This window comes from Salinibacterium sp. SWN1162 (assembly GCF_015864675.1).
In the GTDB taxonomy this organism is placed as follows: Bacteria; Actinomycetota; Actinomycetes; order Actinomycetales; family Microbacteriaceae; genus Rhodoglobus.
Map to the genome: position 1 here is coordinate 399,048 of NZ_JADYWT010000001.1, position 230,686 is coordinate 629,733.

The 230,686-nt window shown below is 62.5% G+C and carries 203 protein-coding genes (2 of these 203 only partly in view); 128 read left to right on the forward strand and 75 right to left on the reverse strand.

The window, feature by feature from the left end:
* Positions 1-46: the beginning of a sugar kinase gene (locus I6E58_RS01910; RefSeq protein WP_307841929.1), read on the reverse strand. The gene continues 857 nt to the left of window position 1, outside the view; 46 of the gene's 903 nt are visible here — the first part of the coding sequence; it begins with the start codon at positions 44-46; its stop codon lies off the left edge, out of view.
* A 107-nt stretch (positions 47-153) separates the two neighbouring features.
* Between I6E58_RS01910 and I6E58_RS01915 the strand changes: the two genes are divergently transcribed.
* From I6E58_RS01915 to I6E58_RS01925, 3 genes are all read left to right on the forward strand, one after another.
* Positions 154-891, forward strand: a complete 738-nt coding sequence (locus I6E58_RS01915; protein ID WP_197129771.1) for an IclR family transcriptional regulator — start codon at positions 154-156, stop codon at positions 889-891.
* 171 nt (positions 892-1,062) lie between these two features.
* Positions 1,063-1,722, forward strand: coding sequence for a nucleotidyltransferase domain-containing protein (locus I6E58_RS01920; protein WP_197129773.1), 660 nt, complete (start codon positions 1,063-1,065; stop codon positions 1,720-1,722).
* Positions 1,723-1,774: 52 nt separating this feature from the next.
* A complete protein-coding gene (locus I6E58_RS01925) occupies positions 1,775-1,978 on the forward strand; it encodes a hypothetical protein (protein ID WP_197129775.1) in 204 nt (67 codons plus the stop codon).
* Here the strand turns inward: I6E58_RS01925 and mgrA are convergent.
* Positions 1,975-3,003 (reverse strand): L-glyceraldehyde 3-phosphate reductase, encoded by a 1,029-nt coding sequence (gene mgrA, locus I6E58_RS01930; RefSeq protein ID WP_197129777.1) that lies wholly within the window; start codon positions 3,001-3,003, stop codon positions 1,975-1,977. The two genes, I6E58_RS01925 and mgrA, sit on opposite strands and share 4 nt — an antisense overlap.
* A gap of 190 nt (positions 3,004-3,193) precedes the next feature.
* Between mgrA and I6E58_RS01935 the strand changes: the two genes are divergently transcribed.
* On the forward strand, positions 3,194-3,718 hold the full coding sequence (locus I6E58_RS01935) for a hypothetical protein (protein ID WP_197129780.1): 525 nt from the start codon (positions 3,194-3,196) through the stop codon (positions 3,716-3,718).
* 17 nt (positions 3,719-3,735) lie between these two features.
* Here the strand turns inward: I6E58_RS01935 and I6E58_RS01940 are convergent, their stop codons facing one another.
* The 5 genes from I6E58_RS01940 to I6E58_RS01960 form a co-directional block, all read right to left on the reverse strand.
* Complete coding sequence (locus I6E58_RS01940) at positions 3,736-4,509, reverse strand: 1-acyl-sn-glycerol-3-phosphate acyltransferase (protein WP_197129783.1); 774 nt, start codon at positions 4,507-4,509, stop codon at positions 3,736-3,738.
* 71 nt (positions 4,510-4,580) lie between these two features.
* Positions 4,581-5,735, reverse strand: coding sequence for an ABC transporter ATP-binding protein (locus I6E58_RS01945; RefSeq protein WP_197129786.1), 1,155 nt, complete (start codon positions 5,733-5,735; stop codon positions 4,581-4,583).
* Positions 5,732-6,628, reverse strand: coding sequence for an ABC transporter permease (locus I6E58_RS01950; protein ID WP_231595115.1), 897 nt, complete (start codon positions 6,626-6,628; stop codon positions 5,732-5,734). The genes I6E58_RS01945 and I6E58_RS01950 overlap by 4 nt, the downstream gene beginning before the upstream one ends.
* The gene (locus I6E58_RS01955; protein WP_231595116.1) at positions 6,625-7,554 is read right to left on the reverse strand and encodes an ABC transporter permease; all 930 of its coding nucleotides are present in this window, start codon (positions 7,552-7,554) and stop codon (positions 6,625-6,627) included. Before I6E58_RS01955 ends, I6E58_RS01950 begins: the two co-directional genes overlap by 4 nt.
* A complete protein-coding gene (locus I6E58_RS01960) occupies positions 7,551-8,840 on the reverse strand; it encodes an ABC transporter substrate-binding protein (RefSeq protein ID WP_197129792.1) in 1,290 nt (429 codons plus the stop codon). Before I6E58_RS01960 ends, I6E58_RS01955 begins: the two co-directional genes overlap by 4 nt.
* A gap of 146 nt (positions 8,841-8,986) precedes the next feature.
* Here I6E58_RS01960 and I6E58_RS01965 point away from each other — a divergent pair, with 146 nt between their 5' ends.
* On the forward strand, positions 8,987-9,787 hold the full coding sequence (locus tag I6E58_RS01965; RefSeq protein ID WP_197129794.1) for a TVP38/TMEM64 family protein: 801 nt from the start codon (positions 8,987-8,989) through the stop codon (positions 9,785-9,787).
* Positions 9,788-9,789: 2 nt separating this feature from the next.
* On the forward strand, positions 9,790-10,434 hold the full coding sequence (locus I6E58_RS01970) for a CDP-alcohol phosphatidyltransferase family protein (protein WP_129072528.1): 645 nt from the start codon (positions 9,790-9,792) through the stop codon (positions 10,432-10,434).
* Positions 10,435-10,494: 60 nt separating this feature from the next.
* Here the strand turns inward: I6E58_RS01970 and I6E58_RS01975 are convergent, their stop codons facing one another.
* Positions 10,495-11,952: an NAD(P)/FAD-dependent oxidoreductase gene (locus tag I6E58_RS01975; RefSeq protein ID WP_197129797.1), complete on the reverse strand. Its 1,458-nt coding sequence runs from the start codon at positions 11,950-11,952 to the stop codon at positions 10,495-10,497.
* A gap of 118 nt (positions 11,953-12,070) precedes the next feature.
* Here I6E58_RS01975 and I6E58_RS01980 point away from each other — a divergent pair, with 118 nt between their 5' ends.
* The 9 genes from I6E58_RS01980 to I6E58_RS02020 all read left to right on the forward strand — a co-directional run bounded on the left by I6E58_RS01980 (position 12,071) and on the right by I6E58_RS02020 (position 20,397).
* The gene (locus I6E58_RS01980) at positions 12,071-12,820 is read left to right on the forward strand and encodes a flavodoxin family protein (RefSeq protein WP_197129801.1); all 750 of its coding nucleotides are present in this window, start codon (positions 12,071-12,073) and stop codon (positions 12,818-12,820) included.
* Positions 12,777-13,625: a Crp/Fnr family transcriptional regulator gene (locus tag I6E58_RS01985; protein ID WP_231595118.1), complete on the forward strand. Its 849-nt coding sequence runs from the start codon at positions 12,777-12,779 to the stop codon at positions 13,623-13,625. The genes I6E58_RS01980 and I6E58_RS01985 overlap by 44 nt, the downstream gene beginning before the upstream one ends.
* Positions 13,626-13,681: 56 nt before the next feature.
* Positions 13,682-14,359, forward strand: a complete 678-nt coding sequence (locus I6E58_RS01990) for a hypothetical protein (protein ID WP_129072525.1) — start codon at positions 13,682-13,684, stop codon at positions 14,357-14,359.
* Between the two features lie 75 nt (positions 14,360-14,434).
* Entirely contained in the window at positions 14,435-15,100 is a 666-nt protein-coding gene (locus I6E58_RS01995; protein ID WP_197129804.1) for a hypothetical protein, read from the forward strand.
* A gap of 114 nt (positions 15,101-15,214) precedes the next feature.
* On the forward strand, positions 15,215-15,868 hold the full coding sequence (locus I6E58_RS02000; protein WP_197129807.1) for a hypothetical protein: 654 nt from the start codon (positions 15,215-15,217) through the stop codon (positions 15,866-15,868).
* A 213-nt stretch (positions 15,869-16,081) separates the two neighbouring features.
* Positions 16,082-17,185, forward strand: a complete 1,104-nt coding sequence (locus I6E58_RS02005) for an ABC transporter substrate-binding protein (RefSeq protein ID WP_307841930.1) — start codon at positions 16,082-16,084, stop codon at positions 17,183-17,185.
* A 72-nt stretch (positions 17,186-17,257) separates the two neighbouring features.
* Positions 17,258-18,058 (forward strand): ABC transporter ATP-binding protein, encoded by an 801-nt coding sequence (locus tag I6E58_RS02010; RefSeq protein WP_129072521.1) that lies wholly within the window; start codon positions 17,258-17,260, stop codon positions 18,056-18,058.
* A gap of 22 nt (positions 18,059-18,080) precedes the next feature.
* Positions 18,081-18,938 carry an ABC transporter permease gene (locus tag I6E58_RS02015; RefSeq protein WP_129072520.1) on the forward strand — a complete coding sequence of 286 codons (858 nt, stop codon included), beginning with the start codon at positions 18,081-18,083 and terminating at the stop codon, positions 18,936-18,938.
* Positions 18,939-19,029: 91 nt separating this feature from the next.
* Positions 19,030-20,397 carry an NtaA/DmoA family FMN-dependent monooxygenase gene (locus tag I6E58_RS02020; protein ID WP_197129823.1) on the forward strand — a complete coding sequence of 456 codons (1,368 nt, stop codon included), beginning with the start codon at positions 19,030-19,032 and terminating at the stop codon, positions 20,395-20,397.
* Here the strand turns inward: I6E58_RS02020 and I6E58_RS02025 are convergent.
* Positions 20,394-20,993, reverse strand: a complete 600-nt coding sequence (locus I6E58_RS02025; protein ID WP_197129826.1) for a PadR family transcriptional regulator — start codon at positions 20,991-20,993, stop codon at positions 20,394-20,396. The two genes, I6E58_RS02020 and I6E58_RS02025, sit on opposite strands and share 4 nt — an antisense overlap.
* 141 nt (positions 20,994-21,134) lie before the next feature.
* Here I6E58_RS02025 and I6E58_RS02030 point away from each other — a divergent pair, with 141 nt between their 5' ends.
* The 4 genes from I6E58_RS02030 (at position 21,135) to I6E58_RS02045 (ending at position 23,582) form a co-directional block, all read left to right on the forward strand.
* The gene (locus tag I6E58_RS02030; RefSeq protein ID WP_129072517.1) at positions 21,135-21,629 is read left to right on the forward strand and encodes a flavin reductase family protein; all 495 of its coding nucleotides are present in this window, start codon (positions 21,135-21,137) and stop codon (positions 21,627-21,629) included.
* A 66-nt stretch (positions 21,630-21,695) separates the two neighbouring features.
* Positions 21,696-22,157 carry a riboflavin kinase gene (locus I6E58_RS02035; protein ID WP_197129829.1) on the forward strand — a complete coding sequence of 154 codons (462 nt, stop codon included), beginning with the start codon at positions 21,696-21,698 and terminating at the stop codon, positions 22,155-22,157.
* A gap of 65 nt (positions 22,158-22,222) precedes the next feature.
* The gene (gene dcd, locus I6E58_RS02040) at positions 22,223-22,828 is read left to right on the forward strand and encodes a dCTP deaminase (protein WP_129072515.1); all 606 of its coding nucleotides are present in this window, start codon (positions 22,223-22,225) and stop codon (positions 22,826-22,828) included.
* Positions 22,829-22,916: 88 nt separating this feature from the next.
* On the forward strand, positions 22,917-23,582 hold the full coding sequence (locus I6E58_RS02045) for a hypothetical protein (RefSeq protein ID WP_197129832.1): 666 nt from the start codon (positions 22,917-22,919) through the stop codon (positions 23,580-23,582).
* Here I6E58_RS02045 and idi read toward each other — a convergent pair.
* Complete coding sequence (gene idi, locus I6E58_RS02050) at positions 23,579-24,112, reverse strand: isopentenyl-diphosphate Delta-isomerase (protein WP_197129835.1); 534 nt, start codon at positions 24,110-24,112, stop codon at positions 23,579-23,581. The two genes, I6E58_RS02045 and idi, sit on opposite strands and share 4 nt — an antisense overlap.
* 106 nt (positions 24,113-24,218) lie before the next feature.
* Between idi and I6E58_RS02055 the strand changes: the two genes are divergently transcribed.
* The 13 genes from I6E58_RS02055 to I6E58_RS02115 all read left to right on the forward strand — a co-directional run bounded on the left by I6E58_RS02055 (position 24,219) and on the right by I6E58_RS02115 (position 37,427).
* The gene (locus I6E58_RS02055) at positions 24,219-25,085 is read left to right on the forward strand and encodes a squalene/phytoene synthase family protein (RefSeq protein WP_129072512.1); all 867 of its coding nucleotides are present in this window, start codon (positions 24,219-24,221) and stop codon (positions 25,083-25,085) included.
* The gene (crtI, locus tag I6E58_RS02060; protein ID WP_129072511.1) at positions 25,082-26,671 is read left to right on the forward strand and encodes a phytoene desaturase family protein; all 1,590 of its coding nucleotides are present in this window, start codon (positions 25,082-25,084) and stop codon (positions 26,669-26,671) included. Before I6E58_RS02055 ends, crtI begins: the two co-directional genes overlap by 4 nt.
* A 2-nt stretch (positions 26,672-26,673) precedes the next feature.
* On the forward strand, positions 26,674-27,006 hold the full coding sequence (locus I6E58_RS02065; protein ID WP_129072510.1) for a lycopene cyclase domain-containing protein: 333 nt from the start codon (positions 26,674-26,676) through the stop codon (positions 27,004-27,006).
* Positions 27,003-27,314 carry a lycopene cyclase domain-containing protein gene (locus tag I6E58_RS02070; protein WP_197129838.1) on the forward strand — a complete coding sequence of 104 codons (312 nt, stop codon included), beginning with the start codon at positions 27,003-27,005 and terminating at the stop codon, positions 27,312-27,314. Before I6E58_RS02065 ends, I6E58_RS02070 begins: the two co-directional genes overlap by 4 nt.
* Positions 27,307-28,164, forward strand: a complete 858-nt coding sequence (locus I6E58_RS02075) for a prenyltransferase (protein WP_197129841.1) — start codon at positions 27,307-27,309, stop codon at positions 28,162-28,164. Before I6E58_RS02070 ends, I6E58_RS02075 begins: the two co-directional genes overlap by 8 nt.
* Before the next feature lie 82 nt (positions 28,165-28,246).
* Positions 28,247-29,263 carry an LCP family protein gene (locus I6E58_RS02080; RefSeq protein ID WP_197129844.1) on the forward strand — a complete coding sequence of 339 codons (1,017 nt, stop codon included), beginning with the start codon at positions 28,247-28,249 and terminating at the stop codon, positions 29,261-29,263.
* A 182-nt stretch (positions 29,264-29,445) separates the two neighbouring features.
* Positions 29,446-31,272: a nucleoside-diphosphate sugar epimerase/dehydratase gene (locus tag I6E58_RS02085; RefSeq protein WP_231595119.1), complete on the forward strand. Its 1,827-nt coding sequence runs from the start codon at positions 29,446-29,448 to the stop codon at positions 31,270-31,272.
* Positions 31,269-32,399, forward strand: coding sequence for a DegT/DnrJ/EryC1/StrS aminotransferase family protein (locus I6E58_RS02090; protein ID WP_197129847.1), 1,131 nt, complete (start codon positions 31,269-31,271; stop codon positions 32,397-32,399). The genes I6E58_RS02085 and I6E58_RS02090 overlap by 4 nt, the downstream gene beginning before the upstream one ends.
* On the forward strand, positions 32,399-33,043 hold the full coding sequence (locus I6E58_RS02095) for a sugar transferase (protein WP_197129850.1): 645 nt from the start codon (positions 32,399-32,401) through the stop codon (positions 33,041-33,043). Before I6E58_RS02090 ends, I6E58_RS02095 begins: the two co-directional genes overlap by 1 nt.
* On the forward strand, positions 33,040-33,684 hold the full coding sequence (locus I6E58_RS02100; protein WP_197129865.1) for a NeuD/PglB/VioB family sugar acetyltransferase: 645 nt from the start codon (positions 33,040-33,042) through the stop codon (positions 33,682-33,684). The genes I6E58_RS02095 and I6E58_RS02100 overlap by 4 nt, the downstream gene beginning before the upstream one ends.
* 23 nt (positions 33,685-33,707) lie before the next feature.
* On the forward strand, positions 33,708-34,877 hold the full coding sequence (locus I6E58_RS02105) for a glycosyltransferase family 4 protein (protein ID WP_197129869.1): 1,170 nt from the start codon (positions 33,708-33,710) through the stop codon (positions 34,875-34,877).
* A gap of 94 nt (positions 34,878-34,971) precedes the next feature.
* Positions 34,972-36,300 (forward strand): hypothetical protein, encoded by a 1,329-nt coding sequence (locus tag I6E58_RS02110; RefSeq protein ID WP_197129872.1) that lies wholly within the window; start codon positions 34,972-34,974, stop codon positions 36,298-36,300.
* 44 nt (positions 36,301-36,344) lie between these two features.
* Positions 36,345-37,427: a glycosyltransferase family 4 protein gene (locus tag I6E58_RS02115; protein ID WP_197129875.1), complete on the forward strand. Its 1,083-nt coding sequence runs from the start codon at positions 36,345-36,347 to the stop codon at positions 37,425-37,427.
* Positions 37,428-37,587: 160 nt separating this feature from the next.
* On the opposite strand, the gene I6E58_RS14285 is transcribed toward I6E58_RS02115, so the two are convergent.
* Positions 37,588-37,713, reverse strand: coding sequence for a hypothetical protein (locus I6E58_RS14285; protein ID WP_255531447.1), 126 nt, complete (start codon positions 37,711-37,713; stop codon positions 37,588-37,590).
* Between the two features lie 481 nt (positions 37,714-38,194).
* Here I6E58_RS14285 and I6E58_RS02120 point away from each other — a divergent pair, with 481 nt between their 5' ends.
* The 3 genes from I6E58_RS02120 (at position 38,195) to I6E58_RS02130 (ending at position 40,493) form a co-directional block, all read left to right on the forward strand.
* Positions 38,195-38,614, forward strand: coding sequence for a hypothetical protein (locus tag I6E58_RS02120; RefSeq protein ID WP_197129878.1), 420 nt, complete (start codon positions 38,195-38,197; stop codon positions 38,612-38,614).
* An 18-nt stretch (positions 38,615-38,632) separates the two neighbouring features.
* Entirely contained in the window at positions 38,633-39,856 is a 1,224-nt protein-coding gene (locus tag I6E58_RS14505) for a polysaccharide pyruvyl transferase family protein (protein ID WP_374189178.1), read from the forward strand.
* Between the two features lie 112 nt (positions 39,857-39,968).
* Positions 39,969-40,493 (forward strand): VanZ family protein, encoded by a 525-nt coding sequence (locus I6E58_RS02130; RefSeq protein WP_197129883.1) that lies wholly within the window; start codon positions 39,969-39,971, stop codon positions 40,491-40,493.
* 30 nt (positions 40,494-40,523) lie between these two features.
* On the opposite strand, the gene I6E58_RS02135 is transcribed toward I6E58_RS02130, so the two are convergent.
* Both I6E58_RS02135 and I6E58_RS02140 read right to left on the reverse strand, forming a co-directional pair.
* Positions 40,524-41,000, reverse strand: a complete 477-nt coding sequence (locus tag I6E58_RS02135; RefSeq protein WP_197129886.1) for a MarR family winged helix-turn-helix transcriptional regulator — start codon at positions 40,998-41,000, stop codon at positions 40,524-40,526.
* Positions 41,001-41,069: 69 nt separating this feature from the next.
* Entirely contained in the window at positions 41,070-42,527 is a 1,458-nt protein-coding gene (locus I6E58_RS02140) for an MFS transporter (protein WP_129072496.1), read from the reverse strand.
* Between the two features lie 422 nt (positions 42,528-42,949).
* On the opposite strand from I6E58_RS02140, the gene I6E58_RS02145 reads away from it, so the two are divergent.
* From I6E58_RS02145 to I6E58_RS02225, 17 genes are all read left to right on the forward strand, one after another.
* Positions 42,950-50,212, forward strand: a complete 7,263-nt coding sequence (locus I6E58_RS02145; RefSeq protein WP_197129888.1) for an SdrD B-like domain-containing protein — start codon at positions 42,950-42,952, stop codon at positions 50,210-50,212.
* A gap of 328 nt (positions 50,213-50,540) precedes the next feature.
* Positions 50,541-57,809: an SdrD B-like domain-containing protein gene (locus I6E58_RS02150; protein ID WP_197129890.1), complete on the forward strand. Its 7,269-nt coding sequence runs from the start codon at positions 50,541-50,543 to the stop codon at positions 57,807-57,809.
* Between the two features lie 214 nt (positions 57,810-58,023).
* A complete protein-coding gene (gene dnaK / locus I6E58_RS02155; RefSeq protein WP_197129892.1) occupies positions 58,024-59,892 on the forward strand; it encodes a molecular chaperone DnaK in 1,869 nt (622 codons plus the stop codon).
* Positions 59,892-60,542 carry a nucleotide exchange factor GrpE gene (locus I6E58_RS02160; protein ID WP_231595120.1) on the forward strand — a complete coding sequence of 217 codons (651 nt, stop codon included), beginning with the start codon at positions 59,892-59,894 and terminating at the stop codon, positions 60,540-60,542. Before dnaK ends, I6E58_RS02160 begins: the two co-directional genes overlap by 1 nt.
* Positions 60,543-60,560: 18 nt before the next feature.
* The gene (locus I6E58_RS02165) at positions 60,561-61,559 is read left to right on the forward strand and encodes a DnaJ C-terminal domain-containing protein (RefSeq protein ID WP_197129895.1); all 999 of its coding nucleotides are present in this window, start codon (positions 60,561-60,563) and stop codon (positions 61,557-61,559) included.
* Positions 61,560-61,564: 5 nt separating this feature from the next.
* Entirely contained in the window at positions 61,565-61,999 is a 435-nt protein-coding gene (locus I6E58_RS02170; protein ID WP_197129897.1) for a heat shock protein transcriptional repressor HspR, read from the forward strand.
* A gap of 49 nt (positions 62,000-62,048) precedes the next feature.
* Positions 62,049-62,831 carry a YqjF family protein gene (locus I6E58_RS02175; RefSeq protein WP_197129900.1) on the forward strand — a complete coding sequence of 261 codons (783 nt, stop codon included), beginning with the start codon at positions 62,049-62,051 and terminating at the stop codon, positions 62,829-62,831.
* A gap of 241 nt (positions 62,832-63,072) precedes the next feature.
* On the forward strand, positions 63,073-63,918 hold the full coding sequence (locus I6E58_RS02180) for a nitrilase-related carbon-nitrogen hydrolase (RefSeq protein WP_197129902.1): 846 nt from the start codon (positions 63,073-63,075) through the stop codon (positions 63,916-63,918).
* 73 nt (positions 63,919-63,991) lie between these two features.
* On the forward strand, positions 63,992-65,455 hold the full coding sequence (hydA, locus tag I6E58_RS02185; RefSeq protein ID WP_197129904.1) for a dihydropyrimidinase: 1,464 nt from the start codon (positions 63,992-63,994) through the stop codon (positions 65,453-65,455).
* 82 nt (positions 65,456-65,537) lie between these two features.
* Positions 65,538-66,554, forward strand: a complete 1,017-nt coding sequence (locus I6E58_RS02190; RefSeq protein WP_197129906.1) for a TIGR03842 family LLM class F420-dependent oxidoreductase — start codon at positions 65,538-65,540, stop codon at positions 66,552-66,554.
* A 4-nt stretch (positions 66,555-66,558) separates the two neighbouring features.
* Complete coding sequence (locus I6E58_RS02195) at positions 66,559-67,512, forward strand: ABC transporter permease (protein ID WP_129072486.1); 954 nt, start codon at positions 66,559-66,561, stop codon at positions 67,510-67,512.
* Positions 67,509-68,402, forward strand: a complete 894-nt coding sequence (locus I6E58_RS02200; protein WP_197129908.1) for an ABC transporter ATP-binding protein — start codon at positions 67,509-67,511, stop codon at positions 68,400-68,402. The genes I6E58_RS02195 and I6E58_RS02200 overlap by 4 nt, the downstream gene beginning before the upstream one ends.
* Positions 68,399-69,250 carry an ABC transporter permease gene (locus I6E58_RS02205; RefSeq protein ID WP_197129909.1) on the forward strand — a complete coding sequence of 284 codons (852 nt, stop codon included), beginning with the start codon at positions 68,399-68,401 and terminating at the stop codon, positions 69,248-69,250. Before I6E58_RS02200 ends, I6E58_RS02205 begins: the two co-directional genes overlap by 4 nt.
* Positions 69,251-69,347: 97 nt before the next feature.
* Positions 69,348-70,499 carry an ABC transporter substrate-binding protein gene (locus tag I6E58_RS02210; RefSeq protein ID WP_197129910.1) on the forward strand — a complete coding sequence of 384 codons (1,152 nt, stop codon included), beginning with the start codon at positions 69,348-69,350 and terminating at the stop codon, positions 70,497-70,499.
* A 133-nt stretch (positions 70,500-70,632) separates the two neighbouring features.
* Positions 70,633-71,958: an aspartate aminotransferase family protein gene (locus I6E58_RS02215; protein WP_197129911.1), complete on the forward strand. Its 1,326-nt coding sequence runs from the start codon at positions 70,633-70,635 to the stop codon at positions 71,956-71,958.
* A gap of 154 nt (positions 71,959-72,112) precedes the next feature.
* Entirely contained in the window at positions 72,113-72,598 is a 486-nt protein-coding gene (locus tag I6E58_RS02220) for a DUF6153 family protein (protein WP_197129912.1), read from the forward strand.
* An 88-nt stretch (positions 72,599-72,686) separates the two neighbouring features.
* Positions 72,687-73,295 carry a DUF305 domain-containing protein gene (locus I6E58_RS02225; RefSeq protein WP_197129913.1) on the forward strand — a complete coding sequence of 203 codons (609 nt, stop codon included), beginning with the start codon at positions 72,687-72,689 and terminating at the stop codon, positions 73,293-73,295.
* Positions 73,296-73,351: 56 nt separating this feature from the next.
* Here I6E58_RS02225 and I6E58_RS02230 read toward each other — a convergent pair whose 3' ends face one another.
* From I6E58_RS02230 to I6E58_RS02240, 3 genes are all read right to left on the reverse strand, one after another.
* Positions 73,352-73,756, reverse strand: a complete 405-nt coding sequence (locus I6E58_RS02230) for a PIN domain-containing protein (protein ID WP_197129915.1) — start codon at positions 73,754-73,756, stop codon at positions 73,352-73,354.
* Positions 73,756-73,965 (reverse strand): type II toxin-antitoxin system VapB family antitoxin, encoded by a 210-nt coding sequence (locus tag I6E58_RS02235; protein ID WP_197129917.1) that lies wholly within the window; start codon positions 73,963-73,965, stop codon positions 73,756-73,758. The genes I6E58_RS02230 and I6E58_RS02235 overlap by 1 nt, the downstream gene beginning before the upstream one ends.
* 136 nt (positions 73,966-74,101) lie before the next feature.
* Positions 74,102-74,683, reverse strand: a complete 582-nt coding sequence (locus tag I6E58_RS02240; protein WP_197129921.1) for an NADPH-dependent FMN reductase — start codon at positions 74,681-74,683, stop codon at positions 74,102-74,104.
* A 105-nt stretch (positions 74,684-74,788) separates the two neighbouring features.
* On the opposite strand from I6E58_RS02240, the gene I6E58_RS02245 reads away from it, so the two are divergent.
* A complete protein-coding gene (locus tag I6E58_RS02245; RefSeq protein WP_197129924.1) occupies positions 74,789-75,280 on the forward strand; it encodes a MarR family winged helix-turn-helix transcriptional regulator in 492 nt (163 codons plus the stop codon).
* A 42-nt stretch (positions 75,281-75,322) separates the two neighbouring features.
* On the opposite strand, the gene I6E58_RS02250 is transcribed toward I6E58_RS02245, so the two are convergent.
* The 6 genes from I6E58_RS02250 to I6E58_RS02275 all read right to left on the reverse strand — a co-directional run bounded on the left by I6E58_RS02250 (position 75,323) and on the right by I6E58_RS02275 (position 78,606).
* A complete protein-coding gene (locus tag I6E58_RS02250) occupies positions 75,323-75,586 on the reverse strand; it encodes a hypothetical protein (RefSeq protein ID WP_307841932.1) in 264 nt (87 codons plus the stop codon).
* Between the two features lie 64 nt (positions 75,587-75,650).
* Positions 75,651-75,899 carry a hypothetical protein gene (locus tag I6E58_RS02255; protein ID WP_197129927.1) on the reverse strand — a complete coding sequence of 83 codons (249 nt, stop codon included), beginning with the start codon at positions 75,897-75,899 and terminating at the stop codon, positions 75,651-75,653.
* Positions 75,896-76,486 (reverse strand): GNAT family N-acetyltransferase, encoded by a 591-nt coding sequence (locus I6E58_RS02260; protein WP_231595121.1) that lies wholly within the window; start codon positions 76,484-76,486, stop codon positions 75,896-75,898. Before I6E58_RS02260 ends, I6E58_RS02255 begins: the two co-directional genes overlap by 4 nt.
* A 59-nt stretch (positions 76,487-76,545) precedes the next feature.
* On the reverse strand, positions 76,546-77,646 hold the full coding sequence (locus tag I6E58_RS02265; RefSeq protein WP_197129929.1) for a CU044_5270 family protein: 1,101 nt from the start codon (positions 77,644-77,646) through the stop codon (positions 76,546-76,548).
* A complete protein-coding gene (locus I6E58_RS02270) occupies positions 77,612-78,193 on the reverse strand; it encodes a sigma-70 family RNA polymerase sigma factor (protein ID WP_307784197.1) in 582 nt (193 codons plus the stop codon). Before I6E58_RS02270 ends, I6E58_RS02265 begins: the two co-directional genes overlap by 35 nt.
* Positions 78,194-78,312: 119 nt before the next feature.
* Positions 78,313-78,606 carry a hypothetical protein gene (locus I6E58_RS02275; RefSeq protein ID WP_197129931.1) on the reverse strand — a complete coding sequence of 98 codons (294 nt, stop codon included), beginning with the start codon at positions 78,604-78,606 and terminating at the stop codon, positions 78,313-78,315.
* 181 nt (positions 78,607-78,787) lie between these two features.
* Between I6E58_RS02275 and I6E58_RS02280 the strand changes: the two genes are divergently transcribed.
* Entirely contained in the window at positions 78,788-79,600 is an 813-nt protein-coding gene (locus I6E58_RS02280; RefSeq protein ID WP_197129933.1) for a shikimate 5-dehydrogenase, read from the forward strand.
* Between the two features lie 316 nt (positions 79,601-79,916).
* Positions 79,917-80,408 (forward strand): hypothetical protein, encoded by a 492-nt coding sequence (locus tag I6E58_RS02285; protein WP_197129935.1) that lies wholly within the window; start codon positions 79,917-79,919, stop codon positions 80,406-80,408.
* 360 nt (positions 80,409-80,768) lie between these two features.
* Here I6E58_RS02285 and I6E58_RS02290 read toward each other — a convergent pair whose 3' ends face one another.
* The 3 genes from I6E58_RS02290 to gabT all read right to left on the reverse strand — a co-directional run bounded on the left by I6E58_RS02290 (position 80,769) and on the right by gabT (position 85,132).
* Positions 80,769-81,905 (reverse strand): class I SAM-dependent methyltransferase, encoded by a 1,137-nt coding sequence (locus tag I6E58_RS02290; protein WP_197129937.1) that lies wholly within the window; start codon positions 81,903-81,905, stop codon positions 80,769-80,771.
* Between the two features lie 265 nt (positions 81,906-82,170).
* Positions 82,171-83,637 (reverse strand): NAD-dependent succinate-semialdehyde dehydrogenase, encoded by a 1,467-nt coding sequence (locus I6E58_RS02295; protein WP_197122583.1) that lies wholly within the window; start codon positions 83,635-83,637, stop codon positions 82,171-82,173.
* A 118-nt stretch (positions 83,638-83,755) separates the two neighbouring features.
* A complete protein-coding gene (gene gabT / locus I6E58_RS02300) occupies positions 83,756-85,132 on the reverse strand; it encodes a 4-aminobutyrate--2-oxoglutarate transaminase (RefSeq protein WP_197129939.1) in 1,377 nt (458 codons plus the stop codon).
* Positions 85,133-85,295: 163 nt separating this feature from the next.
* On the opposite strand from gabT, the gene I6E58_RS02305 reads away from it, so the two are divergent.
* Entirely contained in the window at positions 85,296-86,864 is a 1,569-nt protein-coding gene (locus I6E58_RS02305) for a PucR family transcriptional regulator (protein WP_197129941.1), read from the forward strand.
* An 85-nt stretch (positions 86,865-86,949) separates the two neighbouring features.
* The gene (locus I6E58_RS02310; RefSeq protein WP_197129944.1) at positions 86,950-88,314 is read left to right on the forward strand and encodes an NAD-dependent succinate-semialdehyde dehydrogenase; all 1,365 of its coding nucleotides are present in this window, start codon (positions 86,950-86,952) and stop codon (positions 88,312-88,314) included.
* 150 nt (positions 88,315-88,464) lie between these two features.
* Here I6E58_RS02310 and I6E58_RS02315 read toward each other — a convergent pair whose 3' ends face one another.
* The 4 genes from I6E58_RS02315 to I6E58_RS02330 all read right to left on the reverse strand — a co-directional run bounded on the left by I6E58_RS02315 (position 88,465) and on the right by I6E58_RS02330 (position 95,183).
* Positions 88,465-88,662, reverse strand: coding sequence for a hypothetical protein (locus I6E58_RS02315; protein WP_197129946.1), 198 nt, complete (start codon positions 88,660-88,662; stop codon positions 88,465-88,467).
* Positions 88,663-88,757: 95 nt separating this feature from the next.
* Positions 88,758-90,419, reverse strand: a complete 1,662-nt coding sequence (locus tag I6E58_RS02320; RefSeq protein WP_197129948.1) for a hypothetical protein — start codon at positions 90,417-90,419, stop codon at positions 88,758-88,760.
* 103 nt (positions 90,420-90,522) lie between these two features.
* Positions 90,523-93,327 carry a hypothetical protein gene (locus I6E58_RS02325; protein WP_197129950.1) on the reverse strand — a complete coding sequence of 935 codons (2,805 nt, stop codon included), beginning with the start codon at positions 93,325-93,327 and terminating at the stop codon, positions 90,523-90,525.
* Entirely contained in the window at positions 93,324-95,183 is a 1,860-nt protein-coding gene (locus I6E58_RS02330; RefSeq protein WP_197129952.1) for an HSP90 family protein, read from the reverse strand. The genes I6E58_RS02325 and I6E58_RS02330 overlap by 4 nt, the downstream gene beginning before the upstream one ends.
* Positions 95,184-95,301: 118 nt before the next feature.
* Between I6E58_RS02330 and I6E58_RS02335 the strand changes: the two genes are divergently transcribed.
* On the forward strand, positions 95,302-97,464 hold the full coding sequence (locus I6E58_RS02335) for an ATP-dependent Clp protease ATP-binding subunit (RefSeq protein ID WP_129072463.1): 2,163 nt from the start codon (positions 95,302-95,304) through the stop codon (positions 97,462-97,464).
* Between the two features lie 40 nt (positions 97,465-97,504).
* On the opposite strand, the gene I6E58_RS02340 is transcribed toward I6E58_RS02335, so the two are convergent.
* The gene (locus I6E58_RS02340) at positions 97,505-98,341 is read right to left on the reverse strand and encodes an exodeoxyribonuclease III (protein WP_197129954.1); all 837 of its coding nucleotides are present in this window, start codon (positions 98,339-98,341) and stop codon (positions 97,505-97,507) included.
* A gap of 71 nt (positions 98,342-98,412) precedes the next feature.
* Between I6E58_RS02340 and I6E58_RS02345 the strand changes: the two genes are divergently transcribed.
* Genes I6E58_RS02345 through I6E58_RS02355 form a run of 3 tightly spaced genes read left to right on the forward strand, consistent with a single transcriptional unit; the run spans position 98,413 to position 100,718 of the window.
* Entirely contained in the window at positions 98,413-98,586 is a 174-nt protein-coding gene (locus I6E58_RS02345) for a hypothetical protein (RefSeq protein ID WP_197129956.1), read from the forward strand.
* Between the two features lie 30 nt (positions 98,587-98,616).
* Complete coding sequence (gene pyrE, locus I6E58_RS02350; RefSeq protein ID WP_129072461.1) at positions 98,617-99,168, forward strand: orotate phosphoribosyltransferase; 552 nt, start codon at positions 98,617-98,619, stop codon at positions 99,166-99,168.
* Positions 99,165-100,718 carry a septum formation family protein gene (locus tag I6E58_RS02355; RefSeq protein WP_307841933.1) on the forward strand — a complete coding sequence of 518 codons (1,554 nt, stop codon included), beginning with the start codon at positions 99,165-99,167 and terminating at the stop codon, positions 100,716-100,718. The genes pyrE and I6E58_RS02355 overlap by 4 nt, the downstream gene beginning before the upstream one ends.
* 76 nt (positions 100,719-100,794) lie before the next feature.
* Here the strand turns inward: I6E58_RS02355 and I6E58_RS02360 are convergent, their stop codons facing one another.
* On the reverse strand, positions 100,795-101,568 hold the full coding sequence (locus I6E58_RS02360; RefSeq protein WP_197129959.1) for an HAD-IIA family hydrolase: 774 nt from the start codon (positions 101,566-101,568) through the stop codon (positions 100,795-100,797).
* The gene (locus tag I6E58_RS02365; RefSeq protein WP_197129962.1) at positions 101,565-102,425 is read right to left on the reverse strand and encodes a site-specific DNA-methyltransferase; all 861 of its coding nucleotides are present in this window, start codon (positions 102,423-102,425) and stop codon (positions 101,565-101,567) included. The genes I6E58_RS02360 and I6E58_RS02365 overlap by 4 nt, the downstream gene beginning before the upstream one ends.
* Before the next feature lie 285 nt (positions 102,426-102,710).
* Between I6E58_RS02365 and I6E58_RS02370 the strand changes: the two genes are divergently transcribed.
* The 3 genes from I6E58_RS02370 to I6E58_RS02380 all read left to right on the forward strand — a co-directional run bounded on the left by I6E58_RS02370 (position 102,711) and on the right by I6E58_RS02380 (position 122,081).
* Complete coding sequence (locus I6E58_RS02370) at positions 102,711-120,905, forward strand: DUF11 domain-containing protein (protein WP_197129965.1); 18,195 nt, start codon at positions 102,711-102,713, stop codon at positions 120,903-120,905.
* Positions 120,902-121,354, forward strand: coding sequence for a hypothetical protein (locus I6E58_RS02375; protein WP_197129968.1), 453 nt, complete (start codon positions 120,902-120,904; stop codon positions 121,352-121,354). The genes I6E58_RS02370 and I6E58_RS02375 overlap by 4 nt, the downstream gene beginning before the upstream one ends.
* An 88-nt stretch (positions 121,355-121,442) precedes the next feature.
* Complete coding sequence (locus I6E58_RS02380; RefSeq protein ID WP_197129971.1) at positions 121,443-122,081, forward strand: TrmH family RNA methyltransferase; 639 nt, start codon at positions 121,443-121,445, stop codon at positions 122,079-122,081.
* Between the two features lie 37 nt (positions 122,082-122,118).
* On the opposite strand, the gene I6E58_RS02385 is transcribed toward I6E58_RS02380, so the two are convergent.
* Both I6E58_RS02385 and I6E58_RS02390 read right to left on the reverse strand, forming a co-directional pair.
* Positions 122,119-124,452, reverse strand: coding sequence for a glycoside hydrolase family 3 N-terminal domain-containing protein (locus I6E58_RS02385; RefSeq protein WP_197129975.1), 2,334 nt, complete (start codon positions 124,450-124,452; stop codon positions 122,119-122,121).
* Complete coding sequence (locus I6E58_RS02390) at positions 124,449-125,483, reverse strand: LacI family DNA-binding transcriptional regulator (protein ID WP_197129978.1); 1,035 nt, start codon at positions 125,481-125,483, stop codon at positions 124,449-124,451. Before I6E58_RS02390 ends, I6E58_RS02385 begins: the two co-directional genes overlap by 4 nt.
* 222 nt (positions 125,484-125,705) lie before the next feature.
* Here I6E58_RS02390 and I6E58_RS02395 point away from each other — a divergent pair, with 222 nt between their 5' ends.
* The 9 genes from I6E58_RS02395 to I6E58_RS02435 all read left to right on the forward strand — a co-directional run bounded on the left by I6E58_RS02395 (position 125,706) and on the right by I6E58_RS02435 (position 135,317).
* Positions 125,706-126,974, forward strand: a complete 1,269-nt coding sequence (locus I6E58_RS02395) for an extracellular solute-binding protein (RefSeq protein WP_197129981.1) — start codon at positions 125,706-125,708, stop codon at positions 126,972-126,974.
* Complete coding sequence (locus I6E58_RS02400) at positions 126,971-127,912, forward strand: carbohydrate ABC transporter permease (protein ID WP_197129984.1); 942 nt, start codon at positions 126,971-126,973, stop codon at positions 127,910-127,912. Before I6E58_RS02395 ends, I6E58_RS02400 begins: the two co-directional genes overlap by 4 nt.
* Positions 127,912-128,829: a carbohydrate ABC transporter permease gene (locus I6E58_RS02405; protein ID WP_197129987.1), complete on the forward strand. Its 918-nt coding sequence runs from the start codon at positions 127,912-127,914 to the stop codon at positions 128,827-128,829. The genes I6E58_RS02400 and I6E58_RS02405 overlap by 1 nt, the downstream gene beginning before the upstream one ends.
* On the forward strand, positions 128,826-129,794 hold the full coding sequence (locus I6E58_RS02410; RefSeq protein WP_197129990.1) for a sugar phosphate isomerase/epimerase: 969 nt from the start codon (positions 128,826-128,828) through the stop codon (positions 129,792-129,794). Before I6E58_RS02405 ends, I6E58_RS02410 begins: the two co-directional genes overlap by 4 nt.
* 2 nt (positions 129,795-129,796) lie before the next feature.
* On the forward strand, positions 129,797-130,681 hold the full coding sequence (locus I6E58_RS02415; protein WP_197129993.1) for an NAD(P)-dependent oxidoreductase: 885 nt from the start codon (positions 129,797-129,799) through the stop codon (positions 130,679-130,681).
* Positions 130,678-132,393: a dihydroxyacetone kinase family protein gene (locus tag I6E58_RS02420; RefSeq protein ID WP_197129995.1), complete on the forward strand. Its 1,716-nt coding sequence runs from the start codon at positions 130,678-130,680 to the stop codon at positions 132,391-132,393. Before I6E58_RS02415 ends, I6E58_RS02420 begins: the two co-directional genes overlap by 4 nt.
* Complete coding sequence (locus I6E58_RS02425; protein WP_197129997.1) at positions 132,390-132,869, forward strand: ribose-5-phosphate isomerase; 480 nt, start codon at positions 132,390-132,392, stop codon at positions 132,867-132,869. Before I6E58_RS02420 ends, I6E58_RS02425 begins: the two co-directional genes overlap by 4 nt.
* Positions 132,870-132,938: 69 nt before the next feature.
* Positions 132,939-133,997, forward strand: coding sequence for a D-2-hydroxyacid dehydrogenase (locus tag I6E58_RS02430; protein ID WP_197129999.1), 1,059 nt, complete (start codon positions 132,939-132,941; stop codon positions 133,995-133,997).
* 72 nt (positions 133,998-134,069) lie between these two features.
* Positions 134,070-135,317 carry an FAD-binding oxidoreductase gene (locus tag I6E58_RS02435; protein ID WP_197130001.1) on the forward strand — a complete coding sequence of 416 codons (1,248 nt, stop codon included), beginning with the start codon at positions 134,070-134,072 and terminating at the stop codon, positions 135,315-135,317.
* Between the two features lie 2 nt (positions 135,318-135,319).
* Here the strand turns inward: I6E58_RS02435 and I6E58_RS02440 are convergent, their stop codons facing one another.
* Positions 135,320-135,733 (reverse strand): protealysin inhibitor emfourin, encoded by a 414-nt coding sequence (locus I6E58_RS02440; protein ID WP_307841937.1) that lies wholly within the window; start codon positions 135,731-135,733, stop codon positions 135,320-135,322.
* A gap of 62 nt (positions 135,734-135,795) precedes the next feature.
* Positions 135,796-136,902, reverse strand: coding sequence for a M4 family metallopeptidase (locus tag I6E58_RS02445; protein WP_197130004.1), 1,107 nt, complete (start codon positions 136,900-136,902; stop codon positions 135,796-135,798).
* Between the two features lie 182 nt (positions 136,903-137,084).
* Between I6E58_RS02445 and I6E58_RS02450 the strand changes: the two genes are divergently transcribed.
* The 5 genes from I6E58_RS02450 to I6E58_RS02470 all read left to right on the forward strand — a co-directional run bounded on the left by I6E58_RS02450 (position 137,085) and on the right by I6E58_RS02470 (position 141,688).
* Positions 137,085-138,371, forward strand: coding sequence for an adenylosuccinate synthase (locus tag I6E58_RS02450; RefSeq protein ID WP_197130007.1), 1,287 nt, complete (start codon positions 137,085-137,087; stop codon positions 138,369-138,371).
* Between the two features lie 99 nt (positions 138,372-138,470).
* Positions 138,471-138,959: a hypothetical protein gene (locus I6E58_RS02455; protein WP_197130010.1), complete on the forward strand. Its 489-nt coding sequence runs from the start codon at positions 138,471-138,473 to the stop codon at positions 138,957-138,959.
* A gap of 95 nt (positions 138,960-139,054) precedes the next feature.
* Entirely contained in the window at positions 139,055-139,675 is a 621-nt protein-coding gene (locus I6E58_RS02460) for a GNAT family N-acetyltransferase (RefSeq protein ID WP_197130014.1), read from the forward strand.
* On the forward strand, positions 139,672-140,655 hold the full coding sequence (locus I6E58_RS02465) for a DMT family transporter (RefSeq protein WP_197130017.1): 984 nt from the start codon (positions 139,672-139,674) through the stop codon (positions 140,653-140,655). Before I6E58_RS02460 ends, I6E58_RS02465 begins: the two co-directional genes overlap by 4 nt.
* A 130-nt stretch (positions 140,656-140,785) precedes the next feature.
* Entirely contained in the window at positions 140,786-141,688 is a 903-nt protein-coding gene (locus tag I6E58_RS02470) for an amidase domain-containing protein (RefSeq protein ID WP_197130020.1), read from the forward strand.
* Between the two features lie 23 nt (positions 141,689-141,711).
* On the opposite strand, the gene pgm is transcribed toward I6E58_RS02470, so the two are convergent.
* Positions 141,712-143,355 (reverse strand): phosphoglucomutase (alpha-D-glucose-1,6-bisphosphate-dependent), encoded by a 1,644-nt coding sequence (pgm, locus tag I6E58_RS02475; RefSeq protein WP_197130023.1) that lies wholly within the window; start codon positions 143,353-143,355, stop codon positions 141,712-141,714.
* Between the two features lie 82 nt (positions 143,356-143,437).
* Between pgm and I6E58_RS02480 the strand changes: the two genes are divergently transcribed.
* Positions 143,438-143,782 carry a chorismate mutase gene (locus I6E58_RS02480; protein ID WP_197130026.1) on the forward strand — a complete coding sequence of 115 codons (345 nt, stop codon included), beginning with the start codon at positions 143,438-143,440 and terminating at the stop codon, positions 143,780-143,782.
* 71 nt (positions 143,783-143,853) lie between these two features.
* On the opposite strand, the gene I6E58_RS02485 is transcribed toward I6E58_RS02480, so the two are convergent.
* Together I6E58_RS02485 and purL are read right to left on the reverse strand one after the other, a co-directional pair.
* On the reverse strand, positions 143,854-144,690 hold the full coding sequence (locus tag I6E58_RS02485) for a peroxiredoxin (RefSeq protein WP_197130027.1): 837 nt from the start codon (positions 144,688-144,690) through the stop codon (positions 143,854-143,856).
* A 1-nt stretch (position 144,691) separates the two neighbouring features.
* A complete protein-coding gene (gene purL, locus I6E58_RS02490) occupies positions 144,692-146,944 on the reverse strand; it encodes a phosphoribosylformylglycinamidine synthase subunit PurL (protein ID WP_231595270.1) in 2,253 nt (750 codons plus the stop codon).
* A gap of 287 nt (positions 146,945-147,231) precedes the next feature.
* Between purL and I6E58_RS02495 the strand changes: the two genes are divergently transcribed.
* Positions 147,232-147,555 (forward strand): YciI family protein, encoded by a 324-nt coding sequence (locus tag I6E58_RS02495; RefSeq protein ID WP_197130034.1) that lies wholly within the window; start codon positions 147,232-147,234, stop codon positions 147,553-147,555.
* A gap of 85 nt (positions 147,556-147,640) precedes the next feature.
* On the opposite strand, the gene I6E58_RS02500 is transcribed toward I6E58_RS02495, so the two are convergent.
* From I6E58_RS02500 to I6E58_RS02525, 6 genes are all read right to left on the reverse strand, one after another.
* Positions 147,641-148,036 carry a hypothetical protein gene (locus I6E58_RS02500; RefSeq protein ID WP_231595122.1) on the reverse strand — a complete coding sequence of 132 codons (396 nt, stop codon included), beginning with the start codon at positions 148,034-148,036 and terminating at the stop codon, positions 147,641-147,643.
* A gap of 65 nt (positions 148,037-148,101) precedes the next feature.
* Complete coding sequence (locus I6E58_RS02505; protein ID WP_197130035.1) at positions 148,102-148,410, reverse strand: transcriptional regulator; 309 nt, start codon at positions 148,408-148,410, stop codon at positions 148,102-148,104.
* Positions 148,400-148,891 carry a hypothetical protein gene (locus I6E58_RS02510; RefSeq protein WP_197130036.1) on the reverse strand — a complete coding sequence of 164 codons (492 nt, stop codon included), beginning with the start codon at positions 148,889-148,891 and terminating at the stop codon, positions 148,400-148,402. The genes I6E58_RS02505 and I6E58_RS02510 overlap by 11 nt, the downstream gene beginning before the upstream one ends.
* Before the next feature lie 82 nt (positions 148,892-148,973).
* Complete coding sequence (locus I6E58_RS02515) at positions 148,974-149,864, reverse strand: ABC transporter ATP-binding protein (RefSeq protein WP_231595123.1); 891 nt, start codon at positions 149,862-149,864, stop codon at positions 148,974-148,976.
* Positions 149,861-150,532 (reverse strand): FadR/GntR family transcriptional regulator, encoded by a 672-nt coding sequence (locus tag I6E58_RS02520; RefSeq protein ID WP_197130037.1) that lies wholly within the window; start codon positions 150,530-150,532, stop codon positions 149,861-149,863. Before I6E58_RS02520 ends, I6E58_RS02515 begins: the two co-directional genes overlap by 4 nt.
* A 259-nt stretch (positions 150,533-150,791) precedes the next feature.
* Positions 150,792-151,418 (reverse strand): hypothetical protein, encoded by a 627-nt coding sequence (locus I6E58_RS02525; protein ID WP_231595124.1) that lies wholly within the window; start codon positions 151,416-151,418, stop codon positions 150,792-150,794.
* Between the two features lie 131 nt (positions 151,419-151,549).
* Here I6E58_RS02525 and I6E58_RS02530 point away from each other — a divergent pair, with 131 nt between their 5' ends.
* Entirely contained in the window at positions 151,550-151,999 is a 450-nt protein-coding gene (locus tag I6E58_RS02530) for a Fur family transcriptional regulator (RefSeq protein ID WP_197130038.1), read from the forward strand.
* A gap of 77 nt (positions 152,000-152,076) precedes the next feature.
* On the forward strand, positions 152,077-153,576 hold the full coding sequence (locus tag I6E58_RS02535; RefSeq protein ID WP_197130039.1) for a catalase: 1,500 nt from the start codon (positions 152,077-152,079) through the stop codon (positions 153,574-153,576).
* 122 nt (positions 153,577-153,698) lie between these two features.
* On the opposite strand, the gene I6E58_RS02540 is transcribed toward I6E58_RS02535, so the two are convergent.
* The 3 genes from I6E58_RS02540 to I6E58_RS14385 form a co-directional block, all read right to left on the reverse strand.
* Entirely contained in the window at positions 153,699-154,439 is a 741-nt protein-coding gene (locus I6E58_RS02540) for a sulfite exporter TauE/SafE family protein (protein WP_197130041.1), read from the reverse strand.
* A gap of 93 nt (positions 154,440-154,532) precedes the next feature.
* Complete coding sequence (locus tag I6E58_RS02545) at positions 154,533-154,997, reverse strand: GNAT family N-acetyltransferase (protein WP_197130043.1); 465 nt, start codon at positions 154,995-154,997, stop codon at positions 154,533-154,535.
* A gap of 64 nt (positions 154,998-155,061) precedes the next feature.
* The gene (locus I6E58_RS14385) at positions 155,062-156,075 is read right to left on the reverse strand and encodes a tail fiber protein (RefSeq protein ID WP_197130045.1); all 1,014 of its coding nucleotides are present in this window, start codon (positions 156,073-156,075) and stop codon (positions 155,062-155,064) included.
* A gap of 195 nt (positions 156,076-156,270) precedes the next feature.
* Between I6E58_RS14385 and I6E58_RS02555 the strand changes: the two genes are divergently transcribed.
* Positions 156,271-158,424 carry a beta-glucosidase gene (locus tag I6E58_RS02555; protein ID WP_197130048.1) on the forward strand — a complete coding sequence of 718 codons (2,154 nt, stop codon included), beginning with the start codon at positions 156,271-156,273 and terminating at the stop codon, positions 158,422-158,424.
* 31 nt (positions 158,425-158,455) lie between these two features.
* Here the strand turns inward: I6E58_RS02555 and I6E58_RS02560 are convergent, their stop codons facing one another.
* Positions 158,456-159,919, reverse strand: coding sequence for a glycosyltransferase (locus I6E58_RS02560; RefSeq protein WP_197130051.1), 1,464 nt, complete (start codon positions 159,917-159,919; stop codon positions 158,456-158,458).
* Positions 159,920-159,988: 69 nt separating this feature from the next.
* Entirely contained in the window at positions 159,989-161,371 is a 1,383-nt protein-coding gene (locus tag I6E58_RS02565) for a DUF2254 domain-containing protein (protein ID WP_197130054.1), read from the reverse strand.
* Between the two features lie 96 nt (positions 161,372-161,467).
* On the opposite strand from I6E58_RS02565, the gene I6E58_RS02570 reads away from it, so the two are divergent.
* Both I6E58_RS02570 and I6E58_RS02575 read left to right on the forward strand, forming a co-directional pair.
* The gene (locus I6E58_RS02570) at positions 161,468-162,685 is read left to right on the forward strand and encodes a mechanosensitive ion channel family protein (protein ID WP_197130056.1); all 1,218 of its coding nucleotides are present in this window, start codon (positions 161,468-161,470) and stop codon (positions 162,683-162,685) included.
* A gap of 5 nt (positions 162,686-162,690) precedes the next feature.
* Complete coding sequence (locus I6E58_RS02575; protein WP_197130060.1) at positions 162,691-163,533, forward strand: type II CAAX prenyl endopeptidase Rce1 family protein; 843 nt, start codon at positions 162,691-162,693, stop codon at positions 163,531-163,533.
* Positions 163,534-163,584: 51 nt separating this feature from the next.
* Here I6E58_RS02575 and I6E58_RS02580 read toward each other — a convergent pair whose 3' ends face one another.
* Genes I6E58_RS02580 through purS form a run of 3 tightly spaced genes read right to left on the reverse strand, consistent with a single transcriptional unit; the run spans position 163,585 to position 165,037 of the window.
* Positions 163,585-164,049, reverse strand: coding sequence for a DUF3817 domain-containing protein (locus I6E58_RS02580; protein WP_197130063.1), 465 nt, complete (start codon positions 164,047-164,049; stop codon positions 163,585-163,587).
* A 17-nt stretch (positions 164,050-164,066) separates the two neighbouring features.
* Complete coding sequence (purQ, locus tag I6E58_RS02585; RefSeq protein WP_197130065.1) at positions 164,067-164,765, reverse strand: phosphoribosylformylglycinamidine synthase subunit PurQ; 699 nt, start codon at positions 164,763-164,765, stop codon at positions 164,067-164,069.
* Complete coding sequence (gene purS, locus I6E58_RS02590; protein ID WP_197130067.1) at positions 164,765-165,037, reverse strand: phosphoribosylformylglycinamidine synthase subunit PurS; 273 nt, start codon at positions 165,035-165,037, stop codon at positions 164,765-164,767. The genes purQ and purS overlap by 1 nt, the downstream gene beginning before the upstream one ends.
* Positions 165,038-165,318: 281 nt before the next feature.
* On the opposite strand from purS, the gene I6E58_RS02595 reads away from it, so the two are divergent.
* From I6E58_RS02595 to I6E58_RS02610, 4 genes are read left to right on the forward strand one after another with little or no spacing between them, the layout of a single operon-like run.
* Positions 165,319-166,710, forward strand: coding sequence for a polysaccharide biosynthesis tyrosine autokinase (locus I6E58_RS02595; RefSeq protein ID WP_197130070.1), 1,392 nt, complete (start codon positions 165,319-165,321; stop codon positions 166,708-166,710).
* A 3-nt stretch (positions 166,711-166,713) separates the two neighbouring features.
* The gene (locus I6E58_RS02600) at positions 166,714-167,391 is read left to right on the forward strand and encodes a low molecular weight phosphatase family protein (RefSeq protein ID WP_197130072.1); all 678 of its coding nucleotides are present in this window, start codon (positions 166,714-166,716) and stop codon (positions 167,389-167,391) included.
* Entirely contained in the window at positions 167,381-168,346 is a 966-nt protein-coding gene (locus I6E58_RS02605; RefSeq protein WP_197130075.1) for a hypothetical protein, read from the forward strand. The genes I6E58_RS02600 and I6E58_RS02605 overlap by 11 nt, the downstream gene beginning before the upstream one ends.
* A 57-nt stretch (positions 168,347-168,403) precedes the next feature.
* Complete coding sequence (locus tag I6E58_RS02610; protein ID WP_231595125.1) at positions 168,404-169,669, forward strand: MFS transporter; 1,266 nt, start codon at positions 168,404-168,406, stop codon at positions 169,667-169,669.
* Here I6E58_RS02610 and I6E58_RS02615 read toward each other — a convergent pair.
* Complete coding sequence (locus I6E58_RS02615) at positions 169,629-170,186, reverse strand: YceI family protein (RefSeq protein ID WP_197130078.1); 558 nt, start codon at positions 170,184-170,186, stop codon at positions 169,629-169,631. The genes I6E58_RS02610 and I6E58_RS02615 overlap by 41 nt on opposite strands.
* A gap of 71 nt (positions 170,187-170,257) precedes the next feature.
* Between I6E58_RS02615 and I6E58_RS02620 the strand changes: the two genes are divergently transcribed.
* The 3 genes from I6E58_RS02620 (at position 170,258) to I6E58_RS02630 (ending at position 173,512) form a co-directional block, all read left to right on the forward strand.
* Positions 170,258-171,268 carry a serine hydrolase gene (locus I6E58_RS02620; protein WP_197130080.1) on the forward strand — a complete coding sequence of 337 codons (1,011 nt, stop codon included), beginning with the start codon at positions 170,258-170,260 and terminating at the stop codon, positions 171,266-171,268.
* 245 nt (positions 171,269-171,513) lie between these two features.
* Positions 171,514-172,482 (forward strand): ABC transporter ATP-binding protein, encoded by a 969-nt coding sequence (locus I6E58_RS02625; RefSeq protein ID WP_197130083.1) that lies wholly within the window; start codon positions 171,514-171,516, stop codon positions 172,480-172,482.
* Positions 172,469-173,512, forward strand: coding sequence for an ABC transporter permease (locus I6E58_RS02630; protein WP_197130086.1), 1,044 nt, complete (start codon positions 172,469-172,471; stop codon positions 173,510-173,512). Before I6E58_RS02625 ends, I6E58_RS02630 begins: the two co-directional genes overlap by 14 nt.
* A 61-nt stretch (positions 173,513-173,573) precedes the next feature.
* Here I6E58_RS02630 and I6E58_RS02635 read toward each other — a convergent pair whose 3' ends face one another.
* The 5 genes from I6E58_RS02635 to I6E58_RS02655 form a co-directional block, all read right to left on the reverse strand.
* The gene (locus I6E58_RS02635) at positions 173,574-174,434 is read right to left on the reverse strand and encodes a VOC family protein (RefSeq protein WP_197130088.1); all 861 of its coding nucleotides are present in this window, start codon (positions 174,432-174,434) and stop codon (positions 173,574-173,576) included.
* A gap of 86 nt (positions 174,435-174,520) precedes the next feature.
* Positions 174,521-175,723, reverse strand: a complete 1,203-nt coding sequence (locus I6E58_RS02640; protein ID WP_197130091.1) for a pyridoxal phosphate-dependent aminotransferase — start codon at positions 175,721-175,723, stop codon at positions 174,521-174,523.
* 23 nt (positions 175,724-175,746) lie between these two features.
* Entirely contained in the window at positions 175,747-176,292 is a 546-nt protein-coding gene (locus I6E58_RS02645; protein ID WP_197130093.1) for an Lrp/AsnC family transcriptional regulator, read from the reverse strand.
* Positions 176,285-177,634, reverse strand: a complete 1,350-nt coding sequence (locus tag I6E58_RS02650) for a M20/M25/M40 family metallo-hydrolase (protein ID WP_197130095.1) — start codon at positions 177,632-177,634, stop codon at positions 176,285-176,287. The genes I6E58_RS02645 and I6E58_RS02650 overlap by 8 nt, the downstream gene beginning before the upstream one ends.
* Positions 177,635-177,636: 2 nt before the next feature.
* The gene (locus I6E58_RS02655) at positions 177,637-178,797 is read right to left on the reverse strand and encodes a Xaa-Pro peptidase family protein (protein WP_197130097.1); all 1,161 of its coding nucleotides are present in this window, start codon (positions 178,795-178,797) and stop codon (positions 177,637-177,639) included.
* A gap of 253 nt (positions 178,798-179,050) precedes the next feature.
* On the opposite strand from I6E58_RS02655, the gene I6E58_RS02660 reads away from it, so the two are divergent.
* The gene (locus I6E58_RS02660; RefSeq protein ID WP_197130099.1) at positions 179,051-180,661 is read left to right on the forward strand and encodes an ABC transporter substrate-binding protein; all 1,611 of its coding nucleotides are present in this window, start codon (positions 179,051-179,053) and stop codon (positions 180,659-180,661) included.
* A 176-nt stretch (positions 180,662-180,837) separates the two neighbouring features.
* Complete coding sequence (locus tag I6E58_RS02665; RefSeq protein WP_197130101.1) at positions 180,838-181,821, forward strand: oxidoreductase; 984 nt, start codon at positions 180,838-180,840, stop codon at positions 181,819-181,821.
* 35 nt (positions 181,822-181,856) lie between these two features.
* On the opposite strand, the gene I6E58_RS02670 is transcribed toward I6E58_RS02665, so the two are convergent.
* Together I6E58_RS02670 and I6E58_RS02675 are read right to left on the reverse strand one after the other, a co-directional pair.
* A complete protein-coding gene (locus I6E58_RS02670) occupies positions 181,857-182,933 on the reverse strand; it encodes an alkene reductase (protein ID WP_197130103.1) in 1,077 nt (358 codons plus the stop codon).
* A gap of 78 nt (positions 182,934-183,011) precedes the next feature.
* Positions 183,012-183,476: an N-acetyltransferase gene (locus tag I6E58_RS02675; protein WP_231595126.1), complete on the reverse strand. Its 465-nt coding sequence runs from the start codon at positions 183,474-183,476 to the stop codon at positions 183,012-183,014.
* 301 nt (positions 183,477-183,777) lie between these two features.
* On the opposite strand from I6E58_RS02675, the gene I6E58_RS02680 reads away from it, so the two are divergent.
* Entirely contained in the window at positions 183,778-185,430 is a 1,653-nt protein-coding gene (locus tag I6E58_RS02680) for a molybdopterin-dependent oxidoreductase (protein ID WP_197130107.1), read from the forward strand.
* A gap of 65 nt (positions 185,431-185,495) precedes the next feature.
* Here the strand turns inward: I6E58_RS02680 and I6E58_RS02685 are convergent, their stop codons facing one another.
* Positions 185,496-185,864 (reverse strand): VOC family protein, encoded by a 369-nt coding sequence (locus tag I6E58_RS02685; RefSeq protein WP_197130110.1) that lies wholly within the window; start codon positions 185,862-185,864, stop codon positions 185,496-185,498.
* 60 nt (positions 185,865-185,924) lie between these two features.
* On the opposite strand from I6E58_RS02685, the gene I6E58_RS02690 reads away from it, so the two are divergent.
* From I6E58_RS02690 to I6E58_RS02700, 3 genes are read left to right on the forward strand one after another with little or no spacing between them, the layout of a single operon-like run.
* Positions 185,925-186,413: a MarR family winged helix-turn-helix transcriptional regulator gene (locus tag I6E58_RS02690; protein ID WP_197130113.1), complete on the forward strand. Its 489-nt coding sequence runs from the start codon at positions 185,925-185,927 to the stop codon at positions 186,411-186,413.
* Positions 186,414-186,551: a hypothetical protein gene (locus I6E58_RS02695; RefSeq protein WP_197130116.1), complete on the forward strand. Its 138-nt coding sequence runs from the start codon at positions 186,414-186,416 to the stop codon at positions 186,549-186,551. It abuts the gene before it with no gap.
* 60 nt (positions 186,552-186,611) lie between these two features.
* Positions 186,612-186,929: a hypothetical protein gene (locus I6E58_RS02700; RefSeq protein ID WP_197130119.1), complete on the forward strand. Its 318-nt coding sequence runs from the start codon at positions 186,612-186,614 to the stop codon at positions 186,927-186,929.
* Positions 186,930-186,955: 26 nt separating this feature from the next.
* Here the strand turns inward: I6E58_RS02700 and I6E58_RS02705 are convergent, their stop codons facing one another.
* On the reverse strand, positions 186,956-187,630 hold the full coding sequence (locus tag I6E58_RS02705) for a DNA-binding response regulator (RefSeq protein ID WP_231595127.1): 675 nt from the start codon (positions 187,628-187,630) through the stop codon (positions 186,956-186,958).
* Positions 187,627-188,865 carry a sensor histidine kinase gene (locus tag I6E58_RS02710; protein ID WP_197130121.1) on the reverse strand — a complete coding sequence of 413 codons (1,239 nt, stop codon included), beginning with the start codon at positions 188,863-188,865 and terminating at the stop codon, positions 187,627-187,629. The genes I6E58_RS02705 and I6E58_RS02710 overlap by 4 nt, the downstream gene beginning before the upstream one ends.
* Before the next feature lie 177 nt (positions 188,866-189,042).
* Between I6E58_RS02710 and I6E58_RS02715 the strand changes: the two genes are divergently transcribed.
* Complete coding sequence (locus I6E58_RS02715; protein ID WP_197130123.1) at positions 189,043-189,516, forward strand: hypothetical protein; 474 nt, start codon at positions 189,043-189,045, stop codon at positions 189,514-189,516.
* Between the two features lie 45 nt (positions 189,517-189,561).
* On the opposite strand, the gene I6E58_RS02720 is transcribed toward I6E58_RS02715, so the two are convergent.
* Entirely contained in the window at positions 189,562-190,056 is a 495-nt protein-coding gene (locus tag I6E58_RS02720; protein WP_197130125.1) for a GNAT family N-acetyltransferase, read from the reverse strand.
* 88 nt (positions 190,057-190,144) lie between these two features.
* On the opposite strand from I6E58_RS02720, the gene I6E58_RS02725 reads away from it, so the two are divergent.
* The 3 genes from I6E58_RS02725 to I6E58_RS02735 all read left to right on the forward strand — a co-directional run bounded on the left by I6E58_RS02725 (position 190,145) and on the right by I6E58_RS02735 (position 191,890).
* Complete coding sequence (locus I6E58_RS02725; protein WP_197130127.1) at positions 190,145-190,501, forward strand: PadR family transcriptional regulator; 357 nt, start codon at positions 190,145-190,147, stop codon at positions 190,499-190,501.
* A gap of 2 nt (positions 190,502-190,503) precedes the next feature.
* Entirely contained in the window at positions 190,504-191,337 is an 834-nt protein-coding gene (locus I6E58_RS02730) for a hypothetical protein (protein WP_197130129.1), read from the forward strand.
* A 121-nt stretch (positions 191,338-191,458) separates the two neighbouring features.
* Positions 191,459-191,890 (forward strand): GNAT family N-acetyltransferase, encoded by a 432-nt coding sequence (locus I6E58_RS02735; RefSeq protein WP_197130130.1) that lies wholly within the window; start codon positions 191,459-191,461, stop codon positions 191,888-191,890.
* A 72-nt stretch (positions 191,891-191,962) separates the two neighbouring features.
* On the opposite strand, the gene I6E58_RS02740 is transcribed toward I6E58_RS02735, so the two are convergent.
* Entirely contained in the window at positions 191,963-192,880 is a 918-nt protein-coding gene (locus I6E58_RS02740; RefSeq protein ID WP_374189181.1) for a phosphoribosylaminoimidazolesuccinocarboxamide synthase, read from the reverse strand.
* Positions 192,877-194,127, reverse strand: coding sequence for a phosphoribosylamine--glycine ligase (purD, locus tag I6E58_RS02745; protein ID WP_197130132.1), 1,251 nt, complete (start codon positions 194,125-194,127; stop codon positions 192,877-192,879). The genes I6E58_RS02740 and purD overlap by 4 nt, the downstream gene beginning before the upstream one ends.
* A 67-nt stretch (positions 194,128-194,194) precedes the next feature.
* Between purD and I6E58_RS02750 the strand changes: the two genes are divergently transcribed.
* Both I6E58_RS02750 and I6E58_RS02755 read left to right on the forward strand, forming a co-directional pair.
* Positions 194,195-194,548 (forward strand): sterol carrier family protein, encoded by a 354-nt coding sequence (locus I6E58_RS02750; RefSeq protein ID WP_197130135.1) that lies wholly within the window; start codon positions 194,195-194,197, stop codon positions 194,546-194,548.
* Positions 194,549-194,562: 14 nt separating this feature from the next.
* A complete protein-coding gene (locus I6E58_RS02755; RefSeq protein WP_197130138.1) occupies positions 194,563-194,925 on the forward strand; it encodes a hypothetical protein in 363 nt (120 codons plus the stop codon).
* A 74-nt stretch (positions 194,926-194,999) separates the two neighbouring features.
* On the opposite strand, the gene purF is transcribed toward I6E58_RS02755, so the two are convergent.
* A complete protein-coding gene (gene purF, locus I6E58_RS02760) occupies positions 195,000-196,457 on the reverse strand; it encodes an amidophosphoribosyltransferase (protein ID WP_197130141.1) in 1,458 nt (485 codons plus the stop codon).
* A 198-nt stretch (positions 196,458-196,655) separates the two neighbouring features.
* On the opposite strand from purF, the gene purM reads away from it, so the two are divergent.
* The 3 genes from purM to I6E58_RS02775 all read left to right on the forward strand — a co-directional run bounded on the left by purM (position 196,656) and on the right by I6E58_RS02775 (position 200,207).
* Positions 196,656-197,762 (forward strand): phosphoribosylformylglycinamidine cyclo-ligase, encoded by a 1,107-nt coding sequence (gene purM / locus I6E58_RS02765; protein ID WP_010204103.1) that lies wholly within the window; start codon positions 196,656-196,658, stop codon positions 197,760-197,762.
* 70 nt (positions 197,763-197,832) lie between these two features.
* Entirely contained in the window at positions 197,833-198,741 is a 909-nt protein-coding gene (locus I6E58_RS02770) for an EamA family transporter (protein WP_197130147.1), read from the forward strand.
* A 71-nt stretch (positions 198,742-198,812) separates the two neighbouring features.
* Positions 198,813-200,207 (forward strand): aminotransferase class V-fold PLP-dependent enzyme, encoded by a 1,395-nt coding sequence (locus tag I6E58_RS02775; RefSeq protein ID WP_197130150.1) that lies wholly within the window; start codon positions 198,813-198,815, stop codon positions 200,205-200,207.
* A gap of 119 nt (positions 200,208-200,326) precedes the next feature.
* On the opposite strand, the gene I6E58_RS02780 is transcribed toward I6E58_RS02775, so the two are convergent.
* A complete protein-coding gene (locus I6E58_RS02780; RefSeq protein WP_129072378.1) occupies positions 200,327-200,557 on the reverse strand; it encodes a DUF3073 domain-containing protein in 231 nt (76 codons plus the stop codon).
* 159 nt (positions 200,558-200,716) lie between these two features.
* Between I6E58_RS02780 and I6E58_RS02785 the strand changes: the two genes are divergently transcribed.
* Complete coding sequence (locus I6E58_RS02785) at positions 200,717-201,838, forward strand: NAD(P)-binding domain-containing protein (protein WP_129072377.1); 1,122 nt, start codon at positions 200,717-200,719, stop codon at positions 201,836-201,838.
* On the opposite strand, the gene I6E58_RS02790 is transcribed toward I6E58_RS02785, so the two are convergent.
* Complete coding sequence (locus tag I6E58_RS02790) at positions 201,839-202,732, reverse strand: LysR family transcriptional regulator (protein ID WP_197130153.1); 894 nt, start codon at positions 202,730-202,732, stop codon at positions 201,839-201,841.
* 127 nt (positions 202,733-202,859) lie between these two features.
* Here I6E58_RS02790 and I6E58_RS02795 point away from each other — a divergent pair, with 127 nt between their 5' ends.
* The 3 genes from I6E58_RS02795 to I6E58_RS02805 are packed head-to-tail and all read left to right on the forward strand — an operon-like array spanning position 202,860 to position 205,295.
* On the forward strand, positions 202,860-203,771 hold the full coding sequence (locus I6E58_RS02795; RefSeq protein ID WP_197130156.1) for a pseudouridine-5'-phosphate glycosidase: 912 nt from the start codon (positions 202,860-202,862) through the stop codon (positions 203,769-203,771).
* Between the two features lie 13 nt (positions 203,772-203,784).
* On the forward strand, positions 203,785-204,678 hold the full coding sequence (locus tag I6E58_RS02800) for a carbohydrate kinase family protein (RefSeq protein ID WP_197130159.1): 894 nt from the start codon (positions 203,785-203,787) through the stop codon (positions 204,676-204,678).
* Positions 204,678-205,295: a phosphoribosylanthranilate isomerase gene (locus I6E58_RS02805; protein ID WP_197130163.1), complete on the forward strand. Its 618-nt coding sequence runs from the start codon at positions 204,678-204,680 to the stop codon at positions 205,293-205,295. The genes I6E58_RS02800 and I6E58_RS02805 overlap by 1 nt, the downstream gene beginning before the upstream one ends.
* A gap of 42 nt (positions 205,296-205,337) precedes the next feature.
* Here I6E58_RS02805 and I6E58_RS02810 read toward each other — a convergent pair whose 3' ends face one another.
* Positions 205,338-205,715 (reverse strand): CrcB family protein, encoded by a 378-nt coding sequence (locus I6E58_RS02810; protein WP_129072372.1) that lies wholly within the window; start codon positions 205,713-205,715, stop codon positions 205,338-205,340.
* Positions 205,712-206,107, reverse strand: coding sequence for a CrcB family protein (locus tag I6E58_RS02815; protein ID WP_197130166.1), 396 nt, complete (start codon positions 206,105-206,107; stop codon positions 205,712-205,714). Before I6E58_RS02815 ends, I6E58_RS02810 begins: the two co-directional genes overlap by 4 nt.
* A gap of 125 nt (positions 206,108-206,232) precedes the next feature.
* Between I6E58_RS02815 and I6E58_RS02820 the strand changes: the two genes are divergently transcribed.
* Entirely contained in the window at positions 206,233-206,874 is a 642-nt protein-coding gene (locus tag I6E58_RS02820; protein WP_197130169.1) for a hypothetical protein, read from the forward strand.
* Between the two features lie 88 nt (positions 206,875-206,962).
* Here I6E58_RS02820 and I6E58_RS02825 read toward each other — a convergent pair whose 3' ends face one another.
* Entirely contained in the window at positions 206,963-207,610 is a 648-nt protein-coding gene (locus tag I6E58_RS02825) for a YitT family protein (RefSeq protein ID WP_197130172.1), read from the reverse strand.
* Positions 207,611-207,671: 61 nt separating this feature from the next.
* On the opposite strand from I6E58_RS02825, the gene I6E58_RS02830 reads away from it, so the two are divergent.
* The 7 genes from I6E58_RS02830 (at position 207,672) to I6E58_RS02860 (ending at position 220,741) form a co-directional block, all read left to right on the forward strand.
* Positions 207,672-209,093 (forward strand): PLP-dependent aminotransferase family protein, encoded by a 1,422-nt coding sequence (locus I6E58_RS02830; RefSeq protein ID WP_197130175.1) that lies wholly within the window; start codon positions 207,672-207,674, stop codon positions 209,091-209,093.
* Positions 209,094-209,272: 179 nt separating this feature from the next.
* Positions 209,273-212,428, forward strand: a complete 3,156-nt coding sequence (locus I6E58_RS02835) for an efflux RND transporter permease subunit (RefSeq protein ID WP_197130178.1) — start codon at positions 209,273-209,275, stop codon at positions 212,426-212,428.
* Positions 212,429-212,526: 98 nt separating this feature from the next.
* Entirely contained in the window at positions 212,527-213,675 is a 1,149-nt protein-coding gene (locus I6E58_RS02840; RefSeq protein ID WP_197130181.1) for a hypothetical protein, read from the forward strand.
* A gap of 324 nt (positions 213,676-213,999) precedes the next feature.
* Entirely contained in the window at positions 214,000-216,348 is a 2,349-nt protein-coding gene (locus tag I6E58_RS02845) for a DEAD/DEAH box helicase (protein ID WP_197130184.1), read from the forward strand.
* Positions 216,349-216,528: 180 nt separating this feature from the next.
* Positions 216,529-217,662: a lysylphosphatidylglycerol synthase transmembrane domain-containing protein gene (locus I6E58_RS02850; protein WP_197130187.1), complete on the forward strand. Its 1,134-nt coding sequence runs from the start codon at positions 216,529-216,531 to the stop codon at positions 217,660-217,662.
* Positions 217,659-220,259 carry a magnesium-translocating P-type ATPase gene (mgtA, locus tag I6E58_RS02855; protein WP_197130190.1) on the forward strand — a complete coding sequence of 867 codons (2,601 nt, stop codon included), beginning with the start codon at positions 217,659-217,661 and terminating at the stop codon, positions 220,257-220,259. Before I6E58_RS02850 ends, mgtA begins: the two co-directional genes overlap by 4 nt.
* 38 nt (positions 220,260-220,297) lie before the next feature.
* Entirely contained in the window at positions 220,298-220,741 is a 444-nt protein-coding gene (locus tag I6E58_RS02860) for a PGPGW domain-containing protein (protein WP_197130193.1), read from the forward strand.
* A gap of 4 nt (positions 220,742-220,745) precedes the next feature.
* Here I6E58_RS02860 and I6E58_RS02865 read toward each other — a convergent pair whose 3' ends face one another.
* Positions 220,746-221,654 carry a LysR family transcriptional regulator gene (locus tag I6E58_RS02865; protein ID WP_197130196.1) on the reverse strand — a complete coding sequence of 303 codons (909 nt, stop codon included), beginning with the start codon at positions 221,652-221,654 and terminating at the stop codon, positions 220,746-220,748.
* 147 nt (positions 221,655-221,801) lie between these two features.
* Between I6E58_RS02865 and I6E58_RS02870 the strand changes: the two genes are divergently transcribed.
* The 5 genes from I6E58_RS02870 (at position 221,802) to I6E58_RS02890 (ending at position 227,397) form a co-directional block, all read left to right on the forward strand.
* On the forward strand, positions 221,802-222,968 hold the full coding sequence (locus I6E58_RS02870; protein ID WP_307841942.1) for a tyramine oxidase subunit B: 1,167 nt from the start codon (positions 221,802-221,804) through the stop codon (positions 222,966-222,968).
* A 183-nt stretch (positions 222,969-223,151) separates the two neighbouring features.
* On the forward strand, positions 223,152-224,420 hold the full coding sequence (locus I6E58_RS02875; RefSeq protein ID WP_197130200.1) for an ammonium transporter: 1,269 nt from the start codon (positions 223,152-223,154) through the stop codon (positions 224,418-224,420).
* A gap of 2 nt (positions 224,421-224,422) precedes the next feature.
* Positions 224,423-225,001, forward strand: a complete 579-nt coding sequence (locus I6E58_RS02880) for a HutD family protein (RefSeq protein ID WP_255531450.1) — start codon at positions 224,423-224,425, stop codon at positions 224,999-225,001.
* On the forward strand, positions 224,998-226,116 hold the full coding sequence (locus I6E58_RS02885) for an FAD-dependent oxidoreductase (RefSeq protein WP_197130204.1): 1,119 nt from the start codon (positions 224,998-225,000) through the stop codon (positions 226,114-226,116). The genes I6E58_RS02880 and I6E58_RS02885 overlap by 4 nt, the downstream gene beginning before the upstream one ends.
* A gap of 15 nt (positions 226,117-226,131) precedes the next feature.
* On the forward strand, positions 226,132-227,397 hold the full coding sequence (locus I6E58_RS02890) for an allantoate amidohydrolase (protein ID WP_197130206.1): 1,266 nt from the start codon (positions 226,132-226,134) through the stop codon (positions 227,395-227,397).
* Between the two features lie 94 nt (positions 227,398-227,491).
* Here the strand turns inward: I6E58_RS02890 and I6E58_RS02895 are convergent, their stop codons facing one another.
* The gene (locus I6E58_RS02895) at positions 227,492-228,022 is read right to left on the reverse strand and encodes an NUDIX domain-containing protein (protein ID WP_307841946.1); all 531 of its coding nucleotides are present in this window, start codon (positions 228,020-228,022) and stop codon (positions 227,492-227,494) included.
* 130 nt (positions 228,023-228,152) lie between these two features.
* On the opposite strand from I6E58_RS02895, the gene I6E58_RS02900 reads away from it, so the two are divergent.
* From I6E58_RS02900 to kynA, 4 genes are all read left to right on the forward strand, one after another.
* Positions 228,153-229,220, forward strand: coding sequence for a type IV toxin-antitoxin system AbiEi family antitoxin (locus I6E58_RS02900; RefSeq protein ID WP_197130208.1), 1,068 nt, complete (start codon positions 228,153-228,155; stop codon positions 229,218-229,220).
* Positions 229,210-230,043 carry a hypothetical protein gene (locus tag I6E58_RS02905; protein ID WP_197130210.1) on the forward strand — a complete coding sequence of 278 codons (834 nt, stop codon included), beginning with the start codon at positions 229,210-229,212 and terminating at the stop codon, positions 230,041-230,043. Before I6E58_RS02900 ends, I6E58_RS02905 begins: the two co-directional genes overlap by 11 nt.
* Positions 230,044-230,146: 103 nt before the next feature.
* Positions 230,147-230,323, forward strand: a complete 177-nt coding sequence (locus I6E58_RS02910) for a hypothetical protein (protein WP_197130213.1) — start codon at positions 230,147-230,149, stop codon at positions 230,321-230,323.
* Positions 230,324-230,393: 70 nt separating this feature from the next.
* Positions 230,394-230,686 carry the 5' end (the start) of a tryptophan 2,3-dioxygenase gene (kynA, locus tag I6E58_RS02915; protein WP_197130216.1) on the forward strand. It continues 565 nt past the right edge of the window, so 293 of the gene's 858 nt are visible here — the first part of the coding sequence; it begins with the start codon at positions 230,394-230,396; its stop codon lies off the right edge, out of view.

The following is a 230,686-nucleotide window of genomic DNA, read 5'->3' on the forward strand; positions in this document are numbered from 1 at the left end:
TTGCGATGATCTCTGGTTGCGTCGTCGTCTGCATGGTCTGTTCCACAGCTCCACTATCGACCATGTGCGCAATCTGTGCAACACTGTTGCATATAGTGCAACATGCGCGAGCGGGTCAGAACTTCGTTTGCGCAGCAAGGAGAGGGAGTCCGGATGTCGCAGAGCGTTCGTCGTGCCGCACGCATTGTCGATTCAATAGCCCTTCGCCCGGCCAGCGTCAGCGAGCTCGCGGAAGAGTTTGGCGTGCACCGCTCCACGATGTTCCGCGAAGTGCAGTCTCTCGAAGAGGTCGGCTATCTGCGCAAGCGAAAGAATGGCGAGTACGTGCTCGGCCTGCACCTCATCGCGCTCGCCCACCAGGCATCCGACAGTCTCGATCTGCGCGAGATCGCCCACGATCGCCTTGTGAAACTGCATCGCACGGTCGGCAATACTCTTCATCTCGCTGCTCTTGTTGACCACAGCATCGTCTACGTCGACAAGGTCGAAGACACCAGCGGCGTGCGTATGTACTCCCGCATCGGCAGCCCGGCACGGCCCTATTGCAGTGGCGTCGGCAAGGCGATCCTCGCCGAACTGTCGGCGAGCGATCGGGATGCGGTGCTGCGGGATACGGTCTGGGAACCGTTCACGGCCAAGACCCTCACGACGCGCCCCGAACTGGACGCTGAACTCGAACGCGTCGCCGCCCGCGGTTGGGCGGTAGACGACGGCGAGTTCGAAGACTTCGTGAACTGCATCGCCGTGCCGATCTACGGGCCCACCGGCGTCATTGGCGCTCTCTCGAACACAGCGATTCGGATGGCGGCCGACCTGAACGCTCTCAGAGCGCACCTGCCGTTGCTGCAGAGTGTCGCGCGTGAGATCTCGGCGGAGCTCGGTGGGGCCTAGCTCTCTGTCGCGTCGCTAATGGAGAGGTGCTTCGCCTGTGCTTCGCTTTCGGCGGGCTGGCCCGACGGTGTGGGGCTGATTCCCGCAAAGCTATGAGTAGAAAACTGACGTTATGAGTAGTATTCTAATCAAAGCCTAATGTGACTAGGAAGCGAAGCGATCGGGGAGGGTATGGATCTCAGCAATCCGATCGCGACCGTTTTCCCGTCGCTTGATGGCGACGTGCTCACGGTGCTTGCTCGCACCACTCGGCCCTTGACGGGGCGCCAGGTGGCGGAGCTCGCGCACCGGGGCTCTCAGTCGGGAGTCCGTCTGACGCTCCTCCGGCTTGAAGAGCAAGGGCTCGTTCTCGCCGACAGTGCGGGTAGATCGATGCTGTACCGCGCGAACCGAGACCATCTGCTGTGGGCCGCCCTAGAGCCGCTACTTCACACGGCGGAGTCTGCCGTGCCGCTGCTGCAGGAGCGAATCGTTGACGTTGCTTCCTCGGCACTCGGAGCCCAAGCGGCGTCTGCAACGACTATCGCGCTATTCGGTTCGGTCGCCCGAGGAACTGGCACTCCGGCCAGCGATATAGACCTCGTGGTCGTCCTCCCCGATTTTGTGACCGACGAAAGCGGGCAGGCGGCTATTGAGCAGATTTCTCAGGCCGTTCTTGGCTGGACCGGCAACGACTGCAATGTTTTCACGGCGAAGCGGGAGCTTCTGCGGAACATGGTTACGAGTGACGATCCGATGATCGAATCGTGGAGGGGTGACGCCGTGACATTCAACGGCCCAGAACTCCGAGAACTGATCGAGTCGATGAGTTCCTCCCACCACCTTCGCTGAAAGATGCTTTGGGAACCCGGCCTGCTCAGCCCTCAAGACTAGAGTTACACTCATGTCGAAATTCACCCTCCTTCTCTATCGCCTCGGCGCGACGGCAGCGAACATCGCGCAGAGCGTTGTGCAAGCAAACGGTGGTGGCAATGGCGACCCTCAGGTCTTCGACGAAACGTCGAAGCGCAAGCGTGACGCGGCGGCCGATTCGAGCCCCGATGCAAGCCCCGAGGCCGACCCGAGCCCCGAGGTCGACCCGAGCTAGGAAACCGCGCTCGATGCCGCCCACAGGTTGATGCCGGCATCCTTGGCGTGCTCGTCGATTGCAGCCAGCTCAGCATCCTCGAAAGTAAGGTTCTGAACTGCAGCAAGATTCTGCTCGAGCTGCGAAACGCTCGAAGCACCGATCAGGGCGGAAGTGACGCGGTCGTTGCGCAGCGCCCACGAGATGGCGAGCTGGGCTAGCGTCTGGCCGCGGCCGGAAGCGATGTCGTTGAGTGCCTTCACGCGGCCGAGCGTTTCGTCGTTGAGCATTCCCGACTTGAGCGAGCCACCCTTGGCTGCCCGCGAGTCGGCGGGAACCTCGCCGAGATAGCGGTCAGTGAGCAGTCCCTGAGCGAGCGGCGAGAAGGCAATGACGCCCAACCCGAGTTCGTCGACGGTGTCGAGAAGGTCGGCTTCGATCCACCGGTTGAACATCGAATACGAGGGCTGGTGGATGACCAGGGGCGTTCCGAGGTCATTCATGATGCGCACGGCTTCACGCGTGAGTTCAGGGGAGTAGCTCGAGATTCCGGCATAGAGTGCGCGGCCTGAAGTGACGGCGGTGTGAAGCGCGCCCATCGTCTCCTCGAGAGGAGTGTCGGGGTCGGCACGGTGGGAGTAGAAGATGTCGACATAGTCGAGACCGAGTCGGTTCAGCGACTGGTCGAGGCTCGCAAGCAAGTACTTGCGCGATCCCATCACACCGTAGGGCCCCGGCCACATGTCGTAGCCGGCCTTGCTCGAAATGATCATCTCGTCGCGGTAGGGGCGAAAATCTTCCCGCAGAATCTGGCCGAAGTTCGACTCCGCAGAACCGGCGGGAGGGCCGTAGTTGTTGGCGAGGTCGAAGTGGGTGACGCCGAGATCGAACGCGCGGCGCAGAATCGCCCGCTGGGTGGCGAGGGGTTTGTCATCCCCGAAGTTTTGCCACAGCCCCAACGAGACGGCGGGCAGCTTCAGGCCACTACGCCCCACACGGCGGTAGGGCATCGGTTCGTAACGGGCATCATCAGCGACATAAACCATCTGCTCATGCTGCCACAGCAATCTGCACGCCAGAGCATTCTGCACGCTAGAGCATTCTCGTTTAATCCTCAGATTTTGCTAGAGTCTGCGCACCGCTCGGGTTACTCTGAGCGAAGAAGCCACCGCAGTTCGCCTACGGTGCTCGCCCTCGATTGTGTGACGTGCTGTGAGAACGGATGCGGTGCCCGCTATGAAGCCTCGAATGTTCACGATCATTCCCGCGGCGCTCGCGGCGGTGCTGGCCCTCCTGGTCTCCACGACAGTCCTAGCCACGTCCGGACCGGTTACTTTCGATGAACAGATGAACGTCGGCCTGTGCACTGATTTTGGTTCCGCCCCCACGGCGTTGGGGACGACGATCGACTACACCGGTAACAAAACCATCGTCATTACGGCTGTTGAGCCGATCAACCCGGTCGGAGTCGAGATTCTGAGCGTGAATGCAATGCCGTACGGCGGCGACCCCGAGAAGTTTGGCCTGGCTCCGTATCCGCCCGCTGATCGGTGGACTGATGCGTGGGAGAACCGGGAAGACGGCATCGGGTTTACTTTCAGCGGAACGGTTGATGCGTCCTTAGTGACTGAGCTGCGTTCTACCGGCGAGCACGCACGCGCGAACCTTGACGGACTCCTCATTCGCTACACCGCGAACGGCGCGAAATTCAGCGCTCGCTCGGGCATTCAACTGACCGGGGGAGAAGGAGACTGCGGTTAGCTGCTCAGACGTCGTCGCTACTTGTCTTTGCGCGCAGCTTCGGCTCGGCGCAGATCGCGGGCAGCATCCGCCGCCGCCGCTTCTTCGGGAGTGGGCGCGGTGCCACCCAGATGACGCGGGAACCACCATTGGCCTGCTCCCTCGACGGGATACGACTTCTGCGCGGTTTCGAGCAGACCTTCCATCGTGGTTTTGAGTTTCGCGGTCGCCTCGATGGCGTCATCCGTTGGTGCCACCGTGATCGGGTCGCCCACGACCATGACGACCGGGACATTGGTGCGCTCACTCAGGGTGATCTTTCGGTTCTTGGTGAGAAGACGTTGACCGCCCCAGAGAACGAGGGGAACAAGGGGAACGCCGGCTTCGGCCGCAAGCCGCGCTGCGCCGGTCTTGAAATCGCGAATCGTGTACGACGCACTCACGCCGGCTTCGGGAAAGACTCCAATGAGCTCGCCCGACTTCAGTGCCTTCACGGCGGCAGCGTAGGCCGTGGCGCCCGCCTTCATGTCGACGGGGATGTGTTTCATGTTGCGCATGAATGAGCCGACAATGGGCTTATCGAACACGTTCTTCTTTGCCATGAAGCGGATGCGACGGCGGTTGTGCAGCCACAACGCCCATTCCACGAGCGCAAACTCGAGGTACCCGAAGTGGGTCATGGCGATGACGGCGCCGCCGGAAGCGGGCAAATTCTCTGCACCGATTATGGTGCGGCGCACGCGAAGAGCGCCGAACATGGCGCGCCCCGTAGCGATCGCTGCCGTGTAGATCGGCTCGTTGCGGTACTTCATGGTTCTACTTTATGAGAACTCGATGGGAGTTTGCCGCTCGTGATTGTCACGACGGCTGATCGTGGGGTGGGTCAACGCTGGGGTACAGCCCAGAGCGCTTCACACGGCAAACTCACTGTGACGAGATCGCCGAGGGCGAGCGGATGCCCGGGGGCTGCCTCGGTGTGCACGTCGGCATCCGCGACCCGCACAATGACCTCGCGGCGCGGGCCCCGCTGAACGGTGGACGTCACGATGCCGAGCAGTTCGCGCGGGCCGAACCGCTGGCACGCTGCGGCGTCGGCGTGACGGTTGGCGGGAGCGGCAGAATCCGCCCCGCTGGCGGGTTGACGCAAGGTGGAAGTGACAGCTTCGTGGCGAAAGACGAGTGTCGCGGGCCCGGAGGCAACGTCGCCGTGGAGAGCGACGTCGCCGAGCGCAGAACGATGCACGCCATTCTCAATCGTGCCCGCGAACGCGTTCTTGCCGCCGAGCAGCCGGGCGACTGCGAGAGAAGCGGGCCGGTGAAAAACGTGATCGACGGTGTCGTGCTGCAGTAGTTCGCCGTTGTCGAGCACGACGATGCGCTCCGCCATCGCGCTGGCTTCGTCGCGGTCGTGAGTGACGAACAGAATGGTGGGGTTGAGGGCGGCACGAATCTCGGCGATCATCGCGTGCATATCGTCTTTGAGGCCAGGGTCGAGAGCGCTGAATGGTTCATCGAGCAGCAGCACAGAGGGCTTCGCGGCAAGTGCTCGCGCCACAGCAACGCGCTGCTGCTGACCGCCCGAGAGCGAATGGGGCGAGCGCCCGCCGAACTCCGTCATGTGGACGAGTTCGAGGTGTTCCCGGGCTCGTTCGCGAGCCTCTCGACGGTTCACGCCCGCCGCTCGATCGGCGAAGGCCACATTGTCGAGCACCGTGAGGTGCGGAAAGAGCAGCGGGTTCTGGAAGACCATCGCGATGCCGCGGTCTTCCGGTAGCAGGGCCGTCACGTCTCGCCCGGCCAAGCGCACTTGGCCGCCGTTGGCATCCTCCAGGCCGGCAATGATCCGCAGGATCGTGCTCTTGCCCGAGCCACTGGGCCCGACGACGGCCGTGCTCGTGCCGGGCAGAATATCGAGATTTACGCCGTGGAGTGCCGCCGGAGAAGTGGCCGAATAGGTTTTTGTCACGCCCGTGAGGGTGATCGCCGATGGGGCCGCCTCCGCAGCGATCGAAGCGGCGACGGGCGGGGTGGGGCTCATGATTGCTTCCCTGGATCGAGGTTGCGGGCCCGCGAGACGAGCGCCAGAAGAATGAGGGGCGGGATTACCGCGGAGAGCGACAACACGGCCACACTCGATTCGTTGCCGATGCCTGCCGCGCTCGACGCGATAATCAGCGGCAAGGTCACCAGCTGCCCCCCACCGATTACCAGCGTGACGAGGTAGTCGCTCCAGCCGACCAAGAACGCCAAGAACGCTGAACGAGCCAGCGCGGGCGCAATGAGCGGTAGGTGAACCCGCCACAGCGTGAACCGGGAGGTCGCGCCGAGCGTGCGCGCAGCCTCATCGAAACCGTCATCGTAGGCGGCATAGGCCACCCGCATCGAGAACGTCGTGTACGGAATTGCGACCACCACGAGCACGAGAATCACGCCGAGCTCGGGTGGCACCCACGCCCGCAACAGCACCACGTTGATGCCGAGCACGGCGGCGAACGGCGGCAGCAGCACGGGAGAGAAGAGCAGCACGCTCACGAGTCGACCGAACGGCAGAGTGCGGCGGGAAAGCGCGCGGGCGGCCATTGCTCCGACAGGAGTGGCAATGGCGGCGACGATGAGCGAGAGCAGCAGGGAGTCACCAAAGGCAGCCACAGCACCGTTCGCGAGGGCGGCGGTGAGGCCATCCGTCCCCAGCGTCATCGGCAACACATCGGGCGCCGACCACGAGTTCGCGAACGACCACAGCATAAGCGGCAAGAACGGGAGCGCGAACCAGAGGGCTACGAGCGCGGTCGAGACGAGGCGCGCGGTGCGCATCACTCCGCGGGATTGCGAGAGGGGGCTGCCCGCGTCGCCCGGCATCCGGCGCTCGCGGCGTTCTCGTTGATGGCGTTTCGCGCTATCGACGTCAACGTTGCTGGTGGAGAGCGTCATCGCCACGCTCGCATTCGTCGTAGGCCGAGCATGGCGACGGCGATCACTGCGGCCGTCAGCGCGACCGTGATGACGCCGATGGCTGCTGCCTCCGGCCGAGCGGTGAGACTGGCGGAGTTGAAGAGGCGCAGCGCCATGACCGAGAGGGGTTCGGGGTAGGTCTGGCCGAGCATCCACGCCACTTCATAGGAGCCAAGCGTGTACGCGAAAGCGATTGCGGATGCCACCAGCAGTGACGGTGCCGCCAGCGGAAAGAGTACGAGCCTCAATCGCGCCGAGCGGTGCGCGCCGAGAACGGCGGCGGTTTCGTCGTACGAAGTGATGCGGGTGGCGAGGGTGCCAACGATAATGAGGGCGACGAAGGCCGATTCTTTCCACGCGTATTCGGCGATCACGGCGAACCAGGTGGGGCCGGCGACGAGCGCGGGCCAGGCGTCGGGCGAGACTCCGAAGAGACGGGCGAGCACGCCGGAGTCGGAGAGCAGCAGCCCCACTGTTGCCGCCCCAACGAGATGCGGAACGGTGACCGCGGCAGCGCCGAGGGCGCCCACGATGCGACCGCCCACGTTGCCCGAAATGATCAGCACTGCGGTGAAGAAGCCGACAACAGCGGCGATCGCCGTGGAGACCACAGCTATTGAGAGCGACAGCAGTGCGGAGGTGAGCAGCTCGTCGGTGTCGTCGAACGCGGCAGTGCTGAGTTCGGCCGCGCCGACCAGCGGCATGAGGCCGAGGCTCTGCAGCAGCGTCGTGCCCACTCCACCGATCACGACGAACGCGACCGGGATAACGGCGGGTAGCACCAAGAGAGTTGGTCGTAACCAGCGTCGACGGTTTCTGCGGGCGCGCAGTACAGCTCCGCCTGCTTCTGCGGCTGCCGCGGTGCTGGCGGGTGCCCGCGGCTCCGCCGCCGAGACTCCCGTCATTGGCCGGCGGCGATCCGAGTGCGCCACGCTTCGTCGATGGCCGGAACCCACTCCGCCGAGAGCTCGGGGCTCGCGTTGCGCGAAAGGATGTCGAAGCTCGGCACTACCGGCGACTGCGGCAGCGCATCGAAGAGCTCGCGATCGGCGGCGGAGAGAGCATCCAGATCAAGAACCGTGAACTGGCCCCACACGGCCGGGTCAGCTTTGGAGACTTGCTGTTCAACCGAGAGCGCTTCGTTGGCGACAACCATGGCGCCGGCGATGTTGCCCGAGTTGCTGGGGATGCCGAAGAAGCTGGCGTTGCCGAGCGTGCCATCATCCACGGTCAGCACTCGCGTCGTGTCGGGAAGCGTGCCGTTCTCGACCAGCGCGGTGAGAGTGGCGGGGCCGTAGGTCATCATCATGTCGATCTCGCCGTCGGCAAAGAGCTTCGTGAGTTGTTCGGATGTTGCGGGGTACGTGCTTCCTTCGCGCCACAGTGACGGCGCGAGGGCTTCGAGCCGGTCGAACAGTGCGGGCGACAGTTCGTCAAACGCTTCGTCGCTGAAGGTGGAGGGCACATTCTCGTAGCCACCGGATTCGCTGTAGAGAACTGACCGCAAGAATGCGGAACCCGTGAAGTCGGGAGCGGCCGGGTAGGTGAAGCGACCGGGGTTGGCTTCGGCCCAATCGAGAATGCCGTCGATCGTCGTCGGCGGGTTCTCGACAGTGGCCGAGTTGTAAACGAAGGAGAACTGCGCCTTGTGCCAGGGAGCTTCGCAGCCATCGACGGGGGTTCCAAAGTCTTCCGTGAGAAGCGGGTCGCTGTCGGAGACGAGGCTCATGTTCGGCAGCAGTCCCGTCCAGTCGCAGAACCAAGCATCGGCCTGCTTGCCGGTGCGAAAGTTGTCACCGTTGATCCAGACGAGATCGACAGCACCATCGTCGTTGCGGCCAGCCTGCAGCTCAGTGAAGACGCGGTTGAGCGCATCCTTCGTGTCCGCGATCGGCACGCGTTCGAGCGTCACACCCTGCGCCGCCGCAGCCGGAGCCAACACATCATCGACGTAGGCGTTGCCCTGATCGTCGCCGCCCCACATCCACAACTTCACGGTTTGGCCGTCAGCGGCAACCTGCACGTCAGACCAGTCGAAGAACTCGGGGCCCTGCGGTGAGGTTGTCGGCGCGGAGCACGCGGCGAGCGCCAAGGCGCTGATGGCAGCGGTAGCGAGCAGCGACAGCGTGCGGCGACGGACCACCGCAGCGTTCGGAGCTGTCGCAGGGCGAAACGGTGACCAGGTGTGCACGACGGTGCTCCTTAGATAATGAGGGCTCACGAAGATGCTGCCCAGTTGCCCGACGCAGCGCACCCCCACATTAAGTGTGAACAACATCTCCCTTCAGTAAGCCACATCACATACCGACTTCATAGCTGCGACATAGCATTGGCCGCATGAACAAGAAACGCGCCTCTGCCCTGTGGAAAGCTGGCGCCTTCGTCGTCTTCCTTATCGCGATCGTCATCGTGGCGTTCACGATCGACATCCCATCGGTCGAAGAGATTCAATCGTGGGCCGAAAGCACCGGGCTGCTCGGCGCGGGAATCTTCATCCTCGCCTACGCGATCCTCACCCTCACACCGGCGCCCAAGGCTGTCATCAGTATCGCCGCGGGCCTTGCCTGGGGACTCTGGATCGGAACGCTACTGGTTCTCGTCGGCGCCGTTGCGGGAGCCGCAGCATCGTTCTGGATCGGTCGGATGCTCGGCCGCGACGCCGTGGAGCAGTACACCGGTGGGCGGGTGCGGGCCGTCGATGACATGCTGCAGAAGCGCGGGTTGCTCTCGATGATCGTGCTGCGCCTCATTCCGCTCGTGCCCTTCACCGTCATCAACTACGCCGCGGGCCTCACCGCCGTGCGCGTGCGCGACTACATGATCGGCACGACCATCGGCATCATCCCCGGCACGATGGCGTTTGTGGCCGTCGGTGCCTACGGGGCCGAACTTAACGGCGGTTTCTACATTGCCCTCGCCGCGCTCGCCTTGCTGACCATTGGCGGTGGCGTCGTCGCTGGCCGTATTCGCAAGAAGGATGCTGCTGCTGCTGCTGCTGCAGCGGGGGAGAGCTCAGCGCTTGCCCCGGATGCCGCTGGCGACGCTGTTGGTGGTGACACTCTCGTTGGCGACAGTGCTGCTGCTGGCGACACTGCTAGCGGCGACAGCGCTGGCGACATCACCGCGGAGAAAATCTAACGATGCTGGATGTCCAGCTGCGTCGAGCAGTCAGCAAGCCTCTGAACGCCCTGGCTTCGGCTCTCGACGTGCCCTGGATCACGCCTGACCGGCTCACGGTGGCCGGGCTCGTTATCGGGCTGAGCAGTGCGGCGCTCGCCGCCACCCAGCTCTGGGCTCTGGCGGCGGTCGCGTGGCTGCTCTCGCGAGTGCTCGACGGGCTCGACGGAACGCTGGCTCGGCGCCGGCTTGTTGCGGCATCCGCCCCTCGTTCGGCCACCGCGAGCGAAGCGGGCGGCTTTCTCGATATCGTCGCCGACTTTGTGGTTTATGGCGCGACTGTCGTGGGAGTCGCGATCGGTGCCACGACTGCATTCGCTGCGCCGTGGTGGCCGTTCCTGGTCGTCTTGTTTGCCTATTACATCAACGGGGCCGCGTTTCTGGCGTTCTCGTCGATCGCCGAACGCACGGGCCGCACGCTCTCGGATGACGACAACCGTTCACTGTTCTTCCTCGGTCGTATCGCCGAGGGTGGCGAGACGGTGTTCGTTCACACCCTGTGGCTTGTGCTGCCGTTCTTCGCGTGGCAGATCGCGATCGTCTGGAGCATCGTCGTACTGGTCAGCGCCGCCCAGCGCATGATCGTCGGCTACCGCCTGCTGCGCTAGCGCGATCCGCGATCCGGCGACTGGCGACCAACTAACAGCGAGCCAGCGAACCGCTACCTTCTAGTCGCGCGGCTTGCCCACAATCGCGCGGCGCACCCGCACGAGCAGTTGGATGGCCGACGCCACGATTCCGCTCTTCAACCGGTATTGCACGTCGGCAATCGCGGCGGTCCAGAGCGCATCGCTAAAGGTCGGGTACGCGTGAGTGGCTCCAGCGAGAGTGCTGGTCGAGAGCTTGGCGCTCACGGCAACGGTCAGTTCGCCCAGGCTTTCGCCGGCGCGCGGGCCGACGATAGTTCCGCCGAGAACGCGGCCGCTTGAGCTGACGACGATCTGGGCAAATCCATCCTCTTCGCCCTCAGCGATGGCGCGATCGGTAGCGCTGTGCTCTCCAGTGAAGACGCGGTGCTTGCCGTCGACAGCATCCGAGGCAGTGAGGCCAACGGCGGCAATCTCAGGCGAGGTGAAGGTGACTCGAGGAACGACGGCCTCGTTGAACTTACGGCGCAGTCCCAAGATCGCGTTGGTGCCGGCGATGCCGCCGCTGACGCCCGCGATGTGGCTGAACTTCGGCAGGCCCGCCACGTCGCCGGCTGACCAGATGTGCTTGTTTGCGGTGCGCAGCGAGGCATCCACGTCAACGTAGCCCTGTTGAGTGAGGGCAACGCCAGCGGTTTCGGGGGAGAGGGTGCCGAGGTTGGGAGTGCGACCGATCGCGGCGAGCAAGCGATCGAAGGGAACGCGGCTGCCGTCATCAAGAACAACTTCGCCACTCAGGCCATCGCTCGAGACGACTTCAACGGCGCTGCGGCCGTGAAGCACAGTGATGCCGTCGCGGTCGAACGTCGTCTGCAGCACGGCGCTCGCACGCTCTTCTTCAGCGGGCAGAATGCGGGCGCTGCGGTTGACGATGGTGACGTCAGATCCGAGGCGGGCCATCGCTTGACCGAGTTCGCTGCCGATCGCGCCGCCGCCCAGTACGACAAGGCGCGCGGGGAGTTCGTCGAGTTCCCAAATGCTGTCGCTCGTGAGCATCTGGATGCTGTCGGTGCCGGTGAAGGTCGGAACGCGCGGCACGGTGCCGGTCGCGATCACGGCCTGCGCGAACGTGTGCGGAACACCGTCGATCTCGAGAGCATGACGGCCAGTGAATTGAGCAGTGCCGTGGGCGACTTCGATGCCAAATTCGGCGAACGCCTCGGCAGAGTCGTGGGGTTCGATCGTGGCGACGGCGCTCTGCACATGGCCCATCACGCGGGCAAAGTCGACTGTGACATTGTCGGTTGTGACTCCGAATCGCTCAGAGCTGCGCGCGACATGCGCAGCATGGGCGGCCGCGATAAGAGACTTCGACGGAACGCAGCCGGTCCAGAGGCAGTCTCCACCGAGGCGGTGACGTTCCACGAGCAGCACTCGCGCGCCGAAGCGACCCGCAGTTTTAGCGGCGACGATGCCTGCGCTCCCCGAACCGATGACAATGAGGTCCCAGTGGGTGGGCGTGCTGTGCTGCGGGGACATGCGATCTCTTTCCTGAGCCAAGGGGGCAATTGCCCCCCTACTTTCTAGCAGCGTGCTGTTCAGCGAACCGTACGCTAGATCACAGTTCCGAGGGATACCCCGGGCGTAGTCTCGGCAAATGGCTACCGAAACTTCTGCACAGTCCACTGCCGCTGAGGCTCCTCGCTACGACGGTCTCAAGGCTGTCTTCATCAACTGCACGTTGAAGAAGAGCCCCGATATGAGCCACACGCAGGGGCTCATGGATAAGAGCATCGACCTCATGCGCAGCGCCGGAGTGCACGTCGACAGCCTGCGATTTGTCGACCACGACATCGCGATCGGCGTCTACCCCGATATGCGCGAGCACGGCTGGGAGAAGGATGCCTGGATGGACGAAGTCTGGCCCCTCATCGAAGCGGCCGACATCCTTGTGATCGGCGGACCGATCTGGCTCGGCGACAACTCGTCAGTGACGCGGATGCTCATCGAGCGTCTTTACGCGATGAGTGGCGAGTTCAACGACAAGGGTCAGTACGTGTTTTACGGCAAGGTCGGCGGCGCACTCTTCACCGGTAACGAGGATGGCGTGAAGCACTCCGCCATGTCGCTGCTGTACAGCCTCCAGCACATTGGCTACGTCATCCCACCCGCAGCGGATGCCGGCTGGCTCGGCGAGATCGGCCCCGGTCCCAGCTACCTCGACGAGGGTTCGGGTGGCCCCGAGAACGACTTCACTAACCGCAACACGACCTTCATGTCGTGGAACCTCATGCATCTGGCGTCGATTCTCAAGAATGCCGGCGGTGTGCCGGCCTATGGCAACTCGCGAAAAGAGTGGAACGATGGCGAACGCTTCGGCTTCGACGCCAACCCCGAGTACCGCTGATCACCAGCCTGATCGTGTAACGATGGTCTCGTGCGGCGCGCAAATCGCGTCAGCACCGCTGGCGAGCGATCGTCCGTGGTCGCCGCAGCGAAGGGACCATGAACCTCTGATGCCGATCGACAACGGTTCCTTTAGTTGCCTGAGCGAGGTTGATCTCTTCTCCGATTTGTCTCCTGACGAGATCGAAGCGATGGATCGCATGGCGCCTTCCCGCTCGTACTCGCTCGGTGAGATGGTGTTCAGCCAGAGCCAGCCGGTGACCGCCCTCTTCATTTTGAAGAAGGGCCGCATCCGCATCTTTCGGGTGACCGAAGACGGCAAAGCGCTCACGATGGCGATCCTCGAGCCCGGAGCAGTCTTCGGCGAAATGATGATGGTCGGGCAGCGCATGTACGACAACTACGCCGAAGCGATCGACGACGTAGAAATCTGCCTCATGAACACGGCAGATGTGGAGCGCTACCTCATCGCTGACCCCCGCATCGCGATCCGCATTTCGCGGCACCTGGGCGAGCAAGTGGTTCGCCTCGAGGAGCGCCTCACCGATCTCGCGCTGCGCCCGCTGCAGTCGCGCGTGTGCAGCACTCTGCTTCGCCTGGCGGAATCGGCGCGCACTCCGCGCTTCACGCATCCGACCATCCGCCTGAGCCACGACCAGCTCGCCGGGCTGCTCGGCGCCACCCGCGAATCGACAAGCAAAACCATGTCTGAGCTGGCCAGCCGCGGCATCATTCGGCAGGGGCGCGCTCGCGTCGTCATTCTCGATGCGGATGCTCTGGGTCAGCTAGCTCGCCAGTCCAGCTAGCGGGAGAGTAGTAACTACTCTCGTGCGCAGTAGAGCGATGGGTCTACCGTGCAGGCATGGATGCCTTACAGAGCCCCAAGAAAGGGGTGGCAAGTTCACCCATTCGTCGCTCGGTCGCGATTGCCGGCACCGTTCTGGTGGCGTTGACGCTCGGCGGCTGCACCCCTGCGACTCCTGATGGGGGAGCCCCGCTACCATCGGAGCCGGCAGCGACCTCCGAGCCGGAGCCGACGTCTGCTCCGGAACCAGAAGCTGAGGCGCTCACCATCCCGGAGTGTGACGCCCTTTACCCGATCGCTGATGCGCGGGCTCTGTGGGGCGACAACACAGAGCTGTATTTTGAGGGAGATGCGACCGATGTTGGTCACTACACCTCAGAGCCGATCGCGGCTATAGACACTCTCGGCGCAAACGCGACGATGGGGCGCACGTGCCTCTGGGGCATCCCCAACTCGGGTGCGATCTTCGGGCTCACCGTAGCCGACGTGACGCCAGCAGACGCCGACTTGCTGACAGCCGCCCTGATTGGCGAGGGCTATTTCAGCTTCGAAAGCCGAGGAGCAACATCGCTAATGCTCGAGGCAGAGGGCCCAATAGCGCCCAGCGGACGCACTCACTACCTCATCGATGATCTCTGGGTTTATGCCGGGGGTACGCGGTTTAGCGTCTCGGTCCCCGTGGCAAATGCTGCGCTGGAGCAGGTTCGTGCCGCCAACCCGACCCGAGAGTATTAGGACACTGAGAGCGGTACTCGCGGGAGTCAGAGGTGCTTCCTTCCTGCGGGAGCAATACGGGGTTACTCTTCAGTCATGAACAGTGAACGCGAAGGTTGCTCGGGCAATGCTGCGGCGACTCGGGGACGCATCTCGGCGGTGGCGGCATCCGTCATGATGCTGAGCATCGCCCTCGCTGGCTGCGTGCCGACCGCCACTGAAACAGCGATACCCACGACGAGTGCGCCGTCAGCGACCGCGTCGCCGAGCTCTACGCCGCTGCCCACGCCGGACCCGCTGATCATCCCTGGCTGCGACACGTTGTTGCCGTTGACCGACGCGAAGAGCTTCTTCTCGACGAGCACCGAAAAGCTAGACGAGCAAGACTCTCTGGCGATTACGGGTGAAGAGATCCCCGAGATTGCCGCGGCGAAGTCGGATGCCAGCATCGCGAAGAACTGCATCTGGGGCGTGCCGAATTCCGACGGGGTCTTCTCCGCTTCCCTTGGTGACATTTCTGAAGCCGACATCACGGCGCTGACAGAGGCTCTGGTTTCCGCCGGATATCAGGGGGCGACTGACAACAACATCGCCACGCTCGAGTTCATCTCCGAGAACGAAGTCGGAACGACGGCGACCACCCACGTGCTCACCGGAGACCTCTGGATTCTCGTAACCGGGCCCTCAGTTGACCTCACCACCCCGGTCGCGATGGCCATGCTTGATCAGGTGCGCCTCGCCAACCCCACGCGCACCTACTGACCGACGCTCGACTAGACCATTTCGTAGCAACTCTCACATTTTGGCCACAACCCTGTAACGGGCAGACAGGTGGGTCTACCCTTCTGGCATAACGACGGATGCGAGGAGAGCCCCATGAATGAGCAACTACGACCTGTCCACGTTTCGATCGCTGCGGCATCCGCTGCCCTGATCGTGTTGGCCTTGACCGGCTGCGTGCAGTCTGAGACGGATGCCGCGATAGATAGCGCGACGGAACCGTCACTGGCGCCGTCAAGCGAGCCGAGCGAACCTACCGCTGAACCAACTCCCGTTGTGGAGCCGCTCGTGATTCCCGAGTGCTCGACGATGGTGCCCCTCGAGGTCGCTAAGAGCTCCTTCTCTGAATCCACGGTCCTTTTAGCGGAGGAGGATTTTGTGGACGTGAACGAGTGGTCTATGCCCGAAGAGGCTGCTGCGATCTCGAACGCATCGGTCGCGAAGGACTGCTGGTGGGGAGTGCCCCGCGGCGATGGGTTCTTTGGGCTCGCGGTCATCGATATTGACTCCACCCACCGCGCGACGCTAGCTTCCGCCCTGCTCGACGAAGGGGCAGTAGAGACAGCGTTAGGGAGCGTGACTGTATTGAACGTGTTGACTTTGAGTGGGTTGAACGACATCTATGACACTCACTATTTCGTCGACGACGTGTGGATTCACGGCACCGCCAATAATGACCGGCTGTCTACGAAACTTGCGGATGCTGCCCTCGAGCAGATTCGCGTAGCGAATCCCACGCGCGCCTACTGACTCCGGCCTTCCTCCGCTAACGTCAGTAGCAACCACTCATGCGCTCCCGGGCGCACGATCTGTCTACCCGCAGCGCACTAATGACTGCGGATGACCGACGTGGGATGGCAACCAAAGCGACCGTAAATCAAGTTTGCACAGTCAATCTTGATCATGTACGTTTTGTCTAGCCATCCAATGACGGATAAGGCCTAGGAAGGAACCTGGATCCAAGTGAACACAACTCTTGATTCCAAGAAACTGCGAGGCCTCGGCATCGCATCGCTCTTGGTAACAGCACTCACGCTCTCCGCCTGCACAGCACCAGCAGAAGAATCCACGCCCGACGCCGGTGACCTCCTGATCTCTCAGGAAGCCTGCGACCGCAACGCCGCGGTCGGCACTATCACCTATATCTCCGGCTACGGCTACTCGGCCAGCGCCGGCCAACTCGATGTCTTCCTCGCCGACGAGCTCGGCTACTTCAAGGACCTGTGCCTCGACGTAGAGATCAACGCGTCCGGCGCGAACGGGCAACAGCTCGTCTCGTCCGGCCAGGCCGAATTCACAGCCCTGGGTTCGGCATCCGATGTCATGCTCGCCGCGGCGAACAGCAAGAACCTCACCGCGGTCGCGACCTACGGCAACACCCCGCCGTTCTCGATCTTCGCCAACGAGAAGATTAAGAGCCTCAAGGACCTCGAAGGTGGTTCGCTCGGCTACTTCATCAACCTCACTCCGATCGCCTCCGCCATGCTGGATGCCGCTGACGTCGATGTCAGCAAGGTCGAACTGATCAAGATGACCAACTACGACCCCACCGTCGTCACCCGCGGTCAGGTCGACGCGATCGTTGGCTACGCCTCGAACCAGCCCGAGAACCTTCGCGCTCAGGGCCTACCGTTCAGCGAGTTCTTCCCCTCTGACGTTGGTGTTGAGGGCACGTATAACGTCATGGAAGTTAACTCCGAGTTCCTCGCCGACAACCGTGAAGTCGCCGCTGACTTTATGCGCGCCTCACTCCACGCCCTGCAGTTCTGCCTCGACAGCTCCGACGAATGCATCGACATGATCGCGCAGCTCGCCGAAGACAACGGTCAAGGTTCCGCCTTCCCGCGCGATCAGCTCGAGCGCACGTGGAATGTTGAATCGCAGTGGGTCAAGGACAGCAACAGCGGACTCCCCGGAGCCCAAACTGCCGCTGACTGGGAGGCCGAGTACAAACTCGTCGAGCAGTTCGGCAACGTCGACACCCTGCCCGCCATCACCGACATGATGGATGAAACGCTCGTCGCCGATCTCTATGCAGACGGCGAACTGATTTGGCCGGGAAACTAACCCGACCACCCCACTCGGATGCCGCACCACCCCACCCGGTGCGGCATCCGGCATCACAACCAGGGAGTAACTGTGGAAACCGCACAGCCACACGCCGGCGTTCATATTGAGAACGTCTCCAAGAGCTTCGGCCCCGAGGGGGCGCGCACGCTCGTGCTCAACCATGTGAGCCTCTCGATCAAGATGGGCGAGTTCGTTTCCGTGATTGGCCCGAGTGGCTGCGGAAAGTCGACCCTGCTCAAAACTGTTGCCGGCCTCATCGATGCCGATAGCGGCACGGTCATGGTCGACGGGATGACGGTGAAAGCTGCCACGAAGAACAAGATGATTGGTCTTGTTCCTCAGTCTCCGGCGCTGCTCCCGTGGCGCACAGTGCTCGACAATGTGCGCCTGCCGATGACGGTGAATCCGAAAGCGAACGCGAACCGCAACCTGCGTGACCCCCGCGAGATTTTGGAGTCCTTCGGATTGGGCGCCGCGCTCGACAAGTACCCCGGCCAGCTCTCCGGAGGAATGCAGCAGCGCGTCGCTATTGCTCGCGCGTTCGTGTTCGACCCGAGCGTGCTGCTCATGGATGAGCCCTTCTCGGCGCTCGACGAGATGAACCGTGACGCTCAGCGACTTGGCCTGCTCGATTTCTGGCAGTCCAACCGCAAGGCCGTCATGTTCGTGACTCACTCGGTGCCCGAGGCGATCATGCTCTCTGACCGCATTGTGGTGATGGGGGCCCACCCCGGTCACATCGCCGAAATCATCGATGTTCACTTGCCCCGCCCCCGCACGATCGACGTGTACGAGACCGAGGAGTTTCGCCACCTCGAAGGCCACGTGCGCGAAACACTGCGCGAAGTGATGGGACAAAAGAGTGCCTAAGTCACGCAAGAACGAGGACAGCATGTCAGCAACCGATACGTCGACTCTCGCGGTTCAGGCCGCGACGAGTGCAACGGGCCGCCGCATCTCGCCGCTCGCTACCGCCAAGTTCAAGCAGAACCTGCGCTGGACCAATTGGGCTCCCGCCGTCATCACTTTCGTGATCGCGGCCGCGCTCTGGCAGATCACGGCGATCGCGAATCCGTACGTGATTCCCACGATCGACCAGGTCTGGATGAGCCTCATCAAAGACGCCGACACGTACTGGGCCAACATGCTCGTGACGGGTCTTGAGGTTGCCGTGGGTGCCAGTTCAGGCATCATCGCCGGGTTCATTCTGGCGATCATCATGGCCGAGTTCCAGGTCATGGAACGTGCTGTCATGCCGCTCGTCGTAGTCGTGATGGTGACGCCGATTGTGGCGATTGCCCCCGCGCTCGTCGTAGCCTTCGGTTTCGGCATGACCCCGAAATTCATCGTGACCGCGCTGGTCGTGTTCTTCCCCATGCTCGTCAACTCGCTTGCCGGGCTGCGAGACGTGGATGACCGTGCTCTCGACGTGATGAAGACACTGCACGCCAGCCGCTGGGAGATCTTCCGCGACCTGCGTTTCACCGGGTCGATGCCCTACGTCTTCGCGGGGTTGCGCATTGCGCTTCCGCTCGCAATCGTTGGTGCGGCCGTTGCCGAGTTCGTTGCGGCCGGCCAGCAGGCAGGGCTCGGATCCCTCGTCACCATCGCCGCCGCGCAAGCAAATCTCCCCGTGACCTGGGCCAGTATCGCGCTGCTCTGCCTCATGGGAGTCATCCTGATTTCTCTGCTCGCCCTCGTTCGTAAGCGAGTGCTCTGGTGGAGCGACGGAGCCGCTGTGGGTCGCTAAATCCCCGTCGCTGGCACCTTTTCCCACCACACCTCTGCCCTTTTCCGCATCCCCACCCCCAAACTTTCTCCCCACCACGAAAGGTTTCACCATGAAGAAGCTTCGCTTCGGTCTATTCGAAAACCCCCAGGCCAACGACTCGGGAACGTCCACCTGGCGTCACCCCGATAACAAGCGCGACATGTTCGATCGCCTCGACTACTGGCGTGAAATCACGACCATCTGCGAAGAGGCCGGCTTCGACTTCATGTTCTTGGCGGATGCCTGGGGCTGGGCCGACGTCAACGGCGAGCGTCCCGAGATCTGCTCGGTCGAGGGCCTCGACCTGCCGCGCCTCGACCCCGCGATTCTGGCCGCTGCCCTCATCTCGACCACCACGAACCTCGGACTCGTGCTCACGGGATCCACTCTTCTTGAACAGCCCTATGCCTTCGCTCGCCGCATCGCGAGCCTCGACCACCTCTCGGGCGGTCGCATCGGCTGGAACGTTGTGACGACGGGTACCGCTGAAACGGCTTCGCAGGCGTTCGGGGTTCCGATGGTGGCGCACGATGAGCGCTACGACATGGCGGATGACTTCATGGAGGTCGTCTACAAGCTGTGGGAGGGCGCCTGGGAGCGTGACGCGCTCGAGCGTGACAAGAATGGTCGCTTCGCCGACCCGGCTAAGGTTCACCGCATCGAGCACGATGGTCCGTACTTTAAGTCGCACGGCTATGGAAACTCCTCGTACTCGCCGCAGGGCACCCCGGTGCTCTTCCAGGCCGGCACCTCCCCGCGCGGTCGCGAATTCGGCGGCAAGCACGGCGAGGCCGTCTTCCTCGGTGGCGGCGCTGTGGAGAAGGTCGCCGAGCAGGTGGCCTCCATTCGTGAAGAAGCCGTCAAGAACGGTCGCGCTGCCGACTCGGTCAAGATTATGTCGGCCTTCACGTGCGTGATCGGCGACACCGAAGACGAAGCCAAGGCCAAGCTGCAAACGGTGCTGGATGCCGAGAGCCCCGACGTTGCTGTCGCCTCCTACGCGTGGTTCACGGGCCTCGATCTCTCGTCCTTCGACCCGGCGACGCCGATGAAGGAGCTGCACACCGAGCTCTCGCAAACCCAGATCACTCGCTTCGGCGACCAGACCGTGGGCGACGTTCTCAAGCAGTGGGCCGGCAACGGTGTGCGCAGCAAGCCTTTCGTGGGCACCGCGGAGCAGATCGCGGACGAAATGATCGCTCTCGCTGAGGGTGCTGACCTCGACGGCTTCTTGCTGACGCCGATGATTCAGCCCAGCTCGACGGTCGAATTCATCGAGAAGGTGCTGCCGATTCTGCGCGAGCGCGGAGTGGCGGGCGAAGGCTATGACGCCCCGACGCTGCGCGAGCGCCTGCTCGGAACCGACGACTCGATCTTGCGCGACGACCACCCGGGAGCGGCGTACCGCGCCACTGCTGCGGTCGAAGCGACGAGCTAGCTCGTAGTGGCTCGAGCGGGACGGTCGCCATTTTCACCGGCAAAGACGTAGTCGCCGGAACGGATGCGACCGATCACGTCTCGAGCCCACTGCTGCTCGCCGCGCAGGCGTGCGGTCGCGAGTTCGAAGATCTCACGCACGTAGGCGGGGGTCGACGCCGAGGCTGCGACATCACCAATGTGGTACGTATTGCTGGCAATGCGGGCGTCGATTTCGGTGACGCGATGTTCGAGCCCGGCGAGCACTTCTTCGCGCTGCAGGGCGTACATGAACGAGGTCAGCACCATGACGGGTTTGGTATCGAAAACTTCGACGGTCCAGAGAGTGTCGCGCAGCATCCGGAGCAGTTCAACTTCGCCGGCTTCGGTCACGCTGTAGGTCGTGCGCTCGGGGCGGTTACCGGCAGATTCGGTGCCGTTCTCGGCGAGGTAGCCATCGTTCTTAAGCGAGCGAAGGGCGTTGTAGATCGATCCGGGCTGAATGTTGGCCCACTCGTCGATGTGCCAGGTCATGAGTTCGCGGCGGAGAAAGTAGCCGTGAACTGGCTGAAACTGATTCACAGCTCCCAGCACGACCAAGCGAGTTGTAGTCGACATGCCCCCAATCGTAGGGCACGGCTTCCGTTGGCAGGGGTGAAAGTCAGTTGTTTACATGATCAAAAATGACTAACATGTAGTCACATGTTCAAACTTGACTAGCAGTAGCTGGTTGAACATCACGAATAAAGGAGTCCGCCCATGTCCCACAAGACCACTGCGGAAGAAGTTTCTCCACAGGTTGCTCTTCGTCGAGCACTCTCCCTCTTTCCCACCGGTGTCGTGGCCCTCGCCGCTGTCGTCGATGGAGTGCCCACCGGCATCGCCGTTAACTCGTTCACCTCGGTGTCGCTCGATCCGCCCCTGGTCGCCGTCTGCCCCGCGCGCACCTCCACCACGTGGCCAGTGCTCGCTCGGGCAACCCGTATCGGGCTGAGTGTTCTTGGCGCCGATCAAGAGCAGACTGCGCGCAGTCTCGCCTCCCGCACGGGCGATCGCTTCGCCGGCATCGACTGGCGAGCCACCGAGGGTGGGGCTATCCACATGGATGGTGCGGCGCTGTGGCTGGAGTGCGAGATTCGCAACAGCTTCGATGGCGGCGACCACGAGATCGTGACCCTCGAGGTCACCCACTCCGAGGCCTTCCCCGAGGTCACTCCTCTTGTCTTCCACCTCAGCCAGTTCCGCGGGCTGTAGGTCGGCAGAGTGCTCGCTGCGCTCTACTCGACGCCTCCTCACGGGCTCGCCGCTAGGGTTGGCGTAATGGATCATCCACCGACGCTGAGTTTTCGCGGCACCGTCGTTCACGGCGATAAACGTGGTCGTGAGCTCGGCTTTCCGACCGCGAACATTGCGGTCGCTGAGCACCCTGAGCACCCTGAGCACCCTGAGCACCCTGAGCGCGCTGAGCATGCCGGCTCCCACGCGCTTCCGGTTGATGGCGTCTACGCCTGCTGGGTCACTTTTCCGCCCGCCACCGAGCGGCACGGTGCCACGATCAGCATTGGTGACAACCCCACCTTCGACGACGTGACTGAGCGTCGCGTCGAAGCGTTCATCCACGATTTCGATGGCGACCTGTACGGCGCCGAGGTCGAATTCACGGTGCACGCGTGGTTGCGCGGAATGTTCCGTTACGAGAGCCTCGACGCGCTCATTGAAAAGACGGCGGCGGATGTCGCGGCCTCGCGCATCGCTCTGGCTGGTCCCGCCCAGCTCCCGTAACTATCGCGGCTCCCCAATTTGCTCATCTGAGCATTTCGGGGCCGCTGTTTCGTTAGTCTTAGCGCATGCTTCTCAGCGATCGCGACATCCGGGCCGAACTCTCCACTGGCCGTATCGGCCTTGACCCGCTCGATCTCGACATGGTGCAACCTTCGAGTGTTGACGTGCGGCTCGACCGCTTCTTCCGTCTCTTCGATAACCACAAGTACCCCTTTATCGACCCGGCGGTCGATCAGCCCGACCTCACTCACCTCATGGAGGTGGATGCCGACCAGCCGTTCATCCTTCACCCCGGCGAGTTCGTGCTCGGTTCCACCTTCGAGCTCGTGACTCTGCCCAACGACGTGGCGGCGCGACTCGAGGGCAAGAGCTCGCTGGGGCGCCTCGGTTTGCTCACGCACTCCACGGCCGGCTTCGTTGACCCCGGCTTCTCGGGTCACGTCACTCTCGAGCTCAGCAACGTCGCCACGCTGCCGATCAAGCTCTGGCCCGGCATGAAGATTGGGCAACTCTGCTTCATCAAGACCACCTCGCCGGTGGAATCGCCCTATGGCTCGGGCCAGTATGGCTCGCGTTACCAGGGCCAGCGTGGACCCACAGCGAGCCGCAGCTTTCAGAACTTTCACCGCACTGACGTGCGCGCGAATGACGCTGGTTCGCTCGGCGGCTAAGCCTGGGCTGATCGCGCCGAAGTGAACGTTAGATCACGATCCGAATCGTGGTAGTTGTTTAATCCTCAACCTCGCCTAATGTCATCTCATGAGCACATTCGGGGATTCGGGATCACGCACTGCACGACTGACCACGCGAAGGATTATCGCTACAGCATCCGCGGCTTTGGTCGCTCTCGTGCTGGCTGGATGCACGAATCCTGTTGGCGAAGGTGTCCTCTCATTCGAGCCCACAGCGACTCCCGTTGAATCCACTCCAGCGCCTGTCGCTGAGCCGCTCGTGATCCCGTCCTGTGAGGAATTGCTCCCCTTGAGCCAGGTGGCGCAAGAGATGGGCGACACCACTGAACTCTTGCGGGTAGAGAACACCGGCGAGTTCGAGCTCGCGTGGCCTGGCCGCTATGAAGGGTTCGAGGACTTCTTGGCGGAGGTCCCGCTGAGCCAACAGTGCACCTGGGCTCCCACGGGGAGTTTTGAAGTCTTCGTAGAACTGATGGTCGCCGATACCTCGAACACTGACCTCGACGCGCTGCGTGCCCACATTCTGGAGTCCGGCTACGTAGCGGCTGAGAACGGTGGGGTTGAGACATACACCGGGCAAGCCGAGGGCTCATCGCGCGATCGATTCCCGACCCATCTTCTCGTCGACGACCTGTGGATCTACGTCACGCCCTATAGCCAAGAGCTGGCCCTCAGCCACGGCAACGGTGCGCTCGAGCAGATTGCCGCAGCTAACCCGACTCGCGGGTACTAGTCGTCGCGCTGGGCGCCGAGCTGTTCCAACTGCCAGCCGAGCCACGGGCTAAACGCGAACGGGGTTCCGGCCACGGCGGCGTGCAGCGCTTGGGGGTCAACCCAGTCGAATTCGTCAACTTCGTCGGGGTTCGGGGCTGCGGCATCCGCTGTCACTGCACGGTAAACGGGGCAGATCTCGTTCTCGACGATGCCGGAGGAGTCGACGGCGCGGTAGCGAAAGTCGGGCAGCACCAGTTGAACGTCGCTGATGGTGATTCCCAGTTCATGCTGGGCGCGGCGGATGATCGCCGCTGCCATGTCTTCGCCGGGGGCTGGATGCCCGCAGAACGAGTTCGTCCAGACGCCAGGCCAGGTGAGTTTGGAGAGCGCGCGACGCGTGACCAGCACTTTGCCCTCGGCGTTGTACACGTGGCACGAGAACGCGAGGTGCAGCGCCGTGTCTGTCGTGTGTACGAGAGCTTTGTCGGCAACGCCGATGTGCTCGCCGGTATCGGAGAGAAGTACAACCTGCTCAGGGATTTCACTCATGATCGCGATAGTCTGCCTAGGTGGAACGAAACGAATTGCCGCACCTGATGTGTCGGCTCTCACCCAGCCTAACCAATGCGATTGAGCCCGCGGGGAGCTGGCGCGCGTGAGTGCTCGTCTCACGCTCTACGACCGGGTCGCCGAAGACGCGGCCAGTATCGTCATCCGCAGCTACTCCACATCATTTTCGGCGGCATCCCGACTGCTCGGCAAAGACATCCGTCAGCACGTTGAGAACATTTACGCGCTCGTTCGGGTCGCCGATGAGATCGTCGATGGCGGTGCCGAAGAGGCCGGTCTCGACCTGCTCGCTGTCACGCGTCAGCTGAACGAACTCGAGCGCGAGACCGAACTGGCCATGGAGGTGGGTTTCAGCTCGAACCTCATCGTTCACGCTTTCGCGCTCACCGCTCGGGAGGTGTCGTTCGGTGCAGAACTCACCGCACCCTTCTTTGAGTCGATGCGCATGGATCTCAGCGAGAAAGAGCACGACCAAGAGAGCTTCGACCGCTATGTGTACGGCTCTGCCGAGGTGGTGGGGCTCATGTGCCTGTGTGCTTTCTTGCACGGCCACGAGGTCAGTGACGAACAGCGCGCCAAGTTCGTGCACGGCGCTCGCGCCCTCGGTGCAGCTTTTCAGAAGGTCAACTTTTTGCGTGACCTCGCCGACGACTTTGAAACGCTCGGCCGTAGCTACTTTCCCGGTATCGATGTTGCGACGTTCACCGAGGCCGAGAAGATTCGTCTTCTTGACGACCTCGACGCCGATCTGCGGGATGCCGCCATCGGTGCCGAGCTGCCGGCGAGTAGCCGCAAAGCGGTTGCGCTCGCCCATTCCCTGTTTGCCCAGCTCTCCAAGCGCATCCGGGCTACCCCGGCCAGCCAATTGGTGAAGACCCGGGTGCGTGTTCCAGATGTTGTTAAAGTGCGGTTGGCTGCGGCGGCCGCGATGGGAGTGACCCCTCGACCATGAGTGATGTTGTTGTAATTGGTGGCGGTATTGCCGGTCTGGCGAGTGCAGCATTGCTCGCAAAAGAGGGCCATTCGGTCACTCTGTTAGAGGGTCTGCCCGAGGTGGGCGGCCGCGCTGGTTCGTGGGAGCACGAGGGGTTCCGTTTCGACACGGGCCCGTCGTGGTACTTGATGCCCGAGGTGTTTGACCACTTCTACAAGCTCATGGGCACGAGCGCTGACGAGCAGCTTTCGCTGGTAACCCTTGACCCCGGTTACCGGGTGTATTTCGAGGGCGAGAAAGAGGCGCTCGACATCTCGACCGAGCTCGAAGAGAACCTCGCGTTGTTCGAGAGCATCGAGCCCGGTTCAGGCGCTCGCATGCGCCAGTACTTGGTGTCGGCTCAAGAAACGTACGAGCTCGCCAAGAAGTACTTTCTCTACACGAGCTTTGCCGACCTGCGCACGAGTGCAACGAAAGAGGTGCTCGCTAAGGCGGCCCGCTTCATCCGGTTGCTCATTGAGCCGCTGTCGAAGCTCGTGGCTCGCACCGTCAAAGACGATCGCCTGCGCAAGGTTCTCGGTTACCCCGCCGTCTTCCTGGGCTCGTCGCCGTACCTCACTCCGAGCATGTACCACCTCATGAGCCACCTCGATCTTTCGGATGGCGTGCTCTACCCCATGGGCGGGTTCACCCGGGTGATCGAAAGCATCGCCGACGTTGCGCGCTCGGCTGGCGTCGACATCCGCACCAGCTCGAAGGTCACTCGCATCGTGACCGTTGCGGGCGTGGCACGAGGTGTTGAATACACGGATGCCGCGGGCACGAAGCACACGCTGAATGCCGACACCGTTGTTTCCGCCGCCGATCTCCACCACACCGAGACCACGATGTTGGCGCCGAGCGAGCAGACGTACCCGGCCTCGTATTGGGCGAAGAAGATTCCTGGCCCCAGCGCTTTGCTGTTGTACCTGGGCGTCAAGGGCGAACTGCCCGAGCTCGAGCACCACACGCTGCTGTTCATGAAGGATTGGCAAGAGGGCTTCGAAGCAATCTTTGGCAAGGAGCCGAGCGTGCCCGAGCCCGCATCGCTCTACATTTGCAAGCCGAGTGGTGTTGACCCGAATGTTGCGCCTGAGGGGCACGAGAACGTGTTCGTGCTGGTGCCCATTCCGGCCGACCCGTCGATCGGCCACGGCCACATTGACGGTGACACCGCCGGTGAGAGCGATCCCCGCATCGAGAAGCTTGCCGACAAGGTCATCGCCCAGATCAGCGAGTGGACGGGTGTCCCCGACCTCGCCGAACGCATCACCGTGCGCCGCACTCTTGCTCCCGGTGACTTCGCTGACGACCTGAACGCCTGGCGCGGTACCGCCCTGGGCCCGGCTCACACTCTGAAGCAGAGCGCGTTCTTCCGCGCGGGCAACGTGAGCAAGAAGGTCAAGGGTCTGTACTACGTGGGTGGGTCGACGATCCCGGGTATCGGTTTGCCGATGTGCTTGATCAGCGCCGAAGTGCTCGTGAAGCGCCTGCGCGGCGACACCTCTGCCGGGCCACTCGCTGAGCCGCTGACGCCGTCGGTCGTTCGCTCGCCGCAGGGCTAGCAATGATCGTTCTCTACCTTCTTGCACTGCTGATTTCGCTCACCGGCATGGTGGTGCTTGATCGCCGATTTGGGCTGTTTTTTTGGCGTGATGCTCGCCGCGCGCGCATCGTGTTGCCGGTCGGGGTGCTGTTCTTCCTCGTCTGGGATCTGTTCGGCGTCGGCCTCGGTATCTTCTTTCGCGGTGAAACTGAGTTCATGACGGGGCTGCTGGTGGCCCCCGAGGTTCCGCTCGAAGAAGTCTTCTTTCTCACGCTGCTCTGCTACCTGACGATGAATGTCTACGGCGCACTCAGTCGTGAGCGCTCGTCGACAGCGAAGGCGGGTGCCGCATGACGTACTGGCTACTCAATGCCGTTTTCCTTGCCCTTGTCGTGGCGCTCGTGATTGCTGTCGTGGTGCGCCAGCGCTCGCCGCAGTGGCGGGCTATCGCGATCACGATGGGTATTCTGCTGGTGATGACGGCGGTGTTCGACAACGTGATGATCTCGGTCGGACTCGTTGGGTACAGCGCGGATGCCATCAGCGGCGCCTTCATCGGCGTCGCCCCCTTGGAAGACTTCGCCTACGCGGTCGCGGCCGTCGTTGCGCTGCCGTGCCTGTGGTCGCTGCTGGGGTCACGTCGAAAGGACACCAATGCTTAAGGATCTCTTTCTCTCCTCGCGCCCCCTCAGCTGGGTCAATACAGCCTTCCCTTTTGCGGCGGCGTATTACTTGACCGCCGGCGTGATCGACCTCACGTTTGTGATCGGCACGATCTTCTTTCTCGTGCCGTATAACTTGGCGATGTATGGCATCAACGATGTTTTCGACTACGAGTCTGACCTGCGCAACCCGCGCAAGGGTGGGGTCGAGGGTGCCCTTCTTGCTCCGCGGATGCACCGGCCAACGCTCATCGCCTCCGCCGTCACGACTATCCCGTTCCTGATCTATCTCGTGATCGTCGGCAACCCCCTCTCGTGGTTGGTGCTGGCAATCAGCATGTTCGCCGTCGTGGCCTATTCGGCTAAGGGGTTGCGTTTCAAGGAGCGCCCCTTCCTCGACTCCGTCACCTCGAGCACCCACTTCGTGTCACCCGCGATCTACGCGCTCGTGCTTGTGGGCGCTGTGTTCACGCCGCAGCTCTGGGCCATCCTTGGTGCGTTCTTCTTGTGGGGCGTCGCATCGCAAGCTTTTGGTGCTGTGCAAGATGTGGTGGCCGATCGCGCCGCAGACATTTCGTCCATTGCCACGGTGATTGGGGCGCGAGCCACCACCCGCTTCGCCGTTGTCGCGTACCTTGCTGGCGGCATCCTGCTGCTGTTCTCTGACTGGCCGGGCCCGCTCGCCGCCATTCTCGTGCTGCCCTATGCGGCGATGTGTGCACCATTTTGGAACATCACGGATGCCACTGCCGAGTCAGCAAACCGCGGCTGGAAGAACTTTCTGGCCCTCAACTTCGTTACGGGCTTCTTTGTGACGATGCTGCTCATCTGGTGGGTGTTCATCCGCTAGAAGAGCGGATCTGGCACCGGCACAGAAACAACCGCAGCAATGTGAGGCAATTCCTCACTATTCTTCTGATTGAATAGCGCCTATGACTGAATCTGAGGTGCGTCACGGGCGTGCTCCCTCGACGCGGTGGCGTCGTGTGCGCATCGCGGCTATCGCGCTGGGCTCCATCCTGGTGCTCATAGTCGCTGCCGCCGGTGCCTTCGTTCTGTCGCTCTCGTCGACCATCGACAACGTCGACAAGATCGAGCAGGCGTTTCCTGAGGAGTCATTGCGCCCGCCGACGGCAGAGCCTGTCGATGACAATCCGGTCGCGCAGAACATTCTTTTGCTGGGCTCTGACACTCGCGGATCGATCGGCAACGATCTCTCTGACACCGAGGGCACGCGGTCAGACACCATGATGATCGTGCACATTCCGGCGGACCGCGAGAGTGTTCAAGTGATGTCGCTCATGCGCGACTTCTGGGTGGAGATCCCGGGCCACGGTTCCGCCAAGTTGAACGCGGCGATGTCGTATGGCGGCGTTCCGCTCGCCGTGCAAACCATCGAGGGCATCATTGACTCGCGCATCGATCACGTCATGATGGTCGACTTCGAAGGCTTCAAGGGAGTCACGGATGCGCTGGGCGGCGTGACGATCAACAATCCGACCGCGTTCACCACCGGCAGCAATTCTTACGCCCAAGGCGAGATCGAGCTCAACGGTGAGCAGGCGTTGCCGTTCGTGCGCGAGCGCTACTCGTTCGTCGACGGCGATTACACCCGGGTAGCTAACCAGCAGCTGTTCATCAAAGCGGTAATGGCCAAGGTGTTGAGCAAAGACACTCTCACGAGCCCGGCCAAGATCAGCAACCTCGTGAGCGCGTTGGCGCCGTATGTGGCCGTCGATAACGAGTTCGATTCTCGCTACGCCGCATCGTTGGGGTTCGAGCTGAACGAGGTTCGAGTGAGCGACGTCAACTTCTTCACGATGCCCACGCTCGGCACGGGCACTCAGGGCGACCAGTCGGTCGTCAACGTCAACTGGGATGAAGTGCCCAAGATTCAGCAGGCCTTCAAGAACGATCTCCTCGGCGAATACGTTCCCCCGCCTGAGTAATCTCGCGGAGTAGACACAGTTGTCGCTTTACGCTGACGGAAAGTTGAGTGCCGCCCAATTATTGTGATTGACTGAACATAAGTGTCCCCGCGGATCAACCTAACGCCGGTGACCTTTGTTCAGAGGATTCATCGTGATGAGGTCTTTTACCCCACGGGGGCGTTCACGTGCTAGCTAACGCCTTGAATCGCTTTCTCAGTGCTGTCTACCGCCGCGGAGCCCTCGCGCGCGTAGCGACTCAATATTCTGTCGACGCCGCAGCATGGATGCTGGCGATCGTGGCTGCCGTGGTGATGCGCTACGAATTCGACCTGACCCGCATCACGTGGCTTCCGTTGCTCGCGCTGGTCATCTGCATTTGGGTTGCTCAGGGCGTTGTCGGATGGGCGCTCTTCTTGTATCGGGGCCGACACCCTTACGGCAGTTTCGCTGAAGTGCGGGCGTTGCTGACCGCTGTTCTTATCGTTGGCTTGCTTTTGGGGATCCCGCAGTTGCTCTGGGGCACAGTCTGGATGATTCCGCGCAGCACGATGTTCATCGCGATCCCGATTGCCTTTGTGCTCATGGGGTCTGCCCGGTATCTCAAGCGCCTATTAGTGGAGCGCTCGATGGGGCCGGCGGCTGATTCCGAGCGCGCGCTGATCTACGGCGCGGGCTATTTGGGAGCGGTGACCGTGCAGCGCATGATCACCGACAAGGAATCTCCGTACATGCCGGTGGCCATGATCGATGACGCTCCCTCGCGCCGCTTTGCCTGGCACCACGGGGTGCGCGTCGAGGGTACGGGCGCCGATTTGGCGAGTGTTGCGGAAAAAACCGGAGCTACGGTTCTGGTGGTGGCCGTAGCGCGCGCCGATGCTGATTTCTTTACCCGGGTTTCTGATGCGGCCACGGCCGCCGGGCTCCGAGTAATGGTCTTACCTTCGCTGGCCGAAGTGCTGGCGGGGCGTTCTCAACTGCGCGACTTGCGCGATCTCTCTATCGAAGACCTCATTGGGCGGCATCCGGTCGACACCGATGTGGGCTCTATTGCCGGCTATTTGGCCGGCGCACGGGTTTTGGTCACGGGCGCGGGTGGTTCGATCGGTTCAGAGTTGTGTCGCCAGATCTCCAAGTTCGAGCCCGCCGAGTTGATCATGGTCGATCACGACGAGACGGGTCTGCAGTCGACGCAGCTTTCGATTCTGGGGCATGGCCTTCTGGACACTAAAGATGTGGTGTTGGCGAGCATTCGGGATGCGGATGCCCTTCAGGCGGTCTTCGACGAACGTCGCCCCCAAGTGGTCTTTCATGCGGCAGCGCTCAAGCACTTGCCGATGTTGGAGCAGTATCCGGTGGAGGCATGGAAGTCGAACGTTCTGGGAACGTTCAACGTGCTGAACGCGGCGCGTTCGGTGGGGGTTACGACGTTCGTGAACATTTCGACCGACAAGGCCGCGAACCCGACGAGCGTGCTTGGGCATTCGAAGCGGATTGCTGAGAAGCTCACGGCCTGGGCGGCGAAAGAGACCGGCGAGAAGTATCTCTCGGTGCGTTTTGGCAATGTGATCGGCAGTCGCGGTTCGATGCTGCCCACGTTCACGTCGATGATCGAGGCTGGCGGGCCGCTCACGGTCACTCACCCGGATGTCACGCGTTATTTCATGACGATTCCGGAGGCCTGCCAGCTAGTGGTGCAGGCCGGCGGTATTGGCGAGGGCGCTGAGGTGCTGATTCTCGATATGGGGGAGCCCGTGAAAATTCGCGAAGTTGCCGAACGCATGATCGAGATGTCGGGCAAAGACATCGAGATCGTCTACACGGGTTTGCGCGCGGGAGAGAAGCTGCACGAGATTCTGGTGGGGACTCACGAGTCAGACGACCGTCGCGTACACCCCAAAATCTCGCACTCGCGGGTAAACGATCTCGACCCTGCCGAGCTCAACTTTGACCGGTGGCTAGAGCGCTGTCGTGCCGAGAAAACTGAAAAAGCGAATGATGCAGCGAGCACAGCAGGAGTGTTGAAGTGAGCACCAGAATTCACATGTCTTCGCCCGATGTGGGCGAGCTCGAGGAACAGTATGTCGTGGCCGCCATGCGCTCAGGCTGGATCGCACCCCTGGGCCCCGACGTGGATGCCTTCGAGAGTGAGCTGGCAGCCCGAGTCGGAGTCGAGCACGCGGTGGCGTTGAGTTCGGGCACGGCCGCCCTGCATCTGGCGTTGCTTGGTGTTGGGGTGAAGCCCGGTGACCTGGTTCTGACGTCGACGATGACGTTTGCCGCGACAGCTAACGCTATTGTCTACACCGGCGCACGTCCCTTCTTTATCGACTGCGAGATCGACACCGGCAACATGGATCCTGCCCTGCTGCGCGGGACGCTGGAGCAACTTACCCGTGATGGCGAGGCTGTCGCGGCCATCGTTCCGGTGGATCTTCTGGGCAAAACGGTGAACTACACCGAGATCTGTTCAATAGCTGACGAGTACGGCATCCCCGTTGTAGCTGATGCCGCAGAGTCTTTGGGTGCGACGCATAAGGGAAAGCCAGCCGGTTCTTTTGGGCGCGCTTCGATTATGTCGTTCAACGGAAACAAGATCATGACGACGTCTGGCGGTGGGATGCTGCTGACAGACGACGGTGAGTTGGCGCAGCGAGCCCGCTATCTTGCTACTCAAGCTCGGCAGCCGGTTGCTCATTACGAGCACACAGACATTGGCTATAACTATCGACTCAGCAATTTGCTGGCTGCCCTCGGGCGTGCGCAGCTCACTCGTCTCGACGAGATGATCGCACGCCGGCGCGCGATGCGCGAGCGGTACCGCGAGCTTTTTTCTCAGATCGACGGTGTGGAGATTTTTGGTGGGGCAAACGACGATGAGGACAACTTCTGGCTGACTTCGATCGTTGTCGATGAAGGCCTCACAGGATGGTCAACGGCCGAGTTGAGCGCTGCTCTTCTGAAGGACAATATCGAGAGCCGACCGCTCTGGAAGCCAATGCACCTGCAGCCAATCTTCGCCGATGCCCGACGTGCAGCCAACGGAAACTCGCAGTCGCTCTACGAGCGTGGTCTTACACTGCCGAGCGGATCGGCGCTGACGCTGATCGAAATTGAGCGAGTGCTAGCCGGCATACAAAGTCATGCGGGGTTTTGATGGTCGCAAGAAAGAAACGCTCTCTCTACGATCCTCTGAAGCGGGCGGCAGACTTGGTATGCGCCGCAGGCGCTTTGGTCGTTCTGTCGCCAGTCCTTCTCGTAATTGCTCTCTTGGTTCGCACTCAACTGGGTTCGCCCGTGATATTCACTCAAGAGCGGCCCGGCTTAGACGAGAAGATATTCCGGCTCCGAAAGTTCCGCACGATGAAGAATATTGACCCTTCCCACGGGCTGGTCACCGACGCCGAACGACTCACTCGATTCGGTAAGCGACTCCGATCGTCCAGTCTCGACGAGCTGCCCGCGCTGCTGAACGTTGTCCGCGGCGAGATGAGTATCGTCGGCCCACGCCCGTTGCTCGTTCGATATCTTGATCGCTACAGTCCTGAACAGTCGCGGCGTCACGAGGTGAGGCCAGGTATTACCGGATTGGCTCAGGTGAATGGAAGAAACAACCTCTCGTGGGAAGAGAAGTTCGCGTTTGATCTGCAATACGTGGATACAAGGAGCGCCGCTTTGGATCTAGAAATCTTGCGCCGAACTTTCTCGACCGTCTTGAAGCGTGGCGGTGTTGCTGCGGATGGACACGCGACAACTCATGAATTCCTTGGCACCCCTTCTCAAGAGCGTGAAGAACAATGACTGAGCGCGTCGTCGTAGTGGGTGCCGGCGGGTTTGGTCGCGAAACCCTTGATGTGATCGCAGCGATCAATGCTGACGACCCACAACCCACAATTCACCTGGTTGGTGTTCTTGACGATGCCCCGAGTGATCTCAACCTCACTAGATTGGCTTCCTTGGGCGTTGAACATCTGGGAAGCATTGAAAACTGGCTCGACGGGGGCGACCCGGCATTGTTCGCCGTTGCGATTGGTTCCCCCTCGGTCAGGGCGGCAATTGCCGCTCGTTTCGAATCACGCGGAGCGACGGCGGTGACGCTCATTCATCCGTCAGCCCTGCTGGGGTCTGAGGTGCAATTCGGCGACGGTGTGATCGTCTGCGCTGGAGCCGTGATCTCCACGAACGTGCGGATCGGCAACCACGCACATGTGAATCCCCACGTGACGATTGGTCACGACACTGAGCTGGGTGGTTGCGTGTCGGTGAATCCGGCGGCGACGATCTCGGGTGATGTGACCGTCGGATCGGGGGCCCTGATCGGAGCAGGAGCTGTGATTCTCGAAGGGCTGAAAGTAGGTTCGGGATCAATCGTCGGTGCTAGCGCCTGCGTCGTAAGGTCGGTTCCCGATGGAGTGACGGTTAAGGGGGTGCCCGCACGGTGAGAAGTGAGAAGTCGGTGTGCCTAATGGTGACGGACGAGGTCACAGCGGTGACGTTCCTTCGTGGCTACCTGGGGTTCTTGAAAGCAAAAGGCTGGGATGTTTCTGTCGTGGCATCTTCTACGGGGCGCCTTGAAGAACTTGCGCGGGCTGAAGGCGTGTCGTCTGAAAACCTGCCGATGAAGCGAAACCCTGCCCCAATCAGGGACTTCCTTTCCTTGCTTAACGCGGTACGTCTCCTGCTGAGGCTGCGGCCGAAAGCTGTCGTTGCAGCGACGCCTAAGGCAGGATTGATCGGAATGATCGCCGCGAGACTGACCGGTGTTCCCGTCCGCATTTATCAGATTTGGGGCCTGAGGCTAGAAACCGAAAAAGGGCTTCGCCGAGTATTGTTCTTGTCTCTCGAGCGCTTGGCTGCTCGTTTAGCGACGCAGGTCGTCGCCAACAGCCAGAGCCTCGCGGACGAGGTTCGGCGATTGGGCATTAGCTCGACACCGTTCGTGCTCGGGTCAGGAAGTTCGCATGGTGTAGACCTGCGCCGTTTTGATCGGGAAGCTGGTGACTTGCGTGATGGGAACCTTCCCACTCACGAAACGCTCGGGCTGAGCGAAGGCGAGTTTACGGTCGGGTACGTCGGGCGAGTGCACCGAGATAAGGGTCTCGCTAGTTTGCTGGCTGCGGTTCAATCGCTGTGCGACACCGGAATAAAAATAAATCTTCTCGTCGTTGGCCCGAACGAGGATTCGTCGTTAGCGCACGCACTCGCCGACGCAAACGGTGAGAATCTCAGAGTGGCTAGTGTTGGTCCCGTAGCCGACACTCGGCCGTATTTTCTTTTGATGAATGTGCATTGCCTCCCTACGCGGCGAGAAGGATTCCCCAACGTCGTGCTTGAAGCAGCGGCTTTGGGCGTGGCTACAATCACAACGTCAGCCACAGGCGCGCGAGATTCCGTTATCCCGGAAGAGACTGGTTTGATCGTGTCTGTCGATGACAGCGCCGAGCTTGCGGGCGCATTAGCGAGGTTCGCTACTGATCCGCAATGGGGCGTTGCGTTGGGTGAAAGTGCGCGTGTTAATGCCGTTCTAAAATATGACCAACGCACGGTCCTTGCGCTCCAAGAGCGCAACCTTAGTCAGGCTTGCGATTTTACAGGGAGCGAATCGTTGAACGGTGACCGGAGTCAGGAAAAGTGATCACCATTGATGCCGTTCGTATCGTCGAAAAGGCGAATTCTGTGATCGCCTATCCATTGGGGCTGTGGCGTTTTCGCTTGAAATGCCTTGCTCAATGAGGGTTCCTGTAACGCAAGGCGCACTCGACTTTCCGGGGTTTGCGTCACTGCTGATTCTGATTTTGTGTGGCACGTTCGTGTTGGTGACGAGCGTTCGTTCTGTGCGATCGGCCAATATAGGGGTGCCGGTTGTGCTGTCGGTGCTCGCTAGCGTGGGCCTACTCATCGTGAATACCTCGCTCGAGCCCTATTTGACCAACGACCAAACGACGTGGCACGCACTTGGCGTGGGCGCGGCCGACTTTCTCAATGGAACCTCGAGCCAATCGGTAGATTACGTTGCAGGGAAAGAGGGGTACATCTGGCTTTTGGGGGGACTCTACGCGATTGCTGGCAACACACCTTTAGTCCCAATCGCACTGAATATCCTGTTTCATGCGTTGCTGGTCACAACCGTCGCTGGAACGACCGAAGAAGTCGCTGATTCGTTCCAACTCGACGCCCGGGCAAAGGCCCGCTCTGTCAACGCTGCCGCACTTGCGACGGCCGTACTGCCCTCTATCGTCATCTGGGTGCCTGTGATCCTCCGTGAATCTTTCTCGATGTTCGCGGTATCGGCGGCAACCCTGTGCATGCTGCGTTTCGTGCGCAGCCGACGAGTTTGGTACCTCATCGCGGGGGCGCCGTTCTTGATCTCGTTGTACTGGGTCCGCGAATCATTCGCGCTCGCAGTGTTTTTTGCGCTCTGCGTTGGTGGCGTTTTCGTCGCTCTTCAAGCATCGAAATATTCAGCGCTGTTGCGCATCGCGCTTGTCAGCGCGGCCGTCATTGCGTTCCCGCGCATATTGCAGATTCTGGAATCGACCGTTGGCATCAATGAGGAAAGAGTTGTGACAGCGACTGCGGAACTCTCCTCGATCGCTGCGAGTGGTTTCGGCGGGCTCGGATACAACGCTTCGCTTTCCGAAGTCTTACTGACAACCGCACCGCGCGTCCTCTTGGGGCCGTTTCCATGGGAATTTGAGTTGAGCGGAGTCATGCTGTTGGCCGTTATGGAAGGCACGATCTGGCTCGTCGTGCTTGCCCTGGCCGCGCAAGCTATCGTGCGGGGGCGTAGGCTAACGCGACCGGGGGGTGGTCCGCTCGACGACCTCACGGCCTCACCAATCCTGCTCATCGTCGCCGCGGTTGTGCTTCTCGCCCTCATGCTGAGTATCGGCAACTATGGGATACTCGCTCGTCTCAGGCCGAATGCATTGGTTCTCATGATTCCTCTTGCCGGAGTCGCGGTCGGTTTGTGGCGGGACCGCACTCACACGGGGAAGGGTGAGAGCGGCCGAGAACGCGTCCATTCTGGATCGACTCGGGAGCGCAGAGTCGAATGAAAATCTTGATATCGCATTGGGGTACACGAGGTGCGGGGCCTCAGATGCAAGTGGAGATCGCACGAGCGTTCCTCTCGAGCGAATCTGCCGACATAGCGGTGAGTTTCGACGTGTCCAGTGAATCAGCGCAGAATTTGGGGTTGCTTCCGGTTCCCCGACTCGTCGTCGGTGGCCACAGATTTTCCTCGGGGAGGGGGCGACTATTTAGGCGCCTAATCGCACAACCGGCAACCGCCTGGAGACTGATTCGTTTTTGCCGTACTCATTCGATTGATGTCATTTACGAGGTGATGGATCACCCGCTGCAACTTGTACCGCGAATCCTCGCCCGGCTCTTCGGTATTCGAGTGCTCACTAGCGTTCACGATGCAACTCGCCACTCGGGAGACAAGAGCCGGTTTTTGGACCTCGTATCTCGTATCTCTCTCAAGGCGACCGACGGCGTTATGACGTACTCCGTGGCTTCAGCCCAGGAACTCAAGGCGGCTGGACTGGCTGCACGAGTCCCGGTTTTTGACACGGTCCTTGGTGCGCGTGGCTCGTCGAATCAAGCGCTCAACGCGAGGGAACCGAAGAACGCAACGTTCACCGTTGGCTTCTTCGGCCGAATCGAAGCGTACAAAGGAATCGCGCGCCTGGCCGGAGCGATCGTTCTGCTGAGGGAACGTGGGTTTCCGGTCCGGCTCTCACTCTACGGACGGGGGCGGCTGACGGCCCTCGAGCGAACGCTGCTCGGGCAAGCGCGGGCAGGCGTCAATAGCGGATGGGTCGCTGACGAGGATATTCCGGGTGTCATAGATTCGTTCGATATTTTGGCGCTCCCGTATGACGACGCTAGCCAATCTGGGGTGATCGGCCTTGCTTTGACCTCTGGTATTCCGATCGTGGCAACGCCGGTCGGGGGCCTGCGAGAGCAAGTTCTTGATTCAGGCGGCGGTGTTCTTGCGCGGGGGATGAGCGTGGAAGACTTCGCTGACGCGATCGAGGGGCTGATTTCTGATCCGGCGCTGTATCAATCGCTCTCTGAGCGCGGGATCGAAGCCGCCCACTCTTCTTACTCATGGGACAGAGTGAGTTCAGACATCCTCTCTGCAACGCGGCTATTGGCGAAAGCACCGCGACAATGACGCAAGCGAGAAAGGTAAGGGGGGTCACAGCGCGACAGTCTATCTATGGTGCGATAAACACCAGCACCGTTCAAATAGTCGCGATACTAGCTCTCACACCGCCGGACTACGGCGTATTTTCTCTCTATTACATCGCGTTCGCCATTGCGTCGTCGGTTACTTACTCGACGATCGCCGAAGCGTGGATCCGGTCAACGCGAACTGGGCGTGCACGGGTTGCCTGGGCGGCGTACTGCACAGCTTTAATTACCGTCGCTTCCTCAGCCTTCATAGTAACGGCCGTCATCGGGGCTGCCTCCGGAGCGCCGGTTCTGGGGCTCAGCTTTGGGGTGGCGATCTTCCTCACCACCTACCGTCTCGGGGCTCGGTACTTTTCCGTAGCGGTCAACCACTTCCGGCTGGTCGGCCCCGCGGATGTGGTCGGGGCCGTAGTGATGGTTTTGTCTTTTTGGGGCTTTCAAGAAATCGTTTCCACGTTGACGGCCCTCGCTCTTGCCTGGATGTCTTCCTCGTTAGCCGCTGTTCTGCTTTCTGAGCGACCGAGAATTGATCGGCGGTTTGGCCCCCGCCGATGGTTTCGAGCGCACAAAGAATCGATCAGCGTTCTTCTTGTCGACTCTGCCCTGTCCGACCTTGGGTCCGTAGGCGTGCCGTTGTTGCTAGCTCCGTTATTGGGGACAGCGAAATTTGGGGTGTATCGAGCGGTGTCCAGCGCCGCGCTCCCCGTGCGACTGATGCTAAATCCGGTCCGGCCACTATTGGGGCGGGTGAACATCCGTGTGTTCTCATCGGGGCGCACTTTCGCCGCCGCATCGTTGGGGGCTGCAGTTATTGGGGGTGCAGCCTATCTTGCTCTTTCCGCCCTAGCAGCCGTCGACTGGTTAGACGCCAGCGTGCTGAACGCGCTCGCGAGTTACGCATTACCCGTAGCGATTTTTGTCGGAAGTAATTTTCTGGGAATGCTCTACTACCTCGTTGGCCGAGCGCATTTCTCGGCACGACGCCTGTTGCTGTATCGGGTTGTTCAAACTGTTGGTGCGCTGATCCTCCCCGTGGGCGGGTATGTTCTCGATGACCTCTCGGGCGCTATCTGGGGTTACGCATTGGTCAGCGTCGCCAACGCCGCATTCGCTGCGTGGTTAGTGCGTGCTGAAGGCCAGGTTTCACAAGTTGTCGAGACAGAGTAGATGCGGGAGAGCGAAACAATGAAAAGTGCAGCTATACGATTTGCCCGTAAAGTGCGCGACCGCCTAGATCGCGGTCTGGCAGTTCTGGGTAATAGCACCCGTGGGTTCCGCGAGATTCAAGAGAGTGTCGGCCTGGAGAGCTCGACGCAGGCGAATGTCTTGTTGTGCGCAGCTCACGGTTCTCTAGGGGATGATGCGCTTCGAGCTGGAACGGCGGCGGTGGCAGCTGGCATGAACAAATCGGTTGTTTTTTGGGCCCCGGGATCCGTCGACGAATGGCCTGTCGATTCGCAAATGGGCCCAGTGAAATCGGTAGATTCGCTCCGGTTCGGTAAGACGGGACTGCTCCGAAAGCGTGGACAGATGCAGTTTGCCGGAGCCGACTTGTACGCGATTGGAGCTGACACCATAAGCGGAGACTATTTGCACGGATACTTAGCGCTCCAAGTCGCAGCGCTTAGTCAGTCTGCGCGCGCAGGAAACCGTGCCGCTCTGGTGAACTTCAGCATCACTCCTGCCCCGAGTCGGGTGGCGCTTCGCCTACTGCGGTCGTTACCGAGAGAGGTTGAACTCTGGGCGAGGGACGAGCTCTCTCAAGAGCGCGCGCAGCGCTTGTTGGGCCGCGAGGTAGGTGTCGCACCCGATATCGGCGCCCTGGCACCGAAGATCTCATCCCGCCGCACGAAAGACGCTGTTGACGCCATGGGGCCGTATATATGCCTTTCGCCTAACGCCCACTTCCAGACGCTCGGGTGGTACTCGCGCGATGAGCTAATAGATTTCTGGTCACGAGTTGCTGCGGAGTTCCTTGCAGATTACGAAGTTCTGTTGCTCCCTCACGATTTGCGTGCGCGGCCCGGCGATGTCGAACTTTGCGGTGAAATTGCTGCCGCCGTGGGGGTACAGAGCGGCCGATCCTTAACGGTATTTACGCCGGAGTCCGCGGGCGAAGCTAAGGCAGTACTGGGCGGGGCCGAAGGAGTCGTCTCAGGAAGAATGCATGCTTGTGTCGGGGCGCTTGCGAGTGGTGTGCCTACTGTCGGGCTGGAGTATCTGGGCAAGTTCTCGGGACAATTCACATGGTTCGGGCCGCTCGGAAGAGTGTTCCCCCTGGAGCAGTCTGTCGAAGTTGAGCAGACGACAGCGGCGCTTCGCGAATTGATCGCGGTTCGACAAGCGAGCAACATCGAATTTAGGCCAGCCGTGGTCGCGGATTCTATGAGGTGGATGTCAAAGGCCTGAAGGGCAAAGCCCCGAGTAGATGAGCCGGATCGCCAAGTGTGGGCGGCATCCCCCAGAAGTCGAACCCCGCAGCGCGCGATAGGCTTGGCATTCACTATTTGGGGGTAGGCACGTGCACGAAGGGCCCCGCGCTACGCGTTTTCGGCGCCGCATTACGGGAGTGCTGTTCGTGGGGTACGCGCTGTTTGTGGCCGCGATTACGCTGACTCCGCAAATGCCGGGCACCGGCACGGTGTCACGCGTGGCCTATCGCCTGCTTGAAGCGCTTCACAGCCGTGGGGTGCCGCTCAGCGTCAACTACCTCACCATCGAGTTCATCGGCAACATCCTGATGTTCGTGCCGCTCGGCATCCTGCTGGCCATGCTTCTGGCTCGCCGCCACTGGTGGATGCTGCTCTTCGCCGGCACCCTGATGTCGGCCGCTATCGAGCTCAGCCAGCTGCTCTTTCTGCCCTCGCGCTACCCCGAGGTGCGAGACCTGGTCTCTAACACCACCGGCTTTCTCCTCGGAGCGCTCGCCGCCATCCTCATCCGGTTGCTCGTCGCGCACCGCGACACCCTCGTTGAGCATGACCGTCAGCATGCCGAACGATCCCGCCGCCGCTATTTAGCGCGACGCGGCAGCGGTCCCTACTAGGCGCTACGCCAGCAGCATTGGGCCGCGAGGCTACGGTGTGGGCGAGGCCGCTCCCTGAAGCTGCGCGTGCAAGTTCTTGGCCATCGTCTCGAGCACGGTCACCGTCGTTCGGTACTGCTCGTCGGTAACGCCCGCAGTCGCCTTAGTGCGTTCGCCCGCGATTACCGCCGCGAGGCGCTCCACCACACCACGACCGCGCTCGGTGAGATCAAACAGCGAGCCGTCCGTCGTGAGCCAGTCGCTTTCCACCAGCTCATCCAGCGACTCCCGCGATGTGGTGTGTGGATCAAGCGCGGGTGCTATCGGGGCCACAGCTTTCTTGGGCAGCAAGAACGGCGCGATCTCGATATCGAGTCGATCGATGCCTGCGGGCCCCTTGACGAGCACGACAAGAAGTTGCCACTGGCGGCGAGTGATGCCGTGCTCTTCGAGGGTGAGGGCGAAGAGGTCGTCGATGATGCGGTCAACGACCTTCACCCAATAACTGATGGGTTGTTGCGTGTCCATAATCTGAGATTACTCCTGTTCTCAGTGCACGAAGCCAACCAGCCCAGAACTACCAACGACGATCGCGAACTAGTCGATCACCGACTGCTTCGCTTTCACCGGCAGCATCAGCACGAGGCCCGCGAGCAGCACGATCACGATTCCGATGATGCCGAAGCGCGTGTCTCCCGTCATCGCCACAAAGAGAGTAAAGAGGCCGGGAGCCAAGAAGCTCACGGCGCGACCCGTGGTGGCATAGAGACCGAAGATCTCGCCCTCGCGCCCGACCGGTGTGATGCGGGCAAGGAAGCTGCGGCTTGCTGCCTGCACCGGTCCGACGAAGAGGGTCAAGAAGAGGCCAGCAATCCAGAACCCGGTCTTGGCGTCGCCGACGAAGAGCACAGCGAGACCGGCGAGCACGAGACCGATCAGTGAGCCGATGATCACGTTCTTGGCGCCCAACTTGTCGTCGAGCCATCCGCCAATAAAGGTTCCGATACCGGCCACGAGGTTAGCGGCGACCGCGAAGTAGATGACCTCACTAGGGCTGAAGCCGAACACTTGCGCGGCAATGATCGCGCCGAACGTGAAGACGGCGGCGAGGCCATCGCGGAACACCGCGCTCGCGAGCAAGAACATGAGCACCTGCGGGCTCTTCTTGGCGAGAGTCTTGATGGTGCCAAAAAGCTTGGCGTAGCTGGCGAAGAAACTCACCCGGTTCTCGCGAGCACCGGCGGGAATCTCCGGCACAGCAATCAACACCGGGATCGCGAAGATGGCGAACCAGGCCGCCGAGGCCAGAATGGCAAAGCGGATGTCGAGGGCTCCGCCATCCGAACCAAACGGCACGTTGAGCAGGCCGTTGCCCGTATCGCTGCCGAAGTTCTGAATGAACAACACGAGCAGGATGATCAGCAGCACGATGCCGCCGATGTAACCCATGCCCCAGCCGAAGCCCGAGACGCGGCCCACCGTCTTAGGGGTGGAGACCTGCACGAGCATCGCGTTGTAGTTGACGCTCGCGAACTCGAAGAAGATGTTGCCGGCCGCCAACAGCGCGGCGCCCAGGTAGATATAGGAGGGGATCGGTACGACGAAGAACATTGCCCCCATCGCCACCACGACTAAGCCGGTGTTGATCGCGAGCCACAGCTTGCGGCGACCGGAGCCGTCAGAGCGCTGCCCCAAGATGGGCGCCAAAAGGGCAACGAGAATTCCGGCAATGGTTAGGGCGCCAGAGATCACGGTCGTGTTGCTTGCCTGGGCAAGAACGAGCGCCGGGTTCTTGTCGTCGCCTGCCGCTGCGGCCACGATCTCGGGATCGATGAACAGTCCACTCGCGAGGTAGGTGCTGAACACGAAGGTTGTGACAACCGCGTTGAACGCTGCGGAACCCCAATCCCAGAGCGCCCACGCGCGCACGCGACTCTTCGGAATCGCCGATTCCGTGATGAGGCCTTGCCCGACCGTGCCAATCGCGCGCGTGTTCGAGACGCGCGGAACAGCCGGGGTGCTGGGGGCGTCGTTGTCGCCAGTGTTGTCCTTCATGCGAACAGGCTAGTGGTGTGCAGTAAATAATGGGGGCTCACGCCGCAGCGCGCCGGTTGAGCGCTGAGCAGCATGCCATCATCAGCGGCATGAACTAGACCACTTTTTCGCTGAAAGACTGATTCATGGCCTAGGGAGCAAGCCCAGTCGAAGGTGGCGCGACCGGAGATCCGACCTCGGCGAACGCCGAGTGCTCGTGGCTGTCATCACCGCGGCAGCCCTATGTTTACGGGGATTTTTCATCATGGTGGCGTGCGCACAATTTGTATCATTTGGTAACGAATTGCTGCGGTGGGGGACAAATCGGGGTACTTTCGAAGACGTAGACGGTTTCGTATACCTGTCTTCGATGTCTCCCGAATGGTCTCTTTTCATTCGCTGACCCGATCCGACCGCCTCACCCGCGATTTAAGGCCATACCTGTGAAGTTTTTTACGCACTCTCTGCTCGCCGTAGCCCTCGTGGTGGCGAGCATCACTGTTCCCGCCGCCGTTGCGACCGCGGCGGGCGTTCCCGATGTGCAGCTCACGAGTGAGGTGAGTGCCTCCACTCTGTACGGCAGCGACGTGTCGGTCACGCTCTCGGTGCAGCAGTCATCGGTGCCAGCGATCAACGCCTACAACCTGACTTTCACTGACATCCTGCCGGTGGGCGCTACGCTCACCGACTCGACCTACCCCGTGAGTGAACAGATCCTGTTGTCGGATGGAACGACCAAGGTAATTTGGAGCAACGTCGCTGACCTTTCAGCAGGCATCGTGCTGCCGCTGACCTACTCCTTTGCGTATGACCTTCTCACTTATGACGTGGATGCCACGTTCACAAACGACGCGGAAGCGTTTGTTAACTCCAACCCGCGCATTGTCGTTGAGTTCGATCTTGAAACCGGCGAGGTTGACGAAGACACTCGCACCGGGTGGGACACGGCGACTTCCACCACCACGTTGGTGCCCTTCGAGCTCAAGAAGCGCGAACCGAGTACCGAGGGGGAACTCCAGCGCGGCGTTCACGACAACAAAACGGTCTATACGCTCGAAATCACCAACAACAGCGTTAACGACAGCACCAATTTTTCGATCGTCGACTACTTGCCGGCGGGGCTTGAATTCCTCGGATGCACCAGCCAAGACAACACTGCGGGAACCGACGAGGAGTACACCGGTTCCGGTCGCATCGACGACACCCCGTTGCCGGCTGCTGTTGATTGCAACGGTTTCGTCCCCACGACTTCGACGGTGACCGTTGACCCCGACGGAGCGGGTCCGCTCCCTAACGCTGTTTACACAAAGGTGGAGTGGACTTCTCTCGGCACTATCGTCGCCGGCGCGACGCTCACCATTAAGTACGCCGCTGCTATCCCGCTGCGGGAGAACGAAGCATCGGCGCTGAACGCCACCGCGAACCTCGACAACAACACGGGTCCACTCACCGAAGAAGAGCAGCAACTCAAGAACTACGCGGTTGCCACGGGAACCTACGGGGCGTCGGTGTACACCGATGACGACACTGCGACGGTGACTGCCGAAGACGTCGCCATTCAGAAGTCCGTCGATCAGCCGGCCATCGCGCAGGGTGGTACGAGCATCTGGTCGCTCGACTTCCAGTCCTCGGAATACGCGCTATCTACGAGCAACTTCACGATCGTCGATACAATCCCGGATGGCCTTGACTACAAGTCCAGCGCGCCGGCCGCTGATTCAGCGGTGACGAATGCCGACGGCACCATCACTCTGTCGTGGGATTTCCCCGGTTTTGTGGCCGCATCAGAATCTCGAACGATCACGGTGACGACAGAGGCCCGCACCGACTACCGCAACGGTGGTGGCCCGGTGAGTTCCAACGACTCGTGGACGAACTCGGTCACCCTGGTGGGGACCGCGGAAGTCATCACCGACAGCGGCGCGAACACTTCGACCCTTCCTGTGATCGATGAGTCGAGCGCAGGCCAGACCGCGCAGGGCGTCAGCATAAACAAGCGCGTCGCTCAGCCGGCGGATATCGCGACTACCTGTGGGGCTGAATCTGGCCTGGCTTTCAGCGAGACCGTTACTGGCCCGTTCCATCCCGGCGACCTCGTGTGCTACGAATTGACCGTTGACTTCCCCGGAATTCTCGACTCTCTTGACGTTGCCGTGGCCGACTTCCTTCCCGCCGGTTTTACGTATGAAGCTTTCGAGTACACCTCGGCCAGCACCTTGACGGCAGCCGATGGCATCGTCTTCTCCAACGACGCGGGCTCACCTCTGCTCAGCTGGAACGTGGGCGACGTCGATGCTTCAGCCGAATTCCAGGTTCTTATTTCCGCCCGGATCAGCGACCCTGCCGCGATCACTGATGGTTCGATTACCGCGAACATCATGAAAATGACGTACGAGAACAGCGCCGGCGATGTGTTCCAGCTGCGCGATCAGGCCGACACACTCGTCGAAAAGCCGATCGTCACTGTGGCCAAAGGCATCACAGAGCTCAACACGAATCCGATCAGCGGCGCGCCTGTCGATACCCTCACGGTGCAGGCGACTGATCGGGTGACTTACTCCATCACTGTGACCAACGACGGAAGCCAAGCGGCCGAGAACATCTCGATCCGAGACAATTTGCCGGCGCTTCTGGAATGCTCCGACATCCCGACCGGCAACATCAGTGATGGTGGGCTCTGTTCCGGAGGCTCCATTGAGTGGACTGTCCCCGGCCCCGTCGCTGCCGGTGATAGCTACACCGTGACCTACGACGTGATCACCCCGGCAGATTCGTCGCTAGGCGATGTGTTTCTCAACACCACCGGTGTTCGCAACTACGAAGGCGACACCAACAACGGTGGCCCACAGGTATACGTTCCCGAGAACAATATCGATCCGACTCTCGAAGACGACGCCAACAGCGATGAGGCGACCGACACGGCGACCGCTAGTGTCGAGCGCCCCACCGTCGTCAAGACGGCGACAACCTCGATCGACGAGGGTGGAAACAACGCCGCCTCCGAAGCAACGATCGGCGAACTCATCACCTACACGGTGACCACGACGATTCCCGAAGGCACGAGCGCGTTCGGCGACCCCGCCGTGACGGACATCATCAGCGACGACCTCGAGATCGTGGGTGATCCGACCTTTACCGTTGATGGAGGCTTGGAGCAGAACGCGACCGTGAACGGCCAGCTCGTAACCGCGCCGTTGGGGGCGACCTACGTGAACGCGGCTGGCACCGGTGACGATCTCATCGTGCTCACGATTGTTGTGCGCGTGCTCGATGCCAGCGGCCCTGTCCGCAGCGACGTCGTCTCCAATAACGCTACGTTTGCGTGGGATCACGTCGATGGCTCGAGCGATTCCGGGGTGAGCGACAGCGTCACGACAACCATCGTGGAGCCGGACATCAGCCTGCAGAAGAGCAGTAATGCCGTAGACGGCATGGTCGCAGCGGGTGACGTCATCGAATACACGCTCGCACTGCGCAACAGCAGCGCATCCAATGTGTCGACTGCTCACGACACGGTCATCGTCGACACTCTGCCGGATACGGTCCAGCCTCTCAACGGCACCGGCGACCCCGTCACGGCTGATGCGACGCTCCCCGGCGGCGGAGTGTGGGATCAAAGCGAGCGCACGATTACCTTCACTGTCGCGAGCATCGCGCCGGGCGCAGGCCCCGATTTCACCTACAGCGTCGAGGTCGTTAACCCCTTGCGCGGTGGTGCCACCATCGTAAACACGGCGGATGCGACCACCACTTCGATCGCCGGAGAAGTTCCCGACGAGCGCACGTCAGAATCTGCCCTCGGAACAGAAGAGGGCGGGTACCAAGACTCCAGCATTGTCACGCTGCAGACACCGGGCGTGGGCGTCAACAAGACGGCAACTCCGGAGACGCGCACGATCGGCGAGGCCGTGACCTATACCGTCGACGTGACTATCCCGTCGGGCGTCCTCGCAGACGACGTCACCATCATCGACACGATGCCGGCCAACGTGCGGTTCGGCGCCTTCAACGATGACGCTGTCTGCGATCAGGATGGCTCCGCGTGCAGTGAGGAAGTTGACCTCATTGGTGCTCCGAGCACGAGTGACCGCACCATTGGTTTTTCCATTGGTGACTTCGACCCGGCTGTGGCTGAAGATCGTGTCATCACGTTCAGCTACACCGGCATCGTGACGACGGCTGCGACAGATGGCAGCACGCTCGTGAACACGGTTCGTCCGTACTGGAATGACGAAAACCTCGTCGATGGAACGCCGACGACAGTGCCGGCCCCGGCAGACTTTGCCAACGACGGAACCCCGTCGACCGCGAACACGCAGATTGTCGAGCCGACGCTCACGATTGACAAGGCTGTCGAAGATCAGACGGCCGACTCCGACACTCGCCGCGCCAAGCCCGGTGATGCCCTTGAGTACACGGTCATCGTGACCAACACGGGCACCGCGCCAGCCTATGACGTCACTGTCACGGATACTCCGGATGACCGCGTTACCGATTTCACTTCGGTAGACCCGGCCGGTGTCACGAACACCGACTCTGACCCCTCCGATGGAACCCTGAGCTGGAGCATCCCAGGCCCCATCGCTGTCGGCGACTCTGTGGAGATCACCTACACAGTGACGATGCCTCTTCTCAGCGGGAGCGACGCAGTGCTGACCGGCGCAGAGATCGTCAATACCGCGGATATCTCCGGATACTTCGGTGTGCCAGCTGCAGACCGAGATCCCGCGATCGACTACAACGAATACGACGATGTAACCGCCGATGTGGTGAGCATCGAACTCGATCTCGCCTCGATCGGAAACTACATCTGGTACGACGTCAACAACGACGGTGTGCAAGATCCCACTGAGCCGGGGCTCGCGAACGTCGGTGTCACGGTGGTCGGATTGGGTGCCGACGGCACGTTCGGCACTCCCGACGATAAGACGTACAACACCGTCACCGACAGCGAAGGTGAGTACCTTGTACAAAGCCTGCCCAGTGGCATCTACCGCGTCACGGTAGACGCCGCAACGCTTCCCGCGGGAATGACAGCAAGCTACGACTTCGATGGCACCACGGTCACGCCAAACGGTGTGTGGCAGGGTGCGCTCGCCGAAAATGGCGAGGAACGCGATGTCGACTTCGGTTACACCGGTACAGGCTCCATCGGCGACTACATCTGGTTCGATCAGAACTCGGATGGCATCCAAGATTCAAATGAGCCAGGCCTTCCCGATGCGACTGTCACGGTCGTCTTCGGCGGACAGGATGGCGACCTCGCAACGACCGCAGACAACGTAACCGTCACGACCACCACGGATGCCGACGGAAACTACACGGTCAACAATTTGCCCGCTGGTCCCTACTCCGTCACGGTGAGCGACCTGCCCGCCGGATACGCCGTCGTTTCTGACCCCAATGGGGGAACGAGCGCAACGTCGACAACCGCATTGACGGCCGGCGAGGACCGTACTGATCAGGACTTCGGATACAACGGCACCGCATCCATCGGTGACTACGTGTGGCTCGACCGCAACAACGATGGCGTTCAAGACCCCACCGAGCGCGGCATCAACGGCGCTCAACTGCAGTTGACGTGGTTCGGTAACGACGGCATTGAAGGCAACGGCGACGACGGCGTGTTCCTCACGACCACGGATGCGCTGGGCGCCTACTCCTTCACCAACCTGCTGCCGGGTGACTACTCGGTCGAGGTTTTGGGCGGATTGCCCGACGGTGTTGTCAACAGCTTCGACAGCGACGGAAACAACAACTCGCAGACTCCGGTCTCTATCTCTGTCGGAGATGCGGTGACGAGCGTTGACTTCGGTTACTTCGCAGACTCTGTAATTGGAGACCGTGTGTGGTGGGACCGTAACTCTGACGGTGTTCAGAACGTGGGAGAGCCTGGCCTCGGAAACGTCGACATCAGCGTCACCTACTTCGGTGCCGACGGCGTCGCGGGCGGAACTGGCACCAACACCGACGTCGTGTACACAGCTCAGACCGATGCTGATGGTGACTGGATCATCATCAACATTCCTGACGGCGAGTACCTCGTTGAAGTAACGGCGGGAATCCCTTCGGGATTCGCTCAAACCTATGACGACGATGCGGCAACCGAAGGATTAGGCGGCCAATCGCAGACCACCCTCGACGCCTCCGACCTCAACCAGGACTTCGGCTACAACGGCGACTCGAGCATTTCAGATCTCGTGTGGCTCGATCTGAATAACGACGGTGTGCAGGATGCCGGTGAGCCAGGTCTTGCCGGTGTCGACGTGACTCTGGTCTGGTTTGGCGCAGACGGCGTTGCCGGCGGTGGCGATGACGTGACGTTCGTCGAAACCACCGACGACAACGGAGAGTATTTCTTCGGCGGTCTTCCTGAGGGCAACTACTCGGTAACGGTAGACACAGCAACGCTGCCGGCGGGACTTCTTCCATCGTTCGACGCGGATGCTGGCACGAACACGCCCACGCCCGGCACGCCAGCTTCAGGAGTCGCAGCGAACTCGACTACGGCAGTATCGCTGCCGGCTGACACCGATCTCGACACCATCGACTTCGGTTACGCCGCGACTGGTTCGCTCGGTGACACGGTGTGGCTCGACCAGAACAGTGACGGCGTCGTTGACGCTGACGAAGTGGGAATCCCCGAGGTTGGGGTGACGCTGACGTGGGCTGGCCTCGACGGTCTGCTCGGTACCCCCGACGACGTTGTGTTCACGACAACGACGGATGCGAGTGGCAACTACCTCTTCGAGCACCTTCCGACAGGAACCTTCACGGTGGAGCTGGCGAACTTGCCGGCTGGAGTAGCAGCGACCGCCGATCCCGATGGTGGCGCTGATGATGCGTCGCAGCTGGTGCTTTCGGCGGGCGAAGCCAACCTGGAGCAGGACTTCGGTTACGCCGGCGACGCGGGAGTAGGCGATCTGCTCTGGCTCGACGTCGACAATGATGGCGTTCAGGGTGCGAACGAGCCCGGCCTTCCGGGAATCGTGATCACCATCACCAGCCCCGGCACCGATGGAGTGTTCGGCACGGCTGATGACATCGTCATTACGGCGACAACAGATGAGAACGGCAACTACCTCGAAGAGGGGCTGCCGGCCGGAGAAGTGCAGGTCTCGTATGACCCCACAACGCTCCCCGAGGGATACGTGCCCAGCGCTGATCTTGATGGTGGCGACTTCTTCGACACCACGGCAACGTTGGTCTCCGGAGAGACGCTGCTCGATGTCGACTTCATCGTCATCGGGAGTGCCACCTTGATCGGTGCTGTGTTCGATGATGCGGATGGTGACGGAGTTCGTGACACGGGCGAGTTGGGCATCCCGAACGCCACGGTTGATGTGGTGTGGGCCGGGCCAAACGGTCCCGTCACTATCACCGTGGTCACTGACGCCGACGGCGCGTGGGTTCTCACGAATCTGCCGGCGGGAACCTACACCGCAACGGTCGATCTGAGTTCGGTGAGTTCGGACTACCGTCCGTCGACCGGAACCTCATCAACGGTCGAGCTGCCGGCGTTCGGCTCGCGGTCGGTTATTCAGGGGCTGACGAACCTTATGTTGGCGTTCACCGGATCCAACATTGCTCTCGGAGGAGGGCTCGCGGTTCTGCTTCTGCTGCTGGGGTTCGCGCTCACTCGCCCACGTCGGCGAGCGGGCACTGCCACGGCGCCTGCAGTGGCTGCGCTAACGACAGGTAAGTAGTACAAATTCGCGCCTGATCGCGGCGAGAGTGCGGGGCTAGTTGCCTGCACTCTCGCCGCGTTTGTGTCGTGGGCGGGCCTGTTAACCGCTGTTTTTTCAGGAGTCAGCGGTTTGGGGGACTTTTCGGGGGACATAGACAACCCATTTCACCCGCTTACTAGGGCTGCAGGGATCATCGGGTGTCGCGTACCTTGGGTAGCAGTGTTACAACTGGGTCCTCTCTATGGGGGACTCGACTGCAGCGCTACATACCCGAGAACACCCGAGTTGCTTGCGACCTACACCCGATAATTTGGTAGGTCGGAGGCCAATCCCGAAGGTCTTACCCGTGAAGTTTTTGCTGCGCCCATTGCTCGTTGCTGCCCTGATGGCGGCGAGTATCACTGTTCCCGCGACGATCGCGACGGCCGCTGAAGCGGACATCGCCGTCAGCGTCGACCGTGAGGTGACCGCAGCTACGTTGTACGGCGATGATGTCTCCGTGACGCTCACTGCCCAGCAGAGCTCCGGCACCAACGCGTACAACCTCACGTTCACCGACATCTTGCCTGCGGGGGCAACGTTGGTCACGAACTCCATCTACGGCGCACCCGAGATGATCGCTCTCGACGGTGGCGCCACGAAGCTCATCTGGAACAACGTTGCCGACCTCTCGTCGGGCGCCGTTGTTTCGCTCACGTACTCGTTCAGCTACGACACGCCTCCCTACGTGGTCGGCGACACCTTGCCAGGCGTTGCTGAAGCGCTTGCCAACACCAACCCGCGCGCGCTGGTGAAGTTCGACAAAGACGGCGACGTCGTTGAGTCATCGCGCACGGTGGGTGGTTCGGCAGAGTCGAGCACCAAACTCGTACCCTTCATCCTTGAGAAGACGGAGCTGAACAGTTCCGAAGACGAACTGCTGCGCGGTGTGCGCGACCACCAGACGGTCTACGAACTCACTGTCACCAATAACGGCGTCAACCCCAGCTCTGACTTTACGGTCACCGACTTCCTTCCGGCTGGGCTCGAATTTCTCGGATGCTCCGCCGCCGATAACAGCACCGTGGACTCCAACGAATATTCCGGATCCGGCCCCATCACCAGCTTCCCGGCCGGTGTGAACAATGACAACTGCGGAAAGTTCGCGCCCGTCACCAGCACCGTTGTGGTTGACCCTGACGGCGACGGCCCACTGCTAGAAGACGTCTACACGAAGGTTGTCTGGACGATCGATGGCCAGCTCGCTACCGATGGCATCATCACCATCCGTTACGCCGCCGGCATCCCTCTGCGCGAGAACGTTGCCTTCGACGGTGAAGCCACCGCGAACCTCGACAACAACACGGGTGACGTCACGTACGACGAGCAGCCACTCACCAACTACGCCGTCACCGACGGCACCTACTCCGGTGACGGAAAAAGCTACAGCGACGACGACACCGACACCGTTTACGCCGAAGATGTCTCGATTCAGAAAACTGTAAATGAATCGGAAATCACGCAGGGCGCGGAGAGCATCTGGACGCTCAACTACCAGTCCTCCGAATATGCGCTCTCCACGGGTGCAATCATCATCACCGACACGATCCCTGACGGACTCAAGTACACCGGCAGTAACGCAGAAAGTTACCAAGTATCGGTCGACGACACGGCCATCGATGGCACGACCACTGTTGTGTGGGAGATTCCTGCTTTTGGTGGAGCCTCTGCCAGCGGCGCGATCGAGGTCTACACCGAGACCCTTGACGAATACCGCAGTGGCAAGGGACCGGTGAGCTCGAACGACTCCTGGACGAACACCGTCGATCTGGCGACAGCCACCACCATCATCAGTAAAGACGGTATCGAGACCTCAGAGATCGAGATTCTCGATACCTCAAGCGCTAGCCAGCAGGCCAAGGGCATCACGCTCACGAAGAAAGTTGCTGAGCCTGTTGACCAGATGGATGGTGCCTGCGACACCATCGACGGTCTCGACTTCAAGGACGAGCAAGCTGCGGGCGTGTTCCACCCGGGCGATTGGGTTTGCTACGAACTGACCGTGCAATTCCCCGGCAAGCTCGACACCCTCGACAACGTCGTGAATGACTTTTTGCCCGCTGGTTTCACTTTTGTCAGCTACGCCGAAACTGCGCTCAATGACGTCGATTCGACATTCGTCGAGGTAGACCCCGCGGACCCCACACGCCTGCTCACCTGGAACGTCGGAAACGTCGACAAGGGAACCACATTCCAGGTGCTGGTCACCGCCGAGATCACCGACCCCGCCGCCATCACCGATGGCGACATCACGTCGAACCTCATGAAGATGACGTACAAGAACACGGCTGGCGATGTCTTCCAGCTACGTGATGCCGCGGACACTATCGTCGAGAAGCCGATCGTTGCGCTCACGAAGGGAATCACGAAGATCGACGGCGAAGCCGTTACCGGTGCGCCGAGCAAGAGCGAGACCGTTCAGGCCACCGACGTCGTCACCTTCGAAATCGTCGTCGCTAACGATGGCGGGCAGGATGCTGCCAAGGTCGAGGTGTGGGACAGGCTGCCTTCAGGCTTGGCCTGCAGCGATGTTGTCGCCAGCTCGCTCGCTGGCGGCGTGTGTGCGGGTGGAATCATCACCTGGACGATTGACACCCTTGCGGAAGACAAGAGCACGACTCTCAGCTATGACGTCACTATCGCGGCCAACGCATCCGCGGGCTTCGACTACACGAACACTGCCGGCGTACGCACCTACCAGGGCAAAGCCAACACGGGAACACCGACCGACTACTACCCGGTCGAGAACATCGACCCGACGGTAGAAAAGCTCGCTAACAGCGACGAAGCGAAGGATGTCGCGACGGTAAGCATCCCCGACCCGACCATCGTCAAGAGCGCCGCCACGTCGGTCGTCAATGCCGACAACCTGGCGGCGGAAGCCACCATCGGCGAGCTCATCACTTACACGGTGACCACGACGATTCCGCAGGGCTCGAGCGTGTACAACAAGGCAACTATCACCGACAAGGTGGATGCGCGACTGTTGCTCATCGGCACCCCGACCTACGTTCTTCGGAACGACGACGGGGTGACCAACGGAACCGCAACGGTGGGCGCTAACCAGCTAGTGACGGTCGCGCTGCCGACGCCGTACGAGAACCTGCCCGACAGCGGCGATGACAAGGTCACGATCACGATCACGGCTCGCGTTCTTGACGCCAGTGGTCCCTCGATGTCGAACACGGTCAAAAATTCGGCCATCTTCGCGTGGGATCACGCAAACGGAACGCAAGCAACTCCCGTCTCCAGCAATGAAGTCAGCACGCTCATCGTTGAACCCCGCATTGCGGTAACGAAGAAGAGCAACGACCCCGACGGCATCGTCGAACCCGGGCAGCCCGTCACTTACACGGTGAAGGTCAGCAACAACAGTGCTGCAAATGTGTCGACAGCGCACGACACCGTTGCGGTCGACAAGATCCCTGCGACCATTGAGCTCGTCGGCGCTGACGGCAACCCCCTCGTCGACGGCGCAGCTGTCGGATCGTATGGTGTGTGGAACAAATCAACTCGCGAGGTCGTCTTCACGCTGGGTGACATCAAACGCGGTGCGTCCATCACCCTCACGTACAACGCCAAGGTCGTCAACCCCTTGGTGAGCAATTCAGTGCTCACCAACACCGTTGTCGCTACAACGACCTCGCTCGCGGGAACCGCCACGGGAGAGCGCACCTCGACCTCCGGCAAGACTGGCTACAAGGCGACCGCGAAGGTCACGCTGCAGGCACCCGCCATCAGTTTGGTCAAGACCGCCACGCCGTCAACGCGCACCATTGGTGAAGTCATCGACTACACCGTCGTCGTAACCATCCCGAAGGATGTCGTCGCGTACGACACCACGATCGTCGACACCATGCCGACTGACGTGCGCTTCGGATCCTTCACGAGCGCAACCTGCGATCAAGCGGGCGAAGCGTGTGTGGGTATTCCGGCGCTGAAGGACTCCGTCATTGGCGTCACACCGGCGGCAACAGATCGCCAAATCGGCTACTTCCTTGGTGACATCGTCTCGTCGACAGCCGACCGCACGGTGACGCTGAAGTACACCGGAGTCGTCACGACGGCAGCAGAAGACGGCGATGTGCTTCGCAACACGGCCATCCCGCGCTGGAACTTCGAGAGCAAGGTCGACGAGGCACCCACGAGTGTTCCGAAGTCCTTCGATACCGCTGGGTCTGCATCGAACGCCGATGCCAAGGCTGTGGAGCCGAAGGTCACGATCGATAAGGCCGTTGAGGGCCAAGACGGCGACAGCGATGCTCGCCGAGCCAAGCCAGGCCAGGAACTCAAGTACACGATCGTCGTGCGTAACACGGGCACGTCGCCCGCGTACGACGTAGTGGTCACCGACACCCCTGACATCCGCACCACGATCTCTGGCATCAGCCCGGCTGTGTCTAGCCCGGTTGCTGCCGGAAGCCTTGAGTGGACGATCGCGGAAATCCCCGTGGACGGCTCAGTCACGATCACGTACACGGCAGCCATGCCGCTGCTCAGCACGTCGACACTCGAAAAGCCTGTCGTCGCCAACACCGCAGACGTCCCGGAATACTTCGGTGTTCCCAAGGCCAAGCGCACTGTCGCCGATGACTTCAAGAAGTACACCGACGTCACCGACGACACCGTTCGCGTCACCCTCGATGTTGCATCGCTGGGAGACGTCATCTGGTTCGACATCAACAACGACGGAACACAGAATGCTGCGGCTGCCGGCGTGACGGCTGAACCTGGCATCGCCGGAGTCACCGTAGACGTGATCTGGGCTGGCCCCGATGGCAACTTTGCGACAACCGGCGACAACGAGACGTTCTCGGCAGTTACCAACGCGACGGGCGGCTACCTCGTCTCCAACCTGCCGGGCGGGCAATACCGGGTGACGGTGGATGCCACGACGCTTCCTGCGGGAATGACGCCGACGTTCGACCTCGACAATGGCATCGACGTGCCGAACGGCGTCTGGCAAGGCTCTCTCGCCGCCGATGCTGAGAAGCGCGACGTTGACTTCGGTTACACCGGAACCGGCTCGATCGGTGACTACGTCTGGTTCGATCAGAACAAGGACGGCGTTCAGGATTCCAACGAGCCTGGCCTGCCGGGTGCAACCGTGACTGTTGTCTCTGGCGGCCTCGATGGCGTGCTCTCGACGACGGGTGACAACATCACCTACACGACGACGACGGATGCCGAAGGCGCCTACACGGTAGGCCAGCTTCCCGCAGGGCCCTACTCCGTTACCGTCTCGAAGCTGCCCGCCGGCTTCACAGTGGTCTCCGACCCCGATGATGTCGTTGACGCAACTTCGACGCTCACGCTGACCGCCGGCGAAGACAACGAAGAGCAGGACTTCGGCTACGCCGGAACCGGCTCGATCGGTGACTTCGTGTGGCTCGACCGCAATGGCGACGGCAAGCAAGACGACACCGAGCCCGGAATCTACGGCGCCACTGTTGAGCTGACCTGGCTCGGTGCTGACGGCGAACTGGGCGGCGGCGACGACGCGGTCTTCACGACCACGACCGACGCTGATGGCAAGTACCTCTTCCCGAACCTGCTTCCGGGTGACTACTCGGTCGCAGTAACGGGCGGGCTTCCGGATGCCGCGGTTGCGAGCTATGACCGTGACGGCAACAAGGATTCCGTGACCCCGGTCACGCTCACTGCTGGCCAGAAGATTGACGATGTCGACTTCGGCTACGACGTGACCTCCGTCATCGGAGACCGCGTGTGGTGGGATCTCAACAGCGACGGCGTTCAAGACGACGGCGAGCCGGGCATCCCCAACGTCGACATCCGCGTCACCTACCTCGGCACCGATGGTGTTCTGGGGGGAGAGGACGCTGCTGGCGACCTCATCTTCACGGCGACCACTGATGCTGACGGCGACTGGACTGTCACCGAGATCCCTGATGGCAGCTACATCATCGAGGTAGTGGGCGGCGTTCCTGCTGGCTTCTTCCCGACCTGGGACAGCGACAGCCTCACCACGAACCCCGACCAGAAGTCTGAAATTGTCTTGGAGGGTTCGAACCTTGAGCAGGACTTCGGCTACGTTGGCGACTCGAGCATTTCAGACACCGTGTGGCTCGACCTCGACAAGGACGGCACGCAGAACAACGGCGAGCCTGGCCTGCCCGGTGCTGAAGTCACTCTCGTCTGGTTTGGACCGGATGGCGTGGCCGGCGGCGATGATGATGTCACCTTCGTGAAGACGACCGACTCCAACGGCAAGTACCTCTTCGGCGGACTGCCTGAGGGCGACTACTCCGTGACGGTGAACACCGACACGTTGCCGACCGGCGTCACCGCTACCTTCGATGCGGATGCTGGCCCCAACCAGCCCACCGCAAAGACTGACCCGTCGAATGTCGGCCCCAACTCCACGACCGCTGTGGCTCTGCCGGCAGCGACCGACCTCGACAACATCGACTTCGGTTACGTCGGTACTGGCTCGATCGGCGACACCGTGTGGCTTGACCAGAACGGTGACGGCATTGTGGATGACTCCGAGTCAGGAATCGCCGAAGTCGACGTCACGCTCACCTGGGCTGGCCTCGATGGCGAATTGGGCACGGACGACGACGTGGTCTCGACCACGACGACCGATGCGAACGGCAAGTACCTCTTCGAAGATCTCCCCTCGGGACTCTTCACGGTGGCACTCGCCAACCTGCCTGCCGGTCTCACGGCAACCGCTGACCCGGATGCGGGCGACGACAACACATCGCAGCTCACCCTGGCTGGCGCTGAAGCGAACCTCGTTCAGGACTTCGGTTACCGCGGCGACGCGGGAGTCGGCGACCTGGTCTGGCTCGACGTCGACAACGACGGCGTGCAGGGCGAGAACGAGCCCGGTCTCTCCGGAATCGTGCTGACAGTGACGAGCCCCGGCGCTGACGGAATCTTCGGCAGCGACGACGACATCATCATCACCACGACCACGGATGAGAATGGCAACTACCTCGTTGAGGGGCTGCCGGCCGGCGACGTGAAGGTCTCGTACGACCCCACGACGTTGACCGAAGGCTTCGTGCCACGCTCTGACCTTGACGGCGATGTGCTCTTCGAGACAACGGCAACGTTGATCTCGGGCGAGACGCTGCTCGACGTTGACTTCGTCGTTATCGGTAGCGCAACGCTCAACGGCGTGGTGTTCGATGACCCGAACGGCAACGGCGTTCGCGACAGTGGAGATAAGGGAATCGCTAACGCGACCGTCAACGTGGTCTGGGAAGGCCCGAACGGTCCGGTAACGATCACCGTGATCACCGACGAGAAGGGTGCGTGGGAACTCACGAACCTTCCGGCCGGAACGTACACAGCGGCTGTCGACCTTGCGTCGGTCGATGCTGAATACCGCCCCTCCACGGGTACTACTTCAACGGTCGAGCTGCCCGCCTTTGGCGAGCGCTCGGTCATCCAGGGACTCACCACTGTGATGCTCGCCTTCACGGGTTCGAACATTGCCATGGGAGGCCTGCTTGCTGGATTGCTCTTGTTGAGTGGATTGCTGTTCCTGCTGCCGTCACGTCGGGTGCGCGGCGAAGGTAAGCAACTCCTCGCTATCGAGAAGTAGCAACAACAGCAGCAAGCGAGAAGGCGCGATGAGCGCACCGGGCGTCGGGCCCGGTGTACTCATCGCGCCTTTCGTCGTGGTGCCCGGAGCAGCACCTTGAGTCACTCCCACTCAACTTTCAGCTATGTGACTTGACTCTCGAGCCGCGCAGGAGCAAACTTGATACAGCGCGACTCAAGTTCGCACAACTCAACGCTTAAAGGAGTAAGAGCACATGGCTCGAGCAGTAGGTATTGACCTCGGAACCACGAACTCCGTAGTTTCCGTTCTCGAAGGTGGAGAACCCACCGTCATCGCAAACGCCGAAGGAATGCGCACTACGCCATCCGTCGTCGCATTCACCAAGGATGGCGAAGTCCTCGTTGGTGAAACCGCCAAGCGTCAGGCCGTCACTAACGTTGACCGCACCATCGCATCCGTCAAGCGCCACATTGGTACTGACTGGACCGTTGCCATTGACGACAAGAAGTACACCCCGCAGGAGATCTCCGCTCGCACGCTTGCCAAGCTCAAGCGCGATGCCGAGCAGTACCTGGGTGAAGATGTCACCGACGCAGTAATCACCGTTCCCGCGTACTTCAACGACGCTGAGCGCCAGGCAACGAAGGAAGCCGGTGAGATCGCGGGCCTCAACGTTCTGCGCATCATCAACGAGCCCACCGCTGCAGCACTCGCGTACGGCCTCGACAAGGGCAAGGAAGACGAACTCATTCTGGTCTTCGACCTCGGTGGTGGAACGTTCGACGTTTCGCTGCTCGAAGTGGGCAAGGACGACGACTTCTCGACCATTCAGGTCAAGTCGACCTCGGGTGACAACCGCCTCGGTGGAGACGACTGGGATGCCCGTGTCGTTGACTACCTGATCCAGCGCTTCAAGGACTCGACCGGTGTCGACGTCTCGGGCGACAAGATCGCTAAGCAGCGCCTCAAGGAAGCTGCTGAGCAGGCCAAGAAGGAACTGTCGTCGCAGATGTCGACGAGCATCCAGCTCCCGTACCTCTCGCTCACCGAGAATGGCCCCGCCAACCTCGACGAGACCCTCTCGCGCGCCAAGTTCGAAGAACTGACCGCCGACCTGCTCGCACGGGTAGCAAAGCCCTTCAACGATGTCATCAAGGAGGCCGGCGTCAAGCTTGCCGACGTATCGCACGTTGTTCTCGTGGGTGGATCGACCCGTATGCCCGCTGTTGTTGAGCTCGTCAAGAAGCTCACTGGTGGCAAGGAGCCCAACAAGGGCGTAAACCCCGATGAGGTCGTCGCCGTTGGTGCCGCACTTCAGGCTGGTGTCTTGAAGGGCGAGCGCAAGGACGTTCTGCTCATCGACGTCACCCCGTTGAGCCTCGGTATCGAGACCAAGGGCGGAATGATGACCAAGCTCATCGACCGCAACACGGCCATCCCCACCAAGCGAAGCGAAACCTTCACCACGGCGGATGACAACCAGCCTTCCGTCTCCATCCAGGTCTTCCAGGGTGAGCGTGAGTTCACTCGCGACAACAAGAACCTCGGAACGTTCGAGCTCACCGGCATCGCGCCGGCGCCTCGTGGCATCCCGCAGGTTGAGGTTACTTTCGACATCGACGCCAACGGCATCGTGCACGTGTCCGCCAAGGACAAGGGCACCGGCAAGGAGCAGTCGATGGTTATCACCGGCGGCTCAAGCCTGTCGAAGGATGACATTGAGCGCATGGTCCGCGAGGGTGAAGAGCACGCTGCAGAAGACAAGGCACGCCGTGAGGCCGCTGAGGTTCGCAACAACGCTGAGCAGCTCGCGTACTCCACCGCAAAGCTCATCACCGACAACGCTGAGAAGCTGCCAGAAGACGTCAAGACTGAGGTTCAGGCCGACGTCGACGCACTCAACTCGGCACTCGCTAGCGATGACGAAGCGGCTGTAAAGACCGCCTTCGACAAGCTCACCGAAAGCCAGCAGAAGATCGGCGAAGCAATCTACAAGCACCAGGAAGAAAACCCTGAGGCCGCTGCAGAAGGCGACGACGCACCCGCTGGTGAGAGCTCAGACGAAGACATCGTTGACGCTGAAGTTGTTGACGAAGACGAAGCTGACACGGACAAGAAGTAATGTCTCCCAAGAATCGCGACCACGACGAGAACCAGGATCCGGTGATCAATGACGCAAGTCAGAGTGATTCGGAGACCGGCGACGTGAGTGCGTCTGACTCGGCTGCCGCAGAGAAATCTGCGGCAGCCGAGGGGCAGCCCTCCTCTGCTGAGGATGCTGCCGCGGGCGCCGACAAGGCCCCCGACGAGCTGAGCGAAGAAGACCAGCGTCTTCTCGACGAAGCAAGCCGGGACCTCGTTGCCGAAATGCGTGATCAGATGTTGCGTGCGCAAGCCGAGCTGGTGAACTTCCGTACCCGCGTAGAGCGGGATCGGGTGTCGAACCGTGAAGCTGTAATCGCCGACGTGATTCGTTCGATGTTGCCCGCGCTTGATGACCTCGATCGTGCTGACAAGCACGGCGACATCAGGGAGGGAACCCCCATCGCGCTCGTTGCTCAGAAGATCAATGCGAGCTTTGAGCGGTTTGGCCTGCGCAAGATCGGCGAAAAGGGCGAAGCCTTTGACCCCGCTTTTCACGAGGCCGTTGTTCACTTGAACGACCCCGAGGCAACACAGAACACGATCGCTGACGTCATCGAGCCGGGCTACATTCTTGGTGAGCGCGTAGTGCGTGCCGCGAAGGTTGCTGTCTCTGGCCCCGCTGACTAGGGCCGGGGGTGGCGTGTAGTGGCTAGCCAAGATTGGTTCGATAAGGACTTTTACAAGGTGCTCGGGGTGTCGAAAGACATCTCCGAGGCCGACCTGAAGAAGACCTATCGCAAACTCGCGCGTCAATTCCACCCGGATTCGAACCCGGGAGATCCGAAAGCTGAAGCGCGCTTCAAAGAGATCAGCGAAGCGCACTCCGTGCTCTCTGATCCCGAGACGCGCAAAGAATACGATCAGGTTCGTGCCATGGGATCGGGCGCTCGCTTTCAAGCGGGCGGCCAAGGCGGTCAGGCTGGCGGCTTCGAAGATGTCTTTGGTGGCATGTTCGGCGGCGGCGGCCAAAGTTATGGCGGCGGTCAAAGCTACGGCGGAGGGCAATCGGGCGCGAGCTTCGAAGACCTCCTCGGTGGCATGTTCGGCGGTCAGGCCGGCCCCGGTGGCGGCCCCGGTTTTCGGGGCGGCCCCGCCAAGGGTCGCGATCTAGCCGCGAACACGACGCTCGACTTCGCGACTGCCATCAACGGCGAAACAATCAAGCTCCAGCCTGCGGGCGGGCGACCGATGAACGTCAAGGTTCCTGCGGGAGTCAGCGACGGTCAGAAGATCCGCCTCAAGGGCAAAGGCGAGCAGAGCCCGAATGGTGGCCCGGCTGGCGACCTCGTATTGACGGTGACCGTGCGCAAGCATCCAGTATTCGAACGTGACGGCAACAACATTCGTGTTGTGGTGCCGATCACGTTTGTGGAGGCCGTACGCGGTGCCACGATCGAGGTTCCCACGCTCGGCGGTGCTCCGGTGAAACTGAAGGTTGCACCGGGAACCCCGAGCGGGCGAGTACTGCGGGTCAAAGGCCGCGGAGTAGCGACAGCAAAAGCGACCGGAGACCTGCTTGCCGAAGTGCAAGTGGCGGTGCCAAGTCACCTTCCGGATGCTGCGCTCAAGCATCTCGAGGCCTTTGCTGACGCGATGCCCGCAGAGAACCCGCGGGACGACCTGATTGCCCGAGCCAGGAGCTAAGAACTATGGATGAGCTAACTCCCGCGTTTGCGATCGCCGTTGCGGCGGAGCTTGCGGGAATGCATCCGCAGACGCTGCGACAGTACGACCGTCTGGGTCTCGTGTCACCCACGAGAACCAGCGGTCGGTCGCGGCGTTACTCTATGCACGACGTGATGCAGTTGCGTGAGATCGCGGCGCTCAGCGCCGAGGGTCTCAACCTCGAAGGCATCAAAAGAATTCTCGACCTTGAAAATCAGGTCACGGGGCTCACCGCTCGCGTGCGCGAACTCGAAGCGGCGCTCGCTGATGAGATGCTCTCTAAGCCGGGCCGCCGCGTGTTCGCGGCGGGTCAAGCCGGCGAAGTGATCTCGCTGCGGGCAGGAACCCGAGCCGAACGCACCGACCAAGTCGTGCTGTGGCGCCCCTTCGTGCGCCGCGATAACCAGCTTCCGCGCTGATGATGAGCGCGGCACACCCTCAGCACTCGCCACTACGGTGGGAGTTGTGATGTTCCGCGAAGCACCGCCCCTCGGCACACGCGCAATTCTGCGCCAACGCTGGAGCGAAGTCTCCTTTCTGCACTGGAAAGTCGACCCCGCCGTTGTGGCGCCGTTCATGCCCGAAGGCTGTCGCCCCGACACCCTCAACGGCAGCTCTTGGGTGGGGCTCATCGCGTTTCAGATGTCACAAAGCTCATTCTTCGGCGGCCCCCGCATCCCGTGGCTAGGCGACTTTCCCGAAGTGAATGTGCGGCTCTATTCTGTCGACGAGAAGGGGCGGCGTGGCGTCGTGTTTCTCTCGCTGGAGGCCTCGCACTTGATTCCGGTTCTCACCGCGCGGGTCGCTTTTGGCTTGCCCTACCAGTGGGCCTCGATGAAGATCGGGCAGCGTGACGGGCAGATTGCCTACAAAACTCGGCGGCATGGCCAGCCGGATGCGGCATCCCACATCATTGTGCGACCGATCGACGACCGGGCGGCCAGCGTCTCACTCGCGGCCGACGCCGAGGCCACCTTTCTCACCGCGCGCTGGGCGTTTCACGAAACTCACCGTGGACGCACGATCTACGCTCGCAACCACCATGAGCCCTGGCCCCTGCAGCCGGCCGAATTGGTCTACCTCGATGATGGCCTGCTTGCCGCAGCAGGGTTCGAGGGGCTAGCAGACCGCGCCCCCGATTCCGTTCTCTACGCCAGCGATGTTACGACGGTGTTTGCGGCACCTCAGCGGCCGCTCCAGATTCGAATGCCTCAATCGCGGCCAGTGTGGACATCTCAGCGCTCTTCTTAGGTTCTGAGAGCAATATGCCTACCTTGCATAGACAATTTTGTGCAATATGGTCTCACCAGCACAAATGAGCATTGCCTCTTGGGTCGGTCGGGGCCATGATGAGTAACCACAACGTCATATAGGCACAACACGATTGAAACGATGAACCTAGAGAATGAAGGCACGGGGATAGTTCCCGTTCGCGCGTCATTTTCTCGGTTTATCGCCGCAGGCAACGACGCCGAATAACGCAGGAGGCACCATGACGACAGTTCGCGCAGCAATCACACAGACCACTTGGACGGGCGACAAAGAGTCGATGCTCGACAAGCACGAGCAGTTCGCTCGGGATGCGAAGGCGCAAGGCGCCCAGATCATCTGCTTCCAAGAGCTTTTCTACGGTCCGTATTTTGGGATCACTCAGGACAAGAAGTACTACCGTTACGCCGAGCCGGTTGATGGCCCGATCGTTACGCGCTTCCAAGCCCTGGCTAAAGAGCTCGACATGGTCATGATTCTGCCGATCTACGAAGAGGCAATGACGGGTGTGTATTACAACACCGCCGTCGTCGTCGACTCGGATGGCACCAATCTCGGTTCGTACCGCAAGCACCACATCCCGCACCTCGACAAGTTCTGGGAGAAGTTCTACTTCACCCCCGGAAACTTGGGCTTCCCCATGTTCAACACCGCCGTCGGCAAGGTCGGCGTTCACATTTGTTACGACCGCCACTTCCCCGAGGGCTGGCGCGAGCTTGGCCTCAACGGTGCCGAGATCGTGTTCAACCCGAACGCCACCAAGCCCGGCCTTTCCAACCGTCTCTGGGAGGTCGAAGGCCCCGCAGCAGCAGTGGCCAACGGCTACTTCGTTCTTCAGCCCAACCGTGTCGGTCTCGAAGACAACGAGTACGGCGACGAAGCCGTTGATTTCTACGGCACCAGCCAGGTCATCGACCCTCGCGGAAACTTCGTCGGCGAGCGTGGCTCGGGAACCGACGAAGAGATCATGATTCGCGACCTCGACATGAACCTCGTGCAGGAGATGCGCGATGACTGGCAGTTCTACCGCGACCGTCGCCCCGACGCCTACCTGTCGATCCCTAAGTAAGCCACCACGTCAGCCCTAGGTTGTCTTGGCGCCTGGGGAACAGTAGGCACACGACATCGCAGAGGAGCGAATCATGGCCACCACTCTCATTTCCGGCGGTACGGTCGTCAGCTCAACGGGGCGCGCCCCCGCTGACGTCCTGATCGACGGCGAAGTAATCAAGGCAGTGCTGTCACCCGGCAGCACGCTGTTTGGAACGGATGTTGCGGCATCCGTCGACACCGTCATTGATGCCACGGGAAAGTACGTCATTCCCGGCGGCATTGACGCGCACACTCACATGGAGCTGCCCTTCGGCGGCACCGCGGCAATCGATACCTTCGAGACGGGCACTCGCGCTGCGGCGTGGGGCGGCACGACCTCGATCATCGACTTTGCGGTGCAGACCTATGGCGAACGCATCGAGGATTCTCTCGCCGCGTGGCACGGCAAGGCTGGCGGCAACTGCGCCATCGACTACGGCTTTCACCAGATCGTCGGCGATGTCACACCGGAGTCGCTCAAGTCAATGGCCAAGCTGCCCGACGAAGGCATCACGAGCTTCAAGATGTTCATGGCGTACCCGGGCGTTTTCTATTCGGATGACGCGCAGATTCTGAAGGCCATGCAGGTGTCCCGCGACACCGGTCTCATGACGATGATGCACGCCGAGAACGGTCCCGTCATCGACGTTCTCGCCGAACAGCTCGTGGAGCAGGGCAAGACTGACCCGTACTATCACGGTGTCGCTCGTGCCTGGGAGATGGAAGAGGAAGCGACGCACCGAGCGATCATGCTCGCGAAGCTCACCGGTGCTCCGCTGTATATCGTTCACGTCAGCGCGAAGCAGGCGGTCGAACAGATCGCCGGCGCTCGTGACCGTGGCCAGAACGTCTTCGCCGAAACCTGCCCGCAGTACCTCTACCTGAGCCTCGAGGAACAACTCGGTGCTCAGAGCGAGCAGTACGGTCACTTCGAAGGCGCCAAATGGGTGTGCTCGACTCCGATTCGCTCGCGCGAAGAGGGCCATCAGGATGCCATGTGGCAGTCGCTGCGCACCAACGATGTGCAGATGGTCTCGACCGACCACTGCCCGTTCTGCATGAAAGACCAGAAAGAGCTCGGGCTCGCCGACTTCCGCAAGATTCCGAATGGAATCGGTTCAGTCGAGCACCGCATGGACCTCATGTACCAAGGCGTTGTCACGGGAGAAATCACTCTCGAACGCTGGGTTGAACTGACGAGCACTACCCCCGCTCGTATGTTCGGAATCTATGGCCGCAAGGGCGTTATCCAGCCCGGTGCCGACGCCGACATCGTCGTGTACGACCCCAACGGTCACACCTCGATCGGTATGCCGGTCGACGAAAACGGCAAGCCCACGGGCAAGAAGCACCACATGAACATGGACCACGCTGCCTGGGAAGGTTTCGAGATCGACGGCCACGTCGACACCGTTCTCTCCCGCGGCAAGGTCATTGTTCACGACGATCAGTACCTCGGTTCGAAGGGTGACGGCCGCTTCATGAAGCGTGGCCTCACCCAGTACCTCACCTAAATCAGGCTCGCAGGCAGCATCCGAGTGGCTCAGGCCAGCGGATGCTGCCTTGGCCTACCTTCCACCACGAACCAGGAGCACCATGGAATTCGGAGCAGTACTTCAGACCAACCCGCCGTCGGCACGCACGGTCCAACTAGCGAAGCTTGCAGAGGCGCACGGCTTTGACTACGTCTGGACGTTCGATTCCCACATTCTGTGGCAAGAGCCCTATGTGATCTACAGCCAGATTCTGGCCGAGACCCGCAGAATCAAAGTCGGCCCGATGGTCACGAACCCGGCCACTCGCGACTGGACCGTCACGGCTTCGACCTACGCCACGCTCAACGAGATGTACGGCAACCGCACCGTCTGTGGCATTGGCCGGGGCGACTCGGCCGTGCGCGTGACCAACGGCAAGCCCACGACTCTGAAGGATCTGAGGGAGTCGATTCACGTCATCCGTGAACTCGCCAACTCGCGTTCGGTCGAATACGGCGGAGCCCAGTTGCAGCTGCCGTGGAGCAAGGGCTCGGAGCTCGAGATGTGGGTTGCCGCCTATGGCCCGCTCGCGCTCAAGCTCACCGGTGAGGTCGGCGACGGCTTCATTTTGCAGCTTGCCGACCTCGACATTGCTGCCTGGATGATCAAGAAGGTGCGCGACGCCGCTGAGGCTGTCGGGCGCGACCCGATGTCGATCAAGTTCTGTGTCGCCGCTCCGATGTACATCGGTGAGGACTGGGAGCACATGCGCGACCAGTGCCGCTGGTTCGGAGGAATGGTGGGAAACCACGTCGCCGACATCGTCAAAAAGTACGGCTCTGATGGTGACGTGCCGAAGGCTCTCACCGACTACATCGAGAAGCGTGAAGGCTACGACTACAACCAGCACGGTCAGGCGGGTAACACTCACGCCGACTTCGTGCCCGACGAGATCGTTGACCGGTTCTGCCTCATGGGCACCGCCGAGCAGCACATCGAGAAGCTCGAGAAGCTGCGCGAGCTGGGGGTCCACCAGTTCGCTGGCTACCTGCAGCACGACAACAAAGAGGAAACGCTGCGCGTCTACGGCGAGACGGTTATTCCGGCTCTCACCGAAACAGTGACGGCGAAGGCCTAACCCGATGACGGCAACCCAAAACGATAAGCGTGGGGAGGTTGCCGTCCGCCCCGCGAGTTCGCCGGGTGCGCTGGCTAACCCCGCGCGCGCTCGGCTGCTCGGTGGCTTCGGCTGGGGCATCGCCGGCGTAGTCCTCATCGCGCTGCTCTGGGAGGGCTATAAGTTCTTCGGCCCCGACAACGGCGTGCTGATTGGTGAACTCCGCGTTCTTCCGCGCACGACCGACCTGGCCATGCCGCACCTCTGGGACATGATGGTGCGGTTGGCCGAGCCGGTCACGCGCGCCGATGGTGCGCTTCCGCTCTGGGCCGTCGTTGCCCTTGCTGCCCTCACCACGCTCGGCATCGCCGCGGCGGGGTGGGCTGTGGGAGTGATCGTGGGCATCGCCTTCGCGCTGCTCATGCAGCGCTGGCGTCTGGCCGAGTTCGGGCTGCTGCCGTGGATCGTCATCAGCCAGACTGTGCCGCTCATCGCCTTCGCCCCCGTGGTGAAGAGTTGGGGCTCGCGCGTCGAAATCGGCTCGTTTGAGTGGCAAGACTGGATGTCGGTCGCGCTCATCGCGAGCTACCTCGCGTTCTTCCCGATCACGGTCGGCGCGCTCAAGGGGCTGCAGTCTCCGGACCGCATCCACGTCGAGCTATTCGAGACCTACGCTTCGGGCTACTGGCCGACGCTGCTGCGCTTGCGACTGCCGGCATCCGTTCCCTATCTTCTGCCGGCACTTCGCCTCGGCGCGGCCAACGCCGTGATCGGTGCGGTCGTGGCCGAAGTGTCGACGGGACTTCAAGGCGGCATCGGTCGCCTACTTATTCAATTCGCCGGTCAAGCATCGGGTGACCCCTCCAAGGCGTGGGGCCCCATCTTCGGCGCGATCGTTCTCGGGCTTGTAGCGGCCGGTTCGGTCGCCCTGCTCGGCGTGATTCTCAAGGACTACAGACGAACCGAGGAGGCCGCATGAGCGACCAGATCCCGACCACCACCGGTGCCATCAACGTGGGCGACACGATGACGGCGGATGCCGCTGCCGTGCGCGTGCGCGGAGTGAACAAGCAGTTTCAGACCGCGACCGGCATCGTTCACGCGCTCGAGAACATCGACCTCACGGTTCAGGCCGGCGAGTTCGTTTCGCTCATCGGTCCCTCGGGCTGTGGCAAGTCGACGCTCATGCGCCTGATCGCCGACCTCGACGATCCGACCTCGGGGGAGTTGACGGTGTTTGGCAAGACGGCCACTCAGGCTCGTCTCGATCAGGATTACGGCATCGCGTTTCAGCAGGCCGGGCTTTTGCCGTGGCGCTCGGTCGCGGCAAACGTGGCGCTTCCGCTCGAACTGCACGGCGTCGCAGCCGCTGCCCGTCGCACTCGCGTTGCGGACCTTCTCGACATGGTGGGCCTCACCGAGTTTGCCGACCGCTTTCCCGATCAGCTCTCGGGCGGCATGCAGCAGCGCGTTGCCATTGCGCGCTCGCTCGCTGAACAGCCGCGACTGCTGCTGATGGATGAGCCCTTCGGTGCGCTCGACGAGATGACTCGCGAGAAGATGCAGACCGACCTCGTGCGCATCGCCGCCGATACCGGTGCCGCTGTCGTGTTCGTGACGCACTCGATTCCCGAGGCCGTCTTTCTCTCGGACCGCGTTGTCGTCATGTCGCCGCGACCGGGTCGCATCAGCCAGATCGTCGAAATGCGACTGGATGCCGCCGAGGGCCGCGAAGAACGCGACGACGACCTGCGCGAAGCATCCTCCTTCTTCGAAATGGTTACCGAAGTGCGGGAAGCGCTGCACGGCGGCGCGGACCACTCGGCCGGCGACGGAGCGGGAACAGCGCGGGGAGTGGACACCCGATGAGGGCGGATACCAGCACTACGGCGAACGCGATCGTCGGTCGCGGCGTTGGCGCGCGCCGCTCGAAAGGCTGGACCCCGCGCACGGAAGCGACGCTACGCATCGTGGCACCGATCAGCTTCGGGCTGATCGTGCTCGTGATCTGGCAACTGCTCGTGACCGTCGGTGGCGTCTCGGACTACCTACTACCCAGCCCGATCTCGATCGTTACGGAGCTCGTAGAGTTCTGGCCCTCCGTTGTTTCGGCCACTGTGCTCACCGGTACCAACAGCCTGCTCGGACTCCTGGTCGGCTCGCTCGTGGGAATCGTTTTCGCCGCAGTTGCCGCTCGCTGGCGCATTGCCGATCAGATGAGTGCCCCGATCGTGGCGGCGCTCGCCGTCGTACCGATCGTTGCGCTTGCACCCGTGCTCAACTCGATGTTCGGAGCCGACAGCCAGTTCGGCCGTCAAGCAATTGCGGCCATTGCCTCGTTCGTGCCGATCTTCATCAACACGCTGCGCGGGTTCCGCCAAACGAAGCCCGTGCACCGCGACCTGATGAAGGCCTACGCGACGAACTCCGGGCAGATGCTGATGAAGCTCACGTTGCCCACCGCCCGCCCGTTCATCTTGACCGGCATCCGTATCGCCTCCTCACTCGCCGTGATCTCCGCCCTCGTCGCGGAGTACTTCGGCGGACCACGTGGAGGTCTCGGCAGCCTGATTGCAACCTCGGCAGCCTCTAGCGCGTATGGCCGCGCCTGGGCGTACGTCGTGGCATCCATTGCTCTCGGGTTGCTCTTCTATCTTGCGACGCTCGCACTCGAACGACTGGTGCTGCGTCGCGTTCCGACCGGGGGCTCCCGATGACAGCGCCCCGCAGAGAAAAGAAAGGGAGATAACCGCTCCACCCGCAGTACAGCAGTACCGCAGTATCCACTTGCACCGTGAATCTGGAAGGTCTGACATGAAGTTCACCAAACGCCGCTCACTAGCGGCCGGAGCGTTTGCCGTAACGGCAGCGGTCCTCCTCGCAGCATGCTCCACCGGCGACGGAAGCGACGGCGGTTCGTCCGAGAACGCTGACGGCCTCACCGAAGTGAAGCTCCAACTCCAGTGGCTGCCGCAGGGGCAGTTCGCTGGCTACTTTGCCGCCGCCGATCAGGGCTTCTTCGAAGAAGAGGGCCTCGACGTAGAAATCATCCCGTCGGGCGGCGACATCGTTCCGCAAGACGCTCTCGCTAACGGCGATGTTGACTACGCCGTAGCGTGGGTTCCCAAGGTTTTGGGTTCCATCGAACAGGGCGCCAACCTCACCGATATCGCTCAGATCTTCCAGAAGTCGGGCACCCTTCAGGTGTCGTGGGCTGACTCGGGTATTGACTCGGTCGCCGACTTTGAGGGCAAGAAGATCGGTTCGTGGGGCTTCGGAAACGAGTGGGAAATTTTCGCAGCGATGGCTGCGGAAGGCCTCGACTCCTCCACCGTGCAGATCATCACGCAGGACTTCAATATGAACGCCTTCCTGCAGGGCGACATCGACGCCGCGCAGGCCATGACGTACAACGAGTACGCTCAGCTGCTCGAGTCGACCGACCCCGACACCGGAGAGCTCTACCAGCCCTCTGACTTCAACGTCATCAGCTACGAAGACACCGTTGGTGCCATGCTCCAGGATGCAATCTGGGCTGACACCGAGCGTCTCGACAGCGACGAGGACTACCAAGAGACGACCGTCAAGTTCCTCAAGGCCGTCGTCAAGGGTTGGATCTACTCGGCTGAGAACCCCGAGTCTGCTGCCGAAGGCACCGTTGCTGCCGGTTCCGGTTGGGGCCCCAGCCACGAACTGTGGATGACCAACGAGACCAACAAGCTGATCTGGCCGGCCGAGAACGGCATCGGCGTCATCGACGAAGCTGCCTGGGACCGCACGGTAGAGGGCGCCATCAGCGCCGTCAACGAATCGGGCGCGAGCCCCATCACCACGGCCCCGCCGGCAACGGCCTGGTCGAACGACTGGATCATGAAGGCACTGGAAGAACTCGAAGCCGATGGTGTCGACACCACCGGTTCCAGCTTCAGCCCGATCGACGTCACCCTCCTCGAGGGCGGCAACTAGTCGCACTGAATAACCGCTAGTCGGATGCCGCCCTTACGCTCGTGAGGGCGGCATTCGTTTTCTTGCGGCACAGCTTCACTCGCAGCACCTGTTTCATGTCAGCACCGCTTACTTACTTTGAAGGGCCAGCGCCATGACCGAGAACGACTCCCGAGACCTCGACGCCTACGCGCTCGAACTCGATCAGGCCCACATCTTTCATTCGTGGTCGGCACAGACTCCTGCCCATGCTTCCGCCGTGAGCATCAAGAGTGGGCTCGGCACCCGCGTGTGGGATCACGCCGGGAATGAATATCTCGACTTTTCTAGCCAGCACGTCAATGTGAATCTGGGGCACCAGCATCCGGCTCTGCTCGAAGCTATTCGGGTGCAGTCTCAGTTGCTCGCGACGATCTCGCCGCCGACGGCCAACGTGACTCGTGGTGAAGCGGCCAAACGTCTGGCCGCGGTCGCGCCCGAGGGCTTCAATCGCGTGTTCTTCACCAATGGCGGTTCAGACGCCAACGAGAATGCGATGCGGATGGCGCGGCTCTACACCGGGCGCGACAAGATTCTTTCGGCGTACCGGTCGTATCACGGCAACACCGGCAGCAGCATTGTGGCCACGGGTGACCCGCGCCGCATCCCGAACGAATTCGCGCGCGGGCATGTGCACTTCTTTGGTCCGTACCTGTACCGCTCCGAGTTCTGGGCGACGACGCCCGAGCAGGAGAGCGAACGCGCACTGCAGCATCTGCGGCGCGTGATCGAAGCGGAAGGCGCGGAGACAATCGCGGCCGTGCTGCTGGAGCCGATTCCGGGAACTCCGGGCATTCTGCTGCCGCCGGCCGGCTACCTCGCCGGTGTGCGCGAACTGTGTGACCAGCACGGAATCCTGCTGATCTTCGACGAGGTGATGTGCGGTTTCGGGCGCACCGGCGAGTGGTTCGCGTTCGATGCCTTCGATGTGCGGCCCGACCTCATCACCTTCGCCAAGGGAGTGAACTCGGGCTATGTTCCCGTCGGCGGCGTGATCATCGACGACCCGATTGCAGCGTTCTTCAATGACCGGGTGTTCCCCGGCGGGCTGACGTATTCGGGGCATCCCCTGGCGGCGGCCACCGTGGTGGCGTCGCTCGACACCATCGCCTCCGAAGGGGTGCTTGAGCACGTGCGCGACATCGGCGAGAACCACATTGGCCCGGCGCTTGAGGCTCTTGCTGAACGGCATGAGGCCATCGGAGAAGTGCGCGGCCGCGGAGTGTTCTGGGCGATCGAACTCGTCACCGACCGGGGCACTCGTGAACCAGTGCCGGCCGCAACGATGGCGCGCATTCGGGCTGGCCTTGTGGAGCGTGGCTTGTTGCCCTTCGTTACCGAAAACCGCATCCAGGTGCTGCCTCCGTGCGTTGTCACGCCCGCCGAAATCGCCGAGGCGATGGAGATTTACGATGCGGTGCTGACGGCCGAACTGGGCTAGCTGTCAGCGGCGTTGAGGGCCGGCTGAGGCATGCGTCTTTCGCTGGGGTGAGAAGCGGGCACCTCATCGCGCGTTTTTCGGCAAGCGCACAGGGGAATGGATCACACTCAGGGGAGCACAGCCGCAGATTCACCCTCTGAGAAAAGTTTGAGCCATGATCCCCCGCAGCGCAGAACGACCTCATCGTCAGGTCGACGCTGCGCCCACACAGCGCGTGAGCACCTCCTTTTCGCGCATGCTGCGAGCGTCGTGGCAGCTCGTTGCGATGACGTTCCTCGCGCTGGCGCTCATCACCGGCATCGTGGCGATGCATTCGCTCGTGTCGTCCGGCTCGCATTCTGAAATGACGATGGCGGCCACGATGTCTATGGGCGACGGTGCCGCAACGGAAGCAGCGCCGGCTGGCGCCACGCTTGCTGCGCTCGATTGCTCCGGATGCGGGGGCGAGGCATCCATGGTTCTCATGTGGTGTGTGCTCGCGCTGCTGACCGTCGCGCTCCTTCTGGCCGCGCCTGCCGTGATTCGAGGCTGGGGCAGTTTCCTCAGCCAGTGGTCGTTGCTTGCGGTGCTCGTCGCTCGGTGGGCTCGCGCTGTTGCGCCGCGCCCGAATCTCGCCACTCTCTGCATTAGTCGAACCTAGGAAACGCTCTGTCGACTCAGGGTCGACGCGTCCTGGCGTGACCGTTCTGGTCCCGCTCCTACTAATGACTTATGTGGAGAACTAAAAGATGAATACTCGTTCGACGGCTACGGCCGCAATTGCCCTGACGGCGCTACTGACGCTGTCGGGATGTGTCAACGGAATGACCGACGCGGGGCCCAGCTCCGACTCATCATCCACCAACGCGGCCGCAGCCGCTGACGCCAACATGACGGATGTGATGTTCATGGCGATGATGATTCCCCATCACGAGCAGGCCGTGGAGATGGCAGACATGGTGCTCGCCAAGGACGGAATCGACGAGCGCGTCGTTGCGCTCGCCCAAGATATCAAGGCCGCGCAAGGCCCCGAGATCGATCTCATGAGTGGCTGGCTCGATGACTGGGGCACCGACATGGGCGATGGCATGGGCGAGATGAGCGGCATGGATGGCATGGACCATGGCAACGGGATGATGAGTGAATCCGACATGGAGGAGCTCAACGCGGCCAGCGGAGACGAGGCCTCGCGCTTGTTCCTGGAGCAGATGATCGTGCATCACGAGGGCGCGATTGATATGGCGCAACCGGAGCTGGAATCCGGGCAGAACGCGGATGTTATCGAGCTCGCTCAGAAGATTATCGACGCGCAAACTATCGAAATCGCACTCATGCGCGACATCCTTAGTTCTCTGTAGTGGAGAAGGGCCTGCCGCTTACGAGCGGTGGGCCCGCCCGCGCCGCAACAACGGCCTTATTCGGGCACGAACTCCTGACGCACAGCACCGTTGGTTGCGCTCTCGATATAACCGAAGTCGTGGTCGCTATTCAGGATGATGGCGTCGTTAGCCAGGGCATAAGCGGCGATCAGGCAGTCAAAGGCGCCGGCAGCACGTACGCGACCGGTAGCCCACAGGGCGTGCTGAATGTCGAGGGCTTGGCTGGTCGAGGGGTGTTCGAGCGCGGGGAGAAAATGCTCCATGTCTTCACGCAGCTCCGCGTACTCGGTCTCCGTTCGCGCTGAATGGCAGTACTCCAGCACTTGGGGCGGGCACGTGATGATGAGGTGCTGAGGTGAAAGCGCTCGCAGTCGTACGGCTATGGTCGCGCTTCGAGCGGCTTTCTGCCAGATGCTGTTGTCGACGAGGTACGTGGCCACTACTTGGCGGTCGGTCGCGATGTGGGAGCGTCGATCTGATCGTCATCAAACGTGCGACCGATGATGCGCTCGACGGCAGCCGGTTGGCGGCGCAGTGCGATAAGAGTGCGCAGGGCTAAATCGACCGTCTCTCGGTTGCTGCGTGAGCCGGTGAGGTCGCGCGCGGTACGCAGTTCGGTGGGATCGATGTCGATGGATGTCACGGTCATGAGCGGCCCCTCTCTATATATCTGAATATATAGTACTGGGGCTGAAAATACGGGGCTGTGGAGTGTTCCGGCGCCCGAACGCATAAACGGCCTTCCGGCCAATGCCGGAAAGCCGTTTGAGGGGGTGTGCGCTTGTTTAGGCGGCGACGGTGGCCAACTGCTCGGTGCGAACGGCTGCCATTCCGCGGGTCCACGCGGTGAGCTGGTCGACCATCGGCGCGAGCGTGCCGGCGTTCTGCTCGGTCGGAGCGAAGACGCTGAAGTTCTCGAAGTCGGTGAACAGCGAGAACATGACGGAGCGCTGCACGTGCGCTACCTGCAGTTCGGAGAGGATTCCGCGCAGGTGCTCGACGGCGCGAACGCCGCCCATCGAACCGTAGGAGACGAAGCCAGCAGCCTTGTTGTTGAACTCGGCGTTGAGGTACGAGAGGGCGTTGACCAGAACCGGGCCCGCGCTGTGGTTGTATTCGTGGGCCACGAAGATGAAGCCGTCGAATTCGCTAATCTTGGCTGACCACGCTTTGGTGTGGTCGTTTTGGTAGTTCTGGTACGCGGCGGGGTAGGGCTCGTCGAGCATCGGGAGGTCGAAGTCGGCGATGTTGACGATTTCGAACTCGGCGTCTTCACGGGTCGAAACCTGGGCGAGAACCCACTCGGCGACGGACTGGTTGACGCTGCCCGGGCGGCTAGCGCCCGTAATGATCGCAATCTTGGTCATGCTGTATCCCCTTAGGACGAAGTTTGTTGACGTGTCACTAAAGATGTTGTCATATCAACAATATGGTGTCAAACTAATTCTTGCGAGTAAGGAAAAGAGGCTGTGATGACGAACGCACGCGAAATGGATGACCGCGAAAACGCCGTCTGGCGCGGGTTCGTCAGCGCAACGCAACAGCTGGCGTCGTCTCTCGACAGGCATTTAGTTCAGGATGCTCAGCTCTCCGGTCCGGAGCACGCGGTGCTCACGGCGCTCACCGACCACGCCGAGCAGTCCGACACTCTCCTTCGCGCCCGCGATTTGGGCTTCGCACTCGGCTGGGACCGCAGCCGCCTCTCTCACCTGCTCAAGCGCATGGAGACCCGCGGCCTGCTGGAGCGCACGAGCTGCCCCTCAGATGCTCGCGGGCTCAACGTGCAGATCACCGCCGACGGTCTCGAAGCGGTGCGGCAGGCGTCATCCGGTTACCTCGAGTTTGTGCGCACGCACTTCTTGGACCTGCTGACCCGCGAGGAGCAGGATGCCCTGGCCTCGGTCAGTGACAAGATCAAGTCCACGCTCGAGCCGCAGTGCGATTCGGCGGCCGCTGCTTCGTAGCGCAGGGCTCGCAACGAAGCGCGGTCAATGCGGCCGGTTCCGCTACTCGATCGTTTTTTCGGCGGGCTTCTGAGCGTTCATCTGCACGACGCCGGCAAGGGTTACGAACACTGCAATGCCGACGGCGAGCATCGCGACTGTGAGCACCGCGGCGTCGGCGGGCAGCATGGCGCACGCGGACGGGGTGTCGTCATAGTCGCAAGTGCGCCACGGCTGGAGCAGATAAATCACGGATGTGATCGAGCCGATCACGATGATCGCGATTCCCGTCAGGAAGAGCCTCAGCCCTCGTCGTTTGATCTTCACCACCTCACCCTACGGCACAATGATGAAAATGTCTCGAAAACTAATCCCCACGCGGCCAGTAGCGCTATTCGGGGATCTCGTCGGGCGGTCTCTGGCCAGCGCTAACGGCCAGGGCTATGAGCGCAACCGCTGAGATGACGAAGAGCGCGAACCCCGCAACGGTCGCACCGCCGACCCAGTCCGCAGCCCTGATCGGGTCCAGTCCTTGCTCTTCGCGAAGCCGATAGTTCACGCCTTCGATCACGGTGAGCGCGACCGCGGTGATGAGTCCGAGGCCACCCACCACGGAAAACCAGACGATGGCGCGCTTCACTGAATGACACCCTCAGGAGCTAAAGTCGTCGCGTCGTTCGACTCCGGATGTTGCTCGGTCGACGCAAGCGTCTTCTCAAGAACCTCGAACCGCAGGTCGTCCCGCTGGGGGATCCCGAACCGCTCTTCGCCGTAGGGAAAAGGCTTCGTGATGCCGGTGCGCACGTACCCGCGGCGTTCATAGAAGGCAATGAGCTCTTCGCGCACATCGATCACCGTCATTTGCATCACGCTGACGCCCCACTCGCGGGCGGCATACGCTTCAGCCTCCGCGAGCACCAGCTTGCCCACTCCGCCGCCTTGCTGATTCGGGTCGACCGAGAACATCCCGAAGTATCCGTTGCCATGGTCGTCGGCAACGTGCGCGCAGGCGACGAGTTGGTCGCCACGCTCGGCGAGCAGGATGCTCGATCGCGGTCGAGCGAGGTCGGCTTCCAGAGCTGCGGCATCCAAGCGTGCACCCTCGATCAGGTCAGCTTCGCTCGTCCAGCCGGCCCGGCTCTCTTCGCCGCGGTACGCCGAGGTGACGAGCGTCAGCAGCGCCGGTATGTCGTCGTGGGTAGCCGTGCGAAAGTTCGGGGTGCTCATCCCAGCATCCTAAGTGCGATCATGGTCGCCGAGCTTGCGGTGCCGATCGCAGCGAAGAGTCAGTCGGTGCGCGGCTTGTCGGGGTCGGTGCACTGCCCGCTTCCGAGGCCGTTCACCGGCTCACCGCCATTGCCGCACAGTGATCCGCCCGTTGGCGCCTCATCGACAACGGTTGTGGTGACAGCTGTCCATCCGACAACTTCTCCCGCCAATATTGGGTCGAGCTTGCTATCGAAAAGCTGGACAGTGCGCTCACCAATGAGGAGCCCTGTATCCGGATCGATGATGATTTCATGAAGAAATCCGTCTTTTTCTTCGCGGCCGAAGGCGACTCCGGTTCGACCGTTAAGTGTGGCTGCCTCATCGGTGATTTCAACGCCAGGGATCCCCGCAGCGGCCCGATAAAGCGCGGCACGAAGCTCCGCCGGAACCACACCGGTGCGCAGCGTTGTGGAGATGAAGTCGAACGCTTGACCATCTGCGCTCACCCCGTGGCCTGCGGTGACCCGATAAATGTAGTTGAGAAGGCGCTGGGGGTCGCGCGGCAGCTCATCCAACCCCCAGTCGCGTGGTTTGGAATTGTCGAAACCGCCGTATGGCGCCCGACTGATCTCCTCCTTATCGAAGGTCGCCCGAGCGGCCTCCTGCGCCTCCGCTTCGAAACCTTCGCCAAAGACCTTTATCGCTGCTCGCGGTTCGGTTACGTGAACCCATTCGTCTGAGTGGTCGGCAGGAATATACATTTGGGAGTTTTGTGTTCCGAGGTAGGCAAAGTGTTCCCAATCCGCGGTCTGCCCGCCTCCGCTGAAGACCGCCTCGGTGTCGACCTTCAGATACTGGCCCGGGCCCACAACCGGATCGGAGTTCTCGATCGCGGCAGCAGCGGCGTTGCCCAAGGCAGAGGCGGCAGCAGCATCCGCTCCACCTTGCCAGCCAGCGAGCCCTAGAACGTCAGTGAAAACCAAGGTCGCGACGAGGGCGCCAGCGGCGAGAGCGCTGGTGCCACTGAACAAAGCGATGCGCTTCTTAGGGTTCGGTCTGGCGATTGCCGGTTGTTGCCCGATGTGTTCGACCAGGCCTCGTCGACCGCGGCTCAGGGCCTCGGCAGACGGATCCGCGACGTCCTTACCGAACGATCGGAGCAGTTGAAGTTCGTCCACGATCCACCTCCTGTGCCGGCGCGACGCCAGCAGATTGGCGCAGCACTCGCCGCGCGCGATTGAGACGTGACCGAACAGTCCCGACGGGAATGTTCAAGGCGAGTGCGACGCCCTCATAGTCGAGGTCGCCCCACGCATACAGCAGCAGTGCATCCCGGTCGCGAGCAGGTAGCTTGCGAATTGCTCCCGCCAGAGCCCGAATCGAGAGGTCGGCGTCGAGTCGATCATCGTGATTCTCGACGACCGTCGCCGGAGGCCCCGAGGCCACGACCGCACGCAAGAACCGCGCTTCAGAACCCCGCTGTTTGCGGATCAGCACTGTCGCGATTCCGAGCAACCACGGCAGAGCACTCTCGAAGGCGCTATCGAAGCGGTTGCGCCGCTCAAAAGCGACCAAAAAAGTCTCGGCCATGATGTCATCCGCAGTGTCGACGCCCGCTCGCCGTGCCGCATACCGATAGACGGATGTCGCATGGCGGTCGTACATCTCGGCGAAGACCGCAGGGTTATCCCACGACCTCCGGATGATCTCGTTATCGCTAGTCACACTAGGTATTGCCCGATTGCTTGAATTAAGTTCACGATTGACTTTTCACGCGAGCGTAGCGCAGCCAGCTTTTTGCGGAGCGCGAGGAGAAGCGGGTGACGCTTAGAGACCTAGTGCGCTCAGGCATGGTCATTCAGATGAATGACCATTCTGCCGTTGGTGAGATCGGGCAGAGCGTTGTTATCGTCGCTGTCGGGGGCGGGCGCAGGGATCGATTGTTCCGCCTCCCACAGGAGATGTGCGGAGTATGCCGTGGGATGAAAAACTTCGTCAAACGGGGCGATGAACCCACCCGACATCTGCTTTCGAGGATTCGTTTCGTGTTCTCGAGCTATCTCCCATTTCCGCCATAGCGGCCACAGAAAGGGCAGGACGACAACTGCTGCACCGATGATTGCTAGAGCGATCCCCATGACTTCACGATAGTGCGGTAGTCCACAGTTTGCACTGATGGTGAGAAAAGATCTAGGATTGGGCTGAAGTCGTCAGGTGTGGGCACGTCGAGGTTTCGCAGTCGCCGCTGGCTACTTACATCCGTCACCGCCGCCGTGCTGAGCGCGGGTTTCTCGTTCGTGCCGCGGCCATAATGGGTCAATGCCGATCCTCAATAAAGACATGACGTTGTGTATTTCGCTCGCCGCACGACCCTCGAACCTCGGCACGCGATTTCACAATTATCTCTACGACGAGCTCGGCCTGAACTTCATCTACAAAGCGTTCACGACGAGCAACATTGAGGATGCCATCGCCGGAGTCCGCGGCCTGGGCATCCGGGGCTGTTCCGTGTCGATGCCGTTCAAAGAGGCAGTGCTTGAGCTCGTGGACGTTGTCGAGCACTCGGCTGCAGCGATCGAGTCGGTGAACACGATCGTGAACAATGACGGCGTGCTCACGGCATCCAACACCGACTATGAGGCCGTGGCCGACCTGATCGCACGCCACCAGCTCGACCCGACGTTGTCGGTGCTGGTTCGCGGATCGGGTGGCATGGCCCAAGCGGTCGTCGCCGCCTTTCACGGTGCCGGCTTTGCTGACGTGACCGTGCTCGCCCGCAACGTCGAGGCGGGCGAAGCGATCGCGACGAAGTATGGCTACCGCGCCGTGAACGTCGACCCGCAGCCGGGCCACGCAGTGATCGTCAACGTCACCCCGCTCGGGATGGCGGGAGACAGCGCCGACGAACTCTCGTTCACGCCCGATCACATCCGCGCCGCGCAGACGGTGTTCGATGTGGTGGCGTTCCCGGCCGAGACGCCACTAATCCGTGCTGCTCGGGATGCCGGAAAACTCGTCATCACGGGTGCCGAGGTCATCGCGCTCCAGGCTGCGGCGCAGTTCGTTCGCTACACCGGTGTCTCGCTGATGCCCGAGCAGATCGCGCGTGCTTCGGCGTTCTCGCGGGAGTAAACAGCCGCGCATGGCTCGGGCCCCTCGTTGCGTCGACCAAAAGTCCGTGACAGCCGCCGCAGTTTTCCCGATCGCGCTTCTCACAGCACCTTATTCGGATCAATCTCGCTAGGCGCCACGGTGGACGGGAGGTTTCGCACCGAGCTGATCATCAACCACTTCGCGACCTGAGACTGTGTGCCCGCGATTGGAACAGGAAGAGCGAGTCGCTAATGATTTATCGTCATTATTGTTGTATGGTCGGAGAATTATGTGCGGCGATTCTGGCGAAACTGAGCTCCAACAAATAATCTGTGCAATTCAGGACAGTGCTCTAGTGCGACCTTTCGACGCTTGGATGATGGCGATTGCCATACTTGCGCTGGTTTCGACGATTGTGATCGCTGTGCTGGTTGCCTTAGGTACGCGCCAACGTGATGCACGCGAACGACGTCTAGGCGCACGGGACTTCGTAGTCGGGCGCCTAGACGCATTGGACCCCGATCTTTTCGACAGCGAGGATGCGAGGGGTGACTTCCTGATGCAGACCGAAATGATTACGAGCGGAGCTCGGATTTTGCTGGGGCCCCAAGATGACGCGTTGGGGAAGCTGATCAAAGCCGAGTTTGATTACTCATATAGCGACCGCGTGAACCGCACGCCAATCAAATTTGTGCTCAGAGAGATGCAAGCAGATGTGAGCCGCGATACAAACAACTACATCGGCAATCGCAAGTATCGGAAGAAACTGCGGAAATACGTATCTGCTTTGCAAGGGCGGAACCTGGACGTGAAGAATTGGATTGGGCACTTCACAAAGGCGAGTTGACCGCGCTTGTGGATTCGCGATCTAATTCAGGGCACCCGAGTTGCCACTAGTGGGCGACCGACGTCGCCTCAGCCATCGCGAGTTGCTATCTCGTGGACGCTAAGACTAACGCGAGAGTGATATGTCCATTCGCCTTCGAGGAAACGGTAGAGTGCCGGGTTTGGAGATATTGTGTCGGGCTCGCAGGTGGGCGCATACAAATCGGGCCCTTTGCCCAGCGGTTAGTTTATCAAACGGGGTACACCGAAAAGGGGCACGGTGAGCCCGAAGGGCAGCCGCGGTCCCTAGCATTTTCTCCGGAGGTTTCTGGAACATTGAGCAAAAAGCATCCTCGATGCACAACCAGTCTGATGGTGTCAACTACTCGCGCACCGAAACCGTCACCGTGAACTTGCTGTTGCGACCGGCCTGGCGGGTGGGGCCGACGGTGCGGTTCAGATAGTCGCGATACCCGAGGTGGGTGTTGAAGACGACCCACAGTTCGCCGCCGGGTTTGAGCACGCGGCGGGCGTCAGCCAGCATCCGCAACGCAACGCCCGCATGCACGGTGGCGCCGGTGTGGAACGGCGGATTGCACACAATCAGATCAGCGCTGGCCGTCGGTCGTTCGGTGAGAGCGTCTTCGCGCGCGGCCTCAACTCGCGCTCCGACACCGTTCGCGTCGGCCGTTTCGCGGGTTGATGCCACGGCGGCGATGGACTGGTCGACGGCAACCACCTGCAGGTCGCGGCGGGCGAGGGCGAGCGAAACGGCGAGCACTCCGGTGCCGCTGCCGAGGTCGACGGCGGTGGCGGCATCCGGCTTCATCTCGGGCAGGAACGTCATGAGAAAGCGGGTGCCGATGTCGAGGGTGGCCCCGGCGAAAGCGCCACCGTGGGCGCTGACCGTGAGCTGATCGACGGGAAGCTCGGGTTCGCGCAGCACCGACGTCAGCGGGTAGCGAGCTTCGGTACTATCGCGTCGCGGGCCCAACGACGTGAGCGTGCGTGACTTCTGGCGAGCACGACCAGCGTTCACGTCGTCGAAGGAACGCGCCAGCACCTCATTCATCGCCAAGGTCATGTGCTTGATGCGGCCGCCCGAAATCACGACCACGTCGGGCGACGCGAAGCGGGCAATGGCCTGAGCCCACTCATCCAACTCGGCCAGGCTGCGCGGCAACTGCATCAGCACCAAGCGGGCGCCCGACAGCAGTTCTGCGCCCAAGGTGTGTGACGTGTAGTGCGGGGCAAGGTCGCCCGCGTTCTCGGCCAGCGCCAGCTCCGAGACCAGGGAGTCCTGAAAGACGCGGATGCCGCGGCAGTCGTGCAACGAAACAGCGCCCAGCGTGAGCGCGCCATAGTTGTCGCCCATCACGACGAGCTCGCCGGGTTGAATGTCGGCCAGCTGCGGAGCGGCCTCATCAAGAATGAGGCGGTCACTGGCATCCACCGCGAAAAGGTTAGGAGCTTCCACGTCGGGCCAACGTCGCAGAGTGGCGAACAAGTGCTCAGACATGGGGAACTCTTTCAGTGGCGCGACACCGCAAACAACGTGTGCGGCGGAGCCTCAAGCGTAACCGAGCGCCTTGAGCCAGCCCGGCTCGCAGAAGTGAGCGGCCCCAGCGCACCGCAGGCCGAGCCCCTTAACCCAGAAAGCGAGCGGCCCCCCACCAGGTGGGGCCACTCGCTCACGGGAATCTAGTTGTAGCCGCGCGTGATGTTCGGCTCGTCAATGCACAGAGGACATTCCTCGAGATGCGCTGACGGGATGCAGTTGCACATTAGCTGTTGGGTACGAGCGTGTACTTAGTAGAGAGGTACTCGTGGATGCCTTCCGAGCCGCCTTCGCGACCGATGCCGGACTGCTTCACTCCACCGAAGGGGGCGGCTGCGTTGGAGAGCACGCCCACGTTGAGGCCCATCATTCCAGTGTCGAGGGCATCGATCATCCGGTTTCCGCGAGCCAAGCTTTCGGTGAACACATACGAGACGAGACCGTATTCGGTGTCGTTCGCGAGGCGCACGCCTTCGGCTTCGTCGGTGAACTCCACGATCGAGACAACTGGTCCGAAGATTTCTTCGCGCAGGATGTCGCTGTCGGCGGGAACGTGGGAGACGATCGTGGGCTCGTAGAAGCTTCCATCGCCTTCAACGCGCTTGCCGCCGGAGACGAGAGTTGCGCCGCGCTTCACGGCATCCTGAACCAACTCGTCGGCTTTGTCCACGGCCTTGTCGTTGATGAGCGGACCAATGTTGACGCCGTCTTCGGTGCCGCGACCGATCTTCATGTCGGCGACGCGAGCGGCAATCTTCTCGGCGAACTCGGCGGCAACCGAGCTGTGCACGATGAAGCGGTTGGCGGCGGTGCAGGCCTGGCCGATGTTGCGGAACTTGGCCGCGATCGCGCCGTCTACAGCCTTGTCGAGGTCAGCGTCGTCGAAGACGACGAACGGGGCGTTGCCGCCGAGTTCCATCGAGGTGCGCAGAACGTTTTCGGAGGCCTGCTTGATGAGGGCCTTGCCGACGGGGGTGGAGCCGGTGAATGACAGCTTGCGCAGGCGCGAGTCCGCGATGATCGGCTCGGAGACTTCAGAGGAGCTCGAGGTCGTGACGATGTTGAGCACGCCAGCCGGCAGCCCGGCCTCTTCGAACAGCTTCGCCAAGAAGAGGGTGCTGAGCGGAGTGAGCGCTGCTGGCTTCACGACAACGGTGCACCCGGCGGCCAGAGCGGGCGCAATCTTGCGGGTCGCCATCGCGAGCGGAAAGTTCCACGGCGTAATAAGGAAGCACGGGCCAACCGGGCGCTGCGACACGATCATGCGACCGGTGCCCTCGGGGGTGTTGCCGAAGCGACCCGAGATGCGCACGGCCTCTTCGCTGAACCAGCGCAAGAACTCGCCGCCGTAGGTGACTTCGCCGTTGGCCTCAGCGAGTGGCTTGCCCATCTCGAGCGTCATGAGCAGAGCGATGTCGTCGCGGTGCTCCTGCACGAGGTCGAAAGTGCGGCGCAGAATCTCGCCACGCTCGCGAGCGGGAGTCGCGGCCCAGGCATCCTGCGCAGCAACGGCCGCGTCGAGCGCCCGCATGCCATCTTCGGCCGAGGCATCCGAAATGGTGCGGATGACCTTGCCGGTAGCGGGGTCGGTCACGTCGAGAGTTTTGCTGCCCGTTGCGGCAACCCACTCACCGCCGATGAAGAGCTGGTTCGGCACGGCTTCGAGAAGCTGGGTTTCGGTGGAGTTCGTCATGCGGTGTGCACCTTTCGTGGTGGAAAATCTGTGAGTCAGTCAAACAGCGTTAGCTGAACTTCGGCTTGGCGCCGCATGGGCGGGCACTGAGCGCGCGCTCACTGCCCGCTGCGGTGAATCAGGCGTTGGCGAGAGCGTCGCGAACGACGTCGAGGCCGTCAGCGATGAGCTCGTCAGAGATCGAGAGCGGCGGGAGGAAGCGGATGACGTTGCCATAGGTTCCACAGGTCAGCACGACCACACCGGCGGCGTGCGCTGCAGCCGCAACCTTCGACGTGAGGGCCGCGTCGGGCTCTTTCGTGGTGGGGTCGACGAGTTCCATAGCGATCATGGCGCCACGGCCACGAACATCTCCGATGCGGGGGTCGCCGGCGCGGAGGCCGTTGAGGCGGCCACGGAACGCGGTTCCGATTTCGCGGGCACGCTCGATGGCGCCCGACTCTTCGAAGGTGCGGATGGTGGCGAGCGCTGCAGCGCAGGCGATGGGGTTTCCACCGTACGTTCCGCCGAGTCCGCCGACGTGGGCGGCATCCATGACATCGGCACGGCCGGTGACAGCCGAAAGCGGAAGGCCGCCGGCGATGCCCTTGGCGGTCACCATGATGTCGGGAACAAGGTTCTCGTGGTTCGAGGCGAAGAGGTCTCCCGTGCGGGCGAAGCCGGTCTGCACTTCGTCAGCGATGAAGATCACGTTATTGGCGGTGGCCCACTCGGCGAGTGCCGGAAGGAATCCGGGGGCGGGCTCAATGAAACCACCCTCGCCCTGGATGGGTTCGATGATGATCGCGGCGAGGTTGCTGGCGCCGACCTGCTTCTCGATCTGCAGGATGGCGCGCGCTGCGGCATCCTCACCACTGATTCCGCCATCGCGGAACGGGTATGACATCGGCGCGCGGTAGATCTCCGACGCAAACGGACCGAAGCCGCTCTTGTAGGGCATCGACTTGGCGGTAAGGCCCATCGTGAGGTTGGTGCGACCGTGGTACGCGTGGTCGAAGGCAACAACGGCCTGCTTGCCGGTGAAGTAGCGGGCGATCTTAATCGCATTCTCGACGGCTTCGGCGCCCGAGTTGAACAGCGCGGTGCGCTTCTCGTGCGTGCCGGGGGTGATCTCGTTGAGCTTCTCGGCAACCTCGATGTAGCTCTCGTAGCCGTTGATCATGAAGCAGGTGTGGGTGAACTGGGCGACCTGAGCGGTCACGGCTTCGACAACGGCGGGGGCCGAGTTGCCGACGCCGGTTACGGCGATACCGGAACCAAAGTCGATAAGCGTGTTGCCGTCAACGTCGCGAAGAACGCCGCCACCAGCAGCTTCGACGAAGACAGGAAGAGTGATGCCGATCGCGGCGGCGACGGACCGCTTCTTGCGCTCGAGCAGTTCGAGCGAGCGGGGTCCGGGGATCGCGGTGACGAGGTCGCGCTTCTGCGGAAGCGAGGGGCCGCCGAGCGGGGCCGTGGGTGCGCTAGTCGTGGTGCTGGAAGAAGAAGTAGACATGGCCACCGGGATCCAATCTGTGAAGACGACGCGTGAGCTGCACAGGCGAGCGGCATCGTACAAAAACGTTTGGTTCAACCTAGTTCGCGGATGCCCGGCGCAACAGTCACAGAGTGGCAGCTTGGGCGGCGATTGCTGACAGAATGGCAGTAGGAGGATTGCCATGCCCACACCCCTCAGCGAGATCATCGCGACCGAGCGTCTCGCGCTGCGCCCGCTCACCGATTCGACGACCTTCGAACGCTCCGTCACGTGGGTGCATAACTCCGACCTCAACGACCCGACGCCGTTCGTTTCCGAGGGGCAATTGCTGCTCACGACCGGGCGCCAGTTCGTCGATAACGCCGCCCAAAGCACCGTACCGCCCGCCGAGCCCGCCGCCGATCCCACCGCTGGCGCCGACTTCGACTCGTACGTCGCCCGACTCGTGGCCGCCGGCGTCGCCGCGATCGGGTTCGGCACCGAAGTCATCACCCACGGAGTGCCCGCCGGGCTCGTCGCCGCGTGTGCTGCCGCCGGCTTGCCACTCTTCGAAGTGCCGTACCGCATCCCGTTCATCGCCATCAGTCGCCTCGTCGCCGACAACGAAGCCGAACAAACTCGCGCCGGATTCGACCGCGCGCTCGCCGCCCAAAACGACATCGCTCGCGCCGCCGTCGGCAAAGGGCGCCTCGCCGCCGCTGCCGCCGTCGCCGCTGAACGACTCGGCTGTCGCGTATGGATCTTCGACGCCGACGGTGAGCTCGTGAGCGAACCCGGCGACAGCCGCAAGCAGACACGATCTGCGGATGCCGCCCCTGGCATCCACAGGTCGGTCACCGATCTGCTGGGTCGGGCTCGTCGCGCGCGCGTCGCCGATGGCGCTGCTGGCGAGTTTCGCGTCGTGCAGACTCTCGGCTCCACTGGGAGGCTGTGTGGGGCTATCGCGTGGGTTCGCGACACCGAATTTGGGGCGCTCGAGCGTTCGGTCATGACGGTGTTGGCGGCGCTCGCCGAGGTGTCGCTCGAGCAGACCGAGAACCTCCGGGTGGGGCATCGCGCGATTCTGGAGCAATTGTTCCAGTTGCTCAAGGACGGCCGGGTCGACAGCGTGCGGCGGGCGGTGCGGGTGGCGGGCATCGAGTTGCCGGCCGACCGGTTTGCGGTCGCGGCCCTCGATCTCAGCGAGACGAGTGCGAGCGTGCGTGACGTGCTCGAGCGGCGGGCGGCGCGCTCAGACAGTCGCATCTTCGCCGTCGCGGATGGTCGCCACTTGCTCGTGCTGATCGACGCCAAACAGCTCGCCGCCGAACGTCGATTCTTTGCCGCGAGCGATCTCACCGTCGGTCTCTCGGCCGAGGTCGGCTGGCCCGAGCTCACGGTCGCGATCACCCAGGCCGTGCGCTCGCTCGAAGCATCACCGCCGGCCACGGTCACCGAGTTCGCGAGTCTCGTCGGCGAGAGTTTCTTTGGCCTGCTGGCGTCGAGTTCGGTCGCCGATATCGCTCACGCCCGGCTCGCGAGCGTCATCGAATCCACCGAGGGTCTCGGGCTGCTGCGGTTCGCGCAAGTGTGGCTGCGGCACAACGGGCAGTGGGATCCCGCGGCACGCGAGTTGGGCATCCATCGGCACGGTCTGAAGTCGCGGATGCAGCGGCTCTCCGAACTCACGAATCTGAGCCTCGACACCTTCCAAGGCCGCGCCGAATTGTGGGCGATGTTGGCCGCGATCGACCTCGGCGAAAAACCCTAACTTCCAATTTTCAGGATTTCGGATGTAGCCTACGAACAATTCACGGCGACGTCGCCGGACCTTTTCGAGCAGCGAGGAACCTCTCATGAAGACTTTTCAAGTGATCAATCCCTACACCGGCGAAGAGGGCACCGCGCACCCCGCCGCGAGTGACGAAGTCATCGAGCAGACCGTCGCGGCAGCGCACTCCGAGTACAACGGCGGAATGAACCGTGATCAGGTAAAAGAGCGCGCAGCGATCGTCACGCGCATCGCCGATTTGCTCGCCGAACGTTCCGCCGAATTCGGCGAAATTATCGTGCGTGAAATGGGCAAGCCGCTCGCTCAAGCAGTCGGTGAAGTCGAGTTCTCGGCCGACATTTTCCGCTACTTCGCCGACAACGCCGAAGAGTTTCTCGCCGACGAGCAAATTCCGTCCGGAGCCGGTACCGCGTGGATTCGCAAAAGCCCGATCGGTCCTGTTCTCGGCATCATGCCGTGGAACTTTCCGATCTACCAGATCGCTCGTTTTGCCGGCCCCAGCATCATTCTCGGCAACCCCGTTTTGGTCAAGCCGGCGCAGCAGTGCCCCGAGTCCTCGGCGGCGCTTGAAGCTCTCATTCACGAAGCCGGTTTGCCGGTCGGCGGCTACCAAAATGTGCTCGCCGATAACGACCAGATCGCCGCGATGATCGACGACCCGCGCATCCAGGGAGTGTCCCTCACGGGCTCCGAGCGTGCCGGTGCCATCGTGGGTGCCGCCGCCGGCGCCAACCTCAAGAAGAGCGTGCTCGAACTGGGCGGTTCTGACCCGTTCATCCTCATGTCTACCGACGACATGGATGCCACGGTCGAAGCTGCCGTCGCCGCCCGCGTCGACAACAACGGTCAGGCCTGCAACGGCGCCAAGCGCTTCGTCATCATCGACTCGCTCTACGAAGAGTTCGCCGAGAAGTTCAGCGCGGCAATGGGAGCGATCACCGTGGGTGACCCCATGGACGAGAGCACCGAGCTCGGCCCGCTGTGTTCAGTCGCCGCAGCCAAGGGACTCGAAGAGCAGGTCGCCGAAGCGGTTGCCGCTGGCGCCACCTTGCGCGTCGGAACCGGCAAGCGCGACGGCACCAAGTTCGCCCCCGCCGTACTCGAAAACATCAGCCCCGAGAACCCCGCGTACATCACGGAGTTCTTCGGACCGGTCGCTCAGCTGCACCGCGTCAGCAGCGAAGAAGAAGCCATCACGCTCGCTAACGCGACGCCATTCGGGCTCGGTTCGTACGTCTTCACGACGGATGCCGACCAGGCCGACCGCCTCGCTGACGGCATCGACGCTGGCATGGTCTACATCAACGAGGTCGGGGCGGATGCTCCCGAGCTGCCCTTCGGTGGAGTCAAGAACTCCGGCACCGGTCGCGAACTCGGTGCTCACGGCATCGACGAGTTCATGAACCGCAAGCTGGTCAAGCGCCCGTAACTACTGCGTAAAAAGGCCCCGGCCGCGCTGTACTGAGCAGTCGCGACCGGGGCTTTTTGCGTGCGTTCTTGATCAGGGCGTCACGGCTGAATACGCTCTACACCCGCCGCAATCGTCCGGCGGCAGTAACGTGCCGACACTCAATCCGCCCTAATCGATCGGGAAAAGAGCGACGATAAGAACCGCCATGAGGACAAGAGCGAGAGCCCCGACTGCGGCCATCACCGCGACCCACCAAGGCGCTTTCACTTGATCTTTTTCTCTCCGTGCGCGAAGAAAAATGCCCAAAGTAGCTACGAGGGTTATGAGAAGCACAGCGGCGAAGCCGAGCAGTACTTGAGTTGACATGTCACCCGCCGTGAGAATTGTGCCGTTGAGCTCCTAGACACAGCCCCGTTCTGAGGTCCAAGTTACTTGGTCAAACCGCCACAGACGAGCTACGGCTACGCGTCTCCCGCAAGGGATCGCGTGCCCGTGGCTCGTCTTTTCTTTCCCAGAGCGTCATAGCAGTCCGCGAGTTCGCGGTTCGCTCCGGCGAGCATCTCGGCGTCGCCGCGGGCGTTCTTCACGACTGTTTTCAGCAGCTTGATCGCGTCTTTGGGGCGACCCATTTCAGTAAGAACTCCAGCGGCGAAGCGTTCGATGTGCAGCGCACCGCTCGGATCATTGGCGGTCCGCAACGCGGCGGCGGCCTTCGTGGCCTGGTCGACGGCATCCTGATTGTCGCCCAGAATGTGCAGAGCGCGAGCCTTGGCGGCAAGCGTTGCGGCCCCCATCCACGGCGCCCGATTGGCGAGGGTGTCGGCTTCAACTTCGGCGAAGGTGGTGAGCGCCTCACGGTCGCCCAGACGTGCTTGAGTGGTGCCGAGGTCGTGCAGCACACCGAGGTAGATCACCCCGTCGCCCTGCGATTCACGCACCGCAGCGGCAGCGGTCAGCAAGGCCGAGCGCGCGGCAGCATGGTCGTCCCGCGCGGTGTGGATGCCGGCCACGCTGCGGGTGATGCGGGCGGCGTCATCGAGAGCGCCGACCTCGGTATAGAGGCTCGCGGCCATCGTCCAGACCTGGATGGCGGAATCCAGTTGTTCCGTCGCGGCTAGCGAGTGCGCCATGAACTCGAGGCTCTCTGCGCGAGCTTCTGCCGGAGCGCCGCTGGTGGTCTCGTGGTTGTAGATCTCCGTGAGCATCGCGATGGCTTCGGGGTGACTGTCGGTCATCACGAGCAGGTTTGCGACGGCTTTGCGGGCTTCCGTGTCGTCGATGTCGAGCTCGTGGGCGAGTTCGATGGCGTCGCGGAACCTCCCGAGAGCGATTGCTCGCTCTTGAGCATCCACCGCCATCCGACCCCCAAGAATGGTCGTGTGGTAGAGCCGGTCAGGAAGATCGATCGCGTCGTAGAGGTCGACGGCCTGGTTCACGGCGAGAAGAGCCTCGCTCGCCCGGCCGACACCCGCGAGCGCCATCGCCGAGAAACTGTTGGCCTCGGCGTGGGCGGTGCGATTGCGTGCGGTCGCGAGGAGCATGGTGCTGTACTCCAGCATCCGCTCGGCGTTGCCGTCGGCGAAGGCGATCTTCATGAGATGGCGGGCGGCGAAAAATTGGGTCGAGCCGGGGTCGTCGGCGGCGTTTGCCTGGAGATAGGCAAGACCGGCAGTCGAGTGGATGCGCTCCTTCTCGGCTGAGGGCTGGCGAGCCAGTACATCGGCGAGAGCGAGCAGGGCCAGCGCGTGAAGTCGGGGCGGCAACTCGTCGCCGTTCATCGTTTCGCGTTCCAGGGCGGCAAGGTCGTACGGCTCGGCGCTGCCGAAGAAAGCCAACCCCATGCGGGCCTGGCTTGCGGCTTCGAGGGGCTTGCCCAGCTCAAGCAACAGCGTGTGACGTTGGAGTGCGACTGCTTCTGCGGTCTCCAGCTGGCCCAAGCGCACGCAGCAGGTAGCAACGATCCCGAGCGCGACAACTCGCACTGCTCCCGTGGTGAGGTGCGCCGCTTGAAGGGCGGCACTCAGGGCCGGGGCGAAAGCCTCAGCGGCGAACAGCTCTTCAGCGCGAAGCAACCACTGTTGGCCCTCAGTGGGAGCGTCGATGTCAGAAAGAGCGAAGGCCATCTTTCAATTATCGCGACCTCTACTGAAAGCGCACTCCCCGCCTTCGCGGGGTAGAGCAGCTCGCCGCGGTGCCAGTGCGGCACCGCGGCGAACAAAAAACCCGTTAGTTGGCGCCCTCCGCAATCGCGCGCGCGGCAGCAGCATCCGAGGTCCGTCCCAGCTTCTCGAGGCTCTCCGCGAGGTCGAACGCGGTGATCTGGTGCAGCTGGGGATGCTCGGCAGTCTGCTCCATCACTGAGTTCAGTACGGCGACGGCTTCATCATGGCGACCCTCGGCGGCGAGAACACTCGCAACGAAGCGTTCACAGTTGGCGCCGGCGATGGGGTCTCCGGCGGCACGGTATTCATCGGCGGCGGTGAGGGCGAGGCTGACGGCTTTCTTGGGCTTGCCCAAGCTCGCGAGAGCTCGCGCCTTCGAATCGGTGACGTCGGCGTGCAGCCAGTCTGCGCCGTGTTCCGTCGCGAGAGCAAGCACCTCATCGAGTTGCTTGAGGCCTTCCTTCTTGCCCGCCTCAGCGTGCGCGCGGCCCGACTGGTGAAGAACCCGCACGAGAAGGTTGAGGTTCTCGGGGGTGGCGCGGGCGTGGGTTACTGCCTGCTCAAGCAACGCCGCAGCACTGTCGTGATCGCCGTGTTGGGCGTGCAGGCCAGCGTTGTCAGCGAGCGTGCGTGCCGCGCTCTGGGTGTCGTCAGCCTCGAGGTAGAGCTCGGTCGCGGTCTCCCACGTGCCTACAGCAGAGCCGGGTTCGCCGGCATCCGCGAAGCCATGGCCAAGCCAGTAGAGGGTCTCACCGCGGCTTCCCGGGGGAGCCTCGGCGGCAGTCTCTTCTTCGTAGAGCGACAGCAGCAGGTCAATGCCTTCGGATGACTCGCCGGCGCGAACCAGAGAGCGGCCGAGGGCGTAGCGCGCCCCCACGGTGTCGATCTCGAGGCGTTCGGCGTAGCGAACTCCGAGGCGGAACCGGCTGGCGGCATCCGAGAACGCTTCTGCCTCGTCGTAGAGCCGACCGGCGAGAATGGTCATGTCGTGCAGGGGGCCGACCGCGTCGATCGCGTGAGCACACTCGGCGGCGGCATCAGCGCTCGCGGCAGCCTCAGCAAACTCACCGCTGCCGCCCAAGATGCGAGCCCGCAGAGCGTGGGCATGCGCCAGAACGCCGCGATTGGATGTCGACTCCAGCAGTTCGGCGACGTACGCGAGTGCGCCGTCGGTGTCGCCCGCACTCGCCGCGAGGTCGGAGAGATACCGTAGCGCGTGGTCGCGCAGCTGAGGCACACCGCCTTCTTTGGCGTGGGCCAGGGCGCTCGTCGCGAGCTCGGTCGCCGCCTCGAGGTTGGGCTCTTCGCCGCGCAGCAGCACGCTCAACAGTGACACTTCGAGGTCAGCCCGCTGAGCAGGAGCAAGGGCGCTCGACGCATCGACCGCGATGCGGAGGGCATCAAGGTCTTCTTGCTCGGCGCGGCCAAACAGAGAGAGGCCGAGAAGTTCTTCGAGCGTCGCTTGAGCGTCATCGCCATGCTCGCGCAGGGCAGGGATGCGAGTGGCGAGCAACGTCTCAGCTTCTGCCAGATCGCCGGAGGCGACGAGTCGCGCAATCAGGGAACTGAGCGCGGCCGTGTGCTCCTGGCCGGTCGTCAGCTCGACCGCAGTGCGCGCGGCGGGCAAAGCGGGAGCAAGCCAGCCGATCGCGAGCAGTTCTTGGGCACGCAGCAACCAGCCAGCGGCATCCGTTGGTTCGTCATCGGCGGGGGTGGTGAGGCCGAGAGTTTCGCTCGTGAGAGGAAGGTCGAACTGCTCGTTGGCGAGTTCGTGGGCTTTCTGGATGCGGCGGGCGCGGTAGTCGTTGCCGGCGCGCTCGTCGAACTGGTCGCCGATCTTTGCCGCGGCAGCCCACATGGCGGCGGCGAGTTCTTCGGCCGTCCACGCACCATCGTGTTCTCCGAAGAGCGCCACGAGTTCGTGGTTTTCGGCACCGCGAACAGTTTGGGCACCGAAACCGGCACGGGTCACGGCATCCAGAAGCACTCCGGCAGCAACGAGACCCGAGAACTGGTTGTCGGCGTTGAGCTGGTCGTGCACGAACCACGAGAGGTGGCGTTCGAGCATGGCCAAGCCGCGAGCTTCGTTGCCGGTGACGGCGCAGAAGATGAAGTGGTTGGCGATGATTCCGAGGTTGTCGGCGTTGTCGCGGGCGAGGGTGTAGCTGCGAAAGTGGGCGGCCTTGGCGTCGTCAAAGCGACCGACGCGAAGGTAGGGCAGGAGGGCCCGCGAGAGTGCCGCCTCTGGCTCGTCGCCGCAGCTGTAACCGCCAGCGATGAGTTCATCGAACAGCACGATCGCTTCAGCATCGCGACCGGTTTCGGTGAGGAACCCGCTCGAGTCGCTGCGCACGCAGGCATCGCAGTGGCTGTATTCGTCGCGCGGGGTCGCAATTAGTTGGGTGCGGAGAGCCTCGGCCCGCTCAAGTTCGCCAAGGCGCCACGCTGTTGAAAACTGTGACGTCAAGACTCCACTCTGGCCGATGCCCGCCGCGCGGTAGTGCGTCGCCATATCGGCGAGCGCACCATCGATGTCGGCTGTGTCGAAGATGGGAGAGCTTGCAAGCGCGCTGGCAATCCATTTGAACTGCCACATGAGGCCAGCACCTTCGTGCCCGATGTCATCCGGAAAACGCACCGGGTCTTCGTCGTGTTTCGCCAAGCACCACGCGAAGGATGACAGCAGTACCTCGGTGTCACCGCCCATATTGGCGGATGCCGTCAGTCGAACCCGGGCGCGGTATTCGAGTTCTTTGTCCCCGATTTCGACCGCCAGCGCGATCGCTTCTTCGACGCGGGCGCGTTCCTCGGGCCCGTACGCGATGGAGTCAATTTCGCGGAACAGTTCGTTGATGCGGTCGGCGCTCATAGGGGAGAACTTTCTGGGAGGGAATCACCGAGTGCGACACTCATGGCAATCAGATCGGACATGGAATTGGTCATCATGGCGCGGTCGCGCACGCTGAGGGGGCGTTGGCTCGTGAGTAGTGCTTGAACGTAAAGCAGCTCGATGGTGCGAGAGAAGACGGCGTCATCGCGCAGGGTGGAGAGGGTGACGACAACGGGATTGTTCCAGTTGAGGCAGAGGCGCGCGAGACTCTTGCTGGTGCCGTCGCTCGCGAGGCGATCTTCGGCGAAGGCATCCATTTTGCCGAGCACGTTCTTCCACAGCCCCGGGCGGCTGATCTCGCGGGCACTGCGGCGGTCGATGGAGCGCAGCACTTCAGGGTCAGCCAAGTAGAGGCCGGTGACGTCGGCGGCGGGCACTCCGCGCACGATCACGGCGCAGTCAGCATCGGCGAGCACGGCACTGGCGCGGTCTTCGAGTTTCGCGACGACGCTGCGCACCTCCAGCGGCGGCACTTCGAGAAAGTCGAGCTCGTCAAGCACGCTCACGCGGTCGACGGTGAGGCCGTCCACAATCGTGGGCAGCATCCGCGCTATCTCGGTGTCGTAGATGTAGCCACCGTTGATCACCGGGCGGTCGGGGCTCGCGATGCTGGCAATCTGGCGAAATTCGTCCACCGTTTCGGCGTAGCGCAACTGCGTGTGATCGCGAGTGAGGCTCTCGATGGTCATACGCCCGAGAGTCGTTTCGACGCTGAGCCAGGGCGTGATGAACTTCGCGAGCTCTTCGTCATAAATCACCAGCGACTTGAGCGCCAGCGCATGAATCTGCACAAAGTCGTTCAGCTGGGCCGGATGCCGGGCCGCCATCTCCAGCACCCACTGTCGCAGTACGGTGCCGATGGCGGTGCGCGTGTGCTCGAGGATGTCGTCGTCGACGAGCGATTCGCGGCTGGCCGTGGGAGTGAGCGCGGTGCTGTTCAGCACGACGCGCACGAAGAACGCCCAGTCGGGAACGAGCGCATCCACGTTTTCACTCAGCAACATGCGGCCGAGGTAGACGCGGTTCGCCTGCCGGGCGCCGGGCGGTGGCGAACTCGGCAGCACGTACGCAACGCCGGTGGTGTTCGTGCCGGGCACGCTCAGCGGGATCGCGGCAAAGGGCTCAACGCCCAACAGCTCGCTGCCGTACCGAAGCAGGTCGGATGCCGACGCCGTGTGCGCCTCGAGGAACGGAGCCTCGTGCGTCACGGTTTCGGTGCCACCACCGGGCAGGTCAACGCGCACACCCACGGGCAAGAACTCGGCGAAGGTGCGAGCGAGCGCCAACACCGTGGGGGTGCTGAGCAGGTCGTGCTGGTCGAAGCGCGGCTTGAGCGAGACGGTGGTGCCGATGGGCAGGTCGCCCTCCAACTCGCGCACGCTGAACGTGCCGTCGCTATTGCCGATCCATTCGACCGGGGCTGAGCCGCGAGCGGAGCGGGACTGAATCACAATCTGGTCGGCCACCATGAAGCAGCTGAGCAATCCGATACCGAACTGGCCGAGGTAGTCGCTGCGGGGCAGATCAAAGATGTCGCGCTTGGATGATCGGCCCACGGTCGACAACAGCTCGGTCATCTCGTCGGCAGTGAGCCCGACACCGTCATCCTGAAACTGGAAGGTGTCGTTGTGTTCGCTCAGGGGAGTGATGCGGATGCCGCGGCTCGCGTCAGCTCCGTCGAGCTCGGCTCGCGCCGCGAGGGCGTCGCGCCCGTTCTGCAGTAGCTCACGCAAATATACGCGCGGACTGGAGTAAATGTGCTTGCTCAGGAGGTCGACAACCCCCGTGAGATTCACTTGAAAGGACTGGAGATCGTCTCGGGAATCGGCGTTCACTAGAAGAGTCTCTCACTTGATAAAGAATCTCTCGAAGTACTCAGCGTTCGTCTAGCCACGAACGGTCGCGCGGGTATAAAGTTGAGTCATACCAACTCAAGTTTGTGGAGGGTTTTAAATGGCGAACATGCAGGGTGCCCCGGGTACTGACGAAGAGCAAGAAAGTGCTCTTGAGAAGTACGGCGTCAATCTCACTGAGATCGCGCGCAGCGGCAAACTCGACCCCGTCATCGGGCGTGACTCAGAAATTCGGCGCGTCAGCCAAGTTCTCACGCGTCGCACTAAGAACAACCCTGTTCTCATCGGAGAACCCGGCGTGGGCAAGACGGCAGTCGTTGAAGGCCTCGCTCAGCGCATCATCGCCGGCGACGTCGCCGACTCCCTCAAAGGCAAGCAACTCATCTCTCTCGACCTCGCCGCGCTTGTCGCCGGCGCGAAGTATCGCGGAGAGTTTGAAGAGCGCCTCAAGGCTGTGCTCAAGGAGATCAAAGACTCCGACGGCGAGATCATCACCTTCATTGACGAACTGCACACCCTCATGGGTGCGGGCGGCGGCGAAGGGTCGGTCGCGGCCTCCAACATGCTCAAGCCCATGCTGGCCCGTGGTGAATTGCGCCTGATTGGCGCCACGACGCTCGACGAATACCGTCAATACATCGAGAAGGATGCCGCCCTCGAGCGACGCTTTCAGCAAGTCTTCGTAGGTGAGCCGTCGGTCGAGGACACCGTGGCAATTCTGCGTGGCCTCAAAGAGCGGTACGAAGCCCACCACAAAGTCGCGATCGCTGACTCGGCACTCGTCGCTGCAGCAACCCTCAGCAACCGTTACATCTCGGGCCGCAAGCTTCCTGACAAGGCCATCGACCTGATCGACGAGGCCGCGAGCCACCTCAAGATGGAGATCGACTCCTCTCCTGTTGAGATCGATCAACTCAAGCGTGCCGTCGACCGGCTGCGCATCGAAGAACTCGCCCTCAAGAAAGAAAAGGACGAGGCCTCCAAGGCTCGCCTCGCCAAGCTTCGCGAAGACCTCGTGGTGCAAAGCAAAGAATTGAGCGAACTCGAAGCGCGCTGGAAGATCGAAAAGTCGAGCCTCACCGGTGTTGGCGACCTCAAGACTCGCCTCAACGACGCCCGCATCAGGCTCGACCGTGCCATGCGCGACGGCGAATACCAGAAGGCCTCCAAGCTCAACTACGAGACAATCCCAGAAATCGAAGACGCAATCGCTACGGCCGAGAGCAACGAGCCCACCGGCCCCCGCATGGTCAATGACCAGGTGACCGAGGAGGACATTGCTGCCGTCGTCGCTGCCTGGACAGGCATTCCCGTCGACCGCCTCACCGAGGGCGAGACCGAGAAGCTGCTTCACCTCGAAGCGGAGCTTGGCAAGCGCCTCATCGGTCAAAAGGAAGCTGTGCAAGCGGTCTCCGAGGCTGTGCGCCGCACGCGGGCTGGCATTTCTGACCCCGATCGCCCCACAGGCTCGTTCCTCTTCCTCGGCCCCACCGGTGTGGGAAAGACGGAGCTGGCTAAAGCGCTGGCCCAGTACCTCTTCAACGACGAGAAAGCTCTTGTTCGCATCGACATGAGCGAATACGGCGAGAAGTTCTCCGTCTCGCGTCTCGTCGGTGCCCCTCCCGGCTACGTCGGATTCGAGCAGGGCGGTCAGCTGACCGAGGCCGTGCGCCGTCGCCCCTACTCGGTGATTCTGCTCGACGAAGTAGAGAAGGCCCACCCCGAGGTCTTCGACATCCTGCTGCAGGTTCTCGACGACGGTCGACTGACCGACGGCCAGGGCCGCACCGTCGACTTCCGCAACGTGATCCTGATTCTCACCAGCAACTTGGGCAGCCAGTTCATCACCGACCAGGAGCTGCCGTGGGATGCCCGCAAGGCCGCCGTTGACGATCTCGTGCGCAAGTCGTTTAAGCCCGAGTTCATCAACCGTCTTGACGACATCGTGGTCTTCCAGCCGCTGTCGACCGACGACCTCAGCCAGATCGTTGAGCTCGATATCGACCGTCTCGGCAAGCGCCTCACCGATCGTCGCCTGCAGTTGGCGGTGACCCCGGATGCGCGCACGTGGCTTTCGGAGCGTGGCTACGACCCGATCTACGGTGCGCGTCCGCTGCGCCGTCTTATGCAGCGCGAAATCGACGACAAGCTCGCTAAGGCGTTGCTGGCCGGCGACATTCGCGATGGTGACACCGTGCTGGTCGGTGTCGCCGACAACGGTGAAGGTCTCCGCGTGTCTCGTTCCGAACCAGACGCTGGCTGACTTACTCGTGCCAGCTAGGCGCGTGCCTTGGAGTGCGCGCCTAAAGAAACATCGGCCGATCGTCGTCGTTCTCGGTATCAATCGCGAGATCGACGACGACGGGAACGTGATCGCTCGGGCCATCGCCCTTGCGCTCTTCGCGGTCGATGGATGCCTCGGTGACGAGCTCGTCGAACGCGGGCGAGCCCATCACGAAGTCGATGCGCATGCCCTCGTTGCGGGGAAAACGCAGGCGCTGGTAATCCCAGTAGGTGTAGCCCTCGATGTTGCGGCTGCGCAGAGCATCGATCATTCCGGCCTCTTCGAAAGCCCGGAAGGCGGCGCGCTCGGCGTCGCTCACGTGAGTCTTGCCCTCGAATGCCGCGATGTCCCAGACATCGTGATCGAAGGGCGCGATGTTGAAGTCACCCATCAGCGCCAGTGGCTGCTCAGGGTTCTCGCTCATCCACTGGGTGGCCTGCGTCTTGAGGTTCGCGAGCCACTCCAGCTTGTAGGGGTAGTGCGGGTTGTCGAGCTCGCGGCCGTTCGGCACATACAAGCTCCAGAGGCGTGCGCCTTCGACCGTGACGCCAATGGCGCGGGCTTCGATGGGCACGGTGCCGTCATCGAGAGCCTTGCCGAAACCGGGCTGGGTATCGAAGCCGATCGTCACGTCATCCATGGGAAGGCGGCTCGCGAAAGCGACGCCGTTCCACTGGCTCAGCCCGTGAAGCTCGACCTCGTAGCCCGCCTCGGTGAACGCTTCCATCGGAAACTGTTCCGGCTTGCACTTGATCTCTTGCATCGCAAGAACGTCAATATCTTCGCGAAGAAGCCAGTCGACGACGCGACCAACTCGGGTTCTGATGGAGTTCACGTTCCAGGTGGCGATGCGCATGCTTCAACGTTAATAGGTCTACCCCTGAATTGGGCGACGACAGTGTCGGAGCCACCGCGTACAGTCAGAACATGAACCCGCTGAGTCTCGCCGACGCCGAAGCGGAGCAGTGTCTCGAACAGGCCGAGCAGGCGGAACAGGCCGATCGCCTTGACCGGCGCAACGCCATCATCGTGGCCATCTTGGGCTTTATCGGCGTCGTTTTCTCGGGCGCTTTGCTGATCCTGGGCCAGGGCAGCCTTTAAGGGATTGCCCGCAATGGGTATTCTGTACTCGTGACCGACGCCAAGCAGCAGCTCATTGAGCACATTTCCGCCGATGCCGTGTTCCACGGCGACTTCACTCTGACGAGCGGAAAGAAGGCCTCCTACTACGTCGACATGCGTCGCGTAAGCCTCGACCACCGCGTCGCCCCGCTGATCGGTCAGGTCATGATCGACCTCATCGCCGACGTTCCCGACATCTTCGCTGTGGGCGGGATGACGATGGGCGCCGACCCGATCGCTTCCGCCATTCTTCACCAGGGTGCCGCTCGCGGCCTCAATTACCACGCTTTCGTTGTTCGCAAGGAGCCCAAGGATCACGGCCGCGGCCGTCAGGTCGAGGGCCCCGAGCTCGAGGGCAAGCGCGTCATCGTTCTCGAAGACACCTCCACCACGGGTGGCTCGCCGCTCGCCGCGATCGAAGCTCTCGAAAAGGTCGGTGCGATTATTGCGGGCGTTGCCGTGGTTGTGGATCGGGATACGGGCGCCAAGGAGCGCATCGAGGCCGCTGGCTACCCCTACTACTCCGCGATTGGGCTGGGTGAACTGGGGCTGACTCCGTGACATCCGGAGAGAATTCCTCGGGAGCCGGCGACGGCAACGAGCCTCGACAGTCCTTCTTCAACTGGGGGCTGACTCCGAGTGACCCCGAGGCGACTCCGGAGACTCCGGCGTCACCGCCCGGCGATGCTGTGGACCCGAGCGAGCCCGAAGAGCCCACCCGCGTGCTGCCTCGCCAGACAGAGGAGCCCACCCGCGCGCTGCCTCGCCAATTTGACGTGGATGCCGGGGCGGCGGAGGCGCCCACGCCACGAGCTTCGGCGGCACCTCCGATTCCTCCCGTGCTGCCAGCCGCACCCGCCGCACCCGCAACACCGGTCGCACCGGCAGCACCGGCAGCACCGGTCGCCCCTGCCGCAAACGCGCTCCAAGTCCCGCTGCCTCCGCTGACTCCCGCTCCCGCTCCGGCAACGTCCGCGGCCGCGGCGCCCCTGGCCGTTCCAGAAGTGACGGGGCTACTCAGGCTGCCTCCCCTCGACGACGAGAACCGGCCCGAGACCACACCCGAGACCACACCCGAGCCCACACCCATTCCAGCGCCCACTCCGCAGCCGGCGCCGCTCGTTGAGCCGCCCGCAACCGAAGCGATGAACATCGCGGAGTTGCCGACGAGCGCAATGAACCTCAGCGACTTGCCCACGGGCGCAATGGATGTCGCAGACCTGCCCACCGGTGCAATGGACATCAGCGATCTCCCCACCGGTGCAATGGATGTCGCTGACTTGCCCACTGCAGCGATGGATGCTCCCACCCGGCGTCAGAGTCATTTCCCTCCCGGCGTTGATCCTGCCCTCGAGGGCGCCACCGAAATTCTGAGTGCTCAGTCACTCGCCGGAATCTCAGCCGATGCAGAGTCCGTGGAGCACGATGCCGTGGGTGACCTCTTCGGTGAAGACAAATTTGTCGAGTACGAAGACCAACTCCTCACCCCTCAGCCATCGGCTGTCGTTGTGCGACAGCGGGTTCCTCCACCTCCCCGCCCCCCGATTCCGCGCGGCCAATTGATCGCGATAGCGGTCGGCGGTGGGCTCGTTGCGGCACTGGCGCTGGTGGCCCTGTTCCTGCTCGGTACGCGCATCGGGGAGAATACTGAACCCGCAGTTGCGGTGTCGGCCAGTCCGACCGCGGTCCCCACAGAAACTCTTCCTGTTGTCGGGCCAGTGCCTCCCGGAACCTACCAATGGAACGAGATTGCGGGGGGCGAGTGCCTCGAGCCCTTCGCCTCGGCGTGGGAACAGGAGTACACGGTCATTGATTGTGCGCAGCCGCACGCAGCGCAACTCTTGACGGTCGGCACGTTCGAGGATGCCGCATCCGATCCTTATCCGGATGAGGGCGAGCTCGCGGCACGCACCGCGCGAGCCTGTTCCACTGATGCCGTGATCGACTTCGCCGCGGCAGAGTCGTTTGCTGATCTCGAGATTGTGGCAAGCTTCGCTGCGACGGCGTCCGAGTGGGATGCCGGAAACCGCGACTACTACTGCTTCGCGACGCGAGCGGGAGACGATGCCCTCACGGCATCCGTAGCTCAACCGCAAACGCCCGAAAACTAGCCCGCCGCGGTGGGGGAAGCACCTCCACCGCACTTCGCTCGCCGAGCCCGCGGCCCTCAGCCACGCGCTCGAGGCGCTAGCGCAACAGGTCTGCGACGCTGTCGAGAACCTCAGTCGGGCGGAACGGGTAGCGGTCGATCTCTTTTTGATCGCTGATTCCGGTGAGCACCAAGACGGTGTGGAGCCCGGCCTCGATGCCGGCGACGATGTCGGTATCCATGCGGTCACCGATCATGCCGGTGGTCTCGCTGTGGGCGCCGATTCTGTTGAGCGCTGAGCGGAACATCATGGGGTTGGGCTTGCCGACGATGTACGGCTCCCGGCCGGTGGCCTTAGTGATGAGAGCGGCGACCGCGCCCGTCGCGGGCAGGGGGCCGTCAGCACTCGGGCCCGTGGCATCCGGGTTGGTCACAATGAAGCGGCTGCCGTTACCAATCAGGCGGATGGCTTTCGTGATGGCTTCGAAAGAGTAGTTGCGAGTTTCGCCGATGACGACGTAGTCGGGGTTGGTCTCGGTCATGATGAAGCCGGCCTCGTGAAGGGCGGTTGTGATTCCGGCTTCACCGATGACGAAGGCGCTGCCGCCGGGAATCTGCTGCTTCAGAAAGTCGGCGGTGGCGAGAGCAGACGTCCAAATTGCCGCTTCGGGCACGTCGAGGCCCGAGGCCTTGAGGCGCGCGCTGAGGTCGCGGGGAGTAAAAATCGAGTTGTTGGTGAGCACCAAGTAGGGCTTCTTTTCGTCGCGCCACTGCTGCAGAAGTTCGGCGGCGCCAGGTACGGGGTGATTTTCGTGAACGAGCACGCCGTCCATGTCGGTCAGCCAGCACTCGATTTCGTCGCGATCTCTCATGCGCTCACTGTAGCGAATGTGGTCTGCTCCGACAGCCGTTTCGTGATGATGGCAATCGCGTCGGGGTTCTGCTCCACCAGTACAACGCGACGTTTGAGGGCTTGAGCTACGGCACCGGTCGTGCCGCTGCCCGCAAAAAAGTCCAGTACCCAATCGCCGGGCTGGCTGGATGCCTGAACGATGCGACGCAGAATACCCTCCGGCTTCTGAGTGGCATAGCCCGTTTTTTCTTTGCCGGTGGGGGAGACGATGGTGTGCCACCACACATCCGTGGGGAGCTTTCCGCGGGCCGCTTTCTCAGGCGTCACGAGCCCCGGAGCCATGTAGGGCTCGCGGTCGACCTCTTCGTTGTTGAAGTAATAGTTCTTGGGGTTTTTGACGTAGACGAGAATTGTGTCGTGCTTTGACGGCCACTTTTTGGTGGCACGGGCGCCGTAGTCGTAGGCCCAGATGATCTCGTTGAGAAAGCTGTCGCGGCCGAAAAGGGCATCGAGGGCAACCTTGGCGTAGTGAACTTCACGGTAATCAAGGTGCAGATACAAGGTGCCGCGGTCGTCGAGAAGGCGCCATGCTTCCTGAAGCCGAGGTTCGAGAAACTCCCAGTAGTCGGCAAAGGTGTCGTCGTAGGAGTAGAGAACACCCTTGATGGTGTCGTAGCTGTTGCCACCAAACCCGGTGCGGCTGCCTTCCGCTGAACGCTGCGTACTGATCGCTTGGCGACGTTGAGTGCGCCCGGTGTTGAACGGAGGATCAATGTAGATCAGCCGAAAACTTTCGTCGGGCAACGCTCTGATCGACGGCAGGTTGTCGCCGTGCACTACGAGGTCTGGTCCGTCGGGAGTCCAAGGCAGGGGCATGCACTGAGATTAACAGCCGCTGGCCGGAATTAACAGCGGGTGTCGCTTGTCCGCGGCCGCGTGAACCTCATCACAATCGCACTACGAAGATGCGAGAAAAGCCTGTCTTTTTGGTGTGAATCCTCAATCAGTGGTTTATGGTTGAGGGAGATGCGCTCACCCGAAGGGCGATTCGAAGACGATGTGGCGACCCACAATGTCAACGAATTAAACCCGGGGGAGAGAGAATTGCGGCACAACAGGAACAACGAGGAGCGCACACAGCGCACTGCTCGAACTCCGCTGATGCGGGCTGTCGCCTCTGTCGTAGCCTTCGGCCTTCTCGTGGCCGGTCTCACCGTCATGCCGGCAACATCCGCCGAAGCTGCTGTCGTGCAGTGGGGAACAAACGCCGGAACGTCGCCCAGCTACCAAACCACCGTCAACGGTGACTTTGTGATGGCCGGCAACGGTGTTCTCGCCTGCAATCGCCCGCTCTACACGGCTGCCCAAATCGGTACGTGTGCCGACTTGCACTCCGCTTCCGGCGGAAACGGCAATACGGCCAACGACAACTTCTACCTCGAAAACTCGAACACGGTAGCGGGATTCACCACCAACTCCAGCTCGGCGAACATCACGATTCCCGCGGGGGCATCCGTAAAAAAAGCCTTCCTGAGCTGGAGCGCCAACACGGGCGCGTTCACTGGCACCACCGACAATGCATGCACCACTGTTAACAACACGCGGGGAACCGCGCTCATGCCGGCTGGTTCTGCCACCGGCTACACCAGTGCTCCGGCCAAACTCAAGGTCGGAACGGGCGCGGTTACCTCCGTGGCCCCGACCACTGTGCTGCAAGACCCGGTGGGTACGCCCTCGGCGATCTACTACAGCGCAAGTGCTGACGTGACGAACGCCTTCGCTGGCGCTGCCACGGGAACCCCGCTCACGGTATCCGCGGGTGACATCTGGGCTCCTCAGGGTGCGGGTTGCTACGCCGGCTGGACCCTGACCGTTGTCTACGACTACGGCGTCTACATCCCGAGCAACCTCAACTCGGCTCCGCACCGCATCATCTTCTACGAAGGTCACGTTCGCATGACCGCCGCTGAGGCTCCCCTCACGGTAGCTTTCAACGGTTTCAGCGCCGTTGACACCGGAACCCGCGCCGGTTTCTCGCTCTATGAGGGCGACCGCATCATTCAGGGCGACATTGCTGAGTACTCTCGTGGCAACGGCGGCTTCACCCAATTGCCCAACAGCGCGGGCAATACCGGCAATATCGGTATTGGTCGAGGCGAGGGCTCCGTTCGCTACACCGCCCTTACCGACACTGGGCCGTTCACTAACCAGAGTGTGGATGTCGCCACCGTCGATTTGCCCAATGTGCAAACCGGCGACACCTCGGTGAACCTTCGGATGAGCACCAGCGGTGACTCCTATTTGCTGCAGAACGCCATTCTTTCGGTGCCGAGCGCGGGTATCAACGTCTCTAAGACCTATAACGGAACGCTTGACCAACAGTCACGAACTGCCACCGAGGCCGCAACGTTCACCGTCACCGTGACCAACTCCGGTGTCGGGACCCTGCAGAACATCGTGATCGCTGACGACCAGACCAACTGCGCACGTGCACTCACCGGTGTAACGCTCGCCCCGCTTCAGTCCTACACCTATACCTGTACGGCGAACGGCCCCACCACTGCAAGCTATGACTCAACCGCCACGGCGACAGCAAGCACGGTTGTCGGGAACAACAGCGCCACAGGAAGCGACTCCACGCGGGTTCTTCTGTCCTCCCTCACTCTCGCAAAGACGAGCGCGCTCGCCGCTGGAGCAACCGGTCGCGCCGGCGACACGCTGAACTACACATTCACCGTCAAGAACAACGGTGACTCACCTCTTACGGGCGTCGCCGTCACTGACCCGATGTCTGGTTTGTCGGCCATCACTTACTCCTGGCCGACGGGCACCGCGGGAGCGCTCGCACCCGGCGCTTCTGCCACGGGAACAGCGACTTACACACTGACTCAAGCCAACGTGGATGCCGGCTCCATCGCGAACACCGCGACTGCCACCGGTACGGATGCCGACGGTGGAGTCAAGCCCGTTGCGACAGCCAACCGCACCACCCCCATCCCGGTGAATGCCGTTCTCGAGACTAAAAAGACTGCCGCGTATGCGGGAGCCGGAGTCGGTAACGTCGGCGACACCGTCAACTACTCTTTCTCGGTCAAGAACACCGGTAACGTCACGCTCACTTCGGTGACCCTGACCGACCCGCTCACGGGCCTTTCGGCAATCGCGGTCACCTGGCCGGGAACCTCGGGGCGTCTCACGCCGGGTCAGACTGCCACCGGAACTGCGACGTACACGGTGAAGCAGGCCGACGTTGACGCCGGCAAGATCGTGAACCAGGCGACCTCGGCCGGCCGTACACCCAAGAACGTTGCGGTTACCGGAACCAGCAACGAAGTGACTTTGGCCACGACGCCTGCCGCCCCTGCTCTCGTCACAACGAAGTCGGGAACAGTGCCGAACCCTAAGGCTGTCGGCAGTGTCGTCACCTACAGCTTCAGCGCCAAGAACACCGGAAACGTTACGCTCACGGGCGTCGCCATCACTGACCCGCTCGCCGGGCTTTCTGCTCTGACCTACTCGTGGCCGGGAACCGCCGGAACCCTGGCTCCGGGCCAGACCGTGACCGCCACCGCGACGTACACCGTAAAACAGTCCGATGTGGATGCCGGTCTCGTGCGCAACACGGCCACCAGCTCGGGAACGTCGCCCAGCGGCACCGCCGTTACTGCGGCATCCCCTCGCGTTGATGTTGCGCTGCAAACTCGCACGCCCGCCATCTCGCTGACGAAGTCGGGTGCGCTCGCGGGCGGCTCGACCGCCGGCAGCACCGTGAACTACTCCTTCGTTCTCACCAACTCGGGCAACGTGACGCTCACCAACGCGGGAATCACTGACTCGCTCTCCGGTCTCTCGGCCATCACCTATGGCACGTGGCCCGGAACCACCGGCACCCTTGCTCCTGGCCAGTCCGTCACCGCGACCGCCACCTACACGGTGAAGCAGTCGGATGTCGATGCCGGCGCGATCGCCAACAGCGCGACCGCAAAGGGCACGCCTCCGACAGGTGCTGACGTCACCCGCACGACGCCCGCTACCGTTCCGATCACGGCCGATGCCAAGATGATCGTGACCAAGTCGGGCGCCTACACGACGGGATCCGGCGCAGTCGGCTCGGTCGTCACCTACACGTTCAGCGTCAAAAATGACGGAAACGTCACCCTCAGCCAGGTCGTTCTCGCCGACCCACTCTCGGGGCTCAGCCCGATCTCGGTAACGTGGCCCGGTGCATCCGGAGTGCTCACACCAGGCCAAACGGCCACCGGAACCGCGACCTACACCGTGAAGCAGTCCGATGTTGATGCCGGCTCGGTCAAGAACACGGCAACCGCTACGGCTAAGACTCCGTCCGGCGGCACGGTCACCCAGCCCTCTACGCAGTCTGTGGTGCCCACGGTAACGCCCAGCCGGGTCATCACCACCACGAAGTCTGCCGTCATTGCCGGTGGCGCAACCGGCAAGGTCGGCGACGTCATCAACTACTCGTTCAGCGCGAAGAACGACGGAAACGTCACGCTCTCGGGTGTGACCATTGCTGACCCGCTAACGGGACTTTCGGCGCTCACCTACTCGTGGCCAGGAGCTACAGGGGTGCTCGCCCCGGGCCAAACCGTCACCGCAGTAGCGACCTACACAATCAAGCAGTCCGATGTTAATACCGGCTCGGTCAAGAACACGGCAACCGGTAGCGGCACCCACGGCGGCACGACTGTGACCGATCCGTCTGACCAGGTGAGCGTTCCGACAGTGGCCGCTAACCCCGTCATCACGACGCTCAAGTCGGGGGCGCTCGCCGCCGGTTCGACCGGTCGCGCCGGTGACACCGTGAACTTCTCGATCAAGCTCACGAACTCGGGCAACGTGACCCTGACCTCGGTGTCGGCAGCCGACACGCTGCCCGGCCTTTCGGCGCTCGCCTACGGAACGTGGCCCTCGGGTACTACAGGAACGCTGGCTCCCGGCCAGTCCGTCACTGCGACGGCGAACTACACCCTCAAGCAGAGCGATGTGGATGCCGGCTCTGTTTCGAACACCGCCACCGGCTCGGGAACACCGCCGACCGGTGCCGCCGTCACGAGCACCAGCCCCGCCACGGTCCCGATCACTGCGGGCCCTGCCCTGACCGTCTCCAAGTCGGGTGCGGTCACCACGGGCAACGGTTCCGTTGGCGACATCATCACCTTCTCGTTCGTCGTTCGCAACACCGGTAATGTCACCGCCACCGGCGTCGGTATTACCGACACCCTCGCCGGTCTCTCGGCCGTTACCTTCGGCACCTGGCCGAGTGGCACAGCCGGCACACTCGCTCCGAACACTCAGGTCGCTGCTACCGCGACTTACGTGATTGAGCAGCTCGACGTCAACGTTGGCTCTGTCAAGAACACCGCTACGGCATCCGGCAGCACGCCGTCGGGCGGTACCGTGTCAGCAACGTCGCCGGAGGCAGTCGTTCCGACGGTGGCATCGTCGCCGGCCATCACGACCACGAAGACGGCAAGCGTTTCTGGCACGGGTGCGGTTGGTGATGTCATCACGTACACGTTTGTTGCCAAGAACACGGGTAACGTCACGCTGAAGGGCGTGACGATCGCTGACCCGCTCACTGGTCTTTCGGCGCTGACCTACGGCACGTGGCCGGGTTCCACGACGGGAACGTTGCAGCCCGGCTGGGAGGTCACCGCTACGGCGACCTACACAATCGTGCAGTCCGATGTCGATGCCGGCTCGGTCAAGAACGTCGCAACCTCGACGGGCAATTTTGGCACCACCGCTGTCAGCGGTCCTTCGCCGCAGGTGACGACTCCGACGGTCGCGTCCGTGCGCACACTCTCGCTCGCCAAGACCGGCGTGCTCGCTCCCGGCGGCACGGGCGTCGCTGGTGACACCGTCAACTACACCTTCGTGGTGCGCAACACGGGCAACGTCACGATGACAAGCGTCGGCGTCACCGACCCGCTTCCCGGACTCTCCGCGATTACGTTCGGCACGTGGCCCAGCGGAACCGCTGGTCGCCTGCTCCCCAACACTCAGGTAACGGCCACGGCGACGTACGTTCTGAAGCAATCGGATGTCGATGCCGGTTCGGTCGCCAACACGGCAACCACGCGCGGTACGCCCCCCTCCGGTTCTGCCGTTTCGGCTACGGACCCAGCCACTGTTCTCGTCGCCGCCAACGGCGCTCTCGCCGTGACCAAGACCGGTGCAGTGACCTCGGGCACCGGCGGCGTCGGAAGCACGATGACCTTCTCGTTCTCGATCACCAACCCCGGAAACCTGACGATGACGGGAGTCGCGATAGCGGACTCGCTCGTAGGGCTCTCAGCACCGGTCTACACCTGGCCGACTGCTACCGCAGGACGCCTCGCTCCGGGTGAAACGGCCACCGCCACTGCCACCTACACGGTGAAGCAGGCTGACGTAAACGTCGGTTCGGTAGCGAACACGGCTACGGTCTCGGGCAAGACTCCGAGCAACGCCACGGTCACCTCTGCGCAGTCGACCGCCACCGTTCCCACGATCACCGGTGCACCTCAGCTCACCACCACGAAGTCGGCCAACGTGACTTCGGGCGCCAAGGTTGGCGACTCGATCACGTACTCGATCGCAATCGCGAACACGGGAAACCAGACCATCACCGGCGTCACCCTGACCGACTCGCTCGCGGGTCTCTCTACTCCGGTTGTTACGTGGCCCGGCGTCGCGGGCACCCTCGCTCCTGGTCAGACCGCAACAGCCCTCGCGGGCTACACAGTGAAGCAGTCGGATGTTGATGCTGGCTCGATCGCCAACACCGCGTCGGCAGCAGGAACAGCTCCCGGCGCGACTCCCGTCAGCGATGACTCGAACCCTGTGGTCACCACTACGGTCGCTCCGGCGCCGACGCTCTCCCTCGTGAAGTCGGGCGCACTGCCCGCTGGTTCCACGTCGGTTGCTGGCGAAGTAGTGACCTACAGCTTCGTCATCCGAAACACCGGAAACGTCACCATTACGGGCGCTGCGGTCACCGACCCGCTCTCGGGTCTCTCGACCATCACCTACGGCACGTGGCCTTCGGGAACTACCGGAACGCTAGCGCCGAACACTCAAGTCGTCGCCACCGCGACCTACACGGTGAAGCAGACGGATGTCGACGCGGGCTCGATCGCGAACACGGCGACCGCTAATGGCACGGGGGTCAGCGGCGGCGCCGCGACTGCGGTCACGAGTAGCGCCACGGTTCCTCTCGCTACCTCGGCGAAGCTCACCGTCTCTAAGACCGGTGCAACGGCTGCGGGCGCGAACAAGGTTGGCGATACCGTCACCTTCTCGTTCGTCGTCAAGAACACCGGTAACGTCACGCTCTCGAGCGTGGGTATCACTGACACTCTCACGGACCTCTCGGCTGTCAGCTTCGGCACCTGGCCGGGCGGCACGACGGGAGTACTGGGCCCCAACGATCAGGTAACCGCTACGGCGACCTACACAATCAAGCAGTCCGACGTGAACGCGGGCTCCGTGAAGAACACGGCTACGGCATCCGGAACGCCGCCCTCGGGCCCCGTCGCGACGGCAACGTCTACCGAAGCAGTGGTGCCCACCGTTGCTGCCTCACCCACGCTCGTGACAACGAAGAGTGCTGTTGTGGGCGGCACCGGAACCGGCATCGTCGGCGACACGATCACGTATACCTTCACTGCGAAGAACTCCGGTAACGTCACGCTTACCGGAGTCACTCTGACCGACCCGATCACCGGACTCTCCACTCCCACGTACGTGTGGTCGGGTGGCGTTAGTGGCCAGCTCAACCCCAACGGAACCGTCACCGGAACCGCGACCTACACAATCACGCAGACGGATGTCGACGCCGGTTCGGTCAAGAACATTGCGACCGCCACGGGTACGCCTCCGACCGGTGCTGTAGTGACCGCTCCGTCGCCGCAGGTCGTCACGCCGACGATTGCGTCGACGCCGACGATCGCTGTGACCAAGTCGGGCGCTCTCGCGCCGGGCGCGCAGGGTATTGCGGGTGACGTTGTCACGTGGAGCCTCTCGCTCACGAACTCCGGCAATGTGACGCTCACCTCGGTAGCAGTTACTGACTCGCTTCCCGGCGTCTCCGCCGTGACCTACGGCACCTGGCCCTCGACGGCAGGAACCTTGGCTCCGGGCCAGAGCGTCTCAGCGACGGCAACCTACGTTCTTAAGCAGGCCGACATCGATGCTGGCGCTGTCTCGAACACCGCTAATGGTTCGGGTACTCCGCCGCGGGGTTCACCGGCTACGGCAACTGCTCCGTCAACCCTTCCCCTTGCCTCGAACTCCACCATCACACTCGCCAAGACCGCGGCCATCGTCTCTCCCGGCACGGGTGTGGTGGGCGACACCATTCGTTACACCTTCTCCGCCGAGAACACCGGTAATGTCACGCTAACCAACGTGATCATCAACGACCCGCGTCCCGGTCTGAGCGCACTCACCTACGGCACTTGGACGAGCGGCACTGTTGGCCGCCTGGCCCCCGGACAGACCATCACGGCAACAGCGGACTATGTAATCCGCCAAACTGACCAGAACGCCGGCGTTGTGAACAACACGGCCTCCGTTTCGGGCAAGCCGCCCGTGGGGCCGAACACCACCGCGACGGCGGCCGCAGTCGCAACTCCCACCGCCACGCGCGTTCCCGGCATCCTCACCACTAAGACCTCGAGCGTCGCCGGAACCGGTGCCGTCGGCGATGTCATCACGTACACGATCACCGTGCGCAATACGGGAAACACCACTCTCACATCGGTGTCGGCAAGTGACCCGCTCTCTGGCCTCAGCACGCTCACCTATGGCGCTTGGCCCGGCGGAGTCACGGGAACGCTGCAGCCCAACACGCAGGTTGTGGCCACCGCGAAGTACACGATCAAGCAGTCCGATGTGAATGCTGGCGCAGTCACAAACACGGCGACCGGTCAGGGCACGTCACCCTCCGCCGGCGTCATCACGGATCCCTCAGATGAGGTCGTTACGCCGACCGCCGCGGCGAACCCCGTGGCGACGTTCTCGAAGACCGGCGCGCTCGCGCCCGGTGCTGTCGGCGCTGCTAACGACGTGATCACGTATACCTTCACGGCGAAGAACACTGGAAACGTGACGCTGACGGGCGTCGTCGTCGCTGACCCGTTGAGTGGTCTCGGCACGATCTCGTACTCGTGGCCCGCTGCCGACGGTGTACTCACCCCAGGCCAGACCGTCACGGCTACCGCGAACTACACGGTGAAGCAGTCCGATGTGGATGCTGGCTCGGTCAGCAACACCGCAACGCTCACGGCGACCCCGCCCTCCGGCACGTCCTTCACTGAGACTGATCCCGAGACGGTATCGATCACGCCCGCTCCCGGTATTACGGTCAGCAAGCTCGCTTCTGTCGGCGGAACGGGTGAAGAGGGCGACGTCATCACCTACACGATGACCATTCGCAACACGGGTAACCAGACGCTCACTGTGGTGACGCTCATCGACAACCTGCCGGGACTGGGCGCTCCTACTTTTGTCTGGCCGGGTACTCCCAACGAGCTCGCACCGGGTCAAACGGCGACCGCTACCGCGACGTACACGATCGATCTTGACGACCTCAACGCGGGCGAAGTAACGAATACCGCGAGCGTGACTGCCCAGACTCCCGGCGGCGGCCCCGAGGTGAACGCAAGCTCCGGCCCCGTCGTAGTGGCGACCGGTGACCAGCGCCCCGAGCTCAGGACAACGAAGACCGCCAGCGTCGTGCCGAGCCCGGCCGCTGAGGGCACCACGATCACGTACTCCTTCCTCGTGGAAAACACCGGAAACGTGACCATCGAGAACATCGTTCTCGACGACCCGCTTCTCGGTGGCGCAACGCCGACCCTGTCGGCGACGTCGCTCGACCCCGGCGAATCTGCCACGGCAACTGTGAACTACACGATCACCCAGGCGGATGTCGATGCCGGTTCAGTGACGAACACCGCGAAGGCTGTCGGTGACACCACTGGCGGTACTCCCGTGAGTGTCGAAAGCCCGGTCTCGTCGGTTACCACTCCGACAGCACCAGCAGCCCCCGGTATCTCAGTCACGAAGACGGGCACCGCCGCGCAAGATGCGGGCGACCTGATCGACTGGAGCTTCACCGTTACCAACACCGGTAACGTCACCCTCAGCGGCGTGACCCTCAACGATGCCTTGACTGGGGTCACTCCCGTCCTCGGCACCTTCCCCAGCGGTGTGTCCGGCCAGCTCAATCCCGGAGACAGCGTGTTGGCAACCGCCGATGACTACGTTGTGACGCAGGCGGATGTCGACTCGGGTTCCGTCGTGAACACCGTGACCGCATCCGGTACTCCCGCTCGCGGTGCCGTCGCTAACGCGAACACCGCGGCGACTGTGCCCTTGACTCCAGATGCTGGTGTCACGATCGTTAAGTCGGCAGCTATTGAACCCGGCGAAGACGGCGTCAACGACACCGTCACGTTCACCTTCACCGTCACCAACACCGGAAACGTGACGCTCGGCTCGATCAGCATTGTGGATCCGCTCGATGGTATTTCGGCGATCAACTATGACTGGACGGGCAACCCCTCTCAGACGCTCGCTCCCAACGGCGTGCTCACTGCGACTGCCACGTACATCCTCACGCAGGCAGACATCGACCGCGGCTTCGTCGACAACGACTCAAGCGTGCTCGCCTCGACACCTGCTGGCGACATCCTCGATGAGGACTCGAACACTGTCACCGTGACGACCGACGCAGCGACGCCCTTACTCGTCACTACGAAGGACGCGACGCGCAACGGCACCGGTGTCGTCGGCGACACCATCAGCTACACAATCACGCTGCTCAATGACGGAAACGTCACGCTGACGGATGCGGCGATCACCGACTCCCTCGCGGGCCTCAGCGAACTCGTGTACGGCGAATGGGTCTCCGGCGTCGACGGCGAGCTCGCTCCCGGCGAGTCCGTCGCGGCTACCGCGAACTACACGATCACTCAGGCGGATGTAGATGCTGGCTCCGTCAGCAACATCGCGACCGGCGACGCCAAGTCTGCGCGCGACGACGCTGCCATTTCGGATATCTCTCCTGCCGCGGTCACGCCTCTCGTTACCCAGTCCGCTCTGATCTCAGCAACGAAGACCGGTGTTCTCGAGTCTGGTGCTGAGGGTGAAGCGGGTGACACTGTTGAGTGGTCCTTCAGTATCAAAAACGATGGAAATGTGACACTGAATGGCGTCACCTTGGCGGATACCCTCCCCGGCCTCTCGGCCATCACGTACACGTGGCCTACGGCGACCGACGGTGTCCTCGCTCCGGGGGCGACAGCAACGGCTGTAGCGACCTACGTGCTCAAGCAGACCGACGTGGACTCCGGTTCCGTTGTAAACGCCGCGACACCATCCGCGAAAAACCCCAGCGGAGCGGCTGTGCCTGGGGCGCAAGTGAGTGCATCAGTCAACGTCGAGCGCAAACCTGGTCTCAGCGCCATCAAGACCGGCGAGCTGGAGCCCGGTGGGATCGGTGAAGTCGGCGATGTCATTTACTACTCCGTGACCGCCACCAACACGGGTAATGTCACGCTCAGTGGCGGCGCTCTGATCGACCGTCTTCCCCGCATCTACGATGTTGTGATCAGCTGGCCAGACACCGACAACGTGGGCGTCTTACTCGTGGGGGAATCGGTAGTCGGAACCGCGTCGTACGTCATCACGCAAGAAGACGTCGATAACGGATTCCGTAACAACACTGCCGGCGTCACGGCCAATTCGCCCAACGGCGTGGCTGTGGAAGCGAATACGAACACCGTCATCATCCCCACCGTTCGCCCTGCTCCGCTCCTGACGGTCGACAAGACCGCTGTTGTCACCGACGGCGACGGCGAAGTAAGCGACGGCGAACTTGGCGACACGATCGGTTACTCGTTCACGATCACGAATGACGGAAACGTCACGATCGACGGCATCACCCTTGCTGACCCGCTACCGGACCTCGTTGGCCTGACGGTCAACTGGCCCGCCGCCAACACGACGCAGACGCTCGCGCCGACCGAAAGCGTTACCGCAACGGCTACCTACGTCATCACTCAGGACGACGTGAACGCGGGAGAAGTCCGCAACACGGCAACCGCGAGCGGAACCGGCGCGCAAAACACCCCGGTTACCGGCTCTTCCCCAGAGGTCGTCACCCCAGTCGATGAAGCTGCTCCGTCGCTCACCGCGACCAAGAGCGCGGCTCTCGCGGCCGGTGCTACGGGCGTCGCGGGCGACACCGTGGAATTCAGCTTCACTGTGGCCAACGACGGAAACGTTTCGCTGACATCCGTCGACCTCATCGATCAGCTCCCGGGGCTCACTGGCGTGACCTTCGGCGCGTGGCCGACAGCGACCGACGGGCTGCTCAACCCGGGTGACGCTGTCACCGCTACCGCTACCTACACGCTGCTTCAGAGCGACATCGACGCTGGCTCGCTGGCGAACAGCGTCAACGCTTCGGGCGTGCCTCCTACAGGTTCCGCGGTAACGCAGCCCGCTTCCGCGACGCTTCCGCTCACGGCAGCACCCGACTTCACCATTACGAAGACGGGTGACTTGGGAACCCAGCTGGGAGAAGTAGGCGATGTCATCGACTACAGCTTCAGCATCACCAACTCCGGAAACGTCACGCTCACCGGTGTCGTACTTGTTGACTCCAAGCCCGGCCTCAGCGCGCCGGTAATCGTTTGGCCCGGAGACGACCGCGTGCTCGCTCCTGGTGAAATCGCGACCGCTACGGCGACGTACACGATTACTCAAGAAGATGTCGATGCGGGCTCCGTTTCGAACACCGCTGAAGCACTCGGTTCTACGCCCGCTGGTACGGAGTACTTCGAGTTCTCTGATCCTGCGGTGAACCCGACGATCGACCGCACCGATTCGGTGACCATCGACAAGGTGGGAACCACTCCGGACGGCGCGGCCCTCGGTGACCTCGTGCAGTACGACTTCACAGTCGAGAACACGGGCAACACGACGCTAACGGGCGTCGCGATCGACGACCCGCTCGTCGGCCTCTCGACCATCGTCTACTCGTGGCCCGGAGCAGCCGGTGTGCTCGCGCCCGCTGAGACTGCGACCGCCACCGCGACGTACGCGATCACTCAGGCCGACATTGACCTCGGTTACGTGCGCAACTCGGCGGATGTTGACGCCACCTCACCGCTCGGTGCGGTCGATGATTCCGTCGGCCCGATCGATGTGCCGACCGTTACCGCGGCTGCTGCGATTGAGACCACCAAGAACGGTGCGCTCGAGGCCGGTGCAACAGGATTCGCCGGCGATACCGTCGAGTATTCCTTCACTGTTCGCAACAGCGGCAACGTCACGCTCACGGGCGTGACCTTGGACGACCCGCTGGAAGATCTCAGCGCCCTGACCTACACGTGGCCGACCGCAACCGATGGCGAATTGGCTCCCGGCCAGAGCGCCACCGCGGTTGCAACGTACACGCTGACTCAGGCGGATGTTGACGCCGGCAAGGTGGACAACACGGTGACAGCAGAGGGCACAACGCCTGACGCCGACACGGTGGACGACACGGCTGACGAGACCGTCACGATCACTCCGGCACCAGTGCTGACTCCGTTCAAGTCGGGAACGATCCTAAACGGCGGAATTGGTGCCGTTGGCGACACTGTCGAGTACCGTCTCACCGTCACCAACAACGGAAACGTTACGCTCTACGACGGCAAGCTCCTCGACCCGCTTCCCGGGCTCTCTATCCCGGTGATCACGTGGCCAGACAACACCAAGCCCGGAGAAATCCCGCCGGGTGAAACGGTGCTTGGCGTTGCCACGTATCAGCTCACGCAGGAGGACGTCGACCGCGGTTTCGTTCCGAACGAAGCTGACATGTCGGCAGAGACTCCGGCCGGGCTCCTCGTTATCGAAGCATCGAACAAGGTCATCGTTCCGACTGTTTTGCCTGCACCGAACATCACGGTGACGAAGTCGGGCGCGCCCCAGGGCACTGCCGACCTCGGCGACACGATCGATTACTCGTTCGAGATTCTCAACTCGGGTAACGTCACGCTTGATTCCGTGACACTGACCGACCCCCTGCCGAACCTTTCCGCGATCACGATCACGTGGCCCACTCCGGCGACCCCGGGCGTGCTCGCTCCGGGTGAGATCGCTACGGCTACGGCCGACTACGAGATCACGCAGGATGACGTGGATGCTGGCGCCGTTCTCAACATCGCGACCGCTGACGGCGTTGACCCCAACGACACTGACGTCACGGACGATTCGGCTGCGAACACCATTCCGACTGAGACGATCCGTGCTGAGGTCGAGCTCACCAAGAGCGGCGTACTCGCTGACCCGGCTCGCGCCGACGAAGGCGACACCGTCAACTGGTCGTTCGAACTGAGCAACACCGGAAACGTCACGCTCACCGGCGTAGAAATCGTCGACACCCTCGCGGGTATCTCGACGCTGACCTACACGTGGCCCGGCATCGACGGAACGCTCGAGGTGGGCGAATCGGTCACCGCAACGGCCACATCCACGCTGACGCAGGCTCAGGTCAATGCGGGAACCATAGAGAACGATGCTGTCGGTTCAGGCACCCCTCCGCGCGGCGACGACGTGAGTGACCCCGCGACAGCGGCAGTCGTGCTCGCCTCGCAAGCCAGCATGGCGGTCACCAAAGTCGGAGCAGTCAATGGCGCCGGCAACGACGGCGACACGATCGATTACGACTTCAGCATCACCAACACGGGTAACGTCACCTTGACGCTCGTCGACCTAGTCGACGCGCTCGTTGGTGTCAGCAGCCCCGTCTTCATCTGGCCTGGAACGACAGGAGAGTTGGAACCAGGCGAGAAGGTTACGGCGAAGGCGAACTACACAATCACGCAGGCGGACGTCGATCGCGGCAGTGTTTCAAACATTGCCACCGCGAGCGGCAAGCCTCCGATCGGTGACACGATCACCGTCAGCACCTCGGTCACCGAGACGACGGTTGCCCCGGCGGCTCCAGCGCTTCTGCTGACGAAGTCATCGAGCACCGGTGCCAGCGCCGGCGTGAACGACATCATTACGTACACATTCGAGGTGGAAAACACCGGAAACGTGACTGTTGATGAGATCGTGCTCGCCGATCCCCTGCCCGGCCTCAGCACTCCCGTAGTGGACTGGCCAGGAGCCAACGGAGTTCTTGCCCCCGGCGAGAAAGCGACCGCGACGGCAACATACGCGATCACCCAGACTGATGTGGATGCGGGAACGGTCGACAACACCGCGACCGCCAACGGCACTTCGCCGACCGACGTGGCGGTGGCAAGTAATCCAGCCGCAGCGCAGACGCCGACGGATGCTGCTGCTCCTGACATCCTCGTAACGAAGAGTGCTGCTCTCGCTCCTGGTTCCACCGGCTTCGAAGGCGACCTCGTGGAATACGAGTTCTCGCTGACGAACACCGGCAACCAGACGCTCACCGCAGTCTCACTGGCCGACCCGCTTCCGGGTCTGTCTGCTCTGGTGTACTCGTGGCCTACCGCTACGGCAGGAACACTGGCACCCGGTGCGGTTGTTACCGCTACCGCAACGCACGAACTCACTCAGGCCGATATCGACTCTGGCTCGGTGGCCAACGTCGTGACCGGTAGCGCAACGCCGCCATCCGGGGTTGCCTTCACCGAACAGGCTCCGGCTGCCGTGGCGATCGCCGCGAATGGCGAGCTAGAGGCTAAAAAGTGGGGAGTCTTGCGTGCTGGGGGAATCGGCCAGGTCGGCGACTGGGTCGACTACCGCCTTGAAGCCACCAACACTGGTAACGTCACGCTGATCGACGGCGAGCTGCGCGATCCGCTTCCGGGTCTCAGCATCCCGACTATCACGTGGCCGAACCCGACACAGCCCGGCGTTCTGTTGCCGGGCGAGACCGTGCTCGGCGAAGCATCGGTTCAGCTCACGCAGGAAGACGTCGACCGCGGCTACATCTCCAACATCGCCGACATCGGCGCTACTGACCCGAATGATGATGACGTTCCGGCGACCACCAATGAGGTCATCGTCTACACGGTTCAGCCGCAGCCGAGCATGACGGTCGTAAAATCGGGCGCAATCGCTCTGACGGGCGAGAACGGCGTCGGCGACACCGTCGAGTTCGACTTCGAGGTTCGCAACACCGGTAACGTGACGATCGGTTCAATCGTTGTCACCGATCCGCTGCCCGGAATGACCACGCCGACTGTGCAGTGGCCGACCGCTGTGGAGACTCTGGCTCCGAACGAGACCGTAACCGCCACGGCCAGTTACGAGATCCGCCAGTCGGATGTCGACCGCGGTTTCGTAGAAAACACGGCGAGTGCTACGGCAGTTCCGGTGCGCGGCGATCCGATCGCGGCCACCTCGAACACGGTCGAAGTTCCCACGGAGGCTCCGAGCGTTGTGGTTTCTGTCACCAACACCGGTGCGCTGACGAACCCGGGCCCAGCTGTAGAAGGCGACACAGTCACCTGGAACTACAGCTTCACGAGTACGAGCAACGTGACGCTCTCGGGCGTTGAGCTGAGCGACTTCATCGGCTCGTTGCCCGCAGGCGATTACACCTGGCCTAACCCTGCAGCTCCGGGGGTTCTCGCTCCCGGCGCCACGGTCACGGCAGTTCGCGTGCAAACGCTGACGCAGGCCGACATCGACTCGGGCGCTGTATCGAGTGTTGTCACCGGTGAGGGAACGCCCACGGTTGGCGCTGCGGCGACTGCCACAGCACCGGCGACCGTCGCTCTCGCGGCTGATGGCCTGCTGCAGGTGACAAAGTCGAGCGAGTTGGCCGTGGCCGGCGCGAATGGCCCCGGCGACACGATCGATTACACGATCGTTGTCACCAACACCGGAAACGTCACGCTTCGCACGGTGACGATTGCCGACAGCATCGAGAACGTCTCAATCGACTCGATCGTCTGGCCCGCTAACAGCGGCGTGCTCGCTCCGGGTGAATTTGCAACGGCTAGTGCGACGTATGTTCTCGAACAGGATGACGTTGATCGCGGTTATGTCGACAACACGGCATCCGTTCGGGGGCTCACTCCCGGCGGCGACGCGGTAACGGCGAACTCGAACGTTGATCGTGAACTCACGGCGGAATCCGACCCCAGCATCACCGCCGAGAAGTCGGGAGTGATGACTTCGGGATCGGGTGAAGCGGGTTCGGAGATCACCTACAGCTTCATCGTCACGAACACCGGAAATGTCACGTTGCGCCTGGTTGGCGTGCTTGACCCGCTGATCGATGTTGTTCCCTCTGACCTCACGTTCCCGTCGGCGACCGGTATTCTCGGCCCGAACGAGCAGGCCATTGGCTCTGTGGTGTACACGGTGACGCAGGCCGATGTCGATAACGGAACCGTCGAAAACACGGCAACCGCGATTGGAACGGCGCCTGACGGCACTGAAGTAACCGGCGTCTCGAACACTGTGTTCAACCCCACTGAAGACGCTGAGCCTTCGATCGTGACGACGCACACTGCGGCGCTTGCGGCCGGAGCCACCGGAGTGCTCGGCGACGGCATGAACTACAGCTTCCGCATCAGCAACGACGGCAACGTCACGCTCAACGGCGTAACGCTCTCGAACACGATTCCGGGACTCACCGACTTCGTCTACACCTGGCCGAACCCGGCCGCTCCGGGCGTTCTCGCGCCGGGCGAAAGTGTCACCGTGACGGCGACCCGTCTTGTTGACCAGGCGGATGTCGACGCGGGTGAAGTACGCAACGTTGCTACCGGAGAGGGCGATTCACCGTCGGCGACCGCCGTTGACTCGGACTCGGCCGTCACCATCGTGCCGCTCATCCAGGCGCTGTCGAGCATTGACATTGCCAAGGCTGGCGAACCGCGCGATGCGGGTGACCCCGTCGTTGTAGGTTCGTGGATCGACTACACCTTCACGGTGCAGAACACCGGTGAAACCACCCTGAGTGGTGTCACTGTTGCTGATCCGAAGGTCGGAACGACTGCGGTCGTCTACGGCACGTGGCCGGCGGCTGACGGCGTCTTGGCTCCGGGGGAGTCGATTACGGCAACCGCGAGCTACCAGGTCACCCAGACTGAGTTCGATGCCGGTTCGGCGTCGAACACCGCGAACGTGACCTCGACGAACCCGGCGGGCGACAGCATCCGAGACACGTCGAACACCGTCGTGGTTCCCACCGCACTGGGCGCCCCTGAAATCAGCATCACGAAAACGCAGGAGCTGGCTGCTGGCTCGACCGGTTTCGCTGGCGACACCGTGGAGTTCACTTTCGAGGTCACTAACGACGGCGATGTCACGCTCAACGGCATCACGATTGCTGACGACCAGATTGATCTCAGTACGCTGACGATCACCTGGCCGGGCGCTCCGGGCGTTCTCGCTCCGGGCCAGTCGGCAACGGCAACCGCAACGTACGTTCTCACTCAGGATGACGTGGATGCTGGCTCGATCAGCTCCGAAGCATCCACGGCCGGAACGCCGGTAGTGGGCGATGTGGTGACCGATGTGGCCACTGGCTCGACACCGATCGACGCAGACCCGTCAATGACCATCACGAAGACGAGCTCGTTCGCGACTCTCGCTCAACAGGGCGCGACCGTGAATTACGTCATCGAGGTAGTCAACACGGGTAACGTGACGCTCACCGCGGTGACGGTCACTGACCCGAAGCCCGGCCTTTCGGCACTGACCTACAACTGGCCGGCCACGCCGGGCGAGTTGGCGCCGGGGCAGAAGGTTGTGGCCACCGCCACCTACGTGATCGCTCAGGCGGATGTTGATGTCGAACAGACCACTAACGTGGCCACTGTCGACGCCAACGCTCCCGCCGGCGCGATCGAAGCGCAGGAAGCGACGAACGTGCTGCCGATCCCGAACGTGGCCGCGATTGGTCTCACGATCTCTGGCGTTCTCGGCGCAGGCCAACAGGGCTTCCCCGGAGACGTGGTGACGTTCACCTACGTTGCGACCAACACGGGAACGAAGCCGCTGACCAACGTCTCGATCAGCGACCCCCGCGTCGGACTCTCACCAATTAGCTATGGCCCCTGGCCGGGCGCGGTCGGTGTACTCCTGCCGGGTCAGTCGGTTACGGCTACGGCAACCTACGTCATCCGTGAACGGGATGCCGGAACGACGCTGTACGAGACAGCGACCGTGACGAGCACCGAGCTCGATTCGGGCGACCCGGTAGTGGCTACAGCCCAGACAAGTCTGCAGCTACCTTTCAAGGCACTCTCTTACACTGGATCAGACCCCCGAGGAACCCTCGCGACCGGGTTGGGCACACTGCTCGCCGGGCTCGCGCTGATCCTGCTCGCACGCAGAAGACAACGACAGGAAGAATCATGAAGCTCCCCACACGCTTGACCGTTACCGCTGTTCCTTTCGCAATTCTCGCCTTCACTTTGGCAGGGTGCACGAACGATGGCACCGATGGTCAGCCTGAGCCCGAAGAGACTTCGAGCTCGGCTGAACAGACTCCGGGAGTAACGGACATCTCGGATGCTCCCGGTACCGGTGAGGACCTTGAAGGTGCTCTCACCGACTCCACCGTCAACGAGTGCGAGCGCACGGGCGACGAGTGGACCGTGTCGGGCGTCGTAACGAACTCCACCGATGCTAGTGTCACGTATCGCATTTACGTGTCGCTGCTCAATGGTGCCAATGACACTCGCGCTCTCACGCAGGTGGATGTCGATGCGACTGAGCCGGGGGACACCTCCGACTGGGAGACCGTCATTCCTGTTGCTGAAGACGAGCTCACCTGCGTGCTGCGCGTCGAGCGCTACGAAAGCTAGTCTTCCGGGCGCCCAGCCCCTCAGCGCCGTCACAGGCGTTGCTGCCGAGAGGCGGTACTGAGGCTGGGCCGCCGACGACTATCGTGGAATGGTGACTGAACCGAACCCCAGCGTCGAGCTGTCAACCTACGGCGTGGGGCCCTGGCAGGGCGAACTGCCCACCGAACCCCACTACGATCCCGTGCTGCTCGAACGCGGCGATACCCGCAACGTCATCGACCGGTATCGCTACTGGAACATGGAAGCGATTGTTGCCGACCTCGACGTGACGCGTCATCCGTTCCACGTTGCCATCGAGAACTGGCAGCACGACATGAACATCGGTTCGATCGTGCGCAGCGCCAACGCGTTCGGCGCCGATACCGTGCACATCATCGGGCGGCGGCGCTGGAACAAACGTGGCGCCATGGTTACTGACCGCTATCAGCACGTGCTTCATCATCCGGATGTCGCGGCCTTCGTCGAGTGGACTGAAGCCAACGACCTGCCGATCATCGCGATCGACAACGTGCCCGGCAGCGTGATCATCGAGACGTATGACATGCCCCAGCGCTGCGTGCTGCTCTTCGGCCAAGAAGGGCCCGGGCTGTCGCCCGAAGCCATCGACGCCGCGACGGATATCGTGGAGATCAGCCAGTTCGGTTCGACCCGTTCGATCAACGCTTCCGCCGCGGCCGCCGTAGCGATGCACAACTGGATCACGCAGCACGTGAGCTTTACGAAGTAGGCCCGCGCCGCTCGATCGGGCCCACCGCGCTCTGCTGTTAGCCTCCGACGACTACGTCGACGGGGGCGATGATCATACGGTGGTGTCCAGCAATTCGTGATTTACCGGTAACGGCGAGCGATAGCCCGTCCGTTGCAGTGTCGCTTGACGTTCCGACGCTGAAGATCAGCTCGCCTGGCTCGACGATGCGCTTCATCTCAATGTCGGTGTAGGCGCTGAGCTCGGGGCTGATCGTGAACGAGACGTGCGCCGTTTCGCCCGGTTCGAGGGAAACGCGCGAGAAACCGACGAGCTTCTGAACGGGTCGTGCCACGCTGGCAACGGGGTCGGAAAGGTAGACCTGCACTGTCTCGGAGCCGGTGACCGCACCAGTATTCTTCACCTCGACTGACAGCGTTGTCGTGCCGTCGACGTCAAGCGTTTCTGTGGCAAGGGCAGCCGGTGAGAGGGAGAACGTGGTGTAGCTGAGTCCGTGACCGAACGCGAACGCCGGTGAGGTGGACTGGTTCGAGATCTTGTCGATCGTGCGGGTGAGCGGCGCTCCCAGGTAGAGGTGTTGTCCGCCGCCCGTCGTGAGGGGAATCTGAACGGGAAGTTTTCCCCCGGGATTCACTCGGCCGCTGAGCACGCCGACGATAGCGCCAGCGCCTTCTTCGCCCGGGATGAAGGATTGAACAGCAGTGCGCACGCGGTCACCATAGGTGAAGGCGTAGGGGCGTCCGCTGTTGGTGACCAGAATCACTGACGCTCCGGTGTCGAGCACAGCATTCACGAGTGCAGCTTGCGAACCCGGCAGCGCGAGATCGACGGCGTCGCATCCTTCGCCAGAGGTTCCGCGGCCGAACATTCCGGGCAGGTCGCCCACCGTGAGAATGACCAGGTCGGCGTCTTTGGCCAGTTCGACAGCTCGCTCGAGGTTGCCCGTCTCCGGCCCGAGAATGCTTGCGCCAGCCTCGTGGGTGACGGTCGCGTCGGGGAACTCGGCGCTCAGTGCGTCGAGGAACGACGGCACCTCGATGCCCAGTCCGAATTGCGGGTAGCGCGGCAGCACGTGCACGGGGTATGAGTAGCAGCCAAGCAGCGTTCGTGGATCAGCGGCCATCGGCCCGAGTACGGCGATGCGACCCGAGAATTCGGGAGCGAGGGGCAGAAGGTCGTCATCGTTGCGCAGCAGCACGATGGATGCTTCCGCCACGGTGCGAGCGAGGGCGCGGTTATCAGCGGAGTCGAGTTCGATTACTCGGCCGTGCGTTTCGGGGTTCTCGTCGAGGAGACCCAGCTGGGCTTTCTGCAGCAGCACACGATGAACCGCGCGGTCGACAAGAGCTTCGTCCATCTCTCCGGAGCGCACCGCTTCGACGAGTGGGGGAAAGCACATGCCGTTGGGGAGTTCGACATCCATACCGGCCGCGAGCGACAGCGCGCCAGCAGAAGCGGCGTCGGGGGCAACCCCGTGGGCGCTGGCGAGGAAGGCGATGGCCCAGTAGTCAGAGATGACTGTTCCGGTGAAGCCCCACTCGTCGCGAAGGAGCCCGGTGAGGAGCGCCCGATCGGCGGCAATGGGAACACCGTCGATATCGCTGTAGGAGTTCATGACCGAGCGCACGCCGCTGTCGCGCACGGCAACCTCGAACGGCACCAACATCACGTCAGCGATCTCGCGTGGACCAGCCGAGACCGGGGCATGATTACGCCCCGAGGCAGACGCGGAGTAGGCCACGAAGTGCTTCAACGTGGCGATGAGGCCGCTGGCTTCCAAACCGCTGGTGTAAGCGGAACCGACGGCGGCCACGAGTACCGGGTCTTCGCCGATCGTTTCCTCAACGCGGCCCCAGCGGTAGTCGCGCACGACATCCAGCACTGGTGAGAGGCCTTGGTGCACTCCAAGAGCCCGAAGGTCGGAACCAATCGTCTCGCCCACCTTCCTGGCGAGAGCGGGATCGAAGGTTGCGCCCCACGCGAGCGGAGCCGGGTAGACCGTCGCCCCCAATGAGTTAACGCCAGTGAGGCATTCTTCGTGGGCAATAACGGGGATGCCGAGTCGCGAAGCATCCACGACCAGTTGCTGCTTTTCTTGCAGCCGTTCCGTGACTTCGGAGACCGTTCCCGGCTCAGTGCCGATGACGCGGGTGAAATGGCCGAGCCCAAGAGGGGCAACCTGATCGAACGGCGGACGGCTAGCGCCGAGAGTGTCTTGCATGGGCGCTACGACTTCACCAGCGCCACGCTTGTCAAACCAATAGCCGACGAGTTGCGCGACCTTCTCTTCGAGCGTCATTTCCTCCAGCGCCGCAGTTGCGCGCTGCTCGTCAGAGAGCGACGTGTAATGCCAGGCGGCAGCGAGGGGGGAAGAAGGGGGAGAGGTCGTCAAGAGTGGTTCCTGTCTGAAGGCGGTGCCGTTGATTCACGGACGACGAGGCGGGTAGCGAGTTCGATGTGGTGGGAGTCGAGATGCTCACCGGCGGCGAGCTGCTGAACGGTACGAAGAGCCACCCTGCCGATGTCTTGCAACGGCTGATAGACACAGGTCAGCGGGGGATTTGCCCACGACGCAACATAGGTGTCGTCATAGCCAACAAGGCTCAGGTGCTCGGGAACGCGAATGTCTAGCTGGCGCGCAGCTTCCAGCACACCCATTGCTTGCGCATCACTTGAGGCAACAATGGCGGTGGGGCGATCGTCGCGACTGAGCAGCTCGTGCGCAATGCGTTCAGCTGCATCATGGTCGAAGCCCGTGTGGGAGATGAAGTCATCCGGGACAGTTATGCCTGCGGCATCCGCTGCGGAACGAAAGCCATCGACGCGGGCACGGGCGCTGAGTGATTCAGCCGGGCCGCCAATGATCGCAATGTTTCGGTGGCCGAGTCCGATGAGGTGCTCCGTTGCGCTGCGGCCCCCGATCCAGTTGGTGGAGCCGACGGAAGCGACTGATGACTCGTCCATGCGGAGAGGGTCGATAAGTACGATCGGCAGAGCTGACCGAGAGATTGCTTGATGGGTTGCCCCTGACATTTCGACCGTGAGGATGATCGCTCCCAAGCGGCCCGACCGATTGAGGCGACGGATTACCTCTTGGTCGGATTTGTGAGGGCTGGGGCGAAAACGGCCGACGACAACATCGATTCCGGCGTCTTCGGCAGCGATGGTGACGCCGCGCAAAATTTCCATGGCGTACGGGCTGGTGAGTTTATCGACGAGAAACTCGATCGTCGGTGCTGCGGCAGCGCCGCGGGGGCGACCGGCGCCGTAGCCGGTTGCTTCAATAGCGACTTCGATTCGAGCGCGCGTGGATGCCGCGACGTCGCTACGGCCGTTGAGCGCTTTTGAGGCGGTAGCGATAGAAACGCCGGCATGTTGGGCGACGTCGTTCAGCGTCGGCCGCTGTGCTTTCGTGCTTTCCATGGTGCTCCTAATGTCGAGATCGAAAGACTATCCAAGAACTCGAAAACTTTCAATGATTCACCCACAACATTTTGGTGCACTCTGCAACAAATATTTGACAGTGCCCGCTTTCTGGCCATAGTGTGACTCCCGAGACACCGAAAGTGCTTCGAAACATTTTCGAGAAACAACTCAACGAAGAGAAGTGGGACACATATGTTGCGGGCCAAAAAGCAAAGATTCATGACTGGCGTTGCGGTACTTACAGCGGGGATTCTGGCGCTCACCGGATGCAGCGGCTCCGGTAGCGACGGCGGCTCTTCAACGGCAGTCGTCTGGGGAGTAGAGGGCGGGCAGTCAGCCTCCTACGAAGCCGCGGTTGATCGTTGGAACGAAACCAATCCCGACAGGCCTATCGAACTTCAGATGTTCGGAAACGACGGCTACTCCGACAAGCTCCGCATCGCTCTCGGAGCGGGTCAAGGGCCCGACTTGATGTTTGGTTGGGGCGGCGGAGTGCTCGAAGGCTACGTTGACGCCGGCTACATCGATCCCATCGAAGATCCCGAGATCACCGACCGCTATCTCGATGCAGTGAACGACAACGCCACCTTCGATGGTGCGGTGTATGGCGCTGCCATCAACAACATCCAGCCCGTTGTCATTCTGTACAACAAGGCTGTATTCGAAGAAGTGGGAGCTACTCCTCCCGAATCATGGGACGACCTGATGGATCTCGTTCCGGTCTTCAATGACGCCGGCGTCGCGCCGATCGCGTTGGCTGGAGCGAGCAAATGGCCGCAGCTGCCGTACATCTCGTACCTGGTCGATCGAATCGGTGGCCCCGAGGTCTTCGACGCGATTGTCGCTAATGAGCCCGACGCGTGGTCCGACCCGGCCATCGCGGAATCGATCGACATGATTCAGGACCTCGTCAAGGCTGATGGCTTCAACTCAGACTTTGCCGCACTCGACTACGGAAGTGGAGCTGCGGATGCACTGCTCTACACCGGCAAGGCCGCAATGATGGTCGCTCTTTCTCAGGCCTACTCCAACATCCAGACCAAGGCCCCCGATTTCGTCGACAGCGGCGATCTGGGCTACGTCACCTTCCCCACTGTCGGCTCAGGTTCGGGAGACACCACAGACCTCGTTGGAAACCCGTCGAACTACTGGTCGGTAGCGTCAGCGGCCACAGACGCTAATAAAGCGACTGTCACTGACTTCCTGGCGACCGAAGTGATGAACGACGCCTACATTGGTGAAGTCCTCGAGCGCTCTGCCGTTCCCGGGGTAAGTGACGCGAAAGATCTGATTGACCAGCGCGACGACGCCGACTTCCAGTCGTTCGTCTTCGATCTGTCGGATGACGCTGCGAACTTCCAGCTCTCCTGGGACCAGGCACTATCACCCGCTCAGGGCGCCGAACTCACGGTTCAGCTCGACCGAGTGTTCCTGCAGGAAATCGACGCCGACGAGTTCATGCAGCTCATGAACGCGACAATCAAGTGACGACCGTAAAAACGACGACGGGGGGCATCCGTGCTCCCCGTCGTGGGTCGGCGCTCGCTGCTAGACAACGGTCAGGCGGGCCGTCACTCTGGTTCTTGCTTCCCGCAGCGCTCTTGTTCGGTGGCTTCGCCATCCTGCCGTTGCTCGGGGCAGTAGTTCTGTCGTTCACGCAGTGGAGCGGGCTCGGCACGCCGCAGTGGCTGGGAGCCGATAACTGGCTCTGGTTCGTCACCGACCCCGTGACCTACACGACGCTCGGCATCACGTTCGCCGTGATGTTCGGAAGCCTGCTCGTTCAAGGCCCGATCAGCATGCTCCTTGGAGTGTGGATCGCGCGCTCGGGAGGGTTCCGATCCTTCGCCGGACTCATCTTCTTTGTTCCGCTTCTGCTCTCGTCGGCGGCGGTAGCACTTGCCTACAAGAACTTGCTCGACCCGAACTTCGGACTCTCCACGCAAGACGGCTTCGGATGGCTCGCGCATAACTGGCTCGGTGATAAGAACACGGTGCTCATCATGGTGATTCTGGTGATCGCGTGGCACTTCGTTCCCCTTCACACGCTGCTGTACCAGGGCGGTGTGCGTCAGATCCCCGCTTCGCTTTATGAGGCGGCATCGATCGACGGTGCTGGCAAAATCATGCAGTTCTTCACGATCACCGTTCCGCAGTTGAAGTACACCATTGTGACGTCATCCACGCTGATTGTGGTGGGATCGTTGACCTACTTCGACCTCATTTTCGTGATGACAGCCGGTGGGCCGGGATACGCGACACGCGTGCTGCCGCTCCACATGTACCTCACCGGGTTCCGCTCGGCAGAGATGGGCAAGGCAAGCGTGATTGCCACCGTTCTCGTGCTGATTGGGCTCGTGCTTTCGCTTGCGCTGACGCGCTGGAGCGGGTTCTCGAAAATGAAGAGTCAACAGGAGGGAATGTAATGAGCACCACCACTTCAGTGGATCCCGTGCGGGTCACTGCACCACCCGTTACTGCACCGCCGACTAAGTCTGCGCCCGTGCGCCGGCGGCCATCGCTCTTCAGTAAGCACACCAACATTCCTGGCGGTCTGGGGGGCGCGCTCTGGCTGATTATCGTTGTCATCCCTCTCTATTGGGTTCTGACCACCAGTTTCCGCAGCAGCACTACCTTCTTCTCCGACGCACCGTTGTCGCTTCCCTCCGAGCCGACGCTCGCCAACTATGTCAAGGTCTTCGACTCGGGATTCTTCGGCTACTTCACCAACTCGGTCATCGTGACGATTGCGGCCGTCATCATCGCGGTATTTGTCTCCCTATTGGCGGCGTACACGATTGCACGGAACACCCACGTCGTGTCGCGGACTGCATTTTCGCTGGTGTTGCTCGGCCTCGCCGTTCCGCTCCAAGCGGCAATCATCCCTATCTTCTACATGCTTTCTCAGATGGGGCTTTACGACACTTTGCTGGCCCTGATCATTCCGTCAGCCGCCTTCGCGATTCCGATCACCATTGTCATTTTGGTGAACTTTCTCCGGGACATCCCGGGCGAGCTTTTCGAGTCGATGCGTCTCGAAGGTGCTACGGACTGGATGATGCTGTGGAAGCTTGTGCTTCCGCTGTCGCGTCCGGCCTTGATTACGGTCGGCATCTATAATGCTCTTGGCGTGTGGAACGGATTTCTCTTTCCGCTGGTGCTCACTCAAAGCCCATCGGTGCGGGTTCTTCCGCTTGCGCTCTGGAGCTTTCAGAGCGAACTCACGGTAGACGTTCCCGGGATTATGGCCGCAGTGGTCATGTCGATGATCCCGATCTTGACCTTGTACATCTTCGGGCGTCGACAGCTCGTTGCAGGCTTGACGGCGGGATTCGGAAAATGAGCGACAATTCATCAACAGATTCAACGTACGACTCGAGCGCATCGTGGCCCATTGCCGCTGCGATGCTCCCCTTCGCAGCGAGCCAGGATGCTAGCCCCGAGGCGTGGTTTGATCAGCTCGCGCAGGTCGCATTCGAAGGTATCGATAGCGTCGATGTCACCGACAACTGGGTGCAGGCGGGCGATCTTTCGTCGGCACGACTCGAGGAACTGTCGGCCGTTATTGCAGAAGCTCACCTGCGACCGATTGCGATCTCCGCAATACGCCGAAGCGTCATCGACCCGGAGGCGGGCGACGATAATCTCGCGTACAGCCACCGCACCCTCGACGCTGCTGCCAAGCTCGGCATCCCGCTGGTGAGTTTCGGGCTGCACCGACCACTCTTGCCAGGACAAAAGACTTCGCAGTGGTTCTGGACCGAACCCGGGCCAGTCGACGATCAAGACGACGCGACCTGGGATCTCGCGACCACGCGCATCCGCGAACTCGGCACGCACGCCGCCGACCTCGGAATCGCGGTCTCGCTTGAGATGTATGAAGACACGCTGATTGGCACTGTTGATGGCGGGCTCCGGCTCGTGGAATCGGTAGGGCTTTCCAACGTTGGCCTCAACCCCGACCTCGGTAACATGTACCGGCTGCATCGCGATGTCGAGGACTTTCTCGAAGCAAGCGCGCGCTGCGCCCCGGTGTCTAACTACTGGCACGTCAAGAACTACTTTCGCGACGAAGATCGCGAGCGTGGCTTCGTCACGACCGTGCCCGCGCCCATGGAGTTTGGCTCGATGAACTATCGGGCCGCCATCACTGCCGCGATCGCAGCGGGGTTCGCGGCACCGTTCTGCGTCGAGCACTACGGCGGCGACGGTCTTTCCGTCGCTGCCCGCAACGCGGATTACGTGCGACGCATGATTGCGGTCGCACTCGGAGAAGCACGCACCGCCGTGCGCGGACTGGAGAGCTGACAATGACAAACGTGACGGTAATCGGCCTCGGCGCGATGGGCCTGCCCATGGCGACCCACTTGACGAAATCCTTCGACGTGAAGGTGTACGACATCAACCCCGTTGCGCTCGAGAAAGCCGCAGCGGCCGGGGCTATGCCGGCGTCGTCGCTCGAACAGGCAGCGGATGGTGCCGACGTCGTCGTGCTGATCGTTCGCGATGCCGCGCAGCTTGAATCAGCCTTGTTCGGAACCAACGGTGTCGCGGATGCGCTGGTACCAGGGTCAGTTGTCGTCATCACGTCGACCGTCGGTGAGACCGCCCTGGTGCGCTCCGCCGATCTCCTTGCCACTCGGGGCATTCTCTGTGTGGACGCCGCCCTTTCTGGCGGACCGGTTCGCGCGGAAACCGGCGATCTTCTCATCATGGTCGGCGGCTCGCCTGAGGCGCGGTCTGCAACGCAGCCGGTACTCGATGCGCTCGGTTCTACCGTGTGCGTTGTGGGCGACAAAGTTGGCCAAGGCCAGCAGCTTAAGGCGGTCAATCAGCTTCTGTGCGGCATCCACACCGCAGCGGCTGCTGAAGCCCTCGCGCTGGCGCATCAGCTCGGGCTTGACCTCGACATGGTTATTGACGTTCTCGGCGCGGGCGCTGCCGCCTCGTTCATGTTCGCTGACCGTGGTCCTCGTATCGCGCAGCAGTTGCGCGGGGAAACCCCACCGCTTCGTTCGCGACTCGACGTGATCGGCAAAGACATGGGTATTGTCGGCGACGTTGCCCGCGAGCGGAAAGTCAGCGTTCCGCTGGCGAGCGCGGCGGAACAGTTGTATCGCATGGGCGAAGCAGCGGGACTTGCTGCAGAAGACGACTCGATCATCAGCACGCTCTTTGCTGCGAGCGACAAATGACCGTTCTCTTCAACGACCCTTCAGACTTTGCCGAGGATGCTCTCGACGGCTTTGTAGAGCTCTACGCCGATCGCCTGTCAGGAGTACCCGGTGGTGTGGTCGCACATCGTCGCGGTGAGCCCAAGGTCGCTGTAGTCATCGGTGGCGGATCGGGCCACTACCCAGCATTCGCTGGCCTCGTCGGTCCCGGTTTCGCCACCGGCGCCGTTGTGGGCAACATTTTCACCTCCCCGTCGGCCGCACAGGTGTATTCCGTAGCTAAGGCTGCGAATGAGGGCAGTGGTGTGGTTCTGAGCTTCGGCAACTACGCCGGAGACGTCATGAACTTCGGAATCGCGGCTGAGCGTCTGCGCAGCGAAGGCATCGATACGCGCATCGTGCTTGTCACCGATGATGTGGGTTCCTCGCCCGAAGCAGATCAACGCCGTGGAATTGCCGGCGACTTCACGGTCTTCAAAGTGATGGGTGCTGCCGCAGCGGAAGGACTCTCACTCGACGAGGTTGAGCGTCTTGGCCGGGCTGCGAACGACTCCACTCGCTCACTCGGTGTTGCATTCTCTGGATGCACGATGCCGGGTTCAGCCGAGCCGCTGTTCTCCATCCCGTCCGGCTCGATGAGCGTTGGGCTCGGAATCCATGGCGAACCAGGGGTGCGCGACGTTCCGCGGCTCACCGCCGATGAACTTGCTCGATTGCTTCTCGATGGTGTTCTGAGCGAACGGCCTGTCGGAGACTCGACCCGCGTCGCTGTCATCCTCAACGGGTTGGGAACGACGAAGTATGAAGAACTCTTCGTCGTGTGGAAGGCGCTTTCGCGATTGCTGAAGGATGCTGGTTTAGCGGCAGTAGGAGTTGAGGTCGGAGAACTCGTAACGAGCCTCGACATGGGCGGCTGTTCGCTCACCCTGATGTGGCTCGATGAAGAACTCGAGCGCACCTGGACTGCTGACGCTTACACTCCGGCGTACCGAAAGATCAGCGCGGGCCTCGACAAGCTGACCCCGGTCGAGCCGGGAGCAGCATCGATCGCTCAGGCCTCCGCCCCAGAATCTACGGAAGCATCGCGGGCGCTGATGCCCCTGCTGGTGGCCGCAGTCTCGACCGTTCGCGCTGTCCTGCACGACAACGCTATCGAGTTGGGCGACATCGATGCGGTTGCGGGTGACGGCGATCACGGCCGCGGAATGGTCAAGGGTATTGACGCCGCTGCCGGAATCGTCGATAACGCAACGTCGGGTGGCGTTGCGTGGAACCTTCGCCAAGCTGGGCGCGAGTGGGCCACCCGCGCCGGCGGAACCTCCGGAGTTCTCTGGGGTGCCGGCCTTGAAGCCGCAGCGGAAGCGATTCGCGATGACCGTCTTGAGTACGACGCCACTGTCGTAACGGACGCTGCCGAGGCATTCCTCGAGGCTATTCAGCAGTTAGGCGGAGCTGAGGTGGGCGACAAGACATTCGTCGACGCGCTCGTGCCGTTCATCCACACTCTCAAGCGCGAAGTAGACCGCGGTGAGGAGCTCAGCGTTGCCTGGAGTAACGCTGCCGCTGCTGCAGCACTAGCGGCAGCAGCGACAGAGAGCCTGACGCCCAAGAAGGGCCGGGCTCGACCACTCGCCGAGCGCAGCATCGGAACACCCGACGCTGGCGCAACCTCATTTGCGTTGATCGTTGGAGCACTCGCTCAACCCCGCACAGCCTGGAAGGCAGATTCATGAGCACTACGACCCCGCTGATCCGCGTTGTTATCGGTAGCGACGATGCCGGATTCGACTACAAAGAAATATTGAAGGCGGATCTCGAAGCTGATCCGCGTGTAGCCTCCGTCGTCGACGTCGGAGTTTCCGAAAGCGAATCGACGGCGTATCCGCACATTGCGGTGGATGCCGCTCGCCTAGTCGCCGCCGGCGAAGCCGATCGCGCTCTCCTCGTGTGCGGCACTGGTCTTGGCGTTGCGATCGCCGCCAACAAAGTGGAAGGAATTCGTGCGGTGACAGCCCACGATTCCTACTCCGTGGAGCGAAGCGTGTTGTCGAATAACGCCCAAGTGCTGTGCTTCGGTCAGCGCGTCGTCGGGCTCGAGCTTGCGCGACGCCTTGCTCGGGAGTGGCTTGGATACACCTTCGACTCGTCGAGTGCCTCCGCAGAAAAGGTCGCAGAAATCGAACGCTACGAACTGCGTCCCGCTGTCTGATTAGCGGTTTCCCGCACATCCGCCACTCGCCTCCCGGGCTCAGCGGCATAACCAAAGGAGTCGGTTCGAGTGGGAATCGCAGCAGAGACATTAACGGTCGGGGTAGCCACGCCCCTCAGCGAAGAACTGTGTGCGCTGATCGAATCGTTGGAACCGCGCGTGCAACTGATTCGCGACCAGTCGTTGTTGCCGCCGATGCGATTTACGGCGGACTACGCGGGCGATCCCGACTTTCGTCGCACACCGCAGCAGCAATCGCAGTTTATGCAACTGCTCAACTCTGCCGACGCCCTCTACGGAATCCCCGATCTGTCGACGCCTCTGCTGAAAGAGGTTGTGCAGCAGAATGACGGTCTTCGCTGGGTTCAGACCATGGCGGCGGGCGGTGGAGCTCAGATTCGAGAAGCAGGCTTCACACGGCACGAGCTCGATCGGGTGGCGTTCACCACCTCCGCGGGAGTGCATGGCGGGCCGCTGGCGGAATTCGCATTATTTGGGTTGCTGGCCGCGAGCAAGTCGCTCCCTCGGCTGCTTCGGCAGAGCCAGGCACACGAGTGGAGTGAGCGGTGGCCGATGGCGCAGCTCAGCGACCAAACGATACTGCTCCTCGGACTCGGCGGGATTGGGTCGGCGCTGGCCGAAAAATTGAGTGCGCTCGGCGTTCATGTCATCGGGATGAGCCGCCGCGGCGAGACCGTTCCCGGAGTCGCCGAGATCATCGAACCGCACAACCTGCCCGCGGCAATTCAACGCGCCGACGCAATCGTGGTGTCGCTGCCGGGGACTCCCCGCACCGAAAAGCTTGTCGACGCCGAATTTCTCACGATGGTCAAGCCCGGTGTCACCGTGGTCAACGTGGGGCGCGGCAGCGTGATCGACGAACAGGCTCTGATCGCTGCGCTCGAAGACGGTCGTGTCGGCTTCGCGGCCCTCGACGTCGTAGAAACAGAGCCTCTGGTGGAGTCGAGCCCGCTCTGGGAGATGGACAACGTGCTGTTGAGCCCGCACACTGCAGCGCTGAGCTACGCGCAAGAAGAGCAAATCGCGCGACTATTCGCTCGAAACGCCAGCGCTTTTCTGGATGGTCGTGCCCTGCGCAACGTCGTCGACACGGTGCATTTCTACTAACGCTGCTCTCGCTGCGGCCGTCGCGATGCACAATGGAGTACCCAGCACCGGCGCTTCACGAAGTAGGGACCTATGACTCAGCCCGCGAAAGTCACCATTATTGGCGCCGGAATCGTGGGGCTGTGCACGGCCTGGTTTCTGCAGGAGCGTGGCGTTGAAGTCACAGTTCTCGACCGCACGGGAGTTGCCGCGGGCGCGTCGCTGGGGAACGCTGGCTGGGTTGCTCCCGCCCTGACTCTTCCGCTGCCGGAGCCTTCGATCTTCAAAGTCGGCATCAAGGCCGTAATCGACCCCACCTCGCCGGTGTACGTTCCTCTCGCCGCCAACTCGACCCTGCTGCGCTTCCTCGCCGGCTTCGCGCGGCACTCGACACCCACGATGTGGCGTCGCAACATGGTCACCTTTGCCGAGATCAACAAGTGGAGCCTCGACTCGTTCGACCGCATGGAAGAGGGCGGAGTTTCCGCCGCCCTCAAGCACGCCGAACCCTTTCTGGCGGCCTTCACGAGTGATGCCCATCGCCAGGTCATCACCCACGAATTCGATGAGGTCGCCGCCGGTGGTGGTCACGTGAGCTTTGAGAAAATCACGGGTGACGAGCTGCGTGAGTTCGAGCCGAGTGTCTCGAAGCTTGTGACCCATGGGCTGCGCGTGGATGGCCAGCGCTTCATCAACCCGCCCTCGTTCATGCAGGTGCTCGCGGCATCCGTGCGCGCTCGCGGAGCCACGATTGTGGAGGGCGCGAAAGCGACCGGCATCCGCGACCTCGGCGCTGCCGGCGTCGCCGTCGACGTTGAGGGCCAGAACGCCGTGCTGAGCAACGAAGTTGTTATTGCGACCGGAACCTGGCTCGGTGACCTCGCCCGCCAGTTCGGCGTGCGCCAGGTCGTGCAGTCAGGCCGCGGCTACAGCTTCAGCGTGAAGCCGCCCGTGATTCCGACGCACCCGATCTACCTGCCCGCCCAGCGCGTAGCCTGCACACCCCTCGGGGATCGGCTGCGCGTGGGAGGCATGATGGAATTTCGGTCAGTGGATGCTCCCGCCGACTCTCGCCGCATCCAAACCATCGTCAATGCCGCGAGCCCGATGTTCGACGGCGTCGACTGGGATGCCCGCGAAGAAGAATGGGTCGGCTCACGACCCTGCACTCCCGACGGCCTGCCACTCGTGGGTGGCACGCGCTCGCCGCGCGTTCACGTTGCCGGCGGTCACGGCATGTGGGGCGTCACGCTCGGCCCGTTGACGGGGCGGATGCTCGCCGACTCGATCACCGGTGGTGACAAGCACCCGCTGCTGACGGCTTTCGACCCGCTGCGCTAGCGCTAATCGCACTCGATTTCGGGTTCGGATTCGGGCTGAGGCTCGGGCTGAGGCTCGGGCTGAGGCTCGGGCTGAGGCTCGGGCTGGGACTCAGGTTCAGGCTGGGGTTCTAGCGCTGGTTCAGGCCGTGACTCGGGGCGGGGCCGTTGCGGGTTTGGGTCGGCCTCGCGCACTCGATCAACGAGCTCTCGCCACGGGCCGACGAGTTGCTGCTCGGCGATGACCGCTTCGTGCGGTTCGCAGTGGATCTCGTAGGTGTAGCGGTCGGGCATCGTGTTCTCGGTCGGATGCTCGTTCCACGGTAATTCAGAGATGAGCAGGTACCACTGGTCGGGGTCCGGCTGCTCGTCGACAACGACAGCCCACTCCACGCGTCGACCGAGCAGGCCTCCGCTTCGCCACACCTGTACCTTCACAGATGCATGCTATCCCGTCGCCGTGCGGGTGAACAGGGTGGAGCCCCGGAGGGCGCAGCGGTTCAGCTCGCTGCCGGAACCACTCCCACCAGCGCCCAGCCTGCTTCAACTGCGCGCTGCTCATCAGAGTCATCGCCGAAGCGAGCAATCGCAGCCGCGACGGTGGCGGCAGCGAACTCCGAGAACTCGCTGCGGGGAGTGAGCGATCCGTTGGTGAGGGTGTCGAACCAGATCTGACCGGCACGCTCCCAGGCAAAACCACCCAAGCTGTCAGCAGTGCTCCAGAAAGCGCGGTTGGGGATGCCCGAGTTCAAGTGCACTCCGCCATTGTCTTCTTGCGTGACGATGAAGTCATCCCAGTGCGCAGGCTGCGGGTCTTTGCCGAGCACGTCGTCGTCGTAGGCGGTGCCCGGTGCTCGAAGGGAACGCAGCGCGTTGCCTTCGACCTCGTCGGTAAAGATTCCTTCGCCGACGAGCCAGGAGGCTTCGCCCGCGGTTTGACCCCACGCGTACTGCTCCACGAGTGCGCCGAAGACGTCGGAGACGTGCTCGTTGAGGGCACCGCTCTGGCCGCGGTACACGAGGCCGGCGGCGAACTCCGTGACTCCGTGCGCGAGCTCGTGGCCGATGACGCTCAGCGAGCGAGTGAAGCCAGTGAAGATCTCACCGTCACCGTCGCCGAAAACCATACGGCTGCCATCCCAGAATGCATTGTCATACTCTCGGCCAAAGTGCACGGTCGCTTCGAGCGGCGACGAACGGTCGTCGATCGAATCGCGCTCGAACACCTCCCAGAACAGGGCGAAGGTGTGGCCGAGGCCGTCGTACGCTTCTGACACCGAGGCGTCTGCGGTCTCGGGTTCGCCCTCTGACCGCACGAGCACGCCCGGCAGTGTCTCGCCCGTTTGCGCATCCGAGATTGCCCGGCTGACAGTGCCGCGCGCAACGGCAGTCTGGTCGGGACGAAGCGATCGCGGCGGCAGCGTGTGTTCGTGCCGCCCATGATCGAGATGATCATGCCCGATGTCGGTGAGCGATCGGCGCGCGGCATGAGCGGCGCGCTCGAAGCGAGGGTCCTCCAGCGTCGCGATTCGCGACAGCAAAAACGGGGGCACGATCGCGCACAGGGCGCGGGGCGATTCAGCGGGGGAAACGGGGGAGTTCGGCATCCGGAACATGCTTCATGCTGACACGGACCACTGACCTTGGCGACGATGGCTCACGATTCTCACGGAGTCCCCAGCAAGGCCCGCCCAGCAACCCCGCCACGCAAGAAATCGCTACGACAAGCAAAACTCTGCTCTCGGGTAGACTGAGGTGTAATCCCCCCACTTCTTCGAAGGGATCCACCATGCCAGCAATCGTCATCATCGGCGCCCAATGGGGCGACGAGGGCAAGGGTAAAGCCACCGATCTTCTCGGTAGCCGCATCGACTATGTCGTCAAATTCAACGGCGGAAATAACGCCGGACACACCGTCGTCATTGGCAGCGAAAAGTATGCGCTGCACCTTCTGCCGTCGGGCATCCTCACCGAGGGCGTCACTCCGATCATCTCCAACGGTGTCGTCATCGACCCCGAGGTGCTTTTTGAAGAGCTTGACGCTCTCATTGCCCGTGGAGTCGACGTCTCCAAGCTGCTGGTGAGCGCCAACGCGCACATCATCACCAACTACCACCGCACCCTCGACAAGGTGACGGAACGCTTCCTCGGCAAGCGCCAGATCGGCACGACCGGCCGCGGAATTGGTCCGGCGTATGCCGACAAGATCAACCGTGTCGGCATCCGAGTTCAAGACCTCTTTGACGAGAACATTCTTCGCCAAAAGGTTGAGGGCGCTCTCGACCAGAAGAACCACCTGCTCGTAAAGGTCTACAACCGTCGTGCGATCGAGGTTGAAGAGATCGTCACCGAGCTGCTCAGCTATGCCGACCGTCTGCGCCCCATGGTCACCGACACCGGTCTGCTGCTGAACAGGGCCCTCGACGATGGCCAGATTGTGCTCTTTGAGGGCGGCCAAGCCACGATGTTGGATGTCGACCACGGCACGTACCCGTTCGTCACGTCGTCCAACTCCACCTCCGGTGGCGCGGCTACCGGTTCGGGTGTTGCCCCCAACCGCCTCGAGCGCATCATCGGAATCGTCAAGGCCTACACAACGCGTGTGGGTGCTGGCCCGTTCCCGACCGAACTGCACGATGAGTCGGGCGAGTTCTTGCGTTCCCACGGTTTTGAGTTCGGAACCACCACTGGACGTCCGCGTCGCTGTGGTTGGTACGACGCCCCCATCGCCCGCTACACGGCGCGCGTGAACGGTGTCACCGACTTCGTGCTCACCAAGCTCGACGTGCTGACCGGTCTTGCCACGATTCCCGTCTGCGTTGCGTACGACGTTGACGGTGTGCGCTTCGACGAAATGCCCGTCTCGCAGTCCGACTTTCACCACGCCGTGCCGATCTACGAAGAGTTCCCCGGCTGGACCGAAGACATCACCGATGCTCGCACCTTCGAGGACCTCCCGAAGAACGCGCAAGACTACGTGCTCGCCATCGAAAAGATGAGCGGCGCCCGCATGTCAGCAATCGGCGTCGGCCCCGGCCGCGACGAGATCATCGTTCGTCACGACCTCGTCGACTAAGTACTTCTGTAGTTAGTTCGTAGCCAAGCGGCACGTCCCAGAGAGATCCGGGGCGTGCCGCTTCTGCGTTAACGGCACTTCGCCGTTGGCGGTGCGAGCGTGCAGCCGATCGAATATGTGGTGGCGCCCGCTCGGGAGGGGCTGGTACCGTCGGTAGCTCCACCGAAAGGAGTAATCATCAAGTATCTCAAGTACGGCTCTGCCGCGATGCTGGTTTTGCTCTTTCTCTCTCTTTCGTGGCGTCGCGACGGCATCATCAGCGATTCGCTTGCGCTGGTTCTTCTCCCTCTGGCGTTGATCGGGTTCGCGGCCTTCACCCTCGCAATCGGGCTGCGTTCCATGAAGCCCGACAAGGGCCTGGGCGCCATGACGGTGGTGGGGCTCGTCGCCGTCTTTGTCGCGCTCGCGGGCACGGTCGTTTCATACTCCGTAGTCATCGCTGGCGGAACAGAAGGCTTCATCTATTTCCTTGTGAACATCAGCCTCGCCCTGACCGGAGTGATTCTGGTCGTGGTCGGGTCTCGGCGGGCTCAATCGGAGCATCACGAGTCCACTCCATCCGCGGGTGGGCCCTCCGAACCTCGGTAGCCAATCGGGGATTGCTGGACTGAACTGCTGCAAAAGGTGGGTGAAAGTCCGAAAACCGCGGGTGTGCGAGCTCCGTGGGGTGGGAGTATTTGTGAGTGACCGTAACGCGCCCGCAGCCCCGCATCCTTCAGGGAACTTTTGTCAGTGTTGAGCCCCTGACCGAAGCGCACCTTGCCGACCTCTGGCCTGCCCTCGGTGTGCCCGAAGTGTTCGCCGGCGGCTACGGTCGTGGCCCGGCCGGGTTGCCCGCCGACGAAGCATCCTTCATTGAGTGGATGCGCGCCGGCTACCTCGGTTACGCCGACCGGATGCCGTTCGCCATCCGCTTGAACTCTGGCCCCGATGCTGGCCGGTTGGTGGGCGTCAGCACCCTCGGTGATCTCGACGACGCGAACGCTAATGCGCACATCGGCTGGACTGCCTATACGCCGAGCGTCTGGGGCACCGCGGTGAACCCCGAAACGAAACTCCTGCTGCTGGGGTTCGCCTTCGACAACGGCTATAACCGGGTGCGGCTCCAAGCGGACTCCATCAACGCTCGTTCGCGCGCCGCGATCCTCAAGCTCGGCGCGACCTTCGAGGGCATCCAGCGCCAACACCTGCTGCGGGCCGACGGCTCGTGGCGCGACACCGCGGTGTACTCCGTGATCGACACAGACTGGCCAGAGGTGAAGGCCGGGCTGCTCGCCCGCCTCGAGCAGGAGCCGCGCGCGTGAGCCGGCCCGCTGCTTCCGCTGGCCGGGTTGAAAAGCATGACACCGCATCCACTCTCGGCACGACGCTGCGCTTTGCGGCCGCGGGCCTCGTCTGGGGCTCAAGCTTTCTCTTCATCAAGGTGGCGCTGGATGGCGTGAGCTTCGGCCAAGTCGCGTGGAGTCGGGCAGTGCTCGGCGCTCTCGCGCTCGTCGTGGTGTTCGCGGTCAGCCGCCGTAAGCTCCCGCGCCAACCGATCGTGTGGGCGCACTTCACGGTGCTGGCGTTCCTCTTCGCGGTAATCCCGTACCTACTGTTCGCCTGGGCGGAGCAGTACGTGAGCTCGGGCCTTGCGAGCATCTACAACGCGACGACACCCATCATGACCGCTATTTTCGCGACGCTCGTGTTCCGGGTCGAGAAGCTGACGCGCTCGCAGATTGCAGGTGTCACGCTCGGCATCTTTGGGGTACTGGTGATCATCGCGCCCTGGCAGGCCGGCGACATCAGCGGCAGCCTGCTGGGCCAACTCGCGTGCCTCGGTGCTGCGCTCTGCTACGGCGCCGCCATGAGTTACCAGCGCAAGTTCGTGGCGCCCTACAAGGTGCCCGGCGTTACTTCGGCCACCATGAACATCGGCATCGCGGCCGTCATCTACCTTCTGCTCACCCCGATCATCGCGACCGGGCCGGTGAACCTCACCCTCCCCGTCGTGGCCAGTCTGCTCGCCCTCGGAATCCTTGGCACGGGAATGGCGTACGTCTGGAACTACCGAGTGCTCGCCGAATGGGGCCCCACCCGCACCTCAACCGTCACGTACATCACGCCCGTGATCGGCGTCATCCTCGGCTTCGTCATCCTGAAAGAGACCATGTCGTGGCACGAACCCGTCGGCGCGGTGATTGTTCTCGTCGGAGTGCTGCTGGCGCAGGGGCGGCTCACACTGCCCGGGGCTCGGGCGCGCTCGCAGGCCGGCACTGCACCGGAATCTTCCGGGTCGTAGCGTCGCAGGCGGGAGCTCGTTGACCCGATTGTGCCCGCTGAGCACTCGCTGAGGTAAAGATTTCTATGAATCCGGCGTGAGCGCGCCGGTTCGTGGTGTTCGGCTCATGCCGGTCTGTGACACTTCTCGAATGTCCTCCCCCTATCTTGTGCGTCGCATTGGCGTGGGCGCTGCCGCGCTCGGTGTCCTCGCCGGCGTGACGGCACTCATTGTCGCGATCGCCTCCGTTCCCGACTCCTCGTCGAACGGTAATGCGGATGCCGCGACTGTCGCCTCCGGAACGCCCGAGGTGCACGCGCTCAGCGCCACCACCGGCACTCTTGTTGGTGGCGAAGCGATCACCATCACCGGTGCTTCGCTCGATGCCGTCACGGATGTCACATTCGGTGGCGTTTCTGCCGCAGATGTCGTCATTGCCGACAGCGGAACGCTCACCGCCGTCGTGCCCGCCGCCGTCGACTTTCAACCGGCGACCGTTGCCATTGAAGTAGTAGCGGATGAGGCCCCTGTAGCGGCCGCAGCCGATCTCGACTACACGTACGAAACATCCACCGCGGTAGACCGCCAGATGGAATACCTGCTGACGCACTGGAACGATTACAACGTCGACGAGTACGGCGACCTTAACTCGGTCGGCGGCGACTGCGCCAATTTTGCGAGCCAATCACTGCTGTTACGCGGATGGGAGATGACCGACGAGTGGTTCAACTACGACGCCGGTTCAGACTGGAGCGGCGCGTGGGGCTATGTGCCTGCGTTCGAAAACTGGCTCACCGCCAACCCCGAACTCGGGGCCACGCAGCTCAGCTTCGACGAGCGCGACCAAGTGAAGGTCGGCGACCTCGTTGTCTTCGACTGGAACGACAACGACTACCTCGACCACATTCAGGTCGTCTCCTCAGTAGAGACCGTCGACGGCGAAATCGTCATCAAGATGGTCGGCCACAACCTCGACACCAACTATCGCGACCTCGACGAAACCATCACCGTCGACCACCCCGGCGCTACCGGACACTTCTGGAGCATCCCGTAGCGCGAGCCGCGGATCGCGAGGCGTTAGCTGTTTAACGCAGCGTCGACGATCGCCTTTGCTTCGGCCTGCACGAGTCGCAAGTGCTCGGCGCCCTTGAACGACTCGGCGTAGATCTTGTACACGTCTTCGGTGCCACTGGGGCGCGCAGCGAACCACGCAAACTCCGTGGTCACCTTCACGCCGCCAATCGCGGCGCCATTTCCCGGAGCCTCCGAGAGCTTTGCCGTGATCGGGTCACCCGCGAGTTCGGTGGCCGTGATTGCAGCCCCACTCAACTTACCCAGCTTGGCCTTCTGCTCTTTGCTGGCCTCGGCATCCACACGCTCGTAGGCGGGGTCACCGAACTCTTCGACGAGTTCTGCGTACAAGACGGATGGCGTCTTGCCGGTGACCGCCAGAATCTCGGCGGCCAGTAGGGCGAGCAGGATGCCGTCTTTGTCGGTTGTCCACACGGAGCCGTCTTTGCGCAAGAAGCTTGCGCCAGCGCTCTCCTCGCCGCCGAACGCGACCGAGCCATCAACGAGTCCGGGAACGAACCACTTGAAACCGACGGGCACCTCGATGAGGTCGCGGCCCATCGCGGCAGCAACCCGGTCGATCATGGAACTGGAGACGAGGGTCTTGCCGACGGCGGCATCCGGGTTCCAGCCCTCGCGGTGCGTGTACAGGTACTGAATCGCGACGGCCAAGTAGTGGTTGGGGTTCATGAGGCCGGCGTCGGGCGTGACGATGCCGTGGCGGTCGGCGTCAGCGTCGTTGCCGGTGAGGATGTCGAACTCGTCGCGGCGGGCGACCACGGAGGCCATCGCTGATTTCGATGATGGGTCCATGCGAATCTTGCCGTCCCAGTCGAGCGTCATAAACGCCCAGGTCGGGTCGACGTCGGGGTTTACGACGGTGAGGTTCAGGTCGTATTTCTCCGCGATGAGCTTCCAATAGTTGACGCTCGCGCCGCCCAGCGGGTCAGCACCGATGCGGATGCCGGCCGTGCGGATCGCGTCGATGTCGATGATGTTCTCGAGGTCGTCAACATAGCGCCCGCGGAAGTCGTAGCTGCCCGCTGCCATGTTCGCGGCGCCGTCGTCGCTGGCCGCGCCCACGTGCTTCACGGCCGTGTTGCCCTCGGCGATGATCGCGTTCGCGCGGTCCGCGATCCAGCCGGTGGCGTCGCTATCGGCGGGGCCACCGTGCGGCGGGTTGTACTTGAAGCCACCATCGCGGGGCGGGTTGTGGCTGGGCGTGATGATGATGCCGTCGGCGAGGTCGTCGTTGCCGGCCGCGTTGTACGCAATGATCGCGTGGCTCAGCGCGGGGGTCGGAACGTAGTCGTCGAACTCATCTTTCAGCGCGAGCACGCCGTTAGCGGCGAGCACCTCGAGAGCGGTGGTCTCGGCGGGCTGAGAGAGCGCATGGGAGTCGCGGCCAATGAACAGGGGGCCCGTGATGCCCTGCGCAGCACGATATTCCACAATCGCCTGCGTGATGGCCGCGATGTGCACTTCATTGAAAGCGGTGTCGAGCGCAGAGCCACGGTGGCCGCTCGTGCCGAACACGACGCGCTGCTCGGGCACCGAAACATCCGGAACCAGCGCGTAATACGCCGCCACCAACTCGGTCACATCGATGAGGTCGGATGCCTGGGCTGTCGTGCCTGCGCGATCGTTCATGCAAACCAGTCTTCCACCTTCACTCGGCGGTGCGCGCGTCATGTGGCAAACACGCAGCCTTCAGAACCCCTAAAGTCGTTGTATGGCAGCAGGAGATCAGGCCCACAACGACAACGTCGACCCCGAAGTGCGCGAGCAGCTTTTGGGCGCCCGCCGCAGCATCGACAACATCGACGCGGCGCTCATCCATTTGCTGGCCGAGCGCTTCAAATACACGCAGCAGGTCGGCCACCTCAAAGCCACCAAGGGACTGCCGGCGTCGGACCCGAACCGTGAGCGCGACCAGATCGCGCGCCTCAAGTCGCTCGCCGAAGAGTCGCACCTCGACCCGGCCTTCGCTGAGAAGTGGTTCAACTTCGTCGTAGCCGAGGTCATCCACCACCACGAACAGATCGCGTCGGGCAGCGAGCCCGAGTCCGGCAAGTAACTGCGTCGTAGCGCGCGTGCAGCACGCTCGGCGCAGCGGCCGCACCGAGCTAGCGCGAGATTCGCAGCACGCTAGCGCGCGCGGATGCCGTGCTGGTCGAGCACGTCGAGGAACGTTGTCGGCTCGGGACGCACCCGGTGGTTGCCGGTCTGTTCTGCCCAGAGCACGGTGCCGGTCGCGTCGGTGATGATCACGGTCGGCACGACGGTATCGCCGCCGGCGGGAGCTCCGGCGCTGAAGATGACGGGCGTGCCGCCGGGCTGCACGATGTCGAGCGCGGCGGCGGCTGCGCCATCCGTATCGATGTAGAAATTGACGGGGATGTCGAAGCGTTGTGAGAGCTCTACGGTGTCGGCGGGCTTTTGGGGGCTGATGATCGCCACGGCGACTCCACGGCGATCGAGCTCGCGGTACTGGTCGGCGATCTGGGCAACCTGGGCCATGCAGAACGGGCACCAGTTGCCGCGAATGAACATGAGCACGTGCGGTTGCTGAGTGAAGATGCTGCTGTCGACGGCAGCGCCATCCACGGTGGTGAGCGGAAACCGCGGCAGGGGCTCGTCGACGCGCACGGGCTTGGTCGAGACGTGCTGCACCGAATACCAGTAGTTGTAGCCGAGAATCACGGCTAGCCCGAGAACGGCCACGGCGACCGCAAACGGCCCGGCCGAGAACGACGCGACGACACCGACGACCGCAACCGAGAGCTGAACCCACGGATGCCGGCGCTGAGCAACCACGAGGCCGGGCATCAGCAACGCCAAATAGAGCGCATACGCAGCCCACGGCAGGGCAGCAGCGAGCCACCACGGTTGTGTTTCCGTGATGGCGCGCGCGACGACGAACGCAATCACCCCGAGGGCTAGCGCGGCCGTAACCTCGCCGTAAACCCTCTTGATGAACTGCACGTTAGGCGCCGAAAGCCTCCGCGAGCGTTCCGCGGTGAGCCGTGAGCAGCTCTTCGAGGGTCAGGGTGAACTGGTCCTGGATTTCGAGGGCGGGGGCGGCAGCATCCGTGACTCCGATGCGCACGGCGGGGTAGTCGCGGCCTTCGCAGAGTCCGCGGAACTTCACGTCATCTTCGCGAGGGATCGACACGATCATGCGACCGGTCGATTCGCTGAAGAGGGCGGTGGCGGCGTCGATTCCGTCGCGCTCGAGAAGTTCGCCGAGCCACACGCGGGCGCCAACGCCGAAGCGCATGACAGATTCTGCGAGAGTCTGGGCGAGTCCACCGTCGGCGAGGTCGTGCGCGCTGGCGATGATGTTCTGCTCGTTGCCGGCCTTGATGAGGTCAGCGAGACGACGCTCGGCAGCGAGGTCAACCTTGGGCGGCAGGCCACCGAGGTGGTCGTGGATAGTGCCAGCCCACGCCGAACCGTCGAGCTCAAGCGCGGTGGTGCCGAGTAGGTAGATGTTGTTGCCCTCGTCTTGCCAGCCGCTCGGGATGCGCTCAGCTACGTCACGGATCAGGCCGAGCACCGCGACCACGGGGGTCGGGTGGATGGGCACATCACCGGTCTGGTTGTAGAAGGAGACGTTTCCGCCGGTGACGGGGATTTCCATCTCAAGGCAACCGTCGGCGAGACCTTCAACGGCGCGGCTGAACTGCCACATCACTTCGGGGTTTTCGGGGCTGCCGAAGTTGAGGCAGTCACTGACGGCGACGGGGTTGGCGCCGGTGGCGGCAACGTTGCGGAACGCTTCGGCCAGAGCGATCTGGGCTCCGGCGTAGGGGTCGAGCTGGCAGAAGCGACCATTGGCGTCGGTCGCGACAGAGAAGCCGAGGCCACTCTCTTCGTCGATGCGCACCATGCCGGCGTCATCCGGGAAGCTCAAGGCGGTGTTGCCGAGCACGTAGCGGTCGTACTGGTCGGTGATCCAGCTCTTGTCGGCGAGGTTGGGGCTCGCGAGCAGCTGCAGCATCTGGTCGCGCAGCTCGATGCCGTCCTTGGGGCGAGCGAGGCCCGAGGCGCTGTCGGCCTGAAGTTTGTCGATCCACTTCGGGTAGGCGACGGGGCGGTCGTAGACGGGGCCATCGATGGCGACGGTGCGCGGCTCGACGTTCACGATTTCTTCGTCGTGCCAGTTGATGATGAGGCGGCCGGTGTCGGTGACTTCACCGAGCACGCTGGTTTCGACATCCCACTTCTCAACAACCTTGAGGAAGCCTTCGAGCTTCTCGGGCTTCACGATCGCCATCATGCGTTCTTGGCTCTCGGACATCAGAATTTCTTCTGCCGTGAGGGTGGGATCGCGCAGCAGTACCTTCTCGAGTTCGATGAACATTCCACCGTCACCGTTGGAGGCGAGCTCGCTCGTGGCGCAGCTGATGCCGGCAGCACCGAGGTCTTGGATGCCCTCCACGAGGTCACCCTGGAACAGTTCGAGGCAGCACTCGATGAGCACCTTTTCGGCGAAGGGGTCGCCGACCTGAACGGCGGGGCGCTTGGTTGGGCCGCCTTCGGAGAAGGAATCGGAGGCGAGGATGGATGCTCCGCCGATGCCATCGCCACCGGTGCGAGCACCGAACAGCACAACCTTGTTGCCCACGCCGCGAGCGTTAGCCAGGTGCAGGTCTTCGTGGCGCAGCACTCCCACAGCGAGCGCGTTGACGAGCGGGTTTGCCTGGTAGACGGAGTCGAAGTACGTTTCGCCGCCAATGTTGGGCAGGCCGAGACAGTTGCCGTAGAAGCTGATGCCCGAGACGACACCCTTGGCAACGCGAGCGGTGTCTGGATTGTCGATGGCGCCGAAGCGGAGCGCATCCATGACAGCAACGGGACGAGCACCCATGGAGATGATGTCGCGAACGATTCCGCCGACGCCGGTCGCAGCGCCCTGGAAGGGCTCGATGTAGCTGGGGTGGTTGTGGCTTTCGATCTTGAAGGTCACAGCCCAACCTTCGCCGACGTCGATGACGCCCGCGTTTTCGCCCATGCCGACCATGAGGTTCTTGGTCATGTTCTCGCTGACCTTCTTGCCGAACTGGCGAAGGTAGTTCTTGGAGGACTTGTAGGAGCAGTGCTCGCTCCACATGACGGAGTACATGGCGAGCTCACCGCTCGTGGGGCGGCGGCCCAGAATCTCGCGAATCTTCGCGTACTCGTCTGGCTTGAGGCCGAGGGCGCCGTAGGGCTGCTCTTTCTCGGGCGTAGCCATCGCGTTCGATACCGTGTCGGCAACATGCTGGCGGGAATTGGTTGAGACGTCAGTCACGAGGGGCTTCTCCCAGAAGATTATGGATGCCGGGGTGCTCACGCCGGCCGCCTCCAGTCTACCTAGGCGTGGGCTCGACGAGCCCCAGCAGACCATGCCCCTAATCCGATGAGCGCTCTGCGCGATGGTGAAGTTATCTGGCGCTGGGCGTCGGATCGGGGCAGAGTTGTTCGTAGTAGAGATGAGAGGCAGCCCAGAAGGGCGCCCGTTGACTAGGGAGCGGCATCGAAATGCACTATTTGTTGTCAGTGATCCATGATTCGGCCAGCCTGGCCACCCCATCCGAGATGGCCGCCATCGACGTTTTCAACGAACGGCTGCAGGCTGAGGGCCAGTGGGTCTTCGCCGGTGGTCTCGGCTTCCCGACGACCGCCACCGTGGTCGATCACCGCGACAAAGAAGTGCTCTTCACCGACGGCCCGTTCGTCGAATCTAGCGAGTACCTGGCCGGCTTCTGGATCATCACCGCACCCGATCTCGACGCAGCGCTCAAGGTAGCGTCTGACGGGTCGAAGGCTTGTAACCGAAAGGTTGAAGTGCGCCCGTTCCTCTAACGGGTCTAACGGGCAAGAGGCGATCAAGCGTTCCTGCGGATGCAGTGAGCGTGGTCGACGCTGTGCGGTCGGATAGATCGCAGACTCAGAACGCCATCAGTGCGAATCCCGCAATGATGCTCAGGAAGCCGATTCCGGTGAGGATTGAACCGATGAGGATCGCGCCGTTCGTGCGGCGAGGCCGCGCGAGACTCCAGCGAGAGGGATGGCACTGGTCGTAGTGCAGAGTGACGTGGGCACCGACATCCATGATGGGAACTTCTGACGGCTCGTGAAGGATGGAGTATTGCCTGCCGTCGCCATCGGACCATCGGAAGCCCTGAAAGCCTCCGGCTTCGAAAACCTCGGCAGTGGTCGCGATCCACTTGCACGCCCGCAGAGCGAGAATCCACCCGAAGATGAGCAGCGGGATGCCGGGGACGAGTCCGACCCAGGACATCGTTTCGAGTACCACTCCTAAAGCGCCCTCAGGTCCGGTCATTCTGCAATATTATCGGCCGCCGGGGTCCTGGATGGTGTCGCTGGAGTCTGTTCGGAAGCCATTCCTCATTGGTTCGAGTCGGCCAGCGCCGAGATCGCAGCGAGGTGACCGTCGAATGCCATTTTGCCGGTGGGGGTGAGCTGCACGGTTGTCGTCAGTCGTCTGTCGTCGCGCTGCGGCGAGGGTTGTTTCGAGGTCGTGGCGTAGCCGAGCTCCACGAGGATGCGGATTGTCTTGGAGAGACTCGCTTCGCTCATGCCCAAGATGTTGATGAGGACGCGAAACTCGGCGGAGTCCAGCGGGCGAAGAACTGCGCACAAGCGAAGTCGGGTGGACGCGTGAATTGACTCGTCGAACCGAGGCTCAGCGGCCATGACGGATTTCCTGCGCCATGGTGCGGCTGAGCATCCGAAGTCCGACGATCGTGACGACCGCAGCTAGCGCTGAGTTCAAGGCGATCGATCCGGAGAGCTCTGAAAACATGATGCCGAGGGATGCGCCAAATAGCGCGACTTCGACCGTCACGAGCGTGATCACGATCGCTAGGCTCCTGCGCCCCACGGGCTTCATGATTGAGACGCCCATCCTCTTGTCGCACTCTTTGTCGAGCGCAGTGGAGGCGCTGATCAACAGGACGCTAATGAGAGTCACGATCCACATGCTGCCCGACAACGGTGCGGCAACGATCACCGCGGTGATTGCCGCGGACGCGAGGGTGTGCCACCACGGATGCTGGGCCACGCGCTGGGCGAGCGCCTGTCGGTCTGCGGTGATGAGATCTATCTGCGCTCGTGCGTCATCACGCTCGGTGCTGCCGGCTTCGCTTTCCATGCGGTTGAGTGTATTACTTTCCATCTCGGAAAGTAAGCAGTAATGAAGATTCGTCACCGCGCTGGATTCTGCACACGGCGGTGCGTCTAGGAAGCGGTCGCCGCGATTAGACCGCGGCGAGATCGAGCGAGCGCTTACGGCCGGGGAGCGCGAACCAGCGCCCGTCATGTTGGCCGACGCGAATCGGATGCGCGAAGGCGGTCGTGACGTTTTCGGTGGTCAGGACCTGTTCGGCTGGCCCGGCCTGCGAGATCCGGCCGTCTGCAATCAAGGCGGCATGGGATGTCGTAGAGGGCAGTTCTTCGAGGTGATGCGTCACGAGAATCGAGGCCAGGCGCGGAAAGTTGGCGGTGAGCCCATCGACGGTTTCGAGGAGTTGCTCGCGCGCCGCGACATCCAACCCAGTGCTGGGCTCGTCGAGAAGCAGCAGGTCAGGCTCGGCGATGAGGGCGCGCGCAATGAGCGCTCGGCCGCGCTCTCCCTGCGACAGGGTCGGCCAGCGGTGGGCTTCCTTGCCCGCCAAGCCCATCTGTTCGATCAGTTCTGTCGCGCGGTTTGTCTGCTGCGCGGAGGGATCCCAGCGTGCGGGAATCTCGAGGGATCCGGTGAGGCCGGTGAGTACGACATCCCGAATCGTGAGGGGTGCGTGAAGCGGATGACGCGGGTTGACGTGCCCGATCGAGCGCCGCAGTGCTTGCAGTTCGACCCGGCCGAGGCGTTGCCCGAGGATGTCCACAGTTCCGGACGTCGGGTGCGCTGAAGCGCCAACGAAGCCAAGAATGGTGCTTTTGCCGGCGCCGTTGGGGCCGAGGAGCGCCCAGTGCTCGCCCGCGCGCACGGTGAGATCGACCTCGTGGAGGATGGTGCGCTCGCCGCGGCGGAAGGTGACGCCGCGCAGCTCGACGACGATGGGATTGCTGCTCGCGGAGTCGTTGGGGTTCACGGGGGAGCTTTCGTTCACGAGGGTGCTTTCGCTGATCAGGGTGCTGATGTTCATGAGAGGGCTCGATGCACGCCGGTGAGGTGCGCTCGACTGCACTCGGCCGCTGCGGCCGGGTCTCGCTCAGCGATCGCTTCGACGAGAGCGGCGTGGGCGGCTTGGTCTGCTTCGTAGTCGTGGGCGGGACGCAGCTTCAGCATCTCGATCATCGCTACGCGCACTCGTGGCACGAAGCCGTAGAACAGTTCCAGCAGCACTTCGTTGTGGGATGCCGCGACGACTTCCCGGTGAAGCGCCATGTCGACGTCCGCGAACTCTTCGGCCGAGTGGTGCGAACCCGAACGATGGGCGAGTGCTCGGCGCATCGCCCGCAGATCTGAGGGTGTGCGTCGATGTGCCGCGAGGGCGGCGGCTTCGGCCTCGATGGCAACCCGAGCTTCGAGGACGGAGGCCACAGACACTCGGCGCAGCACGACATCCCAGTCCTCAGCGATCTCGGTCGAGATCACGAAGACGCCGGAGCCTTGACGGCTTTCGAGCACGCCTTGCCCGGCGAGTTCACGGATGGCCTCCCGCAACGTGGAGCGCCCGACCCCGATCTCGGCGGCCAGCGTCGTCTCGCCCGGCAGCTTGTGCCCCAAGGGCCACTCGCCGGCGCGGATGCGCCCGAGAAGCACCTCGGCTGCCTGCGCGGCGAGCCGCACTTGTTGCACTGCTGATGCCATGCAGGTGCTCCGATCGCTGTGTTTGTCTGTCTCGTAACCTTACACCTCAGACAAGTTGCACGAGCCTGCTCGGTGACGTGACTGTGGCATCGATACAGGACGGATTGGGGCGCTTCGCCTCTCAACTGGCCGCTCGGGGAAGCAAGCCTAAGAAGCCCGGAGCTCTTGCCCAAGCGGGTAGGTCCAGCTAGCATTGGAAGTGCCTCCCGTTACGACGGGGAAGGAAGAAGACCTTAGAACCCCAGCCGGACGACTGGATCTAGGGTCTTTCGTTTTTTCCTGACGAAAATTCCTCGGGCGTTAGGGATTCGCTAGTACACCGGTGAACTACGAAAGTGTGTGACAAGGCCTCGAGGTGACTCTTCTCGCCTAGATAATCGGCGTTGATTGCGCCGAGTGCAGCGTCAGCAATCCACAACAGCGGCTCGTCGCCGCCACGAAGGTGAGTGATGCGGACGCCCTTGGATTGGCCAGAATTCTGCAAACCAACAATGTGGGCGCGATCTAGCTTGTCCTGCTTGGGGCTGCGGCTCTCGAGCGTGACGTCCTGGACATTCATCGCGGTCATCTCCGAATAGAAATCACCAAGGCACTTTCGGCGGAAGCGTTCAGTTTTCTTTTGCCGTGTGGAGCGATGCGCAATCACTACATTCATGGTCCCCAGTTCACAAAGCAACGCGATAATTCGGCGTCGTCTGGACTCGCTCTCGTCAGTCCAGTGAAGTTTGATCTGCCCGGGCAACAGCAGGGGGCGAAGCCGCTCGCGAACGTCTTCGCATTCGTCGACGGGCACGAGAGCCGCACCGATCAGATACTCCTGCTGGCTCTCTCCGCGGTTCGCGGACGACTCATCGGCGAAGGCGTGAAACGTAATCGGGGATGGCACCCCTGCTACGGTACAGCGGTCGATATCGTCCGATGCGGGGAATCCAAGAACTGTGGAGTCGGGAACACAAGGCGGCAAAGTTCACCACAAGTTGTCTTGAGTTATTCAAAACAACTGATACGGTCGTACTCATGGAAACAGTGACGGATGCGGCGCTCGCCGACACCCTGCGAGAGGCCGGTCTCAAAGTGACCGAGCCCCGCGTCGCTGTGCTGACCGCCCTTACCGAGATCCCGCACTCCGATGCCGACACGATCTTCGGGGCGGTTCTACCGAGTGTGCCCGGCACCTCCCTCCAAGCCGTGTACGGAGTGCTGGCGGCGCTCACGACGGCGGGCTTGCTGCGCAAGATCGAGCCGGCAGGGTCATCCGCTCTCTATGAACGCCGCACTGGCGACAACCATCACCACATCGTGTGCACCGAATGCAGTGCTGTGCGTGACGTGGACTGTGTTGTTGGTCATGCGCCGTGCCTCACACCATCCGACGCCGGCGGCTTCACCGTGCACACCGCCGAAGTGAACTTCTGGGGCGTTTGCCCCGATTGCCAGAACGCTCTCACCAAAAAGAGCGCAGACTGAACAACACAGACAGAGCTGTCTACGCTGTCGCCCCATCTTCAATTCGCCACTAATCACCCCCACATAAAGGAGACATCGTGACTGAACCCACGACAACCCAGGCCGGCGCACCCATTGCGAGCGACGAACATTCGCTCACTACGGGTCCCGATGGCGTAACCGCACTTCACGACCGCTTCTTGGTCGAGAAGCTCGCCGCGTTCAACCGCGAGCGTGTGCCGGAGCGCAACCCCCACGCCAAGGGTGGTGGAGCATTCGGAGAGTTCGTCGTCACCGAAGACGTGTCGCAGTTCACGAAGGCCGCCGTCTTCCAAAAGGGCACTAAGAGTGAAACCATTCTCCGCATCTCGTCGGTAGCCGGTGAACAGGGCTCGCCCGACACCTGGCGCGACGTTCGTGGATTCGCACTGCGTTTCTACAGCACCGAGGGTAACTACGACATCGTCGGAAACAACACCCCCATCTTCTTCTTGCGCGATGCAATGAAGTTCCCCGACTTCATCCACTCGCAGAAGCGCATGGGCGACTCTGGTCTGCGCAACGCCGACATGCAGTGGGACTTCTGGACCCTCTCGCCCGAAAGCGCCCACCAGGTCACCTACCTCATGGGTGACCGCGGTCTCAGCAAGTCGTGGCGCCACATCAACGGCTACGGATCGCACACCTACCAGTGGATCAACGCCGCCGGTGAGCGCTTCTGGGTGCAGTACCACTTCCACTCCCGCCAGGGTGTCGAACTGATGGAAGCCGCGGATGCTGAACGCATCGCCGGTGAAGACGCCGACTACTACCGTCGCGACCTCTTCGACTCCATCGCCAAGGGCGACTTCCCCACGTGGGACGTCTCGGTTCAGGTCATGCCCTACGAAGAAGCCAAGACCTACCGCTTCAACCCCTTCGACATGACCAAGACTTGGTCGCACGAGGACTACCCACTGATTCCGGTTGGCCACTTCACGCTCAACCGCAACCCGGAGAACTTCTTCGCGCAGATCGAGCAGTCAGCGTTCTCGCCGTCGAACATGGTTCCCGGCACCGACATCAGCCCCGACAAGATGCTGATGGCGCGCGTGTTCTCCTACCCGGATGCCCAGCGCAACCGCATCGGAGCAAACTACAACCAGCTCCCCGTCAACCAGCCTCACGCCTCCGAAGCGCGCAACTACCAGCACGAAGGCGCCATGAACTACAAGATCGGTGACGCTGCAGCGCGCACGTACACGCCGAACTCGTTCGGTGGACCGGCAGCTCAGCCCGAGCTGGCTGGCGAAGGCGGCTGGGCAAGCGACGGCGAACTCATGCGCAGCGCTCAGACCCTGCACTCCGAAGACGACGACTTCGGTCAGGCCGGAACGCTCTACCGCGAAGTCTTCTCGGCAGAGTCGAAGGCTCGCTTCATCGAAACCCTCACCGGACAGGGCCGTGGCATCACCGTTCCCGAGATCCTCGAGCGTTTCTACTGGTACTGGGGCAGCGTGGATGCCGAACTCGGCGCCACCCTGCGCAAGACCGTTCCCGGCAATGGCGACACCGCCAACGAGGAAGCTGACCCCGTCGGAGTCGGCCCCGCCGAGTAGCACTGAGCTGAAACGGCATCGCTAACGCGAAGTCGAACACCGGATGCCCGGTCCCCGAACGTTGGGGGCCGGGCATCCGTGCCTTAAGAAGCGAAGAGGCCTGCTCCGCAAGCGATCGTGCGTTAAGAGGCGAGGGCGAGAGCGCCATCGATGATCGCGACGGTTCCTCCGAGGTAGGCCACGATGATGACCGCAATGCGCGCTGCTCGATGGCTGATGTGACGAGTGAGCACTTCACCCAGCGCGAGCCCGACGAGCAGTGAGCCGATGATGAGGATCCAGCTGGCGACATCCAAATTGGGTACCACTCCGCCGGAGAAAATGGTTTTTGTGATGAGGGCAGACGAGCCCACAATCACAAAATAGGGCTGCAGTGTGGCCGCGAAGTTCACTTGCGGCCAGCGCATCAGCACCGCGTAGATGCTGAGGGCCGGGCCGCCGACTCCCGCAGCCGTATTCATGAAACCTGATGCTGCCCCCGCCACAATTGCCGCCGGGCGGGCCGGAACGATGTGTTCAGCGCGCGTGATGAGCAACGTCGCGGTGAGCGCCACAATGACGAGCACCCCAACGCTGAGCTGCAGCACGGAGCCGGGTAAACGAGTGACGAGCAGCGAGCCGGGGATGATCGCCAGCACTGCCGGGATCGCCAGCCACGCCAGGGTGCGCCACTCGATGTGGCGCCAGACGCGCGGAATGATGAGCAGCGACGAGACCACGCCGCACAGGTTCACGACGAGCACGCCGTCGAACGGGCCGAGCAGAATCACGATCAGCGGCGACGCCACGAGCGCGAAACCCATGCCCGTAATGCGTTGAGAGAGTGCTCCTATAACGACGGCGAGAGCGACAAGAGCGAGCACCGCCCTAGCCTAAGCGGATGCCGGGGTTGCGCCAGACCGGAGCAGGCTCAGAGTGCGGCTCGCCGCCGCGAGACAGTGGCGATGCTGGCCCGGCTACAGGTTTTTGGCGTAGCAGACGCTTAGTTCTTCGCCCACGTAGTCGCCGAAGTTTTCAATACGGCTGTAGCCTTCGCGCTCGTAGAAGCGCATCGCGTCGGGCTGGGCTGTTCCGGTTTCGAGGGCGAGGGTCGTCGCTGACTGCGCGCGAGCCCACTCCTCGAGTCCCTTAAGCACAGCGACCGCAATGCCGGTGCCGCGCTGGGCGGGTGTAACGTACATCCGCTTCACTTCAAAGATCTCTTCGCTGAGCTCACGGAGCCCGCCGCACCCAGCCGGAACGCCATCAACGTAGGCGATCAAGAAGACGACAACAGAGTCAGCGTTCGGCTTGACGCCGGGTTCGCTGTCTTCTGTTCCGTACCGTGCGGTGAGCTCGGCGCGCTGTGCCGCACGCAGCATGACCGAGTCGGCATGCTCGAAGGGAACGCTGCGGAGTTCGAGTTCGTAAGTGTCTTCCACGTCAGAATTCTAGTCTGCGTGTCACGCGGAGCTCGCCAAGTGTCGACGACGCTGTTAGCGGTGATTAGTTGCGACTCGGGAAGATTCCTAGGTGGCAGAGTGTCCACGTCATGTTGTTAGGCGTGACCGCGCTCATGTCGGGAATGTTGAAGGTGGTGCGACCATTACCGCCGTAGGTGGTCCCTAGAAGCGAGAAGAGTGCAGTGTTGTTTGCAATTAACAGTTCACGCCCATCGGCCACGATGCCTTCACCGGCGTAGCTTGATGCTGTCAATGAGAGGGTGCCCAGATAGCACTCGTAGGTTCCGCCGTCACCCGCGCGATTAACGCTACTTCCGAAGCTGTCGGAGAGAGCGGAATTACCGGTTGCGCCTGTTGCGCCGGCAGCTCCTGTTGCCCCAGTTGCGCCGGCAGCTCCCGTTTCGCCTGTTGGGCCCGCGTCGCCCTGAGGCCCCTGCGGGCCGGCCGGGCCGTCAGCGCCGTTGGTGCCCGTTGCGCCGGTGGGGCCTGTGGCGCCGGTGAGGCCGATGGGGCCGGTCGCTCCGGTGAGTCCGATGGGACCGGTGGGTCCTGCAGCGCCGTCTGCGCCGCTAGTGCCGTCTGCACCCGCCGCGCCGTCTGCGCCATTAGTGCCGTCTGCACCCGCCGGGCCAGTGGCTCCCGTCGGTCCGCTGAGCGCGGTGCCCCCGTTCGCCCCGGTGAGTCCTGTTGCGCCTGTCGCGCCATTGAGACCGTCGGTGCCATCAACGCCATCTGTGCCGTCGATTCCATCAGCGCCGTTCTGCCCGTCTTCGCCGTCGGCGCCGGCCGCGGCAGCATCGGTCATGAAAACTGCTTCGACGAAACCGGCACCGCACGAGTCGCCGGCGTCAATGAGCTTGATTGCTGAGGCGGTGGTGTCAACGCAAGCCTTCTGCAGTGCATCCGCAGAACTGCCCTGGCTTGTGCAGCCGGCGAGCATCACGGCGGCAATCGCTGCCCCCGCAAGCAATCGAAGCGAACGTGAGGGAGCGCGAAGCGGTGAAGGCAAGAATGATCCAGTCAATTGAGGTGGCGCCAAGATGCGCCAGTGGTTCATGCCAATCTATCGATGCGCGACAAGTGGACTACGAGAGGTCTCGACCCCCATTAGTAGGGGTGCGTTCGCGCGCCACCACGACATTCGCAGAGAGGTTGCCATCGTCGACCCCGCCATCGTGATGATTGTGCTGGTTTCGTGGTCAAACTAACTCCGTTGTGCGTGAGCACAGTGGGAGGGTGCAGACTTTGAACTATGGAGAAAGCGAACGCCTTCAACGACGCGGTGCGCGCTGTTCGCGACGGCGCACGTGATGCAGATGAATCCGCCACCCAGCTCATCGCTCTGCTGACTGACAAAGAACTGCTCGGCTTGCTCGACGGAGACTCTCCTCGGCGACTTTTGCCCTTCATCCCTGTCCTTCTCGGGCGGCGACCGTTCGTGGCCGGAGCCGTTGCGCGGCTCGGAATTCCGGGCATCCGCTTCAGTGATGGTGCTCGCGGTGTCGTTATCGGAGCGGCTACGGCGTTCCCCGTGACGATGGCGCGGGCGGCGACGTGGGATCCAGAGCTTGAGCAGCGCGTCGGGGTGGCGATCGGTGCCGAGACCCGCGCGCAGGGTGCCAACTATTCGGCATCGGTGTGCATCAACTTGCTGCGGCATCCGGCCTGGGGCCGCGCGCAGGAATGCTACGGCGAAGATCCGGTGCTCGTCGGTCAGATGGGCTCGGCCCTTACCCGCGGCGTTCGGGTGCACACGATGGCGTGCGTCAAGCATTTCGCGCTTAACTCGATGGAGAACGAACGCTTCGAAGTGGATGTCGCCGTCGATGACCACGCGCTGCACGAGGTGTATTTGCCCCATTTCAAGGCGACAGTGGATGCCGGAGCCGACTCGATTATGAGCGCCTACAACCGAGTGCGCGGCGAGTACATGGACGTCAATCGCGCCCTGCTCACCGACGTGCTGCGCGACGAGTGGGGCTTCACGGGCTTCGTGACGAGCGACTGGGTGTTCGGCACCCACGATGCGGTCGCGAGCCTCGAAGCCGGCATGGACATCGAAATGCCGCTGCGGATGCTGCGGGCGCGCGCACTGCCGGCGGCGTTGCGCAACGGTCAGCTCGACCGCACCACCGTGCTGCAGTCGGCTCACCGCATCCTGAGTACCAGTATTCTTCATGCCGCCACGCGCGAGCAGCAGGAGCCAAGCGCGACCGTCATCGCCTCTCCCGCGCACCGGGCCCTTGCCCTTCAGGCCGCCGCCGAGTCCATCGTGCTGCTCAAGAATGACGCCATCGATGAGACGCCACTGCTGCCGTTGCCGCGCACCACGCGCCGGCTAGCAGTCGTCGGGCGGCTTGCCGACGGAGACAATCTGGGCGATCACGGCTCATCGCGGGTGCGGCCGCCGTCTACCGTTTCTCCGCTGCAGGGGATACGCGAAGCGTTCCCCGCGGCACACATCACGACCGATTCAGGCAAGAACGAGAGCGCTGCGGCCGCGCTCGCCGCGCAGGCAGAGGTCGCGATCGTCGTTGTCGGCCTCGATCAGCATGACGAAGGCGAGTCGGTGGTCACCGGGGGAGTCGACGTCGGCATTCTCGGTCGCGCATTTAATTCAGGTTTGTCCCGCCGCATTTTCATCGGATTGGCACACCTCGCCGCACGCTTCGTTCGCGGTGGCGATCGCAGCTCGCTCGAACTGCGGCCATCTGACGCGAGTCTCATCAGAGCCGTTGCCGCAGCCAACCCGCGCACGGTGGTGGTGCTGGTAGGCGGCAGTGCGATCGTGACCGACGCCTGGCGCGAACGTATCCCGGCGCTGGTTCTGGCCTGGTACGGCGGTATGGAAGGCGGGCACGCGCTCGCGAGCATGCTCACGGGAGACACCGAGCCCGGAGGCCGGTTGCCGTTCGTCATCCCGCGCGACGCAGCGCACCTGCCGCCGTTTGATAGCGCGGCTAAAGCGGTCGTGTACGACGACAAGTGGGGTCAGCGCCACCTCGATGCCACCGGCGTCGCTCCCGCCTTCCCGTTCGGATTCGGCTTGGGCTACACCACGATGACTCATGAACTGCTCGATCACACGTTCGCCGACACTGGCGGCACCGCTCGCGTTCTCGTCACCAATACGGGCAACCGCGCCGGCTCCACCGTGGTGCAGCTCTATGCTGCTGACGTGGCGGCCGAGCATCCGGTAGCCCAGTTAGTCGGCTTTCAGAAAGTCACGGTGCCGAGTGGGGCGAGCGCGACCGTGCAAATAACACTCGATGCGGGGCCGACGTTGCAGCGGGATCCGAATACTCGGCAGTGGAGCGCGCGGTCAGGTGAGTGGGCGCTACTCGCGGCTCAGTGCAGCCCTTCCGACTGGGCCGGAGCGGTGCCGTTTCGCCCGACCGCTGACTAGCGGATGCGGGCTGCGACGAGCGCTAGAACTGCTACTGCGCTCGCGGCGACGGCTGTGCGTGCGGAAGCGCGTCGATGCGGACTCGCAGCGAATCGTCGTTGCGCAGCACGGCCCGAATTAGGCGGCGGCCCTCCCACCGAAGCGACGCGAGCGTCTGGTCGGGGCGGAGCACTAACTCTCCCTCGGTCGACGCGTACCGCTTCTGCAGGTCTTTCAACTCATCCGCTTTCAGGAGTGCCACCGTGCTGTTATCGGTGGGATCCGTCAGCCGCACTAGAGCAGAATCTCCCCGCAGATCGCTCGCCACCAATCGCTTTTCACTGGCGGCAAGAATGGCTTTTTGAGCGTCACGAGTTACGACGATCGGGCGGCGCGGGCCGTCGAGCAGTCCGGTGAGAACGTCGGCTGCGGCATCCGGGCGGCCGGTCTTTTTCGCCGCCGCCTGCATTCGGGCAAGTCGCCCCGGTTCTTGCAAGATCCGGTCGATCTTCCACCCGAGGGTGGTGACGTTGTTGCAGCGAACAGCAGCGCCCTGCTCCATGAGGTAGTCACCGTTACGAACTTCTTGACCCGGGATGGGGTTCACCAGCACCATGGGCAATCCCGCCGCCATGCATTCGGAAGCCGACAACCCGCCAGGCTTGCCCACGAACAGATCGGCGCTTCTCAGTAGCGCCGGCATCTCAGTCGTGAACCCCAGAACCTGAAAACGGTCGTCAGCCCCGACAAGTCTCTCAATGTCTGCGCGAGTCTCGACGTTGTGCCCGCACACAACAGTTGCCGTGAACGCCGAGCGCATATGAAGCGTCTGTCGCACGACAGCGGTGGCGTAATCCCCGCCCGCAGCGCCTGCAGAAATCAGGATGTGCGGGATGTCGTTGGTGACGCGATCGGGCGCAACGTCCGACGGTGTACTGATGGGGATGCCGGTAGCAGCCACGCGATCGGACGGGAAGCCGAGCGCCATCAGCTCGACCTTGCCCTCCTCACGCGCCACATTGAACGAGTGGAAGGCGCTGGTGAGCCACAGCCCCTGCGGGTCGTAGTCGGTCGTGACCACCGCTGTTTTGGCGTCAATCACCCCGCGCATGAGAAGGGTCGCCATGAGCTGAGCCGGGAGGAAATGGGTACTCACGATGGCGGTCGGCTGAAAGCGTTTGATGGCCCGAATCACGGGGAGAGAGTTGGCCTGTGTCCACGGGTCGATGGGGCCGCGACGCCAAAACGGGGCGTCACTGACGTCGTACGCCCAGTCGAGCAGCCAGGGCAAACCCTTGGCGAGTACGAAATAGCCCTTGCCCAGCACGTCGCGGTACAGCGTGCTGCTGACCTGCAACACGTCGAGCACCTGCACCTCGGCGACATCGGTGCGGGCGTCACACGCTTGGCGCACAGCCGCGGCGGCGCTGTTGTGACCCGATCCGACCCCGGCAGACAAGATCAGAACCCGCTCTCCGCCAGCAGTGGGGAAATGAGCGGGCTGGGTGTCTGGCATGGGGAAATGATAGTCGAGCCCGATGCGGCCGCGCCCGGAGTGCGTGGCGTAACACCTCCGGCGAATTTCTTAGAGCCAGCGGTGCTCGGTGGTCGCCACCCGGGCGGCTTCGGCAAAGCGGGCGAATCGTTCGCGCTCCACCGCGTCATACGTTTCTGCCGCCACGGATGCTTCGAGCCGGTCGATCTGCGCCGCCACCGCTTCTGACTGCTCGGTGCGTTGCGCGCGGTAGCCAACCTCTTGCAGCAGTTGGTACAAACGCTCCACCACGCCGGGGTCGCTCGCGCCATAGCGCCGTGGCTGAGTCAGGGCGACGTCGAGCAGGTTGATGAAGTTGTGGGGCTTGATGATGACGCGCACGATGTCGTCATCATCGGTGAGGCCGCGCGACTGAATCTCCAGGTCCGCGAGCGAGCACAGCGTCGCTGAAATATGCCCGAGCGTGTGCACGGCCGTCGTGGGGTCGTTGACTCCGGGGGAGAGGGCGCGCGCCGTGATGTCGACGAGTTGCCGGATGCCAAAACCAATATCTTGGCTGGCCGTGCGCTCGTAAGCGAGGCTGACGGCACCGACCAGCGCGCTGTTGATGGCGTCGCGCGCGTCGTCATCCAGATGCCGCATCGGGTCGCGGGGCCACCAGCGAAGTACGGGGGTTCCGCTCACGACATGGTGGCCAACCGTGTGTTCTTCGCGCGCCACGATGTCGTTCTTGATCGCGATGGTCAGCAAGCGGGAGCGGTCGCTCGAGCGGATGAACCCCGAACGTTTGGCCAAGGCAAGTTCGATGCGTTCGGCAGGTGGCCAGGCGGGCAGTTCCGTTTCACCGGTAGCCATCGTGGATGCCACCAGCTCGATGGTCTTGCTGGTTTCGAGGTAAACCTGCCGCATCGTGGTCTCAATGCGCAGCTGCCGCGCGAGGTGCGCGAGAAAAAGCGTGAGCATGACAACGCTCGCCAGGGTCAGCAGCGACGCCAACGTCACCGCAAGGCGGGGCACGATCGGGTCGATGCTGTCATCGCCATCCTGAACTGTGCGCAACACCGTGAGGGCGTAGGCGAAGGTACCCACGAACACCGAGAGGGTCCAGTGCACGGTCTGGTCTTTGAGGAAGGTGCGCAGCACACGCGGCGATGCCTGGCTGCTGGCCAGTTGCAGTGCAACGACGGTAAGAGAGAAGGTAAGAGAGGTCGCCGTGATCAGCGAACCCGAGATGGCCGAGAGCACGGCGCGCGCGCTTTCGGGGCCACCGGCGAACAGAATGCGTTCGAACGCGGCCGGAAGTGAGTCATCCACGGCGCGGTCGATCAAGGGGATCACGATGCCCAAGATCACCGCCAGAATGATGGACATCGTAGGCAGCGGCCAGAGTTCAGCTGCGATGCCCTCACGCAGCGTGGCGATCCAGCGGCGCAGGGAATTGCGACGTGCACTCTGTGTTGCTAGCTCGCTCATGACAGCCCTCTCGAATCGCCCCAGTTAATCACGTCAGGCTTTGTTGTGGTGCCTGCCCCTAGGGTGGAACAACGCGAATGAAAGGAAATCACTCGATTGTTTGAATGGGTATCGTGGCTGGGGCTCGCCGTAGCCGTACTGATTGCGCTCGTCGCGGTCGTCATTGGCATCGGAGTGATCTCGCTCGTTGTGCGGGGAATCTCGCGCGTTCGCCCCGGGGTCTACCAAACCCTCGCTCAAACGCGTCAGCGCTTACGAGTGCTGATGGCCTTGCTTGCCGTGTGGGCAGCGATTTCGATCACGCTCCCGGTCGCAGACCTTCGCGACGTCATCGATACGGTTTTCCTCATCGCGGTCATCGCGGCCGGTGGCTGGCTGCTGATCGCGATCATCAACCTGCTGCTCAATCGCACTCTCGCTCGCTACCCGACCGATGTTCCCGACAATCGGGCCGCGCGCCGGGTGCGCACCCAAGTTCTCCTAATCCGCCGCGTTCTTGCCGCCGTGATCGTTATCGTCACGATCGGTGCCATTCTTCTCACTCTCCCCGGTGCCGAAGCCCTCGGTGCGAGTGTTCTCGCCTCCGCCGGCCTTGTTTCCGTCGTTGCCGGTATCGCCGCGCAGTCGGCGCTCGCCAACGTATTCGCGGGAATGCAGCTCGCCTTCAGCGACGCCATCCGAGTGGATGACGTCGTGATTGCCGATGGCGAGTGGGGCCGTATCGAAGAGATCACCCTCACTTACATCGTCGTCAGTATCTGGGATCAGCGTCGCCTCGTGCTGCCCTCCACCTACTTCACGACCACGCCATTCCAGAACTGGACGCGTAACGCCACCGAACTGCTCGGCGAAGTGAACTTCGACCTCGACTGGCGCGTCAACATCGACCAGATGCGCGAGCGCCTCAGCAAGGTCGTCGAGCGCACTGAACTGTGGGACGGCCGCACCGCCAACATCCAAGTCGTGGATGCCAAAGGTGGCTTCGTGCGGGTTCGCGTACTGATCAGCGCTGCCGACTCCGGTGCGCTCTGGGATCTGCGCACTCACGTTCGCGAAGAAATGGTGACCTGGTTGCAGGCCAAGAACCCCGCGGCGCTTCCCCGCACGCGCGTCCTCATGGTCGAGAACGAAGCTGCAGTGCGCACCAAATCGTCGGCAGCGCCTCAGAACCGCGGCCTCTTCAGCGGTAGCGCCGAAGCGGATGCTCGCCGTCAAGAATTCACCGGCGCCATCCCGGTGCAAGATAATGTTCCCGAGAACATGCCCACTGAAGGGCCAGACCACGCGCCAGATCGCGCCCCTACAAAGGACTAATACGTATGCCGTCCGTCGACAGCGTTGTCTCCGATCGCATCCTCAGCGCACGCAGTTGGGGCCTTGTTCCTGCAGCGCTATTGAGCGGCTCGGCCGTACTGATGTTCTCGCTCCGACTGCCGCTGCTCGGTTACGTCGTCGTGGCAGTCGCGCTCGCCGCGGCCTGGTTCACGGATAGCCGCAAGCTCACTGAAGGGCTCGCGAAGGACCTGTTGCTGATTGCGGTCGGCATGATCATCGTCTCGACGGTGTCGGTCGAAGCTGACATCAGCTGGGGCAACTTCTTCCTGCTCGGGTTCGTGCTGGCCGCGGCGGTAGCCGTGCCGTATGCCATCTCGCGCTTCGTGTTCAAGGATCGCCTCATCCGCTTTCCGTGGCGGGGCGGCTGGCCGTGGAACCGAGTTCAGTGGGGCTACCTGTTTCTCGTGCTCTTTCTCGGCTGGCTCATTCTGCCGTTCTACTTCATCACGAGTGGGGTCTATCTCAACTGGCCCATCGTCACGACGCCCGATGAGATTGGGCGCCTGTTCGTCGGCGTGAACGCCGTGGGGACGTGGGATGAGCTCTTCTTCATCCTCACCGTCTTCGTGCTCTTTCGCCGTCACTTCCCGGTGTGGCAGGCGAACCTGCTGCAGATGGTGATCTTCGTGGCGTTCCTGTGGGAACTCGGTTACCAGTCGTGGGGCCCGCTGCTCACGATCCCGTTCGCACTCTTGCAGGGCTGGATCTACTCGACCACGAAGTCGCTCGTCTACGTGCTGAGCGTGCACCTACTGTTTGACGCGGTCGTGTTCCTCGTCATCGTGCATGCGCGCAACCCGGGTGTCATCCCGTTCTTCTTGCTGTAGCGGATGCGCGGCGAGCCCACCTCGGGGAAGCGCCGCAGCCGTGCCGCGAGGTTACTCTTTGCCGCCGGGAGGACCCGCGATGAGAAGCACAACGTAGAGCAGAATGACGGCGCCAGCGATGAGGGCCACCAAGATGTACGGGTGATTCAAGAACCAGCGCATCGTGCGGTCGATCCAGCCGGCATCCCGCGGATGATCGGATGCTTCTTTGCGCCAGTCGCCCTTCAGACGTCCTGAGCGTGCAAGCCACAACTCCACCGGAATCGTCGCGTACGGAATGACAGCGCTACCGATCGTGAGAACGGCGGTGCCGACGCTCCAACGCTGGTTCACAGTCAACAACACGGCCGTGGCACCGTAAGCCAGGAAGACGAAACCGTGAATGGCCCCACCGATCGACACCGCGACATCCAGCCCCGCCGTAGCGCGCAGGATGAGGCCGGTGATCAGCAGCGTCCAGGTGACCGCCTCAGCGAAAGCAAGAACGCGGAATAGTGACTTGGGCGTCGCAAACATGGGCTGAACTTTCAGTATTAGGCGTTGGCCATCAGCGAGCTGATCGCGCTCGTGAAGAACGTGAGGCCGTCGGTGCCTGAACGCATCGCTACGCGGGTGTCTGGGCCAAAGCCTTCTTCGGTCGCGTGCTCGGGATGAGGCATAAGGCCCACAACGTTGCCGCGCGCATTCGAGATGCCGGCAATGTCATTCGCCGACCCGTTGGGGTTGACCTCGAGGTAGCGGAACACGACCTGGTTTTCACCCTCGAGACGATCGAGCGTTTCTTGGTCAGCAATGTAGCCGCCCTCACCGTTCTTCAACGGGATGATGATCTCTTCGTCTTCTTTGAAGCCGTTGCTCCACGCCGTGTCGACATTTTCGACGCGTAGCTTCTGGTCGCGGCAGACAAAGTCTCCGTGGTCGTTGCGCACGAGGCCGCCGGGAAGCAGGTGGGATTCCACCAAAATCTGGAAGCCGTTGCAGATGCCCAGAACGGGCATTCCGCCATTCGCTGCCGCGATGACTTCGCTCATGATGGGCGAGTGCGCTGCGATAGCGCCGGCACGGAGGTAGTCGCCGTAGCTGAAACCGCCGGGCAGAACGATGGCATCCACGTTCTTGAGGTCGTGGTCACCGTGCCATAGGGCTACCGGCTCACCCCCACCCAGCTTGACCGCACGCTGAGCGTCACGGTCGTCGAGCGAACCCGGAAAGGTGATGACTCCGACGCGCACTATGCGCCCTGAGCGTCGTCGGCAGGGCGAGCCTCGCCAACGTAAATGACGTCTTCGATCACCGTGTTGGCGAGAAGATCGTTCGCGATCTCGCGGGCCTCAGCCAGCAGCTCATCAGTGATGGGGCCGTCAACGGTGAGCTCAAAACGCTTACCGATGCGCACCGCGCTGAACTCGCTCTTGTCAAGACGGACGAGGGCGCCGGCTACGGCCTTGCCCTGAGGATCGAGGATTTCAGCCTTGGGCATTACCTCGACGACGATTGTTGGCACCGAATCACTCCATGATTTCGCGCGGGAAGATGCCCTCAGTCTAGCGGAGCGCAGCGGTGCGATGGACTCTGCTCTGAGTTGCTCCGAAGTCGGGGCAACTGCCCCGTGCGATCACACCGCGGCCCGAGCATCCGGCCCAGCCTCAAGCCGAACTTCCGCCCGAACAACGGTCCACGGTACGCAAATCACACGTGAGGATGGCTAGAATTTTGGTGGTCTGTGGGAGCATGTAACGGGGGCGCAGGGGTGTCTTCCGAGATCGTCTAACGAAAGGCCGCTGTATGGAGCTTCGCGACTACATACGCATTTTGCGCAAAAGCTGGCTACTGATCGTGGTGCTGATGCTGGTGGGGGTCGCTAGTTCCGCGACGTTCTCCATCCTTCAGACTCCGAAATACAGTGCATCCTCGAAGGTTTTCGTCTCCACGGCGAGCGATGGAGGGTCTGTTTCTGACCTTCAGCAAGGTAACTCGTTCACCGTGCAGCGGGTCAAAACTTATTCACAGTTGGCGATCACGCCCATCGTGCTTCAACCCGTCATTGACAGCCTCAACTTGGATACCGAAGTCGATGCCCTCGCTGCGAATGTCTCGGTGTCCGCCGTTCTCGATTCCGCCGTTCTCGAAGTTTCCGTGGTCGACGCCGACCCGGCGAAGGCTGCTGAAATCGCCAACGGCATCGCAGAGAGCTTGACGACCGTTGTGCAACTCATCGAAACCCCCGAAACCGAGGGTGCCGTGAGCCCGGTGAAGCTCACAACGGTGCAAATCGCTGAAGCGCCGTCGGCCCCAGTGAGCCCACGCGTTCCCCTCAATATCGCCCTCGGGTTCCTTGTGGGACTCGCTCTCGGTGTCGGAATCGCAGTTCTTCGCGAGGTCCTAGATACCCGCGTTCGCAACGAGCGGGACCTTGAACTCATCTCTGATGCGCCCATCATCGGCGGAATCGCTTATGACCCCAAGGCGGCAGAACGTCCCCTGATCGTGCAGTCCGACCCGCGCAGTCCTCGAGCGGAATCGTTCCGCACGCTTCGCACCAACCTGTCGTTCATCGACTTCGGTGAGCGTGACCGCGCCTTCGTGATCACGAGTTCGGTAGCTTCAGAGGGCAAGAGCACCACCGCGGCGAACCTTGCAATCTCGCTCTCGGATAGTGGTGTGCGTGTTCTCCTCGTCGATGCTGACCTGCGCAGGCCAAAGGTTGGCGAATACATGGGGCTCGAAGGTGCAGTGGGCCTTACTGACGTGCTCATCGGTAAAGCAGACCTTAAAGATGTGATGCAGCCGTGGGGCCGCAACAAACTGTTCGTGCTCCCCGCTGGACGAATCCCGCCGAACCCCAGCGAACTTCTTGGCTCCATAGCGATGGCCAAGCTGATCGAGGTATTCAATAGGGAATTCGACTACGTCATTTTCGATGCGCCTCCACTATTGCCCGTTACAGACGCGGCGATCCTCGCAAAACGCGTCGGCGGAGCGATTTTGGTGATCGCGGCCGGAAAAACTCACAAGGGCCAAGTGCAGGGTGCCGTAGCGGCGCTCGCGAACGTCGATGCGCCGATCTCCGGACTGGTACTGACGATGCTCCCGACGAAGGGCCCCGACGCTTACGGCTACGGGCACTATGGCCATTCCTATGGCTACGGGTACGAAATAGACGAAGCCAAAAAATAGCTCATGACTGACATCAGCGACTTTTCCTTCGACATGCTCGAGCCCGGCGCTCGGCTTGGTGAGTCAGCGTCCACCGAGGTTGATCCGAGTCACACCTTCACGATCCTCTCGGTCTGCACGGGAAATATTTGCCGGTCACCGTTAGCGCAGCAGTTGCTCGCTGTTCGGCTCGCAGCAGCAGGGGTCGAGGCAACAGTGTTGAGCGCCGGCACCTCAGCGCTGGTCGGTCGTTCGATGCCCGAACCTGCTGCAGAGCTGTCGGTCACCTACGGAGGCACGCCCGCTGGGCATCGTGCTCGTCAAATTGACGAAAACCTCATCGAGCATGCGGATCTTGTGCTCACTGCCGCGCGCGAGCACCGCGCCGACGTCGTGCAGCAATCGGTGCGCGCACTTCGCTATTGCTTCACGCTCAGACAATTTGCTCGGATAGCTTCCGCTCTCACTGATGATGATTTTGCTTCCATCGATTCTCCACAGGCGCTCGTCGCAGTGGTCGCGGCGCAGAGAGGCTTCGTGCCGCCTCCCGAGAATCCTGACGATGATGACGTAGTCGACCCGTATCGGCAGTCGCAGGATGTGTACGACGAGTCGGGAACGGTGATTGATCAGGCTGTGACCCAGATCGTTGCGGCATTCGTTCGCGCGATGAAGGGGCGGGTGACCCCTCATGACGTCTAGTCTTCCGGAGCGTGAGAAGCCTCGCCCGTCGACACGATCATGGCGCAGCAGGTTGCGGCGCAATTGGCGAACCTTGGCGATCGTCGGCGTATCGATTTTCTTGATCGCGGACATCATCCTGGTCGTTGTCGCCCTCGGGGTAAACGACAACGATGACACCGCTCCTTCTAGTGCGCCCACCTACGTAATTGACGCTCCGGCCAGCCCCGCCGCGACTCCGACATCAACGCCGACGGCCACCACCCCCGCTATTGCTGCCGCCCCTCGGGTTTTTGCCGCAGCAAATGGTACGAGCGCGTGGCGTGCAAACGCGGCCGTGTGCAGCGATGCACCCGCCGTGTTTGAACGCAGTGACGACGGCGGTGAGACCTTTTCGAGCGTCGATCTCGAAGCTTTTGACATCAGACAAGTGCTGGCTATTCGGGCTGACAGCGAAAGCGTCGTAACGATTGTCGCGGCCGTCGGAGATGGGTGCGAAGTCAGCGAGTTCCGCAGCTTTACAGCGGGTGCCTTCTGGGCCGACTACGAGGCCGGAGATGGCGCCGCCGCTTTCATCGACTCGGCAGAGCCCGCGACCGTGCAGTTTCCCGACCGCGATGTCGCTGCTCCGTGTGCTCCGCTGCAGCTCGCTGAGGGAGATTCTGTCGCAGTGCTGTGCACCAATCAGGTGCACGTTCTAGATGCCGACGACGGCTGGCGCGAAGTTAGCATTCCCGGTGCGCTGGCAATCGCGGCCAATGACTCCGGCTTTGTCATCGCCGCCGCTGGCGGAGAGGACTGTGCCGGAATCTCAATCTTGTCTCTCGAAGCGAGCTCGGCCGAGGCGCAAAAGGTTGGCTGTTTCACGGCGGAAAGTGCGCCGCAGGCAGTCTCGATCGCCCAAGCCGGTGACGCTGTGTGGCTCTGGTCTGGTTCTAGCGTCTCGGTGTCTACCGATGCCGGAGCTACGTGGTAATCACCGCGCGGTAAGCGCTAGCGCGCACACGCGCTGGTGGTAAGACAGACTGTACCCATGGACATCGACCGCGCCGTGCAATCCCGCATCGTCCGCACGCTCGTTGCGGGGCAAGTGCTCGCCGGGCTGGGCCTCGGAGCAACTGTTGCAGTGGGGGCGATTTTGGCCGCCGATCTTGGCGGCGAGGCGCTCTCGGGTGCGGCGGCGACATCCAGCACGCTCGGTGCTGCGCTCGTCTCTATTCCTCTGGCGCGGTTGGCGGCTCGCTGGGGTCGTCGCCCCGCGTTGGCGCTCGGGGCTGGCGTTGCCGCCGCGGGCTCGTTGATCACTGTCATTGCTGTCGGTGCCGGATTCTTCCCACTCCTGATTCTGGGGTTTGCGATGCTGGGCGTCGGCACGGCGGTTGGCCTTCAGGCGCGCTTTGCTGCGACGGATGTTGCGGCTCCCCAGCACCGGGGGCGTGACCTCTCACTCGTGGTCTGGTCGACAACGATTGGCGCTGTCGCCGGCCCGAACCTCGTAGGTCCTGGTGAAGCGATAGCGCAATGGCTGTCGCTGCCGACCAATACGGGCTCATTCGTTTTCGCGATTGCGGCGCAACTCGGCGCTGTCGCGCTCTACCTCGTGGCGCTGCGCCCCGATCCTCTCGTTCTGGCTGGCAATAAACCTGTCGAGCCGGCAGCTGCCGCGGATGCCGGAATCGTCCGCGGTCGTGGCCCATTGGTTTTCGCGATTGCCGCCATCGCGATCAGCCACGCGGTCATGGTGTCGATCATGGCGATGACACCCGTGCACTTGCTCCATCACGGAGCGAGCCTCACGATCATCGGCTTCACCATCAGCTTGCACATTGCCGGAATGTACTCGCTGTCGCCGGTCTTCGGTTGGGCGAGTGACCGTTTCGGTCGCATCCCGACAATCCTTATCGGGCAGGCGCTCTTTGCGGCATCCGTGCTGGTCGTTGCTTTGGGTGAGCTCAGCAATACGGCCGTCACCGTGGGTCTCGTCTTGCTCGGTCTCGGCTGGAGCGCCTCTACGGTCGCTGGTTCGGCACTCGTTGCTGACCTCTCGACGGGAGCGATGCGGCTACGCATTCAGGGTCGAAGTGACACCATCATGAGCCTTGCCGGGGCGGTGGGCGGTGGTTTCGCCGGTCCCATCCTGATCATGATCGGCTACGCCGGGCTCGCCTGGGGAGCTGGCGTACTGGTGCTCGTTGTTACCGCGGCAGCGCTCGTGGTGTGGCGAGCCAAGCCCGCCACACCATCCGCACCGCGTGATGCTACTTCTGAAGTACAGCCTGCAGGTCAAACGTCAGAGTGATGTTCTCGCCAAGGAGAACACCACCGGTTTCGAGCGCAGCGTTGTAGTTGATACCGAACTCGGTGCGGTTGATGACGGTGGTGGCGCTTGCCGCGGCAACAGTCTGGCCGTATGGGTTGGTGGCGATGCCGCCAAATTCGCCCTTCAGCGTGACGGGCTTGGTAACGCCACGAAGTGTGAGGTCACCTTCAATGGTGAGGTCGTCGCCGTCGATGTCCATCGAAGTCGAGGTGAACGTGGCGGTGGGGAACTCCTCCACGTTGAAGAAGTCGTTGGTGCGCAGGTGGCCGTCGCGGTCAGGCTGGTTGGTGTTGATCGTTGCCATGTCGATGGTGGCGGTGATCGAGTTCTCGGCAGGCACTTCTGAGGTGACGATGGTGCCCGAAAAACCGTCGAAGGTTCCGCGAACCTTGCTGATCATGAGGTGCTTGACCGTGAACGCAACGGTGGAGTGCGTGGGATCGAGCTGCCAGGTTCCGATAGCGAAGTTGGTGTGGGTGTCAAGAGAAGTAGTCATGCCTACGGAGAACTGTGACCGGTGTCTTCTTATTCCACGATTCGGTCATCAATTCTCGGTAGGCTCGCACTATGGACACCACGGGACTCGACGAATTTCTTGAGCAGAGCGACTTCTCGGGCACGGTGCTGATCAAACGCGGCAATGCCACCATTTACGAGGCTGTCGCAGGTAAAGCCAGCCAGCGTTGGGACGTGCCGAACACGGCTGACACCCGCTTCGATTCCAGCTCGATTACCAAACTCTTCACGAGCGTGGCCGCCCTGCAGCAGGTCTCGAAGAATGACCTCGACCTCGAGACATCCATTCACCATTATGTTGACCTCGCCGACACCGAGATCGACCCCGCCGTCACGCTGTTGCACGTGCTCACTCACACGAGCGGCATTGCGGATGACGTGGATGAAGAAGAGGGCGAAAGCTACGCCGATCTGTGGGCAGAGTTCCCCACCTACACAATTCTTGAGCCCGCCGACCAGCTCCCCACCTTTGTGAATAAGGAGTCGCTTGCGGAGCCCGGCGTCGAATGCGTTTACACCAACGCGGGCTATGTTCTCGCGGGCTTGGCGCTCGAGAAGGTCACCAAGACCGACTACCGCCAGTACATTTTCGATGAAGTTTTCGAGCCGGCCGGCATGGTCGACTCTGGCTTCTATGACCGTCGGGATGCCGCTCCGCGCGTTGCCGAGGGCTGGGACTACCTCGACGGCCGCTGGGTTTCCAACATCTACAGCGCCCCGCCCATTGGCCTGCCCGATGGTGGAGCTCACGTGACGGCCGCCGACCTCATTCGCTTCATTCAGGCGGTGCGCAACGGCGAGCTGCTCGACACCGAGTTCACGGAAGAGTTTCTCACTCCGCAAGTTCAGTACGACGACGAGACCTGGTACGGCTTCGGGCTCGAGTTCGACATGAACGAAGACGGCACCGTGCGCAGCTACTTCGCCGACGGTGTGAGCCCCGGCGCCTCCGGAATCGTGCGCCACTACCTCGAGGCGGGTCTCGACGTTGTGGTGCTCTCCAACTCCGAAGAGGGCGCGTGGCCGGTCATCCGCGAACTCGACGAACGCCTCGGCGGCTAATGAGCGCACCGGCAGCACCCAGCGCGAGCGGTTCTCGGTTGTCGGATGTCGCGAAGCAGCGTGTGGTTGATGTCGAGAACTGGCGCTCAGGTGCCTGTCCCTTTCTCCCGAGGGGTGCTACTTTTGGTGCTAACGAATAATTCCTCGCCTTTGTCAATGTGGCTTGGCGCTGAGAATGGATCGTCCGTGACCGAGGAGGATGCCCTCCAACCGCACGCGTGAATTCCGGCGAAGGGGTCGAGGCAATGGTTGATGGCGGGAGCATTCCGCTTGACTCTGTCTCACGAGAAATCGTGGTTCGTGTTCAGCGTTTGGTCAAGCGCTATGGCGACGATGTTACCGCGGTCGACGGGGTCAGTCTCGAAGTCGCGCGCGGTGAGATTGTCGGTTTGCTAGGCCCCAACGGGGCGGGCAAGACAACAACAATCGAGTGCATCGTCGGGCTGCGTCGGCCGACTGAGGGATCTATTTCTGTTCTTGGAGTAGACCCCGCGAGAGTACGCGACGTAATTACGTCCCGCATTGCGGTGCAGCCCCAGTCTGCAAGCCTCCTTGAGTTCCAGACAGTGCGTGAAACCGTGGAACTGTTCGCGTCTTTCCATCCCAGCCCGCTTTCTGTCGAGAGTGTTCTTGCTGATACCGGCTTGAGCGATCTTGCGAAGCGGAGGGTGAAAAAGCTCTCGGGAGGTGAAAGGCGGCGGCTGTTGCTCGCGGTAGCGCTCGTGGGCGACCCCGAGTTGTTGGTGCTTGATGAGCCTTCGGCGGGCCTCGACCCGTCCGCTCGCCAGTCGCTCTGGGCGCTCATTGAATCGCTCAAAGCGCGCGGCAAGACTGTACTTTTGTCGACCCATCACATGGATGAAGCGACCAAACTGTGCGATCGAGTCGTCATCATCGTTAAAGGCCGTGTAGCCGCTGAGGGCACTCCAAGCGAACTGGTGCGACGACACTCCAGCGTGAGCTACGTCGAATTCACCGTGCAGGAGACTGCGAGTTCCGAAGACTTGGAAAGCATCGTGGGGAGCCCCTACAAACGTCACCAGGTTCTTGGTGGAGCGAGGATAGCGGCGGAAACCACCGACCCGGATGGTCTCATTCGACGCGCAACTTTCAACGTGCGTGTGCAGTCGCGCGATTTTGCTGTGCGCTCCAGCTCGCTCGAAGATGTCTTCCTCGACATCGCCGTAAACGGAGGCCCGCATGTTGGCAACTGATCGTTTTCAGGGCTCAGCCTTTGCGGAGCTGTCTAAGGCGAGCACTCGGGAACTTTTTCGGAATGTAAAAGTCGTCCTTAGCCTCTCGGCACTATTCTTCTTTTTCTTGCTACTCACGATCGCGATCAATGTGATGGTCAACGACGGGCCCCAACCAGTTGTCGCCGTCGTTGCTGACAACTCTTACGGTGCAGATCTTGTGACGGAACTCACGCAGCGAGGGATCGAGGCCGAGGAGGTGGCGGAAGCTGCCGCGCCGGTGGAAGGCGGGTATACCGCCATAGTTCGATTCGCGAATGGTGAAGCAACGGTTACCCTCGCCGCTAAGGGGACGCCGGCGTGGATCGAGCTCGCAGATGCGGTGCACGATGGGGGGATCCCGAGTGCAGACATCCGAGTGATGGATGCCAACGGTTTCGAATCGATCGACTTTCTCCGGCAGAACTTGGCAACCGTTCTTGTGATGGGTTTTTTGGGGCTTGCTCTGCTCGGAACTGCGGTGCCCTTGGTCACGATGAGAAGACAAGGCACTCTCCGCCTATTCGGCACCACGCCTGTGCGACGGCTCACATTCCTTGTCGCGCAGACTCCCGTTCAGTTCGGATTGGGCGTGTTGCAGAGCGGAATCGTAATCGGGATCGCGGCCGCCAGCGGCTACATCGAATCGTTCAATGGCGTCAGGCTATTCGTCACGCTCCTCCTGGGGCTCGCGATGTTCTTCGCGTTCGGATATCTCTTAGCGGCACGCTCGAAAAACCCTGAAGTAGTGCAACAGTTGGCTGGAGTTTTGCCCATCTTCATCGCGCTGTCGTCGGGCATAATGTTTCCGTTGCAGTCGCTGCCAGAGGTGTTTCAGCAGCTTCCGAAGTTTCTCCCGACGACCTGGTTTATGCAGGCCGTCAGTGCAGATATCGCCGGCGCTCAACCGTTCGTGAGCGTCTATATTTTGTGGGCGATGATGGCGGCGACCGCTGCGCTTATGGCTGTGATTGGGGCGCGCTTGTTCCGCTGGGACCAGGGCGATCTGTGACGACCGCAGCCTGAAGCCTGCTGCAGCAGCAGCACGGCTGGCTTGCTAGCCAGCTAGCGCGCTACGGCGCGGTGCTCACCCGAATCTGGTTGGCCCAGGGGTCATCGAAGCTGAGGGTCTGGCCATCGTGACGCAGCGGGATGCCGTGGTGCGTCATCCGTTCGCCTAATGCTCCGAGGTCGTCGGCGCTCGGCACCGTGATGTCGATTTGAGCGAGTCCGAGTGCAGGCAGGCGCGGACCAGCGCCGCTCGAGTTCCACGTGTTCATGGCCATGTGGTGGTGGTAACCGCCGGCGCTCACGAACACGGCGCTGCCGGGAATCTCGGTGGTGGCGGCGAAGCCGAGTTGGTTCACGTAGAAGTCGCGCGCGGTGGTGACGTCGCCGACCTGCAAGTGCACATGACCGACGCGGGCGCCCCCAATCGCGGGTTGCTCGACGGCGGCCTCGGTGAGGTTTGCTTGCAAGAATGCGTTGGGGTCGAGAAAGAGCGTGGCCATCTCGACGGCGCCGTGAGTCCAACTCCACTGGGTGCGATCGCGATCCCAATACAGTTCGACGCCGTTGCCCTCGGGGTCGGTGAAGTAGAAGGCCTTGCTCACGAGGTGGTCGGCGCTGCCCGTGAAGGTTTTCGGGTAGCGAGTGGCCACCGAATAGACGGATGCCGCCAGCGGCTCTTCGGTATCGAACAGGATGGCAGTGTGGAACAGCCCGGCATCGCGCGGGCTCGCATGCTTGAGCGCGGGCGAGTGCTTGAGGATCACGACGGGCGTGGTGCCGCGACCGAGAACGACCGTGTCAGGAGACTCGCTGAGCACAGTGAGGGCCACGGCATCCCGGTAGTACGTGGTGAGCGCGTCGAGGTTCGCGACGCTGAGCGTCACGGCGCCCATGGCGGTGTCGGCGGCAAGGAGGTCGTTCATGATGGCTACAACCTTGCCGCCAACGGCGCTATTCCGAAAGCCGCCCTGTGGCGGGCTGTCGAGACGAACGTGGAGAGCGCGCGAGCCTAAGCGGCGGCGCTTACGCCCTTGAGGTCAGCGAACGCGCGCAGCCCAGCAGCCAAGCGAGCAACGCCCTCCTGGAAGATCTCGTCGCGGCCGTTCGAGCCGTACATCACGCGGATGTAGCCTTCGCCGGCCGATCCGAACCAGTTGCCCGGCGAGACACCGAGCTGCTGAGTGTCGACGAGGTGTTTGACGACTTCGAGCGAGGTGCCGAGCTCGGCGATGTTCACCCAGTGGTAGAAGCCACCAGCCGGCATGGACGCGCCAACACCGGGGATGCCCTGGAGTGCATCGTAGATGTCGTGGCGACGCTTGTTGTAGATCGTGAACCACTCGTCGGTGTACGCAGGGTTCTCGTAGGCCGCAGCAACACCGTACTGAGCGAAGGTGTTCGTGGGGCCCACATAGTTGAAGGTCGCGATCTTGAGCATCGGCATGATCTCGGCCGGGGCGACGAGATAACCCACGCGGAAGCCGGTGAGACCGAGGTCCTTCGAGGTTCCGAAAACAGTGAGGGTGCGCTCACGCATTCCCGGCAGAGTGGCAAAGTTCACGTACTCCGCTCCGTCGTAGATCTGGCGCTCGAAGTCTTGGTCGACGATGACGCCGAGGTCGAACTCTTCTGCCAGCGCTGCGAGCTCCAACAGGTTTTCGCGCGTGTAGACGGTGCCGGTGGGGTTGTTCGGGTTCGTGATCACGATGGCGCGGGTGCGCTCCGTGATGCGCGAGCGGAATTCATCCATCCGCAAGGCGAAGCCATCTTCTTCGTAGGTCGGAACCTCAACGCAGACCGCGCCCATCTGGTGAACGTCGTTGATGTTCTCGGCGAATCCGGGGTTCGTTACGAGAACTTCATCGCCCTGGCCGGGGCGGATGCAGATGCGAATTGAGAGGAACAGTGTGAAGGCCGAGCTGGGTCCCACCATCAGTTCGGTTTCGGGATCGATCTCCATGCCGTTAAAGTCGCGCAACTTGTTGACGAGCGCGGTCTTGAGGCGAGGTTCTGCGTAGCCGTTATCGAGCGAGTAATGGGTCTTGCCCTCGTCGAGCGCCTGCTTGGTGGCATCGATGACGTGGTCGGGCAGGCACTTGTCGGGCGCGAACGGGTCCGCACCCATCATCATGATTCGACGCTCAGGATCAAGCCCGGCGTAGAGGGAAAAGTCGGGAGCGGCGAGGTCTCGCCACGAATCATCGATGCGCACGGGGCTACTTTCTGTTGGGGTGGTTAGTCGTCGAGATCGAGATCGAGGATGTGGGTGAGCGGCGATGTGTCGTCGACGCGGCCAAGACTGATCATGGCTTCCACGCGCTGAAGACCGGCGACGGCCCCGAGTTTCTCGAGCAGCAGCGACTGCAATTCAGCATGATCTTTCAGCCGGAAGCGGGCCATCATGTCGTAGGTGCCGCTCAGAATCAGGATCTCCGTGAGAGAGGGAATCGCTTGCAGAGCCTCAATGACCGTCAGCATCTTGGCATCCGACGTGATCTTGATCGGGATCACGACGAGCATCGGGCGGCCCATAGCCGACCAGTCCATCTCGATGCTGCGGCGGCGGATGACACCCGTGCGTTCGAGGCGGGCGACACGCTCGCCGACGCTGGGCGCCGACATCCCGACCAGCGTGCCGAGGCTGCGCAGCGAGACACTGGCGTCTTCGTGCAGGTGACGGATCAACTGAAGGTCAATCGTGTCGAGTTCGACCTTCGGGGTGCTCTGCTCGAGCAGATCAATGATCTTCGAAGCCTCAGTGGCGGCTGCCGGATCAGTCATTGTTCGCGAACCCGTTGGCCTCGAGGTTATTGAGCAGGTCGAGCGTGAACTGGATGTGGGTGAGGTAGTCCTCGAGGTAGCCGTGTTCGTTGTAGCCGTGCATGTTTCCCTCCGGTCGCAGCGTTCCGGTGGGCGAAATCAGGGGAGCCCCCAGATGCTCCAGGAAGAATGCTCCCGGTCCGGAACCCGTCATCACATCGTAGACGACCGGTTCTGCCTCGAAGGCTTTGGCGGCAGCGTCAAGAACGGAGACGGCGAATGGAGTGTCTACCGGCGAGAACGCGGGCTGCATCGTACGGATGAGCTCGACTTGAATGTCGGGGGCGGTGTCGCCCAGGAACGACTTCACGGTCTCGAAGCAGGCGTGCGGGTCCATGCCGGGAACGAGCCCGAAGCGAACTTTCGCGGTGCCCTTCGCTGGAACGCTGTGGCTGACGCTCGGGTCTATGTCGAAGCCGGAGAGGCTCATCGACGGGGTGAAGATGAAACGTTCCTTCAGTTCTGCGGCTGGCAGATCCTTCAGGGGGTTGACGCCCGGCAGGCTGATGGCGTCGCCGGGGAGCGAGAGCTCTTGCGTGCGCGCCTTGGCCGCGGCATCCGGTCGCAACGCCGAATCCGTGAAACCGGGAACGGCGATGAGGCCGTCCTCCGTCGTGAGAGACGTGATCGCTCGCATCAACTCGAGCGGTGCGGAACGCAGAATCTGCGAATACGAGGGGTGCTGATTGGAGGCCAGGATGTTCAGGCTCAGGCTGATCTCCATGCCGCCACGGCATCCGAAGCCGACTGCGGGGCGACCGTCGTCTTCACGAAGGTAGCTCTCCCACAGCACGGCATCGGAGCTGAGGCGTTCGGAGTTCTCGGCCAACACGGTTTCGAGGCCGGGGCTACCGATCTCTTCACACGGGTCGGCGAGGTAGATCATGCTGTACGGCAAGCCGTCCGGGTGATCCTCAATGAACAGCTCGAGCGCGCGTAGGCGGCTCGTGACATCGGCCTTGTCGTCGCAGGCACCGCGGGCCCACATGGCACCGTCGCGGATTTCTGACTCGAAGGGGCCGGAGATCCACTGGTCGAGGTCGCCGACAGGCTGCACGTCGTAGTGGTTGTAGAGCATGAGCGTTTTGTCGCTCGCTCCGGGGAAGTAGGCGACGACGACCGGCCCGTATTCCGGAATCTCGATGCGCTCGACGCGCTCGCTGAGCCGGCGAAGCTTCTGCTCCAGCCAGTCAGCGGCAGCTTCGATGGCAACGCGATCGCTCGCCACAGAAGGAAAGCGACAGAATTCCTGCCATTCGCGGATGCTCTGCTCACGCTCGGCATCAATACGGGGGTCGCGCACGATTAGACTCCTCGGGAAATGGCGACGGGGGTGAGCTCGTACGGGTAGTCCGTGATGAGCTCGGCGCCGTCTTCGGTGACGAGAACGATGTCTTCGAGGCGAACTCCGCCGAAGCCCTGGCGATAGCAGCCGGGCTCGATGGCGATGACGTCACCGGCAACCAGCACGGCGTCGTTCTGGCCAAGGCCGGGAGCTTCGTGAACTTCGAGGCCGATTCCGTGGCCGAGGCTGTGGAAGTAGCCCTCGTTGAGAACCTCACCCGGCTTCTTGGTGAGCTGCGTGGGGTAACCGGCGTTGCTGATCGGCTCGCACGAGATGCGGTGCAGCTCGGCGACCGGAAGACCGGGGCGGATGGCGGCGAGCGTGTTGTCGAACGCTTCCTTCACGATGCGCCAGTACGTCTCGAGCTCTTCGTTGATCTCGCCCTTGACGAAGGTGCGGGTCATGTCAGAGTTTCCCCCGGACTCAGTGTCGCGGGGGCAGATGTCAACGGTGACGGGCTCGCCCTCGAAGATCTGGCCCGAGCCAGCGTGGTGGCCGATGCAGGTCTGCTCGCCGTGAGCCACGATGAGGCCCGCGTCTTCGCAACCATTGCGCAAGAAGGCGGCGCGGATGCCCGTCTTCAAGTCTTCACACGTGAGGGGCTTGCCGTCGATGAGCAGTCCGCCATCGGCGCCAACCGTTGCGGCTTCCATCTGGGTGGCGACGTGGGCAACGCCCGCTTCGGCGGCGATCTGCGCGCGGCGCATGCCGGCAAGCTCGGCCGGCGACTTCACGCGGCGGCGCATCTCGAAGAGGTCGTTGTCGACGTTGAGTTCGATGCCGGCTTCGCGCAGGTGGTCGGCAACGCCGAGGGGGAAGGTGGAAGGAACGCTGGCGCTCTTCACTCCGGTGCGGAGGCACGCCTCGACCAAGCAGTTGAGTTCGGCGAGGTCGGGGCCCTGGCCGGAGGCGCGGAAGTCGTCGAAGCCGAGTTCCTCAAGCGGGAACACGGTCATGTTCTCGACGTCCCGCATCCGAGCTGCTTCGAGCGACTTGATGGCGGTGTACCGCTTGCCATCAACCTCGATGTAGAGGAACGGGTCGTGGACCTCGTGGGTGATTACGTGTCGCATGTCTGCGGACATCGTGCTCGAAAACATGAGGACTGGTGCGCTCGTCATCGTCTCTACTTTCTTAGTTGCTCAGTGCGGCAGGATGCCGTCATGGCGAAACCTTACGGCATCCCTGTAAACACAATGATAGGTCATGTGTCCGTTTTGTAAACTTTTGTAAGGCTTGAGTGCGCCTCAACCTAACAACGAGGTAACATTGTGGCACTTCGCTTTAGGTCGCGGATTTCGAGGCCTAAAGTAAGTCCAACGCCCGGCGCGGCCCACAGCTCGCACCGTAGGCGCTCATTGCACAGGAGGAAGCATGAAGGCATCACGTTTCGGGCTGGGCGCTGTTGCGCTCGCCTCGGCGGTCTCGCTCACTCTCGCCGGCTGCGCTAGCAGCGACGGCGGAGATTCGGGTGACGTCAACCAGACCATCACCACCAACGGAAGCGAGCCCCTAGGCCCGCTCATCACCACCGGAACCACTGAAGTAGGTGGCGGCAAGATTCTGACCTCCATCTACGCGGGGTTGGTTTCGTATGCAGCCGATGGCAGCATCCAGAACGACGTCGCTGACTCGATCGAGTCAGAAGATGGCCAGAACTGGACCGTCACGCTCAAAGACGGCTGGACCTTCACCAACGGTGAAGCAGTCACCGCTCAGTCGTTCGTTGACGCCTGGACCTACGGGGCAACCTTTAGCAACGCTCAGTCGTCGTCGTACTTCTTCGATGACATCGAAGGCTTCAGCTACGAAGAAGACTCCGAACTCACTGGACTCTCGGTTGTCGACGACCTCACGTTCGACGTGACTCTCGTTGCCCCCGAGGCCGACTGGCCTCTGCGACTCGGCTACACGGCGTTCATGCCCCTGCCGACGATCGCTTTCGAGGACATGGAAGCCTACGGCGAGAACCCCGTCGGTAACGGTCCGTACATGATGGATGGCGACGACGCGTGGGAGCACGATGTGCAGATTGCGCTCGTCACCAATCCTGACTACGACGGAACGCGCACACCCGCTAACGGCGGCGTGACCTTCAAGTTCTACACTTCGCAGGATGCGGCTTACGCCGATGTTCTGGGTGGAAACCTTGACGTTCTCGATGCTGTTCCCGACAGTGCCTTCGGCATTTTCGAGGACGAGTTCGGCGACCGCGCTATCAACCAGCCGGCAGCCATCTTCCAGGCCTTCAACATTCCTTACTACCTCGATCACTTCAGTGGCGAGGAAGGAAAGCTGCGTCGTGCTGCTATCTCCATGTCGATCGACCGTACTGAGATCACCGACGTAATCTTCCAGGGAACCCGCACGCCGGCAACCGACTTCACGTCGCCCGTAGTCGACGGTTACTCGAGCGATCTTGCCGGTGCTGAAGTTCTCGACTTCAACCCGGAAGAAGCTCAGAAGCTCTGGGCTGAAGCGGACGCGATTTCACCCTTCGGTGACAGCACGTTCGACATCGCTTACAACGCAGACGGTGGCCACCAAGGCTGGGTTGATGCAGTAGCGAACAGCATCAAGAACACGCTCGGCATTGAAGCGATCGGCAAGTCGTACCCCGACTTCAAGTCGTCGCTCGAAGACCGTGTTGCTGGCACGTTGACCGGTGCAACCCGCGCCGGCTGGCAAGCCGACTACCCGTCGCTCTACAACTTCCTCGCACCGCTGTACCAGACCGGTGCTGGCTCGAACTATGAGGGCTACACCAGCGCTGAGTTCGATGGACTCCTGAAGGAGGGTGCCGCAGCTCAGACCGTTGATGACGCGACCGCTCTCTACCAGGACGCTCAGGAAGTTCTGCTGAACGACCTCCCCAGCATCCCGCTGTGGTACTCCAACGCCACTGGCGTCTCGGCGGACACCGTCGAGAACGTTCAGTTCGGTTGGGATTCAGTTCCGCTGTACTACGAGGTCACCAAGGGCTAATAGCTCTCGCGTGAACTAAACCAGGGATCGAGCCCGGGTCGACTTCGGTCGGCCCGGGCTTTCTGTTGTGCGGATGCACTGCACTGCACTGAGCGGTGCTGCCGGGATGACGCTGTTGCTGGGAGTGTGCTGGCGGGCTTGACTTAGAGTGCACTCCAACTCTTAGAGTCGCAAGCATGATCTCCTCCGCAGAAATGACAGCCCACCAACAACCACTCGAATCGAACTTCGGCTACCGCAGCACGGCATCCGAAGTGATCGCCGGCTTCGACCTCGCCGGCAAGACCGCTGTTGTCACCGGCGGCTACTCGGGCCTCGGCTTCGAAACGGTGAAGGCGCTCGCCGAAGCGGGCGTTGCTGTGATCGTTCCCGCCCGTCGACCTGAGAAGGCGACCGAAGCGCTCGACGGTCTGGCGAACGTTCGCGTCGAGAAGATGGACCTCGGCGACCTCGACTCTGTCGCTGCCTTCACCGCGGGGATGCGCGAAGCCGGCACCCCTGTCGATCTCATGATCAACGCCGCCGGGGTCATGGCGACCCCCGAACAGCGCACGCCCCAGGGCTGGGAAATGCAGTTCGGCACCAACCTTCTCGGCCACTTCGCGCTCGTCGCGGGCCTCGAAACTCTGCTGCAGGATGGCGCGCGCATCGTGTCGTACTCGTCGATCGGCCACTGGCGTTCGCCCGTGAACTTCGACGACATCAACTTCGAGTCCACCCCGTACGACCCGTGGGTTTCGTACGGTCAGTCGAAGACGGCGGATGCTCTGTTCGCTGTCGCTCTGGATGCTCGCCTGGCCGGCCGCGGCATCCACGCGTTCTCGGTGCACCCTGGTGGCATCATGACGGAACTGCAGCGCAACCTACCGCGCGAAGAACTTCTTGCCCGCCAGTGGATCGACGAAGAGGGCAACCCGAACCCGATGTTCAAGACGCCGGCCGAGGGTGCGTCGACCGGCCTCTGGGCAGCGACCGCCCCCGAGCTCGCTGAGCGTGGCGGTGCTTACTGTGAAGACTGCTCGATCAAGGGGGTCGTGGCGGATGACCAGACCGACATGATGATCGGCGGCGCTAAGGCCTGGGCGATCGACCCCGAGTCTGCCGAAAAGCTCTGGGCTGTCGCGGTGAAGGCGACCGGCTTGGATCCGTTCTCTAGCTAAGCCGGCGGACGCGAGCCGGTCGCCGCGGCGGCGCGCTAGCTCGGTTCGAAGGTGGGGTAGTCGGTGTAGCCCTCGGGGCCGTCTCCGTAGAAGGTGGCGGCGTCGGGGGTGTTCAGCGGCAGGTTTTCTTGCCAGCGATACACGAGGTCGGGGTTTGCGATGGCCGGACGGCCCACAACAACACCCTCGGCGTAACCGTCACTCACCAGGCTAAGAGCCTCATCCCGAGTCGTGATCCGCGCGAAGCCACTGTTAAGCAGCACTGGTCCGCCGAAGCGAGTGCGCAGTTCTTGCACGAAGGCGCCGGCGGGTTCGGCGTGCAGAATGCTGAGGTAGGCGAGGCCGAGCGGGGCGAGACCGTCGACGAGAGCGCCGTAGGTCGCGAGTACGTCGGCGCTGTCTGTCTCTAGCGCACCTTGGATGTTGTGGGCTGGCGAGATGCGGAGCCCCACGCGGCCGGCGCCAATCGCCTCGGCGACTGCGGTCGCAACTTCGATCACGAAGCGAGCACGGTTTTCGGGGGAGCCGCCGTACTGGCCCTCGCGCTGGTTGGAGGCGGGGGAGAGAAACTCGTGCAGCAGGTAGCCGTTGGCGGAGTGCAGTTCGACGCCGTCGAATCCTGCCGCAACAGCGTTGCGCGAGGCCGTGACAAACTCATCAATCACGCCGACGAGCTCGCCGTCGGTGAGGGCATGGGGAACTTGGAAGGGCTTCTTGCCCTCGTAGGTTCGAGTTTCGCCGTCGATCGCGATCGCGCTGGGGGCGACCGGAGTGTGTCCGCCGTTGGTGGCTTCGTGGCTCACTCGCCCGGCGTGCATGACCTGCGCAACGATTTGCCCGCCCGCCGCGTGCACTGCGTCAGTCACGTGCTTCCAGCCCTCTAGTTGCTCGGGCTCGACCAGTCCGGGCTGGCCCGGGAAACCCCGCCCAGCATGGCTCGGGTAGGTGCCCTCGGACACAATCAGGCCGAGCGAGGCGCGCTGCGCGTAGTGCTCGGCGACCATCGGGCCGGGAATGCCGTCTTTGCCCGAGCGGGTGCGAGTGAGTGGTGCCATCACCAAGCGGTTGGTCAGGTTCAGCTCGCCGAGGGTCGTGGGGGAAAACAAGTTCACAGCGGATCTCTTTCTGTCGGTCGTATCAAACTCAACATTGACCGGCCCGCACTATTCCTCCCTGAGAAGATGCTCCGATTAGGGGTTCGGGCTGAGGGTTTTGCGCATCTGCTGCGTAGTGACGGTGTAGCCCGAGGAGCCGTAGAGCGAGACGGCGGGAGTGTTGTGCCCGAACACGTTCAGCTCAAGGGCTGGCACGCCGGCATCCAGCACCGCAGCTTCGACTGCTGCGAGAAGCGCGCGACCGAGGCCGCTACCTCGGCGCTCTTCCGCCACTTGGATGTCGAATAAATAGGCGAGGTCGGGTGACCCCTGCGGGTGGTCGAGGCTGACCCACGCGTGCCCGACGGTCGCGCCGGCGGCATCCGTTCCCTGCAGGAACAGCATGCGGGGAGTGTCGATGCCCTGTGGGAGGAGTGAGGCGTTGTCGGCGATGGCTCGCTCGATCGAACCCTCGAGTGGCCAGCGCCCGATCGCGACTTGCTCGGCAGCGAACTCTGCCGTCGTTGCGTGCTGCCACGCGTCGAACTCACTGGTGGTCATGGGGCGGACGTTCACTGTTCTCATGGAGAAATGATCGCAGGATTCTCCTCATGCGTCGGGTGCGCCACTCGTCACCCTCTTCTCGGACGGACGTGGTGAACTATTCGCGCGCTGCGTGCCGGCCAATCTGCCACATCTTACGGTTTTGACTCATTTGCAGCCCTACCGCCGTGCGCACAGGAGCCGCGTCTACTCTGGGTTAGACCTCCCGCTTGCACCGTTCTGAAAGTGGAGGGGTGAACTCCAGCCCGGCGTCTAGACCTACGGTCTCTCGTCTTACTAAGGAAGAAGCGATTCGCCTGTGACCTCCGCGACGAAGACCGCCCCGCCCGCCGCTCTCAGCGTGAAACGCATCCGCAGCTGGTCGGCGCTTTTGGGCGTGCTCAGCGCCGCCGTCGTGCTCGCCGTTGCCGAGTTCTTCGCCGTCTTTATCTCGCCCGCCAGCAGCCCGGTGCTCGCCGTCGGCTCGCTCGTGATCGACCTCGCGCCGTCGTGGTTGAAAGATCTCACCATCGCGCTGTTCGGCACCAACGACAAGATCGTGCTGTTGCTCTGCGTGGGGCTCTTGGTGCTCATTCTTGCTGTGGCGGTTGGCCTCGTGGAGTATGCGCGGCCCAGCTGGGGCGTCATCCTGCTCGTCTTCATCGGCGTCGTCGCGACGATCGCGGTCACGACCCGCGCCCAAGCGTCCGCAAGCTGGCCAATGCCCACCGTTCTCGGAGTGGTCGCGGGTGTACTCGTGTTGCGCATCACGATGATTCGTTTGCGCCGTTGGGTCAGTTCCATTCCGGTCGCGCCTGCCACGACGCCCGCCGGTACCGCGGCGGCCGCGCGCGCTGCTAGCGCTCAACGCTCATCTGCCACTCCCACCCGTGTGCCAGCCGCCTCCAGGCGTGACTTTCTGCGCATCGTCGGCGTCGCCTCTGTCGGCGCGGTGCTCGTAGGAGTCGGCGCCCGCGTCGTCAACGCCAGCGCCTCCGTCGTGGATGCCGTGCGCACCGCTCTCAAACTGCCTGCCCCCGCGGTTGCGGCCCCCGCTATCCCGGCCAGCGCGAGTCTCGATGTGCCCGGTATCTCGTCGCTCATCACTCCGAACTCAAACTTCTACCGCATCGACACCGCTCTTGTCGTTCCTAACGTCGACGCGGATGAGTGGCGACTGCGCATCACGGGAATGGTCGAGAACGAGATCGAAATTTCGTTCGCCGAACTGCTCGAGCTTCCCCTCGTCGAGACCGCCGCAACGCTTTCGTGCGTATCGAATGTGGTCGGCGGCAACCTCGTGGGCAACGCTATGTGGCTCGGCTACCCCATCCGGGATCTGCTGGCGAAGGCGAAGCCGCTGGCTGGCGCCGACATGGTGCTCTCCCGCAGCATCGACGGGTTCACCGCGAGCACGCCGCTCGAAGCGCTGCAAGACGAGAACCGCGAGAGCATTTTGGCGGTCGGGATGAACGGCGAACCGCTTCCGCAACAGCACGGCTTTCCGGTACGGATGGTCGTCCCTGGTCTCTATGGCTACGTGTCGGCGACCAAGTGGGTCGTCGAAATGCAGGTCACGCGCTTCGCTGATGCGACCGCATACTGGACCGATCGCGGCTGGTCGGCCAAGGGCCCCGTCAAGACTCAGTCCCGCATCGACGTGCCGAGCTCAAGCGTCACGGTCACGGCAGGCACCGTCGCTGTCGCGGGTGTCGCCTGGGCTCCGCACACGGGAATCACCGGCGTCGAAGTTCGCATCGACGGCGGCGAGTGGCAGGCCGCCGAACTGGCAACCGCGATCTCCGCCGACACCTGGGTGCAGTGGGTGTACCCGTGGGAAGCCACTAGCGGCAACCACATCATCGAATCACGCGCGACGGATGCCGGCGGCACTACCCAATCGGAAACTCCCGTTCCCGTCGTACCCGACGGTGCCGAGGGTTGGCACCGTGTTGGGGTGCAGGTCTCGTAGCTGCCACCGCTCGACGCTGGCCGGCTCTGATCGCGGCCCGCGACTGTCCGCCGCGCCCCTACCCGCTAGGCGCGGTCGTGCAACGTGATGTTGTATCCGTCGAGGTCGGCGAACGTGAAGGTGCGACCGAACGGACCATCGACGGGGGCCGAGATGATGGTGATGCCGTCGGCAGCGAGGGTGTCGTGGATGCCTTGGGCGTCGGGCGCGTGCATCCAGATGCCGACACCCAGCCCGAGTTGTGTGACTGAGTCGAGGTCAACGCCGGGGGCGGCGGAACGCACGGCGAATGCGGCCGGGGTGGTGCCGAAAACGATCGCGTGGGGCGGGCCTGGCTGGCGAGTCACGCCGAGATACTTTTCGTAGAAGGCGCCGGCGGCGTCAAGATCGCGAACCTGAAGTGATATGAAGCCGGGGCCGGATGCGGTGGTCATTGTTCTCCTCGTGTAGATGTCAACTAGTTGACATCGCACACTCTATGTCAGAATATTGACATGACGCAACAGCCCGCCGGAATCGATCTCGAAACCTCGCTGGGGTACCTCCTCAAGGAGGCTTCCAGCGCGCTCCGGTCTGCCATGGAAGCGGTGCTGCGCCCGCTCGGGATGAGCATCACGCACTACTCCTGCCTAGAGCTCTTGGCCCAACGACCCGGCCTCTCGAACTCTGAACTTGCTCGCGGAGCATTCGTTACACGCCAAGCGATGAACGTGCTCCTGCAATCTCTCGAGCGCGACGGTTTTGTCACCCGTCCCGCACAACCCGTCGCTGGTCGGGTGCTCCCTGTTGAGCTCACCGCCACTGGCCGACGCCAGCTGGCCACCGCCAGCGCTGCGGTCAAAGATGTTGAAGACCGGATGAAGTCAACCCTTAACGCAGGCGAGCAAGCGATGCTGGGGGATCTCCTGGCTCGGTGCGTGACGTCGTTGCGCGAGCAACCGGCATCCGCTGCCCAGCCGGCCGGATCGCGGCCGCGTTCGTGAGTGAGCCGGTCTGCCGCCACCGTCGACGAATCGCGGGCCGACGGCCGGCAGCACGTGGATGTTCGGCTCCACGCCCCGCTGCAGGGTGAGTGGTTCCGCTACGCCGCGCACTTCACCTACCGCTACAAACCGCTCTGATGCGGGGTTTCCCCGTCGGACCCGTTTACAACGGCGTGCTTCAGGCGCACTATGAGACTCATGAGTCCACAGAGCGAGTCACTTCAGGTCGAAATCGAAGAAGTTGAGATTTCCGGTTTGGCGAGGATGCTCACCACGCTCAGCACTGGTGTCCCGAACCAAACGCTGCGCTTTATCGGTCGTGTCGGCGGCGAAACCCTGTATAGAAGCGGCTCCTTCTCGTCGAACCACATGTTCGATCCGATGAACCCGGATGAGGCTTACGCGCCACGCATGGCCGAAACCTTGGCGAAGCTTCGCCACGAGATCGAAGCGGATGGCTGGGTCGAGACCGCGAAGGGCGAGCAGTCGTGGGCGCTCACGTTCGGGCGAGCATAGGTCGACCCTGCAGCCGAGGAAACCAGCTAAATCCACCCCTGCTGCCAGGCCTTGTCGGCGGCGTCGTGCCGCGACTGCGCGTCGAGCTTCGTCATCGCCGAGGACAGGTAGTTGCGCACAGTCCCGGGTGCCAGGTGCAGAGCGTCGGCGATTTCTTGCACGCTCATCGTGGAGCGGCTGAACCGCAGCGCGTCCAACTCGCGGTCGGTGAGGGGGCAGCGTTCGGCAGTGAGGGCCGTCGCCGCAATTTCTGCATCGATGTAGCGTTTGCCGGCCACCACATCCCGGATCACAGTGGCCAAATCTTCGGCGGGCGTCGACTTGGGAACGAAGCCCGAGACGCGCGCGGCGAGAGCGCGGCGCAGCACTCCGGGGCGTGCGTGGCGGGTCACGATGACCACCTTTGTCGCGACGGTCGAGAGGATTCGCGCTGCCGCCTCAATCCCGTCAGCCTGGGGCATCTCGAGATCGAGCAGGCAGACATCCGGTTGCAGTTCAAGCGCTTGCTCGGCTGCGGCAACACCGTTGTCAACGCTCGCGACGACCTCGATGTCGGGCTCAAGATTCAGCAGCGCGCTGAGGGCGCCGCGAATGAGGTGTTCGTCATCGGCGATCAGAAGGCGGATGACGCGGGCCGGCGCCGTGAGTGCCGTTACGCCGGTCTCGCTCGGGCCAGTCTTTCCTACGCCGGTCGCGCTCATGCCTTCACTCCCGCACGGGCCGGAATCCGCACGCTCAACTCGAAGCGTTCCCCGCTGGGGTCAACCGCAGCCACAAGTTCGCCCTCAAGCGCGGCGACCCGATCCCGCAAGCCGGCGAGCCCGCTCCCGGGAGTGCCGCTCGACGAGACACCGCTCTGCACGGCGTCGTTGCTGATCTTGAGAGTGCTTTCGTTGTCAGTCGCGTCGAGACGAATCGACACCTGAGTGGCTTCGCTGTGACGCAGGATGTTCGTGGTTGCTTCTCGCACGACGAGCCCGAGTACGCGGCGTGCATCGGCGTTCGCGGGCATCTGGCCGACAACGAGCTCACATGCGGCGCCGGCTGCCGTCAGCACTTCGCGCGCGTTCTCCAACTCGTCGCCGAGCTCGACTTCTCGATACCCGGCCACGAGTGACCGAGTTTCTTCCATGGCCTGTTTGGCGATCATCCGCGTCTCATGAATGTGTTCGCGGGCGGCTTCAGGGTCGATGGCGAGCATCCGTTCGGCCAGCTCAGACTTGAGCGCAATCACCTGCAAATGATGCCCTTGAATGTCGTGCAGGTCAGAGGCGAAGCGCAGCCGTTCTTCGGCGACGGCAAGGGCGGCGGCACTCGTGCGCAGGCGGTCGAGGGTGACAACGACATCCCACCACCAGAGACCCGACAGCACCATGAGCGGCAGGAGGAGGCTGTAGAAAATCACGAGCCAGAAGTCGCCGGTCACTCCGGGGTTGACCGGGCCACCCAAGAGTGCGGCTGCCACGAACGGATGAGCGATCGAGATTGCCAGTCCACCCGCGAGCAGGCTCCAGAGTCGGCGGCGCGAAAAGAGGGGTGCGGCAACGCAGACAGCCATCCAGAGCGGAACCGCGGCCAAGAAACCGACCTCGGGTCGGAAGAGGCCGATCACCCAGACCGCAGCGGCCGGCGCTACAAGCGCGATCACCCACAGAGTGCTCGGGATGCCACGCCCACGCTCGGTGCGCAGGAACCAGCATCCGCGAATTTGGGCCGCAGCCGCTACAAGGCTGAGCGCGACGAGAAGGCCATCGAGCAGTGAGCCCGATGCTCCGAAAATGGCAAGCATATTCAGGATCACGACCGCGTTCAGCACGATGTAGAAAAACACGATGGAGCCAAGCGTGTAGTTCCAGGTGACGCGCACGCCACGCACACCACGGGCGTGCTCGCCGTCGAGAGGCGGCGCAACTGAGAGGGTGGTCGAGGCGGGCATGGGCTCCAGCGTAGAGCAGTGACATTTGTCACGGTCGCGGGTGCGAAAGTGCTGCGGATGCTGTGACACGGTGACACTGCCGGGCCGTGTCCGCCGCGGCGAAGATTGAATCATCCCCGGCACCCCAGCCGATGACGAGCCGGGCGATTTCTGTCATCACCTCGCGAAAGGCATCCCATGTACGACTCTTTCACGTCCTTCACATCTGGACTCCCCGAACTTCTCCAGTGGTTGGGTGTGATGCTGATCGCGGCGATCCCGTACGTGGAGTCGTATGGCGGTTCGGTGATCGGAATCGTCGCCGGCGTAAATCCCGTCGTGGCGATCATCGCGGCGATCGTCGGAAATGTGATCTCGATGCTGATCTTCGTGTTCGCCGCCCACGGCGTTCGCGCCAAGGTCGCGGCGGGTCGGGAGCCCAAGCCAGAAACGCCGCGTCGCCAGAAGCTGCGCGAGCGCTTCGACCGCTACGGGGTTGTCGGAGTCAGCCTTCTCGGCCAAACCCTCTTGCCCAGCCAGATCACCTCGGCCGCGATGGTGTCATTCGGTGCTTCGCGCAACGCTGTGATCCAGTGGCAAATCATCTCGATCATCATCTGGGGCGTCGCCTTCGGGGTGCTCGCGACGTTCGGGATCACGGCTCTGCGCTGATGCCGAAGCGTCACGGGCTGCCTTGAAGACCGGATGCCCGTGACGTTAGCGCACCATCCGAACGCCGATGAACAGCGGCGTCTCAGGGTCGATGTCTTCGGCTCCAGTGAACTCGAAGCCATTACGGCGGTAGAAGGCTTCTGCGCGAGGATTGTTCTTGGCTACCCAGAGTGATGCAGGAGAGTCGCCCAAGGTCGCGTCGAGCAAGGCCTGGCCGACGCCGCTGCCATGGTGTGCTTCCAAGACATAGATCGCGTTAAGTTCGGTGTCGTCCGATGACCCGGTTTGTTTGGTCGAGGGGGCGCGCTGAACGCAGGCGAATCCGATGATCGAGCCGGCGTGCTCGGCGAGCTGGATGCTCAACTCCTCGCTCGGATTGTTGAGGATGTGAGTCCACATTTTCTGTCGCTTGGCCAGAAACTCGTCGGTGAAGAAACCCTCCGGCAACAGGTGAGAATAGGTTTCTCGCCAGCTCGCGACATGCAATTGAGCGAGAGCGTCGGCGTCGGCAGGCACTGGGTCGCGAAGCGTGGGGGTCATCTGATTATCGTGGCAGTTCCGCCCCGGAAAATATAGATCTGACGCTTTCTCTTGTTTGATTCTTGCGACACAAGGTATGTTCAACCGCATGGTTGAAAGCGCAGCGAGCACCCAACTCCGACGCGGAGTCGTTGGCCCCTGCATTCTCGCCCTGCTCTCGACGGGCCCACGCTTCGGGCTCCAAATCGTCCGCGAACTGAACGACGTCGGTCAGTTGCTCACCAGTCAGGGCACCGTCTACCCGTTGCTCAGCCGTTTGCAAGAGGCCGGGCAAGTCAGCAGCCACTGGGAAGTGAATGACAGCGAGCGACCGCGCCGCTATTACAGCCTTACGGATGTCGGCCGTCGCGACCTCGAACTCTTCCGTGAAGATTGGCGCCAATTTTCGGGCTCTGTCGGAACGCTTCTGCAGACCATCCCTTCCGCATCCACTGAAAGCGAGTAGTCATGAACTCTGCAGCCGAGCACCCGCTGGTCACGGCCTACCTTCGCGAGTTCGATGTCTCCTCCGCGCCCCTGCCTGCACCTCGTCGTCTCGAGCTTCGCGAAGAAATTGCGAACCATCTGCGCGAGACGGTTCCGCCGGAGTCGTCTGATCTCGAGGCTATGCATTCGATCGCCGCCTTCGGCTCGCCTGCCGAGATTCTGGGGCAAGAGGGCGTCACGGATCGCGCCGGCGCAACTGCTGACCCCCAGCAACGCCGTACAGCGCTCGTGCTCGGCGCCGTCGTTATCGCTGCTGCGGGTCTCGCGGCCGGGATGTTCTTCTGGCCGCCGACACCGACGGGCAGCGGTACCGACTCAGAACCGCAGCAGCCCGCCGCTGGGCCAACTTCGGTGGTGAACGAAACCCCGACCGGGCCTGAACGAGTCACCGACGGTACCGCCTACTTCGAGTACCTCGCCGCCATCGAAACTATGCCCGAGCCGCTGCCCGCCGGTGCGGCCTACCCCACTGGGGTGCCAGCGGGTTTGAATTCCGGACAAACGGATGACGGACTGCTGCAGTCCGGAGCGGGCGAAACAGTCGCCCACTTCACTTGGTTGTGTGCGTGGGAAGCCGAAGACTTGAGCGCCGCCGCCGCTGACGACGCCGAACGCCAAGTCGAGGCCGAGGCCATGCTGACGCAGTGGCCGAGCTACGGTTTCGTCGTTGACCCTGATGACGGCTGGGCGACGAACGTTCTCGAACCGTTGAGTTTCGGCGATGTGGCGGGGCTGCAGCAAGATTTCCCGCAGACATGCGCTCAAGCGGGCATCCTCAACGTCACTGCTCCCTAGGTGCTCTGCGGGTTCACGTGTCGTCCGCGGTATCTAGCCTTCGATCTACACTGGGCGGATGCCGACCCGCCTACTGACTGAAGATGACCGGCCGCTTCTGAGAGAGGCAACACTGGCGAACATGAACTGGTGCGCGCCGCGTTTCGGCTTCGACGACCTCGACCAGTCAGCAGAACTCGCGCACTACTATTCTGGCTTCCCGAGCGAAACCGACTTCGGGATGCTGGATGAAGCTGACGGTGTCGCCCGCGCAGTCGCCTGGCTGGTCTTCTTCCCCGCAGAGCACCCCGGCTACGGTTTCGTCGATGAGGCCACCCCCGAGCTGAGCATCACGACGTTCGAAGGATTTCGCGGGCAAGGCATCGGCTCGGCGCTTCTCGAGCAACTCCTCGCGGAAGCCACAGCGAGAGGCCTGCCCGGCATCAGCCTGAGCGTGGAAGATGGCAACCACGCCCGCTCGCTGTACGCGCGGCTGGGATTTCAGGTGGTCGGTCGCTCCGGTGACTCCGACACGATGCTGCTGCGATTGCCGCGAACGGCGTCGATGGAATAGCAGCCTTAAAGGAAATCAGCCCGAGCCGTGAGGCGAGCGGGCTGATCGTGATTTATTCAAGCCAACACTCAACTACGCGGTAAGCCGCTCAATCAGCTCGCGATAGCGCGCCGCCGTCTGCTCCACGATGTCGGCGGGAAGCTCAGGCGGAACGCCCTGCTTGTCCCAGTTCGCCGAGAGCCAGTTGCGCACGATTTGCTTGTCGAAGCTCGCGAGGCGACCGGGGCCACCGGCGGCGTGAAGTTCGGCATCCCAGTAGCGGCTGGAGTCGCTCGTCAGAACTTCGTCGGCCAGCACGAGGGCGCCGGTCTCCGGGTCAGCACCGAACTCGAACTTGGTATCAGCGAGAATCACGCCCCGGGTTTCCGCAATGGCGGAGGCTCGAGCGAAGATGTCGAGCGAAGCATCCCGAAGCGCCGTCGCGACCTCGGCACCGACGAGTTCGACGGTGCGCTCAAAGCTGATGTTCTCGTCGTGCTCACCCATGGGTGCTTTCCACGCCGGGGTGTAGATCGGTTCGGGCAGGCGGTCGCCGTCGCTCAAACCAGCCGGCAGCGCAATTCCGCACACGCTCTGCGACTCCTGATACTCCAGCCAGCCACTGCCCGAGAGGTAGCCGCGAACGACACACTCCACCGGATACATGTCCAGCCGCTTCACGATCATCGACCGGTCCGCCAGCTCTGCAGGCGCTTCGACACCAGCGGCATCCGCCAAATGGTTCGGAACGTCAGGCAGCTGCGCGAACCACCACTTGCTCAGTTGCGTCAGCAGAGCACCCTTGCTCGGGATGCCCGGCTCGAGCACATGGTCAAACGCACTCACGCGATCGCTGGCAACCATGAGCACAAGCTGTGGCTCGTCGGCGCGCACATACAGGTCGCGCACTTTGCCGGAATAGGTCAGCGTCCAGGCGCTCGCCGCAGCAGAGTCAGCCGAAGCCGCGCCAACGCCGCCAGCATCCGCAGCACCGTTCACAGCGTCACTCACTGGGCGACGCGCAACGCGATATCGGAGCGGAAGTGCGCACCTTCAAGATGAATGTGGCCGAGGGCTTCATACGCGCGCTCGCGGGCGACCGCAAACGTGGCTCCCGTCGCGACGACGCTCAGCACGCGTCCACCGGTGGCGACATACTCGTCACCCTTTTTGGCGGTGGCCGCATGGGCGATGGTGATTCCGGGAACGGCGAGTGCCGCATCCAATCCGGTAATCGGTCGACCGATCTTGGGATTTTCGGGGTAGCCCTCGCTGGCCAAAACCACTGTGACGGCAACGTCGTCGGTGAAGACGGGAGTCGCGTGGTCGGGCAAGCCGCCGGTCGCCGCTGCGTAGAGCAGTGAGCTCAATGGCGTGACGAGGCGGGGGAGTACAACCTGCGTCTCGGGGTCACCGAAACGTGCATTGAACTCAATGACGCGGATGCCGTCCTTCGTGACGATGAGGCCACAGTAGAGCAGACCGATAAACGGTGTCTGCTCGTCGGCAAGCTGACGGATCGTGGGGATCGCGATCGTGTCGATCACTTCTTCCACGAAGTTGTCGGGGAGCCAGTTGAGGGGCGAGTAGGCACCCATCCCGCCGGTGTTGGGGCCGTTGTCGCCGTCATAGGCGAGCTTGTAGTCCTGAGCGGGCGAGAGCGGAACAACGTTGTGGCCATCGCTGAGCAAGAAGAGGGAGACCTCTTCGCCCGCGAGGTATTCCTCGATAAGCACGCTGCCGTAGGTGAGCCAGTGCTTGGCATGATCAGCAGCAGCATTGCGGTCACCTGTGACAAGAACACCCTTGCCAGCGGCGAGACCGTCGGCCTTCACGACGTAGGGGGCTCCGAACTCGTCGAGGGCCTCAAGTGCTTCTTCGAGCGAGCCAGCGCGGTGCGCGCGCCCGGTGGGCACGTTCGCGGCATCCATGATGCGCTTGGCAAAAGTCTTGCTGCCCTCGAGCGCGGCGGCAGCCTTGCCCGGGCCGAAGACGGCAATGCCGCGGCGGCGCAGATCGTCGGCGACACCAGCAACCAGGGGGGCTTCTGGCCCAATGATGACCAACTCGATGTTGTTGTCGAGCGCGTACGCCGTGACGACATCACCGCGCGTGGGGTCGAGCGCGACCGTTTCTACGACCGACGCGATACCGGCATTGCCGGGGGCAGCCGTGATTCCGTGCGTCTCCTCCTCACTGAGAAGTGACGTGACAATGGCGTGCTCGCGGGCACCGGATCCAAGAACAAGAATTCGCACAACGACAGCCTAACGAAGCCCGCCGCCTCAGTTGTTAGCGTTCAGCCCAACTTGCTAGCGTTCAGGCATGGCAAAGCTGAAAATAGCCCCCATTGCAGGCGAAGCGAGCATCCGATTGGTGCGCGATGGTCGGGCAGACCGCGACGCTACCGCCACAGCGGTTCGCTACCTCTTGCAGGTGTTGGCGACGAACGCCGAAGGCAATTCGGTCGAGGTTCGCGTGCCACCCTTCGGCGCTGTTCAAGCCATCGAAGGCCCGAACCACACCCGTGGCACACCGCCCAATGTGGTCGAGATGGATGCCGCCACCTGGATTGCGCTCGCCACGGGAACACGTCAGTGGGCCGAGGCCCTCGGCTCCGGCGATATCAGTGCCTCGGGGTCGCGCGCCGACCTCAGCGGCTATTTGCCAGTTGTGTGAGAGAGAATAGTGACGTGAGTATTGCGCCAGAGAACGAGCCCGCGGCATCCGCCCCGCAGCAGCCTGCGATGAAGACCACGGTCGAATCGATGGGTGTGAGCATTCGCCGCGCGCCCAAATATGGCGCGTTCATGATCGTCGGTGGCGGCCTCGGCGCCATCGCCGCGTTCATTCTCACGATGGCGTTCCCCGTTGATCCGTCCGTCGGATTCGGGGCTCTCTTCGGCTACTTGAGTCTCTTTGGTATTCCTGCCGGTGTTGCCGTCGGCGCTCTCGTCGCACTTATCGCCGACCGTTCTTCGCGTCGTCGCGCCACGGCTGGAACCGCCGAGCACGAGATCTCGGAGCCCGAAGTGTACGAGGGCACGCTCGAATAGCGAGCGCTAGCTCAACCCACTACTGCGATAACTGCTGCTGGCGACGAAAGCCGGCGCCGGTGCTAGCGCGACCGCTAGCTCAGCTGAGTCTTTTCGAGCCAGTCGAGGTAGTCGGGCGTGATGCTGCCGGAGACGTACTCGCCGGTGAAGCAACTCATCTCGAGTTCGGAAACGTTCGAGCCCTCCACGATCGCGGCTTGCATGTCGGCGACCTCTTGATAGATGAGGGCGTCGGCGCCGAGTTCCATGGCGATTTCGGGGATCTTGCGACCGTGACCGATGAGCTCTGCACGGGTCGGCATGTTGATGCCGTACACGTGCGGGTAGCGCACGGGCGGTGCGGCTGAAGTGAAAGTGACCTTGTTGGCGCCGGCTTCGCGAGCCATCTGAACGATCTCTTTCGAGGTGGTGCCGCGCACGATCGAGTCATCCACAATCAGGATGTTCTTGCCCTTGAACTCGCTACCCATCGCGTTCAGCTTCTGCTTCACGCTCTTCTTGCGCTCGGCCTGGCCGGGCATGATGAACGTGCGGCCCACGTAGCGGTTCTTGTAGAAACCTTCGCGGTACTCAACGCCGAGCTTCTGCGCGACCTGCATGGCGGCGGGGCGTGAGGAGTCGGGGATGGGCATGACCACGTCAATGTCACCCATGGGGGTGAACTTCGAGATGGTGTCGGCGAGCTTGTCACCCAAACGCAGGCGAGCTTCGTAAACGGAGATGCCGTTCATGATCGAGTCCGGGCGAGCCAGGTATACATATTCGAACGAGCACGGAATCAGCACCGGTGCCTTGGCGCACTGCTTGGAGAACATTTCACCATCGGGCGTAATGAAGATTGCTTCGCCCGGCTCAACATCCCGCACCAGTTCGTAGCCGGCACTTTCAAGCACGAGAGATTCGGATGCCACGATCCACTCGTTGCCGACGAGACCAGTCTGGCGGCGGCCCAATACGAGCGGGCGGATCCCATAGGGGTCGCGGAAGGCAAGCAGACCGTGCCCGGCGATCAGCGCGATCGCGGCGTACGAGCCCTCGACGCGGTCGTGCACGCGCGAGATCGCGGTGAAAACCTGCTCGGGATCGAGGTCGAGCCCCGAAACCTGCTCTTGAAGTTCGTTGGCCAACACGTTGACGAGAAGTTCGGTGTCGCTCGTGGTGTTGAGGTGACGGCGGTCGATGCGGAACAGTTCGTCGGTGAGCTGCTGCGTGTTCGTGAGGTTGCCGTTGTGAACAAGGATGATGCCGTAGGGCGCGTTCACATAGAAAGGCTGCGCTTCGTTCTCATTGAAGGCGTTGCCCTTGGTGGCGTAGCGCACGTGGCCGAGGCCGGAGGTGCCGACGAGGTTGCGCATATCGCGCGTGCGGTACGCCTCACGAACTTGGCCGTTGGCTTTCTGCAAGTGCAGGGTGCTGCCGTCAGAAGTGGCGATACCCGTGGAGTCTTGACCGCGGTGCTGCAGAAGCAGCAGAGCGTCATAAACCTGCTGGTTGACGGGCTGAGAAGAGACGATACCGACAATGCCGCACATGCTTTCGCGTGGCTCCCTGAGGTCGTAGAGCGCGTACCCGGTGTGAGTACGGTCTAGCTTCTCACATCCGGCCGTTCTGCTGCTGCGCTGTGAGGGCTGCGGATGCGTCGCGGATGGGGTGCGGCAACGGCTCGGGCAGCGGCCTGCGGCATCCGCCCCGGCTGCGTGCGGCAACCCGCAGACCGGTACGCTGGAGCCGTGACCGAGAACTCTTCTTCCAGCTATGCCGCAGCCGGTGTTGACACCGCCGCTGGCGACCGTGCCGTCGAACTCATGAAGGCGGCCGTCAGTGCCACTCATGGGCCCAACGTTGTGGGAGGGTTCGGCGGCTTCGCTGGCCTCTATGACGCCTCGTTCCTCAAGGACTACACGCACCCGCTCATGGCGACATCGACGGATGGCGTGGGCACAAAGGTTGCGATCGCTCAGGCTCTCGACAAGCACGACACCATCGGCCAAGACCTCGTCGGCATGGTTGTTGACGACATCATCGTGGTCGGCGCCAAGCCCCTCTTCATGACCGACTACATTGCGTGCGGCAAGGTCGTTCCCTCCCGCATCGCCGACATCGTTGCGGGTATTGCTCGTGGATGCTCGGCTACCGGCACCGCGCTGGTCGGCGGCGAAACGGCAGAACACCCCGGTCTTCTCGGGCCCGACGATTACGACGTTGCCGGTGCAGCAACCGGTGTGGTCGAAGCCGGATCTCAGCTCGGCCCGCACCTCGTGGCCGATGGCGACGTGGTGATCGCTATGGAGTCCTCGGGCATCCACTCGAACGGTTTCTCGCTCGTTCGCCACATTCTGGCCAACAACAAGGTCGGCTACAGCGACCACCTCAACGAACTCGGCGGAGTCGTCGGCGAGGTGCTCCTCGAGCCGACCCGTCTCTACACAATGCCGTTGCTCAACCTGCTCGATGCGCAGCCCGGCGCCGTGCACTCGCTTAGCCACGTCACCGGTGGCGGTATCGCCGCGAACCTTGCGCGCGTGCTGCCTGTCGGCTCGTGGGTTGAAGTTGAGCGGTCGACCTGGTCTCCGCCGACCGTGTTCCGGGTGCTCTCCGACCTGGCCGGTTCCAGCCTCGAAAGTGCCGAAGGAACCTGGAACCTCGGCATCGGCATGATCGCGATTGTGGCCGCGGATGCTGCCGACGCAACCATCGCCGCCCTCACGGCTGACGGCATCCCCTCGTGGGAAGTCGGTCGTGTCTCGATGGCCGCTCGCGATTTCACCGGCTTCGAACAGGGCGCCAAGGGTGTCAACGGTGGCGCTGTGCGCTTGAGCGGTTCGTACGCGAACTAGCGCTACCTTCGGTGGGCACCCGCAGCACCCACCATTCGTGATCCTGACGTTGTTCTGAGGCGTTGAAGCCATGCCCCTTCGTTCCATCCTCGCTGCGGTGCTCGTCGCCATCATTTGGGGGCTCAACTTCGTCGTCATCGACGTCGGCCTCGAAGGCATGCCGCCGACGCTGTTTCTGGCGCTGCGCTTCCTGGTCGTAATCGTTCCCGCGATCTTCTTCGTGCCGCGCCCCAAGTCGCGCTTTCGCGATGTCGTGCTCATCGGGTCATTCATGAGTTTGGGGCAGTTCGGCCTGCTCTACACGGCGCTCGCGATCGGGATGCCGGCAGGCCTCGCCTCGCTCGTGTTGCAAGCGCAGGTCGTACTCACCGTTGTCTTCGCAGCTCTCGCCCTGCGAGAAACTCCCACGCGCAGTCAACTCGTTGGCGTCGCCCTCGGGGCAGCCGGCCTTGTTGTCGTGGGGAGCGGTCGCGGCGTCGAGACACCCGTTCTCGCCTTCTTCGTGACCGTGGCCGCCGCAGCGTCCTGGGCGATCGGCAACGTGATTGCGCGTCGGGTCGGGCGAAGCGGCGCGACATCCTCACCGCTCGCGGGGCTTTCGCTCACGGTCTGGTCGGCCCTGGTCGTGCCGATTCCGATGCTTGCACTCGCTTTTGTCATCAATGGGGCGGATGCCGTCGGCTTCGCCCTCACTCACCTCACCGTTCCGCAGCTGCTCTCCACTGCCTACACGGCGTGGCTCGCCAGCCTGGTCGGGTACGGCATCTGGAACACGTTGCTCGCCCGGCATGCAGCATCCGCCGTCGTGCCGTTCACGATGCTGGTTCCACCGATCGGCATGACGACCGCGTGGTTGGCGCTTGGTGAGGTTCCGACGGTGATCGAAGTAGTCGGCGGAGTGATGCTGCTTCTCGGCGTCGCCATCACCACGGGTGTGCTCGGTCGAAGCCTGCGAAAACGCCGCCAACAATCGTCGTAGCGAGGCCGCATTTCGCGAGTCCCCGGGTGCCACGAAGGCGAATGGCGGTGCCGTGCGCTTGAATGGGCGCTATGGCAACTCAGAAGCCCGAACCCTCGGCTGACAACGCACGCGACGCCCACAATGCTGCCGACGTGCACCCCGCAGAACTCGACGAGCAGCATCCTGCGGGAGATGACCAGCAGGATCACTCCGCAGCCGAAGATGCTGTACACGAGAGTGACTCCGAGGATGCCGCCGAGGGCACCGAAGCCGAGGGCGACAACTCGCGCCCGGACCCCCTCCTCGCGCGAGACGGCTCACCCGCCGCCGCGCTCTGGAGCCTCAACTCGCGCTGGCGTCACATCAACCACGGCTCCTACGGCGCCGTCCCCGTCTTCGCTCAATTACGTCGCCTTGCGTACCTGCAAGAAACTGAAGCCGCACCCCAGCGCTGGTTCGGCGCTGCGCCCGAACGAGTGGCGAATGCCCGGGCCGCCCTCGCCGACTTCATCGGAGTGGATGCCGACCGCTTCGCTTTCGTGCCCAACGCCAGCGCCGGCATGACGGCATCCATTCGCGCACTGCAGCTCCAGCCGGGCGACGAGGTCGTCATCACCGACCACGCCTACGGAGCGGTCACATTCTCGGCCAAGCGTGAAGCCCGCCAGCGTGGGGCCAAGGTGCGCACGGTGCCCATCGAGTTGGATGCTTCACCGGAGCAGATCGTGACCGTGCTCGGCAAGGCGCTCGCCCAAAAACCTGCAGGCCTCATCATCGACGCTTCCACCTCCGCTACGGCGCGCGAGTTTCCGGTCGCGGCGCTCGCGGAGCTGGCCAAGAAGCACGGAGTTCCCCTGCTCGTGGACGCAGCCCATGCGCCGGGCGTACAGAGCCGGCCTGCAGAAGGCGTCACGGCATCCGCGTGGGTCGGAAACCTGCATAAGTTTGCGTGTGGTTTTCGTGGCGCTGCGGTGCTCGTCGCCGAGAAGAAGTTCGCGAAAGAGCTGTACCCGGTAATCGACTCGTGGGGCATGGATGAGCCGTTCCCCGCACGCTTCGACCACCAAGGCACCCTCGATTACACGCCCTACCTCGCAAGTGTGGACGCGATCACGGGTCTCGAAGCTCGCATCGGGTGGGACGCGATCCGCACGTACATCGAGTCGCTTCTCGAATACTCGACCGATGTCGTTGCCGATGCGCTCGACGCCGCGTCAGGCGAAGAGTCGCGCGTCGATGTTGGAGCGCCAGCGCCCGGAATGCGCCTGTTGCGGCTGCCCGGCACCATGGTGACCAACCATGCAGATGCACTGAACCTTCGTCAACGCATCACCGACGAGCTGGGATTCGAAACCCAAATCACGTCGTTCCGTGACACCGGCTACCTTCGTCTCTCCGCTCACGCCTACAACACGGCAGATGACTACGAACGATTTGCGGAAGATGCTGTTCCGGCTTTGGTGAGCTGGAGTCGCGAGAGCTAGCGGCTGCGAAGCACGCTCAGCGCTTCTCACGATCAGGCCTTAACGACAAAGGCGAGCATCCGGCCCCGAGGGGTTAGATGCTCGCCTTTGCTATAAAACGTTGCGGTGAAGATGGCCTATTAGGCGCTACGGCTTTCGTCGTCGTCTTCATCGTCTTCGGTGTCGTACTTATCGCTGTACGAATCACCAGCGGAGTACTCCGGCCATTTCTCACTGTCTTCGGAAACCGGGACAGTGCTTTCTGAACCGCCCAACTCTCGAGCGAGCGCGCCGTAGTTGGTGTCAGGGCTGAAGTACTTCAAATCCCGAGCAACCTTGGTGTGCTTTGCCTTTTGACGGCCGCGTCCCATGCGAGACCCCCTCATACGTCTGTCCCGGTGCGCTGACGGTGGCCAGCGAACGAGCGAACAGGGATGGATGAAAACTAACCTGAAGTTTAGCACGCAAGAAAGAAAGAAAGGTCTGGGTTCACGGTGCACACGGAGCGTTTGGGCGGGTAACGTTAGCGCGTGACATCCACCACTGAAACTGACACCTCCGTTGTCGTGATCGGTGCTGGCCAAGCGGGCCTCTCTGTTGCCTTCTATTTGCGGCGACTCGGTCTCGACCCCGGCAACGATTTTGTGCTGCTCGACCGCGGTCCTGGAGCGGGTGGAGCGTGGCAGCATCGCTGGGAAGCTTTGCGCATTGGCTCGGCCCATCGCATCAATGATCTGCCGGGCCTTGACGAGCTCGGGTTGAGCTTTGAAACCGCAGACCGTCACATGCCCGCCAAAAAAGTTGTTGCCGACTACTACCGGGCCTACGAAGATCACTACGGGCTGCAGGTCGTTCGTAATGCGGATGTCCTTGCCGTCGATAACTTCGGCGAGCACCTGAACGTCACGTTCTCGCTCGACGGCGAAGAGACCAAAACGGTCAGCACGATGCTCGTCATCAATGCGACCGGCACGTGGGGTGCTCCGTTCATTCCCTGGTACCCCGGCCTCAAATCGTTCGACGGCCGTCACCTTCACACGAGTGAATACCGCAGCGCTCGCGAATTCACCGATCAGAGTGTGGTCGTCGTGGGCGGCGGAACATCGGCGATCGGCTTCTTGCTCGAACTCGAGAACCTCGCCTCGAACCTCACCTGGGTCAGTCGTCGCCCGATCGACTTCCTCGAAGACGGCCCCCTCAATCTTGAAGCGCGCAAAGAAGCGGTGCTCGTGCAGGATGAAGCAGCGCGGGCCGGGCGCGTACTGCCCAGCATCGTCAGCGGCACGGGCGTTCCCCGCACCCGCCGCATCCAAGCCGGCATTGAACGTGGCGTTCTCACGCCGCGCCCCATGTTCTCGAGTATCGAACCGAGCGGAGTGCGCTGGAAAGACGGCGCCTTCCAGCAGGCAGATGCCATCATCTGGTCGACCGGTTTCCGGCCAGAGTTACGCCACCTTGCTCCTCTGAAGCTGCGCGAAAAAGAGGGCGGCATTGCTGTCGGTCAGGGTGTTGCGTGGAAGGACCCGCGCGTCTTCTTCGCCGGGTACGGTCCGCAGGCATCCACCATCGGTGCCAACCGAGCGGGGCGGATGATCGCCCGCCAGGCCATTGCCACGCTCAGCAAGATTCAAGCCATGAAGAACGGGCGTTAGCTAGCCCGCGGATGCCACCGCGCGAATGAGGTCGCGCAGCTCGCTGAGTTGGGGCCGGTTGTCGCTCGCGCGCCACTGCATTTCGAGTGCCAGTGTTGCTGGCTGCGCGAGTGGAATTGCCACAAGGTCTTCGGGCAAATGGCCAACGAGCGCAGCGGAGACGAGCGAGAAGGCGCGGGCTTCTGACAGAAGGTACAGTCGCGATCCGACGATGCGGGGCGGGCTCACGAGAAGCAGCGGAGTAAGCCCTCGCGAAGTGCAGATCTCGAGCAGGTAGTCGAAGTAGGCGGGGTTCTGCTCGCGCGGCCACAGCAGCAGCGGCAGATCGCCGAGCTCGGGGAGTTCGAGCTGGGCGGAACCCGCTAGCGGGTGCTTGCGGCTGAGAGCGACGAAGACCTGTTCGCGCACAATCACTTCGGTCTCGTAGCCCTCGGTGGCATCCAGAAAACGGCCGAGGCCGATGTCGGCGTGTTCGCTCTCGAGGCGGGTGGAGACGCCGCCCGTGTCGACGAGAACGTCTTCGATGCGCACAGCTGAAAGACTCTGCTCGGCCCGACTGATCACGGCGGGGAGGAGTCGGTTGACCACGCTCGGCGACGCGACGATACGGGCCGTGCGAACGCGGCTGGGTTCGTATAGCTGCACGGTGCGAATAACGTGATTCGCGTGCGTGAGCAGCTGGCGACCCTCGGTCGCCATCGCTTCACCGGCGTCCGTGAGGGTGGCAGAGCGGCCCGAGCGGTCGAGGAGGGCAACCCCGAGAGCGCGTTCGAGGCGACTCACTTCTTGACTCACGGTCGGCTGCGAGATCTCCAGTGCATCCGCGGCCCGCCCGAAGTGCCCGGCGTCGGCCACGGCAACGAAAATCTCCACCTGACGCAACGTGAGTTTCATAGGCTAAGGCTATCTAAACTGCCACCACTCTTTCTGGTTTCTTTGCAATCGACTGGCTACGGTTGGAGCACCAGCGCGCCTCCGGCGAAGCCTCAGCGACGAGCACCAGCGAAGAAAGAGATGGACTATGTCTACTCCCGTCATTCACGTTTCCCAGGAAGTTCAGGATGCGGTTCGCGAGAACCGCCCCGTGGTCGCCCTCGAATCGACCATCTTCACGCACGGTCTCCCTCGCCCGCGCAACCTTGATGTTGCTCTCGAAGCAGAAGCCGGGCTGCGCGCCCGAGGCGTGACGCCCGCCACCGTCGGTGTCTTCAACGGCGTAGCGACGGTCGGTCTCAGCACCGAACAAATCACGGAACTCTCGAACACCGACAAGATCGCCAAGGCCAGCCTGCGCGACCTTCCCGTCGTTCGGGCGCTCGGCATCCACGGCGGCACCACAGTTGCCGCCACCGCCTTCCTCGCCCACCACGCTGGGGTGAAGGTCTTCTCGACCGGCGGCCTCGGCGGCGTGCACCACGGAGCCTCCGAAACCTTCGACGAGTCTGCCGACATGACCACGCTCGCGCAGATCCCGATCCTCGTCATCAGTGCCGGGGTGAAGTCGATTCTCGACATCCCCGCCACCCTCGAGCGCTTCGAAACCCTCAACATTCCCGTCATTGGTTACGGCACCACCCAGTACCCGGGGTTCTACGTCACTGACTCGGGATTCAGTATCGGCTACTCGGTAGACACCCCCGAAGAAGTAGCCGCGGTCGTGAACGCCCGCGACGAGCTCGGGCTGCCACAGTCGGTATTGCTGGCCAACCCGGTTGCCGCCGACAAGCAGCTTCCGCCAGATCAGCTCGACGACATCCTCGCCCGCGCCTGGGCCGAAGCCGACAAGCAGGGCATCAGCGGAAACGCTGCGACGCCGTTCCTTCTCGACTTCATCCAGAAGGACACCAAGGGTGTCAGTCTCGACGTCAACGTTGAGGTCTACCGCGGCAACGTTGCTCTCGGCGGACTCATCGCCACGGCGCTCACCCGCTAGCGGCGAACCCCTCGTGCTTGGAATCATCGGCGACCTCGTTGAAGACGTTGTCGTCTGGCTGGCGGAACCGCTGAGGCATGGCACCGATACGGCGGCCGAAATTTTTCACACCCGCGGCGGTAGCGGCGCGAACGTCGCAAGTTTCGCAGGCGGACTTGGCCCGACGAGATTCATCGGCTGTGTGGGAGACGATAACCTCGGCACCTCGCTCGTGGAAGGGCTCGAGGCTCAGGGCGTTGATGTTCGGGTACAGCGCAAGCACGTCACCGGCACCGTCATCATCCTGATCGATCACGATGGTGAACGGAGCATGATTCCGAATCGTGCTGCGTCGACCATGCTCGATGAGGTTCCGGATGAGTGGCTCGACGGTCTCGAACTGCTGCACGTTTCGGCGTACTCCTTCAACGGAGCGCCCGTCGGTGAAACCGTGATCGATGTAATTCGTCGTGCGAAGCAGCGGGGGATTCTGGTGTCGATCGACGTCTCCTCGACTGGCATGCTGGCGCAGTTTGGTGTCGACCGTTTTCTTGATCTCATGGTCGATCTCAATCCCGACTTCTTGATCGGCAACGAAAGCGAGATGGCCTGCCTCGGCATGGTCGTCGATGGCCACACCGGAGCTGTGGCCGCGCGCCTAGCGAACACGATCATCGTCACCAAAGCGGGAGCGTCGCCCACGATCGTGCATGAGCCAGGGCAGACGGTGATGGAGGTAGCTGTGCCGCCGGTTCCTGAAGTTCGCGATCTCACGGGCGCTGGCGATGCCTTCGCCGCCGGGTTTTTGACCTCGTACCTCGCCAGCCGAGACCTGCAGAAGGCGTGCGTGGGCGGTCACGCTTCCGCAGCCCTCGTGTTGGCTTCGCCGGGAGCGTCATCCGGAGCAGCGTCTAAAATCGACGAGTAATGACTTCTCTCTTTGTGAAAATCTGTGGCATCAGTACGCCGGATGCCGCCCTGGCGGTAGCCGAGGCGGGTGCCGATGCGATCGGGTTCGTCTTCGCTCCCGGCAGCCCGCGTCTCGTGACTCACGAACAGGCGCTCGCGCTCACGCAGGGGTTGCCGTCGCGGATCGAGACCGTCGGCGTTTTTCGCAACCAGCCGATTGACGAGGTGCTCGCTACCGCTCGCCGTGCCGGCGTCGCGACCGTGCAATTGCATGGCGATGAAAGTGATGCTGACTTCGACCGGCTGCGCGCCGAGGGCTTCGGCACAATTCGGGCGATCTCAGTAGAGGACTATCGCCGCCGCAGTCTCGCCGGGGATTTGCGAGCGGATGACCGGCTCCTGATCGATGCCGTCGAGCCCGGTGCTGGCGCTACCTTCGATCCCGCGCTTCTGGAGGGCACCGCTCTGCCGGAGTCCTGGATTCTCGCCGGTGGGCTCACGCCCGACAACGTCGCCGAACTCGTGCGCACGCTGCAGCCCGGCGGGGTGGATGTCTCCAGCGGCGTCGAAGCGAGTCGCGGCGTGAAGGATGTGTCGCGCATCCGCGACTTTATTGCTGCTGCTCGTTCTGCCTAGCGCCCGCTCGGTGCGGGGGATCAACGGCGCTAGCCGCTCGGCTTAGGAAGCTAGCGCGATCAACCCGAAGTAGGTTGCGGCCGCGACGCCGATGCCGCCGACCAGGTTCGCGAGCACGCTGATCACGGCAACCCGCATCCGCTTCAGCGACACGTTTTGCATCGTCTCTACGCTGAGCGTGCTGAAGGTCGTGAGGCCACCGCACAGCCCGGTGAGCAGAATGATTTCGAGGTTCGCGTCGATGGTGCCGAGGTGCGCCAGCCCGGCGAGGGTGCCCCCGAGCGCTGAACCGACAACGTTCACGACAAGAACGGCCCAGGGAAATCTCTTGTGCGACGCGAACGCGCGCGCCGTCAGATAGCGCAGCACTGCCCCGATGGCACCCGCACCGAGGATCGCAAAAACCACGCCGGCCGTCATTCGTTCACCAGGTCGGGGCGGCTCTGTCGAGCGCGTCCCAGATAGAGTCCGAAAGCAGCAGCGGTGAGACCAAGAACGAGAGTGGCTGCGACGTAGATGACGGCGGGTAGCCACTGATCGGCACCGATGAGGTGAACGGCGGCCACGGCGAGCGCGGAGAAGGTAGTGAACGAGCCGAGGAGCCCAGCCCCCAGACCGGCACGAGCCCAGGCCGGCGACGGCGCCCAGAGTTCGGCGACGACAAGGGCGAGAACGAAACTGCCCAGAATGTTGGCGATCAGGGTGGAGACAGGGAAGAGCCCGTCGTTCGTGGCGAACGCCAAGTCAAGGGAGAAGCGCAACCCAGTGCCGACTGCACCGCCGACCGCGACAGCAGCTATTTCACGAATCATGTGCTGCCTTTCGTGGGCCAATGCTCAAGCGGGTGCCGTCTACACGATCACCCTAGGGCAATTGGCGGATGCTCCGCGTCATCCATCCCGCTCGGCGATGCCCCGCACAGTCCTAGACTGAAGCCATGACCCGAACTGCTGCGCGCCGCCGTCGTTGGCCGTGGATTGTGCTTGCTGTTGTCGTGGCGCTCCTCGTGCCCATTGCGATCATCGTCGTGCCGATTCTGACGCACGAGAGCGCGGGTCAATCGAGCCAGCAGCTCGTCGACGGAGAATGGCCGCTGTCGGTCACTGCCGAGGGCGATGACGGTCGTACCCGCACGTTGACTCTTGCTGGAGAAAATGGCGAACCGATCGACACCGAGGCGCTCGTTCGCGATGAGCGGGTGGTCGTGACCGGAACCGGGTACGACGGCACTCAAGGTGTCTACGTTGCCGTGTGCGTCATCCCCGAAACGCCTGCTGACAAGCCGGGGCCCTGCATCGGCGGCGTACCGAGCCAGCAGCAAGAGAACGTTGCGGAGGGCACGGTGCAGTGGGCTCCCAGTAACTGGATCAATGCTGACTGGGCGTGGCGACTCTTCGGCGCTCGCAGTTATGACGACACGGCGACCGGCACCTTCACCGCGTATCTCGAGCTGGGAGACCCGCTCGGCGAAGACGCCGACTGCATCACCAACGAATGCGGCATCTTCACGCGTAACGACCACACGGCGCTCAATGACCGTGTTCAGGATGTCTACGTTCCCGTGCGCTTCACGGAGTAGAGCGCTGCTGCGGCGAATAACGCTTGCGGCATAACCTGCTGCGCCGGTGAGAGCGCTCGGAGATAGCAACAGCGGCTAGCAAGAGTGGCTAGCTGACGGCGACGTCGGGGGTCGGCTCCGGAACTGCTGTTTCTGCCGAGACGGCAGCGGGCACCATGAGCCGCGGAATCGTGAAGTGCACGATCGGGCCGATGAGCAGTGCAAACGCGAGAGTGCCCCAGCCGAGGTTGCCGCCGAGGATTGCGCCGATGGTCAGTACGACGAGTTCGATGCTGCTGCGCACGATCCAGATTTTGCCGCCGTAGCGGTGGTGGATGCCCGTCATCAGGCCATCCCGCGGCCCCGGCCCAAAGCGTGCCCCGAGGTAGAGCCCCGTGGCGATGCCGAGGAGCAGTAGGCCAGCGACGAAGACGAGGATGCGCAGGGCGAGTCCTTCGATTTCGGGGAGCATCCACAACCCGAGCTGGGCGCTGGGCCCGACGAGGGCGACGTTGAACACGGTGCCGATGCCGGGCTTCTGGCGGATCGGGATCCACAGCAGAAGCACGATGAGGCCAATGATGTTGGTGACGAAGCCAAAGGGGATTCCCGTGCTGAGCGAGACGCCCTGGCCAAGAACATCCCAGGGGGCCACTCCGATTTCCGCACGAATCATGAGCGCAATGGCGAAGCCGTAGAAGAACAGGCCGAAGCCGAGCTGCGCGATGCGTCGCGTCATGGTGAGGCGGGGAGTCATAAAAGCATCCAATTACGAAATTGGACTCGGAGCAAGAGGCCAATCGGGCTAGTGTGGCCTCATGAATAGCCTTTCGGCCCGTGCATTGGTCGTCATGATGGGCGAGTGGCGTGCCGCCGGAGCCAATGCTGCCTATCTGGCCGTCTCCGACCGCATCCGACTTCTCATCATGGATGGCCGCATCCTGACCTCAACGCGCCTGCCGGCTGAACGGGAGTTGGCGCTCGCTCTCGGCGTGAGCCGCACCACGGTGACAGCCGCGTATTCGGCTCTCCGCGAGGGCGGGTATGTCGAGAGTACGCGCGGATCGGGCAGCGTTGCCCAATTGCCTCATCGTGCCAGCCTGATTCCCGATCCCGCCGCCCCTCAGATGCTCGACTTCAGTAAGTCGACGATCGCGGCGGCTCCCGAAGTAATCGAGGCGTCTCGCCGAGCAGCAGAACAATTGCCGGCGTACTTGGGGGAGTCGGGTTTCGACCCGGTGGGTATCCCTGTACTGCGGGAGGCGATCGCTCAGCGGTACGCCGACCGCGGTCTGCCCACGAGCCCCGACCAAATCATGGTGACGCTCGGCGCGCAGCACGCCATCGCGCTCATCTCTCGCACGCTCATGTCGCGTGGCGACCGTGCCCTCATGGAGAACCCGAGTTACCCGCACGCCCTCGATGCGCTGCGGGCGGCCGGCGCTCGCCTCGTTCCGGTCGGGGTCTCGACCGAGACCGGCTGGGATGCCATCGCCGTCGAGCAGGCCATCCAGCGCACGAGCCCTTCGCTCGCCTATCTCATGCCCGACTTTCACAACCCGACGGGCCAATCGATGCCTGACGAGTTGCGTGAGAAGGTGCTGTCGCTCGCAGCGCGACACGGTACGGCCGTGATTGCCGACGAGACGATGGCCGAACTCGACCTCGATGGCGCCGGCAGCCGACTGCCCTTCGCGGCACACGGCAATGCCATCTCGGTGGGCTCGGTCGGCAAGACAGTCTGGGGTGGACTGCGCACCGGCTGGATCCGCGCCGACCACGCCACCATCCGCCAACTCGTTCGTGCTCGCTCCGCCGGTGACCTCGGCACCCCGCTGCTCGAACAGCTCGTCGTCACCAACATTCTTGAGAGCTATCCGATGATTCTGGATGCTCGGCGCACGTCTCTTCGCGCCGGCCGCGAGCACCTCTCCTCCCTCCTCGCCGAGCAACTGCCGTCGTGGCAGGTGCCGCACACCCCGGGCGGAATGACCGCGTGGATCAACCTCGGCCAACCCGTGAGCTCACAACTCGTACTTGCTGCACGCAATGAAGGACTCGTGATCGCCGCCGGTCCGCGCTTCGGGATGGATGGCGCGTTCGAGCGATTCCTCCGCATTCCGTTCAGCATGGGGTCCGCAGAATTGGAACAGGGCGTCTCGGCGCTCGCCGCAGCCTGGTCGACCGTGATGCGGCATCCGTTCTCGCCGGCCAGCAGCGAGTTCGCGAACGTCGTCTAACGCTCTGCGAGCCAGAGGGCGGGAATTCGCCTGCCTGCGAGGCCGCCAACCTCCGGCAGGTTTTACGCAGATGTAATCTCGCGAGAGTACGCGGAATACTGAGCGTGCTGAGAGAATTGATTTAACCAAGAAGTGGTTTTACGACCGCGCCCGCGTTTAACAGCAACGAAAGTTCCCTCGTGCATCTGCTCTCCGTTTTCTCCTTGCGTAACCGCGCTCTGATCGCGCTCGTCACGATCGTCATCGGAATTTTTGGTGGCGTGGCTCTCACGTCGCTCAAGCAGGAACTGATCCCGTCGCTGTCGTTGCCGCAAATCTTCATCGTCTCGACCTACCCGGGCGCATCACCCGAGGTGGTCGATAAGGACCTCGCGGGGCCGCTCGAAGCCGCCATTCAGGGCGTCGAAGGGCTCGAGTCCACGACCGCAACCTCAAACTCGAACTTCGCCAACATCTCGGCATCGTTCGAGTACGGCACCAACATTGCCACCGCCGAGCAAAAGATTCAGCTCGCCATCAACCGCATCTCGGGCCAGCTGCCCGATTCGGCAGATACCCAAGTCTTCACTTTCAACTTCACCGACCTGCCGGTCGTGCAGATCGCCGTATCGAGCGACCTCGACCCTCTCGAACTCTCGAACAAGCTCGAAGCCTCCACCCTTGTTGAGCTCAATAAGTTGGATGGCGTCAGCGACGCTAGCTTGCTCGGAACCGCCACTCAGCGCCTGGTTATCACTCCCGACCAAGACGAACTCTTCATCAACGGTCTGAGCAACCAAGACATCCTCTCGGCTCTCGATGACAATGGCGTGCTGCTGCCCGCTGGTGAAATTACCGAAGACGGTCAGACCCTCACGGTGCAGGCCGGCCAGCGAATCACGACAGCGGACGGCGTTGCCGAACTGCCGCTGCTCGGTGGCTCGAACACCGATGTCGTCACGATCTCTGACGTCGCTACCGTCGAGGTCATCGACGACCCCGCGACCGGCATCTCGCGCGTCAACGGCGAACCCGCACTGACAATCGCGATTACCAAGAGCCCCGCCGGCAATACGGTTTCTGTCTCCGAAGCCGTTCTCGAAGCGATCCCCGAGCTCGAAGACGCCCTCGGCAGCAACACTCAGTTCACCGTCGTGTTCGACCAAGCGCCCTTCATCCAAGAGTCCATCGATAGCCTCACGACCGAAGGTCTGCTCGGCCTCGTCTTCGCCGTGATCGTGATTCTGGTGTTCTTGCTGTCGATTCGTTCGACGCTCGTCACGGCGATCTCGATTCCGGCATCCGTGCTCATCACCTTCATCGGTATGCAGGTCTCGGGTTACACGCTCAACATCATCACCCTCGGAGCACTCACGATCTCGATTGGTCGAGTGGTGGATGACTCGATTGTTGTTATCGAGAACATCAAGCGCCACGTCTCCATGGGAGAGCCGAAGCTGCAGGCCATTCAGAACGCGGTGAAGGAAGTTGCGGGAGCCATCACGGCATCCACCGTGACGACTATTGCGGTGTTCCTGCCCCTTGCCCTTGTCGGCGACATCACGGGAGAGTTGTTCCGCCCGTTCGCGCTGACGACCGCCATCGCGCTTGCCGCGTCGCTCTTCGTATCTCTTACAATCGTGCCGGTACTGGCCTACTGGTTCCTTGGCAACAAGGTCGCGCCGCGTCACACAGAGGCTGCCGTCGAGCACGCCCACGCTGCCGGCCTGCCGCAGGAAGAGAAGACCAACGCCCTGCAGCGCGGCTACCTGCCCGTGATCAAGTGGACGCTGAAGCGCCCGCTGGCGACGCTGCTCGCTGCAGTGTTGCTGCTCGGCGGTACCGTGGCGCTGATCCCGTTCATGAAGACGAACTTCATCGGCGACAGTGGCCAGAACACGTTGACGGTCAACCAGTCCTTGCCGCTCGGCGCCAGCCTTGAAGCTCGGGATGACGCGGCCAAGAAGGTCGAAGAGGTTCTGATGGACCTCGACGGTATCGAAACCGTGCAGCTCTCCATCGGCTCCAGCGGCGGCTCGCTGCGGGCCGCATTCTCGGGCAGTGGCGCCAACGCGTTCTCGCTCACGACAGACCCCGATCTCGACCAGACTCAGTTGCAAGAAGATGTGCGCGACGCTGTCGCTGGTATCGAGGATGCCGGCGAGATCACCCTTGCCGCCGCCTCCAGCGGCTTCGCTTCGAGCGACATTGAGATCAACGTCACCGCCACTAGCGACTCTGAACTGCGTGAAGCATCGGATGCCCTGCTCGAGCAGGTACGTGACCTCGACGTCGTCGCCGAGGCCACCAGCAACCTCTCAGAGCAGCAGCCCTTTATCTCGATCGTCGTTGATCGCGACAAGGCCGCAAAGCTCGGCCTCAGCGAGATCGCGGTGGGCGGAATTGTCACGGGCGCGATGAACCCGAACGCGGTCGGTAGCGCCGTCATCGACGAATCGACGCTGTCGATTTACATTCTCAACGACCTCGCCCCCACCACGATCGAGGAGTTGCAAGACTTCGAGATCCCCGGTGCGACCGGACTCGTTCCGCTGACGGACGTCGCAACGGTCTCCGTCGAAGACGGCCCCGCGAGCATCACCTCGGTGAAGGGTGTGCGCAGCGCAACCCTGAGCGTGACGCCGAGTAGCGACGACGTGGGAACGGCATCCGCCCTGGTCGCGACCGCTGTTGACGAAGCAGAATTGCCCGCCGGTGCATCGGCTGAACTCGGTGGTGTTGCCACCGAGCAGACGGACGCATTCCAACAGCTCGGCCTTGCCCTGCTTGTTGCAATTCTGATCGTCTATGTCGTGATGGTTGCGACCTTCAAGAGCCTGCGCCAGCCGCTGCTCTTGCTCGTGTCGGTGCCGTTCGCGGCCACGGGAGCTATTGCGCTTCAGGTGATCTCAGGCATCCCGCTCGGTGTCGCGTCGCTCATCGGTGTGCTGATGCTGATCGGTATCGTCGTGACCAACGCGATCGTGCTTGTTGACCTCATCAACCAGTACCGGGTCAAGGGCATGCGGGCGCACGACGCCATCATTGAGGGCGCGTCACGTCGACTCCGCCCGATTCTGATGACGGCTGCCGCCACGATCTTCGCTCTGCTCCCGCTCGGTATCGGTGTTACCGGTCAGGGCGGCTTCATTTCGCAGCCGCTCGCCATCATCGTTATCGGCGGACTGCTCTCCTCGACGGTTCTGACGCTCGTGGTTCTTCCGGTTCTCTACTACGTCGTTGAAGGCGCCAAGGAGCGCCGCGAAGACAAGAGAGCAGCGGGAACGGATCGCAAGAGTCGGCGTGCCGCCAAGAAGGCCGGTCGCGAGACTTCGGTAGCGGCTCCCGCCGAGTAACCGGCAGCCGTCCGCGGCAGTTCGCGGCGCATCCTCACCGTTCGAACCCATTTCCCCCAGATGCTTTAAGCTGGTCTGGGGGAAATGGGGATTACTTCATGATCGATGCTGGGGGAAGCAGCGCACTGGGACAGCAGATTCCGGTGCCGATGGTACGCACAGAAACGCTCAGTTGGGCGCAGAAATCGTGGGCATCAAGCTCCACTATCTGGCCAACAATTCCCCCGAAAGTCGCGCCCTTGACGGTCGCCACGCACGTGCTTTTTGCGCTGTTCCTCGTGGTGGCGCTGGTGGGTGCCAGCACGTACTTTTTCGAGTACTTGGCGACGAGCGCTACCGAGTTGAATCGTCAGCTCGTTGTTGGCGTGATTGCCGCTCAACTCGTGATCGCTGTCGCGGCAGTAACGATGGCTCGCTTCAATCTCGCCGTGGGTGCTGCACGCTTGTTCTTCCTCTTCTTTGTCGTTTCTGCGGTGTTAGCGGCGATCACCACGGTGCTCGCCATCGTTTTTGATCCCGAGTTGGCCTTCGCTTTTTCGACAATTCCGCAGCTTGCCAACCTGCCATCCCTCGTCGTCGCCGCAGTTTTCGTCGCGCTCTCGATCGTGGTCTGGGTGAAGATAACCGACCAGGTCAGCAGCTTCACGCGCTGGCGCTCGACCGTACTTACTGCGATGGGAGCCGTCTTTCCTCACGGGCAACGCGAGCGCCACTTTGCCAGCGCGCCCGTCATGGTCGACGCGAACTCGGGGGAGCTCGAACGTCGCCTCGCTGTCGCCGAGCGGCTGACGGCGCCACTGCTCGAACAGCTCATCCGCATGCCGGCCGTGACGGTCGTTCAGGGTCTCGAAGTTCCGGGGTCTCGCACGGCGCATGTTGGGCACGCGGTTGTCGCCGGCAACCAGGTCGCGTTCATCGATTCCTTGCTGTGGGCGCCGGGAGAATATGCTCTGGATGCGTGGGGCCGAGTGGTGCGCGACGGCAAGATCGACGAACACATTAACGTCACTACCGCGATCGCTGAACAGCGTCTTGCGGCCGATCGGCCTCAATTGGTGACCAAGTCGTGGGCTGTCGTGCACCGGCTGGCGGATGCTCCGCTCACGATTGCGTGCGAGCCCAACAATGCCGTGCGGCTTGTCACGCCCGAGGAGCTGCTGCGCGAAGTGGGCGAGTGGCTTGCTCCCGTTGGAGAGCAGCTTGATGTCTTCGCGCTGCAGTTCGCGGTCAACTCCCGCCTCAAGTAGAGCGCGGGCATCCGGCGCGCTCTCGCTATCTAGCGGCTCATGCACTAAAGTGGCTGAGTCGGCTCAAGACAGCGCGAAATCTCGCGTATGGGTTTGTAAGTCTTGCGGGCCGGTTTGCCAGTCCATCCAACTGGTGACAATCACACGAATGTATGTGACGGCCTCGGTCAAAGACTGCCCGGGTTCAGTAGTGCAGCGTACGAACACTCAAATCAATTGATGGCTAGCTAGTCAACCTTTAGCTAATTACATCGGCGAGTGTTGGCGTGCGCGCGTGCTCCACGCACTAGATGTGTTCCATCTAAGAACAACCCGGAAAGAACAATGCCTAAATTCAATAAGCCTGCCACCGGACGTGGCAATAGCGACTTCAACTCTGGTGCTCCCAAGCGCGGCGGTTCACGCAGCGAAGGTCACCGCGGATTCCGCCCTGACCAGGGCGAAGCCCCCAAGCGCCGGTGGAGTGCGGATGACCGTGCCGCTCGTACCGGCGACAACCGCTCCGGCGCCGCTCGCGGCGGCCGCGGCGACAGCCGTCCCGACTGGACTCCTCGTGAGAAGCCTGCCCGTGGTGCACGCCCCGAGCACGGCGACCGCAACGACCGCCCTTCGTATGGCGACCGTCCCCAGCGCAACGAACGCGGTGCCTACGGCGACCGCCCGCAGCGCGACTCGCGCCCCGAGCGCGGAGGCCGTCCCTCCTATGGTGACCGTCCCGACCGCAACGACCGCGGTGCTTCCGCTGGTCGTAGCGAGCGTCCCTCGTACGGTGACCGTCCTGACCGTGGTGGCCGTCCCGAGCGTGGCGGTTACGCCGGTCGTTCAGAGCGCCCGTCGTACAACGACCGTAACGATCGCGGTGCTTCCGCTGGTCGTAGCGAGCGTCCCTCGTACGGTGACCGTCCTGACCGTGGTGGCCGTCCCGAGCGTGGCGGTTACGCCGGTCGTTCAGAGCGCCCGTCGTACAACGACCGTAACGATCGCGGTGCTTCCGCTGGTCGTAGCGAGCGTCCCTCGTACGGTGACCGCCCCGAGCGTGGTGGCCGTCCGTCGTACAACGACCGCACTGAGCGCCCCTCGTACAACGATCGTGCTCAGCGCACTGAGCGCCCTGCGTACAACGACCGCAACGACCGTGGCTCACGCCCCGAGCGTTCAGAGCGTCCCGCGTATAACGATCGCGCTCAGCGCACCGAGCGTCCCTCGTACGGTGACCGCGGAGCATCCGCTGGTCGCACCGAGCGCCCGTCGTACAACGACCGTGCCCAGCGCACGGAACGCCCTGCCTACAACGATCGCGCCCAGCGCACGGAGCGCCCCGCGTACGGCGACCGTCCCGACCGTGGCAGCCGTCCGTCATACAGTGACCGCAGCGACCGCCCGCAGCACAGCGAGCGTCGCGAAAGCTCCTACTACCCGAACCGTGACGAGAAGTCCTCGCACGAGCTGCAAGAAGATGTTGTTCTTGAGCGTCTCGAAGCGAAGGCAGTCACCGCCAGCGATGTAGAAGGTAAGACCTTCCTTGACCTGGGTATCGGCTCGAACATTTCGCGTCAGCTCGCGTCCATGGGTGCAGAATCGCCATTCCCCATCCAGGCAGCGACCATCCCCGACGTTCTCGCCGGCAAGGATGTTCTCGGCCGCGGAAAGACTGGATCGGGCAAGACCATCGCTTTCGGTGCGCCTCTCGTGGAGCGCCTCATGGAAAACAATGGTGGCAAGGATCGTCAGATGGGCCGCAAGCCGCGCGCCCTCATCCTCGCTCCGACCCGTGAGCTTGCTCAACAGATCGACCGCACCATTCAGCCCATCGCTCGCAGCGTTGGCCTGTTCACCACGACCATCGTGGGTGGCGTTCCTCAGTACAAGCAGGTTGCTGCCCTCACCCGTGGTGTCGATGTCATCATCGCGACCCCCGGCCGTGTTGAAGACCTCATCGAGCAGGGTCGTCTCGACCTCAGCCAGGTGAAGGTCACTGTTCTCGACGAAGCAGACCACATGTGCGACCTCGGGTTCCTCGAGCCCGTTCAGCGCATCCTGCGCGAGACCAGCGAAGGCGGACAAAAGCTGCTGTTCTCCGCAACTCTCGACAAGGGTGTTGCCACGCTCGTCAAGGAATTCCTGGTTGACCCGGCCGTGCACGAGGTTGCTGGTGAAGACCAGGCCTCATCAACGATCGACCACAAGGTTCTGCTCATCGAACAGCGCGACAAGCGCGCCATCATCAAGCAGCTCTCTGCCGGTACGGGCAAGACTCTCGTCTTCACCCGCACGCGTGCGTTCGCTGAAGAGATGGCTGAGTTCTTGAGCATGGGTGGTACCCCCGCCACGAGCCTTCACGGTGACCTTAACCAGTCGCGTCGTACTCGCAACCTGCAGATGCTCACGAGTGGCAAGGTCAACGTGCTCGTCGCGACAGACGTTGCAGCCCGCGGCATCCACGTGGATGACATCAGCCTCGTTATTCAGGCTGACGCTCCCGAGGAGTACAAGACGTACCTGCACCGTGCTGGCCGTACCGGTCGTGCCGGCAAGGTCGGAACCGTCGTGACGCTCATCCCGCGCAACCGTCGTCGCAAGATGGACGAGCTCCTCGGCCGCGCCGAGATCGATGCAGAGTCGGTCGACGTAGCGCCCGGTGATTCGTTCGTCGACAAGCTGGCCGCGCTCTAACAAGCACCCCGCTCACCCGAGCACACGAAAGCCCCGGATGCCCCGCTCACGTGGTCGGCATCCGGGGCTTTCTGCGTTTCTTCGGTCGCTGTTGCTGGGCGGAGAACCGGGCTCTCGCTGCGGAGTAAAGTAGCGATTGAAACGGGCCACGCCGTCTCCAGTGACTAGAGAAGGTCTTTCGTGAATCCGCAGCGTGAGGAGAAAAGCTCGCCGGGAACACGTTCCGCGCACCGCCGAAAACTCCCCACTCAGCGAGTGCCGCTGTGGCTGCGAATCGTACTGACGGTGGCCGTTTTGGCGCCAGTGCTCTGGTTCTTCGTGATCCCGCAATTTGCTGATGCCGAAGAGTCGTTTGAGGCCGTGAAGGATGTGTCGCCGTGGCTGATCGGCGGCGCTCTGCTTCTGCAAGTGCTTTCGCTGGTGTCGTACAGCTCGTTGAGTGGAACCGTGCTCGGATGGGGAAAGCTGCGGTTTCGCACCCTGCTCCGCATCGACCTGTCAGACCTCGCGCTCAACCACACTCTTCCCGGAGGTGGGGCTACAGCGGCCGTCGCTAGGTTCCGCTTTCTCACGGCGGAGGGCATCCCGGCTAAACGCGCGCTCAGCGTGGCCGCAGTGCAGGTCGCGATCTCCAATGTGGCGCTCACGATGGTGTTTGGTGCGGGCATCGTTCTCGCTCTCGCGCAGATTCAGGGCGACACGAGTAACTATGTGCTCGCCGGTGTCGTCGTCGTAGTTCTGGTGGGTTCGTTGGTGGGCGGAGCCTGGCTTCTGATAGCGCGCACCGAGGGCGTAGCGCGGTTCGCCACAGTGCTCGAACACCGCTTCCCGTTCATCGGCAATCGGCTCTCGGGGCTCGTGCGATCCATCGCTGGCGATCTGCGTACCCTCGGTCACGACCGGCGCAGACTCGTTTTGGCGGTGCTTTTTGCGCTCGGCAATTGGGTCTTCGACGCCGCCTCCTTGTGGGTGATGCTTGCCGCCTTCGGGCATCCGCTCGCTCTCGGCCCGCTCCTGACCGTGTACGGAGTGGCGAGCATCATCGCGCTGTTGCCGCTGACTCCGGGCGGGATTGGTTTGGTCGAGGGAATCACGGTGCCCGCGCTGGTCGGGTTTGGGGTTCCCCAAGCTGCCGCCCTGCTCGGAGTTATCGGATGGCGCGTGGTCGAGTACTGGCTGCCGATCCCGGTGGGTGCCGGCGCCTACCTCTCCCTGCGTTTGAGCCGCCTCCGACGGGCCGCCTTAAGAAACCACTCGGCCGACAGCCGCCTACCTCATACCCAGCACGACCGTAGCCTCAGGAACCCCTCATGACCGCAGCGTCAGACCAGAGCACCTCCGCCAGCAACAGCGACAGCGACAGCGACAGCGACAGCGATGGCGCCGCCAACGCCGCTGAGGCTGAATCCGCCTCCCCGCTGTGGGCTTCTGATGAAGAGTCCCTGCACGCCAGTCTCGGCAGCACTCCGGCTGGATTGACCTCTGAAGCAGCAGCCAGCATCCTTGACCGCGTCGGCCCTAACCGACTCAACACTCGCACCGAAGACTCAGCGTGGCGTTTGCTGGGCAGGCAATTCATCAGCCCGATCGAACTCATTCTGATTGCGGCGACCGTGCTTTCTGGCGCGCTCGGCGACTGGACGGATGCGGCCATCATTCTGGTCATTTTGCTGCTGTCGGGAATGCTCGGCTTCTTTCAAGAGCGCAACGCGGGGCGAGCGATGAGCGCGTTGCTGGCCACAGTAGAGATTTCCGCTGTCATAAAACGGGACGGCAAAAATACTGATGTTCCGGTCAGCGAAGTGGTACCGGGCGATGTTGCGGTGGTTTCCGCTGGCGATCTCATCCCCGGCGACTGCCGGGTGCTCAGCTCAAATGCGTTGACCGTCGACGAATCGGCGTTGACGGGCGAAACATTCCCCGCCGAAAAGTTGCCGGGCACTGTGGCGGCTGAAACCCCGATCACGGGGCGCAGTAACGCGGTGTTCCTTGGTACTCACGTCTCCAGCGGAATGGGCACCCTGCTTGTGGTGCGCACGGGCGCACACACGGAGATCGCGGCGATAGCGGACCGACTCGCGACGCGGCCACCACAAAATGGTTTCGAGCGCGGGATGACGTCGTTTGGTGTTCTGCTCACCAGACTGATGGTTGTTCTCGTCGTCGTGATCTTCGCCATCAACCTGATCTTGCAGCGGCCGATCATTGATTCGGCTCTGTTCTCCTTGGCGCTTGCTGTCGGGTTGACGCCCCAACTATTGCCAGCGATTGTGAGCATTAGCCTCTCTCAGGGCGCGAAAATGATGGCGAGAACGCGAGTCATCGTGCGTCGTCTCGACGCTATTGAAGACTTCGGGTCGATGACCGTATTGTGCTCAGACAAAACCGGAACGATGACCGCGGGCGAGATTGAACTCGATAGCGCGGTCGCTCTTGACGGAACACCGAGTGCCCGGGTGGCGGAACTGGCTAGCCTCAACGCTGGGCTTCAACTCGGGTGGAAGAATCCGATTGACGCAGCCATCATTGCCGCGAATTCCGTGTCGGCATCGGCGGTAGCACTCGACGAAATTCCTTATGACTTCCACCGTAAGCGCCTCAGTGTGTTGGTGCGTCGCAGTCCGGGGGAGGAAGCTGTCCTGATTTCCAAGGGCGCGCTCGATCCGATTCTGGCGGTGTGCTCGCATGCGGCAGGCGCCGAGGGCACGGTTCCCCTTGCCGACGTGCTCGAGAGCGTCCACCAACGTTTTGCTGAGCTGAGCGCTCAAGGTTTCCGGGTGCTTGGCCTCGCGACTCGTCACCTTTCCGGGCAGGAGAAAGTATCGACCGACGACGAAACGGGGATGACCTTGGTCGGACTGCTGACGTTTGCTGACCCCGTGAAGGCGGATGCCGCGAGCACCCTCGCTGATCTGAACGCGAGCGGGGTGTCTGTTCGGATGGTCACGGGCGACAACCGGCTGGTGGCGGCGCATGTCGCCCAGCAGGTGGGGCTCGACGTCGGCACGGTATTCACGGGATCCGATATTGATGCACGCGACGATGCCGCGCTGGCCATCGCGGTGCAGTCAGTACAGGTGTTCAGCGAGCTGAACCCGGTGCAGAAAGAGCGCATTGTGCACGCGTTTCGAACTGCGGGAGAAGTGGTCGGCTATCTCGGTGACGGCATCAATGACTCTCCGCCACTTCACGCTGCCGACGTGGGTATTTCGGTCGACACCGCGGTTCCCGTTGCCAAGCAGTCCGCGGCAATCGTGTTGCTTGATAAAGACCTGCGCGTGATTCTCGATGGTGTCCTTCAGGGCCGTCGCACCTTTGCCAACACCATGAAATACATTTTCATGACCACGAGTGCCAATTTCGGCAACATGCTCAGCATGGCGATCGCCGCGCTCGTGCTGCCGTTCCTACCGTTGCTGGCCGGCCAGATTTTGCTCATCAACTTACTGACGGATCTGCCGGCAACGTTCATTGCCACCGATTCCGTTGACAAGGCGCAACTTCGCCGCCCGCAACGGTGGAATGTAAAGCTCATCCGCGACTACATGTTTGTCTTCGGTGCCCTCAGCTCGGTGTTCGATCTGGCCACTTTCGCAATCCTGCGCTGGGGTTTCGACGCCGAGGCGCCGGAGTTTCGTAGTGCCTGGTTCCTTGCCTCGATCCTTACCGAGGTCGGGGTGTTGTTTGTGCTCCGAACTCGCGGGCGGTTCTATCGAAGCAAGCCAAGTCGTTGGCTCGTGATTTCCAGCATCGTTGTCGTGATCGTCGCAGTCGCGATTCCATACTCGCCGGCTGCTTCGCTGCTGCAGCTCGTGCCGATCCCGCTTGAGTTGTTAGCGCTGGTGCTGCTCGTGACTCTTACCTATGTGATTGCAACCGAACTGGTCAAGCGGATTTTCTGGCGTCGGTGAGCTGAATGACCGCTGCCGCTGTCTTCTAGAATCAATCCATGAACGAGAAGCCATCACTGGCAGCACGTGCGGGTTCAGCACTGGGGCACGCCACTAGCTCCGCTGCGCACGGAACGCGCGAAGCGATCCGTAAGAACCCCAAGGCGAACCGCGTTTATCGCACCACCGTCGGTGTCGTGGGCGGAACGACCGTTGCGCTCGGTGTGGTGCTCATTCCACTACCTGGCCCCGGTTCCCTCGTGGCCATTGGCGGGTTGGCGCTTCTCGGTACCGAGTTTGAACCAGCGAAGAAGGCCAGTAATAAAGCAAATGCTCTGGCCCGCAAAGCGCTTGTCGCAGCTAATGAGAAGCGCAAGCGACGAGCGGCTCGGCGAGCCGCCGCCGCCGATGCCGCCGCCGATGCCGCCGCCGAGGCGGAGGCGGAGGCCGGGGCAGGGGCAGCTGAGGCTGAAGCCGCATCCACTCACCGGGCCGACGCCTAAAGCGTCATCGCCGGACTAAGGCCTGTGCCGCATCATGCAGGCACTCGACAAAAGCACCGGCGACTTTGTCGTCGTGACGGGCGGCGCGAACCGCGATAAGGCGAGACGTTGGTGATCCGGTGAGCGGAATTGCCACGATTGACGGCGGCAGCAGATGGCGCACCGATTCGGGCAGGATGCTCGTGCCGACTCCCGCCGCCACAAAGCCCAGTGCCGTCTCCTGATGCACGACCTCTTCGACGACGTTGATAACGCCGGCGGCGGCATTGAATACGGCAGAAACCCGGTCGACGTAGCCCGGCATGAGCGCTCGCGGATACGTGACCATCGGAATTTCGACAATCTCGTCGGCGGACACTTCGCTGCGATGCGAGAGTGGATGATCGGCCGGGAGGCAGGCGACCAAGAGTTCCTCGAAGACGACTTCGGTGATCAACTCGGTCGATGGGTCAGTGCTGGTGGGAAGCTCATCGCGAACAATGGCGACATCGAGAGTTCCCGCGAGGAGGCCAGCGATCTGTTCGCCCGACGTGAGCGGTCGAAGATCAAGGGTGACGTGGGGGCGACGGGCGCGAAACAGCTGAACCACCCCGGGCAGCACGGTGTAGTTCGCGGAGCTGACGAACCCGACGGTGACTCTGCCGGATAGCCCTTCTGCATACTCCCGCATCTCATCCTGAACCGTGTTCACGCTGCTCATGATGGACCGCGCGCTCGCTTGCAAATGAACACCGGCCGGGGTGAGCCTCACCGATCGAGTGCTGCGCTCGAACAGTGTCGTACCGAGTTCTTCCTCGAGACGACTCACTTGAACGCTCAGCGGAGGCTGCGACATGTGCAGTCGTTCGGCCGCTCGTCCGAAGTGGAGCTCGTCGGCTACGGCGAGGAAATAGCGCAGCTGACGAAGTTCCATCTCCGAATAATAGGCGGACAGTATTACCGGCATATTTCGGCAATATTACGAGTGTTTCGCTATCAATCCGGGGCAAAAACGGTATTGGAGGTGCGCGCAATATCTATGGATACTTTCCCTAACGCACCCCGATCCAAAGGACATTCCGTGACATCTTCCGAGCCGACCGAGACCGTACCCAGCACGCGAATCGACATGTTGTACCTGAGCGAGCCAGAAGTGATTGCCGCTGGAGTAAAAGACATGGCGCGCTGCATGGAAGTGATGGAAGAAGTGCTCGTCTTGGTCGCTAAAGGTGACTACCGCATGGCCGGCAGCTCGGCGAACTCTCACGGTGCCCAGATCAGCTTTCCCGCGTCGTCACCCTTTCCGGGGATGCCGTTGGATGCCGCCGACCGCCGCTTCATGGCCATGCCGGCCTACCTGGGTGGCCGCTTCGATACCGCCGGAGTCAAGTGGTACGGATCGAACATCGACAACCGGGAGCAGGGGCTGCCCCGATCCATTCACCTCATTGTTTTGAACGACAAGGTGACGGGGGCTCCTTTCGCGATCATGTCGGGCAACCTTGAGAGTGCCTATCGCACGGCGGCCGTGCCCGGTGCTGCGGCGAAAAAACTGGCCCCGGTCAACGCGAAGTCGCTCGGCATCATCGGTCCTGGCGCGATGAACAAGAGTGCGCTGCACGCGATGACCACCGCGCGTCCGACGCTCGACACGATCCGTATCAATGGTCGTCGACGTTCGACTTCGGAAGCTTTCGCGGCTTACGTTTCGCAGAACTACCCGCAGTTCACCACCATCGAGATCGCCGAAACGATCGAGGCTGCCGTTCGGGATTCCGACATCGTCTCAGAGGCTGTTACCGGTCTCGTCGGTTCGGAAAACTACCCCTACATCGACGGCGACTGGATCAAGCCCGGAGCATTTCTGAGCCTGCCCGCGAACCTCAAGATGGACAAGGAATACACCCTCTCTGGCAAAGCTCGCCTCATCGCTGACGCCAAGCCGATCTACGAAGCGTGGGCAGAAGAATATCCGGCCCCATCTCACGAGACGGCGTTCGGCATGATCGGGCTCTACTGGCAAGACCTCATCGACGCCGGCGACCTTGACGAATCTCGAGTCGTGAACATCGGCGATGTCTTTGACGACAGCGTTGCGGGTCGCGAATTCGACGAACAGCCGGTGTTGTTCAGCGTCGGCGGGATGGGTGTCGAAGACGTCGCGTGGGCAAAGACCGTCTACGATAACGCGCTCGAGCTTGGCATCGGTACGAAGCTCAACCTCTGGGATTCGCCCAACCTTTCGTAGCGACGAAACGGCAGAGCGCGGCGTCTCGCGCTCTGCCTCGTCAGCACCACGGCCGTATCGAACGCACGACCCGCACGACCTGCGTCACCCGTAAGGCCCGTGACACCTGCATGACCTGCATCACCTGCACCACCCCTCTGTGGCCCACCGCCCTGGTGTGCCCCCAACCCTGTGGAGTGAAAAGTGGATTCTGGAAACGTCGCCTGGATATTGACCAGTGCAGCACTCGTTGCGCTGATGATCCCGGGCCTTGCCTTGTTCTATGGCGGGATGGTCTCCTCCCGTCGCATTCTCAACATGATGATGATGTGTTTCGGCGGTGCAGCGCTCGTCGCCGTGCTGTGGGTCGCGTTTGGGTATTCCGCTGTTTTCGGGGACTCTCTCGGTGGCCTCGGTCTGCTCGGTGATCCTCTCGAGTTCGCCGGCCTCGACGCAGCCCTTATTGACGATCCGGATGCCGGCATCCCGCTCGCCCTCTTCGCTGCATTCCAGCTGCTATTCGCTGGGGTGACGACGGCGCTCGTGGCGGGGGCTGCAGCAGGCCGGATGAAGTACGGAGCCTGGCTCCTCTTCGCCGGCCTCTGGGCAACCTTCGTTTACTTTCCGATCGCGCACTGGGTTTTCGCTTTCGATAGCGACACCGCCTTGGGCGGCTGGATTGCCAACGCTCTCGGTGCCGTCGACTTCGCTGGTGGCACGGCCGTGCACATGAACGCCGGTGTCGCGGCGCTGGCGCTGGCGATCGTCTTGGGAAAGAGCAAGGACTGGGGCAGCCCGGTTCGCCCGCACAACCGGCCGCTCGTTCTCATTGGAGCGGGTCTGCTGTGGATCGGTTGGTACGGCTTCAACGCTGGATCCGCCCTTGCTGCCGGTAACGCCGCCAGCGTCGTCTTCCTCAACACAACGGTTGCTGCCTGTGCTGGTCTTCTCGGCTGGGCCGCTGTTGACCGACTTCGTCATGGAGCAGTAACCAGCCTCGGTAGCGCGTCTGGACTGATTGCGGCTCTCGTCGCCATCACCCCGGCGTGTGGCGCGGTATCACCGCTCGGTGCGATCGCGATCGGTGCGATTGCCGGTGTCGTCTGTTGCTTGGCTATCGAGTGGAAGTTCCGCCTCGGGTTCGACGATTCGCTTGACGTCGTCGGTGTTCACCTCGTGGGCGGCATCATCGGAACCCTTCTCATCGGTTTCTTCGCAACTTCAGCAGCGCCGAACGGTCGCGCTGGACTCTTCTATGGCGGCGGCTTCGAACTCCTGGGAGTGCAGAGCGTCGCTACCATCGCCGTGCTGGTCTACTCCTTCGCAGTGACCTGGCTAATTGCGAAACTGATCCAGAAAACGATCGGTCTCCGCATCTCTGAAGAGCACGAAATCACCGGCATCGATGAGCACCACCACGCCGAGCGGGCCTACGACGATGATGAGGTTGTTACCTCAGCACGGACCGTCTGACCATGGAACGCGGTGCCGCAATTCGCCCCGTCAGAGAGCTGCCGGCGACGCGCTGGCGGAACGGGCTCGGGATGACCCGACAGGTGGCCTCCTCGTCTGGCAGCGAACAACCCGACTGGCGCATCAGTATTGCGACGGTCACGGACGGCACCGCGTTCTCCACCTTCGACGGCTATGGCAGAGCGTTCACTCCGCTCGCCGCCGGTCGTATCTCCTTGCTGCAGGGCGGCGTTGAGCTATCACCGGATGCCGATGGTGCGGTGCGCTTCGACGGAGGCGTGGCCATCTCCGCGAGGGTTCGCGGAGGGGCGTCGCTGGCGGTGAATGTGATGGCTCGCACGGGCCTTCACGAGTGTTCGCGCTGGCGCACCGTGACCGGGGAGTTTGTCAACGACGACCCCAGTATTCGGGCGGTCATTCTGGCTGGCGGCGCTGTCTCGACCTTGGACGGCGTGAAGGTCTCAGCCCCAGCGGTGATTGAGCCCGGCAGTTTCGTGCAGTGCACTCGAGCGCGGTTTCTAGAGATCCACATTTGTTCGACTACCACCGACTCTTCCTTGAGACAGGGGCACCTCGCATGACCCGGATTATTGTTGTCGGCGCCGGCCTTGCCGGATCGGCTGCGGCCTGGCGACTCGCTCAGGGCGGTCACGACGTCACCGTTCTCGAACGCACGTCTCCCGCGAACGAGTACGGCAGCTCCCACGGATCGGCGCGGATCTTCCGTTTCGCCTACCCCGAGCGTTTCTACACCGAGCTAGTGGTGAAGTCGGCGAGTGGGTGGAGCGAGTTGGAAGCCGCGCATGGCTCCCCGCTCATCACGAGTACGGGCGCGGTCGACTACGGCAGCAGCCGCAATCCTGAAAAGCTTGCCGAGATTCTGGCAGCGTCAGGAGTCAGCCATGAGCTGCTCACAGCGAGCGAGGCCCGTCAACGCTGGAACTTCGCGTTCGACACCGCAGTGCTGTGGCAGCCAGGCGCCGGCGTGATCGATGCGGAACAGTCCGTGGAGGCGATGCTCGCTCAGGCGCAAATGCTGGGGGCTGAAGTGCGCGGTGACACCACGGTCACCCAAGTTCTCGCTACGAGCTCGGGCTACCGGGTCGCCACGGCGACGGGAGAATTCTTCGAGGCCGAACAGGTGGTGATCGCCGCTGGAGGCTGGCTGCCTGATCTGCTGGGCGATCTTGCGCTGCCCAGCAGCTTTCTGCAGGCGTTCCCCGCGCTCGAAGTGCGCCAAGAACAGGCCTTCCACTTTGAGTACCGAGACCGCGAAGTCGAATGGCCGACCTTCATTCACAAGACGGATGAGATCCAGGTCTACGGGCTACCGGGCGGGCGTGACGCCGACTTCCGCGGTCAGAAGGTTGCCGAATACAACGGCGGCAAGAGCATCCGCTCGGCAGCTCAGCACGATCGACAGGTGGATCCGGCTAATCGTCGGCGAGTGGTCGAGTACGTCGAGCGGTACCTGCCCGGGCTCGTTCCCGAACCGTATGCCGAAACGACGTGCCTGTTCACGAACACCCCCAACGAGGACTTTGTCATCGATCGGGTCGACGGCATCACGATCCTCTCGCCGTGCTCCGGTCATGGGGCCAAGTTCGCCCCGCTGATCGGTGAACTCGCGGCCGCGCTCGTCGCGGGGGAGTCCGTTCCGAGCCGTTTTCGCCCCGGCCTCCGTGCCGCAATCTAACAAAGCGAGATTTTCATGAATGACATCGACGCAGTCTCCCCCGTCGCCGCACCGCACGCTCCCAGCACCGATACGGTTCCTGGCCTCCTCGCTGAGATTGAAGCAATCGGGGCCGATCGTCTGCGTGGCGGTTACTCGCGTCCGGTCTTTTCGGCAGCGGAACTCGAGCTGCGTGAGTGGTTCATCGCGCACGCCACTAAGCGTGGCCTCGACGTTGAGATCGATCCCGTCGGCACGATTCGCGCGTGGTGGCACACGCCGTCTCGGACGATGACGGGTGCTGTGCTGACGGGCAGTCATCTCGATTCCGTTCCTGGCGGTGGGGCGTTCGATGGTCCGCTCGGGATCGCGTCGGCACTGGTCGCGGTCGATCTCCTCCGCGCTCGCGGTTTCGTTCCTGAGAAGCCTCTAGTCGTTGCCGCCTTCCCTGAAGAGGAGGGTTCCCGGTTCGGCGTCGCGTGCTTAGGCTCACGGCTACTGACCGGGGCCATCACTCCGGAGCGCGCGCTCGCTCTTCGCGATAACGACGGCGATACCTTCGCTGAGGTGCTCACCCGCAACGGGTTCAGCCCCGAATTCGTCGGTCCCGATGTCGACGGCGTGCGTGCCTTCGACTCTTTCGTTGAACTCCACGTCGAGCAGGGGCGCGCGCTCGTCGATCACGACGCGGCTGTAGCAATCGGCTCCAGCATTCTGGGCCACGGGCGGTGGCGTGCCAGCATCCGTGGTGAAGGCAACCACGCGGGAACCACGCTGATGAGCGATCGGCGCGACCCCATGGTTGCTGCCGCGCGCGCTATCCAGACCATTCGGGATGCTGCGCGAACGACGCCGGATGCACGCGCCACCGTTGGTCGGCTGCAACCGGTGCCGGGCGGCACGAATGTGATTGCGTCACGGGTCGACTTCTGGATCGATGTTCGCCATCCGGATGATGTGGTCACCGCTGCGCTCGTGGAGTCGATTCGGAATGCTCTAGCGCTGATCGCGGCTGAAGAAGGATGCGAGGCAGAACTCACCGAGGAGTCCTTCAGCGCGACCACGCACTTCGATACCGCGCTGCGCGGCACGCTCGAATCGTTGCTCCCGGATGCGCCCGTGCTCGATACCGGTGCTGGTCATGACGCTGGCGTTCTCGCCTCTTTGATTCCGACCTCGATGCTTTTCGTGCGCAACCCCACCGGCATCTCTCATTCGCCAGAGGAGTACACCACCGACCTCGATGCGCAGCTGGGCGCCGAGAAGCTCGCCGATGTGCTGCAGGGGTTGCTTGTGGCGTAAAAGTTGCACGACTCGGCTGGCTGCTGGCTGCTGGCTGCTAGCGGCTGCCGGCGCGCTGTTGCCAGCTCGCTACTCCAGTGGTACCGGCGCGGACTCAGCGTGCAATCGCACCGAGCACAGCCGCCAGGCGCGCCGGAAAGTTGTCGGGCACCGCGGCGGGCAGCGCATTGGTGGGAAACCAGCGCACGGCTTCGCTTTCGTCGCTGACCGCGACAGCATCATCCGGGGTGGCGAAAGCGACGAAGCCGACATCCCAGTGGGCGGCGCACGCGAAGCCGCGGTGCAACTCGTGACGGTCGAGATCGACGATGGCGTCCGAGCGAAGGGTGAGGCCTGCGATGCCGGATTCTTCGCGCGCTTCCCGCAGGGCGGCATCCGCGACCGACGCATCCTGGGGTTCGAGGTGTCCGCCGAACTGCACCCAGAACTGCCCCTTGCGGTGAAAGCACAGGAGCACGTTCTCGAAGTCGGGGGAGAACACGAAGCAGGAGGCGGTGACGTGTTCGGGGCCGCCGTCGCGCTGCAGGGCATCTGCTCCACCGGCAGCGACGAAAGCGAGGTAGCGCTCGCGGGTGGGAGACGCAGGAAGGGCGGCCAGGTCGGTCAGAAAGTCATCGGCGATCACGTGACCATTATCCGTGGGCCGACTCGCGGTAGTGGGGTGAAGCTTCCTTCGCGAGGTTGAGGGTCGGTATTGGCCCACAAGCTTAAAGGTTTGCTGGGTAAAAACAGTTATTCGCTGTACAGTGAATAACATGAATTCCGGAGCAAAACGAGCCAGTGAAGCGGTCATCCGTGTGCTTCCGTCGCGCCTCGCCGCCTCTGTTCGCATCGTTGGCGACGAGGGTGCTCAGCTCGTGGTGGCGTGGGAGAGCCGCGACGTAGTGATCGCGCCTGTATGGGCAGGCCAAGGATTTCCGCGGGATTTGGAGCGGGCGCTCTACCTTCACAACGCGGAAGTGCCGCCCGACGTGGTGTTTGCCGCGAAAGAGTTCTCCGCTGGTGCGCGACAGATCTTGACCGAGAGAAACCTGAATTGGGCGGATGAAGCAGGCAACGCCTCGATTGTGCTGCCGGGGGGGATCTATATTTCGAGAGACGCCCCCACGCCAGTTCCCCAGAGAAACCGCGCTGAGGGGTGGACTCCCGCCATCGCGTCCGTTGCTGAAACTATCCTTTCAACCCTCTTGCGCGCTGGAAGTGATCCCACGCGCAGTGCGAGAGCGCTCCAGTCCGTTAACGCAATTGCGCAGAAGGCGCACCTTTCTGCCGGCCGGGTATCGGAGATATTGCGACAGTTTGATCGAACGGGCTACACCGAAAAGGTCGGTCCGCGAAGGGGACCCGGATCAGTGCGTTTTGTCGAAGATTCCACCCGGATGCTCAGCGACTGGGCCGCGTGGCACAGAGCGGTTCCGGTCGAGTCGACAGGGATGCACCTGCTCTGGGGCAGTCCGCGGGAGTTCGTTACGAGAAAGCTCGCGCCAGTGCTGGATTCGCGCGAGTGGGCAGTGACGGGCTGGCTCGCTGCGGACCTGATCGCACCCTTTGTCACCGAAATTCCCACAGTTTCTGTTTACGTAGACCGTGAGGTTTACGTAAACGAGCTCACATCGATCGCTGATCGCGTTGGACTGCGTCGAGTCGAATCTGGTCCGAGGGTAATTTTCATGCCCGCCGGACCGCAGGTTTTAGAAGCTTCTCACATGCTGGGTGAGATTCGCGCAGTCTCTCCGATTCGGCTGTATGGGGATCTACTCAAGCAACAGGGTCGTGGAGTGGATGCTGCCGAACACTTGAGGGAAACAACAATTGGCTGGTGAAAACGAGCGTACGTTGTCCGCTCGCGCGCTCGCTGAGGCTGCTCTTGCGGGTCTGATGGAGAGTATCGGGGACCACACAAAAGTCACCGTAATCGGCGGGATGGTCCCACAAACGCTCACATCGAGAAGCCCGACGCCGCATGTCGGAACCGCCGACATCGACATACTGCTTGACGTTGCTCCCCGCTATGACCGCGACGACGACGATTTCGGGTGGTTGCAGGTTGCCCTTGAATCAGCTGGCTTCACGAGAATCGAGCAGGGTGGCGGCTGGCGATGGCTCGTCAAGATTGAGGACAAGGCCGTGGTTGTCGAGTTCATGTGTGATGTTCCTGATTCTCAGGGACTCACGATCCTGTTACCGGGCGCACCGCAGGTAGCGGCACTCAATTTCGCAGGTCCGGCACCCGCGTTGCATGACGCCGTCGATATCCAGCTCAATCGCGGGCCTGGTTTGCCGGCAGTGCAGGTTCGATTCGCTGGACTCGGAGGTTATCTTTTGGCGAAGGCGACTGCTGTTGTGAGCAGGGGGCTCGATAAAGATTTCTATGATTTCGTATTCGTAATTCTGAACAACGATGGCGGCGGGCCGGCAAAGGCTGGGCAGGATGCGGCATCTGCGTTGCCCCAGCATCCGACCCACGATTACACCGAAACGATTCGCCAAGCAGTCTCGCTCTGTGGCGCGGCCGACGCCCGAGGAGTTGTGGCATTCGTTGGCGAGATGCAGGCGGCGGGCGACTCAACGCCTGCCGACATCCTTGCCCAAGATGCCGTTGCGGCGGTAGGTATGTTTTTCGAGGCGTACCTCGAAGGTCTGTAGAACTCACCGAGCGTAGTCGCGTGAACCCCCGATCGAGGCGAAACTAACTGTGTCGGGAATCCAGTCGTGGAACTTTGTCAGGCGCCGGCCGTAGTGTTCGATCATGACTTCTCATGATGAAACACAGAACGAACCGATTATGGATGGCGCTACCGAGGCTTCCGCAGCAGCAAAGCACGAGGGCAAGGAAGAGCAGGCCGCGGCCGACGCCACGCGGGACAGTGCGCTCGAAGACAGCGTGCGCAGTGTTCGGGCGCTCGGCGAAGATCGCACAGCCTAGCGCGACGCCGGCGCGGCCCCAATCGAACAGAAGTGTGGCGGTCGTCGCAATAGTGCAATAGGGTATCGGCATGTCGGATACTCACAACGAACGTGCCCTCGAAGATGACATCGTTACCGACTTCAGTAAGCGGATGTCGTACGGCTCGTATCTAGAACTCGACACGTTGCTGAGCGCGCAGACTCCGCAAAGCAAGCCCGAGCATCACGATGAGATGTTGTTCATCATCCAGCATCAGACCACGGAGTTGTGGCTCAAGCTCGTGATTCACGAACTCCTGTCGGCCCGCGAACTGATCGCGACCGACAACCTCTCGATGGCGCTCAAGCACATCGCCCGCGTCAAGCACATCCAGCGCACCCT

Bases quoted from the DNA above. Each gene is read 5' to 3' on its own strand.
- I6E58_RS02595 (WP_197130070.1), top strand. From the start codon at position 165,319: ATGGAGCTTCGCGACTACATACGCATTTTGCGCAAAAGCTGGCTACTG.
- I6E58_RS02515 (WP_231595123.1), bottom strand. From the start codon at position 149,864: ATGAACATCAGCACCCTGATCAGCGAAAGCACCCTCGTGAACGAAAGC.
- I6E58_RS02295 (WP_197122583.1), bottom strand. From the start codon at position 83,637: ATGACGAACTCCACCGAAACCCAGCTTCTCGAAGCCGTGCCGAACCAG.
- I6E58_RS02245 (WP_197129924.1), top strand. From the start codon at position 74,789: ATGACGAACGCACGCGAAATGGATGACCGCGAAAACGCCGTCTGGCGC.
- I6E58_RS02000 (WP_197129807.1), top strand. From the start codon at position 15,215: ATGAATGAGCAACTACGACCTGTCCACGTTTCGATCGCTGCGGCATCC.
- I6E58_RS01950 (WP_231595115.1), bottom strand. From the start codon at position 6,628: ATGACGCTCTCCACCAGCAACGTTGACGTCGATAGCGCGAAACGCCAT.
- I6E58_RS02900 (WP_197130208.1), top strand. From the start codon at position 228,153: ATGAATTCCGGAGCAAAACGAGCCAGTGAAGCGGTCATCCGTGTGCTT.
- I6E58_RS02810 (WP_129072372.1), bottom strand. From the start codon at position 205,715: ATGACGGCCGGCGTGGTTTTTGCGATCCTCGGTGCGGGTGCCATCGGG.
- I6E58_RS02530 (WP_197130038.1), top strand. From the start codon at position 151,550: ATGGAAACAGTGACGGATGCGGCGCTCGCCGACACCCTGCGAGAGGCC.
- I6E58_RS02620 (WP_197130080.1), top strand. From the start codon at position 170,258: ATGGACACCACGGGACTCGACGAATTTCTTGAGCAGAGCGACTTCTCG.
- I6E58_RS01945 (WP_197129786.1), bottom strand. From the start codon at position 5,735: ATGAGCCCCACCCCGCCCGTCGCCGCTTCGATCGCTGCGGAGGCGGCC.
- I6E58_RS02210 (WP_197129910.1), top strand. From the start codon at position 69,348: ATGAAGTTCACCAAACGCCGCTCACTAGCGGCCGGAGCGTTTGCCGTA.
- I6E58_RS02625 (WP_197130083.1), top strand. From the start codon at position 171,514: ATGGTTGATGGCGGGAGCATTCCGCTTGACTCTGTCTCACGAGAAATC.
- I6E58_RS02325 (WP_197129950.1), bottom strand. From the start codon at position 93,327: ATGAGCGCCGACCGCATCAACGAACTGTTCCGCGAAATTGACTCCATC.
- I6E58_RS02780 (WP_129072378.1), bottom strand. From the start codon at position 200,557: ATGGGACGCGGCCGTCAAAAGGCAAAGCACACCAAGGTTGCTCGGGAT.
- I6E58_RS02390 (WP_197129978.1), bottom strand. From the start codon at position 125,483: ATGGAAAGCACGAAAGCACAGCGGCCGACGCTGAACGACGTCGCCCAA.
- I6E58_RS02630 (WP_197130086.1), top strand. From the start codon at position 172,469: ATGTTGGCAACTGATCGTTTTCAGGGCTCAGCCTTTGCGGAGCTGTCT.
- I6E58_RS02360 (WP_197129959.1), bottom strand. From the start codon at position 101,568: ATGAGAGATCGCGACGAAATCGAGTGCTGGCTGACCGACATGGACGGC.
- I6E58_RS02365 (WP_197129962.1), bottom strand. From the start codon at position 102,425: ATGCCCCTGCCTTGGACTCCCGACGGACCAGACCTCGTAGTGCACGGC.
- I6E58_RS02815 (WP_197130166.1), bottom strand. From the start codon at position 206,107: ATGATTCGTGAAATAGCTGCTGTCGCGGTCGGCGGTGCAGTCGGCACT.
- I6E58_RS02635 (WP_197130088.1), bottom strand. From the start codon at position 174,434: ATGAACGACCTCCTTGCCGCCGACACCGCCATGGGCGCCGTGACGCTC.
- I6E58_RS02790 (WP_197130153.1), bottom strand. From the start codon at position 202,732: ATGAAACTCACGTTGCGTCAGGTGGAGATTTTCGTTGCCGTGGCCGAC.
- I6E58_RS02030 (WP_129072517.1), top strand. From the start codon at position 21,135: ATGTCCCACAAGACCACTGCGGAAGAAGTTTCTCCACAGGTTGCTCTT.
- I6E58_RS01970 (WP_129072528.1), top strand. From the start codon at position 9,790: ATGCTGGATGTCCAGCTGCGTCGAGCAGTCAGCAAGCCTCTGAACGCC.
- I6E58_RS02280 (WP_197129933.1), top strand. From the start codon at position 78,788: ATGCCGATCCTCAATAAAGACATGACGTTGTGTATTTCGCTCGCCGCA.
- I6E58_RS02140 (WP_129072496.1), bottom strand. From the start codon at position 42,527: ATGAAGGACAACACTGGCGACAACGACGCCCCCAGCACCCCGGCTGTT.
- I6E58_RS02220 (WP_197129912.1), top strand. From the start codon at position 72,113: ATGATCCCCCGCAGCGCAGAACGACCTCATCGTCAGGTCGACGCTGCG.
- I6E58_RS02720 (WP_197130125.1), bottom strand. From the start codon at position 190,056: ATGACCCCCACGCTTCGCGACCCAGTGCCTGCCGACGCCGACGCTCTC.
- I6E58_RS02615 (WP_197130078.1), bottom strand. From the start codon at position 170,186: ATGACTACTTCTCTTGACACCCACACCAACTTCGCTATCGGAACCTGG.
- I6E58_RS01955 (WP_231595116.1), bottom strand. From the start codon at position 7,554: ATGACGGGAGTCTCGGCGGCGGAGCCGCGGGCACCCGCCAGCACCGCG.
- I6E58_RS02880 (WP_255531450.1), top strand. From the start codon at position 224,423: ATGGAACGCGGTGCCGCAATTCGCCCCGTCAGAGAGCTGCCGGCGACG.
- I6E58_RS02190 (WP_197129906.1), top strand. From the start codon at position 65,538: ATGGAATTCGGAGCAGTACTTCAGACCAACCCGCCGTCGGCACGCACG.
- I6E58_RS02795 (WP_197130156.1), top strand. From the start codon at position 202,860: ATGTCTACTCCCGTCATTCACGTTTCCCAGGAAGTTCAGGATGCGGTT.
- I6E58_RS02520 (WP_197130037.1), bottom strand. From the start codon at position 150,532: ATGGCATCAGCAGTGCAACAAGTGCGGCTCGCCGCGCAGGCAGCCGAG.
- I6E58_RS02260 (WP_231595121.1), bottom strand. From the start codon at position 76,486: ATGAGCACCCCGAACTTTCGCACGGCTACCCACGACGACATACCGGCG.
- I6E58_RS02910 (WP_197130213.1), top strand. From the start codon at position 230,147: ATGACTTCTCATGATGAAACACAGAACGAACCGATTATGGATGGCGCT.
- I6E58_RS14505 (WP_374189178.1), top strand. From the start codon at position 38,633: ATGAAAAGTGCAGCTATACGATTTGCCCGTAAAGTGCGCGACCGCCTA.
- I6E58_RS02170 (WP_197129897.1), top strand. From the start codon at position 61,565: ATGGATGAGCTAACTCCCGCGTTTGCGATCGCCGTTGCGGCGGAGCTT.
- I6E58_RS01940 (WP_197129783.1), bottom strand. From the start codon at position 4,509: ATGAAGTACCGCAACGAGCCGATCTACACGGCAGCGATCGCTACGGGG.
- I6E58_RS02770 (WP_197130147.1), top strand. From the start codon at position 197,833: ATGCCCCTTCGTTCCATCCTCGCTGCGGTGCTCGTCGCCATCATTTGG.
- mgtA (WP_197130190.1), top strand. From the start codon at position 217,659: ATGACCGCAGCGTCAGACCAGAGCACCTCCGCCAGCAACAGCGACAGC.
- I6E58_RS02560 (WP_197130051.1), bottom strand. From the start codon at position 159,919: ATGCCAGACACCCAGCCCGCTCATTTCCCCACTGCTGGCGGAGAGCGG.
- I6E58_RS01980 (WP_197129801.1), top strand. From the start codon at position 12,071: ATGGCTACCGAAACTTCTGCACAGTCCACTGCCGCTGAGGCTCCTCGC.
- I6E58_RS02735 (WP_197130130.1), top strand. From the start codon at position 191,459: ATGAACTGGTGCGCGCCGCGTTTCGGCTTCGACGACCTCGACCAGTCA.
- I6E58_RS02035 (WP_197129829.1), top strand. From the start codon at position 21,696: ATGGATCATCCACCGACGCTGAGTTTTCGCGGCACCGTCGTTCACGGC.
- I6E58_RS02665 (WP_197130101.1), top strand. From the start codon at position 180,838: ATGATCTCCTCCGCAGAAATGACAGCCCACCAACAACCACTCGAATCG.
- I6E58_RS02805 (WP_197130163.1), top strand. From the start codon at position 204,678: ATGACTTCTCTCTTTGTGAAAATCTGTGGCATCAGTACGCCGGATGCC.
- I6E58_RS02655 (WP_197130097.1), bottom strand. From the start codon at position 178,797: ATGACGAGCGCACCAGTCCTCATGTTTTCGAGCACGATGTCCGCAGAC.
- purF (WP_197130141.1), bottom strand. From the start codon at position 196,457: ATGTGCGGCATTGTCGGTATCGTCTCTTCTCAGCCCGTCAACCAGCAG.
- mgrA (WP_197129777.1), bottom strand. From the start codon at position 3,003: ATGGTTTATGTCGCTGATGATGCCCGTTACGAACCGATGCCCTACCGC.
- I6E58_RS02315 (WP_197129946.1), bottom strand. From the start codon at position 88,662: ATGTCAACTCAAGTACTGCTCGGCTTCGCCGCTGTGCTTCTCATAACC.
- I6E58_RS02175 (WP_197129900.1), top strand. From the start codon at position 62,049: ATGTTCCGCGAAGCACCGCCCCTCGGCACACGCGCAATTCTGCGCCAA.
- I6E58_RS02020 (WP_197129823.1), top strand. From the start codon at position 19,030: ATGAAGAAGCTTCGCTTCGGTCTATTCGAAAACCCCCAGGCCAACGAC.
- I6E58_RS02420 (WP_197129995.1), top strand. From the start codon at position 130,678: ATGACCGTTCTCTTCAACGACCCTTCAGACTTTGCCGAGGATGCTCTC.
- I6E58_RS02425 (WP_197129997.1), top strand. From the start codon at position 132,390: ATGAGCACTACGACCCCGCTGATCCGCGTTGTTATCGGTAGCGACGAT.
- I6E58_RS02730 (WP_197130129.1), top strand. From the start codon at position 190,504: ATGAACTCTGCAGCCGAGCACCCGCTGGTCACGGCCTACCTTCGCGAG.
- gabT (WP_197129939.1), bottom strand. From the start codon at position 85,132: ATGTCTACTTCTTCTTCCAGCACCACGACTAGCGCACCCACGGCCCCG.
- I6E58_RS02375 (WP_197129968.1), top strand. From the start codon at position 120,902: ATGAAGCTCCCCACACGCTTGACCGTTACCGCTGTTCCTTTCGCAATT.
- I6E58_RS02605 (WP_197130075.1), top strand. From the start codon at position 167,381: ATGACGTCTAGTCTTCCGGAGCGTGAGAAGCCTCGCCCGTCGACACGA.
- I6E58_RS01995 (WP_197129804.1), top strand. From the start codon at position 14,435: ATGAACAGTGAACGCGAAGGTTGCTCGGGCAATGCTGCGGCGACTCGG.
- I6E58_RS02450 (WP_197130007.1), top strand. From the start codon at position 137,085: ATGCCAGCAATCGTCATCATCGGCGCCCAATGGGGCGACGAGGGCAAG.
- I6E58_RS02565 (WP_197130054.1), bottom strand. From the start codon at position 161,371: ATGAGCGAGCTAGCAACACAGAGTGCACGTCGCAATTCCCTGCGCCGC.
- I6E58_RS02195 (WP_129072486.1), top strand. From the start codon at position 66,559: ATGACGGCAACCCAAAACGATAAGCGTGGGGAGGTTGCCGTCCGCCCC.
- I6E58_RS02180 (WP_197129902.1), top strand. From the start codon at position 63,073: ATGACGACAGTTCGCGCAGCAATCACACAGACCACTTGGACGGGCGAC.
- I6E58_RS02225 (WP_197129913.1), top strand. From the start codon at position 72,687: ATGAATACTCGTTCGACGGCTACGGCCGCAATTGCCCTGACGGCGCTA.
- I6E58_RS02690 (WP_197130113.1), top strand. From the start codon at position 185,925: ATGACGCAACAGCCCGCCGGAATCGATCTCGAAACCTCGCTGGGGTAC.
- I6E58_RS02405 (WP_197129987.1), top strand. From the start codon at position 127,912: ATGAGCACCACCACTTCAGTGGATCCCGTGCGGGTCACTGCACCACCC.
- I6E58_RS02310 (WP_197129944.1), top strand. From the start codon at position 86,950: ATGAAGACTTTTCAAGTGATCAATCCCTACACCGGCGAAGAGGGCACC.
- I6E58_RS01920 (WP_197129773.1), top strand. From the start codon at position 1,063: ATGGATCTCAGCAATCCGATCGCGACCGTTTTCCCGTCGCTTGATGGC.
- I6E58_RS02115 (WP_197129875.1), top strand. From the start codon at position 36,345: ATGCAAGTGGAGATCGCACGAGCGTTCCTCTCGAGCGAATCTGCCGAC.
- I6E58_RS02160 (WP_231595120.1), top strand. From the start codon at position 59,892: ATGTCTCCCAAGAATCGCGACCACGACGAGAACCAGGATCCGGTGATC.
- I6E58_RS02110 (WP_197129872.1), top strand. From the start codon at position 34,972: ATGAGGGTTCCTGTAACGCAAGGCGCACTCGACTTTCCGGGGTTTGCG.
- idi (WP_197129835.1), bottom strand. From the start codon at position 24,112: ATGAGTGAAATCCCTGAGCAGGTTGTACTTCTCTCCGATACCGGCGAG.
- I6E58_RS01975 (WP_197129797.1), bottom strand. From the start codon at position 11,952: ATGTCCCCGCAGCACAGCACGCCCACCCACTGGGACCTCATTGTCATC.
- purL (WP_231595270.1), bottom strand. From the start codon at position 146,944: ATGGCTACGCCCGAGAAAGAGCAGCCCTACGGCGCCCTCGGCCTCAAG.
- I6E58_RS02885 (WP_197130204.1), top strand. From the start codon at position 224,998: ATGACCCGGATTATTGTTGTCGGCGCCGGCCTTGCCGGATCGGCTGCG.
- I6E58_RS01990 (WP_129072525.1), top strand. From the start codon at position 13,682: ATGGATGCCTTACAGAGCCCCAAGAAAGGGGTGGCAAGTTCACCCATT.
- I6E58_RS02775 (WP_197130150.1), top strand. From the start codon at position 198,813: ATGGCAACTCAGAAGCCCGAACCCTCGGCTGACAACGCACGCGACGCC.
- I6E58_RS02335 (WP_129072463.1), top strand. From the start codon at position 95,302: ATGGCGAACATGCAGGGTGCCCCGGGTACTGACGAAGAGCAAGAAAGT.
- I6E58_RS02435 (WP_197130001.1), top strand. From the start codon at position 134,070: ATGACTCAGCCCGCGAAAGTCACCATTATTGGCGCCGGAATCGTGGGG.
- I6E58_RS02840 (WP_197130181.1), top strand. From the start codon at position 212,527: ATGATCGATGCTGGGGGAAGCAGCGCACTGGGACAGCAGATTCCGGTG.
- I6E58_RS01985 (WP_231595118.1), top strand. From the start codon at position 12,777: ATGGCGAACGCTTCGGCTTCGACGCCAACCCCGAGTACCGCTGATCAC.
- I6E58_RS02345 (WP_197129956.1), top strand. From the start codon at position 98,413: ATGAACCCGCTGAGTCTCGCCGACGCCGAAGCGGAGCAGTGTCTCGAA.
- I6E58_RS02340 (WP_197129954.1), bottom strand. From the start codon at position 98,341: ATGCGCATCGCCACCTGGAACGTGAACTCCATCAGAACCCGAGTTGGT.
- I6E58_RS02865 (WP_197130196.1), bottom strand. From the start codon at position 221,654: ATGGAACTTCGTCAGCTGCGCTATTTCCTCGCCGTAGCCGACGAGCTC.
- I6E58_RS02395 (WP_197129981.1), top strand. From the start codon at position 125,706: ATGACTGGCGTTGCGGTACTTACAGCGGGGATTCTGGCGCTCACCGGA.
- I6E58_RS14285 (WP_255531447.1), bottom strand. From the start codon at position 37,713: ATGACGGCCGTTACTATGAAGGCTGAGGAAGCGACGGTAATTAAAGCT.
- I6E58_RS02380 (WP_197129971.1), top strand. From the start codon at position 121,443: ATGGTGACTGAACCGAACCCCAGCGTCGAGCTGTCAACCTACGGCGTG.
- hydA (WP_197129904.1), top strand. From the start codon at position 63,992: ATGGCCACCACTCTCATTTCCGGCGGTACGGTCGTCAGCTCAACGGGG.
- I6E58_RS02080 (WP_197129844.1), top strand. From the start codon at position 28,247: ATGACTGAATCTGAGGTGCGTCACGGGCGTGCTCCCTCGACGCGGTGG.
- I6E58_RS02685 (WP_197130110.1), bottom strand. From the start codon at position 185,864: ATGACCACCGCATCCGGCCCCGGCTTCATATCACTTCAGGTTCGCGAT.
- I6E58_RS02505 (WP_197130035.1), bottom strand. From the start codon at position 148,410: ATGGCCGCTGAGCCTCGGTTCGACGAGTCAATTCACGCGTCCACCCGA.
- I6E58_RS02100 (WP_197129865.1), top strand. From the start codon at position 33,040: ATGACTGAGCGCGTCGTCGTAGTGGGTGCCGGCGGGTTTGGTCGCGAA.
- I6E58_RS02510 (WP_197130036.1), bottom strand. From the start codon at position 148,891: ATGGAAAGTAATACACTCAACCGCATGGAAAGCGAAGCCGGCAGCACC.
- I6E58_RS02470 (WP_197130020.1), top strand. From the start codon at position 140,786: ATGTCCTCCCCCTATCTTGTGCGTCGCATTGGCGTGGGCGCTGCCGCG.
- I6E58_RS02205 (WP_197129909.1), top strand. From the start codon at position 68,399: ATGAGGGCGGATACCAGCACTACGGCGAACGCGATCGTCGGTCGCGGC.
- I6E58_RS02320 (WP_197129948.1), bottom strand. From the start codon at position 90,419: ATGGCCTTCGCTCTTTCTGACATCGACGCTCCCACTGAGGGCCAACAG.
- I6E58_RS02705 (WP_231595127.1), bottom strand. From the start codon at position 187,630: ATGAGCGCGACCGGCGTAGGAAAGACTGGCCCGAGCGAGACCGGCGTA.
- I6E58_RS02105 (WP_197129869.1), top strand. From the start codon at position 33,708: ATGGTGACGGACGAGGTCACAGCGGTGACGTTCCTTCGTGGCTACCTG.
- dcd (WP_129072515.1), top strand. From the start codon at position 22,223: ATGCTTCTCAGCGATCGCGACATCCGGGCCGAACTCTCCACTGGCCGT.
- I6E58_RS02495 (WP_197130034.1), top strand. From the start codon at position 147,232: ATGCACTATTTGTTGTCAGTGATCCATGATTCGGCCAGCCTGGCCACC.
- I6E58_RS02200 (WP_197129908.1), top strand. From the start codon at position 67,509: ATGAGCGACCAGATCCCGACCACCACCGGTGCCATCAACGTGGGCGAC.
- dnaK (WP_197129892.1), top strand. From the start codon at position 58,024: ATGGCTCGAGCAGTAGGTATTGACCTCGGAACCACGAACTCCGTAGTT.
- I6E58_RS02675 (WP_231595126.1), bottom strand. From the start codon at position 183,476: ATGACCACCAGTGAGTTCGACGCGTGGCAGCACGCAACGACGGCAGAG.
- I6E58_RS02275 (WP_197129931.1), bottom strand. From the start codon at position 78,606: ATGGGGATCGCTCTAGCAATCATCGGTGCAGCAGTTGTCGTCCTGCCC.
- I6E58_RS02290 (WP_197129937.1), bottom strand. From the start codon at position 81,905: ATGTCTGAGCACTTGTTCGCCACTCTGCGACGTTGGCCCGACGTGGAA.
- I6E58_RS02075 (WP_197129841.1), top strand. From the start codon at position 27,307: ATGCTTAAGGATCTCTTTCTCTCCTCGCGCCCCCTCAGCTGGGTCAAT.
- I6E58_RS02135 (WP_197129886.1), bottom strand. From the start codon at position 41,000: ATGGACACGCAACAACCCATCAGTTATTGGGTGAAGGTCGTTGACCGC.
- I6E58_RS02480 (WP_197130026.1), top strand. From the start codon at position 143,438: ATGGCAGCAGGAGATCAGGCCCACAACGACAACGTCGACCCCGAAGTG.
- I6E58_RS02410 (WP_197129990.1), top strand. From the start codon at position 128,826: ATGAGCGACAATTCATCAACAGATTCAACGTACGACTCGAGCGCATCG.
- I6E58_RS02715 (WP_197130123.1), top strand. From the start codon at position 189,043: ATGTACGACTCTTTCACGTCCTTCACATCTGGACTCCCCGAACTTCTC.
- I6E58_RS02065 (WP_129072510.1), top strand. From the start codon at position 26,674: ATGATCGTTCTCTACCTTCTTGCACTGCTGATTTCGCTCACCGGCATG.
- I6E58_RS02305 (WP_197129941.1), top strand. From the start codon at position 85,296: ATGCCCACACCCCTCAGCGAGATCATCGCGACCGAGCGTCTCGCGCTG.
- I6E58_RS02215 (WP_197129911.1), top strand. From the start codon at position 70,633: ATGACCGAGAACGACTCCCGAGACCTCGACGCCTACGCGCTCGAACTC.
- I6E58_RS02830 (WP_197130175.1), top strand. From the start codon at position 207,672: ATGAATAGCCTTTCGGCCCGTGCATTGGTCGTCATGATGGGCGAGTGG.
- I6E58_RS02860 (WP_197130193.1), top strand. From the start codon at position 220,298: ATGAACGAGAAGCCATCACTGGCAGCACGTGCGGGTTCAGCACTGGGG.
- I6E58_RS02235 (WP_197129917.1), bottom strand. From the start codon at position 73,965: ATGACCGTGACATCCATCGACATCGATCCCACCGAACTGCGTACCGCG.
- I6E58_RS02825 (WP_197130172.1), bottom strand. From the start codon at position 207,610: ATGACTCCCCGCCTCACCATGACGCGACGCATCGCGCAGCTCGGCTTC.
- I6E58_RS01915 (WP_197129771.1), top strand. From the start codon at position 154: ATGTCGCAGAGCGTTCGTCGTGCCGCACGCATTGTCGATTCAATAGCC.
- I6E58_RS01935 (WP_197129780.1), top strand. From the start codon at position 3,194: ATGAAGCCTCGAATGTTCACGATCATTCCCGCGGCGCTCGCGGCGGTG.
- pgm (WP_197130023.1), bottom strand. From the start codon at position 143,355: ATGAACGATCGCGCAGGCACGACAGCCCAGGCATCCGACCTCATCGAT.
- I6E58_RS01965 (WP_197129794.1), top strand. From the start codon at position 8,987: ATGAACAAGAAACGCGCCTCTGCCCTGTGGAAAGCTGGCGCCTTCGTC.
- I6E58_RS02240 (WP_197129921.1), bottom strand. From the start codon at position 74,683: ATGACCAAGATTGCGATCATTACGGGCGCTAGCCGCCCGGGCAGCGTC.
- I6E58_RS02600 (WP_197130072.1), top strand. From the start codon at position 166,714: ATGACTGACATCAGCGACTTTTCCTTCGACATGCTCGAGCCCGGCGCT.
- crtI (WP_129072511.1), top strand. From the start codon at position 25,082: ATGAGTGATGTTGTTGTAATTGGTGGCGGTATTGCCGGTCTGGCGAGT.
- I6E58_RS02750 (WP_197130135.1), top strand. From the start codon at position 194,195: ATGGCAAAGCTGAAAATAGCCCCCATTGCAGGCGAAGCGAGCATCCGA.
- I6E58_RS02045 (WP_197129832.1), top strand. From the start codon at position 22,917: ATGAGCACATTCGGGGATTCGGGATCACGCACTGCACGACTGACCACG.
- I6E58_RS02370 (WP_197129965.1), top strand. From the start codon at position 102,711: ATGCGGGCTGTCGCCTCTGTCGTAGCCTTCGGCCTTCTCGTGGCCGGT.
- I6E58_RS02015 (WP_129072520.1), top strand. From the start codon at position 18,081: ATGTCAGCAACCGATACGTCGACTCTCGCGGTTCAGGCCGCGACGAGT.
- I6E58_RS01925 (WP_197129775.1), top strand. From the start codon at position 1,775: ATGTCGAAATTCACCCTCCTTCTCTATCGCCTCGGCGCGACGGCAGCG.
- I6E58_RS02710 (WP_197130121.1), bottom strand. From the start codon at position 188,865: ATGCCCGCCTCGACCACCCTCTCAGTTGCGCCGCCTCTCGACGGCGAG.
- I6E58_RS02725 (WP_197130127.1), top strand. From the start codon at position 190,145: ATGGTTGAAAGCGCAGCGAGCACCCAACTCCGACGCGGAGTCGTTGGC.
- I6E58_RS02845 (WP_197130184.1), top strand. From the start codon at position 214,000: ATGCCTAAATTCAATAAGCCTGCCACCGGACGTGGCAATAGCGACTTC.
- I6E58_RS02500 (WP_231595122.1), bottom strand. From the start codon at position 148,036: ATGACCGGACCTGAGGGCGCTTTAGGAGTGGTACTCGAAACGATGTCC.
- I6E58_RS02610 (WP_231595125.1), top strand. From the start codon at position 168,404: ATGGACATCGACCGCGCCGTGCAATCCCGCATCGTCCGCACGCTCGTT.
- I6E58_RS02555 (WP_197130048.1), top strand. From the start codon at position 156,271: ATGGAGAAAGCGAACGCCTTCAACGACGCGGTGCGCGCTGTTCGCGAC.
- I6E58_RS02575 (WP_197130060.1), top strand. From the start codon at position 162,691: ATGCCGTCCGTCGACAGCGTTGTCTCCGATCGCATCCTCAGCGCACGC.
- I6E58_RS02580 (WP_197130063.1), bottom strand. From the start codon at position 164,049: ATGTTTGCGACGCCCAAGTCACTATTCCGCGTTCTTGCTTTCGCTGAG.
- I6E58_RS02070 (WP_197129838.1), top strand. From the start codon at position 27,003: ATGACGTACTGGCTACTCAATGCCGTTTTCCTTGCCCTTGTCGTGGCG.
- I6E58_RS02660 (WP_197130099.1), top strand. From the start codon at position 179,051: ATGAAGGCATCACGTTTCGGGCTGGGCGCTGTTGCGCTCGCCTCGGCG.
- I6E58_RS02890 (WP_197130206.1), top strand. From the start codon at position 226,132: ATGAATGACATCGACGCAGTCTCCCCCGTCGCCGCACCGCACGCTCCC.
- I6E58_RS02645 (WP_197130093.1), bottom strand. From the start codon at position 176,292: ATGACTGATCCGGCAGCCGCCACTGAGGCTTCGAAGATCATTGATCTG.
- I6E58_RS14385 (WP_197130045.1), bottom strand. From the start codon at position 156,075: ATGAACCACTGGCGCATCTTGGCGCCACCTCAATTGACTGGATCATTC.
- I6E58_RS02415 (WP_197129993.1), top strand. From the start codon at position 129,797: ATGACAAACGTGACGGTAATCGGCCTCGGCGCGATGGGCCTGCCCATG.
- I6E58_RS02445 (WP_197130004.1), bottom strand. From the start codon at position 136,902: ATGCCGAACTCCCCCGTTTCCCCCGCTGAATCGCCCCGCGCCCTGTGC.
- I6E58_RS02820 (WP_197130169.1), top strand. From the start codon at position 206,233: ATGACCCGAACTGCTGCGCGCCGCCGTCGTTGGCCGTGGATTGTGCTT.
- I6E58_RS02095 (WP_197129850.1), top strand. From the start codon at position 32,399: ATGGTCGCAAGAAAGAAACGCTCTCTCTACGATCCTCTGAAGCGGGCG.
- I6E58_RS02025 (WP_197129826.1), bottom strand. From the start codon at position 20,993: ATGTCGACTACAACTCGCTTGGTCGTGCTGGGAGCTGTGAATCAGTTT.
- I6E58_RS02700 (WP_197130119.1), top strand. From the start codon at position 186,612: ATGAGTCCACAGAGCGAGTCACTTCAGGTCGAAATCGAAGAAGTTGAG.